144 protein-coding genes, 1 tRNA gene and 19 pseudogenes are annotated in these 193,464 nt (G+C 68.5%); 77 read left to right on the top strand and 87 right to left on the bottom strand.

The window, feature by feature from the left end; all coding sequences use genetic code 11:
• The 3 genes and pseudogenes from OO67_RS40670 to OO67_RS24230 form a co-directional block, all read right to left on the bottom strand.
• Positions 1–131 (bottom strand): annotated as a pseudogene (locus tag OO67_RS40670) (IS630 family transposase); the annotation flags it as partial.
• A gap of 88 nt (positions 132–219) precedes the next feature.
• Positions 220–360: a hypothetical protein gene (locus OO67_RS39360; RefSeq protein WP_208861077.1), complete on the bottom strand. Its 141-nt coding sequence runs from the start codon at positions 358–360 to the stop codon at positions 220–222.
• 366 nt (positions 361–726) lie between these two features.
• Positions 727–1,737 carry an AraC family transcriptional regulator gene (locus OO67_RS24230; RefSeq protein WP_033303577.1) on the bottom strand — a complete coding sequence of 337 codons (1,011 nt, stop codon included), beginning with the start codon at positions 1,735–1,737 and terminating at the stop codon, positions 727–729.
• A gap of 70 nt (positions 1,738–1,807) precedes the next feature.
• On the opposite strand from OO67_RS24230, the gene OO67_RS24235 reads away from it, so the two are divergent.
• From OO67_RS24235 to OO67_RS24245, 3 genes are all read left to right on the top strand, one after another.
• On the top strand, positions 1,808–3,295 hold the full coding sequence (locus OO67_RS24235) for a flavin-containing monooxygenase (RefSeq protein WP_033303442.1): 1,488 nt from the start codon (positions 1,808–1,810) through the stop codon (positions 3,293–3,295).
• A 144-nt stretch (positions 3,296–3,439) separates the two neighbouring features.
• Positions 3,440–4,297: an SDR family NAD(P)-dependent oxidoreductase gene (locus OO67_RS24240; RefSeq protein ID WP_051709718.1), complete on the top strand. Its 858-nt coding sequence runs from the start codon at positions 3,440–3,442 to the stop codon at positions 4,295–4,297.
• 53 nt (positions 4,298–4,350) lie between these two features.
• Complete coding sequence (locus OO67_RS24245; protein WP_033303443.1) at positions 4,351–5,025, top strand: response regulator; 675 nt, start codon at positions 4,351–4,353, stop codon at positions 5,023–5,025.
• 9 nt (positions 5,026–5,034) lie between these two features.
• Here the strand turns inward: OO67_RS24245 and OO67_RS24250 are convergent, their stop codons facing one another.
• Positions 5,035–6,249 carry a sensor histidine kinase gene (locus OO67_RS24250; protein WP_051709721.1) on the bottom strand — a complete coding sequence of 405 codons (1,215 nt, stop codon included), beginning with the start codon at positions 6,247–6,249 and terminating at the stop codon, positions 5,035–5,037.
• Positions 6,250–6,656: 407 nt separating this feature from the next.
• On the opposite strand from OO67_RS24250, the gene OO67_RS24255 reads away from it, so the two are divergent.
• From OO67_RS24255 to OO67_RS35775, 7 genes are all read left to right on the top strand, one after another.
• Complete coding sequence (locus tag OO67_RS24255) at positions 6,657–8,879, top strand: MMPL family transporter (RefSeq protein ID WP_051709724.1); 2,223 nt, start codon at positions 6,657–6,659, stop codon at positions 8,877–8,879.
• Between the two features lie 109 nt (positions 8,880–8,988).
• The gene (locus OO67_RS37030) at positions 8,989–9,849 is read left to right on the top strand and encodes a response regulator transcription factor (protein WP_157841719.1); all 861 of its coding nucleotides are present in this window, start codon (positions 8,989–8,991) and stop codon (positions 9,847–9,849) included.
• A gap of 283 nt (positions 9,850–10,132) precedes the next feature.
• Positions 10,133–10,906 carry an alpha/beta hydrolase gene (locus OO67_RS24260; protein WP_157841720.1) on the top strand — a complete coding sequence of 258 codons (774 nt, stop codon included), beginning with the start codon at positions 10,133–10,135 and terminating at the stop codon, positions 10,904–10,906.
• Positions 10,907–10,960: 54 nt separating this feature from the next.
• A complete protein-coding gene (locus OO67_RS24265) occupies positions 10,961–12,466 on the top strand; it encodes a glycoside hydrolase family 43 protein (protein ID WP_033303445.1) in 1,506 nt (501 codons plus the stop codon).
• Positions 12,467–12,611: 145 nt separating this feature from the next.
• Complete coding sequence (locus OO67_RS39365; protein WP_157841721.1) at positions 12,612–12,755, top strand: hypothetical protein; 144 nt, start codon at positions 12,612–12,614, stop codon at positions 12,753–12,755.
• Between the two features lie 104 nt (positions 12,756–12,859).
• Positions 12,860–15,286: an alpha-L-rhamnosidase gene (locus OO67_RS24270; protein ID WP_157841722.1), complete on the top strand. Its 2,427-nt coding sequence runs from the start codon at positions 12,860–12,862 to the stop codon at positions 15,284–15,286.
• A gap of 127 nt (positions 15,287–15,413) precedes the next feature.
• On the top strand, positions 15,414–16,652 hold the full coding sequence (locus tag OO67_RS35775; RefSeq protein ID WP_078598222.1) for an alpha/beta hydrolase: 1,239 nt from the start codon (positions 15,414–15,416) through the stop codon (positions 16,650–16,652).
• A gap of 108 nt (positions 16,653–16,760) precedes the next feature.
• On the opposite strand, the gene OO67_RS24280 is transcribed toward OO67_RS35775, so the two are convergent.
• Positions 16,761–17,360 carry a TetR/AcrR family transcriptional regulator gene (locus OO67_RS24280; protein WP_051709736.1) on the bottom strand — a complete coding sequence of 200 codons (600 nt, stop codon included), beginning with the start codon at positions 17,358–17,360 and terminating at the stop codon, positions 16,761–16,763.
• A gap of 147 nt (positions 17,361–17,507) precedes the next feature.
• Between OO67_RS24280 and OO67_RS24285 the strand changes: the two genes are divergently transcribed.
• Positions 17,508–18,848 carry an MFS transporter gene (locus OO67_RS24285; RefSeq protein WP_033303449.1) on the top strand — a complete coding sequence of 447 codons (1,341 nt, stop codon included), beginning with the start codon at positions 17,508–17,510 and terminating at the stop codon, positions 18,846–18,848.
• Positions 18,849–18,889: 41 nt separating this feature from the next.
• Positions 18,890–20,119, top strand: coding sequence for a glycoside hydrolase family 1 protein (locus tag OO67_RS24290; RefSeq protein WP_051709739.1), 1,230 nt, complete (start codon positions 18,890–18,892; stop codon positions 20,117–20,119).
• A 90-nt stretch (positions 20,120–20,209) separates the two neighbouring features.
• Here the strand turns inward: OO67_RS24290 and OO67_RS38700 are convergent, their stop codons facing one another.
• Complete coding sequence (locus OO67_RS38700; protein WP_157841723.1) at positions 20,210–20,380, bottom strand: hypothetical protein; 171 nt, start codon at positions 20,378–20,380, stop codon at positions 20,210–20,212.
• A 170-nt stretch (positions 20,381–20,550) separates the two neighbouring features.
• On the opposite strand from OO67_RS38700, the gene OO67_RS24295 reads away from it, so the two are divergent.
• Together OO67_RS24295 and OO67_RS24300 are read left to right on the top strand one after the other, a co-directional pair.
• Positions 20,551–22,854: a glycoside hydrolase family 3 C-terminal domain-containing protein gene (locus OO67_RS24295; protein WP_051709807.1), complete on the top strand. Its 2,304-nt coding sequence runs from the start codon at positions 20,551–20,553 to the stop codon at positions 22,852–22,854.
• A gap of 50 nt (positions 22,855–22,904) precedes the next feature.
• Positions 22,905–25,226, top strand: a complete 2,322-nt coding sequence (locus OO67_RS24300; protein ID WP_051709742.1) for a glycoside hydrolase family 78 protein — start codon at positions 22,905–22,907, stop codon at positions 25,224–25,226.
• Between the two features lie 83 nt (positions 25,227–25,309).
• Here OO67_RS24300 and OO67_RS24305 read toward each other — a convergent pair whose 3' ends face one another.
• The 7 genes from OO67_RS24305 to OO67_RS24335 form a co-directional block, all read right to left on the bottom strand.
• The gene (locus OO67_RS24305) at positions 25,310–26,362 is read right to left on the bottom strand and encodes a LacI family DNA-binding transcriptional regulator (protein ID WP_033303451.1); all 1,053 of its coding nucleotides are present in this window, start codon (positions 26,360–26,362) and stop codon (positions 25,310–25,312) included.
• A 202-nt stretch (positions 26,363–26,564) separates the two neighbouring features.
• Positions 26,565–27,611, bottom strand: a complete 1,047-nt coding sequence (locus OO67_RS24310; RefSeq protein WP_033303453.1) for a family 43 glycosylhydrolase — start codon at positions 27,609–27,611, stop codon at positions 26,565–26,567.
• Between the two features lie 366 nt (positions 27,612–27,977).
• Positions 27,978–29,084, bottom strand: a complete 1,107-nt coding sequence (locus tag OO67_RS24315; protein WP_033303455.1) for a Gfo/Idh/MocA family protein — start codon at positions 29,082–29,084, stop codon at positions 27,978–27,980.
• Complete coding sequence (locus tag OO67_RS24320) at positions 29,081–29,677, bottom strand: hypothetical protein (protein WP_208861078.1); 597 nt, start codon at positions 29,675–29,677, stop codon at positions 29,081–29,083. The genes OO67_RS24315 and OO67_RS24320 overlap by 4 nt, the downstream gene beginning before the upstream one ends.
• A 2-nt stretch (positions 29,678–29,679) precedes the next feature.
• Positions 29,680–30,567, bottom strand: a complete 888-nt coding sequence (locus OO67_RS24325; RefSeq protein WP_078598224.1) for a carbohydrate ABC transporter permease — start codon at positions 30,565–30,567, stop codon at positions 29,680–29,682.
• The gene (locus OO67_RS24330) at positions 30,564–31,535 is read right to left on the bottom strand and encodes a carbohydrate ABC transporter permease (RefSeq protein WP_167748672.1); all 972 of its coding nucleotides are present in this window, start codon (positions 31,533–31,535) and stop codon (positions 30,564–30,566) included. The genes OO67_RS24325 and OO67_RS24330 overlap by 4 nt, the downstream gene beginning before the upstream one ends.
• 54 nt (positions 31,536–31,589) lie before the next feature.
• Entirely contained in the window at positions 31,590–32,891 is a 1,302-nt protein-coding gene (locus OO67_RS24335) for an ABC transporter substrate-binding protein (RefSeq protein WP_033303459.1), read from the bottom strand.
• 195 nt (positions 32,892–33,086) lie between these two features.
• On the opposite strand from OO67_RS24335, the gene OO67_RS24340 reads away from it, so the two are divergent.
• From OO67_RS24340 to OO67_RS24350, 4 genes are all read left to right on the top strand, one after another.
• Positions 33,087–34,118 carry a LacI family DNA-binding transcriptional regulator gene (locus tag OO67_RS24340; protein WP_063746169.1) on the top strand — a complete coding sequence of 344 codons (1,032 nt, stop codon included), beginning with the start codon at positions 33,087–33,089 and terminating at the stop codon, positions 34,116–34,118.
• Between the two features lie 489 nt (positions 34,119–34,607).
• The gene (locus OO67_RS38705) at positions 34,608–34,748 is read left to right on the top strand and encodes a hypothetical protein (RefSeq protein ID WP_157841724.1); all 141 of its coding nucleotides are present in this window, start codon (positions 34,608–34,610) and stop codon (positions 34,746–34,748) included.
• Positions 34,749–35,542: 794 nt separating this feature from the next.
• Entirely contained in the window at positions 35,543–36,841 is a 1,299-nt protein-coding gene (locus OO67_RS24345; protein WP_033303462.1) for an ABC transporter substrate-binding protein, read from the top strand.
• Between the two features lie 448 nt (positions 36,842–37,289).
• Positions 37,290–39,284 (top strand): polysaccharide lyase family protein, encoded by a 1,995-nt coding sequence (locus OO67_RS24350; RefSeq protein ID WP_033303464.1) that lies wholly within the window; start codon positions 37,290–37,292, stop codon positions 39,282–39,284.
• 421 nt (positions 39,285–39,705) lie between these two features.
• Here OO67_RS24350 and OO67_RS24355 read toward each other — a convergent pair whose 3' ends face one another.
• The 14 genes and pseudogenes from OO67_RS24355 to OO67_RS24415 all read right to left on the bottom strand — a co-directional run bounded on the left by OO67_RS24355 (position 39,706) and on the right by OO67_RS24415 (position 56,702).
• Positions 39,706–40,926 (bottom strand): hypothetical protein, encoded by a 1,221-nt coding sequence (locus tag OO67_RS24355; RefSeq protein ID WP_033303466.1) that lies wholly within the window; start codon positions 40,924–40,926, stop codon positions 39,706–39,708.
• 424 nt (positions 40,927–41,350) lie between these two features.
• Positions 41,351–43,396, bottom strand: coding sequence for a beta-galactosidase (locus OO67_RS24360; RefSeq protein WP_051709746.1), 2,046 nt, complete (start codon positions 43,394–43,396; stop codon positions 41,351–41,353).
• Between the two features lie 94 nt (positions 43,397–43,490).
• A pseudogene (locus OO67_RS24365) lies at positions 43,491–45,362 on the bottom strand (rhamnogalacturonan lyase); the annotation flags it as partial.
• Positions 45,323–45,919, bottom strand: coding sequence for a rhamnogalacturonan endolyase family protein (locus OO67_RS41010; RefSeq protein ID WP_483025048.1), 597 nt, complete (start codon positions 45,917–45,919; stop codon positions 45,323–45,325). The pseudogene OO67_RS24365 and the gene OO67_RS41010, both read right to left, overlap by 40 nt.
• Positions 45,920–46,211: 292 nt before the next feature.
• Positions 46,212–46,370 carry a hypothetical protein gene (locus OO67_RS24370; protein WP_208861079.1) on the bottom strand — a complete coding sequence of 53 codons (159 nt, stop codon included), beginning with the start codon at positions 46,368–46,370 and terminating at the stop codon, positions 46,212–46,214.
• 92 nt (positions 46,371–46,462) lie between these two features.
• A complete protein-coding gene (locus tag OO67_RS24375; RefSeq protein WP_033303470.1) occupies positions 46,463–47,203 on the bottom strand; it encodes a cupin domain-containing protein in 741 nt (246 codons plus the stop codon).
• Positions 47,197–48,141 (bottom strand): DUF6807 domain-containing protein, encoded by a 945-nt coding sequence (locus tag OO67_RS24380; RefSeq protein ID WP_244300305.1) that lies wholly within the window; start codon positions 48,139–48,141, stop codon positions 47,197–47,199. The genes OO67_RS24375 and OO67_RS24380 overlap by 7 nt, the downstream gene beginning before the upstream one ends.
• On the bottom strand, positions 48,138–49,253 hold the full coding sequence (locus OO67_RS24385) for a Gfo/Idh/MocA family protein (protein ID WP_033303472.1): 1,116 nt from the start codon (positions 49,251–49,253) through the stop codon (positions 48,138–48,140). The genes OO67_RS24380 and OO67_RS24385 overlap by 4 nt, the downstream gene beginning before the upstream one ends.
• A 236-nt stretch (positions 49,254–49,489) precedes the next feature.
• Positions 49,490–51,163, bottom strand: a complete 1,674-nt coding sequence (locus OO67_RS24390) for a family 43 glycosylhydrolase (RefSeq protein WP_051709750.1) — start codon at positions 51,161–51,163, stop codon at positions 49,490–49,492.
• A 63-nt stretch (positions 51,164–51,226) separates the two neighbouring features.
• Positions 51,227–52,726 (bottom strand): Gfo/Idh/MocA family protein, encoded by a 1,500-nt coding sequence (locus OO67_RS24395; protein ID WP_244300306.1) that lies wholly within the window; start codon positions 52,724–52,726, stop codon positions 51,227–51,229.
• A gap of 117 nt (positions 52,727–52,843) precedes the next feature.
• Positions 52,844–54,178, bottom strand: a complete 1,335-nt coding sequence (locus OO67_RS24400) for an ABC transporter substrate-binding protein (RefSeq protein ID WP_033303473.1) — start codon at positions 54,176–54,178, stop codon at positions 52,844–52,846.
• Positions 54,179–54,221: 43 nt separating this feature from the next.
• On the bottom strand, positions 54,222–55,127 hold the full coding sequence (locus tag OO67_RS24405; RefSeq protein ID WP_051709754.1) for a carbohydrate ABC transporter permease: 906 nt from the start codon (positions 55,125–55,127) through the stop codon (positions 54,222–54,224).
• Complete coding sequence (locus OO67_RS24410) at positions 55,117–56,061, bottom strand: carbohydrate ABC transporter permease (RefSeq protein ID WP_033303474.1); 945 nt, start codon at positions 56,059–56,061, stop codon at positions 55,117–55,119. Before OO67_RS24410 ends, OO67_RS24405 begins: the two co-directional genes overlap by 11 nt.
• A gap of 203 nt (positions 56,062–56,264) precedes the next feature.
• Positions 56,265–56,702 carry a Beta-galactosidase C-terminal domain gene (locus tag OO67_RS24415; RefSeq protein ID WP_033303475.1) on the bottom strand — a complete coding sequence of 146 codons (438 nt, stop codon included), beginning with the start codon at positions 56,700–56,702 and terminating at the stop codon, positions 56,265–56,267.
• A 607-nt stretch (positions 56,703–57,309) separates the two neighbouring features.
• Here OO67_RS24415 and OO67_RS24420 point away from each other — a divergent pair.
• Together OO67_RS24420 and OO67_RS40045 are read left to right on the top strand one after the other, a co-directional pair.
• Positions 57,310–58,323, top strand: a complete 1,014-nt coding sequence (locus OO67_RS24420; RefSeq protein ID WP_033303476.1) for a LacI family DNA-binding transcriptional regulator — start codon at positions 57,310–57,312, stop codon at positions 58,321–58,323.
• Positions 58,324–58,493: 170 nt separating this feature from the next.
• Positions 58,494–58,592, top strand: a pseudogene (locus OO67_RS40045) (IS5/IS1182 family transposase); the annotation flags it as partial.
• Positions 58,593–58,818: 226 nt separating this feature from the next.
• Here the strand turns inward: OO67_RS40045 and OO67_RS24425 are convergent.
• Positions 58,819–60,399, bottom strand: coding sequence for a sigma-70 family RNA polymerase sigma factor (locus OO67_RS24425; RefSeq protein WP_051709812.1), 1,581 nt, complete (start codon positions 60,397–60,399; stop codon positions 58,819–58,821).
• A gap of 753 nt (positions 60,400–61,152) precedes the next feature.
• Here OO67_RS24425 and OO67_RS24430 point away from each other — a divergent pair.
• Positions 61,153–61,938 carry an Lcl C-terminal domain-containing protein gene (locus OO67_RS24430; RefSeq protein ID WP_051709760.1) on the top strand — a complete coding sequence of 262 codons (786 nt, stop codon included), beginning with the start codon at positions 61,153–61,155 and terminating at the stop codon, positions 61,936–61,938.
• 683 nt (positions 61,939–62,621) lie between these two features.
• Here the strand turns inward: OO67_RS24430 and OO67_RS24435 are convergent.
• Both OO67_RS24435 and OO67_RS24440 read right to left on the bottom strand, forming a co-directional pair.
• On the bottom strand, positions 62,622–64,355 hold the full coding sequence (locus OO67_RS24435) for a rhamnogalacturonan lyase family protein (RefSeq protein ID WP_244300307.1): 1,734 nt from the start codon (positions 64,353–64,355) through the stop codon (positions 62,622–62,624).
• 593 nt (positions 64,356–64,948) lie between these two features.
• The gene (locus OO67_RS24440; RefSeq protein ID WP_033303477.1) at positions 64,949–65,686 is read right to left on the bottom strand and encodes a FadR/GntR family transcriptional regulator; all 738 of its coding nucleotides are present in this window, start codon (positions 65,684–65,686) and stop codon (positions 64,949–64,951) included.
• Positions 65,687–65,945: 259 nt separating this feature from the next.
• On the opposite strand from OO67_RS24440, the gene OO67_RS24445 reads away from it, so the two are divergent.
• Together OO67_RS24445 and OO67_RS24450 are read left to right on the top strand one after the other, a co-directional pair.
• On the top strand, positions 65,946–67,274 hold the full coding sequence (locus OO67_RS24445; protein WP_033303479.1) for an ABC transporter substrate-binding protein: 1,329 nt from the start codon (positions 65,946–65,948) through the stop codon (positions 67,272–67,274).
• Positions 67,275–67,351: 77 nt separating this feature from the next.
• Positions 67,352–68,629 carry a cellulase-like family protein gene (locus tag OO67_RS24450; protein WP_033303480.1) on the top strand — a complete coding sequence of 426 codons (1,278 nt, stop codon included), beginning with the start codon at positions 67,352–67,354 and terminating at the stop codon, positions 68,627–68,629.
• A gap of 91 nt (positions 68,630–68,720) precedes the next feature.
• On the opposite strand, the gene OO67_RS24455 is transcribed toward OO67_RS24450, so the two are convergent.
• The 5 genes from OO67_RS24455 to OO67_RS24475 form a co-directional block, all read right to left on the bottom strand.
• Positions 68,721–69,644 (bottom strand): SMP-30/gluconolactonase/LRE family protein, encoded by a 924-nt coding sequence (locus tag OO67_RS24455; RefSeq protein ID WP_244300308.1) that lies wholly within the window; start codon positions 69,642–69,644, stop codon positions 68,721–68,723.
• Between the two features lie 61 nt (positions 69,645–69,705).
• A complete protein-coding gene (locus OO67_RS24460) occupies positions 69,706–70,680 on the bottom strand; it encodes a sugar kinase (protein WP_033303481.1) in 975 nt (324 codons plus the stop codon).
• A complete protein-coding gene (locus OO67_RS24465; protein ID WP_033303482.1) occupies positions 70,677–71,318 on the bottom strand; it encodes a bifunctional 4-hydroxy-2-oxoglutarate aldolase/2-dehydro-3-deoxy-phosphogluconate aldolase in 642 nt (213 codons plus the stop codon). Before OO67_RS24465 ends, OO67_RS24460 begins: the two co-directional genes overlap by 4 nt.
• Positions 71,319–71,392: 74 nt before the next feature.
• On the bottom strand, positions 71,393–72,538 hold the full coding sequence (gene dgoD / locus OO67_RS24470; RefSeq protein ID WP_033303483.1) for a galactonate dehydratase: 1,146 nt from the start codon (positions 72,536–72,538) through the stop codon (positions 71,393–71,395).
• Positions 72,539–72,628: 90 nt separating this feature from the next.
• Positions 72,629–73,405 (bottom strand): SDR family NAD(P)-dependent oxidoreductase, encoded by a 777-nt coding sequence (locus OO67_RS24475; protein WP_208861080.1) that lies wholly within the window; start codon positions 73,403–73,405, stop codon positions 72,629–72,631.
• A 381-nt stretch (positions 73,406–73,786) separates the two neighbouring features.
• Between OO67_RS24475 and OO67_RS24480 the strand changes: the two genes are divergently transcribed.
• A complete protein-coding gene (locus OO67_RS24480; protein WP_051709762.1) occupies positions 73,787–74,860 on the top strand; it encodes a rhamnogalacturonan acetylesterase in 1,074 nt (357 codons plus the stop codon).
• A gap of 63 nt (positions 74,861–74,923) precedes the next feature.
• Here the strand turns inward: OO67_RS24480 and OO67_RS24485 are convergent, their stop codons facing one another.
• From OO67_RS24485 to OO67_RS24495, 3 genes are all read right to left on the bottom strand, one after another.
• A complete protein-coding gene (locus OO67_RS24485) occupies positions 74,924–76,813 on the bottom strand; it encodes a rhamnogalacturonan lyase family protein (RefSeq protein WP_244300310.1) in 1,890 nt (629 codons plus the stop codon).
• A gap of 229 nt (positions 76,814–77,042) precedes the next feature.
• On the bottom strand, positions 77,043–78,146 hold the full coding sequence (locus OO67_RS24490; protein ID WP_244300311.1) for a LacI family DNA-binding transcriptional regulator: 1,104 nt from the start codon (positions 78,144–78,146) through the stop codon (positions 77,043–77,045).
• An 85-nt stretch (positions 78,147–78,231) separates the two neighbouring features.
• Complete coding sequence (locus OO67_RS24495) at positions 78,232–80,970, bottom strand: exo-rhamnogalacturonan lyase family protein (RefSeq protein ID WP_106972806.1); 2,739 nt, start codon at positions 80,968–80,970, stop codon at positions 78,232–78,234.
• A gap of 680 nt (positions 80,971–81,650) precedes the next feature.
• On the opposite strand from OO67_RS24495, the gene OO67_RS24500 reads away from it, so the two are divergent.
• The 8 genes and pseudogenes from OO67_RS24500 to OO67_RS40895 all read left to right on the top strand — a co-directional run.
• Positions 81,651–82,658 (top strand): hydroxyacid dehydrogenase, encoded by a 1,008-nt coding sequence (locus OO67_RS24500; RefSeq protein ID WP_051709765.1) that lies wholly within the window; start codon positions 81,651–81,653, stop codon positions 82,656–82,658.
• Positions 82,659–82,883: 225 nt separating this feature from the next.
• Complete coding sequence (locus OO67_RS24505; protein ID WP_033303608.1) at positions 82,884–83,738, top strand: ABC transporter permease; 855 nt, start codon at positions 82,884–82,886, stop codon at positions 83,736–83,738.
• On the top strand, positions 83,735–84,622 hold the full coding sequence (locus OO67_RS24510; protein ID WP_033303488.1) for a carbohydrate ABC transporter permease: 888 nt from the start codon (positions 83,735–83,737) through the stop codon (positions 84,620–84,622). The genes OO67_RS24505 and OO67_RS24510 overlap by 4 nt, the downstream gene beginning before the upstream one ends.
• Positions 84,623–84,663: 41 nt before the next feature.
• Complete coding sequence (locus tag OO67_RS24515; protein ID WP_033303490.1) at positions 84,664–86,310, top strand: type 2 periplasmic-binding domain-containing protein; 1,647 nt, start codon at positions 84,664–84,666, stop codon at positions 86,308–86,310.
• A gap of 53 nt (positions 86,311–86,363) precedes the next feature.
• Positions 86,364–87,494 carry a LacI family DNA-binding transcriptional regulator gene (locus tag OO67_RS24520; protein WP_078598232.1) on the top strand — a complete coding sequence of 377 codons (1,131 nt, stop codon included), beginning with the start codon at positions 86,364–86,366 and terminating at the stop codon, positions 87,492–87,494.
• Positions 87,445–89,478 (top strand): DUF2264 domain-containing protein, encoded by a 2,034-nt coding sequence (locus OO67_RS24525; RefSeq protein ID WP_078598234.1) that lies wholly within the window; start codon positions 87,445–87,447, stop codon positions 89,476–89,478. Before OO67_RS24520 ends, OO67_RS24525 begins: the two co-directional genes overlap by 50 nt.
• 411 nt (positions 89,479–89,889) lie before the next feature.
• Positions 89,890–90,110: pseudogene (locus tag OO67_RS40050) on the top strand (NAD(P)-dependent oxidoreductase); the annotation flags it as partial.
• A 530-nt stretch (positions 90,111–90,640) separates the two neighbouring features.
• Positions 90,641–90,796 (top strand): annotated as a pseudogene (locus tag OO67_RS40895) (DapH/DapD/GlmU-related protein); the annotation flags it as partial.
• Positions 90,797–92,055: 1,259 nt separating this feature from the next.
• Here the strand turns inward: OO67_RS40895 and OO67_RS24540 are convergent.
• From OO67_RS24540 to OO67_RS24560, 5 genes are all read right to left on the bottom strand, one after another.
• Entirely contained in the window at positions 92,056–93,657 is a 1,602-nt protein-coding gene (locus OO67_RS24540) for a family 43 glycosylhydrolase (RefSeq protein WP_033303493.1), read from the bottom strand.
• Between the two features lie 258 nt (positions 93,658–93,915).
• A complete protein-coding gene (locus tag OO67_RS24545; protein ID WP_033303494.1) occupies positions 93,916–94,794 on the bottom strand; it encodes a carbohydrate ABC transporter permease in 879 nt (292 codons plus the stop codon).
• Positions 94,791–95,666, bottom strand: a complete 876-nt coding sequence (locus OO67_RS24550) for a carbohydrate ABC transporter permease (RefSeq protein WP_033303495.1) — start codon at positions 95,664–95,666, stop codon at positions 94,791–94,793. The genes OO67_RS24545 and OO67_RS24550 overlap by 4 nt, the downstream gene beginning before the upstream one ends.
• An 89-nt stretch (positions 95,667–95,755) precedes the next feature.
• Positions 95,756–97,084: an ABC transporter substrate-binding protein gene (locus OO67_RS24555; RefSeq protein ID WP_033303496.1), complete on the bottom strand. Its 1,329-nt coding sequence runs from the start codon at positions 97,082–97,084 to the stop codon at positions 95,756–95,758.
• 1 nt (position 97,085) lies between these two features.
• On the bottom strand, positions 97,086–99,452 hold the full coding sequence (locus OO67_RS24560) for a beta-galactosidase (protein WP_033303498.1): 2,367 nt from the start codon (positions 99,450–99,452) through the stop codon (positions 97,086–97,088).
• Between the two features lie 1,109 nt (positions 99,453–100,561).
• Between OO67_RS24560 and OO67_RS35785 the strand changes: the two genes are divergently transcribed.
• Together OO67_RS35785 and OO67_RS24570 are read left to right on the top strand one after the other, a co-directional pair.
• Positions 100,562–101,074, top strand: coding sequence for a hypothetical protein (locus OO67_RS35785; RefSeq protein ID WP_051709770.1), 513 nt, complete (start codon positions 100,562–100,564; stop codon positions 101,072–101,074).
• 67 nt (positions 101,075–101,141) lie between these two features.
• Positions 101,142–101,855 carry a hypothetical protein gene (locus tag OO67_RS24570; RefSeq protein ID WP_244300312.1) on the top strand — a complete coding sequence of 238 codons (714 nt, stop codon included), beginning with the start codon at positions 101,142–101,144 and terminating at the stop codon, positions 101,853–101,855.
• A gap of 10 nt (positions 101,856–101,865) precedes the next feature.
• On the opposite strand, the gene OO67_RS24575 is transcribed toward OO67_RS24570, so the two are convergent.
• Both OO67_RS24575 and OO67_RS24580 read right to left on the bottom strand, forming a co-directional pair.
• Positions 101,866–102,384 (bottom strand): hypothetical protein, encoded by a 519-nt coding sequence (locus tag OO67_RS24575; RefSeq protein ID WP_033303500.1) that lies wholly within the window; start codon positions 102,382–102,384, stop codon positions 101,866–101,868.
• 313 nt (positions 102,385–102,697) lie between these two features.
• Positions 102,698–103,150, bottom strand: a pseudogene (locus OO67_RS24580) (IS701 family transposase); the annotation flags it as partial.
• Positions 103,151–103,361: 211 nt separating this feature from the next.
• On the opposite strand from OO67_RS24580, the pseudogene OO67_RS24585 reads away from it, so the two are divergent.
• Together OO67_RS24585 and OO67_RS24590 are read left to right on the top strand one after the other, a co-directional pair.
• Positions 103,362–103,893: pseudogene (locus OO67_RS24585) on the top strand (IS5 family transposase); the annotation flags it as partial.
• Positions 103,869–104,603 (top strand): annotated as a pseudogene (locus tag OO67_RS24590) (IS701 family transposase); the annotation flags it as partial. The pseudogenes OO67_RS24585 and OO67_RS24590, both read left to right, overlap by 25 nt.
• Positions 104,604–105,018: 415 nt before the next feature.
• Here OO67_RS24590 and OO67_RS24595 read toward each other — a convergent pair.
• A complete protein-coding gene (locus OO67_RS24595; RefSeq protein WP_106972808.1) occupies positions 105,019–105,627 on the bottom strand; it encodes a helix-turn-helix domain-containing protein in 609 nt (202 codons plus the stop codon).
• Positions 105,628–105,770: 143 nt separating this feature from the next.
• On the opposite strand from OO67_RS24595, the gene OO67_RS24600 reads away from it, so the two are divergent.
• The 11 genes and pseudogenes from OO67_RS24600 to OO67_RS24645 all read left to right on the top strand — a co-directional run bounded on the left by OO67_RS24600 (position 105,771) and on the right by OO67_RS24645 (position 120,610).
• Positions 105,771–106,757, top strand: a complete 987-nt coding sequence (locus OO67_RS24600) for an alpha/beta fold hydrolase (protein ID WP_033303502.1) — start codon at positions 105,771–105,773, stop codon at positions 106,755–106,757.
• Between the two features lie 67 nt (positions 106,758–106,824).
• Positions 106,825–107,769 (top strand): annotated as a pseudogene (locus OO67_RS37055) (IS5 family transposase).
• A gap of 831 nt (positions 107,770–108,600) precedes the next feature.
• Positions 108,601–108,729: a hypothetical protein gene (locus OO67_RS40530; RefSeq protein ID WP_279626909.1), complete on the top strand. Its 129-nt coding sequence runs from the start codon at positions 108,601–108,603 to the stop codon at positions 108,727–108,729.
• 988 nt (positions 108,730–109,717) lie between these two features.
• Positions 109,718–112,570 carry an NUDIX domain-containing protein gene (locus tag OO67_RS40675; protein WP_341864653.1) on the top strand — a complete coding sequence of 951 codons (2,853 nt, stop codon included), beginning with the start codon at positions 109,718–109,720 and terminating at the stop codon, positions 112,568–112,570.
• 147 nt (positions 112,571–112,717) lie between these two features.
• A complete protein-coding gene (locus tag OO67_RS24620) occupies positions 112,718–113,968 on the top strand; it encodes a protein-L-isoaspartate O-methyltransferase family protein (protein ID WP_244300313.1) in 1,251 nt (416 codons plus the stop codon).
• Positions 113,965–114,777 (top strand): class I SAM-dependent methyltransferase, encoded by an 813-nt coding sequence (locus tag OO67_RS24625; protein WP_051709779.1) that lies wholly within the window; start codon positions 113,965–113,967, stop codon positions 114,775–114,777. Before OO67_RS24620 ends, OO67_RS24625 begins: the two co-directional genes overlap by 4 nt.
• A 74-nt stretch (positions 114,778–114,851) precedes the next feature.
• Positions 114,852–115,301: an NUDIX domain-containing protein gene (locus OO67_RS40065; protein ID WP_244300316.1), complete on the top strand. Its 450-nt coding sequence runs from the start codon at positions 114,852–114,854 to the stop codon at positions 115,299–115,301.
• Complete coding sequence (locus OO67_RS24630; protein ID WP_244300317.1) at positions 115,183–116,154, top strand: phosphotransferase; 972 nt, start codon at positions 115,183–115,185, stop codon at positions 116,152–116,154. Before OO67_RS40065 ends, OO67_RS24630 begins: the two co-directional genes overlap by 119 nt.
• A gap of 33 nt (positions 116,155–116,187) precedes the next feature.
• Positions 116,188–118,563, top strand: a complete 2,376-nt coding sequence (gene fxlM, locus OO67_RS24635; RefSeq protein ID WP_078598240.1) for a methyltransferase, FxLD system — start codon at positions 116,188–116,190, stop codon at positions 118,561–118,563.
• A gap of 668 nt (positions 118,564–119,231) precedes the next feature.
• Positions 119,232–120,011, top strand: coding sequence for a PIG-L deacetylase family protein (locus OO67_RS24640; protein ID WP_051709824.1), 780 nt, complete (start codon positions 119,232–119,234; stop codon positions 120,009–120,011).
• 44 nt (positions 120,012–120,055) lie between these two features.
• Positions 120,056–120,610, top strand: a complete 555-nt coding sequence (locus tag OO67_RS24645) for an NUDIX domain-containing protein (protein ID WP_033303506.1) — start codon at positions 120,056–120,058, stop codon at positions 120,608–120,610.
• Here OO67_RS24645 and OO67_RS37070 read toward each other — a convergent pair.
• On the bottom strand, positions 120,494–121,117 hold the full coding sequence (locus OO67_RS37070; protein ID WP_078598242.1) for a GNAT family N-acetyltransferase: 624 nt from the start codon (positions 121,115–121,117) through the stop codon (positions 120,494–120,496). The two genes, OO67_RS24645 and OO67_RS37070, sit on opposite strands and share 117 nt — an antisense overlap.
• 164 nt (positions 121,118–121,281) lie before the next feature.
• Here OO67_RS37070 and OO67_RS24650 point away from each other — a divergent pair, with 164 nt between their 5' ends.
• Entirely contained in the window at positions 121,282–121,776 is a 495-nt protein-coding gene (locus tag OO67_RS24650) for an HIT family protein (protein WP_033303508.1), read from the top strand.
• Between the two features lie 16 nt (positions 121,777–121,792).
• Here OO67_RS24650 and OO67_RS24655 read toward each other — a convergent pair whose 3' ends face one another.
• Positions 121,793–122,248, bottom strand: coding sequence for a hypothetical protein (locus OO67_RS24655; protein WP_033303510.1), 456 nt, complete (start codon positions 122,246–122,248; stop codon positions 121,793–121,795).
• Between the two features lie 239 nt (positions 122,249–122,487).
• Between OO67_RS24655 and OO67_RS24660 the strand changes: the two genes are divergently transcribed.
• Positions 122,488–122,841 (top strand): DNA/RNA non-specific endonuclease, encoded by a 354-nt coding sequence (locus tag OO67_RS24660; RefSeq protein ID WP_033303512.1) that lies wholly within the window; start codon positions 122,488–122,490, stop codon positions 122,839–122,841.
• A gap of 170 nt (positions 122,842–123,011) precedes the next feature.
• On the top strand, positions 123,012–124,088 hold the full coding sequence (locus OO67_RS24665; RefSeq protein ID WP_033303514.1) for a hypothetical protein: 1,077 nt from the start codon (positions 123,012–123,014) through the stop codon (positions 124,086–124,088).
• A 271-nt stretch (positions 124,089–124,359) separates the two neighbouring features.
• On the opposite strand, the gene OO67_RS24670 is transcribed toward OO67_RS24665, so the two are convergent.
• Both OO67_RS24670 and OO67_RS24675 read right to left on the bottom strand, forming a co-directional pair.
• Positions 124,360–125,007, bottom strand: a complete 648-nt coding sequence (locus tag OO67_RS24670) for a hypothetical protein (RefSeq protein ID WP_244300314.1) — start codon at positions 125,005–125,007, stop codon at positions 124,360–124,362.
• Positions 125,008–125,172: 165 nt separating this feature from the next.
• On the bottom strand, positions 125,173–126,066 hold the full coding sequence (locus OO67_RS24675; protein WP_033303516.1) for an NADP-dependent oxidoreductase: 894 nt from the start codon (positions 126,064–126,066) through the stop codon (positions 125,173–125,175).
• Positions 126,067–126,136: 70 nt separating this feature from the next.
• Between OO67_RS24675 and OO67_RS24680 the strand changes: the two genes are divergently transcribed.
• Entirely contained in the window at positions 126,137–126,724 is a 588-nt protein-coding gene (locus OO67_RS24680) for a TetR/AcrR family transcriptional regulator (protein ID WP_033303517.1), read from the top strand.
• A gap of 54 nt (positions 126,725–126,778) precedes the next feature.
• Here OO67_RS24680 and OO67_RS24685 read toward each other — a convergent pair.
• The 3 genes and pseudogenes from OO67_RS24685 to OO67_RS24695 all read right to left on the bottom strand — a co-directional run.
• Positions 126,779–127,403 (bottom strand): annotated as a pseudogene (locus OO67_RS24685) (M24 family metallopeptidase); the annotation flags it as partial.
• Between the two features lie 12 nt (positions 127,404–127,415).
• Positions 127,416–127,565: pseudogene (locus OO67_RS24690) on the bottom strand (ISL3 family transposase); the annotation flags it as partial.
• Between the two features lie 36 nt (positions 127,566–127,601).
• Positions 127,602–128,336 (bottom strand): SDR family oxidoreductase, encoded by a 735-nt coding sequence (locus tag OO67_RS24695; RefSeq protein ID WP_033303521.1) that lies wholly within the window; start codon positions 128,334–128,336, stop codon positions 127,602–127,604.
• A 1,007-nt stretch (positions 128,337–129,343) separates the two neighbouring features.
• On the opposite strand from OO67_RS24695, the gene OO67_RS24700 reads away from it, so the two are divergent.
• The 7 genes and pseudogenes from OO67_RS24700 to OO67_RS40905 all read left to right on the top strand — a co-directional run bounded on the left by OO67_RS24700 (position 129,344) and on the right by OO67_RS40905 (position 134,061).
• On the top strand, positions 129,344–129,928 hold the full coding sequence (locus OO67_RS24700; RefSeq protein WP_033303523.1) for a DinB family protein: 585 nt from the start codon (positions 129,344–129,346) through the stop codon (positions 129,926–129,928).
• Between the two features lie 34 nt (positions 129,929–129,962).
• Positions 129,963–130,223: pseudogene (locus tag OO67_RS40900) on the top strand (transposase); the annotation flags it as partial.
• Positions 130,224–130,284: 61 nt separating this feature from the next.
• A pseudogene (locus OO67_RS39380) lies at positions 130,285–130,404 on the top strand (IS5/IS1182 family transposase); the annotation flags it as partial.
• 102 nt (positions 130,405–130,506) lie between these two features.
• On the top strand, positions 130,507–131,736 hold the full coding sequence (locus OO67_RS35790; protein WP_051709783.1) for a hypothetical protein: 1,230 nt from the start codon (positions 130,507–130,509) through the stop codon (positions 131,734–131,736).
• Positions 131,737–132,194: 458 nt separating this feature from the next.
• Positions 132,195–132,932, top strand: a complete 738-nt coding sequence (locus tag OO67_RS24710; RefSeq protein WP_106972811.1) for a dienelactone hydrolase family protein — start codon at positions 132,195–132,197, stop codon at positions 132,930–132,932.
• Positions 132,933–133,291: 359 nt separating this feature from the next.
• Positions 133,292–133,750, top strand: a complete 459-nt coding sequence (locus tag OO67_RS24715) for a hypothetical protein (protein ID WP_051709784.1) — start codon at positions 133,292–133,294, stop codon at positions 133,748–133,750.
• On the top strand, positions 133,744–134,061 hold the full coding sequence (locus OO67_RS40905) for a hypothetical protein (RefSeq protein WP_208861081.1): 318 nt from the start codon (positions 133,744–133,746) through the stop codon (positions 134,059–134,061). Before OO67_RS24715 ends, OO67_RS40905 begins: the two co-directional genes overlap by 7 nt.
• A gap of 831 nt (positions 134,062–134,892) precedes the next feature.
• Here OO67_RS40905 and OO67_RS24720 read toward each other — a convergent pair.
• The 6 genes and pseudogenes from OO67_RS24720 to OO67_RS24745 form a co-directional block, all read right to left on the bottom strand.
• Positions 134,893–136,341: an amidase family protein gene (locus OO67_RS24720; protein ID WP_033303525.1), complete on the bottom strand. Its 1,449-nt coding sequence runs from the start codon at positions 136,339–136,341 to the stop codon at positions 134,893–134,895.
• Positions 136,338–136,833: pseudogene (locus tag OO67_RS40680) on the bottom strand (DUF6545 domain-containing protein); the annotation flags it as partial. The gene OO67_RS24720 and the pseudogene OO67_RS40680, both read right to left, overlap by 4 nt.
• Positions 136,834–137,015: 182 nt before the next feature.
• Entirely contained in the window at positions 137,016–137,468 is a 453-nt protein-coding gene (locus tag OO67_RS24730) for an SMI1/KNR4 family protein (RefSeq protein ID WP_157841727.1), read from the bottom strand.
• Positions 137,469–137,949: 481 nt separating this feature from the next.
• The gene (locus OO67_RS24735; protein ID WP_033303528.1) at positions 137,950–138,744 is read right to left on the bottom strand and encodes a MerR family transcriptional regulator; all 795 of its coding nucleotides are present in this window, start codon (positions 138,742–138,744) and stop codon (positions 137,950–137,952) included.
• Between the two features lie 15 nt (positions 138,745–138,759).
• Positions 138,760–139,521, bottom strand: coding sequence for an ABC transporter permease (locus OO67_RS24740; protein ID WP_033303531.1), 762 nt, complete (start codon positions 139,519–139,521; stop codon positions 138,760–138,762).
• Positions 139,518–140,327 carry an ABC transporter ATP-binding protein gene (locus tag OO67_RS24745; protein WP_033303532.1) on the bottom strand — a complete coding sequence of 270 codons (810 nt, stop codon included), beginning with the start codon at positions 140,325–140,327 and terminating at the stop codon, positions 139,518–139,520. Before OO67_RS24745 ends, OO67_RS24740 begins: the two co-directional genes overlap by 4 nt.
• Before the next feature lie 274 nt (positions 140,328–140,601).
• Between OO67_RS24745 and OO67_RS40080 the strand changes: the two genes are divergently transcribed.
• Together OO67_RS40080 and OO67_RS24750 are read left to right on the top strand one after the other, a co-directional pair.
• Entirely contained in the window at positions 140,602–140,682 is an 81-nt protein-coding gene (locus tag OO67_RS40080; RefSeq protein WP_244300318.1) for a hypothetical protein, read from the top strand.
• A gap of 253 nt (positions 140,683–140,935) precedes the next feature.
• Entirely contained in the window at positions 140,936–141,205 is a 270-nt protein-coding gene (locus tag OO67_RS24750; protein WP_051709788.1) for a hypothetical protein, read from the top strand.
• A 600-nt stretch (positions 141,206–141,805) separates the two neighbouring features.
• Here OO67_RS24750 and OO67_RS40535 read toward each other — a convergent pair.
• Both OO67_RS40535 and OO67_RS24760 read right to left on the bottom strand, forming a co-directional pair.
• A complete protein-coding gene (locus OO67_RS40535; protein ID WP_033303533.1) occupies positions 141,806–142,579 on the bottom strand; it encodes a calcium-binding protein in 774 nt (257 codons plus the stop codon).
• A gap of 241 nt (positions 142,580–142,820) precedes the next feature.
• A complete protein-coding gene (locus OO67_RS24760) occupies positions 142,821–143,336 on the bottom strand; it encodes a lytic polysaccharide monooxygenase auxiliary activity family 9 protein (protein WP_033303534.1) in 516 nt (171 codons plus the stop codon).
• Positions 143,337–144,209: 873 nt separating this feature from the next.
• Here OO67_RS24760 and OO67_RS39120 point away from each other — a divergent pair.
• Entirely contained in the window at positions 144,210–144,356 is a 147-nt protein-coding gene (locus tag OO67_RS39120) for a hypothetical protein (RefSeq protein ID WP_167748674.1), read from the top strand.
• A gap of 462 nt (positions 144,357–144,818) precedes the next feature.
• On the top strand, positions 144,819–144,956 hold the full coding sequence (locus OO67_RS38710) for a hypothetical protein (RefSeq protein ID WP_157841728.1): 138 nt from the start codon (positions 144,819–144,821) through the stop codon (positions 144,954–144,956).
• 237 nt (positions 144,957–145,193) lie between these two features.
• Here the strand turns inward: OO67_RS38710 and OO67_RS24765 are convergent, their stop codons facing one another.
• Both OO67_RS24765 and OO67_RS24770 read right to left on the bottom strand, forming a co-directional pair.
• Entirely contained in the window at positions 145,194–146,465 is a 1,272-nt protein-coding gene (locus OO67_RS24765; protein WP_033303535.1) for an APC family permease, read from the bottom strand.
• A 593-nt stretch (positions 146,466–147,058) separates the two neighbouring features.
• Entirely contained in the window at positions 147,059–147,415 is a 357-nt protein-coding gene (locus tag OO67_RS24770; protein WP_033303537.1) for a MerR family transcriptional regulator, read from the bottom strand.
• Positions 147,416–147,730: 315 nt separating this feature from the next.
• Between OO67_RS24770 and OO67_RS24775 the strand changes: the two genes are divergently transcribed.
• Complete coding sequence (locus tag OO67_RS24775; RefSeq protein ID WP_033303538.1) at positions 147,731–148,639, top strand: NADP-dependent oxidoreductase; 909 nt, start codon at positions 147,731–147,733, stop codon at positions 148,637–148,639.
• A 1,167-nt stretch (positions 148,640–149,806) separates the two neighbouring features.
• Entirely contained in the window at positions 149,807–150,781 is a 975-nt protein-coding gene (locus OO67_RS24780) for a glycosyl hydrolase (protein ID WP_244300315.1), read from the top strand.
• 110 nt (positions 150,782–150,891) lie between these two features.
• Here the strand turns inward: OO67_RS24780 and OO67_RS24785 are convergent, their stop codons facing one another.
• The 6 genes from OO67_RS24785 to OO67_RS24810 form a co-directional block, all read right to left on the bottom strand.
• Complete coding sequence (locus OO67_RS24785) at positions 150,892–151,569, bottom strand: alpha/beta fold hydrolase (RefSeq protein WP_033303540.1); 678 nt, start codon at positions 151,567–151,569, stop codon at positions 150,892–150,894.
• Positions 151,570–152,126: 557 nt separating this feature from the next.
• Positions 152,127–153,185 (bottom strand): LacI family DNA-binding transcriptional regulator, encoded by a 1,059-nt coding sequence (locus OO67_RS24790; RefSeq protein WP_033303541.1) that lies wholly within the window; start codon positions 153,183–153,185, stop codon positions 152,127–152,129.
• Entirely contained in the window at positions 153,178–155,649 is a 2,472-nt protein-coding gene (locus OO67_RS24795) for a glycoside hydrolase family 2 protein (RefSeq protein WP_033303542.1), read from the bottom strand. The genes OO67_RS24790 and OO67_RS24795 overlap by 8 nt, the downstream gene beginning before the upstream one ends.
• Before the next feature lie 44 nt (positions 155,650–155,693).
• The gene (locus OO67_RS24800; RefSeq protein ID WP_051709830.1) at positions 155,694–156,560 is read right to left on the bottom strand and encodes a carbohydrate ABC transporter permease; all 867 of its coding nucleotides are present in this window, start codon (positions 156,558–156,560) and stop codon (positions 155,694–155,696) included.
• Positions 156,561–156,568: 8 nt separating this feature from the next.
• Positions 156,569–157,534: a carbohydrate ABC transporter permease gene (locus OO67_RS24805; protein ID WP_033303543.1), complete on the bottom strand. Its 966-nt coding sequence runs from the start codon at positions 157,532–157,534 to the stop codon at positions 156,569–156,571.
• 105 nt (positions 157,535–157,639) lie between these two features.
• On the bottom strand, positions 157,640–158,953 hold the full coding sequence (locus tag OO67_RS24810; RefSeq protein WP_033303544.1) for an ABC transporter substrate-binding protein: 1,314 nt from the start codon (positions 158,951–158,953) through the stop codon (positions 157,640–157,642).
• Positions 158,954–159,310: 357 nt separating this feature from the next.
• Between OO67_RS24810 and OO67_RS24815 the strand changes: the two genes are divergently transcribed.
• Positions 159,311–160,264, top strand: a complete 954-nt coding sequence (locus OO67_RS24815) for an ROK family protein (RefSeq protein WP_033303546.1) — start codon at positions 159,311–159,313, stop codon at positions 160,262–160,264.
• A gap of 412 nt (positions 160,265–160,676) precedes the next feature.
• Positions 160,677–162,104, top strand: a complete 1,428-nt coding sequence (locus OO67_RS24820) for an MFS transporter (protein ID WP_033303548.1) — start codon at positions 160,677–160,679, stop codon at positions 162,102–162,104.
• Positions 162,105–162,653: 549 nt separating this feature from the next.
• Here OO67_RS24820 and OO67_RS24825 read toward each other — a convergent pair.
• The 5 genes from OO67_RS24825 to OO67_RS24845 all read right to left on the bottom strand — a co-directional run bounded on the left by OO67_RS24825 (position 162,654) and on the right by OO67_RS24845 (position 168,381).
• Complete coding sequence (locus tag OO67_RS24825) at positions 162,654–163,238, bottom strand: hypothetical protein (RefSeq protein WP_051709793.1); 585 nt, start codon at positions 163,236–163,238, stop codon at positions 162,654–162,656.
• Positions 163,235–164,797 carry a sensor histidine kinase gene (locus OO67_RS24830; protein ID WP_078598252.1) on the bottom strand — a complete coding sequence of 521 codons (1,563 nt, stop codon included), beginning with the start codon at positions 164,795–164,797 and terminating at the stop codon, positions 163,235–163,237. The genes OO67_RS24825 and OO67_RS24830 overlap by 4 nt, the downstream gene beginning before the upstream one ends.
• The gene (locus tag OO67_RS24835; RefSeq protein ID WP_033303549.1) at positions 164,794–165,477 is read right to left on the bottom strand and encodes a response regulator transcription factor; all 684 of its coding nucleotides are present in this window, start codon (positions 165,475–165,477) and stop codon (positions 164,794–164,796) included. Before OO67_RS24835 ends, OO67_RS24830 begins: the two co-directional genes overlap by 4 nt.
• Before the next feature lie 79 nt (positions 165,478–165,556).
• Positions 165,557–167,227, bottom strand: a complete 1,671-nt coding sequence (gene murJ / locus OO67_RS24840) for a murein biosynthesis integral membrane protein MurJ (RefSeq protein ID WP_033303550.1) — start codon at positions 167,225–167,227, stop codon at positions 165,557–165,559.
• Positions 167,224–168,381 carry a lipid II:glycine glycyltransferase FemX gene (locus tag OO67_RS24845; RefSeq protein WP_106972822.1) on the bottom strand — a complete coding sequence of 386 codons (1,158 nt, stop codon included), beginning with the start codon at positions 168,379–168,381 and terminating at the stop codon, positions 167,224–167,226. Before OO67_RS24845 ends, murJ begins: the two co-directional genes overlap by 4 nt.
• Positions 168,382–168,573: 192 nt before the next feature.
• Between OO67_RS24845 and OO67_RS24850 the strand changes: the two genes are divergently transcribed.
• Positions 168,574–169,779: a L,D-transpeptidase gene (locus OO67_RS24850; protein WP_033303553.1), complete on the top strand. Its 1,206-nt coding sequence runs from the start codon at positions 168,574–168,576 to the stop codon at positions 169,777–169,779.
• 287 nt (positions 169,780–170,066) lie between these two features.
• Here OO67_RS24850 and OO67_RS37100 read toward each other — a convergent pair whose 3' ends face one another.
• On the bottom strand, positions 170,067–170,573 hold the full coding sequence (locus OO67_RS37100; RefSeq protein WP_051709796.1) for a hypothetical protein: 507 nt from the start codon (positions 170,571–170,573) through the stop codon (positions 170,067–170,069).
• Between the two features lie 123 nt (positions 170,574–170,696).
• On the opposite strand from OO67_RS37100, the gene OO67_RS24860 reads away from it, so the two are divergent.
• A tRNA-Gln gene (locus OO67_RS24860) sits at positions 170,697–170,768 on the top strand.
• A 3-nt stretch (positions 170,769–170,771) separates the two neighbouring features.
• Positions 170,772–173,072, top strand: a complete 2,301-nt coding sequence (locus tag OO67_RS24865) for a coiled-coil domain-containing protein (RefSeq protein ID WP_033303555.1) — start codon at positions 170,772–170,774, stop codon at positions 173,070–173,072.
• A gap of 224 nt (positions 173,073–173,296) precedes the next feature.
• Here the strand turns inward: OO67_RS24865 and OO67_RS24870 are convergent, their stop codons facing one another.
• From OO67_RS24870 to OO67_RS24895, 6 genes and pseudogenes are all read right to left on the bottom strand, one after another.
• Positions 173,297–174,166 (bottom strand): class I SAM-dependent methyltransferase, encoded by an 870-nt coding sequence (locus tag OO67_RS24870; RefSeq protein WP_033303556.1) that lies wholly within the window; start codon positions 174,164–174,166, stop codon positions 173,297–173,299.
• A 126-nt stretch (positions 174,167–174,292) separates the two neighbouring features.
• Positions 174,293–174,883: a helix-turn-helix domain-containing protein gene (locus OO67_RS24875; protein ID WP_208861082.1), complete on the bottom strand. Its 591-nt coding sequence runs from the start codon at positions 174,881–174,883 to the stop codon at positions 174,293–174,295.
• Positions 174,884–175,521: 638 nt separating this feature from the next.
• Positions 175,522–176,372 (bottom strand): annotated as a pseudogene (locus OO67_RS39135) (hypothetical protein); the annotation flags it as partial.
• 193 nt (positions 176,373–176,565) lie between these two features.
• Positions 176,566–177,048: a DedA family protein gene (locus OO67_RS24885; RefSeq protein ID WP_033303558.1), complete on the bottom strand. Its 483-nt coding sequence runs from the start codon at positions 177,046–177,048 to the stop codon at positions 176,566–176,568.
• Positions 177,049–177,794: 746 nt separating this feature from the next.
• Positions 177,795–178,838 (bottom strand): alpha/beta fold hydrolase, encoded by a 1,044-nt coding sequence (locus OO67_RS24890; protein WP_033303559.1) that lies wholly within the window; start codon positions 178,836–178,838, stop codon positions 177,795–177,797.
• 145 nt (positions 178,839–178,983) lie between these two features.
• Positions 178,984–179,633, bottom strand: a pseudogene (locus OO67_RS24895) (class I SAM-dependent methyltransferase).
• A 91-nt stretch (positions 179,634–179,724) separates the two neighbouring features.
• Here OO67_RS24895 and OO67_RS24900 point away from each other — a divergent pair.
• A complete protein-coding gene (locus OO67_RS24900; RefSeq protein WP_033303561.1) occupies positions 179,725–180,294 on the top strand; it encodes a helix-turn-helix domain-containing protein in 570 nt (189 codons plus the stop codon).
• Positions 180,295–181,293: 999 nt separating this feature from the next.
• Here the strand turns inward: OO67_RS24900 and OO67_RS24905 are convergent.
• The gene (locus tag OO67_RS24905; protein ID WP_033303563.1) at positions 181,294–182,229 is read right to left on the bottom strand and encodes a DMT family transporter; all 936 of its coding nucleotides are present in this window, start codon (positions 182,227–182,229) and stop codon (positions 181,294–181,296) included.
• A gap of 67 nt (positions 182,230–182,296) precedes the next feature.
• Between OO67_RS24905 and OO67_RS24910 the strand changes: the two genes are divergently transcribed.
• The 3 genes from OO67_RS24910 to OO67_RS35805 all read left to right on the top strand — a co-directional run bounded on the left by OO67_RS24910 (position 182,297) and on the right by OO67_RS35805 (position 184,146).
• Positions 182,297–182,905, top strand: coding sequence for a TetR/AcrR family transcriptional regulator (locus OO67_RS24910; RefSeq protein ID WP_033303565.1), 609 nt, complete (start codon positions 182,297–182,299; stop codon positions 182,903–182,905).
• 471 nt (positions 182,906–183,376) lie between these two features.
• On the top strand, positions 183,377–183,691 hold the full coding sequence (locus OO67_RS24915; RefSeq protein WP_033303567.1) for a hypothetical protein: 315 nt from the start codon (positions 183,377–183,379) through the stop codon (positions 183,689–183,691).
• 32 nt (positions 183,692–183,723) lie between these two features.
• On the top strand, positions 183,724–184,146 hold the full coding sequence (locus OO67_RS35805) for a tail fiber domain-containing protein (RefSeq protein ID WP_157841729.1): 423 nt from the start codon (positions 183,724–183,726) through the stop codon (positions 184,144–184,146).
• A 500-nt stretch (positions 184,147–184,646) separates the two neighbouring features.
• On the opposite strand, the pseudogene OO67_RS24925 reads toward OO67_RS35805, so the two are convergent.
• Positions 184,647–185,396: pseudogene (locus OO67_RS24925) on the bottom strand (DUF6891 domain-containing protein); the annotation flags it as partial.
• A gap of 684 nt (positions 185,397–186,080) precedes the next feature.
• On the opposite strand from OO67_RS24925, the gene OO67_RS24930 reads away from it, so the two are divergent.
• A complete protein-coding gene (locus tag OO67_RS24930) occupies positions 186,081–187,544 on the top strand; it encodes a non-reducing end alpha-L-arabinofuranosidase family hydrolase (protein WP_033303569.1) in 1,464 nt (487 codons plus the stop codon).
• A 385-nt stretch (positions 187,545–187,929) separates the two neighbouring features.
• On the opposite strand, the gene OO67_RS24935 is transcribed toward OO67_RS24930, so the two are convergent.
• Complete coding sequence (locus OO67_RS24935; protein ID WP_033303571.1) at positions 187,930–188,343, bottom strand: MerR family transcriptional regulator; 414 nt, start codon at positions 188,341–188,343, stop codon at positions 187,930–187,932.
• Positions 188,344–188,497: 154 nt separating this feature from the next.
• Here OO67_RS24935 and OO67_RS24940 point away from each other — a divergent pair, with 154 nt between their 5' ends.
• Entirely contained in the window at positions 188,498–189,571 is a 1,074-nt protein-coding gene (locus OO67_RS24940; RefSeq protein WP_033303572.1) for an alkene reductase, read from the top strand.
• A gap of 159 nt (positions 189,572–189,730) precedes the next feature.
• Here OO67_RS24940 and OO67_RS24945 read toward each other — a convergent pair whose 3' ends face one another.
• The gene (locus tag OO67_RS24945) at positions 189,731–190,375 is read right to left on the bottom strand and encodes a dihydrofolate reductase family protein (protein ID WP_033303573.1); all 645 of its coding nucleotides are present in this window, start codon (positions 190,373–190,375) and stop codon (positions 189,731–189,733) included.
• A 537-nt stretch (positions 190,376–190,912) separates the two neighbouring features.
• Entirely contained in the window at positions 190,913–191,308 is a 396-nt protein-coding gene (locus OO67_RS24950; protein WP_033303574.1) for a winged helix-turn-helix transcriptional regulator, read from the bottom strand.
• A 158-nt stretch (positions 191,309–191,466) separates the two neighbouring features.
• On the opposite strand from OO67_RS24950, the gene OO67_RS24955 reads away from it, so the two are divergent.
• Positions 191,467–192,198, top strand: coding sequence for an alpha/beta hydrolase (locus tag OO67_RS24955; RefSeq protein WP_033303575.1), 732 nt, complete (start codon positions 191,467–191,469; stop codon positions 192,196–192,198).
• 526 nt (positions 192,199–192,724) lie between these two features.
• Here the strand turns inward: OO67_RS24955 and OO67_RS39390 are convergent.
• Positions 192,725–193,043 (bottom strand): annotated as a pseudogene (locus tag OO67_RS39390) (IS701 family transposase); the annotation flags it as partial.
• 111 nt (positions 193,044–193,154) lie between these two features.
• Between OO67_RS39390 and OO67_RS40685 the strand changes: the two are divergent.
• Positions 193,155–193,400, top strand: a pseudogene (locus OO67_RS40685) (type II toxin-antitoxin system PemK/MazF family toxin); the annotation flags it as partial.
• Positions 193,401–193,464 lie beyond the last annotated feature (64 nt).

Here is a 193,464-nt window from a genome sequence, read left to right on the forward strand (position 1 = left end):
CCCTGCGCGGACAGCAGCACCATCTGGGCCCGTCGCCAGGTCACCACCGACCCGGTGCCCCTGCGGATGATCCGCAGCAGCCGCCGCCCCTCGTCATCATCAATCACACGGACCTGCACTCGTATCGCCACCCGGACAGAGTGACCGACACACCCCGCCCGGCACAGCACCCGGACGGTGCGTCACATCACAACAGGGCAAACGTTGCCTGATCCGGCACTAGGTGGTGAGCGTGTTCCCGACCAGGAAACGACCGGCGACTATGTCTGCCCCGAGGGCCCGGATGGCCTCGTCGACGCGGCCCGCGCGTTCCAGGACCCGGACCTCAAGGTCCTGCGCATTACTCGCTCGAGAGTACATCGTTCCTCACCGCGGGCGCCACGGGCCCGCTCGGCCTTGGGTGCGAACTGTTCAAGAACCCGCTCGTCCCGGTTCTGCCCCTCGGTCAGCTCGACCAGAACGACAGCATCCACTCCGGTCCAGATGCGGGGTGAGAACGACGATTGCTCCATCCACCTGCCCCGCCTTGACCAGCGGCTCCGCGAAGTCGAGGCACACCTGCTCCGACGCCAGCCCTTGAGGGTGCCGGCCACTTTTGCGTCCAGGGACCGGCGTGCCGTGACCGGCGACGCGTCGCACCGCAGCAGGCTGCCGGTCGCAAACCGCTGATCGACTGTGAGCACGCTCCCCGACCTCGGCCGCCCCATCGCCGACGAAGCGCCCCCGTCAAACGGCGCTGCTCCGCTTGCGGCGTATGTCTGTTGGGGTGGTGCCCCACCAACGGTGGCAACAGTGGGTCAGGGCGGCCTGTTCCGAGAGCCCCACCAAGCCGGCCACCTGGTTCATGGGGATATCGGTGGAGGTCAGGTACCGGCTGACGGCTTCGCGGCGTACGTCGTCCAGGACCTCGACGAAGTGCGTGCCCTTCCTGCGCAGGTGACGTTGCAGCGTGCGAGGGTGCAGATTGAGCAGGTCGGCGACGGTGCCGATTCTCGCTTGTGCGGTGCCCAGGGTCTGGGTGAGGGTGGCGCGTACCCGTTGAACTATGTCGTTCTCCGCCTGCGGCGCCTGTTCCGCCAGAAAGGCCAGGGCGAGATCTCGCAGTCGGGCGTCACGGCCGTCGAGGCGGCGTGAGGCGAGGCTGCTGGGGAGACGCAGGGCCGGGGCGGGTCGGCCGGTTCGGACGGGTGCGCCGAAGAACGCTTCGTAGACCCCGAGGGGCGCGACCGGGCGGTCGGGAAGTTCCACGCTGCGCAGGCCGTAGGGGCCGACGAGGAAGATGATGGCGCGGTGCAGGAAGCCCAGTGCCAGGTCTGTGCCCTGCCGTGGTTCGGGAAGTCCGGGAGGCAGGCCGTAGGTCAGGGCGGAGACGCCATGCGCGCCGTAGGGGTCCGTTTCGAGTGTGAGGCTGAGTGCCTGGGCGTGGACGAGCAGATAGCGGGAGGTGCATTCCAGAGCGTCACCGACCGTGGGTGAATGCTGGATGGCCAACGCCAAGGCGCCGAGCATGCCCAGGTCCTGGCGAGCGGCGATACGCAGTCCCAGATCGGGACAGGCGGTTCCCTGAGACGCGATCTCCAGAATCCGGGCGACCGCGTCGTCGGGGACGAGCAGGTCGTCGCTGTCGAGGGCTGCGGTGGACAAGCCGGCCAGGCGGGCGTAGGAGTCTGCGTCTCCGCCGAGTTCGGCCACGGTGGCGCGGAATCCGCGCAGTCCCGCTGATCTGATCTGCGGCATGTCGCCCAGGATCAAACATGTGTCGCCTGAGATCAAGTTCTGGGGCGCCCGCTGCACCGAGACTCGAGGCATGAAGCCTCACGGAGCTGACGAACCAGCCGACGAACACCTGGATGTGGTGATCGTGGGAGCGGGCCTTTCCGGCATCGGTGCCGCGTACCGGCTGCAGACCCGATGCCCCGGACGCAGCTATGCGGTGCTGGAGGCGCGGGCCGCGGTGGGCGGCACCTGGGACCTGTTTCGCTATCCAGGAGTCCGCTCGGACTCCGACATGTACACCCTCGGCTACGTCTTTCGTCCCTGGCGCGAGGGAAAGTCTCTCGCGGACGGCGATTCCATCCGCCGCTACATCGAGCAGACCGCGCACGAGCACGGCATAGACCAGCACATACGTTTCAGCACCAAGGTGTTGGCAGTCGACTGGTCGACGATCTCGGCCCGGTGGACCGTGACGATCGAGGAGGGCGGTGCGGACGGCTGCGCCACACGCCGCACCCTCACCTGCAACTTTCTCTACTCCTGCGCGGGCTACTACGACTACGACAGTGGCCACTCTCCCGACTTCCCCGGCACCGACTCGTTCGACGGCACGGTGGTGCACCCACAGTTCTGGCCCGAAGACCTCGACTACACGGGCAAGCGCGTGGTTGTCATAGGCTCCGGAGCCACCGCTGTGACGCTGGTACCAGCCATGGCCGAGCAGGCGGAGCACGTAACGATGCTGCAGCGCTCGCCGACGTGGATCAGCAGTGTCCCCGGCCGGGACAGGATCGCCGACCGACTCCGGAAGGTGTTGCCCGCTCGGGCGGCACACCGCCTGATACGCGGCAAGAACATCGCTTTCAGCATCGGCTTCTACCAGTTCTGCCGGCGTCAGCCGCAGAGAGCCCGCAAACTCCTCACCGGCCTGACCACTCGCATCCTCGAGGACAAGGAGGCGGTCGCAGAGCATTTCACTCCCCGCTACGACCCGTGGGACCAGAGGTTGTGCGCCGTTCCTGACGCTGACCTGTTCGTGACGGTCAAGAAGGGGCAGGCCGAAGTGGTCACCGACCACATCGACACCTTCGTGCCCGAAGGTATCCGTCTGCGGTCCGGCCGTGTCCTGGACGCCGACGTGGTGGTCACCGCCACCGGTCTGAAGCTGCTCGCCTTCGGCGGCATCACCCCACACGTCGACGGCCGCCCGGTCAGGCTCTCCGAGCAGTTCGTGTGGCGCGGAGCGATGATCACCGGTGTGCCCAACTTCGCCGTGTGCATCGGCTACACCAACGCCTCGTGGACATTGCGCGCCGACCTCAGCCACCGCCTCGTCTGCAAAGTCCTCAACCACATGGACCGTCACGGGCTGGCCACCGCCGTGCCGGAGCCGGACCAGCCACTGGCAGAGCGGCCGCTGCTGGAGCTGACCGCCGGCTACGTCCAGCGATCCATCGACGCCTTCCCTCGCCAAGGCGACCGCAGCCCGTGGCTCATGCGCCAGAACTATCTCCTGGACATCCTCAGCGGAATGCGCGCCGACCTTCGCCGCGACCTGCGCGTCAGCCCGCGCCCGTAAGCGACCGCGCCCGCCCAGCCTCCGCCGGTCCGGGAGTCCCGATGACTTCCGGTCGCACGGAGTATGGCGGCCGACCTACCTGACCGCCCAGGCCACAGCCCGGCCGGTCGACAGAACCCGACCACCGCCCGTCGAAGGACACTCATGCCCACGCTCGCGCCCTACCGCTTCGCTGATGGAACCGTCGTACTCACCGGAGCCGCCAGCGGCATGGGCGAGCACCTCGCCCATGGTCTGGCCGCCCGCGGCAGCCATCTGGTCCTCATCGACCGTGATGCCGAACGCCTCGACGCCGTCGCCACCGCCATTCACGACCGCTACCCCGGTCTGAACACCCGTACCGTCGTCCTGGACCTGGCCGACCGGACGGCCCTCGATGCGGCAGCTGAGCAGATCCTCGACGCTCACCCGCGCATCACGGCCCTCATCAACAATGCCGGTGTCGCCATGCACGGTCTGTTCGAGGAGTTGTCGGCCGACGAGTTCGACTGGGTCATGCGGATCAACTTTCACGCTCCCGTCGCCCTCACCCGACTCCTGCTGCCCAGGCTGCGCCAGTCACCGGGCAGCCACATCGTCAACATCTCCAGCCTGTTCGGCCTGATCGCGCCGCCCGGCCAGTCCGCCTACGCATCCAGCAAGTACGCCCTGCGGGGCTTCAGCGACGCCCTGCGGCACGAACTGGCCGACCGGCAGGTCGGCGTGACCACCGTGCATCCCGGCGGCATCCGCACCCGCATCGCCGAGACCGCACGGACTGCCTCGCGCGTCGGCACCGACGACGCCCGGCACGGCAAGGCAGCCTTCACCAACCTCTTGACCTATCCCGCCGACAAGGCCGCGGAACAGATCCTCTCCGGCATCGAGCGCCGCCGGCCCCGGGTGCTGATCGCCTGGTCGGCGATCGTTCCCGACCTGCTGGCCCGGGCCTTCCCCGCGTCCTACTGGAGCGTGATGAAGCGCCGGCACCCCGCCACTCCCCGTGCCACAGCCCACTCGTGACCCCCTGGTACCGGTGATCCGGGTGCGTGGGGCCTCTGTGGTAGGAACGGGTCGTGGCAGACGCGCGGATTGATGTGGTGATCGCCGACGACCAGCAGATGGTGCGGGCGGGCTTCAGCCTGATCCTGGGAGCGCAGCCAGGCATCACCGTGGTCGGGGAAGCAGCTGACGGCGTGGAGTGCATCGAGGTGGCGCGCCGGCTGCGCCCGCACGTGGTGCTGGCCGATATCCGAATGCCGCGGTTGGACGGGCTGGAGGTGGTGCGTCAGCTTGCCGGGCCGGGGGTGGCCGACCCGATGAACGTCGTGTTGATCACCACCTTCGATCAGGACGACTACGTACGGACCGGACTGCGTAACGGTGCGTGCGGCTTCCTGCTGAAGGACGCGTCGCCGGCTCTGCTGGTGGAGGCGGTGCAGGCGGCTGCCCGTGGGGACTCACTGGTGTCACCAGCCGTGACGGTACGCCTGCTGAAGCACATGGAGAGGGTGGAGTGGGCCCCGGAGTCGACGAGCGAGGCGGCTGCCGGACTCAGCGAACGTGAGATGGATATCGTGCGCCTGGTGGCAGTGGGGCGTACGAATCACGAGATCTGTGACGCGTTGTCCTTGTCCCTGTCGACGGTGAAGACCTATCTGGCGCGGGTCCAGGCCAAGCTCGGCGTACGCAATCGGGTGGAGGTCGCGGCATGGGCCTGGGAGCACGGCGCGGTGCGGCCGGGCAGGTGAGGGCCGGTTCTACCCGGGTGACGGCTGGTCGCCCGGAGGGCCGGCGACGGGTGCCAGAGGCAGGGCGGCTTCCACCTGCCAGCCTCCGTGGGGGACTGGGCCCGCGCGGAGGCTTCCGTCAAGGGCCTCGACGCGTTCCCGTAGTCCCAGCAGGCCGAAGCCGCCGCGCCCACCGGTGTGCGCGGCCTTGCCGGAGGGCGCGGTGTTGGTGACTGTCACATACAGCCAGGCGGTGTCCACGTCGAGACGGACCGTGGTCCGGGCGCCGGGCGCGTGACGACGGACGTTGGTGAGCGCTTCCCGCACCAATCGCTGCGCCGAGAGTTCGGCTTCGGGACTGAGCCGGGCGGCGCGAGCTGCGGCGGTGACGTCCAGTTGTGCGGGGGTGTCGTCGCTGCCTGCGGCAGAGTGGGCGGAGACGAGGTCGGCCAGTTCGATGAGCAGGTCGCCCGGGCGCAGGGCGGCATGGTCGTCCTCTCGCAGCACGTACACCAGACGACGCGTCGACTCCAGTGTTTCGGTGCCGGCCAGGACGATGTTGCGCAAGATGGATGCCACTTTGTCGGGTGCGGTCGCCTGGATCGTCAGTCCGGCGTTGGCCTGGACGATGATGCCGGTCATGTGGTGGGCGATCAGGTCGTGCAGGTCTCGGGCGAGGGCCAGCCGCTCTGCCTGGCGTACGTCGTGCACGGCGCGTTCCCGGCGGAACTCCAGGGCGCGGACAGCGCAGCCGACGGCGACGGATACGGCCAGGGCCACGGTCAGGACGTAGCCGCCGGCGCCGAAGGTGGACCATGACTCGGTGCGCAGCGGCAGTGCGAGGACCGCCGCTCCCAGGACGGTGGTGTAGGCAGCCGCGGTGGCCGGTCGCCAGCCGTGGGCTGTGGTGCGGATGACGAGGAACAGCAGCCCGCAGGTCTCCAGCGCCCCCCACCACGCCAGGTCAGGCCGATCGAACAGGCTCCAGGCGGTCACCGCGAGGGAGAGCGTGACGACGCCGATGACTCGTTTGGCCAGTACGGGTGACCGGAAGGTGGAGAGGACGGCCAGGACGATCAGCGGGCCCGTGACCAGCACGGGCAGCCAGGTGGTGGGGGACCCGAACCGGTCGGGGCTCACGCGGAGCGCGCTGAGGTCGGCGAGCCAGGTGAGTGTGAAGGCGACCAGGCTGCTGATCTTGATGAGCCGGCTGTAAGCCGGGATTCGCGGGAAGTTCCAGTCCACACCTCTCAGCCTAGAAGCTCTCCTGACGAGGTCCCCATGTCGGCCGAATGACCGACACGGCGGGGTGCGTCTGGTACCAGCGACCGACGCCGCACGGGCCGACCCGGCGGAATCATGGTGATCAGGCGGTCTGCATCCCACCTGGGGCCGGGCTGCCGACCGGCGCGCCGAGGCCCGGGCCCCGGAGTGCGCACCGGTCGTTTCCCCGGCGCCGTCCACTCCCTTCGGGAAGCGGCGCTCGGGACGAGTCGTGGTGCGTCGCCGTCACTACGGGCGGCACGGGCAGGACAACTGTTCACGCCTCACCGGCGGCGAAGCACTGTCCGTGCTCACCTGCCTCCACCTGAACCCTCCCGTTCGGCTTCCCATCCGCACCGACGAAACAGAGAGAGAGTCCCCACACCCTCATGGCCACTTTCCTGCACAGGATCGGCAAGGCCGCGTTCACGCGGCGCTGGCCGGTCGTACTTCTCTGGGCGCTCGTTCTGGGCGTAGTAGGCGCCGCCGCCGCGGGCAGCTCCGGCCCCGCCGGCTCCAGCATCACGCTGCCCGGCACAGAAGCCCAGCGGGCCAACGACCTGCTGGGCAAGAAGTTCCCGGCGGCCGATACCGAGGTCGCCACTGCCCGCGTCGTCATGCGTGCTCCCGAGGGGGAGACGATCAGCAGCGCCGAGAACGAAGCCGCTCTCGAAGCGACGCTGACCGCGGTGAAGAACTCCTCCTCACGTATCGGCCAGGTCAGCGACCCCTTCACGGCGAAGTCGGTCAGCGCGGACGACACCACGGCCTACGCGCAGGTCACCTACACCGCCAAGGACGCGGACCTGACCGACAGTGACCACACCGGTCTGGACGAAGCTCTCGAGTCGGGCCGTGACCAGGGGCTGACAGTGGAGGCTTCGGGCAATGCGCTGTCCGCCCCCGCCCAGAGCCACGCGGCCGAGGTCATCGGCTTCGCCCTGGCCGCGGTCATCCTTCTCATCACCTTCGGCTCCCTGGCCGCCGCCGGCCTGCCCCTGCTCACCGCGCTGGTCGGCGTGGGCGTGAGCATCGCCGCCATCACCGCGCTCAGCGCCCCGCTCGACCTCTCGAGCAGCACACCGGCCCTGGCCACGATGCTGGGTCTCGCCGTCGGCATCGACTACGCCCTGTTCATCGTCTCCCGCTACCGCTCCGAGCGAGCGGACGGTTACGACGCCCGCGAGGCAGCTGCCCGCGCCAACGGCACAGCCGGTTCCGCGGTCGTCTTCGCCGGACTGACGGTGGTCATCGCCCTCGCGGGCCTGGCCGTCGTGAACCTGCCAGTCCTCACCACGATGGGCCTGGCCGCCGCCGGGGCCGTCGTCGTCGCGGTCCTCGTCGCCATCACTCTGGTCCCCGCGCTCCTGGGCTTCGCCGGCGAACGGGTCCGCGGCAAGGCGCGCGGGAAGACCGTGCGCGCCGCACCGGCGTCCAAGCCGGGGCTGGGGCAGCGGTGGATCTCCTACGTCCTGCGCAAGCCGGCGAAGGTGCTGCTCATGAGCGTGATCGCCCTGGGTGTGGTGGCCCTTCCCGCTGCGAAGCTGGAACTGGGGCTGCCGGACGACGGCTCCAAGGCCGCCTCCTCCACACAGCGCAAGGCGTACGACATGCTGTCGGAGTCCTTCGGTCCCGGTTTCAACGGCCCGCTCACGGTGGCCGTCGACGACCAGGCCCCGGCCGTCGCCCGCAGCGGCGCCGAGACGATGGGCAAGTCCCTGGCGGATCTTCAGGATGTGGCTGCGGTGACCCCGGCTGTGTTCAACAAGCGCGGTGACACCGCCGTCATCACCGTCATCCCGAAGAGTGCACCGAGCAGTGATGCCACCAAGGACCTCGTCGACGACATCCGCTCACTGGCCGTCACCGTCGGTTCGGACACCGGGGCCCGGTCCCTGGTGACGGGAACCACGGCACTCAACATCGACATCTCCGCCAAGTTCAGCGCTGCGATCGTGCCCTACCTGGCCCTGGTCGTCGGCCTGGCCGTCCTCGTGCTGATCCTCGTGTTCCGCTCCGTCCTGGTGCCCGTCAAGGCCGCCCTCGGCTTCCTGCTTTCCGTGCTGGCCTCTCTGGGCGCTCTCGTCGCGGTCTTCCAGTGGGGATGGCTGAAGGACCTGATCGGCCTGGAGCAGACCGCTCCCATCATGAGCTTGATGCCCATACTCATGGTCGGCATCGTCTTCGGACTGGCCATGGACTACCAAGTGTTCCTCGTCACCCGTATACGCGAGGCATACGTGCACGGAGCCGACGCCCGGTCGGCCGTCGAGTCGGGCTTCAAGCACAGCGCCACTGTCGTCACCGCTGCGGCCCTCATCATGATCTGCGTCTTCGCCGGGTTCGTCCCGTCCCATGACCCGATGCTCAAGGCACTGGGCTTCGCGCTGGCGATCGCTGTTGTCTTCGACGCGTTCATCGTTCGCATGACGATCGTGCCCGCGGCGTTGGCGCTCCTCGGCAGGCGGGCCTGGTCCCTGCCCGCCTGGGTCGACCGCATCCTGCCCCACGTCGACATCGAAGGAGAGAGGCTCGCGCAGCACGCGCCCTCTCTGCACACGCATGGGAAGCCGGACCGCACACCCGCTCACGAGTACAGCGGATGCAACTGACACACGTACGAGGGGTGGCCCCGTCCGAGGTGCCGCCCCTCGCCACTCCTGCACCACCCGGTGTCGAACGGCCACCATCGGCGCCTGCCCCGAGAAAGAACTCCCTGCCATGCTGGAAGTGCTCGTTGTCGACGACCAGGCCCTACGCAACAGGGCTTTGTGCCTCCTCGTCGACAACGAGCGCGACATGACCTCTGTCCACGCACCATCCCCTGCCGAAGCAGTACGGATCAGCGGGCGCACCGGCCCTGACGTCATCGTCTGGCACACCGAACCCAGCCACTGGCCCCTGATACGACGCGCGCTGGATGCCGCACGGGGCGTCCGCGTACTGACGCTCACCGATGACGCGTCCAGCTTCAGGGCACTGCGCGCCGGGGCGAGCAGCACGCTTCCTGCCACTGTCACTGCGGACGAACTCCTGACGGCCGTACGCAGGACCGCCGCCGGGGGCGCGGTCGTGCCCTCGCCTGTGGTCAAAGCTGTCATCGAAGCGGTCCGCACCGCGGCGGTCACGGCCCCTGAGCCGCACCTGCGGTTGGCATCGCTCACACACAGGGAACTCGAAGTCATCGGCGCACTCGCCCGAGGTTGGAGCAACGACGAGATCGCCGCCCAGCTCTCCCTGTCCCGCACCACCGTGAAATCCCACGTCAGCCACATCTTCCACAAGATCGGCGCTCGGGATCGCCTCCAAGCCGTCGTCTTCGCCCTCAACGCCCCGCTATCACGACAGCTACGGCTACCGCTGCGTCCCGAAGGGGCGGATCGCCCATCCACGCAGTCCAGGCCGGAGAGCCCCAAGGTCGCCGGCCGGGCCGCTGGCCGGCTTGGTGCAGGCCGAGCCCGGACCCCTGTGGAAGCGGGGCAGCGCACCGGACAGGTCCCTCCGTACCGCCTGCTCTCAGGACATGAAGCAGCTCGACGAGACCCCTCCGAACATCTCACTACGCTTCGATTTTCATGGTAGCGTTCCCGTACTTAAATTCTAAGTAGAGGCAGAATTTAACGGTGGTCACAGCGATCAACGAGGAGCGCACGATGCCACGTCTCGAGTCCGCACTCGCGGTCTCCCGGGCGGACGACCCCGTACAGCACCACACCGCCGGGGTGATCTCATGTTGAGCCCTCCGGAGAGGCCGAGACGTGCGGGGCTTCTAGGACGCCTCATCTCCGGAGCCCTGGCGAGAAGCGCGCGACGCAGGGAAGGAGCGCCCTTCGACATCGCCGCCCACCGTGAGGCGTCGATCCGGATGGCCGCGAGGTTTCGGCTGCCGCGAGGAACCCAGTCGGCGGAGGAGCGGATCGCCGGCGTTCCCGTGGTGCGGTTCTCCTCGGGCGGATGCGATCGAGGTACGGTCCTCGCCTTCCACGGCGGCGCCTACATGCTCGGAACCGCTCATGTCCTGTCGATACCCGTGGCGAAGGACGGTGGTCCGGACGTCGTCAGTGTCGGTTACCGGCTGAGCCCCGAACATCCGTACCCCGCCGCGCAGGACGACGCCATGGCGGTCTACCGTGCGCTCCTCGAGACCGTCGGCGCAGCGCGTGTGGCAGTCATGGGTGACTCCGCCGGTGGCGGGCTGGCCCTCACTCTCCTCCAGGCCGCCGCCGCAGAAGGTCTGGCCATGCCGAGGGCGCTTGTCGCTGTGCATCCCTGGGCGGACCTCTCACTCAGCGGGGCGTCCTCCACCGCCAACGCAGGACGCGACGTTCTCGTACGCTCGGAACTCGAGCAGGCGGCCGACTGGTACGCGCGTGAACGGGATCTGCAGGACCCGTCGGTCTCGCCTCTGTTCGGTTCGTTCGAACGTTTCCCGCGTACCTATATCGCCGTCGGAACACGGGACCTCCTCCTCGACGACTCGCGTCGAGTGGCATCCCGCATGCGGGATCAGGGCGTCGATGTCCGCCTCGATGTCTTCCCCGGCGCTCCGCACGGATTCAACGCAGTTCCCCTGGCACAGGGCAGGCAGTGCAACGCCCGCGCACGCGGCTTCATCGAGGCCGGCCTGCTCCCGCGCTGACGACGAAGCGAGATCCCGCCCTCACGACCCGCCCCCGACCTGGAGAACCACCGCATGAGCACCGAACTCTTCAACCCGCTCGTTCCTGGCTTCAACCCGGATCCCAGCGTCGTCCGTGTCGGCGAGGACTACTACCTCGTCACCTCGAGCTTCGAATACCTCCCGGGTCTGCCGGTCTATCACAGCACCGATTTCGAGTCGTGGGAGCAGATCGGAAACGTCGCGACGCGCGCTGAGCAGCTCGAGATCTACGACGTCCCGACCCCGTTCGGTGTCTTCGCGCCGACCATCCGGCACCACGACGGTCTCTTCCACGTCATCGTGACCGTGGTGGGAGGCCGCGGCTGCCTGATCTTCACCGCTGCCGATCCGGCCGGCGAGTGGAGCGACGGAACGGTGATCGAAGGCCTGCAAGGAATCGACCCGGACCTCGCTTGGGACGAGCACGGCAATGCATACGTCACCTACTGCGGCTCCTCGGAGGCGAACGGGGAGACCCGGCCCTCGATCCTGCAGGTTCAGGTGGATGTCGCATCGGGGACGGTCCTCGAAGGACCCCGGCCGCTCTGGTCCGGTACCGGATTGAAGAACCCGGAGGCACCACACCTCTATCAGCGCGGGGGCTTCTGGTACTTGCTGATCGCCGAGGGCGGGACAGAACGAGGCCACGCGGTCAGCATCGCCCGCTCCACCTCCCCCGAGGGCCCCTTCGAAGGGAGCCCGTCGAATCCGTTCCTCAGTGCCCGCAGCACCGACCGGCCGATCCAGAACACCGGCCACGGTGACATCGTCGAACTCCCCGACGGCAGCACCGGCATGGTCCTCCTCGGAATGCGCCCTGTTGGGCTGATGCCGGCCTTCTCTCCGTTGGGCCGGGAAACCTTCGCGACACGCCTGGAGTGGGTGGACGGCTGGCCGGTCGCCGAACCCGTGACGCCGAACGCGCGGCAGGAGACGATCGAATTCCACGACGCGTTCACCGCGGAGAGCTTCGACAACGGGTGGGTGGCTGTGCGGCGCACCCCCTCCGAGGTCGCGTCCGTCAAGAACGGGGACCTCGTTCTCGTCGCGGACGGTGAAGGTCTCGATGACCCGCACCCCACCTTCCTCGGCCGGCGCCAGACCGGTCTCACGGCCAAGGTCTCCGTCGAGACCGACGTATCGCGGGGCACAGGCGGCCTCAGTCTCCGCTTCGACGAGCACCATCACTACGACCTCGAGGCGCGTTCCACGCCGCAAGGCGTTCGCCTCCTCGCTCGCGCGCGGTTGGCCGGAATCCAGCAGGAGTGGCATGCCGATCTTCCCGCTGGACCGATCATTCTGCACGTCACAGCCATGCCGAACGCGGGACAGGGCTCGCTGGCGGAGCCGGTCGAACACGTGACGTTCACTGCCGCTCCGGTCGGCGACGAATCCGCAGCCGTCACCGTGGCCGTGATCGACGGCCGTTACCTCTCGGCCGAGGCGGTCCTCTCCTTCACCGGACGGGTCCTCGGGCTCTACTGCACCGAGGGCGCCGTCACGTTCCGCGGCTTCTCCTCTGTCAGCACGAACGCTTGAGAAGCATGCGCCTGGCTCAACTCCGTTTCCGTATGCAGCCGTTCGCCATTCCCCGAACAACGCACCGCAGCTGTCTTCCTTCTCCGTCTGCCGCCGTGCAGGACGCACCCGCCGGCCTGCTATCAGCACGAATCCGAGGCTCCCGATGAGCACTTCTCTCAGCCCCACGCACCTGTCAGCCGGAGAACAGACCAGCGCTGCCGTCCTGCCGGACCAGCGGCCGACCTTGTCCTGGCGCCCTCCCGCCGGCTTCGTGACACAGATCGCCGTCGAGCTGAAGCGTGGGTGAACGGCCGGAGACATGTGCACCGCACGGACACCCCCGTACCACGCGCGGAATGGCCGTGGGAGCCGCTCCCGAGCAGGGTCGATCTGACCTGGCGCGTCCGGGTCATGAATGAAGCGGGGTGGTCGTCGTGGTCGGATACCGCGCACGCCCACGCTCCACTCTGGCACGAGCACGACTGGACCGGACGGTGGATCTCCCCGGTCGAGACGGACGAGATGGCGAAACAGCCGGACCGTGGCGCCTACGAACTGCGTACGGCGTTCGTACTGGACGACGTGCCGGCCGGCGCCCGGCTGTATGCGACCGCCCTGGGGCTCTACGAGGCCACCGTCAACGGCTCCCGCGTCGGGGACGTCGAGCTGGCACCCGGATTCTCCAGCTACGGTGAGACGTTGTACGCCCAGGCGTACGACGTTCGGGCCCTTCTACGGCCGGGACACAACACGATCAGCTTCACCCTGTCGGACGGATGGTTCCGCGGCAGGAACGGCGGCCCGCAACTGCGCGACGTCTGGGGCAACCAGGTGGCGGTCCGCGGCCAGCTCGACGTCACCGGTGGGGCAGGGTCCGCGACCACGGTGATCGCCACGGACCACCGGTGGGACGCCCGCCGCTCCCCCGTCACCCGCGCTGACCTGATGCGCGGACAGTCGACGGATCTCCGAGCCCTCCCGCTGGACGACGTCGGCCTCAGCGCGGGCACGGTCCACGCGCCCACACCAAGGTGGTCGCCGTCGCCCCCTGTCCGGTGCGTCGACCAACACCGCCCCCACGGCATCACCGAGATCCGGCCCGGAGTGTCCATCGTCGACGCGGGGCAGAACATCTCCGGTCGACTGCGCCTGGAGACCTTGGGCCAGCCGGGCGACACGACGACGCTCGAATACGCGGAGCACCTCGGACCGGACGGTGACCTGGAGACCGAGCATCTCAACATGCCGGTGCCCGGTGGTTCCCAGATGGTGTACACACAGATCGACCAGGTCACTGCGGGCACCGGACCAGCAGTGTTCGAACCGCGTCACACCGTGCACGGGTTCCGCTATGTTCGCGTCTCCCACCTCGGCCGCAGCCTCGAACCGCAGGACGTGACCGTCGACGTCGTCCACTCCGACCTCGAACGCCGCGGCTGGTTCGCCTGCGACGTGGAGGACCTGGTTCGGCTCCACGACGCCGCGGAGTGGAGCTTCCGGGGCAACATCGTCGATGTCCCGACCGACTGCCCGACCAGGGAACGCTCGGGCTGGACAGGCGACTACGCCATCTTCGCCCCTGTGGCCACGATGCTCTACGACATCGAGGGCTTCACGCTCAAATGGCTGCAGGCCGTCCGCGACGACCAGGCCTCCGACGGAGTGCCGGCGATGTTCTCCCCCGACTCGACACGGATGAAGCAGAACCCGGGCGACATCGCCCGGTTCGCGGGCGGCTCGGCGGCATGGGGCGACGCGCTCGTCGATGTTCCCTGGGCGATCTACACCGCGTACGGAAACACCCGCGTCCTTCGCGACAGCTGGGACAGCATGACTTCCTGGGCCGGCTACGCCCTGTGCTGCGCCAGGGAAATCAGGCATCCGGACCGGATCCGGCGATCGGCGACACCCGCCGGGCACGAGCGGTTCATCTGGGACGGACCGTTTCACTTCGGCGAGTGGGCCGAACCCAAGAAGCCCGGTCACGACGCCTTCGCGGAAGCGGCCGTGGAGGATCCCATGACCGCGCTGAGTGCTGACCAGGGAGAGGTCGCGACCGCCTATCTGTACCGTTCGCTGACCCGCCTGAGCGCGATCGGCCAGGTGATCGGTCGCGCGGAGGAGGCCCGGGAGTACGCGCGTACCGCGCGACAGGTACTGGAGGCGTGGCGGACCGAGTTCCTCCGCCCGGGAGGGCGCACGGCCGCCGACACGCAGGCGGCGTACGTGAGGGCCATCGCTTTCGGGCTCCTCCCCTCTTCGTCCGTCCCTGCGGCTTCGGACCGTCTCGCGGAACTGATCCACGACAACGACGACCGGCTGGCCACCGGTTTCCTTTCCAGCGGACTGTTGCTGCCGGTCCTGGCAGACACCGGACACACGGACCTGGCCTTCCGGCTGCTTCTGCGTGACGGCATCCCGTCATGGATGGAGATGCTCCGCCGCGGCGCCACCACGGTCTGGGAAGAGTGGGAGGGGGTCGATGACGAAGGGCACGCGCACGCATCGCTGAACCACTACAGCAAGGGCGCGGTAGTCCAGTTCCTGCACGCCTACCTGGTCGGCCTGCGCCAGGACCCGGCGTCGGCCGGGTGGGAGCGCTTCGTCGTCGCACCGACGATCGGCGGGGGCGTGTCCTCGGCGCGCTTCCGTCACACGACGCCCCGGGGTGACATCCACATCGCCTGGAAACTCACCGGCAGCCGCTTCCAACTGGACCTGGAAGTTCCCCCCACCTCCTCGGCCACCGTGATCCTGCCGGACGGCCGGCGCGGAACCCGCGGCCCGGGAAGGCACCGGCTGACGTGTGAAAGCCCGAGGGGGCAGGCGTCCCCGTGACGCACCTCAGTCGGCCGCTGCCGGCTCCACCCGGAGCGCCAGAGATCCCGACCAGGCCGCCTTGCCTGCCGAACAGGCGGCCGCCCCAAGCACATCCGACACCTCCCGCACACGTTCAGGAGCCCTCATGTCCTCGTCACCAAGCGATGCAAACGCGACGGACCCGCCTGCCGGGGCGCAGGCACCCACACCCAGCACCGCTGCCGGGAGGTCGAACGGACGGGCCGAACGGATACTGCTCGTCCTCCTGAGCCTGGTGACAGTGGTGGTGTTCCTGGTGGTGGCCAGCACCTTCTTGCCCTTCCCGGTGAACGTCGTCGGGGCCACCCTGTCGTCGTTCGCGGCCTACCTGTGCGCCATCGCCCTGCTTCTGGCGGTGGGGACGGGGTGGCTGTTGTGGCGTCGGCGCACCTGGGTCCGACAGGTCCTGTCCGGCCTGGTCGTCCTGTCGCTGCTCGGTGCCGGGGTGATCGGTGGCAGGCAGCTCGCCCTCGCCGACCGAGAGAATGTCGACCTCGACCTGACAGCCCTGTTCGACCTCCCGGGTAGTGCTCCGCCCGACGAGAGTGTCGACTACACGCGTTTCGAAGGGGAGGACGTCGCGCTGTCGATCTGGCGCCCGCAGGGAAGGGACCGGTCGTCCGAGGCCGAGGCGCCAATCGTCTTCCTGGTGCACGGCGGAGGCTGGGTCACGGGATCACGGCTGGAAGGCGTCCAGCCCGAGCATGCCCGCTGGTTCGCCGAGCGCGGCTATCTCGTCGTGAGTGCCGACTACACCCTCTCCGACAAGCAGCGCCACCTGTGGAACGTCACCGAAAGCCAGATCGGCTGCGCGCTGGCGTGGACCGCGGCCAATGCTCCGCGCTACGGCGGCGACCCTTCACGGCTGGCGATGATCGGCGAGTCAGCGGGCGGCAACCTCGCGCTCCAAGCCGCCTACAAGGGCAATGCGGGCAAGCTCACCTCCAGTTGCGGCGGCGAACTGCCCGAGGTCAAAGCCGTCAGCGCGCTCTACCCCGGCGCCGACATGGAAGTGCTCTACAACCACGGCGCGTCCAGGACCTTCGCTGAGCAGTACACCGGGGGAAGCCCGCAGCAGTACCAGGACCGGTACGCCGCCACCACCACGGTCAACCACATCAGCCCGCAGTCTCCCCCGACGCTCCTGACCACGGGAGCCTCCGACGGCCTCGCCCTGCCCGAGGGCACCTACCAGTTGTACGACCGGCTGCGGAGCGACGACGTTCCCAGCCATCTGATCGACATCCCTTACGGTCAGCATGGTTTCGACCTCGCCACCGGTGGCGTGGGCACCCAGGTGTGGCGCCAGGCAACTCTCCGCTGGTTCGCCGACCACGGCGTCTGAGGCCCTCGGCCAACCGGCCCGCAGGAAGGGTCAACAGGAGTACCGGCCGAGCAGGTGCCGGCTGGTACTCCTGCTTGAACACTGCTCGTCGCAGTACGGAAAGCCCGGTCAGTGAAGGGTGGGGATGAAAGTGCGCAGGAACGTGCGCACTTCCGCCTCGATGTCCACGGAGTCGTGGTCGAGCAGCCACTGCAGTTGCAGGCCGTCCACCAGCGCGATGAGCATCGAAGTAAGGCTCTCCGGCTCGATCGGCACCGCGAGTTCCCCACGATCAGCGAGCTGTCGGAACGCCGCCGCCCCTTGGGAGCGGAGCACCGCGTACCGGTGCCGGAAGTAGTCGTGCGCGGGGTGCTCGACCGAGGTCGCCTCTGCGGAAAGTACGCACTGAAGCTCCATGAGGCCAGGGTTCTTCTGGCTCTCCCTCAACATGCCCAGCAGGGACTCGACAGCGTCGACCTGGGAGCCGCCGGGAACGGCCGCAGCGGCACGGCGGTCACGTTCCTCCAGGACGGCGACGAGGAGACTGCCCTTGTCCGGAAAGTGATGCTGCAACCCCGTGAGACTCATGCCGAGCCGGTCCGCGACATCCGTGAGGGTCGCCCCGTAGTACCCGGTTGTCCCGAAGAGCTCGATGCCGGCGTCGATCGCCCGTGCTCGCAGCTTCGCGGTCTTCGCGTACGGACCGCGTGCGGACCTGGCTACCGGCACCAGCCACCTCCAGATGACGAACGAACTTCACGTGGCCAAAACCTTACCACCCTCAAATTTTCGTGCTAGCGTCCCCTCCAGCCAAATTCCAAGTGCAGTCAATATTTGGAATGGAGGCAGTCGTCGCTGGTCAAGGAGGATCACACGATGTCCGACACCGAGTCAGAGTTCGGTGATGTCGTCCATACCGCCGACCTTGTGCTTGTCAGCCCTGAGAAGCACGAGGACGGCGCCGGCGAACCGGTCGCCCCGTCACCGCAGCGCACCAGCCGCCGTGGCGTAGCCGCCATCCTCGTCGCGATGGCGGGAAACGCCGCCGCGACCCTGATGCCGCCCCTGGTCGCCCTGCCGATCTACGTCGAGAAGTTCGACTCGGAGGACAAGGCGACATCATTGGGCGTAGCGCTGGGCCTCAACGCGCTGCTTCTGCTGTTCCTCACTCCGATATTCGGCGCGCTCAGCGACCGGACGACCAGTCCACTCGGGATGCGCAAGCCCGGCCTCATCGCCGGCACCGCGATCATCGTGCTCGGTCTCGTCGTGCAGGGCCTCGCGTCCGGCGTCGGGACACTCATCCTCGGCACCCTCGTCATGGCACTCGGCCAGGCCGCTTTCACCGCCTCCTTCTCCGCACTGATCCCTGACCAGGTGGCCCCTACGGGCCGCGGCCGGGTGCTCGGATTCCAGAGCCTCGTCCTCGTGGTGGTCGGCGTGAGCGCCTCCTTCGTCGGACCGGTGCTGCTCGACCATCAGCTCCTGCTCTTCACCGTGGGCGGAGGAATCGCGATGCTGACCACCCTGGCTGCCGTGGTCCTCCTCGACGACCGCGTACTCGACAAGCGGAACGCGCCGAATCAGCCCCCGCTGCGCGCGCTGGTGGAGGGATTCGCCTACCATCCGAAGTCCGCGCCGGACTTCTCCTGGGTGTGGTTGAGCCGCTTCCTCGTCACCCTGGGCATCTCCTTCGGCGGGTTCTCCATCTACTTCCTCACCGATCAGCTCAACGTGACGGACGACGAGCTTCCCTCTCTGATCAGCCTGTCCGCCGTGATCAACCTCGGCGGAACCGTGATCGGCACCCTCCTCGGCGCCTTCTTGGCCGACAAGCTCGGACGCCTGAAGAGCCTCGTCATCTTCACCGGCCTCATCTTCCTCGCCGGCGGACTGATCGCGGCCTTCTCCCCCACCGTTCCGGTCTTCCTGCTCGCCACGGGGGTGATCGCCGTGGCCATCGGGTCATTCCTCCCGATAGACGGCGCGCTGGTGATGGCCGTCCTTCCCGGCGGTCAGGCGCAGACCGGCAAGTACATGGCGATCATCACGATCGCCGATCAGCTTCCGCGATCCGTCGGCCCGTTCCTCGCACCCGTTGTCGTCGCCGTCGGCGCGGCCACACCGCTGGGCGGCTACCCGCTGCTCTACCTGTTCATGGGAGTCGTCGCGGTGGCCGGTGGGCTCGTCGTCCGCAAGGTGAGAAACGTCCGATAGTGCGAAACGAACGACCACTCGACACGAAAGAGCTCCGCCCGATGACCACACCTCTCAGCACCCCGATCAACACCCGGGAAGGCTTCCTCTGGGGCGCCGCGACCTCACCGCACCAGACGGAAGGCGGAAACGTCCACTCGGACTGGTGGCAGTTGGAGAACGCCCCGCAGTCGTTCGTCAGCGAACGCAGCGGCGACGCGGTCGACAGCTACCACCGCTATCCCGAGGACATGCGCCTGCTCGCCGAGGCCGGTCTGAACGCCTACCGTTTCGGGATCGAATGGGCACGCGTCGAGCCGGCTCCAGGCGTCCACCTGGAATCCGAACTCGCCCACTACCGGCAGATGATCGAGACAGCCCGGAGTCTCGGGCTGACGCCGGTCGTCACCCTCCACCACTTCACCACCCCGGCCTGGTTCGCCCACCAGGGCGGATGGCTGCACCCGGACGCCGTCGACCTCTTCGCCCGTTACGTCGAACGAGCGACGACGATCCTGCACGACGTCGACTGGGTGTGCACCATCAATGAGCCCAACATCATCGCAGCCATGACAGCACTGTTCCGGCAGCAGGCCGCAGGATCCGGCGGCTCAGGCGAGGCGACCAACCGTGACGCGGTGACAAGTCTCAGTCTCCCGACTCCGGACACGGAGGTCGCCGACGCCCTCACCGCAGCCCACCGTCGCGCGGTCGAGATCGTGCACAGGAAGACGCACGCGAAGGCCGGCTGGACGGTCGCGGGCCAACAGTTCGAACCGACCCCGGGCAACGAGGCCGTGTTCGAACGGACGCGCCGGGACTGGGAGGACAGATTCCTCCTCGTGTCCCGCGAGGACGACTTCGTCGGTGTCCAGGCGTACACCAGTCAGAAGGTCGATGAGAACGGACCTGTCCCCCACCCCGCCCACCCCACCAACACCCTGAGTGGCTGGGCGTACCGCCCGGACGCCCTTGAAATGGCGCTCCGCCACGCCTGGGACGTCACGGGCGGCACGCCGCTGCTCGTGACCGAGAACGGCATCGCCACGGACGACGACACCGTCCGCGTCCGGTACACGGGAGAGGCCCTGACGGGACTCGACAAGGCCGTCGCAGACGGCATCGACGTCCGCGGGTACCTGCACTGGAGCGCTCTCGACAACTACGAATGGGGCCACTGGGGACCGACGTTCGGCCTCATAGCCGTCGACCGTACGACGTTCGAACGCTCCCCGAGGCCGAGCCTGGAATGGTTCGGCCGACTCGCCCGCACGGCCGTCTCCGCCAGGTGACGAGGACCTGCGCCGTCCCCGACAGTCCGAAAGCACACCAGTGACACCCGACGTGTTCTCCTCTGATGTCGTGCGGTTGATCACCCTCAACTACGTCGGCGAACCCTCACGGCTCACTGCCCGTACGCCTTCCCCGGAGGGCACGACCTGGAAGGTCTGCCACCCGCGTTCCTCCTGAACGCCGATGCCGACAGCCTCCGCGCCTCGGCACAGCGGTTCGGGGCCGAACTCGCCACGGCGGGTGTCGACGTCCGTGGTCAAGGAAACGGGCACCCTGCACGGCCATCTGAACGACCCCGGGCTGCCGGCCGCGACGCGGAGCAGCGAACGCATGGCAACGTGGCTGACGTCGACGTGATCCGGGAACCGGCCGACAGGCCTCTGCGGCCCTGTCGCGTCAGCCGGTCCGAAGCACGAGAGCGGTGAACACCATGTCCAAGAAGAAGGAGATCGTCATGCAGCATCCACTGACCGCCACCCTCACGCTCGAGGAGAAGGCCGGTCTCGTCTCCGGCGCATCGTTCTGGCGGACGCGAGGTGTCGAGCGACTCGCGATCGAACCGGCGACCCTGACCGACGGCCCGCACGGAGTGCGACTTCAGACCGGCGCGGGCGACCATCTCGGCATCAACGAGAGCCGACCCGCGACGGCATTTCCGACCGCGACGTCGCTCGGTTCGTCGTGGAACCCCGCTCTGGTCGAGGAGGTGGGGCGCGCGCTGGGAGCCGAGGCCCGCGCCCTGGGCGTCGACATCCTGCTCGGACCCGGCGTCAACATCAAACGGTCACCGCTGTGCGGACGGAACTTCGAGTACTTCTCGGAGGACCCGTTCCTGTCGGGCGCGCTCGGCACGTCGTGGGTGAACGGCGTGCAAGCGCAGGGAGTGGGCGCTTCCCTGAAGCATTTCGCCGCCAACAACCAGGAGACGGACCGGATGCGCGTCGACGCGGTCGTCGACGAGCGAACCCTCCGCGAGATCTACCTGCCCGCGTTCGAGACCATCGTGGATCAGGCGAATCCGGCGACCGTGATGTGCTCCTACAACCGGGTCAACGGCACTTCCGCGTCCCAGAACCGATGGCTGCTGACCGACGTCCTGCGAGACGAATGGGGCTTCCAGGGATACGTCGTCTCGGACTGGGGCGCCGTCGTCGACCCCGACGCCGCGCTCGCGGCCGGTCTCGACCTGGAGATGCCCTCGACCGGCGACCGGGGCCCGGCCGCGATGGTGGAAGCCGTCCGCGCCGGAGCGGTCGACGAAGCGGACCTCGACCAAGCGGTGTCGCGCCTGCTCACCGTCCACGACCGGGTCCGCGCCTCCCGAGGAGAAGCCCCGGAGGCGGACCTGGATGCCCATCACGGCCTGGCCCGGCGTACCGCCTGCGAAGGCGCCGTACTCCTCAGGAACGAGGACACCCTCCTTCCCCTGAGCCCCTCCCAGGGCGGCCGGATCGCGGTGATCGGCGAGTTCGCACGCACCGCCCGCTTCCAGGGCGCCGGCAGTTCACAGATCAACCCCACCCGCGTCGACGACGCCCTCACGGCGATCCGAGCCAAGACCACACGCGAGGTCGTCTTCGAGTCGGGCTTCAGTCTCGACGGAGCCGACTCCGACGCGCACGAAGCGGCCGTCCGAGCCGCGCGTGACGCCGACACCGTCGTGCTGTTCCTCGGCCTTCCGCCGCAGGAGGAATCCGAAGGGTTCGACCGCACCCACATCGACCTCCCGGCCGCCCAGCTCGCCCTCCTGGACGCCGTCACCGAGGTCAGCCGGCGCGTTGTCGTCGTCCTCAGCAACGGCGGCGTGGTGTCCCTGCGGCACATCGCCGACCGGGTGCCCGCGATCCTGGAGATGTGGCTGGCGGGGCAGGCCGGCGGCTCGGCAGCCGCTGACCTCCTCTTCGGAGCCGCGGAACCCGGCGGACGCCTGGCCGAAACCATTCCACTCGCCCTCACCGACACGCCCGCGCACATCAACTGGCCCGGCAGCGACAGCCGGGTCCTGTACGGCGAGCGCGTCTACGTCGGCTACCGCTGGTACGACACCACCGAGCGCGCGGTGGCGTTCCCGTTCGGCTTCGGGCTCTCGTACACCTCGTTCTCCTACTCGGACCTTCGAGTCACGGTCACGGACCCGTCGGTCGCCCGAGTGACCGCGGAGGTGACGGTGACCAACACCGGGTCACGACCCGGCTCCGACGTCGTGCAGATCTACGTCTCCGCCCCCGCCTCGCGGACGGATCGCCCACACCGCGAACTGCGGGCCTTCCGCAAGGTCCATCTCGGCCCCGGCGAGTCGACGACCGTAGCCCTCACCTTGGGCCACCGGGCCTTCGCCTACTGGTCGAGCACCGGTTGGCGGGTCGATCCCGGCGAGTACCGGATCGAGGCCGCCGCCTCCTCCCGCGACATCCGCGACATGGCCACGATCGTCCTCGAGGTACCTGCCGTGGCCACGCCGCTCCGCGCCGACTCGACGCTCGACGAGTGGAAGGCCCACCCCGTGGGCGGCCCGGTGCTCCAAGGCCTCTTCGACCTGATCGGTGGCACGCCCCCCGAGCTCACCGACCCGCACCTGCTCGTCATGATCGGCCCCATGCCGTTGGCGAACCTCATCGCCATCGCAGCCGGTGTCGACGGCCGGGAGACCGTGGCGCACCTGCTCCACGAAGTGGACCAGCACACACCGGGCCGGAGCCACCTCGAGGCCGGACAGTCCCTACCTCGACCGTGATCGCCGCGAGCGGCCCTCGGAACGCGCCGCATTCACCGGAAGACGCCTTCATGACTCTCTGGCACGGGCGATTCATCGCCGCCGACAGCACGACCCATGACGCACCTCTCCTACGTCACACGTTCACCTCGGAACAGTCGCACGGCCCCATTCAGCAAGCGACGCTCGCACTCTCCGCACTCGGTGTGTGCGAAGCGTTCGTCAACGGGGTGGCCGTCTCCGACGATCTCCTCACCCCCGGGTGGTCCAGCTACGAGTGGCGGGTCCGCTACACCGAACACGACGTCACGCCCCTTCTCGCCCCCCGGTCGACGATCGGTATCGCGCTCGGCAACGGCTGGTACCGCGGCCGGCTCGGATGGGGCGGGGGCGCGGAGAAGTACGGCGACGAGATCGCCGCGTTCGCACAACTGCGCATCCGCTACGCGGACGGACACGAACAGGTCGTCGCGACCGACTCGACCTGGCGCAGCGGCGCAGGACCGGTGACCGCCAACGATCTCTACGATGGACAGAGCATCGACGCTCGCCGGGCCGACGGCGCCTGGATGCTCCCCGGCTTCGATGACAGCGGCTGGCAGGGGGTGCACGTCGTCGACGCCGACCTCGGCATCCTGGAGCCGTACATCGGCCCGCCGGTTCGTCGGCAGGAAGAAATCGCGCCGGTCGACGTGTTCACCAGCCCGAGCGGTGCGACACTCGTCGACTTCGGGGTGAACATCGTGGGCTGGGTCCGTGCCCAGGTCACCGGTGCGGCGGGATCCGTCGTCACACTCCGCCACGCGGAAGTGCTGGAGGCGGGCGAGATCGGTGTCCGCCCGCTCCGCACGGCCAAGGCGACGGACACCTTCACCCTCAGCGGCGGAGAAGACGTCTTCGAACCGACGTTCACGTTTCACGGCTTCCGCTACGTCGAGGTCACCGGATGGCCCGAGGGCGCGACGTCCATAGCGGACGGTGGCCTCACAGCGGTGGTGATCGGCTCCGCGCTGCGCCGCACAGGAACGTTCAGCTGCTCCGACCCGCTCCTGAACCAACTGCACACCAACGTGGTACGGGGCTTGCGCGGCAACTTCGTCGACGTGCCCACCGACTGCCCCCAGCGCGACGAACGGCTCGGCTGGACCGGAGACATCTCCGTGTTCACCCCCACCGCCTCATACCTGTTCGACGTGAAGGACTTCCTGCGCGACTGGCTTCGCGATCTCCACCTCGAACAGGCAAACCGCAACGGCCTCGTCCCGGTCGTGGTGCCGGACGTGATGAAGAAGATGCAGCTGCCGCCCGGCGTGCCGGAGGTGGACTCCACGGCCATCTGGGGCGACGCGGCCGCGTGGGTGCCGTGGGCCCTCTGGCAAGCCTACGGCGACCCGGTCGTTCTGGAGGAGTCGTTCGACGCGATGGCTGCCCACGTCCGCCGTGTCCGATCGCTCCTCTCTCCCACGGGTGTGTGGGATGCGGGTTTCCAGTTCGCGGACTGGCTCGACCCCGACTCCGATCCCGCCCAGCCCTGGATGTCGAAAGCCGACAACGGCGTCGTCGCGACCGCAAGCGCCTACCGAAGCGCCGTCATCACCTCGGACACAGCGGCCGTCTTGGGACGAACAGCCGACCGGGAGGAGTTCAGGGAAATGGCCGCGGGCCTCCGCCGCGCGTTCCGCGAACAGTACGTGGATGGCGAACGCATCCTCAGCGACTGCACCACCGTCTACTCCCTCGCCATCGTCTTCGGCCTTCTCGACGACGACGAAGCCACATGGGCCGGGGCCCGACTCGCCGAACTCGTCGCGGAGAGCGACTACGTGATCTCGACGGGGTTCGCCGGCACCCCCTTCGTCACCGACGCCCTCAGCCGCACCGGACATACCTCCACCGCCTACCGACTGCTGCTGCAGAAGGAATGTCCCTCCTGGCTCTACCCCGTCACCATGGGCGCGACCACGATCTGGGAACGCTGGGACTCCATGCTCCCCGACGGATCCATCAACCCCGGCGAGATGACCAGCTTCAACCACTACGCACTCGGGTCGGTCGCCGACTGGATGCACAGAGTGGTTGCCGGCATCGCGCCGCTGGATCCCGGCTACCGCCGTATCCTCATCGCCCCGCAGCCCGGGGGCGGGCTCGACTGGGCCGAGAGCGAGCTCGACACCCCGCACGGGGTTGCTCGTGTCCACTGGTCGTCGACGGCCGGAACCATCGAACTCGACCTCACCGTACCCAGCGGGAGCACTGCTGTCGTTCGCTTGCCGGGGCGCCCTGAGCACTGCGTCGGGCCGGGCAACCACACCTTGACGGCAGAGGCAGGAGACGTGACAGGCAGACCAAGCTCGTGGCAGCGAGAGCGAGAGGTACCTGAGGCCACACCGTGACCACGCACACGAGACATCCTCGCTGTCTGTGTCGTGTAACAGGCGGGCCGCCGTGGCATCTCGAGGATTCCCAACCTGCATTGTCATAGCCGATGCTGAAGACTGGAGTGTGCGTCTCTCGCGGCGGTGGAACGTCTCACGGCCAGCTCGGGCGTCAGGACGACCTGGACGTGGTCGTGCTCACCGTCGGGAAGCGAGGTCTCCGCCTCCAGCAGCCGAACCGCTGTGGCACCCACCATCCTGCCTGGACGCTGCAGTGATGTGAGAGGGACGCTTGCCGAGGACGCGTACGCACTGTCGTCGCAGCCGACCAACGCCACATCACTCGGTACGCGCAGACCGGCTTCGTTCAGTTCATGCAGCACTCCCAGGGCGAGCAGGTCATGGGCGCAGAACAGGGCGGTGGGCCTGTTCGTGACGTTCAGCAGCCTCCTGCCCGCGCTCCTCCCCGCGGCCACGGTCATGGCTGGGCAGTCCAATTCCCTCAGAGCGGTGGCGGGCAGACCGGCGTGGGCAACGGCCTCGAGCGCACCCGCCCGACGTCGAGCAACCTGCGGAAGATGGGGCGGACCGCTGATGAAGCCCACGGAGCGATGGCCGGCGGCCAGGAGATGCTGGACGGCCAGCCGTCCGCCGGTGACGTCGTCGATGGCGACGGAGCACACACGCGGACGCCCCGGCCGTGCGTCGTGGTCCATCAGGACGCACGGGATGCCGGATCGCGGCAGGGCCGCCATGAAGTCATCGGACGTGTCCGCCGGCGTGATCAGTACGCCTCGGATCTCATGTTCCGTCAGTAGGGCGAGGCAGCGCGCTTCTTCAGCGGTGTTCCGGGGACTGGTGTACACCATCACAGCCAGCCCCGCCGCGCGAGCTGCTTCTTCCGCTCCTTGGACGAGGGTCATGCAGTAAGGGTTCGTGAGGTCGTGGACGAGTACGGCAATGATGCGTGAGGGCTGTCCACGCAGAACTCGGGCATTTTCGCTGCGGACGTATCCGAGGCGCTCTATGGCTGACAGCACACGATTGCGTGTGTGCACGGCAACGATTTCGGGCCTGTTGAACACGTTGGAGACCGTGCCGGTGGACACGTCGGCTTCTCGGGCCACGTCCGCGATGCCCACGCGCGGTTTCACCTTGACGTACTCCTCGCTACCCGTCGGCTCGTGCCGCCCGCCACGTAATTCCTCACCGAAACCACCGCCTTGCCCCGGGAGGAGCCTGCGGCCGTACAGCGGTGGCCGGCCATGAGGCAGGCCGGCCACCGTCCCCGTGCCTCGAGACGGCCCGAGGCTTCCTCTCAGCGGATGTCAGGTTCCGCGGAGTGCAATGCTGGGGTCACTGCGGTTCGACGTCTTCGATCCGCCATTCGTCCTGCCATTCGATCACCGGCGTCTCGCCGTCGAAGCGGATGGGCAACCACACGTAGTCGGCGACCGAGGTGTCGGGCTCCGGCAGCGGCATGGGCGCGACGCTCCGGCCGGCCTCCTTCGCGGAGTAGTGCTCGTGGAAGGGCCCGTCCCGGTCGGACTCCTCCTCCGACAGTTGCGGAAGCCACCGGTCCGCGAGGGCTATGTAGAGGTCCTCTTGCGTCGGGTGCTTGAAGACCGAACTGATCTGGGACCGGTAGGAGGTGCGGGTGTCGGCCTGCGGGTGGGGGTTTCCGATGACGGTGTAGGGCCCGTGATAGGTGTCCGCCACGGCCACCTCCGAGGGGTTGGGGTAGTACCACGTCGTACCGGAGGTGATCAGGTAGTGCTTGCCTTTCCTCCGGAAGTACGCGGGTGCCTCGCGTACCAGGGGAGGGTGGGGCTGCGGGAAGTGCGTCGAGTAGTACCCGGTGACGTCTGTGAAGTCGTCGGTGAGGTCGGCGCAGATCATCTCGCTGTGGACCCGCTCGAAGTAGTAGTAACCCTTGCCGTCGACCGGATCGACGACGAGGTCGAAGTCGCCGGCGAACATCCCCAGCGGGCTGAACCCCGTACGGACGATCTCGTAGGGCCCCAGCAGGGAGTCGGCGGTGAGGACGGTGCAGAGCTGTTGGTCGCCCTCCCCCATGATCTTGAGCCAGCAGACGTACTTCCCGGTGCGCGGGTTGCGGACGATGTGCGGGCGGTCGATCAACTGCGAAGGGTGCAAAGGGGATTCCGGATCGTCGAGATCCGGAGGGATGACAAGACCGAGATCCGTCCAGTTGTAGAGATCGGTCGAGGAGTAGCACCGGATCCCCCACGTCCAGACGTTGTCGCCCGGTTTCGAGTGCTCCTTGTTCTCCCCGTACCAGTAGTAGGTGCCGTTCTCGTGGAGCAAGGAGCCCGCGTGCGCGTGGATGCGGTTGCCGTTGGTGTCCAGCCAGATCTGGCCCGGACGGATGGAGTCGTACATTCCCTGCTCTTTCTTTGCGGCTGTCGTGGACGGCATTCCCGTGGCAGCGGGATTGCTGGAAGTCGGCGCCGTCGCCGGTCAGAGTGCCGTTGACACTGACGCGGCGGCGGTCGGGGTCGGTCCGAGTCAGGTCCAGTTGTCGGCCGTCGGCCCCTCGGCGGGGCTCACTGGCAGAGGGCCAGGACGATCTCGCCGTCTTAGGTGAACCCGGCCGGGAACGTGAGGTGGGAAGCCGACGGTGTGCTACCGGGCGGCGAGACGATGAGAACTGCTGTCTTCCGTCCTACGGGACGGCAGCGGTGAGCCGATCTTGTTGCCGTCGGGGGGCAACGGCATCACGGCAAGGTCCTGAAGACCGAAGCCGCATCAGACCGCCCATGGCTCGCCTAGTTCCGCGAACGTCGCCAGTTGCTCGGCGGACGCCCGGACGGCTTGCTCCACGCCCGGGATGTGGGTCCGGGACCCGTCACCTTCGTGTGCGAGCCATCGTTCGCTGATCAGCCGGGGTTCGGGCGTGGCATTGATGTGCTCGAGGACCCGTGTGAACGCACCGCACGCCGCGATGTCGCTATGGAGTGGGACCCCGTCATCCAGGTGCGCGAGGAGGTTCTCCAGCGGGGAGGTGCGACCGTGGTGTTCGCGCTGTCCGTCCAGCAGCAGGAGGTCGCGCGTGTAGTGCAGCTCAGCTCTGCGCCGGGTGCCGTGGACGACGATGACGGGTTCCGCGGGCGTCCGGGCGGCGAGGGTGACCGCGACGGTGATCACCGTGTCGCGTGCGGTCCTCAGCCTCAGACATGAGGTGTCGTCGACCTGGATGTCGCGGACCCGCAGGAGTTCCACGTCCAGGTCGGCAATGTCGTCCCATCCGGTGCTGCGGTCCAGGGCCAGAGCCGTGGCCACGGCGTGGGCGAAGGGGTTGGTCAACGCGCCGTCGGCGACCGGAACGCCGTTGAGCTCCCGTCGGCCTGCCCAGGCCGAACGCTGGTAGTACGCGGCATCACGCGACCACGCGCCGTAGCAGCCGATGCCCCGGATCTCTCCGAGTTCCCCGGCGGCCATCAGCTCGGTGAGCCGGGTGCAGGCCCCGGAGCCGAGGCTCTGGAAGCCGACCTGACAGCTCAGTTCCTCGTGCCGGGAGAGCGTCAGGATCTCCTGCCACTCTGCGGCGCTCGGGGCGGGCGGCTTCTCCAGCAGCAGGTGGCAGCCCGCGTGCAGTACCTGCCGGCTCAAGGGCAGATGGGTGTGGATGGGAGTCGCGACGACGGCCAGGTCGGGGCTGGTACCGGCGAGAAGGCGGTCGAGTCGGGTATCGAAGGGCCGGTCACCGAACTGCTTGCCCGCGTCCGGGCCCAGGGGCTGCAGATCGCACAGCCCCACGAGCCGGACGAGCCCGCGTGCTTCCAGCTGGGCGATCTCACGCAGGTACGTGGCTCCGTATCCCGACGCACCCGCGAGCACGATCCTCCGGGTCACTTGGGGCTCCTTCCTTCCACGGCAACCGCGGCAAGGACGAGCAGGCCGGGGAGGATCACCGTGAACGCGGGCACCTCGAAGGCCACGACGCCGAGCACCACGACGGCGCCGACCAGCATCAGGCTGCCCTTCCAGTCGCGCGCAACGGACTCGGCGGCACCGGACAGGGCGGCGCGCCAGGCCGTGCCCGGCCGCCATCGCGCGGCGCTGCGGAGACCGACGAGCACGACGAAGATCAGGGCCAGAGCTGTCAGTACGCCTACCACCCGCCCTCCGGGCACGCCGGCGGCCAGCGCCAGCAGGTCCAGGCCGGCCACCGCGACCGCGGCGGTGGGGGCGAGCAGGGCGGTCGGCTGCCGGAGGGACTCGACGAGCAGCGCACCGAAGCGCCGCACGGTGGGAGTCCGCTCCGTCTCGGTCATCTCACGCAGCAGAGTCGCGCCGGCACCAGCCGCAGCGAGGGAGGTCACCAGAGGCAGTGAGGCGATGCTCACCAGGACACCGATGAAGAGGACCTCGGCGGGCAGCTCCAGATGGCGCATCAGGCCGGTACGCGGCTCACGGCCGGCGACCCGTGGGGCAGTCGTCTGCATGGTCAGCCCTTCAGACCCGAGGTGGAGACACCGTCGACGAGGAAACGCTGGAACGCGACGAAGAAGAGTCCGATGGGAACGAGAGCCAGAACCGACATGGCGAACATCGGTCCGAAGGCCGACTGGCTGGTCTGGTCGACATAGATCTGGAGGGCCAGAGGCAGAGTGAACTTCGACGGGTCGTTCAGGTAGATCAACTGGCTGAAGAAGTCGTTCCAGGTCCAGATGAACGTGAAGATCGACGTCGTGATGACGGCCGGTCGCAGCAGCGGAAGGATCACGTACCAGAAGGTGCGGAACGGGCCGCAACCATCGATGGTGGCGCTCTCGTCCAACTCCTTGGGAAGGCCGCGTACGAACTGCACCATCAGGAAGACGAAGAAGGCTTCCGTGGCGAAGAACTTCGGCAGCACCAGCGGCCAGAAGGTGTTAACCATGTCGAGCTTCTGGAAGATGATGTACTGCGGGATCAACACGACGTGATGCGGCAGCATGATCGTCGCGATCATGAAGGCGAAGAGCGGCCCTCGCCCGCGGAACTTCAGCCGGCCGAAGACGTACCCGGCCAGCGCGCAGGACAGGACGTTGCCGATCACGGCGAGGCCGGAGACGAGCAGCGAGTTGCCGAAGTACTGCCAGACGCTGTAGCCGGCGACGCCGCCGAACACCTGGCTGTAGTTGGAGGTCGTCCCGTGGTCGGGGAGCAACGCGAGGTTGGACAAGACCTCGTCGGCCGGCTTGAAGGAGCTGGAGACGAGCCACAGCACGGGGTACATCAGCACCAGGACCAGGGCGGTGACGGCCACGTGCCACAGGACGGTGCGCACGGTGAGCCCTCGCCGTTCCGTGCCTGTGACGGAGGGGGCAGGGGTCGCTGCCTGGACGCTCATCGGGTTCCCTCCCCGGCGTAGAAGACCCACTTCCGCGAGCTGCGGAACAGCAGGACGGTGATGATCGCGATCACGACGAGGAGCACCCAGGCCATGGCGGAGGCGTAGCCCATCTCGAAGTTGTTGAAGCCGCGCTGGTAGAGGTACAGCGTGTAGAGGAGTGCGGAGTCGCTGGGCCCTCCGCGTCCGCTGCCGATGACGAAGGCCCCGGTGAAGGACTGGAACGCCTGGATGATCTCCAGGACGAGGTTGAACAGCAGGACAGGAGTGATCATGGGCAGTGTGACGGAGAAGAAGCGCCGGACAGGACCGGCGCCGTCCAGGGCTGCCGCCTCGTACAGCTCGTTGGGTACCTGCTTCAGGCCCGCGAGGAAGATCACCATCGGTGCGCCGAACTGCCAGATCGCCAGAGCTATCACGGTGAGCAGTGCGTAGCGGGGCTGGTCGACCATGCTGCCGATGTGGATGCCGAAGATGCCCAGGAAGTCATCGACCACACCGTTGGATCCGAACAGGGAACGCCAGACGAGGGCCACACTGACGCTGGCCCCCAGGAGGGACGGCGCGTAGAAGGCGGAGCGGTAGAAGCCTGTTCCGCGTCGCGGCTTGTTGAGGAGCAGCGCGACGCCCAGCGCCGCGGCGAGCTTGAGTGGGACGGAGACCAGCGCGAACTTCAGGGTGACCCATACGGAGTTCCAGTAGCGGTCGTCCTGGGTGAACATGCGCTCGAAGTTCTGCAGGCCGACCCACCGGGGGGTGTTGAAGAGGTCGTAGTCGGTGAAGGCCAGGTAGAGCGAGGCGAGCATGGGGCCGACGGTCAGCAGCGAGGCGCCGATGAGCCAGGGGGACAGGAAGACGTATGCTGCTCCGCTCCGCTGTCGCCGGCGGCGCGGTGGTCGCGCCTGCGCTTCGGGCACGGGGGCCTCCGCTCGCTCTCCCTTGGAGCGAGCCTGTGCGATGGTTGGCATCGCGTGATCCTTTCTGCGCCTCGCGGTCGCGGCCGACCGCGGGGGACGCATGTCTTACTGCCCGAGGGACTGCTTGGCGTTCTCGACGACCTTGGCCGCGCCCGCGGACGCGCTTGACTTACCGAAGATCACGTCGTCGTAGACCCGCTGGAAGTCCGTCTTGACGGCCGAGCTCCCGCTGGGCCACAGCCAGGTGTCGGAGGGGCTGAGCCTGTCCTTCACCTTGCTCTGGAAGTCGCAGGTCTCCTTGTCGGCGCCGGTCGCCGAGGCGCAGACACTGGCCGCGACCTCGGAGTTGGGCGGAGTGCCACGGGTGGTCCCGAGCACCTTGCCCGCCTCGGAATCGTTCAGGATGAAGTTGAGCAGCAGCGCGGCGGCCTCCTTGTGGGAAGAGGTCTTGGCGATGCCGTAGTAGACGGGAGGCAGGGCGGCCATGCCGGATTCGGTCTTGCTGTCGCTCGGCAGCGGCGCGTAGCCCAGCTTCCCCTGGTAGGTGGACACGTAGCTGGTCACGCTGGAGTCGTATGCGATCTCCGATCCGGACTCCTTCGCCACGAGGGCTGAGTTCTGCGCCGAGCCGTCCATCTTCGTGGTGTCCTCGGCCGCGGTCACGCCCTTCTTCTGCCGCATCGACGCCAGCATGCTCCAGTACTGCTCGAGATCGTCCTCGGTGAAGCCCAGCTTGCGGTCGCTGGTGTAGAGCTGCTTGCCGTTCTGGTGCAGCCAGCTCTCGAACCAGTCGATCGCCCAGCCGAAGTCGGTGGTGCCCGCCCTGCCGCTCTCGGCCTGGACCTTGGCCATGTCGGTGGCGAACTGCTTCCAGGTCCAGCCGTCCTCGGGGACGGTGACCCCCGCCTTCTCGTACAGGTCCTTGTCGTAGACGAACAGCTGCGTAGTCAGGCCGGCCGGCATCGCGAACTGCTTGCCGTCGGCCTCGCCTCCCGCGAGGAGGCTGTCGGAGATGCCGTCGGTCTTCAGCGTCTTGCCGACGTAGGGGGTGAGCTCGGCAAGCTGGCGCTTCTGCTGGTACTCCCCGAAGGTCGGACGGTCCAGCTGCAGCAGGTCGGGCGCGTTGCCACCGGCGATCTGCGTGGTCAGCTTCTGCACGTAGGCGGGGTAGCCGCTGAACTCGGTCTGGACCTTGATATTGGGGTGTTCCTTCTCGAACCTCTTCACCACCTTCTCGGTGGCTGCGGCCCGGTCCTCGTTGCCCCACCACACGAAGCGGATGGTCTGCTTCGCATCGCTGCCTACTTCGTCCGGCGACGACGAACACGCGGTGAGCGTGCCCGCCAGGGTGAAGGCGGCTGCGGCCAGCACGCTCCAGCGGCCCGGACGGGGGATGCGACCTGTCATGGCAGTCCCTTTTTGTTTCGACGGTGAATCGGTTGAATGAGCGGGAGGCCCCCGTCCGTTCATGGGCGAGTTCTCCGGTCCCGTGAACGCTCACGTGAACGCTCACGGTAGGCTTGCGGAGACGTTACGTCCGTGAGTCGGCAGCGTCAATAGTTGGCAAGAGTGTGACGAGTTGACCAACCGTGCACCTGCATAATGAACGTCGTCCATCAGCGGGGAGAGACAGTGGCCAAACAGCGGATCACGATCGAGGACGTCGCCCGAGCGGCAGGAGTCTCACGCCAGACAGTCACGCGGGCCATGAACGACATGGCGGAGATCAGATCCGAGACCCGGCAGCGTGTGCTGGAGGCAGCAGAGGCACTCGGGTACCGCCCGAGCCGGTTCGCCAGCAACCTCGCCTCACGCCAGAGAAGTCACGCAATCGGACTGGTGATCGCCTCGTTCCGCAATCCGTACTACACGGAACTGGCTGCGGAGGTGCTGGACGTCGCCACCGCGCGCGGCTGGCAAGTGGTCGTGTGCTCGCGCGAGCAAGGCACCGATCTTGAACTGATCTCCACGCTGGCCGGCCAGGTCGATGCCATCTTCGGCTACTTCGTCACCCCCGACCAGACCGCCCTCGCCGCCGCTGCCCGGGGGGTCCCCGTGGTGATGTTCGAGCGAACGGCCGCCGTACCCGGCCTGCACTCGGTCGACCTCGATTTCGAGCAGGGGATCGAGGCACTGCTGACAGAGCTCAGGAACCGAGGCGCTTCCCGCTTCGGCCTCATCGAGTCCGACGCCGCGACGGATCCCAATCCCTATCAGCCCACACAGCGCCGGCGCGCGTACGAAAAGCTCGCGGGCGCCCATTCCCTCGACTCGATCGTCGTGGCCGAGGAGTCGATGCGCGGCGGCGCCGAAGGTTTCCAACGGTTGTGGAACGCCTCCCCCGGACTCGACGCGGTGCTCGTGTTCAACGACCTCATGGCCATGGGAGCAGTTCACGGCGCGCACACACTCGGCGTCTCCATCCCCGCCGACGTGCGCATCGTGGGGATCGACGGGCTCTCACTCGGCAGCGTCACGACCCCCTCGCTGTCCACGCTGTCCATCGATCGACTCGCCGTCGCGAAGACCGCGGCGGACATTGTCGACACTTTGCTGGAGGCACATGACGCCGGGCCGCACGAGCCAATCGTCCGCACGGTCACTCCACAGCCTCTGTGGCGAGAATCCGCCTGACGACCTGGTCGCCGACCACCGGGGGCGGGGGGTTACGGTCATCACACCGGCCCGGGGTGCACCGCCAGGTACGCCCTTCCATCGCTGACCACCGGCCGTCGAAGCACGAACCGTTGGCGCACCTCCACGGCCAGGCGAACCGGAACGTCGCCGAGCGGCCCCGCACCGGCGGCGACCGGCGGCGCAACAGATGTCGGAACCGCACCGGCGCTATGAATGCCCGCAATGCCGAGTACGTCCTGGTCTCTGTCGGCGTTGCCGAGGCCGTCGTCTGTTGCCGTCGGCTCACCGCACGGATCCGTTCTCAGCCGGCCGAAGCCGAGGGCGGCCTATCCGTGGTGCCAGACCTCAGCCGGAGTGATGTCCCACGAGGTGCCCGCGATTCCCCCAGTACCGAATGCCCAAGCCTCGCTCCAGCGCGCGAGCCTCCATCTCCGCGTCCACCTCCGACGGCACACGGCCTATCAGGCGGATGCCCTGGAACGTGACTTGGAACCCGTCAACGAGCACGCAGGTCAAGCCCACGCCTTCGACCGCGGGTCGGCCATCGGCCGACTCGACCCTGCGGAACTCGACCCGCCACTGGGCACGCTGAGTGTTCCCGCGCTCGATCTCGCTCTCCTCAGTTGAAACCCACGTTCCGCCATGGCCATGACGACCTCATGGTGTTAGGCGGTCAAGCTCAGCGGTCCGGGAGTCTGGCGAGGCACCACCTCCACTGCTCCCGCTCCGCGTCCACGAGCACCACCCAGTAGTCCCCGTTCGCCGCCTGATGAGCGTCCGCACGAGGCTCTCGACACAACCTGATCCAGCGCTCCAGGATCAGCGCCTCAGCCCCATTTCCGGCTCGCTCCTTCTCGCCCCCGACTGCGCGGGTTTCTTCATCCGGGACCAGGACGTCTCAGCCCCCGGAACACCGGTAAGCCGTGGCCGGCCAGCGGAGCGGCGAGCCCGGCATGGCGGAGAAGCTGATCGCCCACGGCGCACCGACGGACCACCTCCGCGTCAGCCGCACCCTGGCGCCGCCGTCGCCTACGGTGATCACGCGTACTCCCAGTTCACCGGGGGGCGCTGCGGTTGCGGTAGTCCAGCAGGTCGGCCGCCACCAGCGAGCCATCCTCCCCTCGCGGGCGGTCTCGTCACCCCGACCACCCCCGCTCCGCCCTTCGCGACCGAGCTGAGCGGCCTCCATCGAAGCGGCGAGAGTGGTCCGAACCGTCCAGCCTGACCGTCGGGGAAGCTCTCGACTTCGCCAACTCGCACCTCTGTCCAAACTATTGACGCTGCCGATGCACGGACGTAACGTCTCCGCCAATCTTCCGTGAGCGTTCACGTGAGCGATCACGGAACGGGGAGCCATACCCGGTCGCAGCGAGGAACTCCCCCCATCTCACCTATTCGCCGTCGAATCAAGAGGGACTCCCATGAGAGGTCGCACCCCCCGTCGGGGCCGCTGGAGCGTGCTGGCCGCAGCCGCCTTCACCCTGGCGGGAACGCTCACCGCATGCTCGTCGCCGGACGACGTGAGCAGCGACTCCGAACAGACCATCCGCTTCGTCTGGTGGGGCAACGAGGACCGAGCCGCAGCCACCAAGAAGGCAGTGGCACTGTTCGAGAAGAAGCATCCCAACATCAACGTCCAGGCCGAGTTCAGCGGCTACCCCGCCTACGTGCAGAAGCTCACCACGCAGATCGCCGGCGGTGCCGCACCTGACCTGCTGCAGTTGGACCGCCCCACCTTCGGCGAGTACCAGCAGAAGCGGCAGCTTGCCGACCTCTCGCCGTACGTAGGCAAGTCGCTGAAGACCGACAAGATCCCCACCAGCCTCCTCGCCGGCGGCAAGGCCGACGGCAGGCAGTACGCCATGCCCGCCGGCCTCACGACCGAACTCATCGTTTTTGACGAGGAGTTGTTCGCCAAGGCCGGGGTGAGCATTCCAGAAGAAGGCTGGACCTGGGACCGGTTCGCCGCCGACATGGTCAAGGTGCAGAACAAGACCGGCCGCGCCGGCGCATCGGACTTCGGCTGGTCCGCAGACCTGTTCGAAGCATGGCTGCACCAGCGGGGCAAGGCCCTCTACGCCACCAACTCGAAGCTCGGCTTCACCAAGGATGACCTCGCCGAGTACTGGAGCATGCTGGGTTCCTTGCGTCAGAAGAAGGCCATCACCCCACCCGAGGTGACCACCAAGTCGGACGGCTCGGTACAGAACTCCCCCATGATCGCCAAGGAATCGGCCTCGGAGACCTCGTACGACTCCGGCGTGTCCAGTTACGTGTCCAGCTACCCGGGCGCTATCGGACTCGCACCCCTCCCGAGCGACAGCACGACTGCGTCCGGCATGCCCGCTCTGCCGCCGGTGTACTACGGGGTCAGTCAGCGCTCCTCCCACAAGGAAGCCGCGACCCTGTTGCTGGACTTCCTGGTGAACGACGCGGAAGCCAGCAGAACACTGGGGACGACCCGCGGCACGCCACCCAACTCCGACAACAAGGACGCGGTCTGCGCGCAAGCCACCGGCCCCGACAAGCAGACATGCGACTTCCAGACGAAGGTTGCCGACCGGCTCATGCCCTCGGATTCCTGGTTCTGGCCCAGCGGCAGCGCCGCCCTCAAGTCCGACTTCCAGCGGGTCTACGACGACGTGATCTTCGGAAAGACCAGCGCGCCCGCAGGCGCGGCCAAGGTCGTGGAGAACGCCGAGCAAGGTCTGGGCCGCTGAAGCCCGCCCCCCCCAGGCCTCCCACGGCCTGGGAGAACCGACGATGACGCCGAAGAGGTCGTAGCCGGGGCAGACCAGGCGCAGCGAGGCAGGCAAGGGCCGACGTCGGACAGCGAAGCACCGACTGCACCACATCCACAAAGCCCGTCCATGGGCGCGGGAGCCGGACATGCCGTGGCGTCGGCCGAGCGACTCGTGAGCTCACGGCGCGCACCATCCGCGGGTGGCGTGTCCCCGCAGGCCGGCGTTCCAGCGTCGCTCGCGCGACCGTGACCGGAGGCGGCCGCGGCACCCAGTGGCCTGCTCCTGCACCCCCGGGCCGCCCTCCGGCCCACCGGCGAGCCGGCCGCACGAGGCTGCCCGGCCCCGGCCCCACTCACGTACCGGGCCGCGCTGCCGAAACAAAGCCCAGCTCCTGGGCGACAACGATGTTCGAAGGGAAGCAACCATGCCCAGCCCCATCACCCGACGCGGTGCGCTCGGTCTCATCGGCGCAGCCACCGGGACAGCAGCCCTCTCCCTCCCTGCGGCCACCGCGTTCGCCGCGAACGCCGGGAAGACCACAGACGGGCCCGGCGTGACGCTCGTCGACAACGGCACCACAGTCACGCTCGCCAACGGCATCATCCAGTTCACCGTCGTCAAGGCCAGTGCAAAGATCACCGATCTCCGCCTCCTCGCCAGCGATCACGGGAACGGCGACACCAACCTGCTCTCAGGGCGTAGCGGCAACGGCTACACGCCCATCAACTACTCCGGGGCGACCGTATCCGTCGGCCTGAAGAACGCCTCCTTCAGCGTCGTCACCGAGACGGCCGACCGCGTCGAGATCTCCATGCTCGACAACGACCCCTCGCTGCTGGGCTTCTACCTCGACATCCGCCTCGTCCTCGAGCGCGGGCGATCGGGCCTGTACAACTACTGGATCATCAAGTACCCCGAGACCATGCCCGACGGCCTCTCACTCGGGCAGCTGCGGTACGCCTACTCCGCCGACGACCCGGCCTTCCGGTGGTTCGTCGTCGACGACGACCGCGGGGTCCAGCGGCGCCCGACCGCGGAGGAATTGGCAGGCGGGGTCACCCTCCAGGACTCGGTCTACGCCCTGCCCGACGGCTCCATCTACTCGAAGTACCAGAACAAGTCGAATCTCGAAGGGGACAGCAATGTCTTCATGATGTCCAACGGCCGGGTGGGCCTCTCCCTCATACAGGCCAACAAGGACTGGTTCGGCGGCCCTACCCGCCAGGAGCTGACCACTCACGACTACTACAACGGCATGATCCTGCTCTGGCACCCGGTGTCCAGCCACTACGGCATCGATGTCCAGCCGCCCAAGGGCTGGGAAAAGGTCTACGGCCCCTCCTACCTCCACATCGGCGAAGTCGCGGCCGGCGACGAGGAGACGAACGTCGCCACCCTCTGGGAGGATGCCAAGCAGACCGCTGCGCGGGAACAGGAGTCCTGGCCGTACCGGTGGATCACCGATCCCACCTATGCCGCGACCACTCGCTCCACCGTCAGCGGCAAGATCGTCGTCTCCTCCCGCGGTCCCGCCGACAACGGCTGGGCGCTCCTCTACCAGCCTGAGCCCGACCGCGTATGGCAGAGCGCCACGCTCGACGGCAACGACTGGCAGCACAACGGACACGGCTACGTCTACTCCGCGAAGATCGGCACGGACGGCCGGTTCACCATTCCCGCCGTCCGGCCCGGCACCTACACACTGGCCGCCTTCTCAAAGGGCGTCCTCGGCGAATACCGTCGCCCTGGTATCAAGGTGCCGGCGGCCACAGCCGTCAGCACAGGAACCCTTGTCTGGGCCCCGACCAGCCACGGCACCACGCTCTGGCAGATCGGCACCCCCGACCGCTCCGCCCAGGAGTTCCACATCTCCGGCGGCAGGAGCGGCTACAGCGACACCCTGACATGGCTGGAGTACCCGTACGACTTCCCCGAGGGGGTCGACTTCAAGGTCGGCGTCGACGACCCGGCCACCGACTGGAACTACTTCCACCCCGCCGTCAGGACGCCGGGCACGCCCACCCAGCTGGCGTGGCGCGGAACCACGGCCGACAGCTCACTCGAGACCTGGAAGATCCGCTTCGACTCCAACGGCTACCGCCGGGGCACCGGCTATCTCGACATCCATCTGACCGGCGCCGTCTTCGGCACACTCGCCGTCACCCTCAACGGCACCGAGATCGCCTCCTTCACCCCGCTTCCCGGTGTGAACCGTGACGCCTGCAGCTACCGGCTGGCCGTCCGCGGCATGCACCGTCAGCTGAAGACCATCAGCTTTCCCGCCGGCCTCATCCACCGTGGCGAGAACGTCCTCGCCCTCGCCCCCGCCGCCCCGGCAGAAGCGCCCACGTCCGACAACTGGATGCAGCCCATGGCGGGTGTCATGTACGACACCATCCGCCTCCAGGTGCACCGCTGACGCCTGATCCTGGCCCCTGCGGGTGCCCCTCGGCGCAGACGAGCGGGCACCCGTGCGCAGGACGGACAGCACGTCCGCAGGACCGTCGTCCGGTCGTCACTGAAGCGACGGCGGTGCTGCGAGTGCTCCTGACTGCCGGGCCGCAGGCATCACCATGCCCGTGAGGGCCGCCACGGCCGCGTCACGATCCGCGCGGCTGGTTGCGGGCGCAGCACTCGGTGGCCGCCCTCCGCCGAGTCACCGTCCCTCCAAGGCCACGAGGGACCCGACCTGCCCTACCCGGTCGGGTCCCTCGCAGGGTGGCGCGAGCCGCTGGTACTCGACTCGTGCCCTACCGGACGGCCCCGGTGAACCCACCATGTCCCATGAGCGCCGCGGGCCGGTCGACCGACCGGCCCGCGGCGATGGATCCCGTGAGGGATCAGCAGACGTCCTTTGTGGTGTTCACCAACTCGACATCCTTGATGACGGTGTTCTCAGCACACGGGCTCTCTTCGATGAACGAGTCGGTCACGGTCAGATTTCCCAGGGTGACGTCGCTCGTGTTCGCGAATTCGTCGCGGGCCGCGATCCGGATGCCTCCAGCCCCTGAGACGGTGCCGCCCTCCGCCGCGATGGTGACGTTGTAGCAGTTCTCCACCAGGACGGCGTTGTTCTCGGTGTCAGCGATGTCGACGCGGTCGATCACCGCTCCCCCGCTCTCGGAGACGCAGAAGATGCCACGCCCGCCTCCCCGGGCGATGACCCGCTCGACGTGGATGTTGGTTTCGTAGCTGTCACCGATCCGGCCGTTCCGATTGGCCATCCGGAAGGCGGCGTAGCCGGTTCCGGAGCCGACGTTCTCGGCGTCCACCGTTCCCACCTCGGCGTTCGTGGTGGTGTTGAGCAGCAGGCCGGCTTCACCCACGTCGCGGGCTGTCACCGTACCGATGGTGACGCCGTCCAGGCCTGCGGTTTCGACCGCGTTGGAGCTGGCGCCCGAGACATGGACGTTGTCGATCCGGGTGTTGGTCGCAGGGGCGGTCTTGCTGCCGTTGTCGATCCTGATTCCCAGGCCGCCGCTGAGGCGCATGTCGATCTCCCCCAGGGTGAGGTTGCTGACGCTGCGGAAGAACATCCCGTACATCGGCGCACCGGTGATCTTGGCGTGCTGCACTTCGACGTCGGTCGTGTCCCTGGAGTAGATGGGCCCGGTGTCGGTGGCGACGGCGCCTGTCGCGTGTATGGTGCCGCAGACGTCCAGGACGGTGTAGCTGGGCAGCTTGAGCCGCTCCGATGCGCTGATCGTCCCCGACCCCAGGACAACCATGCGCTCCTTGGTCGTGCGGTTCGGCGTCAGGCTGTCCAGGCCGGCGCTCATGGCGGCGAACATGTCGTCGCCCGTGTAGAGGACGGTGTCGCCGTGACGGGCCTTCCAGGTGTCCCCCGTCTTCGCGACCTCCGCCTGGAAGGCGCCCGCCCCGCATTCCTGCGCCTGCGCCTCGGCCGGTGACTGTGACGCGGCGGTTTGCTCCTCTTCGTTGCCGAAGGCGTTGCTCTGCACCGCCGCGGTCGCCGCCACGACAGCCAGTACCGTGGCACTCGCCGCCGTGATCGACATGGTCTTACGCCGACTCCGGTGCTGATTCCTGTGGTGTCGCATGATCCGCGTTCCTTGCAGTCGTGGAGGGATGTGGGGTGCGGGATGTCCGTGGGGGCGTGCTGCTGCACGTCCGCACCCTGTGCGGTCAAGGATCGCCCGCCCGCTCGGCGGTCGACCTGCCACGGTGCCGGGCGTCTGCTGCGGCCGCCTCCTGACGAGGGACACGGCACTGCTCGGCCCGGCCGGGACCAGGAGGGCTCCGCTCCCGGGGCACTTGGTTCATCTCACCTTCCGGCGACCGTGCGGTCGCGTAGGTCCGATCCCTTACGCACGGGTGACCGACGCGCACGCCTCAGGTCACAGAAAACCGGGCGACCTCATGCGTGATGTGGGTCTCACCACGCAGGGAGAGGAACGGCGATACGCAGGCCGGCGGCGTTCGTGCTGGAGGGCTCGCCGCGTCGTTTCGCCCGCGAACCGGCTGTCAGATCGTCGTCGCAGACGGTGCCGGCCGCGGGAAGAGCTCGACGAGGTCGGAATCGAACGGGGCGAGCGTGAAGCCGTCATCAGCATGGGCGTGGTCATGCAGCACACTGCGCGACGGGCCGGGCGTGGCGATCGCTTTGCTTTCGCCCTCAAGGTTTACGTACAGCAGGTGCGTAGCGTCGATGGCCCGTGCCAGAACGCCCGGCGGCACCGTGAGGTCGGGGCGGATTCCCCTCAGCTCGAGCTCGGAGTCGAGGACGATGTCGATGAGCGCGCGCCGCGCCGGAGCACCGACGTAGATGGCGCGGCCCTTTCCGTAGGCGTTGACCGTGACCACCGGGTAGTCGCGGTCGAGTCCGACTGCGGAGGCCGCTACGCGTGCCGTACGAGGGTGGATCTCGTCGATGCGCGGGGCCTCGACGCGAAGGTGTCTGTCCCCGTGGACGATGTCCAGCTCCTCGCCCCTCAGTTTGCCGCCAGCCAGCTCGTTGAGCACATGCGGCTCCTGGTAGGACCCGATCCTGATGCCGAACACGTCGCCGAGGAGGCCTGGCCTGGCGGTGGCGAAGACTTGGCCGGTCACATCGACCGAAGCGGAGTAGGAGGTCATGACGGCCGTCCCGCCGTCGGCGACGAAGCGCCGTATGCGCGCTGCCGATTCCTCGTCCATGAGTGCGACGCCCGGGAGGAGGAGGATCTGGTACTGCAGGCTGCTGCGGCTCACATCGACCACACGCTGGTCGAGATTTCGATCGAGGACCGCGTCGAAGCACGTCTGGAGCTGGACGTCGTGCTTCTCCGGTAGGAAGGCGCTCGCGAGCTGGCTCGGAAAGGAGAAGGCGAGTCCGATCTCGGCCCGTGACCGGTAGGGGAAACCACAGTCCTGGATCTTGGCGAACTCCTTGGCGAGTTGGCGGTACTCGTCGCACTTCCGGTTGGGTTCACCGTCCCAGTCCACCATCCCCTGCAGGTACTGCTCCTCTCCGCCGTGCATCGTCTGCCAGGTCCAGCCGCAGACCATCTGGTTTCCCATGAGCAGCGATGCGTAAGCGCTCTTCCGCACCGAGCCGGGGGCCGCGGTCATGGTGGTGAACTCCGTGCACCAGAAGGGGGTGTCGGCCTCGAGACGAATCCGGGCGATCCCGAGCAGGGCTTCGTGGAGGCCGGTGTTGTCCACGAGCGACGGCCCCGGGTAGAAACCCATGCCGTCGCGGTCCATCCTTCCTGAATAGGCGATCTCCGCGTAGTCGAAGTAGCGCCCGGCTTCGGTGTAGTACCAGGAGTTGCCGGTGCGGTGGGCTTCGGGCGCATTCTCCTCGACTCGGCTGATGACAGAGAGCAGGAATTCGTTGATTTCACAGGAGACGAATCGCCGGAAGTCCAGCAGACGTTCCGGGGCGCCCTCGGTCCTGCCTGACACCGGTAGTCCGACTTCGTCGAAATCGCCGATGCGACGGGACCAGCGTTGTCCTGCCCAGGCATGGTTCAGCTTCTCGACGGTGGAGTACCGCCCTCGCAGCCAGGAGACGAAGCGGGAGCGGACCGTCTCGGAGTACGAGTACGGTCCGTCGCCCGGTTCGTTGTCGACGCCGAAGGCCAGCAGTGCCGGGTGAGCGGCGTAGCGGCGGGTCAGTGTGTCGGCGAAGCGCAGGGCGTGTTCGCGGTACGCGGGGTCGCCGACATCGACCATGTAGCGGGTGTTGGGGTACAGCCGGTTGCCGGTCGAATCCGTGATGCTGATGCTCGGGTGTTTCCGGTGCAGCCAGAGCGGGGCCGGCCGGACGGCGATGTCGAGGATCACCCCTATTCCCGCGTCGTGCATCAGATCCATGACGTCGTCGAACCAGGTGAACTCGAACTGGCCGTCCGCGGGTTCGAAGCTGTCCCAAGCCAGGTGGCCGAGGCGTACGACGGTGAGCCCGGCCTCCTTCATCATGCGGACATCGCGTTCCCACTGCCGTGGATCCGAATCGTGCGGATGGTAGTTGGCTCCGACATACAACGTGGCGGGCGAGGACTCACTCCGCTCGGCCTGATGGGTCATCAATAAGCTCCTGTGGCTTCCGGTCCTGGAAATATGCGTCTCCCACCTCGGGAGCACATCGGTTGACGATCACTCGCCCGCCGGTGGCTTCTGCTCAGCGCCGGCGACCGGGGGTCGGGACCTGCGCCCAGTCCATGTCGGAGGCAAGATAGAAGCTGGTGTAGGAGGGCTGGTTGTAGGTGGTCTGCTGGCGTGCCACCTCGACCCGGTACTGCGGGTCGTGCATGAGCGTGTACAGCTTGTGGTCGGTCAGCTCGGTGCTCGTGTAGATCCGCATCGCGGAACTGTCCCGCGTTGCCAGGAGCATTTCCTCGCGCCAGTCGCCCAGGACGTCAGCGACCAAGGACGGGTGCTTGCCGTTGACGGTTGTCGCGCCTTCGGCGGTCAGCAGTGTGTCTCCCCGCCCGTTCACCAGGGTGGGCGTGGTGTAGTCGCCGTAGAGGTCGCCTCCCCTGATGATCTGGGTCGTCATGTCGCCCGCCCATCGGATGCTGTGATTGGTTCCGGGCCCGGAATCCCCGATCCGCTCCCCGTTCGCAGCCCACAGCCCAAGTGGTGTGCCGCTGGGGCCGGGGTCGCTCGACCATGCCTCGTAGCCAGGGATGCCCGGGTCGATGTCGCCCACCATGCCGCGACCGACGTCGTAGCCGGCGAAGCCGCCCCACAGCGCCTCGCCCGTGGCCGCGTCACGCATCGCATAGCCGTACGGTGCACGAGCGTCCTCGTGCACGGTGAATATCTCCAGGCCCGGGTGCTGCGGGTCCAGGTCGGTCACGTGCATGGCGTCGCCATGCCCCAGTTTGGCGAGTTCACCCGGTGCCTCGCTGCCTTCCGGCAGGACGTCGTAGGAGCTGTAGAGCAAGTCGCCGTCGTCGTCGACGGTGGCCGAGCCGTAGACGATCTCCTGGCGCCCGTCTCCGTCGACGTCCGCCGCGCTGAGCGAGTGAAATCCCTGGGACGTCAGCCTGCCGTACTCCGGGTCGGTGCCCTCGACACCGTGCGGGCGATCGTTGAACGGGTTGGCCATCGGGGCGTGCCCGCTGTCCACGTGCCACTGCTCACGCAGTTTCCTGCCGTCCCAGCGATAGGTGACGATGGTGGCACGGGTGTAGTAGCCGCGGCTGAACACCGCCGAGGGATGACGGCCGTCGAGGTAGGCGACGCCCGACAGAAAGCGGTCCACTCGGTTGCCCGGCTCGATGTTCGCCATCGCGTAGTCGCCCCACAGCAGCCCGTCGTCGCCGCGTGGCACGGGGTATCGCTCCGTATCCAGTTCGGCACCGGTGGATCCGTCGAAGACCGTCAGGTACTCCGGACCGTCCAGGATGAAGCCCTCGAAGTCGCGCAGCTTGTTGCGGCTGGAACGGGCCGGGGCGTAGACGTCGATGAAGTAGTCGGCCAGTTCCTCGGCATCGGTCCGGGACAGCGGATACCTGAATGACAGCTCGTCCTCGGCTCCCAGTGCCCTTTCGATGGTGGCGGGCCAGTTCCCGCCCACGACCTCGGGGTGCTCGTGCCAGCCCTGGAACATTTCCACCAGGTGGTCGTGGTAGCTCTCGGCGCTGAGCCGGTAGTCGTCCTTGTGGGAGTGGCCGGCGCGGACGTCGGCACGTGGCATGGTGACGTACTCCCGGCTCGTGGCTGTCCCGTCCTTGGCGTATCGGGTGATCGAGGTGCCGGGCGCCGTCTTCATCATCAGCTCGGCGCGGCCGTCGCCGTCGAAGTCGTAGACGGGGAACTGGGTGTAGTGCGCGCCGGAGCGGATGTTGACGCCGAGGTCGATGCGGTACAGCAGGGTGCCGTCGCTCTCGTAGGTGTCTATGTAGGTGTTGCCGGTGTAACCGACCTGCGATACGTCCTTGGAGTTGGACGGCTCCCACTTCAGGACGTACTCGTAGGCGCCGTCCCCGTGCACGTCGCCGACGCTCATGTCTGTGGCTTTGTAGGTGTACTTCTCCCCGGCCGGAGTGACACCGTCCGCCGGCCTGCGCAGGGGGACTCGTGGTAGCCCTTGGCCCACGGTGATACGGACGCACTCCGGTCGGCCTCTCTGCCGGCTTCTACCGCCGCCACCTGGTACTCGCTGTCCGGCGAGGCGTGTTCATCCAGGTAGTTGGTGCTGCCGGTGACCGTCGCGACGCGCTTGCCGTCCCGGTAGACGCGGAAGTCAGCGCCCGCCATCCCGGTGGCCGTGTGGCCGGTCACCTCTGACCCGAGCAGCCGCCAGCTCAGAAAGACCCCCTCGTCAGTCGGAACGGCCGTAAGCCCTCGGTCGACCTCCTCCATACGGGGTCCACTGTGGCCGCCCCGGTCGCGGTGCGCCTCGTCACCCACGGCAGGCCCGCCATGAGCCGCGGCCAGCAGGAAGACGCCCGCCGTCAGCGCACAGGTCAGACTCCGCCACCGCCTGCTCCCGCCTCGGCTCCACCTTCTCCTGCTGCCCATGGTGGTGGCCTCTCGTCGGTGCCATCGAGACGTGGTTCCGCCATCACGCGACATTGCCGCGGCTCCGCGTGCTTTCATCCGGCGCCTCCTCGGGCTGCCATGGGGGTCCGTGAACGCTCCCGTGAACGTTCACGATCGATGCACGAAGACGCTACGGCGGTGTTACATGGCCGTCAAGACGTGTCACAGCGGCAAGGATGCGTCGCTGGGCGATGGCGAGACTGCGCATCACCGCCAACCACACGGCCCCAGTCGTCCACGTATCCGGAGACGACGGTCCGGCACGGAAGCCCCTCTTCCTTGATGTGCCCCCCGAGGCGTGCGGCCACGGCACGGCTGCCCACCGTGGCCGCACGCCTCGGCCCAGCCCCTACGCGTTGAGGAACTCCAAGGCGGCGATGGGGCGACGCGTCGTAGGATCCCAGGCGCAACTGTTGTTGCCCTCGATGAACGGAGCGTAGCCTTGCGGCTCCCAGAAGAAGGTGCCCAGCCCGCCGAAGCCCTTGAGCCCGGTGACGAAGGCACTCAACGGGTCACGCACCTGCGTCGGCTTGCCCAGCGGGCCGCCGGGGCCCGCCAACGGTGAGGCGCGGGCCCACGGAGTGGGCTGGTATGCCGCCCTCAGCGCGGCACCGTCGCCCCCTCCACGGCGTACTCCTCGCGGCGCCCGCACATGCCGAGTCCGCCGTGGCGCGTGGGCTCGGCGACGTGCATGGTCGACGAAGACAGGTAGCCTTCCGCGTCGCCCCTTTCCAGGCTGTCGAGCTGTGCCCCGGTCCGCTCGGCGGCGGCCAGGGCGCCTGCGTGCCATAGTTTCCGCCAGGCGGGCACGCGCGGCCGGACCAGCGCGGCCGCGGCCCGCTGGAACGCCCGCAGGGGTTCGGCGTCGCCCGCCGCGAGCGCCTCGCGCAGCGGCAGATACCCCTCGACCGCCAAGTCCCGACGGCGCCGCGCCGCATCCTCCGCCTCCGGTCCCGCGAGGCTGGGCAGGGCGGCCGCCGTCGCGTACCTCTCCGGGTCGGTCAGGTACTCCGGCGGGAACGTGAACACCGCGTCACCCGCCTCCGGCAGCCCGCTGTTCTGCATCAGGACGGTGATCCGCAGATCCTCGCCCTGCACCATGCGGTGCACCGTGCCCGGCTCGAACCACGCCAGCGATCCCGTTTCCAGGGGGGTGTCCCGGTAGCCGTCCGGGCTCAGCGTCTGCACGGCGCCGCGCCCGCCCGTCACGACGTACGCCTCCGTGCACACCAGGTGCAGATGCGGGCTGCCGCCACAGACGCCGTCCGCCGCCTCCCAGTCGTACGCGGACAGGTGGGAGAGGCCGATCCCGCCGGGCAGCGGGCGGTCCAGGCTCACCACGCCAGCCCCTTGAGCCGGGCGACGACCCGCTCCCGGTCCCAGGCGCCGTCGGCGACCACGATCCGGTACCGGTAGCGGAACCTCTCGCCCGCCGGCAGCGCGAACTCCTCGAAGAACGCCCACGAGAACGCGACCGTCGGGATCGGCTCCGAGCGCACGAACCAGTGCGAGGCGTGGATCGCGTGAGCGTTCTCGGGAGCGTGTGCGAACACCAGCGTCGAGTGGGCGTCGATGTCGTCGTGCTCACCAGCGAACGCCAGCCACGGCGCCTGCGAGCCCATCAACCCGCTCTCCGAGGCCTCGCCTTGCGGCCCGAGCACCGTGCCGCCCGTGAAGTCGCGCGGCCCGCGCCACTGCAGACCCGTGTAGCCGGCCATCTCGCGACCCGCCGTGGTCGGCGAGCCGAAGTGCAGCGCCTCCCCGTCGGCGCGCGTGTTGGTCAGCTCGATCGACCAGTCGATGGCGTACGAGCCGGACTCCGTGTCCACGGAGTGCACCCGCACCCCGCGCTTCTCGCGGGCCCACTCCACGCCGCCGTTCTCGATCCACGTGAGGCCCTCGGTGAAGGCCAGCTCGTCGCCGCTCGCGTCCACGGCTTCGAACCCGTCGTGGCGCATCGAGCCGATGCGGTCGGGCAGTGGGAGGTAACCCTTGCCGTGGACATAGCAGTCGCCGCCCCAGAAGTTCTGCCCGGATAGGTGGCTGGCCGTCATTTGCAGGCCCTTGTGCCAGCGGTGGTCGTTTGGCCGGTACCCCGAGACCAGGTTGCCGGAGAGGGTGCGTAGCGGATGTACGTACGGCTTGCGGGCCTCGAATCCTGAAGGGTCCGGCTTGTAGACGTAGGAGAAGAGGTCCGTGCCGGTGGCGGTGGCGCGCACCACGATGCGCTCGCCGAGGGTGTGCGTGACCTCAAGGGTGTTCACTGCGTCACTGCTCACTGCTTCGGGCTCCAATCCGGGTGGTCGCCGTGCATCGCGGCATAGAACGGGTCGCCGGGGCCGATCTCGCCGGCCTTGACGGTGGCGCCGGTGAAGGCCGACTTGTACATCGCGGCAGCGAACTCCAGCGTGCTGCGGGCGCTTTGACCGCTGCCGGGCGGGCGGGTGCTGGCGTCGTACGCGTCGAGCAGCGCGGTCAGCTGCGCGGCGTGCGAGCTGGGTACGTCGGCGGCGGGCGCGGGCGGCTGCTCGGCTCCGGGGGCCGGGGTGTAGCGCCAGTCGTCGTTGCTGTGCCCGTACAGGTGGGTCAGCTCGACGGTGGCCTTCTCGCAGTCGATGCGGATGCGGCTCGTCTCGTCCGGCGAGAGCACGGAGTTGACGACCGTGCCGAGGGCGCCGTCCTTGAACCGGACGAGCGCGGTCGACACGTCCTCGCTCTCCGTGTCGTGCACGAGCCGGGCCGCCATCGCCTTGACCTCAGTCCACTCGCCGAGCAGATGCAGCATCAGGTCGAACTGGTGGATGCCGTGGCCCATCACCGGGCCGCCGCCCTCGCTGGCCCAACGGCCGCGCCAGGGAACCTCGTAGTAGGCGGTGTCGCGGTACCAGGTCGTCTGACATTGGGCGACGAGGGGGCGGCCGAGCGTGCCCTCGGCGAGCAGCGAGCGGGCGTGCACGGCGCCGGAACCGTAGCGGTGCTGGAAGACCACGGACGCGTAGGCGCCGGAGGCCTCCTCGGCGGCGGCGATCTCGTCGTACTCGGCGAGGGAGAGGGTGAGCGGCTTCTCGCACAGCACCCAAGCGCCCGCCTTCAGTGCCGCGACGGTCTGTTCGCAGTGGAGCACCGGCGGGGTGCCGATGAGAACGAGATCGGGCCGCGCCTCCTCCAGCATCGCGGTCAGGTCGGAGTACGCGGAGACATCCGCGAATCCGGCCTCTGCGGCCCGGTGACAGAAGGCGTCGAGCCGGCCACGGTCCACATCGACCGCGGCAACCAGGTCGATGCGGTCGCGCAGGCAGGCAAGGGCGGACAGATGGTTACCGGTGACGATTCCGCCGGTGCCGACGACGGCGGCACGCGGACGGGGTCCCGGACGTGAAGGGCTTGGCATGCGGGTTCCTTCGCATAGAACTTCAGAGGTGTAAGCGACTTCTGCCGGCGAAATCGCACAGGGGAGAAATCCCTCAAGCTCTGCCGATGGCCATGTCAATGACTGGGCCCAACGCAGAAGTGGGAGACTGGGCCACTCAGGCGCGTGCACGCTCCTGGGAGGAACTCGCACGACGCAAGCTCGAGTGAGGGCCTGCCTCGTGGCCAGGCTCGATGGAGTGAACGGCCTCCCGACAGCTACTCTGCCGTAGAGGTGGGTTGTGAGGTTCCCGTTCCCGCTCGCACCAGCGAGAGCGAGTCGACAGAGACCTTCTGGTCGTGTGCTTGGCTGCGGGCCTCGATGCTGATGCTGACACGGCCGGACGTGAGACACAGGTTGCCGAGGGCGTGTTCTTGCCAGCCGTACGTTGTCTGCGTGAGATCAAGAACGTAGCTCTCCCCTCGTCCGCCCCTGACCATGATGCGTGCGTATTGGAGCTTTTGAGTTGCTCTGGCTGTGGCCGTCAGCCGGTAGGTGCCCGGGGGGACATCGATGTCCTGTGACACCGATCCCGAGAACGCGCCAGGGTTGCCGAGCGCGGCGGCGAAACGCGAACCATTGGCGCCCGGGGAGGTGTTGGACAGGAACGGGTTCGTGGAGAAGCCCGTGTCGATGGTTGTGGTCCAACCGGTGAGTGCGGTGACCGGCACCCGGTCGGCGGCGAAGTCGGGGTTGAGTATGTAGTTGTTGCCCCGGCCTTCTCTCCATTGCCCGGTTCGTGCGTTCAGCTGCCACTCGCTCAGTGAGTGGAAGGCCAGGCGACCGGCTCTCATGGACAGTGGCACCCACTGGTTGTAACCCAGCCCGTTCCAGGCGAAGTTCGCCCAGCGATCGCCTGCGTAGATGACAGTGTCCTGCTTGGTGCCCTTGACGGTGAGGAAGAAGCCGGTCTGGGTGACGTGGCTGTAGTCCTTCTCGGTCCCGGGCAGGATGTATTCGCTCGAGTATTCGCCGAGGATGTCCTGGGTTCTGGACTGGATGATGTACGTGTGCGAGGAGTTCCAGCCGTGCAGGTCCGAGGTTGCGATGTAGTAGATCCCGTTCAGCTTGAACATGGCGTTGCCCTCGCGGCCGGCGGGGATGTAGCCGACCTTCTTGGCGGGTTCGATGCTGAGCGCGTCGGCGTCGGAGATCTTGCTGATGTAGGAGTTCTGACGGCCGCTGGGGTTGCTGAAGACCAGATAACTGCTGCCGTCGTCGTCCGTGAAGACCGTCTGGTCGCCGGTCCCCTGGTGTCCTACGTTCTCGATGTGCGTTTGGATGTCGGCGTAGGTGAAGTCGCCGGTGGGTGTGTCGCTCTGGAGGAACAGGAGGGCCCGTCCGGTCGGGTTCTCGTCGAAGGCCGACTTCATCTGTGTCACCAGGACGTACTTGCGGGTGTTCGGGTTGTACATGACCCCGAGGCGGCCCAGCCAGGAGGTGTCGGACAGGGTCTTCACCCGGGACAGTGAGTCGCCGGCCACGTCTTTGGAGGGCGGGATGTGCAGAGGCGTCGCCGTCGTGGCGATGTTCCCCTCGAATGTCCAGTTCACCAGGTCGCTTGAGGAGTAGGCGGTGATGGCGACGAAGGTGGCGTACGTGTCATAGCGGCGTGTCGGGTTGGCGTAGTACAGCTCGCCTCCGGCGTAGCGGACCCCGTACCAGTAGTAGCGGTCGCCGAACCGGAAGACTCCGCCGCCCTGGGAGTAGATCGGGTTGCCGTCGGTGTCGTGCCAGAAGGTGTCGTTACGGATGGTTCCGAACGCGGACCGGGTGCGGCTCCGGGCCTGGGCGGACGTGGGTGTCAGTCCTGTCAGTGCGCTCACGGCGCCTGCGGCGGTGCCGGCGAGGACAGCACGTCGGCCGATGCCTGCGTCTCGGGATGGACTCATGGCAATCTCCTGGATGGGGTCGGTGGGATGGTCCGGGTACGGGGTGGGCATGAGGGCGCGAAGTCAGGCGCGGGAGTGTGGGCCCTGGGCGACCGACCCATCCGTACGGTGCTCGGTCAGGTCGACCCCGAGGTGGAGGTCCTCGACGTCGACGGGCTGTCGGGTGAGCAGCGACTGGTTGGCGGCGGCGCCCACCGCCACGGCCCGGACGCCGTCGAGGTATCCGGCGGCCCGGCCGAGGCAGTCCGATGCCGTGCGCAGATCACGGCGGAAGATGTCCATGAGGAGGATGGCGTCGCCGCCGCCGTGGCCGCCGATGCCGTCGGGGATGGTCACTTCCTGGGCGCGCTGGAAGTGCTTCTGCACGATCAGGCGCTCTTCGGTCGGTCGGATGGCGTCGCTCACGCCGTCCTCGGGGGTGGCGGAGGGGTCCAGGAGGTGGTTGCCTTCGAGGTGGCCGCGTTCGACGACGCACAGTTCGGCTCGGCCCCTTGTGCCGTTGATCGAGACCCGGTAGCCCTCCCAGGGGCTGTGGGCGTTCAAGGAGTAGGTGAGCACGGCGCCGCGGGCGTAATCGACCACCACGGACATGTTGTCCTCGATCGTGACTCCTGGCGCGAAGGGGTCCTGGTCTCGCCGGTATCCGTCGTGCTGTTCGGCGCGGAGGTAGAGCGCCTCCAGGCGAGGATCGGCACGGAGGTCCAGGGCGAAGGGGTCGCCGGTGGTGCCGGTGCCCCGCTCAGGGCGCGGCCCCATGCCCAGCGCGGCGGCGTTGGCATCGCCGTAGAAACGCAGACCTCCCGAGGCGTACACGCGGACCGGGACGTCGTCGATCCACCAGTTCACCAGGTCGAAGTGGTGGCTGGCCTTGTGAACCAAGAGGCCGCCGGAGTTGGTCTTCTCACGGTGCCAGCGGCGGAAGTAGTCCGCACCGTGCATGGTGTCCAGCATCCACTCGAAGTGCACGCTGGTGACCTCGCCGACGGCGCCGTCCGCGATGACCTGCCGCAGCGTCGAATTGCGCGGTGCGTAGCGGTAGTTGAACGTCATGATGACGTCCCTGCCGGTGTCGGCGACGGCCTTGGTGACTAGACGGCAGCCTGCGGCGTCCGTCGTCAGGGGCTTTTCGACCACGGCGTCGGCGCCCGCGCGCAGGGTGCGGTCGACGAGTTCCGCATGGGTGCGGTCCAGGCTCGTGATGATGACCGCGTCGACGGACTGCTCGTCGATCAGCCGCTCCAGATCGGCAGGCAGGTAACGGGGCAGGCCCGCTGGTCCGGATGTACCGAGGGCATGGCCGACCCGCGCGTCGTAGTAGTCGATACGGGCGGGGTTGGGGTCCAGCCACGCGACGATCTCACCGACATCGGCGTGGTCGCCGAGGAGGGCTTCGACGTACATTCCGGCGCGGTGGCCGGTGCCGGCCACCGCGTAGCGACGGCGGGGGCGGTCGGCGGGGGGAGCCGCGAAGTCGGGGACGACGCCCCGCCCGGGTGTGGTGCCGGGGTGTTCCGCAGGGCGGGGTGCGGTGGGGTTCTGGTCGATGACGTGGTGCTCGGTCACGGGTCTCTGTCTCTCGGTGATAGGTGCATCGCGGGGCCATCGGCCGAAGGCGAAGCGTGGGCAGCGCGCCGCTTCAGTCGGCCCGGGGCGCTGCGATGACGACCGCGCGGAGAAAGGTCAGCCTGCTGAATAGATCTTGTCAGCCATCTCCTTGATGAAGGCCCGTGCTGCGTCCTTCGCACTGACCCGGCCGAACATGACTTCCTGCCCGTAGCGGGTGAGGGAGGCCTCGACGTCGTTGGCGCCCGTGGGAGCGATCGCCAGCGCCGGGCCCTCTGCCTTGTTCTCGATGGACTCGACGAACTCGGCCGCACGGCGGTCCTCGGAGGAAAGAGATCCCGCGACCTGCGCACGCACTGCAGGCACAGCGGGGAGGCCTCGCTCGGCTCCCAGAATCTTTGCCGTCTGCATGTCTCCGGTGAGGAAGTTCACCAGAAGCGCGGATTCCGCCGGGTGCCGGGTCTGCGCGGAGATCGACCAGTACATCGCCGGCTTGATGAACTGCCCTGAGTCGACTGCCTGTTCGCCCTTCTCGCCAGAGGGGAGGTCGACCAGGATGAACTCGTCTCCGCCGCTCGCCGCGGCGTAGGCGGCGAGCTGGCTGGCGAAGATGACCGACGTCGCCGCCTTGCCCGTAGCCAGGGGCGACTGGTCCAGGGGAAGCACGGCGGCGTCCGCGAGTTGAGACCTGCTCAGGGTGGCCTCGGACTTGATGAGCCGGTCCGCCCCGTTCCAGAAGGCAGTGAGTGTCTCGGGCCGTAGGACGATGTGTCCGTCGTCGCTGAACAGGCGATCGCCTCGTTGGCGGGCGAACAGCTCGAGCGCCGACGAGCCCGCCAGGGGCAGCGCTCCCGCGACCTTGCCGCCTGAGACGCGGTTCACCTTGGCGGCGAAGACCTCGTACTCGCTCCAGGTCCAGGACTTGGTGTCGGGCAGCTTCAGTCCGAGCTTGTCGAGGAGCGTGGTGTTGACGGCGAGGCCTGGGGCGGTGACGGCGTTGGGGACCGCGTACAGCTTTCCCTCGTAGCGGCCGGTGCCGAGCAGCTTGGCCGGCAGCCTGCCGCGGTCCAGGAACTTGGACTTGCCGAGGTCGAGGAGGGCTCCACGGTCCGCGTACGCGGACAGGTAGAGGGCGTCCATCTGGATGACGTCCGGAGGGTCTCCTGCGGCACTCATCGTGGCCAGGCGGTCCCAGTAGCCGGTCCAGTCCGAGTACTCCATCCGGACATGGATGCGGGGATGTTTCTTCTCGAAGAGCCGCACGGCGTCGGCCGTCAGCTTCTGCCGTTCCTCGGCGCCCCACCAGTTCAGACGGATGGTGACGCGGTCCCGGCTGAGCCGGTCGGGGCCCGTCTCCCTGCCCACGGCGCAGCCGGTCAGGGACAGGGCAGTGAGGGCGGCGGCGACGAGCATGCTCACCGACTCACGGCGTGTGCCGCGCTTGAGCAGCATGTCTTTCCCTTCGTGAGATCGTGCGGGGATCAAGCGGCGTCGCTCACTTGCCGCCGGTTGTGGCGATGCCCCGGATGAGATAGCGCTGGCCGAAGGTGAAGGCCACCAGTACGGGGATGATCGACAGGACGCTCATGGCGAAGAGCGATCCGTAGGACGAGTTGGCCTGGGCGTCGATGAAGGACCGCAGGGCCACTGGGACCGTGTACTTGCCGGGATCGGTCAGGAAGACCAGCTGCGAGAAGAAGTCACCCCACGTCCAGATGAACGTGAAGATCGCCGTGGTGGCGAGGGCGGGCGTCATGAGCGGGAGGATGATCTGCAGGAAGATCCGGGGGTGGCCGGCACCGTCGATCCGGGCGGCCTCGTCAAGCTCGCGGGGCAGCCCACGGATGAACTGCACCATCAGGAAGATGAAGAACCCGTCCGTGGCGAGGAACTTGGGCACGATCAGCGGCAGGAACGTGTTGATCCAGCCGAGCTGGGCGAAGAGCACGTACTGCGGGATGATCAGCACGTGGATCGGCAGCATGATCGTGAGCAGCATGATGGCGAACGCGGACTTCTTGAACCGGAAGCTGAGACGGGCGAAGGCATAAGCCGTCATCGAGCAGGCGATGAGGTTGCCGATGACCGAACCCAGCACCACGATCGCCGAGTTGAGCAAGTAGGTGCTGAAGGGGTGGGTGAGCGCGCTCCAGCCCTCGGTGTAGTTCTCGGCGGCGAAGGTGTCCAGGAAGATGCCCGAGTCGGTGAAGATCGAGCCGTCCGGTCGCAGGGAGCTGACCACCATCCACAGGACGGGATAGAGGGCGACGATCACCAGGGTGATGAAGAGGCCGTGTCGCAGGATCCGCGGCGCGTGCCGCCGCCTGCGCTCCCGCGTGGGAGCGGGGGCAAGGGCGGGGGAAGACACCGCCGTCTCGTGGGTCAGGTGGTCAGTCGTCATAGAAAACCCAGTATTTGGAGGCCCAGAAGTTCATGGCGGTAAAGGCGCCGACGATGATCAGCAGCAGCCAGGCGAGCGCGGAGGCGTAGCCCATACGGAAGGAGCCGAAGCCCTCCTGGTACAGGTAGAGCGTGTAGAAGAGCGTGGAGTCCGTGGGCCCGCCGGTGCCGCCGGAGACGACGAACGCCTGGGTGAAGGACTGGAAGGCGCCGATGATGCCGAGCACCAGGTTGAAGAAGATCATCGGGGTGAGCAGCGGCAGCGTGATCGACCTGAACTGCCGCAGAGGGCCGGCCCCGTCGGTCGCGGCTGCCTCGTAGTACTCACGAGGAATCTGCCGCAGCCCGGCCAGGAAGATCACCATGGGTGAGCCGAACGTCCACACGTGCAGCAGGATCACCGTGCCGAGCGCGGTGTCGGGGTCGCCCACCCAGCTCCGCGACGCGACTCCGAAGACGCCGAGGACGTCGTTCACCAGGCCGTCGTCGCCGAAGATGATCCGCCACAGCACTGCGATCGCGACGCTGCCCCCCAGCAGGCTGGGAAGATAGAGGGCGGAGCGGTAGAACGTGAGGCCGCGCATGCCGCGGTCCAGCATGAGCGCGAGTCCCAGGGCGGCGGCGAGCTGGAGCGGGACCCCGGTGATCACGTAGGTGAAGGTGACCTTCAGCGACTGGTGCAGGCGTGCGTCGTGCACCATGTGGACGATGTTGTCCAGGCCGGTGAAGTGTGCGGCCTGCAGCAGGTTGTAGTCCGTGAAGGACAGGTACAGGGAGACGAGCATGGGGCCGAGCGTGAGGCCCAACAGGCCGACCAGCCACGGCAGAAGGAAGACCAGCGCCGCCTTGTTGTCCCGTTCGTCCGCACGTCGAGCGGCTCGGGGCAGGCCTTTCGGCCGCTGGGAAGCGACGCGCCGAAGCTCCGCAATACTCATGGGGTGGCGCACCTCCCGGCACTCCGGCGGCTGAGGTGGGCTGGGCGTCGCTTCGAGGCACGTACGTCCTCGGTGGTGCGGGGCACCGCGAGGGATTCGGTGGGGACTTTCACGGCTCTGGTCCCTTCAGTCGGGCGGGCTCGGTGGGGCAGGTTCGATGAGGGCTCGACGGCTCGCGAGCCGACGGACGGGTTGAGGGCGGCTCAGCGCTCGCGGATGATGGTGACCTCGCGCGCCGGCAGACTCGTTCGGCCCGCTGTCACGCTCCGGCCGGACATCAGGTCGTCGCCGCCGACGGGGATCTCCGCGTCGGTACCGGTGTGATTCATGAGGAAGAGGAACCTTTCCCCGTGCTCACCGTGGCGTCGTACGGCCCCGATGCCCGTGGGCAGGCCAGGCACTCCGGCGGTCGCGCCGGCCTCATCCAGGAGCGACTCGAGGATCCGGTCGGTGCCTTCCTCGTCGAGTCGGGTGACGACGTACCAGGCGGCGCCGCTCTCGACGGCCCGGCGGGCGGAGCCATCGGTGAGCGGGCCGTCGGACCAGGTGTGCACGGCCTGAGCACCTTCGCTGCGAGTCCTCTCGCTCCACAGGTCCGCGCGCGCCCCTTCGTCGAGGGTGTGGGCCTCGTCGGCCTGCATCGCCCGGAACTCCCGGGTGAGGGCATGTCGATGCGGCTCATGACTCTCCTTTGCGTCGATGGCCTGCTGTACGGAGCGATGCGCCGAAAACCCACTGGAACGATTCAGCCAACGTCGAAGTCGAGGCCTGGCGCCGGCCGCTGATGTGCCGACAGGAGCAATTCTGTCGGTAGGCGTTCACCACTGAGCGAGGGGTCGATGCAAGCAGCAACGCCCCCTCCGAACGACCTTGAGTTAACGGTCACCCAAGCAGCCGGCCCAACATTAGGGGCGCCCGATGGGTGCGTCAATGCGCCGGGGGAAGGTCGGTCACGCACGAAGTCATCGCCACGGCGGTCTCACGGAGTGATCGATCACCTATGCGGTCAACCCTGTTCTCGCGGGTCGAATACCGGTCACCGAATTCCCTTTCGAGCGGGTGACTTGCCCCTGCAGAGAAGCGCCGACCTGGCCGGACCAGAACTTCTCGATGATCGATCACTTCTCGCGGTCGGTATGACCACCCACTTTGGTAGCCTCAGTCCGCGTTGCTACCGCAGCAGGATGGTCATGACGACCAGTGAACGATCACTAGGTGGAGTCGTGGCGTCCGGAGTGAGGAGGACGGGTGAGCAGTGACGCGCCGACGAGGCGGCCGACGATCAAGGACGTGGCACGCCTGGCAGGGGTGTCACACCAAACCGTCTCGCGCTACCTGCGCTCGGATACCTCCATCAACGACGCCATGCGTGAGAGCATCAGGCAGGCCATCGCACAGCTCGGATACCGTCCGAACCTCGCCGCCCGAGCCATGCGCAACCGCAAGACTGGGCGACTGGCCCTGCTCATGCCGTCCGGAACCGCGGTCAGCTCACTGGAGATGCTGGCCGGGGCCACCGCCGATGCCCGCGAGGCGGGGTATTCGATTGAAGTCATCATTCTGGGCGACCCCGTGGAGGCGCGTGCCCAACGCGTCATGGAACTGTCCGACTACGGGGTCTTCGAAGGCATGCTTTCGCTCACCCCTCTCCCCAGTCTCCCCCATCGCGCAGTATCAGGCGGTACCGTTATCGCGGTGTCCGCCGACTACGACGACCAGATGCGCAGCATCGGCGCTCTCGCCGACGCGACTTCGGCGAGCGAGATCATCGAACGCCTTGCGAGCCAAGGACACCGCAGGTTCCTTCACATGGCTGGCGACTACGCTCACACCGCGGCTGGCGCGAGAAGGCAGGTCTACCTCGACACAGTTCGACGCCTGGGCCTGGAGTCCTACGGCGTCGTGGACTGCGAGTGGCTGCCTGCGCGCGCACGCGAGGCCATCCGCAACCTCCCCGAGGACAGCGGCGTTACAGCCGTGATCGCAGCGAACGACCTTCTGGCGGCCGCGACCGTCCGAGGTGCACTCGACCGCGGTTGGAGCGTGCCACGTGATCTGAGCGTCACGGGCTGGGACAACAACCCGGTGGGCGCCGAGATGGTGCCCTCGCTCACCACCGTGGCCGTTGACAACGAACACCTCGGACGCCGCGCCGTCCGACGGTTGCTGGCCGTAATGGCGGGAGAACCGGCCCCCGAGGAGGACGGCCTGCTGACCCGGATCATCTGGCGCGAGTCCACCGCTCCTCCGGGGCGTTCCTGACCGTTCGCAGAAGCACTGCCGCTTCTACCAACTCTGAGTGGGCGGGTCGTGAGTCCTTGAGTGGCTCTGCTGTCGCCTGATGGTGTGGTAGCAGGGGGCATCTACCGGTCCGCGGGTACTGATCTGGTGATGTGATCGGGTAAGGGAACGCAAGCCCGTACCCGAGTGACCTGTCTGACGAGCAGTGGTCGTTGATCGAGCCGGTGATCACCGCGTGGAAGGACCGGCACCGCTCGGCCAGCGGCCACCGGGGCGCCTACGAAGGCCGCACCTGGCGCGGCTGGCACCACCACGTCACCCTCGTCGCCGCCGCCCAAACCCTCCTCGCCCTCAGGCGGCTCGGCCCGAAGCACACACGTCGGCCTGCCCCTCCACCAGGTCCTGGACCTCCCGCAAGACCTGCTGAAGGGCTGGACCGGCACCTGCACCACCTGCAACCGACCCCTGCCCCGCAACCGGACCGGACGCAGAACCGAACGCTGCACTACCAGGGCTTCAAGGCGTCACAAAGTTGAATGATGTGGTGCGCCCGTACCCGGAGTCGGCCCCCTCCTGGGCTTCGAGCCACAGCTCACCGTCCTCGCGGTAACGCAGGTGCGAGAGTGGGCTGTTGAAGGCGAACAACGATTTGGAGCCCTCCACCGCTCCCCCGCGTACGCAGTAGGTGGCATCGGCCCGGAAACGGGCGCTTCCGTCGTTCTTTCCCAGTTCCACCACTCCCTCGCGATAGCCGGTGTGCCGCAGGTAGGCGCCGCTGGTGTCCCGGAACGAATAGCAGCCTGTGCCCATGAGGCCTCGTGTGACGGTGAAGACCAGGCGTTGGGAAGCGAGCGAGATCCCCTCCCGCGCGGTCATCATCACTGCTCGTTCATCCACTCCGGCTATGTACCGGCCGGGTTCGGCCGCTGCTTCCAAGGCGTGAGGGCCGAGCATTCCCGGCACCGGAACGGCGGTGGGCGTGGCGGTGGGACTCACGGACGGCGCCGGAGAGATCGTGGGCGACGTGGTGCTCGGCCGCGGGGAGGTCTCAGGAACAGAGGCAGAAGCGGAGACGGAGGCCGGCGCCGGCCGGGGTCTCGCTTCGGGAGCAGCGTCAGACCCCGAGTGCACGGTGAGCCCGTACCAGAGACCCACACCGGCCAGCGCGAGTACGCCGGATGTCACCACCGCGGCAGGTCCGTGGGCCTGCCCGGCCGCTCGGGCGGCCTGACGGGAGACGGAAAGCAGCCCTTCCGCCTTGGCTGCCGCAACGCCACCGTGCGCGCCCGTGAGGGCTCCTGCGACCAGGTGGGCGCCGAGCCCCAGCGGCAACGGGACCAAGGCCAGGCGGCCCAGCAGTCCCTCCGCAGGTATGAGGCCACCGCGGGCGCTCCAGCAGTACGGGCAGTCACGGACGTGCCGGTTCAGCCGCTTGCGCCACAGAGCACTGGGATGACGGTCCCAGGAAGGCAGGAGGCTGGTCAGCTCTGCGCAACGGGGCGAGGCGGCCAACGCCCGCAGCACGGAACGGGCCGCCTCCAGGCGTTCCTTGACGCGAGCCACACGCACCGCTGCCTGGTGGGGGTCGAGCCCGTCAGCGGCCGCCCAGTCGCTGCGAGTCAACTGCCCTGCGGCTTCCATCCACCACAGGGACAAGGTCTCCCGGTCCGCCTCCTCCAGCCACCGTGTAGCCTCCACCGCCTCCCGGCGCTGCCCGGACAGATCCAGCCGGAGGATCGTGAGGTCGGCGAAGTCCGCCTGCGGATCGGCCTGAGCGGTGGCGTCCTCGGGCAGCCCTGCTCGCGGCCGGGTCTGCCGGGCCTGCCAGGAGTCTCGCACCTGACGCACCGCTATGGCGACGAGCCAGGAACGGAAACGTTCCGGCTCGCGCAGCGCGGAAAGATTCTTCACCGCGCGGAGCATGGTTTCCTGCACGACATCGTCGACGTCGGGGTGTCCGTCCATGGCCCGTCCGACGATGTTGTAGATCAGCGGCAGATAGTCCGCCACCAGAGCCTCGAGGGCCTGCCTGTCACCCTCAACGGCAGCCGTTACCCGGGCGGCCTCCGAATGCACCTCAGGCTCGTGCGAGCGCACGTACGCCACCGTCCCCTCACGTCTCACTTCGTGTGCCGTGACGTGGACAGCCCCAAGCCGCCCGGCGTGAGGCCGCCGTCACGCTGCGACAGTGTGCCATCGTCGGCGGGCAGTGACGTAACGACGAGGCGCCGGAGCAGTGTCCGGATTCCGCTGGCACCGTGCTCGCCCCGGCCGTAGCACCTGGCCTGACCGGGCCGGGACCGCCCCGTTCATGTGATGGGTGTCACATCGCATAAGTCCCGTGTTTTCTGAGACATCGAGCCCGCTCCTCGGTCTCCACTCGTATGGCACCGTCCGGAGGTGCCGTGGTGGGGACAGGAACGGCCCGCCACTCCGCTCACAAGTGACAGGGACAGGAGGGGTGCCGTGCGTTTCGAGCACCGCCGTCGCAGAGGAGGCCCGACTCCGCGTCACCGAGCAGCTCGGACAAGGCGAGGACGTTCGATCACCGCGCTCGCCGCCACCGCGGCGCTGGTCGCCGCCGTCGGGGTCGCGTACACGGCGGCAACGGATCGGCACACCGATTCCCCGGAACAGGCGGCCGTCGCCACGTCCGAGCAGCCCTCGCCCTCACCCGCCGGCGGAACCGCCCGTCCGCCCTCACCGACGCGGACTTCCGGGACTCCCCGGGCCGACGCGAGCGCCGAGACGAAGACTTCGGCTGTGCCCACGGTGGCCTCCGCGTCCCCACGGGCCAGGCCGCCGGCCGACTGCCGTGGCGCCCTCGCCTCGCGGTGGGCGAACTGGCCCATGCCCAACGCACGGACCGGTGGGCTGCCCTCCCCGGCGAGTTACACGAACCAGGGCAACGGCACCGTGCGCGACAACGTCACCTGCCTCCTCTGGCAGCGCACGCCAGCGCCCCAGCGCCATACATTCACCGACGCCCGGGCCTACTGTGCGCGTCTGAAGCTGGTCGGCGACGGCTGGCGACTGCCCAGCCGGATCGAGGTGATGTCTTTGGTGGACACCACGAGATCGGGCCCCGCCATCGACACCACGGCCTTCCCCGGCACACCGGCTCGGTTTTTCTGGACCTCTTCACCCTGGGCTGTGACGAAGGCACCGCCGCGGGCGTGGATCGTCAATTTCTACGAGGGCCTCACCAGCAACGCCGCCGAGCAGTCCGGGTCGTACCAGGTGCGGTGCGTCCGCGGCGGCAGTGGTTCCGGCAGCCCGGCGTACCGGACCGGCGGCGGCCGGGTCACCGATCCCACGACGGGGCTCACGTGGCAGCGGGCCACCGCGCCCGGCACCATGTCCCCCGCTGCCGCCGATGCCTACTGCGCCGCCCTCACTGTGGGTGGACGCGCCTGGCGCCTGCCCACGGTGAAGGAGCTCGCCACCCTCGTCGACGACAGCCGCGTCAGCCCGGCCATCGACCGTGCCGCCTTCCCGGACACACCCGGAACCGGTGCGTACTGGTCCGCCAGTGCCTTCGCACCGGAGACCTCCCAGCGCTGGTTCCTCAGCTACAACGACGGCATCACCAGCCATCGTCAGCTCGCGGGCGCGTATGTCCGCTACGTCAGCTGAGCCGCGAGTGGGTCGGCGGAAAGGGCAAGAGGGAACGAGGAGGCACACCAAGGCTGTCGGGCACGTCCGCAGCCTCATGAAGCACGCGCCGCCCGCCCGATGCAGTACTCGAGCGATCGCTTCGTCGCGCGGCGGTGCTGTTGTGTGGCGAATGCCGAGTGAGGTCTGCAGGCGGATGCCTCCGTTGCGAGCGGGTGGCCAGCGACGAGGGACGAAAGGGCGCGGGCTGCCGCACAGCCCATGTCGTGCAGCGGCTGCCGGACAGTCGTCAGGGGAGGAGCTGTGAGCCGCTTCGGGCAAGTCGTCGAACCCGACGACCGACACGTCATCGGGCACCCCCGAGGTCCAGAGCACGGGTGGCGTCGAGAGCTCCGACCGCAAGGGGGTCCGCGCCCGTGACAATGGCTGTGGGGCTTGAGTGGTCAGGAGCTCGGTGACCGCGTGCAGGCCACCGGCCCAACGCATAACTCCGTAAATCTACTTCGAAAGACTTGAAGCTCAGCTTTGTGATGTGCGACCGCAGCCCACGGAACTTCGCCTCCTCCCCATCGCGCGTTCCATGCGCTGCCACCCCGGCCGCGGACGACGAGCGGCACCGGCGGATGTAACACCCGCCGGTGCCGTCACAGCACTGGCCAGTCCCGATCTCCGGGCCTGTGCCCGCCGCCCTGCAGCCGCGTTGTCTACTCGGCGGACTCGCCCACGTAGCTGATGTCGGGCCTGGGAGGTGCGGACATCTCGTGGCCGAGGTAGTAGTCCACCTGATGCGACTGCATGTATCCCTTGACCGTCATGTCGTTGCGGTACGCGGGGTTGTGCGCCAGCGTGTACAGACGGTTGTCCGTCGCCTGATCGGTGGAGAGGATCACGAGTTCGTTGTTGTCGGCGTTGGTGAAGACAGCCTCTTCGCGCCAGTCACCGAACAGATCACCGATCAACGTGGGGTTATCGGTGGACCCGAAGCCCCTCGCACCGAGCTTCCATACGGTCTCGACCCGAGGCACGCTCCTGGCCGTACTCGGGGAGGCCGGGTTCCACTTCTCGATCTTGCCGTCGTTGAGCAGTTCCATGCCCAGGTCGCCGTCCCACCACAGTCCCAGCGCCGGCCAGGGCTGCAGTGAGGTGTTCTTCGCCAGGAGCTTGTTGGACTTGGCGTTGTAGAGGCCCGAGAAGGACCATGCTTCCATGCCGGGCTCATCGGGGTCGATGTCGCCGACCAGGCCGCGTCCGACGTCGACGATGCCCTTGGCACTGTGCTTCCAGATCATGCTGCCGTCGGTCGCGTCGTAGTAGTACTCGCGCAGACCGCTGGTGTTGTCCTGCTGGACTCCGTAGCCCTGAAGGCCGGGCCGGTCAGGGTCCATCTTTCCGATGTACCAGCGGTCCCCGTGACCGATTCCCTGGTCCGCCAGCGAGTAGCGGAGGGTGCCGTCACCGTTGAGGACGAACCCGATCTCGGCGACCTCGTCCTTGCCGTCGCCGTCGACATCGATGACACGCGTGTTGTGCCCGTCCGCGGCGGACTGTTTGCCGCGCAGCCATTTCCACTTCTGTTCGATCTTGCTGCCGTCGAACGTCCACGCGCCGATCATGAGGTTGAAGCCGCCCTTGCCGACGCGGTTCTTCATGAAGGACACCAGGGTGGGGGTGCGCCCGTCGAGATGGCCCACAGCGAAGCGCGCGGCCAGCGGCCCGTCGGCGATGTAGTCGTCGGGGACGGGGGCCGTGGCTCGAGGGGCGCCTGTCAGGCCGTCGAGCATGGCGATGAACTGGCGGTCGCCTTTGGCCCGGGTGAACTTCGTGCCGTCGCCGAACGTCACACCGCCTGCGATACGCGCCGCCACCTCCGCCTTGCCGTCACCGTCGAAGTCGTAGACTGTCACGCCGTCCCAGTTGCCGGTGTCGATACTCGATGCCCCTCCTTCGATGTTGTTGACGTTCTTCCCGTTCGGCCCCATGTTCATGGACCACAGGAAGGTGCCGTCGCTGCGATAGGCCTCAATGGTGCGTGGGGCGGTCTGCCTGTCGACGATGTAGTCGTACTCGCCGTCGCCGTCGAGGTCCCCGACCCACGTGAACTTGATCTGGGCGCCATCGCGCAGGGGTATCCGGACCACCGGTTCCTGGGCATGGTCCGCGGACAGCTCGAAAGTGCCACTGGGACCTTGCTCCGTGCCGTCGACGACCGGGCGGACCCGGTAGCTGTTGCTCTGCGTCAGGTCGGCCGTGGTGTCCGTGAAGTTGGTGCCCTTGGTGAGCACCTGTGAGTTCAGCTTGGCGTATCCGCCACTCTCGCCGGTGGACCGGTAGACGTTGAAGCCGATTCCTTCGGGATCCAGTCCCAGCAGCCGCCAGGAGACGAGAACGTCGGTCGAGCTGCTGCGTACGGCCACGACTCCCCGACCGAGCTTCTCCATCGGTCGCGCCGTCGCAGATTCCGGGTCAGCAGAGGAAGGGTCTTGAGCGGCCATGCCCATCGGGGTGAAGTCGGTCAGCAGGGCCGCAGACAGGACCAACGCGGTCGAGCCAACGCCTGTGACCCACCAGCCGATCTTGCGACGTCGGTGCTTGGGGTGCACGTGAATCTCCTGTTACATGTGACACGGAAGTGATGCGCAGCCGGGCAGGGCCCCGGCATCGCCTCCTGATCGAGCGCCTGACGATTGGGAGACCCGCCCGGAGAGCGTCTGTCACAGAAAGCACGGCTGCTTTCCAAGTGGCGCCCGTCACATGTGCATTATCGGCCGTACGCCTTCGGCTCGGGGTAGCGGCGGCTGACGCCGACGGGCCGTCAGGTGCGCAGGAGACCGCACGGCAACGCGACCGGTCCGAGTCCGCAGTGCCGACCCGATGTAGAGCCTCGCCCAAATCCGGGCCCCTCGGAGGGGGAACAGGGCGGCCCTGCCGGTCGGTTACTCAGAGAAGGACCGCCGTCCGCCGAGGTGTGACGTCGACGGTGGCAGGAGGCGTCTCGTCGAGGCCACGGACCAGAGCTGCGCCGTCACCCGGTTCAGCGGCCCGAAGTGGGACTTTGCGTCACTGGGCCTTTGGAGCTCGCGGTTATGCGGTCGAGGTCGTGCGCCGCCTTGGCCAGGAGATCGAGCATGGCGAGCTCCGCCCGCGCCGGGTCACGCTCCCGGACCGCGTCCAGCACTGCCTGATGGCTGGGCACCGGGTCGTCGGCCGCGGCATGGGTGTGGACCAGCCGGTCGCGTTCCCGCAGACCTGGTTCGAGCAACATGTCCATGCGGGTCAGCATTTCGTTGCCGGTAGCCGCGAGAAGGGCCCGGTGGAAAGCAGCATCCGCCTCTGCCGCAGCTGTCGAGTCGGCCTGGGCCCGTCCCATGGCATCCAGGGCATCCTGGAGCGCGTCCAGGTCCGCTTCCGTCCGATGCACGGCAGCGCGGTGCGCGGCCGCGGGTTCGACGATGGAACGGACGTCCGCGAGGTCCCGCATCAGTTGTTCACCGCCGCCGCCGTCGACCCTCCAGCGAATGATGTCCGCGTCGAGGAGGTTCCAGCGGCTGCGCTCGGTGACGAAAGTCCCGCGCTTCTGGCGGGCGTCGATCAGCCCTTTGCTCGCAAGGACCTTGAGCGACTCGCGCATGACGGTGAGGCTCACATCGAGCTCCTCGCCCAGGGCACGAATGTCCAGGGTCGCCCCCACGGGGATGCTGCCGCTCACGATGCGGGTGCCGAGGATGTGCACAACCTGGCCATGTACACCTCGTCCGCTGTAGGACGCCATGTCGCGCTCTCCTCTCGATGCGCACACCGTCGTGCGCGCATTGTGGGTGCTGCCGCTCGTGCGCAGTGATCGCATCTTACCGGCATGCATTAATTATGAATACATCTTGACACTGCAGGGGCTCGCCCCCACGATGAAGCCACTTCACCGAGCCGCACACGCAGGAGCCGCCTGTCATGTTGTCGTTGCCCGCCCGAAAGTCGCACCCACCGCTCTCCAGGCACCTGCCCATGTGCGGCTCGGCATGGTGCGAGGAGCTGTGACAGGCCCCGGCCGAAGAGCCCTTCTGCGCGGCGCCGGCGGTCTCGGCCTGGGGCTGCTGACCGCCCCGGCCCTGGCCGCGTGCGGTACCGCCGACGCTGCGCCGGTCCGGTCCGGCAAGGTCGGCATCAGTGTCTGGACTCATGACCCCGGCTACATCAAGACGTTCGAGACGGCGGTGAAGGACTCCGCGCTGATGCGCGGCTCTCCCTTCGACTTCCGGATACGGTCCACCAGCACGGCCCCCAGTGATGTCGTGACACGAATGGTCGCGCAAGCGGTCGCTGACGGGAACACCCCCGACCTTGCCGGCATCGTCGTGGACCAGTTCTCCCGTGTCATGGGCTCATCCATCGCCGAGAACCTCTTCGTCGACCTGACGGAGACCATACGGCCTCTGGGCGACGATCTTCTGAAACTCGCCCCCTATGTGGTCGACGGCATCGCCTACGGCCTGGACTCCGACAATTCGATCACAGTCCTCTACTACCGGCAGGACGTGTTCGACAAGTACCACGTGCCCGAGGACGTCGGGACGTGGGAGGAACTGGCGGAACACGGAGAGCGGCTGCACTCCGACCACAACATCAGCCTGGGCATGGTCTCCACCGGCGACAACGTGTCGGTCGTCAACGGATTTCTGCAGCTTCTGCTGCAACGCGGCGGCGGGTTCTTCGACCCGACCGGCGAACTGGTGCTGGACTCCCCCGAAGCCGTCGAGGTACTGGAGTTCATGAGCCGCGGTGTGCGCACCGGGGTCCTGCTCGCCCTGCCGGACCCGTACGGCAGCGCGTGCGCCGCGGCACTCAAGTCCGGGCGGCTGGCAGCCACGGCCATGCCCAACTGGTACAACGCGTACGGGCTGCAGGCCAACGTGCCTGATCAGAAGGGCAGATGGCGGATGCGGACACTGCCGCGCTTCGCCGGCGGCGGACATCTCGCCTCCACCTTGGGTGGCACTGCGTTCACCGTGCTGAAGGACAAGCCCAACACGGACGCCGCCCTGGAACTGCTGCGACGGGTCTATCTCAGCCGTGAGGGGCAGATCCTGCGCTACAGGTCCGGCGGCTTCCTGCCGACACTGAAGCCGCTGTACCAGGATCCTGAACTCCTCGGCGTGAAGGACGAATTCCTGGGTGGCCAGAGAGTGTTCGATGTCTACAGCCGAGCCGCTGCCGACCTGCCCCTCTTCTACCAGGCGCCCGGGATGCAGATCCTGATTGACGTTCTCGGCGGGCCGGTTCTCGACGCACTCAAGGGACGTACCTCTCCAGCCGCCGCGATCAAGGCCGGACTCGCCGCCTACCGGCAGCAGGTGAAGCGATGACCACGTCATCCGCCCTCCCCGTCTCTGCTTCCCGCCCCCGCTCACCCGCAAGCTGACCACGGAAGGCGCGCTCCACCATGCCCACCCCACTGCCCGCCCATCTTCCCGCCACCCTCACCATCTCTCTGTGGGATTTCACCTGGTACACCCGCACCGGCCCCGGCGAGCCCTTCGCCGACCTCGACCGCGCCTTCGCCGAAGCGGTCGAGCGCGGCTACAACACCGTCCGTATCTGCGCCATGCCGCTGCTGCTCTTCGGCACCGGCCTCGACACCACAGGACTCCGCCTCGGCCCCCTGGGCGGCGACTACGGGCAGCGGGTGCGCTGGTACGACGTGCGCGGCACCACCGAGATCGACGCCCGTGCCCATCTGCTCACCCTGTTCGAGGCGGCCAGGCGGCACGACTGCTTCGTCATCCTCTCCAGCTGGGAGTACCAGCAGTCCCCCTCCTTCGCCGGTGACCGGGCCTGGTTCGACGCGATCATGGCCATCGCCCCCGAGCGCCGAGCGGAGGCGCTCGCCGACGCACTGGCCGACCTCATCGACTTCCTGGCCGCCCATGACGGCCTGGACGACCGGGTCGCCTTCACCGAGCTCCACAACGAGGTCCAGGCAGGCCGCCTGGCCGAAGGACTCACGGACGACGACACCGTCGTGGCCCTCCGCCCCCGCCTGGAACGCGGCCTGGACCGCTTCCGCAAGCGGCACCCCGACCGGCCGGTCACCGTCAACTACGCCCATGTGCCCGTCGGCTCGATGCGAGGCATCCCCCGCGACATCGACGTAGCCGTGTTCCATCCCTACGTCTACGGCGTCCTCGACGAGCTCCTCGACACCTACGCCCTGCGTGACTTCTCACGGCCCTTCCCCCAGGAACGCGCCGCGCGCGAGCTGCTCCGCCCCGGAGCGCCCGCGCTGGAGGACTGGGCCCCGCCGGAGGAGGACCGGTGGCGCCTCGAAGCGACCGTTGTCGGCCTGCGCGAGGTCTACGTCCACGACTGGTGCGACCCGGACCTCTTCGACGCCTGGCTCTACGACCGCTACGCCGTCCACCGCTCCGCGATGGAAGCGAAGCTCAGCATCTGGATCGCGGCAGCCGCCGACTGGGCCGCCGAGGCGGGGGTGCCGTTCGTCTTCGGCGAGGGCTGGATCGGATACACGCCCCTGCACGGCACCTTCGAGGAGGGGCCGGTCGGCGCCGCGTTCTGCCGCCGTGCCGTCACCGAAGCCGCCCGGGCCGGGGCACGCGGAGCCGTCGTGTGTTCCAATGCCGCACCGCAGCATCCGATGTGGCAGGACATCCGCCTCCAGCAGGAGTGCAACGCCCTGCTGCGCGACCACCCTGTCGTCTGATACGCCCTGGGCCGTGCGGGCCGCGCACATGTGCGTGGGCCGCACGGCCCACACACATGTGCCGGTCACTGCTCCTGTTGGGGCCGGCGGGTCAGAGGACTCGATCGGCGAATGCCGCGGAGGCGGGCCGAGCGGCCGGGGCAATGGCATCGCACCGAGCCGTCAGTACCGCACCGTCCAGTGGCCCCGGCGCCTCCAAGCCGATAGCCGCAGTGGTCACAACGATGTGCTCACCCGTCAGACAGATACTGGACGGCTGGCCGGCCGGCACCGGGACGGCCAGCAGCAGCGTGCCGTCGGGGGCGTAGCAGCGGATCTGCCCGGCTCCCCAGATCGCGCTCCACAAGCGGCCCTCGTTGTCCACCGTCATGCCGTCCGGGCTGCCTGCCGCCGGGTCGACCTGGAACACCGAACGGCGGTCGGAGAGCGTGGCGTCGGCGGGGTCGACCGTGTAGGCGTCGACGGTGCCCACCGCACTGTCGGCCAGGTACATCGTGCGGCCGTCGGGGCTGAAGGCCGGGCCGTTCGGGATGGTCAGATCCCTGAGCACGGTCCGCATCGCGCCATCGGTGTCGAGCAGGTGCAGGGCACCCGCCCCCGGGGTGCCGTCGTAAGCCATCGTGCCTGCCCACATACGACCGGCCTGATCGCAGACCGCATCGTTCATACGAATGCCAGGGCCGGTGCCGTCGGGCCCACCGATGCGCCGGACGACCTGCCCGGACCTGTCGAGCACGACGAAGCCCGTCCCAGCAGCGGCCAGCCACCCGTGTCGGCCTGCCTCTCCTGTCTTTCCGCAGGCCAGCGGAGCCACAGCACCGAGCGGCTCGTCGAGCCGGGCCATCTCCTCGAGTGACCGGTGCCCTTCGGCCGGTGCTCTCAGCAGCCGGCCTGCCAGGATGTCCACCAGCACCACCGTCCCGTCGGCAAGGAGCCGCGGCCCCTCCCCCAGCTCCAGCCGGTCCTCCGTCATCGGCCGGAAGCGGCCGACCATGGGCACGTCGTACGCCGTCATGGCACAACCTCTCGTCCGCCCCGCGACCATGTCGCCACGGGGCGTGTTCGCTCGGACAGGATCAGCGGATGGCGCTGCCGGGGGTGGCGTCCAGCAGGGCCAGTTCGTCACGGTGGGGCAGCCCTTCCCAGTCGCCGTTCGAGGCGACGGCGAAGGCCGCGGTGGTGGTGCCACGCCGGAGCCTGGCGGCCGGACCGAGGGCGTCGAGCCGGCCGGACAGATACCCGGCGCAGAACGCGTCGCCCGCGCCGACGGTGTCGATGACCGGCACCGTACGGGCGGCTGCCCGCACCGGGGCCGCTCCGGGATGGTGCAGGTCGGCGCCGTCCGCGCCGCGTTTGACGACGACCTCTCCGATGCCCGCCTCGAACAGTTCCGCGATCAGGTCTGCCTCCTCTCGCTGCGGGGCTGCCCCGGGGGCGGCGGAGAGGAGGGGAAGTTCGTCGTCGGACGCGATCACGACATCCACGTACGGAAGCAGAGGGTGCAGTGCCTTTGCGGCGGCCTCCTGGCTCCACAGCCGGGTGCGGTGGTTGACGTCGAGAGTGACCGTCCAGCCGTGCTCGGCGGCGTACGCGGCAGCGGACCGGACCGCTGCCAGAGGGCCGTCGCCGAGCGCGCAGGTAATGCCGGTCAGATGCAGGATGCGGGCACCCGCTTCCAGAGCCGGGGCCAGGTCCTCTGGCCGCTGGCGGGAGGCGGCCGATCCCGCGCGCCAGTAGTGCACGCGTGCCAGGTCGGCGACGCGGCGCTCCCGGAGCATGGCGCCGGTCGGCGCCTGGGGATCCGTGGTGGCGTGGCTGGTCTCCACGCCCTCGCCGCGCAGGGTGCGAAGGATGACCCGGCCTGGTTCGTCGCTGCCGGTGCGTCCGGCCCACGAGACGCGGTGGCCGAGTCGCGCCAGGCCCACGGCGACGTTGAACTCGGCCCCCGCCACCGTCGTACGTGCCGTACCGCCCGCGCCCAGCGGCCCCTCCGTCTGCAACGAGAGCATGGCCTCACCGAAGGTGAGGACGTCCACGGCCGGGATGCTCACGAGCGTGCCTCCGTACGGCAGACGCTCAGGAAGTCCTTCGCCCTCGTCCGCAGGGCGTCCAGGTCGCCGCCGTGCGGTGCGTCACCGGCGAGCGGGCTGCCCACACCCACGGCGACGGCCCCCGCCGCGAAGTACTCCGCGGCGGCCTGTGCGTCCACGCCGCCGACCGGTACGAACGGCAGATCGGGGAAGGGGTCGCGCAGGGCCTTGAGGTATGCGGGGCCGCCCGCCGAGGCGGGAAAGAGCTTGACCGCGCTCGCGCCTCCGGTGCTCGCCGCGACCGCTTCGGACGGGGTGAGTGCGCCTGCCAGCACGGGCAGGCGCCGGGCCACGGCCTCCTCGAATCCGCCGCCGAGCGCGGGGGTGACGATCCAGGTCGCGCCCGCTTCCTGGGCACGCCGGGCGTGGTCAGCGGTGACGACGGTCCCCGCCCCGATCGCGATGGACGAGCCGACGGCGCTCGCCGCCCGGGAGATGACCGTGAGGGCGTCGGCCGTGTTCAGGGAGACCTCGATGAGCCCGATGCCCTCCTCCGCCAGGGTGAGCACGGTGCGCAGCGAGGCTTCGGCATCGCGGCCCCGCACGATCGCGACGAGGCGGTCACGGCGCAGCCGGGTGGTGAAATCTTCTGTTTCCATGTGGGCTTACTACTCCGGTAGGTGGGGGCAGGAGGTGGGCGTCCGGTACGGATACCTGTGTGGCGGGCGGCCGCTCACCACTCGGCGAAGGAACCGTCGGGGTGGCGCCAGATCGGACCACGCCAGTCCGGTGTTCTCCCGTCGGCCGCCCGTACGACCTTCTCATCGACCTCGATCCCCAGCCCAGGCCGGGTGGGCCGGTTCAGATGTCCCTCGTCGAAGCGGAACACCTCGCGGTCGACGACGTAGTCGAGCACCTCGGCACCCGCGTTGTAGTGGATCCCGATGCTCTGTTCCTGGATGAGGAAGTTCGGTACGGAGAAGGCGATCTGAAGACTCGCGGCGAGGGAGAGGGGCCCCAGCGGGCAGTGTGGGGCCACCAGTACGTCGAAGGTCTCCGCCAGGGCCGCGATACGGCGCACCTCGGAGATGCCGCCGGCGTGCGAGAGGTCCGGCTGCAGAACGGCGATACCGGCCTGGAGCGCGGGCAGCGCGTCGGTCCGCGAATAGAGCCGTTCGCCCGTGGCTACGGGGATCGGCGTCGCCTCGACGACATCCCGCAGCAGGTGGGTGTGCTCGGGCAGCAGGGGTTCCTCGACGAACAGCGGATTCAGCGGCGCGAGGTACGGCAGGACCCGGCGCGAATTCGCCACTGTGAAACGGCCATGGAAGTCGATGGCGAAGTCGCGGTCCGGGCCGAGGACCTCGCGGGCCGTCGCGGCGCGCCGGACGACCGCGTCGATGTCACGAGGGCTCGCGATCCGGTTCATCCTGCCGGTGGCGTTCATCTTCACCGCGGTGAACCCGGCCTCCACCTGTGCCTGGACGGCGTCGGCGATCTCCGCCGGCTCGTCTCCGCCCACCCAGCTGTAGGCCCGCACCCGCTCGCGGACCGGGCCGCCCAGAAGCACGTGGACGGGGACCCCCAGCGTCTTGCCGGCGATGTCCCACAACGCCTGGTCGAGTCCGGCGACGGCGCTCGAGAGAACCGGGCCTCCCCGGTAGAAGGAGCCCTTCGTCATGACCTGCCAGTGGTCCTCGATGCGCATCGGGTCCTTGCCGATGAGGAGCTCGGCGAGCTCGTGGACGGCGGTGCGTACCGTCGCCGCCCGTCCCTCGATGACCGGTTCGCCCCAGCCGACGACGCCGTCGTCGGTCTCCACGCGGCAGAAGAGCCAGCGGGGTGGTACGGCGAACGTCTCGACACGTGCGATCTTCAAGAAGGCTCCAGGAGATGGCCGCGGACAGCGCGGCGTCGGATGAGGCCGGGACGGCTCAGGAGCGCGACAAGGGCTCCGGATGACTGCCGGTCAGGACGAGTTCTTCATGACGCTCCATCCCCCGTCCACGACGAGCGACGCGCCGGTCATGAAGGACGCGTCGTCGCTGAGGAGAAAGCCGATCGTCGACGCGATCTCCTCCGGCCGGCCGAGCCTCCGTGCGGCGGTCTCCTCGGCCGCGCCCTGCCGGTCGGCCTCGTCGATGTCCTCCCACGCCTGGGTGAGCACCGGGCCGGGCAGGACGGAGTTGACTCGGACCTGGCCCCCGTACTCCACGGCGAGCTGCCGGGCCAGCCCTGTCAGACCCGCCTTGGCCGCAGCGTACGCGGGGCGCCCGGGCAGCCCCACGAGCGCGTGGACCGACGAGACCAGGACGGCGCTCCCACCGGTGGCACGCAGATCGTCGAGGCAGGCACGGAAGCCCAGGTAGGAACCGGTGAGCGAGACCGCGAGCTGCCGGTTCCACTCCGCCGCGCCGATCACGTCGGCTGCTCCGATCCGCACGGTGTAGGCGTTGCTCACCAAGGAGTGGACCGGGCCGAACGCCTCACGAGCTGCGTCGACCGCCCTCTGCCACGAGGATTCCTCGGACACGTCGCAGTACTGGAAGAACGCACGGCCACCCGCATCCCGGATGCCTTCGGCGACCTGCTGACCTGCGTGCGCATCGATGTCGGCGATCAGGACACCGGCACCCTCGGAGGCCAGCCGACGGGCCGTCGCGGCACCGATGCCGGACGCACTGCCGGTCACCAGGACACAGCGCCCCTCGAAACGCCTGCCGCAGGTCGAATGCAGATGGTCCACGAGCAGTCTCCAGGTACGACGGACGAGCAGATCAACGACATTAAATATTAATTATCGGTTCGCGCCAAGGGCTGCGCGGCGTCAGGCACGATCAGCCGTCGGCGCCGGGACACGCGATCCGCAACCTCGCCGACTCATGAAGTACAGACTGAAGCAATCTGTCTCAAGATATTGACGGGCGCTCGACCCTGCACCAAAGTGCTCGCGTTGGCACAGCCTGCTCGATCAGCTCACCGCACATCTCCCCGGACGCAGTCCATGCTGCCGCGGCTGGCTACCCGACAAGTCGTGCAGGACAGGATCAGCGCGCTGCGATCACTCCGTAAGGCAAATCCGGCACCCGCCCCACGGGGCTCCTTGAGCCAGTGAAGGGACACAGTCATGCCTTCTTCTGTACCTCGTCTACGCAGAGCAGTCCGAGTAACCGCACTCCTCAGCGCCGCAGTGGGGTTCGCCACCCTGCTCGGGCCCCCTGCGCAAGCCCACGGCTCCTCCGACCGGGAACGTGCCGTGCCGAGCGAGTGCTCAGGGACATCCCCCATCGTCTGCCACGTCGACGTACCCCCGGGCAACTACACCGTCTCGGCTCTGCTGGGGGGCAGCACTCCGGGAAGCACCAGCGTCCTGGTCGAGGCGCGGCGGACGATGCTCGCCGAGACCCCGACCCAAGCCGGCCGGCACGCACTGCGCACCTTCACCGTGAACGTGCGCGAGCCCGAGGGCCAGCCCACGGACCCGACCGGAACCCCCGGCCTCGACATCCGCTTCGAGGGTGCCGCACCCCAGCTCTCCGGACTCAAGGTGACCCCGGCCCACCGCACTCCACAGATCCTGCTGGCCGGCGACTCCACGGTGTGCGACCAGTGGTACGTCCCGTACGCGGGCTGGGGGCAGGAACTCACCCAATTCCTCCGACGCGGGATCTCGGTCGCCAACTACGCGGACTCCGGCGAGTCGACGCAGAGCTTCCTCGACAATCCCTTGCTGTTCGACGCCCTGGAGGCCCGGATCCGGCGGGGGGACCTGGTCCTCATCCAGCTGGCTCACAACGACAAGACCACCACAGCGGCCGCCTACCGTGCCAATCTGACCGCCATGGCCGAACGGGTCGTCGCCCAGGGTGGACGGCCCGTGTTCGTCACTCCGATCGTCCGGCGCCGCTTCAACAGTGACGGGACGCTCAACGGTGTGGCCCTTCACGTGACCGGGCAGGCCGACCTGCCGGCGGAAATGCGTTCCCTGGCGGAGGAGCTCGACGTCCCTCTGGTGGACCTGACGGCGATGTCGCAGGAGCTCGTGGAACGCCTCGGCCCCGTGGAATCCCGCGGTCTCTACCTGACGGATGTCAACGGTGACAACACCCACACCTCCGTTCACGGAGCCACCCGGTACGCGACCCTCGTGGTCGGCGCCCTGAAGGACCAGCGGCTCATCCCCTCCCGGCTGATCCGCTGAGAGCGGAGGCGAACTGGTCGGTGCCCTGCGCGGCGTCGCCGCGCGGGGCACCGAAGGGCTCGCTCAGGATCCGCTCGGCGCGTAGACGATGTCGGGCCGGGGCGGCTCGCTCATGCCGTCTCCGAGGAAGTAGTCGACCTCGTGCGACTGCAGGTAGCCCTTGACCGTCATGTCGTTCCGGTAGGCCGGATTGTGGGCGAGGGTGTACAGACGCGTCTCCGTGGGCCGGTCCGTGGTGAAGACGATGAGTTCGTCGTTGTCGGCGTCGGCGTAGACGGCTTCCTCGCGCCAGTCGCCCATGATGTCGCCGACCATGGTCGGATTGCCGGCGCTGCCCACGCCTACGGCCCCGAACTTCGAGGTGGTCAGCAGCCTCGGCAGGCTGTTGCTGGCATCCGGCGCCTCCGGGTTCCACTTCTCCAGCTTGTGGTTGTTGAGCAGTTCCATGGTGAGGTCACCGTCCCACCAGAGCCCCAGGGCGGGCCACGGGCTGAGCGAGGTGTCGGACTCGGTCAGCTTGCCGGTCGGGGCGTTGTAGACGCCGGAGAAGGACCAGGCCTCCATGCCGGGGTGGCCCGGGTCGATGTCTCCGACGAGCCCTCGTCCCACATCGGTGACGCCGTCCGCCGTGTGCTGCCAGATCATGCTGCCGTCGGCGGCATCGTAGTAGTACTCGCGCAGGCCGCTGGGGTTGTCCTGCTGGATGCCGTAGCCCTGGAGGCCGGGGCGGTCGGGATCCATCTTCGCCAGGTAGAAGCGGTCGCCGTGGATGACGCCTTCGTGTGCCAGTGAGTAGCGCAGTGTTCCGTCACCGTTCAGGACGAACCCGATCTCGGCGATCTCGTCCTTGCCGTCACCGTCGACGTCGACGATCCGCGTGTTGTGCCCGTCAGGAGCATTCTGATCGCCCCGCAGCCACTTCCATTGCCGGACCACCTCACTGCCGTCGAACTTCCAGGCGGTCATCATGAGGTTGAAGCCTCCGTTGCCGACACGGTTCTTCATGTAGGCGACCAGGCTCGGTGTGGAGCCGTCCAGATGGCCCACACCGAAGCGGGCGTACATGGGACCGTCGGCGAGGTAGTCGTCGGGTACGGGCGCGGTGGCCCTGGCGGCGCCCGTTCGGCCGTCGAGGATCGCGATGAACTGGTGCGAGTCGTCGCCGTAGGAGAACGTCTCACCATCGCCGAAGGTGACGCCGTCGGCTATGCGAACGGCCACCTCGGCACGGCCGTCGCTGTCGAGGTCATGGACCGTGACACCGTCCCAGTGCCCCACGTCGATGGTGGACGAGCCCCCCTCGATGTTGTTCTGGTCCGTGCTGTTGTGACCCATGTCCATGCGCCACAGCAGCGTGCCGTCGCTGCGATAGGCCTCGATCTGTTGAGGGGAGGTCTGGCGGTCCACCACGTAGTCGTAGCGGCCGTCACCGTCGAGGTCGCCGACCCAGGTGAACTTGACCGGGCCGCCCTCCTGCAGGGGGATGCGGACCACGGGCTCCTTGGCGTGGTTCGCCGACAGCGTGAAGATCTTGCTGGAAGCCTGCTCCTTACCACCCTTGACCGGACGCACGCGGTAGCTGTTGGTCTTCGTGAGGTCGGCGGTGGAGTCGACGAAGTTCGTCGCTCCGGTCAGTACTTCGGCGTTGAGCTTGGTCGAGGCGGCGCCGCCTGTGGACCGGTACAGATTGAACCCGATGTCGTCGGGGTCGAGCCCGAGCAGGCGCCATGTGACGAGTACGTCGGTGTCGCTGCTGCGTACGGCTACGACCGCCCGGTCAAGGTTCTCCATGGTCCGCGTGGCAGCCGCGGCGGGCCGTCCCTCGTCCGTGGTGGAGGTTGCGCCGGCTCTGGGCGGGCCGGCGATCATGGCCGCGGCACCGGCGATCACCGCCGCCATCGTCCCTACCGCCCACCGGACCCTGCTCCGGCGGTGCTTCTGCTGCTGGTGCACGAGAACCTCCTTGGCATCACGAGTGCCGGAGCGCCTTCATCGTCCTGTCGGCGAACGCTGTTCCGCCCAGCATTCGCGCACTCGACCGCCCCGACGCTTCAACTTGCTTCGTTTCGACGCATGCTGCTCATTTGATCGGGACACGTCAATAGCTACGGCCGAAACGGTCTCCCGGCATGCCGCAGCGCCCGGTAGCCGGGCTACCGGGCTCGCAGGGAGAAACCGACGCTCAGGAGCCGGCTTGTGTACCGCAGGACGCCCTGATGGTGAGGCGGGGCTGCATGAACAGCTGACGGACGGGGACCGAGAGCGGGTCCGACGCGCCCAGACGGTCCAGGAGCAGTCGCGCAGCCTGCTGCCCGATTTCGTGCTTCGGGGGCGCGACAGCCGTCAGCGGCACATCCGCGAGCGAGGCGATCTCGTCGTCGTAGGCGATGAGCGCGAGGTCCTTCGGCGCGTACAGGTGCCGAAGGCGCATGCGTCGCATGAGTTCGATCGCGTCGTGATCGGAGTGCACGAGGGCGGCGCGGACACCACCTGCCATGCACTCCTCGATGAACTGGTCGTACTGCGCGGCTGCTTCGGTCGAGCCCAGTGTCGGCCGCCCGCTGTCGAGCACGGGCGCTCCGTGTTCCAACTGCAGTCGATCGACCGCCGCCTGGTGGCCTGCCTGCAGCAGGGACGCGGTGGGACTGCCGTTCGTGAACAGCGCCACCTTTCCATGTCCGAGCCGCACAAGGTGCCGTACGGCGGCGAAGGCACCCTGCCGGTGGTCGGTGGCGACGAACTCGCAGGCCGCGAAGGGATCATGCGGTTGCCGCTCGAGCAGCACGTAGGGGAGACCGGTTCGCTCCAGCTCGTGGAGGGTCTTGTCAGGCAACTCGTGTCCGCCGGGCGAGGCGACCAGCAGACCGGACGCACCCGACTCGGCGAGCTCCTCGATGCGTTGCGCGTCGCTGTCGCGGGTGTAGTCGGTCAGGCTGATGACGACCCGCGCATCGCGGGCGGCCGCCACCTCCCGGACACCGGCGACCACCCGCGGGTAGTAATAGGTCGCGGACGGCACGAGGAGCCCCAGCGTCCGCTCCGGCCTGGCCGTCGAGCCGCCTGCCGAAACGGGCTGGGCCGCTGCGGAGGGTGCCGGCGTGGCGAGCATCGCCCCGCCGCGCACCCGGCTCAGCGCGCCTTCGTTCTCCAGGTCGAGCAGATCTCGCCGCACGGTCGCCCGGGAGACCCCCAGGCGTGTGGCGAGTTCGACGACCTTGAGACCACCGGACGCCCGCAGCTCACTGAGCAGCCGCTCGCGTCGCTGAGCGACGAGCATGTCGGTCATGGCACCCCTCCGGTGAACAGATCTCGACGATCCTAGAGGAGGTTGATCGATCTTGCTCCGGGCTGGAGCGCTCCGGTGGCCGGCTTCAGGCTTTGTCTCCGACCAGGGCCAGGCACTGGATGGCGGCGAGCCCGAACTGTGCGCTGGCGTTGGCGGAGAACCTCGCCTCGTCCACGGGATTGAGCACATCGGGACCTTCGACCCGCCGGGACGTGAAGTCGTGGTCGGCGGGGTATCCCGCGTGCCCTGTACGCAGCTCCTTCCAGGCACGCAGGGCGAGGGTGTCGTCGTCGAGCTGATGCGCCGCGTACGCGGTGGCCCGCGAGTAGGCCTGGCGGAGATTGAGGTTGCCCCAGTCCGATCCTGTCGCTCTCCGCTGTTCGTCCTTGGTGGCGTTGTACAGGCGGCAGAACATCAGCCACTGCTTCCTGACGTTCTCGTCGTCGACCAGCTCCACCACCTCGGTCATGACCTCGATCAGCCCGAATACAGAGCTCAGGGACCCTATGTACACGCTCGGCTCCGTGGGGCCGGTGAACTTGCCGTCCGCGAGGTCGTAGGTGATCGCCCCGCTCTGCACCCAGCCGTTGGGCATGGCCGCAATGGTCGTGGCGCCGTTGACCAGCTTCGTGCGGGCGATGGTCTTGCCGTGCCGCTCCCACTCGGTGAGCCAGGCCATGGCCAGTGATCCCCAGTCGGTGGTGGTTCCGACAGGCATCGCCTTCGGCTCCGGTTCGAAGGGGTCACCCTCCCTGATCTTCCGTACGGGATCGAGGACGAGGAAGCTGCGGTCGGCGTCGACGAGATCGTGCAGGACGTCGCCGACGCGTTCGTCCGCGGTGAGGAAGTAGAAGATGCGTTTGTAGCCGGCGTTGCTGATGCGTACCTGTTTGGCACTGTCGCCCCAGTGCATGACGCCGTGCCGGGTCCCCAGACCCTGGTACTTGCCGATGTGGTACATGTCCACCTCACCGGTGTGGCGGGTCATGGCCTCCGCGAAGCGGAAGGCGGACGCGTCGCCGGTGCGCAGGTAGTGGTACCAGAGCCACAGGTCGGTGGAGAGCTCGGAGTTGTCCCAGGCGTGCCCACCGACGTCGTAGGACCAGGTGTGCCGGTCGCCGTCGTAGTTGTGCATGATGTCGCCGTAGTCCCAGAAGCCGTACCAGGAACGCTGGTCCACCTGCTCGCGGTGATAACGGTGGATGGCCTGGAGCTTGTCCTCGATCTCCGCCTTCGCCGGGGCCGAGCGGTCCACGGGGCTCCACGATCCGAAGATCTTCGCGCTGTGGTTGTGCTCGGGGCTGCTGACGAGCAGCGGGGGCGTGGAGTTGGCCTCGGCGAGCGAGGCGAATCGCTCCGCGGTGGGTGTGGCCTCCAGGGCCCAGAACGTCATCTCGGTGGTGCGGGCGACGCCGTAGGGAGTCCCGAAGCCCGGTTCGTAGTCCTCGTAGGTGATCTCAAGGCCTTCGAGCTGCTCGGGATAGGTGTCCTGCCCCATGCCGTCGTGGTAGAAGCGCAGGTCCATGGCGTTCGCGCGCGGGGACCACATCCACACGGTGACCTGGGCTGTCGCGCCGGCCGCCCCTGCGATCTCCAGCTCGGTGGGGTGCAGTTGCCAGAAGTTGCGCATGCCGAAGGCCAGGCCGCCCGTGGGTGAGCCCACATAGCCGAGACCTTCCGCCCGCTTGCCGCCGTCCACGCGGATCCAGGAGTGGCCGGGCTTCGTCCGCTTGTGGATCTCGAACCCGTGGGCGTTGAGCTGCCGGAGGCTGTAGTCGCCGAAGGCGGGGATGTACTGCAGACGGGACGTGACGCGGCTGTCCCAGGTGCTCGGGTCGGGAGTCGCCTTGCCCTCGTGCTGCGCCGCACGCACGGCCGCGCCGGGGTCACGACGTAGCCCTGTGAGGCCGCGGACCGCCTCGGAGAGGACACCCTGGTCCTGTCCGGCAAGGCGGACGTGCCGGTCGTGCAGCTCACCACGCATCGGTACGCCGAAACGTACACCGAGACCGTTGATGAAGTCCTTCTTCTCGTCACCGTCGAATACGAAGTTGTGCACCGTGCGGATGCCGTCCGATCCGGCGTACAGGTAGAAGCGCACCACGAAGGGCAGCCAGGCACGTCGTGCCTTCTTGTGCTTCCCCTCGACCTTGATCACAGCACGTACCGGCCCGTCCTGCTCCACGGTCACGGCACTCACGATGCCGGTGAACGACTCGGTCTTGACCACCGGCGACGGGTCCGTACTCGGCTTGTCCTGGCGGGAGGCGATCAGGTGGCCGTTCTCCGCGATCACCGTGCCTCCGCGCCGGATCGATTTGATGAGCAGACCGCCCTTGCGAGGGAACACCACCTCGATCACGCCTGTGTTCACGGTGATCTGATCACGTCCACTGTGCACGTTGAGCGCAGCGTCCGGCTTGGCTGCGGCGCCTGCCGCGAGCCGGTAGCTCTCGCTCCGTGCGGCCGTGCCGCTGACGGCATGGGCGGTCCACTTCACGGAACCGTCCGGCCACCAACCAGTCGGCCAGCTCTGCACCGGAACGTCCTGTCCCGACTCCGTGGTCAGCGAGAACTCCTGGTCGGCGGCGAACGAGCCCGCCGGCCAGGGAACGCCCCAGGTCGTGCCGGCCGCGAGTTCGGCCGGCACGCTCCTCTCCAGCCAGCGCAGTGTCACCGGATCGTGGCCGTCGGCCTGGACCGGAGCTGTCCGAGGCTGTTCAAGTGGGCTGCTCGCGGTGGCGGTTGTCGTGGAGCTGAGCCATGCGACCGCGCCTCCCGCAGCGGCGGATGTCAGCACGGACCGTCGACTGATCTGTCCCACAGCATTCAGCTCCTCTGAGCGGCGGGCGCCAGGGCGCTCGTCGATGGACGTTCGGGATGAAGGGGGTGGCGCATCGGTCCACGCGTGGTCGCGGGCAGGCAGCTCGGTGCCGACCGCGCCGCCCCACACGGACAGACGGCTGATCTCACGCCGGCACGGACGAGGGGCGCCTGAAAGAAGGGGCTCGCCAGGCAGAGTTCTGCCCCTGCGTTCGGACCATGGTCTTCAGCGGCGCACGCCGCGGTCACATGCTTACACCAGACGATTCATCTGAACCAGAGTTGCAACAACCTGCGCAGGGTTTAGTTCCATCGGACTGTCCAACTCAGATACCGAGGTGCGTCAAAGAGGACACAGCTCCCCACAAGAGAGGATAATCCGGACCGAGTTGCGGCTGAAGTGACGAGGCGGCGCCGCGATCGCCACCTCTGGTCTCGCGCTCACGATGAAGCAACTTGATTCTTTGTGAAGACTATTGTTTCGAACCTGATGGCCGTGCACAATGCAGGACGTCGCACTGGCCCGGGGGCCCTATGAATCGTTCCACGACGTCGATCCATCCGGCTGCGTCCTGAAGCCCGTGCGGCTACCGCTCTGGACCGCAGATGCCCGGTCCGCGAAGCAGCGGCCCCGAAAACATGTTGCAGCACCCCTTTTCCAAGGAGCCGCGTGTGCCCCCGATGCCAACCACCCGCCTGCGTACCGCCGTCGTGTTGAACCACGCGCTCAAACAGGAGCTGTTCAGCCCCGACGACTGGGCAGACCTGGCCGACATCGCCGACGTGGTGGCCGAGTGCGAGGACAGCGCGGCGCTGAGCGTGCACCCCCGCCGTCACGAGGCCGAGGTACTGGTCACCTCGTGGGGCATGCCCCGTCTGACAGAACAAGTCCTCTCAGACCTGCCGGCACTGCGGGTAGTGGCGTATGCAGCCGGCTCCGTGCGCGGACTCGTCAGCGAAGCGGTCTGGGCCCGGGACATCGTCGTCGTCTCGGCAGCCGAAGCGAACAACGAACCCGTGGCCGAGTACGTGTACGCCCAGACGGTTCTGGCCCTCAAGGACGTGCACCGCAGAGCACACCGGATCAGAACGGCGAGGGAGCTGCCTGCACTGGACGGTGTGCCCGGCCTCTACGGTCAGCCGGTCGGCCTGGTGTCCTTCGGTTCGATCGCACGCAAGGTCGCCGTCCGTCTACGCCACCTGGAGGCCGACGTGGTGGCATGGGATCCTCACATTCCTCCCGAGGCCGTGCGCCGGCTGGGCGTCGAGCCCGTCGCCGAGCTGGAGGACTTGTTCGCACGTTCCCTGGTACTGAGCATCCATGCCCCCTTGATCCCCGGTCAGACAGAAAAGCTGATCACGGGCGAACTCCTCAGGCTCCTGCCTCACGGTGCCACGGTCATCAATACGGCCCGAGGCGCCGTGATGGACGAGGACGCGCTCATCGACGTACTGCGCGAGCGCCCGGACCTGTACGCCGTTCTCGACGTGACCACCCGTGAACCACTGGCCCCCGACTCACCTCTGTACACACTGTCCAATGTCATGCTCACCGGCCACGTCGCCGGAACCGTGAGTGGTGAACGCCGGGCCATGGGCCGCCTCGTCATCGAGGAACTCCGTCGCGTCGCCGACGGGGCGCTCCCCCTGCACGCCGTGTCGGCCGACTCCTCGCTCCTGCGCGCCTGAGGCCCCACTCCACGCCGAAGGATCCTGTCACAGGTGTTGACCACGCTCTGAAAACGTTTTAATTTTCCGTCCACTTCACACCACAGCCGAGGAGGCTCCGTGGCAGCGCTGCTCCGTGAGCGCCCCGGGAAATCGGCCGCCAGCCGCGCTTCCCATTCACCGCCAGGCGCTCAGAAGAAGCAAAAACGTTTCCAACGCAAGCGCAGCATCGCGCTGTCCGTGCTCATGTTCGGCAGCTTCGCCTACTTCGTCGTCTTCCACTACGGCGCTCTCGCCGGCAACGTCATCGCCTTCAAGGACTACGTCCCCTTCGACGGCATCTGGGGCAGCGCCTGGGTCGGCGGCAGCAACTTCGAACGGATGCTGGACGACGCAGAGTTCTGGCACTCCGTCGTCAACACGATCGTGATCGCGGTCCTCCAGCTGGTCTTCTACTTCCCGGTGCCGCTCGCCCTGGCTCTGCTGCTGCACAGCCTCACCTGGGGGACGGTCCGCCGCTTCGTCCAGTCGATCGCCTATCTGCCGCACTTCGTGTCGTGGGTGATCGTCGTCGCCCTCTTCCAACAGGTCCTGGGCGACACCGGCATGGTGAACGGTTACCTGCAGGACGCCGGCATCCACACGATCGACATCATCGGCAACCCTGACGCGTTCAAGCCGCTCGTGGTCGCCCAGGTCATCTGGAAGGACGCCGGCTGGGGCACCATCATCTTCCTGGCCGCGCTCTCCCAGGTCGACGAGCAGCAGTACGAAGCCGCGGCCATCGACGGGGCCGGCCCCTGGCGCCGCTTCTGGCACGTCACGCTGCCCGCCATCCGGCCGGTCGTCGTGCTCCTGCTCATCATGCGGCTGGGCGACATCCTGTCCGTCGGCTTCGAGCAGATGCTGCTCCAACGCGACGCGGTCGGCCCCGAAGCCGCCGAGATCATCGACACCTTCGTCTACTACCAGGGCATCGTCGGCGGCGACTACGGCTACGCCGCGGCAGCCGGACTGTTCAAGGGCCTCATCGGGGCCGCACTCGTCTACGCGGCCAACAAGGTGGCACACCGCCTCGGCGAGCAGGGGGTCTACAAGTGAGCACGCAGGCACGCCCCGGGTGGATGGAGAAGCCCAGACCGGTCACGCAGGTCGGCAAGGCGATCGCTCTGGTGGTCGTGGTGGCGCTGGTGTGCGTCCCCTTCCTGACGATCCTGTCCACCTCGCTCGCCTCGCAGGGTGAAGTGGTCGAGAACGGCGGCTGGGTCCTGTGGCCGACCGAACCCACACTCGACGCCTACCGCGACATCCTGAACGGCGGCATCGTCACCCACGCCCTGGGGGTGAGCATCGGCGTCACCGCGGTCGGCACGACGCTCAGCCTGCTCTGCACGGTCTTCCTGGCCTACGCACTGGCCCGGCCCAACGTGTACGGCAGCAAGCCGGTTCTGCTGCTGGTGCTGTTCACGTTCCTCTTCCCGCCCGGCATGATCCCCAGCTTCCTGGTCGTGAAGGAACTCGGACTGCTGGACTCCTACGCCTCATTGGTCCTGCCCGTGCTGGTCAACGTGTTCAACCTCGTCGTCCTGCGCGGCTTCTTCCAGGGCATACCGGAGGAACTGTACGAGGCCGCCCGCCTCGACGGCGCCGGGGACCTGCGCATCCTCTGGACCATCGTGCTGCCGCTGTCCAAGGCCGCACTCGCCGTCGTCGGTCTCTTCTACGCCGTGGCGTACTGGAACTCCTGGTTCTACGCCTCGCTGTACATGGAGAGCGACCACTGGCCGCTGCAGCAGGTCCTGCGCACCTACGTCGTGGCCGGCGAAGGCCTCACCGACACCACCACGGGTGAGGGCACGGTCAGCGCCCCGCAGACCGTACAGATGGCGGTCCTGGTGATCGCCACGGTACCGATCCTGATCGTCTACCCGTTCCTGCAGAAGTACTTCACCAAGGGCGTGCTCACCGGCGCCATCAAGAGCTGACCTTCCCCTTCACGAGCCGCACTCCGAAAGGTCGAACAGCCATGCCCAGAATGTCCCGGCGCACCGTGCTGCGTACCATGGCAGCCACAGGCGCTGCCGCCGCCGTGCCGTCCCTCCTCACCGCCTGCTCCAGCTCTTCGAGCGGCGGTGACGTGTCCAACGCGGGCAAGAAGCTCGCCGCCTGGCCCGAGTACAAGGCGGCACCGGGTGCGAAGCCCGATCTCGCCCCTACGGACTCCGGAGTCCAGGCCGGGTACACCAGCTACCCCGCGGATCTCACCACCGCGGTCAAGCGGACTCCGGGGGACGGGAGCACCATCCGGGTCATGTCCGTCACGTTCGGCACACCTCCGAAGCCGGCGGCGGAGAACCAGTACTGGCGTGCCGTCGAGAAGGCGCTCGGCGTCAAGATCGAGTTCACGGTCATCCCGCAGGCCGACTACCAGAAGAAGATGGCCACGGTCATGGCCGGCGAGGCCGAGTCTCTGCCGGACATCATCAACGTGTTCTCCGGCTACACCCTGCCCCGCGAGGCGCAGTTCGTCCAGAAGCGGGCCCAGGACCTCACTCCCTACCTGTCCGGGGCGGCGATCCACGACTACCCCAACCTGGCGGGCATCCCCACCCCCGCCTGGCGCGACATGGGCCGGGTCGGCGGCCAGATCTACGGCATCCCCCTGGAACGCCCGGTGACGGGCTCCACCCTCTGGCTCAATCAAGGGGTGTTCACGGACGCCGGCATGCAGGAGGGATGGGCCTCTCAGGACTTCGCGGCGGTCTCCCGGAAGGCCACCCGTGGAAAGACCTACGCTCTGGGTGCGGCCGCGGGTTCGCTGTTCGGACACTCTGTGCACGCCGCTGCGCACAACGTCTCGGCCTGGTCGGTGGGCAAGGACGGAAAGTTCCGTTCGAGCTTCACCGACGAACGGTTCAAAGCCACCGTCGCGTTCCAGGCCCAGCTGCGCACGGCCGGCTCGTACCACCCGAATGCCACCTCGATGTCGACCCCGGACCTCAGCACACTCTTCCTCAACGGCACCGTCGCCTCGGCGCAGAACGGCTTCGGGGCCTACCAGGTCCTTTACCCGGACACGAAGGGGCTGTTCACTCCGGCCCCCGCCCTGCCCTACAGCGTCGACGGCACGCCGGGAGGAGCCGTCGCCGCCCGCCGCTCCTTCGGCTACACCATCCTGAAGAAGGCCAAGAAGGAACGCATCGAGATGCTGCTCCGGGTCCTCGACTACCTGGCGGCACCGTTCGGTTCCAAGGAGTGGGAGCTGCTGCAGTTCGGGGCGGAAGGCGTCCACTTCACCCGCGGCAAGGACGGCTCGCCGCAGCGCAACAAGCTCGGGGAGGTGGAGAACATCACCAACCTCCCCTTCCGATACCTCGCGGAGGGGCCCCAGGTGCTCTTCGTGGCGGGGCGTCCCGAGGCCGTCCGCGCCCTGCATTCGTGGCAGCAGAAGGTCGTGCCGGTCGCGATCCGCAGCGCGTCCTTCGGCTTGCTGTCCCGTACCGAAGTCACGCAGGGAACAACCCTGCGAGCGCTGATGGACGACACGATCACGGCAGTGATCGCAGGTCGGTCGTCCATGGCCGATCTCGATGCCGCGGTCAAGAAGTGGCGCAGTCGGGGCGGCGACACAATGGCCGAGGAACTCGCGAAGGAATACGCCGCCAACAGCTAGACACACGCCCTGGCGGTGACGGATGCGGCGGACACGGCGACGAGGGGAACGGCATGGCGGCAAGGGAACGGGTCACCATTCGCGAGGTGGCAGCGCGAGCGGGGGTCTCCCCCGCTACGGTCTCGCGCGTGTTGAGCGGCAACTACCCCGTGCCGCCCGCCACTCGCACGCGGGTACTCAAGGCGGCCCGCTCCCTGGACTACGTCGCCAATGTCCACGCACGGGCTCTGGTCGGCGGCGGCCGCAGCATGGTGGCGGTCATTCTGAGGCAGGTCACCAACCCGTTCTACGCGCAGGTGGCCGAGGGCGTGGAGGCCGAGGCCTCCGACCATGGCCGGCTCTGCCTGGTCGGCTCCACCGGCGGGGATACTCGCCGTGAGATGGAGCTCGTCCAGCTCATGCGTGAGGAGGGCGCCAGTCTGGTGATTCTCGTAGGTGGGATCGTCGAGGACGATGCCTACCGTGCGCGAGTGACCCGTTATGCCCATGCCCTGCAAGGAGCAGGGTCGCGGCTCGTGCTGTGCGGCCGCCCGTCCTCCGACCCCGCACTGCCCGCGATCGTGGTCGAATTCGACAACGAGGCCGGTGCTCACGCCCTCACCAGTCACCTCGTTTCCGCAGGCCACCGGCGCATCGTGTTCCTCGGCGGGCTGCCGGGCAACAGTGCTCTGGACGCCCGGGTGGCCGGCTACCGCGCGGCTCTGACGGCGCACGGACTCGCCGACGAGGACGCACACGTCATCGACTGCGGTCTCGGACGCGGTGCCGGACACCGGGCCATGACCGAGCTGTTGACCCGACGGACCGACTTCACCGCGGTCTTCGCCGGCGACGACATGGTCGCGGCCGGGGCCCTGCGCGCCATCGCCGACGCCGGCCTGCGTGTCCCCGACGACATCTCCGTCGTCGGCTACAACGACATACCGCTCGCCCAGGACTTCAACCCCCCGCTCACCACGGTGCGCACCCCCGCCGAGGAGTTGGGACGAGCAGCAGTGCGCCTCGCCCTGCGCGACTCGGAGAAATTGTCGGCCCCCGTCCACCACGTCCTGGGAACGCACATCGTCGTCCGGGACAGCGTCGGCCCTCCGGCACCGCATCGTGAAGCCCGTAGTACTGGAGGAATCACCCCGCATGACAGCGCCACAGCGTCGGACCGACCCGCCCTCCCTGCCGCTCCCTGACCTGCGGGTCTCCCCGTTCACGGGCTGCACACGCGAGTATTGGGAAGCCCACGCGGACAGGCTGCTGGACGGTCTGCTGCCACACGCCACACCGGGTCTCGCGCAGTACCGGCTTCCCGGCCGCACAGGAATAGCCGGCGCCTGGTCCGACGGTCTGGAAGGGTACGCGCGCTCGTTCCTGCTGGCCTCCTTCCGCATAGCGGGCGCTCAGGGCCGTGACGCGCCGGAGCGAACCGTCATCAGTGATCTCATCACCCGTTACGCGAACGGCCTCGCCGCGGGTACCGATCCCCGCCACCCGGAGCACTGGCCACGGATCACCGACCGCTCTCAGCCCATGGTGGAGGCCGCGTCCATCGCTGTCGCGCTGCACGAGACACGCCCCTGGCTCTGGGACCACCTGGCGGAGACCGTGAGGCAGCGGGTCGCGGCGTGGCTGGGGGGTTTCGTGGGGGCGCGGGCCAACGACTCGAACTGGCGCCTCTTCCAGGTGATCACCGAGGAGTTCCTGGCCTCGATCGGCGCCCCCTACCGGCAGAGCGAGATCGACGCCGGCCTCGCGCGGCTGGACGACTGGTACTGCGGCGACGGCTGGTACACCGATGGCGACGGCCGCAAGTTCGACTACTACAACGCCCTCGCACTTCATCTCTACCCCGTGCTCTGGGAACGCATCGCGGGAGACCGCGCGGACGCCGCACTGGTCGCCTCCCACCGGGCCCGGTTGCGCGTCTTCCTCGAAACCCACCAGTACTTCTTCGGTTCCGACGGCGCGCCTGTCCACCAAGGACGGTCGCTCACCTATCGCTATGCCACCGCGGCCCCGCTGTGGGCCGGAGAGCTGGCGGGCGCCTCCCCCCTGCCGCCCGGCCGCACCCGCCGTCTCGCCTCCGGAGCGCTGAAACACTTCGCCGACCGTGGCGTTCCGGGCGACGACGGCGTGTTGAGTCTGGGGTGGTACCGGCCCTTCCTTCCCGTCACCCAGGCCTACTCCGGGCCGGCCTCTCCCTACTGGGCGAGCAAGGCGTTCCTCGGCCTCCTGCTGCCTCCGGAGCATCCGGCCTGGACCGCACCGGAGGAGCCGTCCCCTGTAGACGTCGCGGACCAGTATCTCGCCCTGCCCGCACCGGGTTGGCTCATCCACTCGACCACCGACGACGGGATCGTTCGCCTCGTCAACCATGGCAGTGACCGGCTGCCTCCTTCACCGGCGCCGTCCCACCACAGTCCGCACTACAGCCGGTTCGCCTACTCCAGTGCCACGGCGCCGGAAACCCCACCGGAGGGTGAGCCCGATGCTCCGGACAACCACATCGCGCTGATCGAGCCGGCCGGTCCGGCGACCGTCAGGGGCCGGATCCACCCCCTGCACGCCCGTGGTCACCATGCCGCGTCATGGCATGCCCCCTCGACGGAAGAGGGCGAGGGGCCGTCGGTCATCGCCACGGCCAGCGTCGTGCACGGCCCGTGGGAAGTGCGGGTGCACCGCGTCCAGGGGCCGGCCGGAGCATCCGTACGAGAAGGTGGCTGGGCAGTGGCCTGCGACGAGGCTCCCCCGGTCGAGGTGACCGGGCCGGGCCTGGCGCTGGCCCGCAGGGCGGACGGGCTGACCACCGCACTCGTCGGCCTGCTCGGATGGGACGAGAACGGGCATGTGCCGGCCGGGGAGGTGGACCAGGCACGTGACCGGAACGCCGTGGGCGTCTTCTCGGCCACGCCTTTGCTGCGTCTTTCCCGCCACCCCGGTGGATCACGCCTGCTGGCCACACTCGTTGTGCTCACGGCCGATCCGGAACTGCGCGACGCCGTATCCGAACTTTCGCGCCTCGCCTACGCCCGCCCGACGCCGGATGGAGCGATCGAGGTCGGCTTCCCCGACGGCGCAGGCGCCCACATGGCAAGTGACCTGTTCACCATCCCTCCGGCTTCCTCGGATGGAGCGGCACACCACGCACCGAGCGGTGTGACGTCACGGACGACATGAGCGCGAGGCGCAGAGAAGTCATCGCGATACCAGTCATTAATTATGAATACATCTTGACACCCCGCAAGGGCGCGCTGACGATTGACGCAGTTCGTCGAGCCGCTCGCGCACGTACCGCCCTGCCTTATCAGCGTTGCCTGCCCATCTCGCCGCGCTGCAATGTGCGGTGGCGGAAGCGACCGGGCCCGGCACGTTCCCCACCGACTCGAAGGGTTGACCGTCTTGTCCGGACCACCGTCCGGTGTCGGGTTTCGGGCACTGTTCGCCATGAGTGCCGTGCCCCTGCCTCACGCCTTCCCGACCCATGTGATGGACCGACTGCGGGACATCGTGAACATCGGCCCCTGCCTGATGGCCGCGGAATTCCACAGACCTCGGGTGCGGGAGGCCCTGGCCCAGACCGAGATCCTCATAGCCGCGGTCCTCGACGTGACCGATCCTGAACCACTGCCCGCCGACTCCCCGCTCCTCGACCTCCCGGACGTGTATCTCACCCCGCACATCGCAGGAGCTCCCGAGGCAATGAGACCGCGCGCATGGGTCTCGTTGTGGTCGAGGAATTGAAGCGTCCGCGCGCGGGCATTCCACTGTCGTACACCGTCGACCGCGCAGGCCTCGAGCATGCTCCATGAGCATTCGCTGACGATGGTCGAACTCAGATGACCGCAGATCAGCCTATTTCCCCCGGAACCCACGCCGCTACTGCAGCGCGTCCTCACGACTTGGAACGGACGGCATGAACGAAGCCACTGGTGAAGGCCTGCCGGGCCCCCATTTGTTCGACTACTCGCCCTGGAACTACTGGACCGACGCCGACGACGACGATCGCAACCGGCAGCAACAGATCCAGCTCGCCCTGCAGAAGGACAACGACTGCCACCGGTTCGGCGAGGACTGCTTCGTCTCCCGACTGGCCGCAGTGCAGAACGAGCGCCTGGTGCTCGGACCGCGCAGCTACGTCGCCGCCGGTGCCTATCTGACGGGCACCCTGGAGGCAGGACGGGACTGCACGATCAACGCCTACACGGTGGTGCGCGGCACCATCGAACTCGGCGACGCCGTCCGCATCGGAGCTCACACCTCCCTCCTCGCCTTCAACCACGGTTTCGACGACCTGGACACAGAGGTCTTCCGTCAGCCGCTGACCTCACAGGGCATACGCGTCGGCAACGACGTGTGGATCGGCTCCCACGTCGTCGTCCTGGACGGGATCACCATCGGGGACGGAGCCGTGATCGGTGCCGGCAGCGTGGTGACCAAGGACGTACCGGCGGCCGCCGTAGTCGGCGGCAACCCCGCCCGCGTCCTTCGCCGGCGTGGTGCCGGCCGTTCTGAACCGGCGACGGACGGCACAGACCTGGTCGGCGCGGTGGCCGCGTTCGCCGACACAGCACGCGCTCAAGCCGAGGACGTCCTCGCCCGGTGCTTCGCACCCGATGGGGAGGACGGACTGTTCCTGGACGCACCAGGCGGCGAACCCACCGTTCGGGCCCAGTGCGACGCGATCGAGATCGCGGACCTCCTGCTGGGGCACGCCCCCGGTCTCCTTTCCGCCGACAGGCAACGCGAGCGACTGCAGTCGTGGCAGGACCGGGACACCGGACTCGTCAGCCCGCTGGGCCACGGAAGCTCCCCCCTCCCTTACGGCGGAGCACCCTTCAGCGATGAGACGAGCTACCACATCCTGTGCGTGGGCTACGCTCTGGACCTGCTCGGCAGCACTTTGCCGCACCCGCTCCGCAACGTCGACACGATGAGCGCTGCCGACGTCACCGCCGCACTCGGCGCCCTCCCCTGGCATGAGGAGCCCTGGCACTCCGGCGCCTGGGTCGACACACTGGGCACCGCGTTCCTGTGGAACCGACGCCATGGTCTGACCGGGCAGAGCGGGGCTGTGGAAGCGCTGCTGGGCTGGCTGCTCACCCACGCCGACCCCCGCACCGGCCTCTGGGGCAGGGAGAGCGCGGTCGACGGCCTCCTCCTCCCCGTCAACGGCTTCTACCGCGCCAGCCGCGGCACGTTCGCCCAGTTCGGCCTCCCTGTGCCCTACCCTGAGCGAGTCATCGACACCGTCCTCGAACACGCGCGCGACATCCGCTACACGCGGCCCGAACGGCAGACGGCCTGCAACATCCTCGACATCGCCCATCCGTTGTGGCTCACGCGCACGACCGGCCACCGCACGGAAGAGACCGTGACCCTGGCCAGGCGCCTGCTGACCGACGCACTCGGTCGCTGGGTCGATGGGCAGGGCTTCGCTTTCAGAGCACAGCACCCGTCGACCAGAAGTGCCCGGGAGACACAGCCCGGCCTGCAAGGCACCGAGATGTGGCTGGCGATCATCTGGTACCTGTCCGATCTCGCGGGCATCTCCGACGCCCTGGGATACCGGCCCCGCGGAGTGCACCGGCCCGAACCGGCCGCCCTCCTGAACTGAGTCTCCGCCCCCACCCTGAGCCCGGGTGCCGCGCCCTGGGCGAGTCAGTTGCACCCCCGTCCCGTACACAGACGCTCGGCAACGGCAATGTCTCGCCCTGGGCAGGGCGAGGCATTGCCGTAGGAGTCCGGGTTCCGCTGCTACGAACGCGCGAGCGAGAGGCCGTCCACCGACAGGGTTCCACCTGCTGCTGCCGCCGCTTCAACCGTGATCGTGACGCTTCCAGGCCGCAGTTCGATGGGCTCCGACGCGATCTTCGTCCAGCTGGAACCGACGGCCAGGAGGTCGAGCACCGTCTCCTCTCCGCGTGCGTCCGTGATGCGGACACGGGCCGTGTCAAGGCCTGGTGTCGTCTTCGCGGACAGGGACAGTGTGTAGGCACCGCCTGGGATCGAGTCCTGCTGGAAGACGCCGCCGACGAACCCTGCCGGATTGCCGAGCTTCAGAGCGTGACGGGTGCCGTTGCCGGCCGGCGTCGGATTGGAGACGAACCGCGTCGACGGTGAGTCGTCACCGACGGCTGTGGTCCATCCGGTGACAGTCGTCACCGGTACGCGGTCCGCCTCGAAGTCGGGGTTGAGAACGAAGTTGTTGTCCCTGCCCACAGCCCAGCGACCGGTCCTGGCATCGAGTCGCCAGGAGCTGAGCGAGTTGAACACCGGCGCATCGTCGTCGAACGAGAGCGGGACCCACTGGTTGTAGCCCGTTCCGTTCCACGCGAACTCGGACCATCGGTCGCCCGCGTAGATCACCGTATCGGTCTTCCTCCCGTGCACAGTGACGAAGAACCCGGACTGGGTGACGTGGCTGTAGTCCGCCTCCGTGCCGGCCATGACGGTCTCCGGACCGTACGGCCCCTGCGGATCGTCTCCGGCGGATTTGATGACGTGCGTGGCCGAGGAGTTCCATCCGTGCAGGTCGGAACTGGCGATGTAGTAGTGCCCGTTGGCCTTGAACATCGCGTTGCCCTCACGGCAGGCCGCATTGTAGGACACCTCGACAGCGGGTTCGACGCTCAGCGAGTCGGAAGGATCGATGCGTGCGACATAGGTGTGGTTGCGGCCGCTCTGGTTGGAGAAGACGAGGTAGTCGGTGCCGTCGTCGTCGGTGAACACGGTCTGGTCGCCCGTGCCCTGGTAGAGCACTCCCGGAATCTGCGTCTGCAGATCGGCGTACGAGAAGTCTCCCGTCGGGGAATCGCTCTCGAGGAAGAGAACCCCACCGTTCGTCTTGCCGTTCGTGTCGAAGGTGGTGGACATCTGCGTCATGAGCACGTACTTGTGCGTGACCTCGTTGTACACCACCCCCATACGGCCGACCCAGCCCGCGTCGTCGAGGGAGGCCATCCGGGAGAAGGCGTCCCCGCTGACGTCCTTGGACGGCGGAATGGCGAGCGGCGTCGACCGGTCGGCGACCTCGTTCTCGAAGTCCCAGTTCACCAGGTCCTTCGACGAGTACACCCTGATGGATGCGAATGTCGCCCGCGGGTGCTTGCGCGTCGGAGACACCGCGTAGAGGTCGGCCTCCGCGTAGTGCACTCCGTACCAGTAGTAAGTGTCCCCGAACTTGAAAACCCCGCCCCCCTGCGAAGCGATCAGGTTGCCATCGGTGTCCTTCCAGAAGGAGTCGTTCTGAATGGTCTGCGCACGGGGCAGTGGCCCCGGGGCGCCGACGGCCGCCGGGGCGGCCGACGCCGGATCCGCAGGTGCTGCCCCGACAAGGGCCGTCGCTGCGATCGCCATGCCGCATAACACGTGACCGAGTTTTCGGATGAGCTGCATTGATTCCGTCCTTTGTCTGGACGCCTTCGTCTGTCGAAAGCCGATTCCGATGCGGGGTCCTTGCTTGTGCGCTGTTCTTCACTCCCGGCCGGGGGCGTTCGTCGGGCCGGCTCCGGAAGTCGGAGTTCATCAGCCGTTCCGGCGCGCGCTCTCCGCGCCGACGACCGTCACCGGGCGCGCGGGCGGCCACTCCGGTGAGGCCGGGGGGAGAACACAAGGTCAGCTCTTGACTGCTCCAGCCGTGAGGCCTTCCAGGAGCTGCTTACGCAGGAGGAAGAAGACCAACAGGCTCGGGACGGCCGCGAGTACGGATCCGGCCAGGACCAGGTCGTACTGTCGGTTGGTCGCACCGAAGAGGGCCTGGATACCCAGCGGGAGGGTGTAGTCACCCGGGTCACTCACCACGATGAGCGGCCAGATAAGACTGTTGAAGCTGTTCAGGAACGACCACACGCCGAGGGCGCCCAGGGCCGGCCGCAGCAGGGGCAGGACGACGCGCCGGAAGAGGCCGAACTCGGTGCAGCCGTCCACGCGGGCAGCATCCAACAGGGCGTCAGGAATCGACTGTTCGGCGAACTGCCGCATCATGAAGATACCGAACGCGGGCGCCACCCACGGCACGACCAGTGCGAAGTAGGGCGTCGTCAGGTGGGCCTTGGCCAGCATGACGAACAGCGGGACGACGATCACGGCGAAGGGCACAGCCAACGAGCTGAACATGACGTTGAACAGGACGTTCTTGCCGCGGAAGCGGTATTTGGCGAACGCGAACCCGGCCAGCGCGCACAGCAGCACGGCAGCGACGGTGGAGATGACGGCGACCACCGTGCTGATCAGCAGCCAGCTCCAGAACGGGTTCTCGTCGAGAAGTCCTCGGTAGTTGTCGAGGGTGGCCGGTGAGGGCAACAGCTTGGGCGGGTAGCCGAAGATGTCACCGCGGGACTTGAAGGAGGACGACAGGGCCCACAGCAGCGGCAGGGCGAACACCAGCAGCAAGGCGATCAGGAACGTGTAGAGCAGGGCCCGGCTCACCCTGCGGCGACCCCGGCGGGCCCCCGGAGTGAGCCGCGCGGTGGACTCGAACTCACCTGTTGTCATCGGTCATCCCTCCCGACCCCGAGCACCCGCATGGCCAGCTGGCCGAGGGCGAAGACGGCGACGAAGAGCAGCACGCCGGCCGCCGCCGCGTAGCCGAGCTGCTGGCGCTGGAATCCGGCGCGGAAGATGAACTGGGCGACGGAGAGAGTGGATTCCCCCGGGCCTCCCTGGGTGAGCAGGTACGGCTCTTCGAAGATCTGCACGGAGCTGACCAGTACCGTCACCGCGACGAACGCGGTCACGGGACGCAGGCAGGGCAGGGTGACGTTGCGGAAGCGGCTGATCGGTCCGGCGCCGTCGATGTCCGCGGCCTCATACAGCTCCTTCGGGACGTTCTGCAGTCCGGCCAGGAAGAAGATGGTGAGGTAGCCGGTCCAGCGCCACAGCACGAGGATCACCACGGTCACCCGCGCCCAGCCCGGCGAGCCCAGCCAGTCGATTCCACCGAACCCGAACACGGCGTGCCCCACCGCGTTCAGAAGACCGAACTCGTTGTCGAAGAAGAGCCCGAAGACCAGGGTGATGACGATCGGGGAGATCACCACGGGCATGAAGTAGGCCAGCCGGAACAGGTCCCGGCCGCGCAGGCCGCGGGCGTTCAGCGCCTGGGCGATGAGAAGGGCTGCGGGCATCACGACGGCCATGGTGAAGACGACGTACAGGCCGGTGTTGCTGACGGCGGTCCAGAAGCTGTGATCACCCAGCAGATCCTGATAGTTACGCAGGCCCACCCACTTCGGTGTGCCCAGGCCCGCCCACTCGGTACAGCTGAGATAGAGGCCGACCAGGATCGGAACGAGAAGGAACAACCCGTAGAGCAGGTAGAAGGGCGAGATGAACAGGTAGGGCGCCACGGCACGCTGTCGACGCATCCACCAGGAGGTTCGGGGTGAGGCGGCCTTGGCCGGGGCATGGGCGGGGAGGGATGCCCGGACGGGTGCGCGGGTCGGCGGGGGTGCTGTCATCGTGTCACCTGCTGTCGGTAAGCCTTCAGGCCGGCGTTGAGCGCCGCCGTGGGCGACGTTCGGCCCTTCAAGGCGTCGAGGATCTGACCTCCGAGTACGTCGGACAGGATCTGCATGCTGGCGGCCTGGTAGAAGAGGGGGAGGTCGGCGGCGGCCGCGCTGTAGATCTCGAAGGCCTGCTGACCACCGAGGTATTCGTCCTTGCTGGCCACGAGCTCGGGGTCGTCGTAGAGCGGCGCGAGCGTGGGCAGATAACCTCCGAAGCGGTAGCGGAGAACCTGTCCTTCGCGGCTCAGATAGACACGGCGCAGCAGCTCCAACCCGGCCTCGCTGTTGGGTTTGTCCTTCAGCACCGCGAAGGCGGTGCCGCCCATGGTGGAGGCGATGTGGCCGCCGCCGGCGAAGCGCGGCAGGGTTCGGATACGCCAGCGCCCTCTCTGCTCCGGCACGTTGGCCTGGAGCCCGGCGGCGTTGTACCAGTTGGGCATGGCGGTGGCGGCTAGCCGTCCGGACTTCAGAGCGGCGGCGCAGGCGCTGCCGTAAGGGTCCGGCAGAGCCATCAGCGCGCCGGAGCGGACGCCCCGCGTCATGAACTCAAGGACTTCCAGGGCTTCGGGCGAGTCCAGGATCAGTTCACCTGCGGTGTTGAAGAAGCCGCCACCGCGCTGCAGCAGGAACTGCAGGAAGCCGTTGACGATCGATCCGTTGTCGCCGGTGGAGATCATGCCGACGCTCACCTTGTGATCGGCGCTCAGCCGCGCCCCGTGCTCGAGGAACTCCTCCCAGGTCTCGAGCGTTTCGGGGACGTTGTACGTGTCGAACAGGTCCTGCCGGTAGTACAGAACCGTGATCGCGTTTCCGGATTCCAGGCCGTACGGAACGCCGTCGACCGAGTAGGGCGACAGTTTGAGCAGATCGTCACCGAGCGGACGGACCGTGTCGGTGAGGTCGACGAAGAGGTTCTCCGCGATGGACGACTGCATCACGCGGGGGAACTGGTCGAAGTTGAGACCGGCGAGATCGGGTGTGTTCCCATCCGCGACGGCCTGAGCAATCATTCGCGTCATGATGTCGGCGGGCGCAGAGCTGGTGATGTCCAGACCGAAGTCGAAGCGGGAACCCCGCATCAGGCCGACGTCCTTGATAGCCGACCGGAACGTCTTGATGTAGTCGGGGTCGTGGGTCCAGAGGCTGATCTGCGCGCGTCCTGATCGCACCGGGGCAGCCGCGGACGTACCACATGCCGCGAGGGCGGGGGCCGCGAGCAGCCCCAGTCCCGCACCGCTCGCAGCGCGAAGCAGACGCCTGCGGCTGAGATCACGCACGTCAGACCTCCTCCAGACACAGGGTCGTACGCGCTACGGCCACCAGCTCGGCTGATTCCACCGCGGCGTGGGCCCGGGCGGCTTCCAGACCTTCGCGTGCCGAACTGCTGACGTGGATGCGGTCTGCCTGATCCAGTGGCAGGACCCGGATATCCATGCCGTGCCGTACGACGGCGTCGGCGAAGCGGCGCAGTCCGATCTCCCAGTCGGGCCCGTACCAGAAATGGTCGGCGACAAGTTTTCCGTCGATGTAGGCCCGGGCCGCGTCCCCGGTGTAGCGCAGTCGCAGCAGCACGTCCCCTTCACCGTCCAGGACGGATGCCGGAACGGTGATGTGGTGGACGGCGGCCTTCTCGAAGTCCTCGTCACGCGGCGCGGAGGCTCGCGCGTGGGAATCGCCGGTGCGGGCCGGCGGGGCGACAGCCTGCGTCTGAAGGGTTTCGACGGCGGGCTGCGGGAGCCGCGAGGCGGGGCTCAGCGACCAACGTGTGAAGATCCCGTCCGGCACGGGCCGGCCTGCTTCCGCACCGTGCAGGGAAGCCGGTGCGGGCATCAGGGCGAGGGAGGGGGTCGGTGAGGTGGTGTGCAGGCGCAGTTCGTCTCCGTCGGCGAGCACCAGGTCGTCGCTGAGCACGAGCCGGTCCTGGCCCGAGACGTGTACCCGGTTCAGCCGAAGCGCCTCGGAGTGGGACAGCACCAGAACGCGTGCGCTGCCGGTGGGGCCGTTCAGGGTCAGCAGTGCCCCCGTGCCCGGCTCGGTGACCGTGACGAGGGTGGCGTCGGCGTCGAGTGCCACCTGGGCAGGACCGGCAACATCCACGTCCGCGGGCAGGGCCAGAGACACCGGGATCCCGTCGGTGGCCGCCAGTACGGTGAATGGAACCCCGTCCACGTCCAGGCGGGTCACGGGCTGGGCGCTGGCCCAGTCCAGGCGCAGCCCTGCGCCGAGGTCGAGGCCGATCGGCCACACGAAGTGTGCGCCGGAGGGAACGCCGACCGGCTGCGCGGGCAGGGTGACGGTACGGCCGCTCCCCAGGTGGACCTGGAACTGGATGTCCTTGTGGTCGGGCAGCGTCTCGTGCGGCTGGTGGTTGTTGACGAAGAGGAAGGCCTGCTCTCCTGCCGAGCGGACGGCCCAGCGCAGCGTGGCACGATCGTCGAGCGACTCCGGTTCGGCATCAGGCAGCGACAGTGGCATCCGCGCCAGTTCCGTGCCGCAACCGTGCAGGAACAGGTGCTGCAGTCGCAGCGCGTGGAAGACCGACCGGACCTGCCCGTACTCCCCCAGCGGCGCCTGGAAGTCGTAGTTGACCGTCGGCAGGTCATTGGGGTAACCGGTGTCGTGGCTCTCCTGGTTGGGTTCCCTGAGGTCGAGGCGCTGCGAGCAGCCGTGGTACAGGTAGTAGCCCTGCCAGACCGAGCCGCTGCCCAGTTTGGCGAGCGCCAGCGCGGTGATGTCCTCGCTGGGCACGACCGGACGGCGGTGGTAGGCGATGGCCATCCCGCCGCCCACCTCGCATGTGGCGTAGGGGTAGCGGCGATCGTCCGGGCCACTGCCGGTCGGTGCCGAGGAGCGCAGGTCGGCGCCGATGGCGTGGTCGTCCCGGATCGGCGTGAAGAAGTAGTGGCGTCGCATCCCCCGCGTCCACCCGTCGTACGCGTCCTCCCAGAACGCCTCCGGGTAGCCGCCGTACAACGGCAGCAGGGTGTCGCGCGGGATGTCGGCCGCGCCCCAGCCGGTCGCCGTCCACAGCGGCGCTCGCATGCCGGCGCTCTCGGCCATGCCGCGCAGCGTGGCCAGGTGCCCCGGCTGGTCGTAGAGCTCGTTCTCCACCTGGACCGCCACGATCGGCCCGCCGTCGTCGTGGAAGAGACTCCGCAGCTCGTGGGAGATGCGGCGGTAGTAGGGCTCGACCAGGGCGAGGTAGGCCGGGTCGTCGGTGCGCGGAGCGCAGCCGGCCCCCTCCAGCCAGTCCGGGAACCCCCCGTTACGGCATTCACCGTGCGACCAGGGCCCGATCCGCATCGCCACGGCCAGACCGACCTCGTGGCACAGCGTCACGAATCGGCGCACGTCCAGGTCGCCGTCGAAGCGGAAGACGCCACGCTCGTTCTCGTGCTGATTCCAGAACAGATAGGTGGCCACCAGATCGACGCCACCGGCCTTGATCTTGAGCAGTTCCTCGCGCCACTCGGCAGCCGGGTACCGGCTGAAGTGGAACTCCCCCATCACTGGGATCCACGGGCGGCCGTCCCTGAACAGGCTCTGGCTGTCGACCGTCACGGAGTGCGGTGTGGAGGCTGAACTCCCCATGGGCAGATGACCGGCCAGGGGCACGGAGGGGGCACGGACTTGCAGAGACAACATGACAGGCGGCTCCTGCGACAACGGCTCGGTGAAGTGCGTTCATCGTGGGTGGGCCGATCACCCCTGTCAAGATGTATTCATAATTAATGTTTGGCACTATGCGACCATCCTCACCCAGGGCGTTGCCGCCGCACCGTTCACCCCCAAGGCACCCCGTATGCCGCGCCCCACGTCGGCAGACGCGCGTACGGGTGGATCGCCGGACCCCCTGCCATCCACTCATTGGCACTGCCCGAGGCACCCCTTCAACTCCCCGGCGTTGCCGGAATAGCTGATGCGGAGGCCGCGGGCTGCTTCACCATTAGCCAACCCCCTTGGCGACGAGCCCGATCGTCGCCGTACACATCGTGCGTGGACGGCGCCGGTTCGATCCGTCGCGTCGAGGCGGCATACGTGCACTCCCCCCACCCAGGAGCGCCGCCCCACCCGCTGCACGCGAGGCGCTCCCTGGAAGCCGCTTCGTGCGCGCGGGGTTGACGTCTCGCCCCGCCCCGGCGAAGACGGTCACTCCGGAGTTCGCGTGACCGCCCTCGTCACGTCGTCAGGGTGCCGGAGGTGGCTGCCAGACGTAGCGGATGCCCGGTTCGCGCTCGTCGTTGCGTCGACCGTCCGTCCGCTCGATCGTGACGAACCCATGCCGATAACCCCGGACTCACTTGCCCAAGCATTCGACACCCTGAGGACCTGGTGCATGCTCTCTGTGAACGACGGAAATCTACACAGGATGAAGCACTGAGCCTTTTCCATCCTCACCCTGAGCTGGTCAGATGAAGGGTGAGGATGGAAAAGGCTCACTCGTTAGCGGGGCCGCATGAGAGGAAGTCCGCCGCCCGATCCGTGGCGTATGCGGCTGCTTCGCAGCTTGTCCTCATACTGGGAGGGGTACTCGTCGGTCTGCCGCCCGTACTAGCGAGCGGCCTATTCGTTTTGGCAGCGTTGGGTGTTTCCCGTCTCGCCGACCGGTGCGCGGTTGCCGAGGGAGACCTGAGCGCTCGCTGAACCCTTGAGCCGACCAGGTCGTTGGCCGCCGTCACCCCGGACGGGCTGGTAGACCAGCCCGCTCTCGGTGATAGGACTTGCCTCCACGGAAAGATGATGGGGGCGACAGCATGGACGCAGTAGTAGCGATCAGCCTGATCCGTATGGCCGCTGCAGACTTGGCCATGGAACCCTGGCAGCGCCCCTCGGACGCTTACCTGGTCCAGTTGGGCCTGGACGCCCTGATGGCCGACATCGAGGCTCCCTCGCTTCCCCTGCTGGCTGGCCTCGCGCGTGGTGAGCATCCCCGGGCCCGCGAGCTGTTCGACCTTGTGCTGGAAGAGTTGGGTCTGCTGCCGCTGACCTCGGAAGATCTCGCCAAGGCGCGATGGACCGCGGCCCAGTGGTGGGCCGGCCAGATCGTCGCGGGCCAGCTCGACCCCATACACGGAGCCAAGCTGATCTACCAGGAGTCTGCAGCCGAACTCGACTACCCCGACACGCTGCAACCCATCGTTGATCTGGCGAGAGCGCTCGACCTGCCGAACGATCAACCTCCGGACCAGCAGCACATTCGCAACCGGGTCACCTCCGCGGCACGAGACTTTCTCGCCCCCGAAGCGCACCGGAATCACAGCCTGTGAGCTACGTCGCATGACCCACCGTGACCGGTTCACGTAAATCGAGCCAGAATCCGAGAACCGACAGCAGATGTTCACCACTTCGGGAGTCACCCGGGTCAGCGGCCGTTCGATTTCGACTGAGGCCCGCCGACCACTGGACCGGCGAAGTATTTGGTTGTTCATGCGTGCTGCACCTGCGACGGTCACCGGCATGAACGTGCTTCTCGGAGACAAGTCCAGGTTCGCCGCAGAGGTTGGCGAGCCGGGCCCACTGTGCCGGGTCGACCTCTGGGCGGCTGGAAAGTGGCTGACCTGCGACGACAACTTGGTGTACGTCCCACAGTTTCGCCGCGATGTGCGGGACACCGCCGCCTGGCTGCGGTCCGGCGAAGGTTCTCCCTTGCCGTTCGCCGGTTTGTCCGCCGAGGCCACACACCGGCGTCTCAGGCAGCACGCGGGGCACGACGACGAGTCCGAGGCCGACTACCAGCTGCACAGCCGGTTTGGGGTCCTGCTCTGGGGGCCCACCACCGACAACGTGATGGCCTACCTGTTCCACGAAGGGGACCGGTTGGTGATCACGCTGGAGTTCTGGCGTGAGGAGCACCTGGTCCACCACCCGGACGACGCCGGTGCGGTCTTCGGTGTCGAGGTCCCGGCCGACGAGTTCATCGGGATCCTTGAGGGCATCGCGGCCGCGCTCGCCCCCAGTTGCGCTATGGCCGCACGAAGTCCCACTCGACATCCGTCAGTTCATGACGACGTAGCACCCGATCATGATCCACCAGCCGATGTCACATAGACGACAGAACCTAACAACCCGCCTCCGTACCGCTGTTCACGTACGAGTCGGTGCTGACCGAGTAGCTGGCCCCGGTGGTGAGGTCGGGGCGGCTACCGTGACCATCCTCCGTGAGGCGCTCGGCGGTGAGGAAGACGATCCACAGGGCCATGTCCTCTTTGGTGAAGCACAGTTCGCCGGGCAAGGCTTCGGGGTCCGGATTCCATCCGTCCCGTACCGTCGCTGTCCGGTAGTGCTCGGTCACTTCGGCCTGTGTACCGGGGAAGGTGTACGTCCGGCCGGCGTACACCACCACATCGCCGCTGTCCGCCCAGCAGCCAGCGTCCACTTCCTCAAAGCCCCGGGCGACGGTGGCCCCGTCGGGCCGGGAGTTGAGGATGTCGAGCGCCGCCATCTCCTTGACCCGGTCGTCGGTCCCCTCGCAGTCCCTGGCGAGTTCCAGCAGCGCGCAGCCGGTGAGCGTTGCGGCCGCGAGCGCGGTCGCCAGAAGCAGGGATATCGGGCGGGTGGTACCTGTCTGCAGGGGCAAAGCGGGCTCCATGTTGAAGGCCAGGGCGGAGGGAGGGTGGGGTCGCCGTGCAAAAGAGTCATCCGTGCCGACTCCCGAAAGGGCACATGGCCCAGTTCTACCAGCAGCCGTGACCCTCGCTGCTGACGTGAGCGTGGCACTTAGACGACAGGCCCTCGTTGTATTGCCCTGTGAGGTTGGGCAGCTTCTGGTGGTGTGTGGCCGCGTTGATCGTAGTGGCTGAGGCGGGCTTGGTGTTGTCGTCTGCGGCGCCAGTGTGACCAGTGCAGGACGTGGTCGACGGGCGCGGGGCGGCGGTGAGTGCGGCGGTGGATCAGGCGTCGTAGTTCGGGGAGGGTGAGGGGTATGAGCTGGGAGGATCCGTTTCTGCTTTGTCGATGTCGAGTGCGCGGGCCCGCAGGACGGTGAGGCAGGCGTGGGCGGCCATGGCGAGGGTGATGTGGCGGTGCCAGCCGGGATATCGGCGGTCCTGGTAGTCGTCCAGGCCGCACTCCTGCTTGGCGGTCTGGAAGCCTTCCTCGACGGCCCAGCGGCTGCCGGCGACGCGGATCAGCACGTCGAGAGTGGTTTCCGCGGGGCAGTAGGCGATGTAGTAGGAGATCTCTTGGGGTCGGCTGACACTTCGGCGGGCGATCACCCAGTGCCGGCGGTCTTCGCGGTGCCAGGGCCGGACTTCGAACCTCGCCCAGTTATAAATCCGTGGTCCGTGGGCTCCGTTGCCGCAGGAACAGCGCTTCCATTTCTGCCATGGCAGGCCGGGGAAGAGGATCGCCGAGGCTGCCCGGCGGGGGAAGACGGACCTGTCGCTGGTCAGCGTGGATTCCATGACCACCCGTGCCCATCACGATGCCGCCGGGATGCGCATCGATCCCGAGGTCATGGAGGCCCTGGAGGAAGCCGTGCGGAGCAGGAACAGGCCCGGCAAAAGAGGGCGGCTCCGGGGAACAGAACGGACAGGATGCCGGAAACGACCCCGGCGAGAGCGGCGACGCGTCCGGCGCCGACGCAAAGCCCGTCTGAGACAGACGCGGCTCGGCCGATCCAGAGGCGGCCTGACCTGCAAGGTCCATCTCGCATCCGACCGCAGGTGCCGCCCGCTGTCGATCGTGGTGACCGCCGGACAGGCCGCCGACAGCCCGCAGTTCCTCCTGGTCCTGAAGAAGGTCCGTGTCCGGCTGCCCGTCGGGCGCCCGCGGACCCGGCCCGCCGCCGTGGCCGGGGACAAGGCGTACTCCTCCCGCGCCAACCGCACCTACCTGCGCAGACGCGGCATCAAGGCCGTCATCCCGGACAAGAAGGACCAGGCCGCCCACCGCAAGAACAGAGGCCGCAGGGACGGCCGGCCCGTCACCCACGACGCGGACCTCTACAAGGACCGCAACACTGTCGAGCGCATGATCACTGGAAGCCTGGCGGGGTATCGCCACCCGCTACGACAAGACCCCCGAGAGCTACGACGCCGGCCTCCACCTCAGGGTCTGGTCATGGGTGGGGAGCTCGGTGATGTGAGGAAGTGGGCGGCGGGTCTGGGTGAGGTGCATGAGCGTTTCATACACCGGTTTGCCCGGTCGGTCGGAGCCGCGTGAGTCCGCGCTGGCGTATATGCGGGGCCTGATAGCCCCGCTGGAACGGAAGAACGGCTGGACGCTGGCTGAGGTAGCCGGTCACGCGGCTCCTGACCGCATGCACCGGCTGCTGAACCGGTGCGACTGGGACCCTGACGAAGTCCTTCCCGAGGTGCGTGATTACGTCGTCGAACACCTCGGTGACCCGGAGGCCGTGCTGATCGTGGACGACATGGGGTTCCTGAAGAAGGGGGCCGCTCGGCTGGGGTCCAACGGCAGTACTCCGGGACGGCGGGGCGGACGGAGAATTGCCAGGTCGGCGTCTTCCTCGCCTATGCCGGTGAACGTGGGCGCACGCTTATCGACCGCCGCCTGTATCTGCCCACGTCATGACCCGATGACCGGGAACGATGCCGGGCCGCGGGCATTGACGACGCGGTCGCCTTCGAGACGAAAGTTGTCACCGCCAAAGCGATCGTCCGCCGGGCGGTCGCCGACAAGATCCCGTTCCGGTGGGTGACCGGGGACGCAGCCTACGGCTTCTCCAATGGCTGGCGGACTGAGCTCGAGCGGGCCGATGTCTTCCACGTCATGGCCACCACCCGACATGACACTGTCGTTACCCGCTGGGCCATGGACCACCCTGTCCATGACCAGCCCTTCCAGTAGCGCGGCGAAGACTTCCGCGTCCCGTCAGACCCGGAAACGGCCGTAGACGGTGGGCCAGACGCCGAACTGCTCGGGCATCTCTCGCTACTGAGCGCCGGACCGGAAGCGCCAGATCCTCCCTCGAACTGGTCACGTAGCTTCACCGGGTAGGGGCCGTACTCGCCGATCGGCAAGTGCGGCTTGATGAGTTCCCACTGGTCGCCGCTGAGCTGTCGGCGCGTCACACCGGCGTTCTATCGCGATCCGCCCCAGCGCGGCAGCGGAATACGTGAGCCGAAGCACGGTAGTTGCCACCGGCAGAGCCGGATGACGTGGCGAATGGAACCGAACGAAGCAGCGTGGTTGTCACCAACGAGGCACAGGGCTTGTCACAACTGCTCATTCAGAAGCCTTTCTGTCATCAGTTCCGCGACCAGCTGCTGGGGGGGGTGCGCGGCCGTAGACGTTCTCCCTGAGGCCCGAACATGATCAGATACTCGGCCGGTCCGTCGGATCCGGCGTTCGCGACTCCGTGGGGGATGCGGGTGTCGAACTCGACGACTTCTCCGGCAGTCAGGACGAGGTCCTGGCTGCCGAGTGCGAGCCACAGCCGCCCGTACAGGACGCACAGCCACTCGTAGCCCTCGTGGGACACCTGTCGGGGCCGCCCTGGCGGCTCCGCGACGGCTGGCAGGAGATGCTTGTGGGCGTGCAGACCGCCGACGTACCGGGTCAGCGGCAACACCGCCTTGTCGTCGCCGAAGCTGTGCGGCGCCGTACTGCGGGGCTTGGCGGCAGGAGCGGGTGCGGTGCCGGCCAGCTCGTCGAGGGAGACTTCGTACTCCTTCGCCAGTTGCAGCACCACCTCGAGCGTGGGCTTGCGCCGACCCGTCTCGGTCCGCGACAGGGTGCTGGACGAGATGCCGGTCGCGCGGCTGACATCGGCGAGTGTGACGCCACGGCGCTCGCGCACGGCCCGCAGCCGGGACCCCATTGCCGCCAACGTCTGGGCCACGTCGTCCTCTGCCACTGTCGCTGTTCCTCTCCACCGTGCCGTTTCATCGCCCTGCCTGCAAGTTTGCCAGAATGGCAACGCTGATCGCGCCGAGTGGCCGCCGCGCCGCATGATCGGTAGGTAACCGCCGACCGTCCGCGAACTGAGGAGAGGTTCCCATGAAATCCGAGCCGGCCCCCGTACTCCGCCACCACACCGTCGAAGCCCCCGCCGGGCGCCTGCACCTGGTCGAGCAGGGCACCGGTCCGCTGGTCCTGCTCGTGCACGGCTTCCCCGAGTCCTGGTACTCCTGGCGCCACCAACTCCCGGCCCTCGCCGAAGCCGGATACCGAGCGGTGGCGATCGACGTACGCGGCTACGGACGCTCCTCGAAGCCCGCCGTGACCGATGCCTATCGGATGCTCGACCTGGTGGAGGACAACGTCGCCGTCGTCCGTGCCCTCGGCGAGGAGAACGCGGTGGTCATCGGCCACGACTGGGGCTCCAACATCGCCGCCACGTCCGCCCTGCTCCGCCCCGAGGTCTTCCGGGCCGTCGGCCTGCTGAGCGTCCCCTACGCGCCACCCGGTGGCCCCCGGCCCACCGACGTCTTCGGCCAGATCGGCGGCCCCGAGCAGGAGTTCTACGTCTCCTACTTCCAGAAGCCCGGCCGCGCCGAGACGGAGATCGAGCCCGACGTCCGGGGCTGGCTCGCAGGCTTTTACGCGGCCCTCTCCGCCGACACCATGCCTGCCAAGGGCGAGCCCGACCCGCACTTCGTCGCCCACGGCGGCCGGCTGCGCGACCGTTTCCCCACCGGCCCGCTCCCGGCCTGGCTGAGCGAGGAAGACCTCGACGTCTACGCCGGAGAGTTCGAGCGCACCGGCCTGACCGGCGCCCTGAACCGCTACCGCAATATGGACCGCGACTGGGAAGACCTTGCCCCCCACCGCGGAGCCCCGATCACGCAGCCCGCCTTGTTCATCGGCGGCACACTGGACGCCTCCACCACCTGGATGGCCGACGCCATCGACGCCTACCCCACCACCCTCCCCGCCCTGTCCGCCTCCCACCTCCTGGACGGCTGCGGCCACTGGATCCAGCAGGAACGCCCCGACGAGGTCAACAGACTGCTGACCGACTGGCTCGCCACCATCCACGGCTGAACCGGGCGGGCCAGGAGCCGTCCGGCCGATCATGTGACTGTCGCCTGATCTGCTCGTTCTTTCCGTTATGGGGTGGAGAGAACGCGGCGATCCGTCGGACGCCGAGTGGGAGCGGCTGCGGCCGTTCCTGCCGGTGAGCAATGGTCGGTGTGGGCGGTGGCGTGATCATCGGCAGGTGATCGACGGGATTCTTCACCGGGTTCGGACCGGGGTTCACCGGCGTGATCTGCCAGAGCGGTTCGGGCCGTGGAAGACGGTCTACGTGCGCCATCGGCTTTGGTCTGCCGACGGAACCTGGGGAACGGCTGCTGCAGCAGGTTCAGGCCGCGGCCGACGCGGCAGGGGAGATCGACTGGGACATCTCGGTGGACTCCACCATCGTGCGCGCGCACCAGCACGCGGCCGGCGCCCGCATCGATCCCCCACCGGCTCTTGCCGGCTCAAAGGGGGACGAGTCGTCGGAACACCAGGACGAGACTCCGTGGCAGAGCCTCGTCGGCCGGTTGGTGGAGGTGGTGCGGGAGGCGAGGGCCTGGGTCGTTCGCGCGGCGGTTTCACCAGCAACATCCACCTGAGCGCGGACGGCCGCTGCCGCCCGCTGTCCCTGATCGTCACGCCGGGGCAGCGAGCCGACTGCACCCAGTTCATACCGGTGCTGGAGAAGATCCGGGTTCTCCGGCTCGGACCTGGCAGGCCCCGCAAGAAACCTGACAGCATCGCAGCCGACAAGGCATACAGCAACGGTCCTTGCCGCGAGTATCTGCGGCGGCGCGCCATCCACCACACGATCCCGGAGAAGGCCGACAGTCAGTCCGCCCGTCTGCCCAAAGGATCGCGAGGTGGCCGGCCACCGGAGTTCAGCGAGGAGCGGTACAAGAAGCGCAACACCGTCGAGAGGGCCATCAACAGGCTGAAGAACGTCCGCGCCGTGGCGACACGTTACGACAAGCGTGGTCACGTCTTCCTCGGCACCGTCACCGCAGCTGCCCTCGTCATCTGGCTCCGCACCTGACCGGGTGCCAGGACTTCAACTCACCCAGGCGCCCGGCGCCAACACCAAGCCCGCTGCCGCAATGAAGTCCTCAAGGCCGATGACACCGCTGCCGCTGCCGTCATCCCATTCGGCCAGAAGCCCGGAAAGGCCCTCGTTCCAAGACTCCGGCGTCTCAGCGTCATCCTCAGGGCCAGGATGCCACTCGACGCGGCCCGCGCCACGCCGGTATCGGAGATACAGGTACTGGCCGTCCGCCGTCCAGGCATCCCACTGCGACGGGTATGCGGAACACGTCTGCACAACCCGCGTCAACTTCCCACCCTCATCCGTACTCATCCGTACTCATCCGACGATGGTCGCGCAGCATCAGGCGCCCGGCAATCGGCTCCAGACCGCCGCCGCAGGCGCCCCCTGCAGCAGCCAGCCGTCGAGCCGGCGGTCTCCCTGCCGCTCCCGGCCGAACACTGGCCTGGGCGACCGAGGCGATCGGCGAAGCCGAGAGATCGCTGGACGAAGTCGTCGGTCGGCCGAGCAGCCACTGGGAGAACCGCACCTTCAGCCCGGAGGAACTCCTGCGCCGCGTGGCCGCCCGACTACGCCGACAAACTGGGCTCGGCGTCATCCCCAACACCAGCGCGATCACCCCCGCCCCCTCGGAGACGTTCTGACCCGCCGCGAACTGATCGAGCTGGTCCCGTACGACAACCGCCTGCTGCACACCGGGCCCTCGGCGAACTGATCGAGCTGGTCCCGTACGACAACCGCCTGCTGCACACCGGGCCCTCGGCGACCGGCCGCAACCGGCCAGTCCAGGACCTGGTCAAGGGCGGTGGCTCCCTCGTCATCGACGTGCCGGCACGACGCGGCCCGCTCCTCACCACCGACTACCTGGCGCAGCAGTGCGCAGCCCCCCGTCCGTACACGACCACGCTGAGCCAAGTCGTTCTGGAGGAGCTCACCACGGGAGACGGACAGTGAGACAGAGCCGACCGGAAACAGCTCACCGACCTTGCGTGCCGACGGCATGCAAAGCGACCGGGCGTCGGCATCTCGGCCGGATCGTTAGCGCCGACGCCGCCAGAATCTACTGGCACAGGCCCGACGCCACTGCCTCCCTCAGCTACGTCCTCACGACCGCAGGGCAAGTCCACGAACGGGTGACACGAAGCGTTCGAGTGCCTCTCCATGCCCGTCGAGCCGCGCTGGAGCGCCGTCCGCCCCTCACTAGAACTTTTGTTCAAGATCTGCCCCGGGTCTGCCCGTTACGGGTCCATCCGAGGGCCGTTGTTAGAGCACTAGTACCCCTCATGCGCCCAGTTGGAGGACTCGGTGAATCCTGTGCCCGCCCTCGTGAATCCTCCCGCCGCATTCGAACATCTCCAGTTCGCCGTCCCGCATCTGGCCCGGCCCCGACGTCGGGTTGACGCCATTCGCAGCTCAGCACGACCGGATACGAGGTGGGGGGCATGAGCGCCGTGTTGATGCCGGTGGCTGGCCGGAGCACTTCACCGACCACCGCTACGGCACCAACTGCCCGATTTCCGCCGACGACATCGGCTGGGGCCTCCTTGTCCGGCGAGGGGATGCCAGCAACGCCTACCTGTGGCGCAGCGGCCAGGTCCGCGGGTACGCCGTCGTGATCTACACCGGCCGGCATGTCGCTGAGCCCACCGAGCTGGACGAGGGGGAGCCGGCCGCGTTCTGGCGCGACGTCCTCGCCCTGGGCCGGGCGGTGGAGGCGCTCTACGAGCCGCTGAAGATGAACTACCTGCTGTCGGGGAACCAGATCCCCGGACGCCCACCGGCACTGCGTTCCGCGACGCGAAGCCGGAACGGACCTGGCGCCGGGCGGCCCGCTGCCCTTTACGGCGCTCGATCTCGGACGGCAGGACGAGGAGCAGCTGCAGGCGGATGCCCGAGCACTGCGCCAGCTGCTCAACCCCACCGGCCGGTCAGGGGTGCGGCGATGAACAGCGCAGAGTCGGACGTGATGGTCGTGGCGGGGATCCTGACGCTGTTCTACCGGATCGTCCCGATCGTGGTCGGCGAAGGTCCTGCGGGGACCGCGACCCGCAACTACGTGGCCCGGGACAGCAACGGAGCCCGGTGGTTCGTGAAGGCCTACCCGACGGGCACTGATCTGGACGCGGAACGCCAGGCGATTGAGCTCGGCCAGTTCGCGAGGCTCGGCCGGATCCCGGTTCCGGTAGTGCGCAAGACCCTGGACGGTGACCTCATCGCGGCCGCCGGCGGCATGGCGGTGTCCGTCGCGGCGTGCATCGAGGACACGGAGACGGCCGAGGGTGGCCTGTCCGGCGACCGTTGGGTCGCGGGTGGCGAGACCGTCGGACGCCTGCACCGGACCCTGGCCCGGCACCCGGCCGGACCTCCGCGTCGCGTGCCCGCCCGGGAAGTCTGCGATGTGAAACGGGCCCGGCAGGGCCTCGACCGACTGATCGCCCTCTTCACCAAGAGGCCGCCCACCTCGGGGTTTCCCGCCTGGGCACGCGAGACCGCCGCCCGGCGGCTCGACGCGCTGCCCGCCGTGGCCGCCTGGGTCAAGGGGCTGCCGACGACGTTGACGGTGCAGACCGTCCACGGCGACCTGGCCTCGCCCGATCTGCTCCTGCGCGGACAGCGGGTCGCGGCATTGATCGACTTCCGGCCGCCCGGTCACCGCAGCCCCGCCTGGGAGCTTGGGCGGATCATCCTGGACCCGCGGACCGTCCTGGCGCAGCCGCAGTGGCCCACCGGCCTCGCTGAAGCTGTCGCTGCCTACCGGGCAGCCAACCCGGCACTGCCGGCCGAAGAACTCCTCGCAGTACCCCGCCTCGCCGCCGGGTACCTGGCGTGCTCGGTGTATCCCCTGTCCGAGGCGGTCGACGACCCGGCCGCCGTCACACCCGAACTCGAGGCGTACGGCCGCAACAGGCAGGCAGCTGTGGGCGAGCTGTGCGAGCGCCTGCCGGAAGCCGAGGAGGTGCTCCATGGCCTCCTCCACGCGTGCGCCCCACCCTGGTCGCCGGCACCTGCCTCCTCCTCGTCCCCCTCATGGTTCTCTACCGCTCCCCGCTGCGCAGTCTGCTGGACATGCCCAGCGCGCCCGCCGTGGCTTCTCCTTCAGCCGAGTCCGTCACACCTCCCACGCCGTCGGGCCCGACCGTCCCCCATCCCGCAGTCGCCGCAGATATGCGGTACGACCGCTCCTCGGAAGGCGGCCCGTGAACACGAACCGGACACGGCCCCCAGCCCGAAGCCGTCATCGACGAGCCAGCCGCCAAGCGCGCCGCTCCCTCCCAGCCCGTACATCCCGTCCTACACGTCCCGAGGTGATCACGTGCCGCCCTCCCGCTCTCACATCCGCGCGACCATCGAGACCTATCTCAGCCGGCATGCCGAAGAACGAGACTCCCTGGAAGGGCTGCTGGCTGTCCTCGACGGCGTTGAGGAGCCGTCCAGCCGCGCCACGCTGCCCGGCCACGTCATCTGCAGCGCCGTGGTCATCGACCGCGACCGCCGGGTGCTCCACATCGGCCATCGGGTGACAGGGCTGCTCCTTTGCCCCGGCGGCCACGTTGAGGCGGGTGACCGTACGCTCCTGGCCGCTGCCGTGCGCGAGGTGTGCGAAGAGGCCGGGCTTCGCCCCGGCGACCTGTCCCTGACCCCGCAGTTCCTGGCCGAGCCGATCGACGTGGACGTGCACGACATCGACGCCAACCCGGCCATGGGCGAGTCAGCTCACCAGCACTTCGATGTCCGCTTCGCGTTCTACCTCACCGCCGGGCAACCGCCTGCGCTCGCTCTGCAGGACGAGGAGGTCGCCGGAGCTGAGTGGCTTCCGTACGCCGACGTGCGCTCCCCGACGCTGCGGGCCAAGCTCCTGGACGCCGAGGCTGACGGCCTCGACGGGCGCCCGGAGCCCGTCAGTGCCAACGCCCTGATCCACGACGGAGCCGGCCGGTACCTCCTTCATCTACGCGATGACCGGAAGGGCATGTGGGAGCCCTGGGTCCTGGCCCTGGTGGGAGGTAAACGGTCGCGGGACGATGCCAGTCTCGAGACGACACTGCGACGTGAGCTTGCCGAGGAGGTGCCGGGTCTGGAGCCCACGGAACTGGTTCCGTTCGCCGTCCAGGAGGCGACGAGCGTCGACGGCCTTGCCGTGCCCATGAGCGTCTACGCCGGGCGCTGGAGCGGGGATGCCGAGGCGGTCGATCTCCGCGAAGGTGTCCTGCTGAAGTGGTTCACCGTCGACACCCTCGACCGGCTCCGGCTCAGCCCCGGACTCGGAGACCTGATCCGCCGCCACGCGGCCGAACATCCCACCGTGGAAGAGCCTCCGGCCGTTGCTCGTCCTCTGCCCGGCGAGGCCCCGGCCGGGACCGTGCTGCACGTTGTCGGCGTCCACCTCCACCTGGAGCACGAGGGCAAGGTGCTGCTGGGGCTGCGGCACCCGGACTCGGCGTACGCGGGCGGATCGTGGCACGCCCTCGCCGGACACCTGGAGGCAGAGGCGGCGACCGCCGGTCTTGCCCGCGAGGCGTTCGAGGAGGCCGGACTGGTCATCGATCCGGCCGACCTCGAGCTCGTCCACACGGTGCACACGGTGGACCGGCGCGGAGCCCCGCCGAGAATCCAGCTCTTCTTCCGCCCCCGCCACTGGGAAGGCACCCCCGAGGAACACGAACCCGACCGGTGTCTCGCCTGGCAGTGGTGGGACGCGAAGGACCTGCCGGAGCCGATCGTCCCCTACACCCGCGTCGCGATCGAGGGCATCCGAGCCGGCCGCCCCTACAGCGAGCTGGGATGGTCCCGGTGAGCGGCTTCGCGGCGATCGGCGCCGCCTACGCTGCCCCTTCGCGCAGCGCGCGCGGCCGCCTGCCGCAGGCGTCTGGGGCCCGCTGCCTGACCGTCATGCCCGTTGCGCCGGCGCCCTGCCATCCGCCGCGTCAGGAAGAGGACGGTCATGTCCGCTGACCTGTCCACCCCGACAGGTGCCCGCCGCGCCGCGATGGTGGAGCGCCTGGAGGCCGACGGCGTGCTGACCGATGTCCGGCTGCGCGAGGCGCTGCAGTCGGTGCCGCTGGAGGTGCTGCTTCCCCACGCTTACCTACGGATGAGCGATCCGGGCGTCGAGCCGATCGAATGGCGCCTGCTCGACGGCGCGCACCCGGACGACCGGGCCGAGTGGCTCGACCTGATCCACAGCGGTGAGTCGGTCCTGCTCCAGCGCGACGGGGAGCAGCTCGACTCGCTCGTACGCGGGCCGGTGACCGGCGGGCACATGACGTCGATGTCGACCTACGGCCAGGCCACCGTCGAAGCGCTCCAGACGTTGCAACTGGCGCCTGGGCAGCGGTACCTGGAGCTCGGCCCGGGCCCGGGAGTCTCCCTCGCGCTCGCCGCTGCCGTCACCGGCCCCCGCCTCGCCGTCGGCGTCGAACGGGACGGTCGCATGGCCGCCTTCGCCCAGCACAACCTCGGCCGGCTCGGTCTGGGTGCGACGGTCGTGGAGGGCGACGCTCTTGACGGGCACCCGGCGGGAGGAGTGTTCGACCGGATTCACTCCGGCATCGGCGTGCCCTGCGTCCCGCAGGCGTGGGTGGAGCAGCTCGCGCCAGGTGGGCGGCTGCTGACGACGCTCACCACGCGCACCCCGAGTTGGCCCGGACAGCTCCTGGCCACCCGTACCCGGGCCTGCGAGATCGAGGCAGTGCTGCGAGGGCGGCCGCGCGGATACCGGCCCATGCTCGGCTACCGGTGGCTTGACGTGGTGCCGATGCGGCCCCGGATCAAGGCCGAGCCCGGCGCACCGCGCCCGACCCGGCTCGCGCCTCCGCCGGACGACGCGTACGGCTTCTGGGTTGCGGCCGCATATCTGGCGCCCGGGCTCGTCCGCGACTATCAGGCCGAGACGATGACGATCGCCGTCCCCGACGAGGACTCCTGGGCGGTCGCCGGGCCCGGCGAGGACACCGTCCGCGTCCACGGGCCCCGGGACGTGTGGGCCGAGCTCGAGGACGTGTACGCCCGCTGGGTCTTGGCCGGACGGCCCGACAGGTACCGGGTAACCGTGCCGGAAGGTGGCGGGCCGCAGCACGTCGCCTCCGGCACCGGCCTGCGCGCCCTGAACTGGGTGCTGCCTTCGCTCGCGCCGGTGCCCCACCAACCCGCCACCCCCTGCCCGACCGAGCACTACACGGAGAAAGCCCTGTGAGCCTCTTCCACGCCACGGCGGACGTCTACAGTCGGCACCGCCCCGGCCTCCCCGACGAAGTCGTCCACCTGCTCGCCGGCACCGTCCACGGCATCCGTCGCCCGGCTCTGCTCGATCTGGGAACCGGAACGGGCCAAGTGCCGGCCGCCCTGCTGCCTGTCCTGCCGCAGCTTGCCCGCCTGGACCTGGTGGATACCGACCGGGACTTGCTCCACCAGGCCGATCTCACCCTCCGCCCTCTTCTCACCGGCCGGGCCGCCGCCGTCCATCCCGTCCGGGCCGAGGAGTTCACCGCGCCCGAGCCCGGATACCGGGCAGATCTGGTCACCTGCGCGCGAGCCTTCCACTGGATGGACCGCCCGGCCGTCCTGGCCATGACCGACCGCGTCACCGCCTCCGGCGCCACCCTCGCGATCATGGGCGACGGCAGCCTCTGGACCCACCCGGCGCCGTGGACCGTCGCGCTGCGAGAGCTGATCCAGTCCTACCTCGGCACCGAACGCCGCGCCGGAACCACCGGGGCCTACGCGGAGCCGGGCCGCCGGTACGAAGACGACCTGGCCGAGTCCCCGTTCAGCGACGTCGAAGAGCACCATTTCCCGCTCCGCCGCGTGTGGACCCCGGACAAGGTGATCGGCTACCTGCGCAGCACCAGCTTCGCCCGCCCCGACCTCTTCGGCGAGCGGCATCCCCGGTTCGAGACCGAGGCCCGGGCCCTGTTGGAACAGCACGCGGCGGCGAAGGACGGGCTCGTCGAGGACGGAGTGTTCGATGTCCTGCTCGCCCGCCGACCGGAAGGTGCCCGGTGAGCGGCGGCGAGCGGCACACAGTGCCGGTGGACGTGCACTTGATCGCCGTCCGCGAGGGCGAGAAAGGGCCGGAGGTGCTGCTGTCGAGGCGGGCCGGCACCGTCCACGCCACGGGGCACTGGCACTTCCCCTCCGGCCACGTCGACGGCCCTTTCGAAGACGTCGTCACCGCGCTCGTGCGCGAGACGAACGAGGAGACCGGCCTGGTGGTGGATCCGGACGACGTACGCGCCGCGGTCACCGTCCACCACCGGGCGCCGGCCGGGAGCGCGGGTCGGTTTCTTCTTCGAGGTCCGCCGCTGGTCCGGGACGCCGGACGTCAGGGAGCCCAAGGTGTGCGACGCCATGGGCTGGTTTGCGTTCGACGCTCTGCCGGAGCCGATGGTCGCCTACTGCCGCGCGGGGCTGGAGGCCTATCGGGCTGGCGTTCCCGTGGCGCTGCACTTCCAGGAGCCGGGCGATCCGATCGGGCACGACCCGGCTGTCGACCGGATCCGCCTTGTGCCCGCCCCGGGCCCCGATGAGCCGCATCCTGGACGTGACGTGCGGGAGTTCGCCGAGCGGGCGGTCGGCCGGATCACCGCCTGGACGGACGTGTCCTGGGCACGTGAGGAGAGCCGCGTATGGCGGGCGCGCGGCGCCGAGGGCGGCACCTGGTACGTCAAGATCCACCAGAGCGACCGCTTCCACCAGCGTGAAGTGGCCGCGCTCCGTGGCTGGGTGCCCGGCATCGGTCCGGCGGCGCCCCGCCTGGTGGCGGCCGACGCGCAGTTGCGGGCCGTGGTGCTCACCGCGGTGGGTGGCCGGTCTTTGCACGGCGCCACGTACGCGTCCGAGCAGCAGCGCCACGTCTTCCACCGCATCGGGCAGCTCGCGGCCGCCATCCACACCAGCGCCCCACCGCGCCCGGCCGCCAGCACCCTGCCCCAGGGGAAGCTGGAGCGTCACCTGAACGGTGCCCGGCCTCACCTCGCGGCCGGGGACGAAGAGTTCATCCGCACCACCGCTGAGAAGGCCGTCGGCCTGCCCGCCCCGGATGTGGTGCCCACACACGGTGACTTCCAGTACCGCAATCTGCGCTGGGACGAGGCCGCCGATGTCCTTTACGTGATCGATTTCGAGCGGTCAGAGGAGGGCCCGGCGATTAGGGACTTCGTGAGGCTGTCCGATGCCTGGCACGGCCGCCCTGACCTCCTGGCCGCCGTAACGGATGGCTACGGTCGCCCCTTCACCCCGGACGAAGAGGCCCAGCTCACGGTCCTGTCCGTCCTGGATGCCGTTTCCGGCATCTCCTACGGCGCCGCCCACGACGATCCCGAGCTCGTCGAGCGCGGTCGGCGCACCCTGGCCAGGCTCCGCGCCGCACAACGCCCCTGAACACCACCACGCCTACGTACGAGGAGCAGCACGTTGACGTACACCGCCCGCGACGAGTGGGAGCAGCACTTCAGCGACGGCCGGGGGTTCCGGCAGGTCGGTGAGCGGGAGCGGGAGCTCCTCGCCGAGCACACCTCCGCCCCGGATGGCGGCGGCCGCGCGCTCGACGTGGGCTGCGGCACCGGCGAGCTGGCCGCCTACCTCGCGTCACTCGGCTACACCGTGGACGCGTGCGACTTCACGGACAGCGCGCTCGCACGGGCCCGCGAAGAGCACGCCGACGTCGAGGGTGTGCGCTGGCTGCAGCTGGACATCGAGCTCGACGACCCTGCCCCGCTGCATGAAGAGGGGTATGACCTGATCACGCTCCGCCTGATGTACCCGTTCGTGCAGGACAGGGGGCGCGTTCTTCACGGGCTGGGTGAGCGGCTGCGGGACGGCGGCGCTCTCGTCATCATCACCCCGGTGGCGCAGACCACGCCCGAGGAGCGGCGCGGCATCGCCTTGGACGAGGACGAGATCGCCGTGCTCGCCGCCGGATGGGAAACGGTGGAACGGCTGGACGCGGACGGCCTGGCCGTTCTGGTCCTGCGCGGCCCTTGCCACGCCGACACGAGGGCCGTCGAGACGCGGCCGGCCACCGGCCATGCCCTGACCGGTGCCCTCGCGGTCGTCACCGACGACGCCGGCCGGGTCCTGCTCGGCCGGTCCCGCCGCGGCATGCTCGAACTGCCCGGCGGCAAGACCTGCGGCCCGGAGGGCTTCGCCGCCGCGGCGGTCCGCGAGCTCGCCGAGGAGACGGGCCTGGTCGCCGGCCCGGCGGATGCGTATGTGGTGACAATGGTGGTCGACGATAGCCACGGCATCCCGCGGCTCACGGCCGTCGTCCGCATCACTGCGTGGACGGGAACCCTGACCAACGTGGAGGCGGACAAGTTCGACCGCTGGGAGTTCTTCGACCTGCACGCTCTCGCCTGTGTCGGGGACGTCTTCGTCCCTGCCGCACGCGCGATCGACAGCGTGTGGCCCGGCGTCATCCCGGATCTGCCGCCTGTGGTCTCCTACCCGCTCGCCACCGATCGGCCGCCCGTGCCGGGCGAGCCGGGTGAGGCCGCCCGGCTGCGACAGGCGATGGCCCAGACGGTCGCCGACGGAGGCTGGGCCCGGTCCGAGCCCGTCCGCGACGCGCTGCGCACGGTGCCCCGCCATCGTTTCGCCCCGGAAGTGAACCTGGCGGCCGCGTACGACGGCGGCGACCGGGCCGTCATCACCCGACGCGACGAGACCGGGACAGCCATCAGCTCGGTGTCCGCGGCCTGGCTCCAGGCCGACATGCTCGAGAGCCTGCGTCTTCGGCCGGGCGCGATCGTGTTCGAGGCGGGATCCGGGGGCTACAACGCCGAGCTGATCGCCCACGCCACCGGGCCCGACGGGCGCGTGGTGAGCGTCGACATCGACCCGTGGGTCGTACGCCGCACCCGCGCCTTCCTCACGGAGGCCGGCAGCGGACGCGTCACAGCCGTCGAAGCCGACGCCCCACTCGGCGCGCCCGCCCACCTCGCGCCGCGCGGCGGCTTCGACGGCAGCATGATCACCTACAACTGCTGGGATGTCTCCCCGGCCTGGCGCGAGCAGTTGGCAGAAGGCGGGCGCCTGGTCCTGCCGCTGGAGATGGGCGGCTACACCCGGGCGATCGCGTTCGAGCGGCGCGGCGAGGTGTTGCACGCCCGCCGCTTCACCTACTGCGGTTTTGTCCGCGACCAGGGGCAGCAGGCCCGCCCGGCCCCGGTCGTGCCCTTGCTCGACGGAGTGCTGACACTGCGTTTCGACGACGGTGCCGCCGCGCGCACGGAGGGCTTGGAGGAGGCGCTGCGCGGACGGCGGCACGAGGTCGCGACCGGCGTGACCATGAGGGCGGCGAACTCCTACTACGGCTCCCTGCAGCTGTACGCGGCCACCACCCTGCCTGCCTTCTGCCGCCTGGTTGCCCGCCAGGCCCCGGAGGAGGGGGTGACCGCCATCGCGAAGGACCGCGACGCCCCAGCGATCGTCGGCGAGGCCTCGCTCGCCTACCTGATCCACGTCCAGACCAAGGACAGCGACCGCCCGGAACACAGGGAGTGGGAGTGGGTCGCCCATGCCTTCGGCGAGCAGGGGCCCGAGCTCGCCGAGCGGCTGGTGGCCACAGTCCGGGCCTGGGACCGCCACATCCGCGCCGATGACAACGACCGGCACGCCGATCCCGTCCTGACGGCCCACCCGGCCGGCACGCCCGATGACGCGTTGCCCGCTGGCGACGTCCTGGACAAGCTGCACAGCCGTTTGGTGTTCCGGTGGCCGGGGCGTGACGCGGTGCTGCCCGGTCCCGTTGAGCGTCCTGTGGCCGACGTCGTGGCCGAGGGGGTGTGATGGCGGACGGGCCGTGCGACAGGCGGTGTTCGTCGCCCCGGCGGAGCGCGACGAGCTCGATCGGATGCGTGGCGCGCACGCGGCCGCAGCGGAGCAGTTCCGGGTGTCCGCCTCGGGGCACCGAGTACGTGTCCGTCCAGCCGGCCACCAGCGGCACTCCCGCGCTCGACCAAAACATCGCTCTGCCCGACGCGTGGTGGTCGGAGCTGAAGTCCGCGCTCGGGACGCTCGCGACGGTGCCCACCGACCGGGAATCCGTACGGCAGAACTGGGTCGACCGGAACTTCCGTCGCTCCCTCGGCATGGACCCCGTCCTGATCCGTGAGACCACGACCGGGCACGCCGACCTGCACTGGGCGAACCTCACCCGAGCGCCCCTGGTCATCTTGGACTGGGAGAACTGGGGTCGCCTGCCCGTCGGTTACGACCTGGGTCTGCTCCACGCGTACTCGCTTGCCGTGCCGGCGACCGCCGCCCGGATCCGCCGCGAGTTCGCCCATGTCCTGGACACCGACGCAGGCCGGATCGGCGAGCTCGTCGCGCTGGCCCAGCTCCTCCAGGCCTGCTCCCGAGGCGTCCACCCCACCTTCGCCCCGCTCATCGCCCGCTGGGCGCAAGAGCTCACCCACACTCCCGTGCCCCCCGCCCTGACCGGCCCGGAGGCCTTCGTGACGCAACCGACCGCCGCTCCGTCCCTGCTCGGAGTGTTCGCCCACCCGGACGACGAATCCCTCCTCGCCGGCGGCGTGCTCGCCCAGCACGCCGCCGGCGGCGCCCGCACCGCGGTCGTCACCGCCACCTGGACGGCCGGCAGCCACCGAGCCGCCGAACTCGCCGATGCCCTGAACGTCTTGTGTGTTGGGGCCCCGCGGCTGCTCGGCTACGCCGATGCCCGCAACCCCGCCTCGGCACCCGACGGCGCCGTGCGCCTGGTCGACGCGCCCCTCGACGAAGCCGTCGGCCGCCTGGTCGCACACATCCGTGAGGTCCGGCCCGACATCGTCGTCGGACACGATGCCCTGGGCCAGCTCACGGGGCACCCTGACCACCGGCGTGCCCACCAGATCACACTCCTCGCCGTCGAGGCCGCAGGCCTGCCGCACCTGTATCCCGATGCCGGCGAGCCCTGGCAGCCGACGGCCCTGTACGCGGCCACGCACTCGGAATCAGGTGTGGGCCGGCTCGGCCCACTACTTCAAAGCGTCGGGAAGACCCTCCTTACGGTGCCGGACGCGTACGTGACCACGACCGTCGACGTTTCACCGTGGGCCGCGGTGAAGATGGCGGCGATCCTCGCGCACCGCAGCGAAGCCGCCCGCGAGCGGCCCCTGCCCGGCCTGCTCGCCCGCTTGCCCGAAGCAGAACGCGACGAGATCATCCGCACCGAGTCCTTCACCCGGCTCACCCCCGGCCCCGCGCCGGGTCACCCTCACCGGCTCGTCGCCTGACCGACCGCTGTCCACATGGTTCCGTCCGCACGATCGGAGACGAGATGACCGCCACGCCCGCCCCTGACGCACCGCCCAGCACGATGATGACCGACGAGGAGTACGGGGTCCTACGCGCCTCGGCCGCTCTGTGGGCCGGTACGTCCGTGCTGATCACCGACCAGCGCAGCCGGGTCCTGATCCAGCGCGTCGACTACCGCACGACCTGCCTCCTGCCGGGCGGCGCCGTCGATGCGAACGAGTCCCCGGCCAAGGGCGCCGCGCGGGAACTGCGCGAGGAACTCGGCGTCACCACGACCGTCGACCGCGGACTCGCCGTGGACTGGGTCAGCGCCGACAGCCTCAACGCGCCCGCCGGCACGCGTTTCCCCGGCGAGATCCTGCACGTCCACGACGGCGGAACGTGGGACAACGAGCAGATCGCCGCCATCCGGCTGCCCGACCGCGAGATCAAGTCCGTCGAGTTCGTCGAACCCGCCCGCCTACCGGACCTGATGTCCCCCGGCGACGCCCGCCGGGCCCTCTCCGCCCTGCGCGCCCGCATCAACTCCGCCGGGCCCGCGCTGCTGGAGAACGACCTCCCGATCGCCCCCACATGAGCTGCTGCCGAGGCGCTTGGTCATGGCCCGGTTGACTCGGGGGTCGCGTCCGGCGACGTAGGAGGGGCAGGGCAGGTATCCGGTGCGGTGGTAGAGGGCCAGTGCAGCGGCGTTGCGCCGCCCGGTCTCCAGCATGATCCGCGTGGCGCCGCGGCTGGCGGCGTGCTGTTCGAGGTTGCCGAGGAGGTGCCGGCCGGTTCCCTGGCCGCGGGCGCCGATGGAGACATACATGCGTTTTACCTCCCCGGTGTGCTCGTCGAGGAAGCGTACGCCCCCACATCCGATCGCCTCCTGGCCGAGGTGGGCGACGAGGAACAGCCCTGGCGGGTCGAAGTCCGTCTCGGGTGTGGCGTCCGGGTCGTCGGCGAACCCATAGAGGCCGAGTTGCTCGGCGCGCAGGGCCTGCGTGAGGCGGCGGGCGTCCGGGTGGTTGTAGGGCACGGCAGTGACGGAAGGCGTCGGGCGTATCCAGGCTGGGGCGCCGGGGGCGGTGGGCACGGACGTCATGCAACAGATCGTGCCCTGTCGACGTTCTATGGCCGCACGGGCGAAGGGTTCTCGACGCGCGTGTCTTCCGACAGCGGCCGGGCACACGGTGTCCACTACGGGGAGTGGTTCCTGCGGCCGGCCGTTGTGCTGTGGGGAGATCCCCGCTCTGGTGGAGGTGTGCCATGTCGTCCGGGGGCCGCAAGCTGTTCGATCTGGAAGCTTACGAGGCAAGGGCCCGTCTCGGGCCCTGCTTCGTCTGCGCGTTCTTGAAGGGAGAACCCGGCTACGAGCACGAGCTGGTCTATGAGGACGCGGACCATGTGGCGTTCCTGGACCGGTGGCCGACGCTGCCGGGCAAGGTTCTCGTCGCGCCCAGGGAGCATGTGGAGGATGTGGTCAGCGGGTTCTCGGACGACGGTTTCATGCGGATGATGCAGGCCGTACGCCGTGTGGCGCTCGCGGTCGAGGAGGTGCTGGCGCCGGAGCGGGTGTATCTGTTGTCCTTGGGGTCCCGGCTGGGAAATCCGCATGTGCACTGGCATGTCGCTGCCCTGCCGCCTGGGACCCCGTACGAGCAGCAGCAGTTTCATGCGCTGATGACGGAGCATGGGGTGGCCGATGTGGCGCAGGCCGAGACCGCGAGGATCGCGGCGGAGTTGCGGCGGCGTCTGGTCTGACGTGCGGTGTTCCGGGTCAGCAGCCCTGTCGGCGGGCGGTGATGGCGCTCTGGGCTGCGAATGCGGCGGTGAGGTTGCGGGCGGAGTCGCTGGCGGTCGCGATGCGAACGGCGTCGGCGGCGTGACGGGCCGCTTGGTCGAGGTCACCGTTGGCGAGGTAGATGCGGGCGCTGGCGGTGATGACCTCGGCGGAGCCGCGGTGTGCCCCTCTTGGCCAGTCGGCTCGGGCCTCTACGAGGGCTTTGATTCCGTCGCTGATGTACTGGGGTCGTTTTGTGGCGAGGCGGACGAAGGTGTGGCCGGCCCACTTGCCGATCTCCATGGGGCTGATGTAGCCGATGTTGGTTGGGGTCTCGCCGTCGTCGCTGTGGCCAAGGATCCGCCACGCCTCGTTGAGGGCGGCTGAGGCGTTGCGCGCGTCATCGAGGCCGGCGTGGTGGTGGGCGCCGACGGCGTGGAGCCAGCATCGCACTGCGAGGTGGATGCGTGTCCCGCCGCGGGCACCGGACGTGGTCGGCGAGGTCGGCCGCGCGTTTGAGGTAGCCCTGGTCTGCTGCGATCCGGCTCATCTGTCCGCGGAGGTTGGCCCACTAGGAGAGGTCGCCGGCTTCCAGGCGGCATCGGCGGCTTGCTGGTGACACTGGATGGCGGCCTCGGCCATGCCGAGATCGTAGGTCAGGAAGCCGGCGAACCCCCCGGTGTCGGAGGACAGTGCGCCAGTTCCTTGCGTTCGACGGGAGTGTGCGGGGATCTCGCCAGTCGTCGAGGACCCATCTGGGGCGGCCGACCGGCGTCTATGCCTGTCTGCGCCCCGAGCTCGTAGACGCGGACAAGGGGACGTCGGCGGGCAAGCTCAAACCACCGGGCTGGCGTGGTGACGGCAAGGCTTTCAACGAAGCCCGCGGCCACCTCCTCGCCGCACATTTGGGTGGTGCCGGCACAGGTCCCCTGGCGTGGCACAACCTCGTCACCGAGACCCAGACCCCCACGAACTCACCCGACCAGCGCGACCAGGTGGAGGTGAAGATCTTCAAGCAGGTGTGCAAGCATCAAGAAGTCGTCTAGTACCACATCAAACCAATCTATGAAGGGGCCAACCCGATACCGATCAGGCTGGAGTTCACGGCCTTCGGGAACAGGGGTTACACCCTCACGCACAGCCTGGACAACCCCGCCGCCGGTGTCCGGACCGCTGTGTAACATCGCCGCCGACTGAACTTGGAAGAGGCCCCCTCATGACCCGCACCACCCCGCCACGTCCCCTCGACGTGGAAGCGGTGTTCCCTGCCCTGGCAGCCCACCGGCGCACAACCACCCGGCTGCACCCACGTCATGGCTGTCCCGGGACGCAGGACAGTTCGGTGGCGGGCCCTTTGCTCTGGCCGGCCGATGAACCGTGGCCGGTGTGCACGGCCGTCCACCCGAAGGGCACGGGCCACCTGCTCTCCGACGTGCGGCTGAGCCGCAGGATTCTGGAGGACTCCCGCGGGCGGGAGCAGACCGAGGAGGAACGGCGCCTGCTCGAGGGCATGAGCGAGGGCAACCACATCCCGGAACTTCGGGACGACGCCCCGCTGCCGATGCTGGCCGTTGCCCAGCTGTACGCACGAGAGATCCCGGATCTCGTGGGACCCGAGGACCACGACCTGCTGCAGGTCTTCTGGTGCCCGTTCGAGGTACACGGCGCCGACCGCACGATCGACGTCGTACTGAAGTGGCGACGGTCCACCGAGGTCGGCGCCGTACTCATGCCTCAGCCCGAACCGCCGGTGGTCGGCCGCGAGGAATGCGTGCCGAACATGTGCGTCGTACACCCCGAGCGCGTCGTGGAGCACGAGTACCTCGGCCTGCTGGAGGAGGAACTCCAGGAGGAGATCGACGCGTGGGAGGAGGCGCGCCTCGACGAGGACGATGCGGACGAATACAACTCCGCTCCACCAGCAAGCTACGCGACGTATGAGGAGTACGAAGAGGCGATGGCCGTGGCCCAGGCGGAGGAGTCGGAGGAGATCAACTACATGAGCGATCTGTCGATCGCCCCTGGTTGGAAGGTCGGCGGCTTTACTTCTTGGCACCTGACCGACCCCGCTCCGGTCGACTGCGAGGTGTGCGGGGCAGCGATGCCGCCGCTGCTCACCGTGAACATGTGGGAGTGTGACGGGGCCTCACGCAGCTGGCTGCCGATCGAGGACCGGGACGGCCAAGACCCGTACGCGACCAACCCGACCGAGGTCTACCTCGGGCGCGGCCTGATGCGTGTACACACCTGCCCCACCGACGCCGCTCACCCGCACCGGCTCAGCTTCCAGTAAGCGGAGAGCCCCGTCCTTGCCTGCCGGCCGCCGACCCAGTGGTGCCGGAGAAATCCTTCCGGTGCGGTCGATACCACTGTCGACCTGTTCGCCTGCGATCCGCTCGCCATCGGCGGGCAGCAGGTCGCGGTCGGTTCGGCGGAGTGCCGGCGCGGGTCTGGCCGCCTGGGAGCCGGCCGAGGCTCCCGGTGCCGACGGAGTGCTGCACCTCCCGCCGGAATCGTGTGTCGTACTCGCCGACGAATGACGCCGCACCTCCTGCGGGCGGCCGTCAGGTCCTGTCCCGGTCCCACGCGTTCAGCATGCCGTCGAAGGAACGGACCAGGGCCAGTACGGCAGCCCCCGACAGCGGGTCCAGGAACGCTTCCTGGAGGTGCATCTGATTTCCGTGCGCCTTGAACTCCAGGGGCACCCGGCCCCCCTCGCGCCAGATGATGCGGCCCGGTCCACGAGGTACGTCGCCACCGTTGAAAACGGCCGCCACGAAGAAGAACGGCAGCAGGGGCGAGAACAGCCACCACACGCACCACCAGACGATGCGGCCCTTGTATCCCACCGTGTCGGGGGCGCCGGGCCGGCTCACCGTCCACCGGGTACGCAGCCCCTTCCTGAACGCCTTCTCGCGTACGACGGTGCACAGGAGTTCGCCCTGCGCGCCGAGTACCTGATAGACCGCGACGCCCTTCCCGCAGGAAGCGGTCACCACGGTGGCGGCCCGTGCCCCGCGGTTCTCGTCCGCCCACAAGACGATGGAGCGCGCGCCACTGCCCCGGGCCGCGAGATAGGCGGGCACGCCGCCCGGCGGCAGCTCCCGTTCCACATACCCCACGGTCCGGGACGGCCCCGGCTTGACGAAGAGGTCGATCTTGCGGGCGACCGGCTCGGGAGCTACGCCCTCCGGTCGCCTCGGGTGACTCATCGTCAGAATGCTGGCCATCCGGTGTCCCCCTCGTACGGTCCCCGCCGGTGCGAGGAGCGTACGGATCTTACGGCCACGAGGGAGCCTCCGACTCAGGTGGCGGGCAACTCGCCTTTCGGCCACGGGCTTTCACCCTCGCCAAACCGTGCGGCCGGGCTGGACGGCTCAGAGAACCATGACCCGGCGCCCGCGCGAGTGACCGGCCTGGCTGTCGGTGTGCGCCGCCGCGGCCTCGGCGAGCGTGTAGGACCTCTGGACCGGGATGTGGAGCAGCCCCAGCGAGATGAGGCGGGCGGCCTCGGCGAGCGCGTCCGGCACGCTCCCGGCCACGCCGGAGAACCGGACGCCGAGCGCCGGTGCGTCGAGGTCGGCGATGGAGATCACCTTCCGCGGGTCCCCGGTCAGCCCGACGAGCTCGCGGATCACGCCCGAGCCGGCCAGATCGAGCGCCGCGTCGACACGGCCGAGCTGCCGCACCCGCTCGGCCCAGCCGTCGCCATACGTCGTGGCGAGGGCGCCCAGGCTCCGCAGATAGTCCTGGTTGGCGGCCCCTGCGGTGCCTATCACCGCGATGCCGCGGTCGCGGGCGATCTGCAGCACCGCCGATCCGACTCCCCCGGACGCACCACTGACAAGCAGCGTCTGCCCGGGCAGCACGCCGACCTCGCGGATGATGCGCAGCGCGGTCTCGACCACGGACGGGTACCCGGCGGCTTCCTGGAACATCAGCCCTTCGGGCATACGGGCCCAGGCCGACAGGACGGCGAACTCGGCGTAGGTGCTGGAGCCCTCGCCGAACACGTGGTCGCCGGCCTCGACCCCCTCGACGCCCTCGCCGACCTCGTCCACCACCCCGGCGGCGTCCAGCCCGACCCCGGCGGGCAGTTCGAGGGGATGGGCCTTCAGCATCTGCCCCTCACGGACCCTCCAGTCGACGGGGTTCACGCCCGCCGCGCGCACGGCGATGCGTATCCGGCCGGGACCCGCATGGGGCTCCTCGGCATCGATGAGGTGCAGGACGTCGGGGCCGCCGAACTCGGCGAAGCTCACTTTCTTCATGCGGTGGACCGTAGCACTAACGGTTAGCGTTTTGGAACGGTTGTTGTTTCCTAGCTGATAGCGTGCGGGTATGACCGAGCCGCCCGGACGCCGTGAACGCAAGAAAGCCGCGACCCGCCAGAAGATCGCCGACGCCGCCCTGCGGCTCTTCCTGGAACGCGGTTACGACGCGGTGGGCATCCGTGATGTGGCCGCCGAGGCGGACGTGGCCGTGACCACGCTCTTCTCACACTTCGCCTCGAAAGAGGCCCTGGTCTTCGAGCAGGACGAGGACTTCGAGCACCGCCTCACGCGGGCGGTGACCGACCGGGCCCCGCACGAGCCGCTCATCCCCGCGCTGCAGAGCGAGATCCGGGCCATGGTGCGGCACTGCACGGCGCGCAGCGGCGCGCCGATCTGGCGCATGATCGACGGATCGCCGGCCCTGCGGAAGTACGAGGAGTCGATGAGGCTGCGCCACGCGGAGACGCTGGCGACGGCCATCGCCGCCGATCCCGGACTGTCGCGGGGCACGACGGCGAGCCGGACGATCGCGCGGTTCGTGGTCGACGCCCATGCGCTGGCCCGTGAGGCGGCCGATCCGGATGGGGCGGTGGACGAGATCTTCCGGATGATCGAGGCGGCCTGGGAGGTCACGCTCCCCGCTCGGCCCGTGTGAGCAAGGGCGTTCCGCCGGAACCGCGCCGGGGCCCGCCGGCGGCAACTGGAACCGCTACTCGATGACCGCCAGTTCACGCGCGGTGGTGTACGGCCGCCTCCCTCCGCTCTCCGTGAGCGTGACGATGTCCTCGATACGGACGTCGAAGCGGCCCGGGAGGTAGATGCCCGGCTCGACGGAGAGACACGTCCCGGAGACCAGCGGCTGCTCCTCGCCCTCGATCAGGTAGGGCGGTTCATGGGTGGTGACGCCCATGCCGTGGCCCGTGCGGTGGACGAACCGCTCGACGTAGCCGAACTCCGTGATAACGGCACAGGGCCGCCCGGCGGTCGATCTCTTGCCCGAACCCAGGCCGGACCGCACGGCAGTCAGCCTCCCACGCCTCCCGTACGACGTCGTGGACCCGCTGGTCCTCGGCGGTGGGTTCGCCCACATGAAACGTGCGGGAGGTGTCGGAGCCGTAGCCGTACATCAGCCCGCCATCGAGCAGGACGGCCATGGCGCCCTGCTCGATGGCGCGGTCACCCGCCTGTAGTGCGAGTTCGCGACGTTCGGGCCGGATCGACCTCGGTGAAGTCGACCTGGGAGTGCCCCCGTTCCGTGAGCAGGGCGGCCAGACCGGCCACGCCACTCTCCCGCCGGCCGGAGAAGCGGGCCTTCAGATCTCCTCGTACGTCGCGAGTCGGGCGGACCACTGGTCCTGCTCGACGACCCGACAGGCCAGCACAGCCCGACCGGGTTCGAGCCGCTTACCGACGGCTTCGAGGCCCAACTCGTCCAGGCAGCAGAGCGTAGTCAGGTCAGCACGGGTGAGGCCGTGGTCAGCGGCACCCCCGGGCACGCGAGCGCTTCGACCGAGGAGACCCCCGCCTCGCCCTCACCACTTCACAGGCCCATTGGCGTCGATGAACGTTCCCGTCGCGTCGGCGGTGCTGAGGGTCGCCGCTTGAGCGATGACCTCGGCGGCCTCCTCAGGAGTGACGGGTGCCTGCTCCTTGTTGCCGGGTGCGAGGTCGGTCTGTACCCAGCCGGGGCACACTGAAGTCACCTTGATCGAGGTGTCGGCGAGCGCCTTGGACAACACGATCGTGATCGCATTGAGGGCGGCCTTGGAAGACTGGTAGGCCGGCACCACCATGGAATGCCACGGAGAGTTCGGGTCAGTCTGATGAGCGAGCGATCCCACCGTGCTGGAGACGTTCACGATCCGCCCGGCCGGGCTCCTGCGGACCAGCGGAAGGAAGGCTTCCACGACTGCGACGGGGCCCAGAACGTTCGTAGCGTAGGTCTGCTCGAACATCGCCAGGTCGAGGACCTCCTTCGGATCGGCGTTGGTTGCCTCCGGCAGGATTCCCGCGTTGTTGACCAGCACGTCGAGATGTCCGAAGCGCTCGGCAACCTCAGTGGCGGCTGCCCTCACCGACGCCGGGTCGGTGACATCCATGCTGAGGCTGCTCACTGAGAATCCCTCCCTCGACAACCGGTCTGCTGTCTCCGCCCCCGCCTCGGGCTTTCGTGCGGCAACGATCACGTGGCCGCACTCACGTGCGAGCCGTCGAGCAGCTGCCAGACCGATCCCCTTGTTGGCACCGGTGACGAGCGCGATCTTCACAATCAGGTCCTCTCATGATGGCGTAGCGACCGTCGTGGTGAGCGGCCGCACCGCGCAAGCACATCAACCGCCCACAGCGAATGCTGGCGGGAATCAGACGTCGCGGCCGACGCGGCGGCTGAACGAGCCGCACCGGCGTCAGCGGACTGCGCTCCACCGGCGTCTGTGCGGAGCCAGAAGACCTCGGCGATGGCGAGCAGGCCCACCGCCGTACACCCGGCGCGCGTTGTGGTCCTCGGTGAGCAGGCGCAGGTTCCTCTCCAGGGGGGGGTAGGCGCGTGCGTCGCCGGACCAGACGACCGCCAGCAGGCCGCCGGGGACGGGCACCACGACGACGGCCGCAGCGATGGGAAGGCCGCGGGGTCGTACTCGGCACGCAGTCCGGCCTCCGCCTCCGCGTGCAGAACGGTGACGCGGGCCAGGCGGCGGCCAGGGTCCGTGGCCGGACGGCCGGGGCGTCGCCGAGGCCATCGAGGAGAGGAGGACGTGGGCGCGCGTGGCTGCGGGCGAGGTCCACACGGTGGTGGCATCGCGCTACAGACGACTCACCGGCTCACCACATGGGACACGGTCTGAGGGTTGTCCCGTACTCCTGGGTCCGCCCATCGGCGCTCGTCGGCGCTCGGGTGGTGGCAGAGACCGCAGGCGCCGATCCTTGAGGTACAGGCAGACGGACAGGATGCGGCGGAACGCGCCCGCTGGATTCGGCGACCTCCTGGTAAGTGTCGTGTTCGCGCGCGGGCGTACATCTACTTTGGCGACGTCAATCCTTATCCGCACTACGAAGGAGAGGTTTGACCTCAGTCCTTGGAGCGTAGGCCGGAAAATCTCGCGAGTTGGGCGCAAATCCGCCAGACGAGGCGTTAGACGTTGTCTCACGTGGCAGTACATCGGCTTCTTGTGGCAGCTCAGGGCACTGGCCATTGCCAGACTTCGGCCCTTCCGGTCGTTGCGGTCCACGCACGGAATCTTGAGGCCGCGAGTAGCCTATGGCAGGCTCATGCCGCATGATCGATGAATTCGCGAAGGGCAACCTGCACGGGAGACTGCGGCGGGACCGCGAGGCGCTGGTCTGGAAGCTCGACGGCTTGTCCGAATACGACACCCGCCGACCGTTGACAGTGACAGGGAGCAACCTCCTCGGCCTGGTCAAACACGTGGCCAGCGTCGAGGCCAGGTACTTTGGCGAGGTCTTCGACCGCCCCTTCCCGGAACCGCTGCCCCGGTGGCAGGACCACGACGGAAGCGATCTGTGGGCGACCGAGGACGAGACCCGCGATCAGATCATCGAGTTCTACCGGCGCACGTGGGAACACTCGGACGCGAGGATCAACGAGCTTCCCCTCGGTGCCCCCGGCCACGTGCCGTGGTGGCCGGAGCCTCATTCCAACACGAACCTGTTCGCCGTCATGGTCCACGTCCTCGGCGAGACCAACCGGCATGCCGGGCACGCTGACATCCTGCGCGAAGGCGTCGACGGCCGAACCGGGATGCGCCCCGAACACGAGATGCAGATCGATGAGGAAGCCCGCAACTCCCACTACGCGAAGATCGAGCAGGCCGCCAGATCGGCCGCATCGGCCAAGGCATAGAGGCCTGTGCCAGGTGACTTGATGTTCGAGCGGCATGAGGGCGACCGTGAGGGCTGATCTGTCGAAGCGTCTGGTTCCTGATGAGCTCTGGGAGCTGGTCGCCCCGCTACTGCCGTCGTTCGCGGCTCGACCGCAAGGTGGCGGGACCGCTCCGCGTGACGAGCGGGCGGTGTTCACGGCTGTGGCGTACACACTGACGAGTGAGTGTGCGCGGCGGTATCTGCCGGAATCGTCCGGTGTATCGCCGGCCACCGCGCACCGCCGGTTCAGCGTGTGGACCGAGGCCGGATTGTGGCGCAGACTGCACCGGGCGGTGCTGGACGAACTCGGCGCCAGGGGTGAGTTGGACTGGTCGTCATCCCTTCGCCCGCATGAAGCACTACAAGATCCTCCGCGACTGCCGGCAACGCGGCAACGGCCTCCACTACGCCGTCCAAGCCGTCGCCACACTCCACAACCACGCCCTGGCCGCATGATCCACAAGGGCACAGAACCCGGCTTCACCTGCCCGGCACCAGACTTCTGCAACACGCTTCCGGCGGAGAGCCAGGCCCGAACGGGTTCGGCACCCGGTGGCCATGGCTACGATCACCTGTGTGGCCAGAAGAAGAGTAGGGGCGTTCACCGGGCTCTTCCGGGGACGCCGACGTGAGGACGAACTCGCACGCGTCGACGCGGAGATCACCGCGTTCGGGGAAGCTCTCGCCCGGCATTCCTTCGTGCCGGGCAGCCATCCGGACGACTCGGGACTCCTTGCCGACTATCAGCGGGCGTTGGACGCTTACGAGCAGGCCAAACGCGAGTTCGTCGGTGACCGCACCCTCCAGGACGCTGCCGATGTGTTGCGTTCCCTTGACGAGGGGCGTCACGCGCTGGCCTGTGTGGACGCCGCGATGGAAGGGCGCCCACGCCCGCGAAGGCGCCCGCTGTGCTTCTTCGACCCCAGGCACGGGCCTTCCACCGAGGAGGCCCGCTGGGCGCCGCCGGAAGGTGCTGTACGGGCAATCGCCGTGTGCGCCGCCGATGCCGTGCGCCTGTCCGAGGGCCTGCCACCGATCGAGAGCGGCCGGACGGAAGACAGGCCCCGCCTCCCTTCGCAGACCCCGCCGGCCCCGCGTGCGGCCCCCGCCGCCGAAGGAGCCGTCACGCGACAGCCTGACCGCCGCCCGACCACCACGGATGGGCAGACGTCGTTCCCACCCGCCTCCTCCACGTCCTACGAGACCTGGCCCGAGAACACTGGTACGCAACAGCGCCGTGCGAGTCGCGGCACTACCGGGGTTCAGCTCGTCCGCACCAACCGCAACGGCCCCGAACTGCTGGTGGTCCACATCGACCAGGCCCGGAACTCCTGGGTCGAACTGACCGGCCCACCCGGCAGAAACGGGATGCCCCAGAAAATTCTGGCCTACGGGTCCGCGCTGACCCGGGCGATCGTTCCCGTGCCGGCCGACGGGCGGGACCGCATAATTCTGGAGATGACCACTAAGCGCGGATGGCGTATCTGGCTGCACCCCCCGGAGCACATTCCGGTCCTCACCGACTCGGTGGCATCAACCGGCGCCTACGTCCTGAGACACCCCGGCGGCCGTATGCCACTGCGCGTTACACAGAACGAGGGAAGTGCCTTCTCCCTGCACGAACTCCGCCCGGACTACACCCCGGGAGCTCTACTGGTCGAGGGCGAGGGATCGTTCACAGCGGCAGCCACCACGTCGAGAGAACCGGGGCTGCTGTACCTCCAGTCGCGGGCGTCATGGAGCATCACGACGACCGGTGGTGTGCACAAGGTGCCCCCCACACCCTGACCACGAGAAGTACGCCCGCACACCGACGTGCAAGGGCGGCCCAGCGACAGGCGACGCAGGCCTGGCCATGCCCCCCTCTCTCCCGAGCCCCGGTTCCACCGCCGGCACGAGCCCATGCAGGGCTCACCCCGTAAGTTTCCGCGGCCGCCTGCTGCAGATGCCTCCACACCCACCGTGCCGGACCTCGAGAGTCCCGCGCTCTGACATGCCTCCCGGGCACGCCCGTACACACCACCGGCCCCGTCCGGGCTCACCTACTTCGCCGTGCTGACCATGAAATCGCCTCGTCGCCCAGAGCGACGAGGCGCGCGAGCACGCGAACCCGAGGGCAGGGCCTCGACGCCCTCCGGGAGCCCGCCGGGCGAGCCCTCGCCGTATTTCAGAGGGATACCCGCGCTGCTCTGCCAGCGGCAGAACACCAGCCGGACCGGGCTCGGCGATCACTACAGTCCAATCTCATGACGACGATTACGACGCGTACGGTCGAGTATCCGGCCGACGGTTTGACGATGATCGGGCACCTCGCTCTCCCGGCCGGTGTCGACCGCCGGCCCGCGGTGCTGCTCGGACCAGAGGGCATGGGGCTCAGCGACGTCGAGCGCCGCCGGGCCGATGCTCTCGCCGAGCTGGGATATATAGCGCTGGCCTTCGACCTTCACGGAGGGCGCTACTTGGGCGACCCCGAGGAGATGCTGGCCCGTTGCCTGCCGCTGCTCGCTGATCCCGACCGGATGCGGGGCATCGGCCATGCGGCGCTCGACGTGTTGCGCACCGAACCGCGGACCGACCCCGACCGGATCGCCGCCGTGGGCTACGGCACCGGGGGCGCCGTCGGGCTGGAACTCGGCCGCGGCGGCGTCAGCCTGCGCGCGATCGGGACAGTCAACGCAACTACCACGGGCCGCCCGGGTGAGGCGGCGCACATTCGCTGCCCGGTGTGGGCCGGGGTCGGGTCGGAAGACCCGATCATGCCGCCCGAGCAACGGAACGCGTTCACCGCTGAGATGCAGGCCGCGGGCGTCGACTGGCGCCTCACGGTCTACGGCGGCGCCTTGCACGCCTTCCACCACCCGCCGGTCGGACACCCCGTGGTACCCGGCGTCGGTTACCACCCACGGCACGCGCAGCGAGCCTGGCGCGACGTCGTCGACCTGCTCGCCGAGTGCCTGCCCGTGACCGAGGATCTGGGGGCATGACCCAGGCAGACGTTCTTTGACCTCGATCCCTCGATCAGACCAACGACGGCGCCCAGGCAGGGGAACGGGGCTCGTCGTCCGGCTCGCGACCCACTTCGCGGCTGGTGTCTGGGCCAGGATTCCGGGGTCGTCACTGGATGAGGATGCGAAGGACTGGGATGCAGACACCGGCTCTGGTGAGCCCTGCTCCTGCTCGATGTGGACGGACCTCCGAATCCGTACGACACCCCGCCGCACAAGCGGCCTGCGGGCCACGGCACGCCGACGCTCCTGCAATGGGGGCACCCGCGCCTGGACCTTTTGCCGGACGGCCTTGGCGCGCTGGCGAAATGGGGAGCACGGGCTCGTGCAGGTGGCGCATGATGGAACACGAGGACGACATGGAGGTGGTGGACGCGGAACTGGTGGACGACGGTCATCTCCCCGCCACCATCCACCCGCGCCTGATGTCCGCCCGGGTGGTCGACCGGCACACCATCCTTCACCCCGGCCAGGGGCTCCCCACCGAGAGCGACCAGCCGAGATACACCGAGCGGGACCTGTACGTCTCCGAGCAGACCGCCGAACGGCTGGGAAACCAGTCCGCGCCGAGAAACGCCAGCGCCAACTACCTGTCCCAGCGCGACAAGTTCGCTGCCTGGTGCGCCGACGAAGGCCCTGTGGCCCGGCCGTGCACCACCGCCACCTACGTCGAGTACCTCGCCTACCTCATCGAGCCGGGGCGCTCCCCGAACGCCGTCAACACCGCCATGTCCGCCATCCGCACCTGGATGCCCGAGGATCTGAAGCCCGGCACGAGGCAGGCCCGGGCATGCTGAACGAGTACAAGAAGACGTGGGCGAAGCGCGCCGCGGTTCGTGAGGCTCCCCCGATCAGGGACGAACTGCTGCGGGCCATGGTCGCCACGTACGACCTGCGGACCGCCGCCGGGCACCGCGACCGGTGTGTGCTCCTCCTCGGCCGGGGCGCCCTCTACCGCAGGATCGGGAGTTCGGGCAGTCCGCTCACGCCGCACACGCCGGGGCCGCCGAAGTTGAGAACGAGCGAGCCGATGCGCCGGGCGTTCGGGCCGGTGGCCTTGCGGCGGATCAGGGCGACCTCGATCGTCCTGCTGTCTGGTTTCCGGTAGTCGAGGGGGTCTTCATGGCGGCACAGTCGTAGCCCGTGCGCGCGGTGGGCGGCGAGGTGCAGCGGGACCACCGGAGGTGCTGGCCGGTGGTGAGCGCGGTGGGCAGACCGGCGGGAGGGTCGTTCGCGGTGAACTCCGTACGCGGCTCCGCGCTCCGGCCGGGAGCGTCGTGCTGGAGCCAGGCCCCGACGGCCCCGCCCGCATGACGTGCCGGCGGCGCCTGTCACAGCTCCGAGCCCTCAGCCTCCCGCAGTAACCATCCCCTGACCGAAGGAGCACGCTCAAGAAGCTGACTGACCTGCATGCCTTCTTCTCGTGAAGTCACTCGCGGCAGCGGGGTGAAGGCATCAGGAAGTACGTCCAGCAGACTCCTCACGCGTTCTCCCGCTCGCACAGTGATCAGGAGTTCGCACCGCAGATGACTTGGAATGTCCGGCCTGTGGGACAGGGAGTGCCAGAGGGCCGGCCATAGGTAGTGGGTGCCGTCGGGCGCCGCATTGGCTCGCACCCATGCCGGCCCCAACCGCTGGCTCAGACCAAGGTCGCATGCCTGCTCCTCCAGCCGGAACAGTGACGAGGAATCAACGGCTTTCAGTTCGCGAGGTAAAGGCCGATCGAAGCGCATCGCACCATGCTGCCCGACGACACCACGGCACGCGCAGCCCGCCCCACGCGGACATCCCCTGCGTGCCCGGGCCGAAGCTTTCCGAGCTGCGGCTTCAGAACAGCTATGCCTGTTCTTGACGCGGGGTGAGAGATTTCGGCAGATGAATCTGCTGAGGTGGCACCGATCCCGGAGCCAGTGCGTCACCTGTAACGGTGACGCGGAGATCATCCGCGCCGTGGTGGGATGACGCCCTCGGCCCCCCTTCCGAGCAGGGGCGCCAGGCGCTCGGCCATCACGAGCAAGGTCCGGTCCGCATAGGACGGTCCGACGAACTGCACACCGACCGGGAGGCCGTCGGTGCCGTGCGCGATAGGCATGACCAGGCTGGGCAGGCCGATGTGGCTGGTGAGGTTGGCCCAGCCGGTCTGGTCGAAGAAGCTCCGTTCGGTGCCGTCGACCGTGAGGGATCGGCTTCCGGCCGGGATCGCGGCGGTGGGCGCGGCGGGCGTTATGAGAACGTCGTACTGACCGTCGGCGAAGAACCGGTGCCACGTCTGCTGGAGCCGGAGCCGCTCCTCGTTGGCGCGGAGCCAGGCGCGGTGTGTCTGCGTGCGGTGGAGGAGGATGGCGGCTCGTGGGCTCGCGTCGTCCGTGTCCAGGTCACGGGCGGCGGCGAGTTCGGCCGCTCCGGCGTCATCGTCGGTTGTGGCCGTCGTGGTGGCGTGGAGGAGCTGCTCGAAGAGGCGGAGGGACTCGGCGAAGCTGACCGGCCCGGCGGTGCGGCGGACACTGACGCCGGCGGAGGCAAGTGTCCCTTCGAGGGCGGCGAGCGCGCCGGCCGTGTTGCGGTCGACGGGGCCGCTTGCGTCGTCTGCCCACACCGCCACACGGAGTTGGCTGAGCGGGCGCTGCGCCGTGGGCAGCGTGACGCTCCAGGGGGTGTTCTCGTCGGGTGACGGTGTCGTCAGCGCGGCGAGGAGCAGGTCGAGGTCGCGGGGGTGGCGGGCGAGGGGGCCGGGGGTCACCATGTCGCTGCTGGTGATCCATCCCGGCGGTCGGGGGATGTGGCCTCGGGCTGGGACGAGTCCGTGGGTGGGGCGCAGGCCGTAGACGCCGCAGTAGTGAGCGGGGAGCCGCAGGGAGCCGGCGAGGTCGCTTCCAAGGTCGGCGGGGGTCAGGTATGCGGCGACTGCTGCGGCTGGGCCGCCGGAGGAGCCGCCGGTGGTGCGCTTGGGGTCGTGCGGATTGAGCGTGGGGCCGAACAGGGCGTTGTCGGTGTGAAGGTCCTGGCAGTACGCCGGGGTGTTGGTCTTGCCCATGATGACGGCACCCTGGTGGCGGAGCCGGGCGACAGCGTCGGCGTCGCGTGCGGGGACGTGGTCGGCGAGGTCTTCGGCACCGCTGGTGGTACGCAGGCCGACCGTCTCGAAGCTGTCCTTGATCGTGAGCGGAAGCCCGTCGAGGATGCCGGCGCTCTCGTTGCGGGCGCGGCGTTCGTCGGCCGCGTGCGCGGCGGCGCGGGACGCGCTGTCGTCGCGGGTGACGACGGCGTTGATCTGGCTGGCCTCTATCCGGGCGAGGTGGAGGTCGAGCAGTTCGCGGCTGGAGATCTCGCCGCGGTCCAGAGCCTGGAGCTGGACGTGAGCGGGCTGATGGGTGAGGTCGTTCGTCATGCGGAGACTCGCTCAAGGTGAGGGCTTGGGTGGGCTGGCGGGGCAGGTGGCGGGCGACGTCGAGGAGGAGTGTCGACGTCGTCCATGGGCCTGGTGGTCTGGCGTCAGAAGTCGGCGAACTCGGTGAGCTCGTCAGGCTCCGGGCGGGCACCTGCGGGCCCGGGCGGCGATTCCGGCGAGGTTCTGGTCCGCCGTGACGGCCGCGAGAAGCCCCTGTCCGTGGAGCCCCCGGGCTCGGTGACGGGCTTCGCCGGCCTCGCGGACGGAGGCGTCAGGTACCGGTGGATCACGAAGCGGCAGTCCCGGATGCGCAGGTTCAGGGAGCGCCGGGCCTCGGCGGGGACGATGTCGTGCTTCGTACCGGCGTGGAACTGTCCCACCGTCAGCACCACCGAATGGGCCGCCGCGACCTCGCGGGACCCCACGGTCTGCAGGCGGGTGACGATGTAGGCGGCCGTCAACCGGGTCGGTCGTCGACTCGAGGTGGGAGCCGGCCGCCGCAGTGCAATGCCGGGAGATCTCGCGGAACGCCTTCTGCACCGATGGTTCGTGCCGGACAAGGTCCTCCAGAAGTGCCGGAGTCCCATCCGGATTGGCGGCCACCTCAGCGGCGACCCGGACATCGTGCCGGTCAAGCATGCTTCTCCGTAACAGGCGGGGTTCGCTCGATGTAGTCAGTGGCCTGCCTGCAGCTCGTCGGCCACCTCGGTCAGATACCCGGCGAGCGTGCTGCCGTCGTCATGGAGATGGGAGACGTCCTGCCGGTTCCACGACCCGGTCAGCCCGGTCGCGGCGTCGATGAACGTCCCACTGAAAGGGTCGTCGGGTTCATCGGCGGTGAACGGGATCCACGTCGTCTCCCAGACCCCCGGGTGACTCAGCAGGGCATAGGTCTCCAAGGTCTGCCGCACCCCGAGCAGCACCTCACCCTCGGGTGTCAGCGGCCCAAAAGTCCCGCCGCATCGCTGCCACAGAGTCCGCAGATCGGCCGGGAGGCGGAACCCGAGTGCGGCTTCCGCCTCGACCATCAGTTCGTCGGCTGCGCCACAGGGCACTGGCGTGGCTGGAAAGTATAGATTCAGCAAGGACTCGATACGATCCCAGACCGCGGTCACAACGGTGCTCATGCACTCATGCTATCGGCGCGCGAAGAGCCGGAACCGGGGCTCATCAGCTCTCCTCGGCCGGCGCATCACCGAATGCCGGCCCTTTGCCATGGGTCACGGGGTGGGTGGCTGGGGATGGCGCTCGGGCCCGCGTCGCCTGAGCAAGGGGCGGGTCAGCAGGAGAGGGACGACCTGGCGGGCGCTGTGGGCCAGAAGCCGGTTCTCTCCTGAGCGGCGAGACAGAGAAGTTCCACAGGTTCTCCCTTTGCTGTCCTATCGCGATCAAAAGCAGTCCTAACCGCCGGTCGTGGCATCTCCGTGTAGCCGCCGAACCCGCGGTCCGCTCGACGGAATACGGCCTACGGCACAGGTTCACCCCGCCAATACCGCTCAAGAACTCCCACCCCTTCCGCGTCGGCCCGGTTCCTCACCGAGGCAGACGGCCACCCCCGACCAGCACGAGGACTCCCGACCAACGTCTCACCAGGACGCCGGCCTGCCTTCAAGATGGCGGTAGCTCAGTGTTGATCCTGTCGGCAGCCACTCGCTCGATGCGGGTCCATCCCCTCCAGCCCCGCTCCTCCAGGATCGCCAACAGCCGCGCGGCGACCGGTGAGGACTCGACCATGGTCGAGTCCAGGAGGTCGACGAACTGGTCGTCGACGCCGTCGTCGGCACCCACCTCGCCGGCCTCCACAGCGCGAATCATCAGGCGCTCCATGATGTCGGCGACCTCGACGATCCGCGGGTCGTCGGGCAGCCAGTCGAGTGCCCCGCTGAGAAGGCCGTAGAGCTTCACCACGTCGGGATCGTCCAACTCCTCGTGCTTTTTGGCGATCACGGAGTCGATCGAATGCGGTACCTGGGCGGCGATCATGATCCAGGCGTCCCGCTCCATCTCGATGTACCCCTCCTCGACGCCAAGACCGCGCAGCCGGTCGAGGTAGTCCACGACGCTCTTCGGGAGCGCCAACTGCTCTCCGGCAGCGAGCCGGGCGAGCCGTCTGCGGGTGCCCTGCAGCCGCCGGATCTCGGCGCGAAGATCCTTGTCCATCTCCTGGACGCCGCGGGCGAACTCCTCCGGGCCGGCGTCGAGGAGTTCTTGTACCCGGCCCAGCGGCACGCCGGCATCTGCCAGGGTGCGGATCCGGATCAGTCGCACGACCGCAACAGCGTCGTAGGTCCGGTATCCGGACCGGTTGCGTTCGGGCTCCGGCAGCAGGCCGATCTGGTGGTAGTGACGTACCGCCCGCACCGTCACTCCGGCGTACGCCGCAAGCTGGCTGATGGTGAGCATGGGTCCCAGACTGTCTCAGGCGATCTTCCGGCGATAGGCGGCCATCGCGAGGATGTACGCCACGACGAGGATGCCGACGCACCACGCGAGGGCCGTCCAGATGTCGTCGCCGACCGGCTGCTGGGCGAACAGGTTGCGGATCGTGTTGACGATCGATGTCACCGGCTGATGTTCGGCGAACCAGCGCACCGGGCCGGGCATCGTCTTCGTGGGCACGAAAGCCGAACTGACGAACGGCAGGAAGATGAGGGGGTAGGCGAACGCGCCCGCTCCCTCGACCGACGACGCAGAGAGCCCGGGGATCACGGCGAGCCAGGTCAGCGCCAGGGTGAACAAGAGCAGGACACCGGCGACCGCGAGCCATGCCGACACTCCTGCCCCCGAGCGGAAGCCCATCAGCACGGCGACGCACACGACGAGCACGAGGGCGATCAGGTTGGCGACCAGAGAGGTGATGACGTGAGCCCACAGCACACCCGACCGAGCGATCGGCATGGACTGGAATCGCTCGAAGATCCCGCTCTTCACATCGGTGAACAGCCGGAACGCGGTGTAGGAGATGCCCGATGCGATGGTCATGAGCAGGATGCCGGGCAGCATGTAGTTCACGTACGAAACCGACCCGGTGTCAATGGCGCCGCCGAACACGTAGACGAACATCAACATCATGGCGACCGGCGTGATGGCGGTCGTGATGATGGTGTCCATGCTGCGGGTGACATGACGCAGGGTCCGCCCCGTGAGCGCGGCAGTGTCGCTGAAGAAGTACGCGGTCATCCTCGTCCCCCGGTTGTCGTGCCATCGGCATCGCACTTGTCACCGCCGCCGATGACCGCGAGGAAGATCTCCTCGAGACTCGGCTGCTTCTCGACGTACTCGACCTTGGCAGGCGGGAAGAGCTGCTTGAGCTCGGCGAGGGTGCCGTTCACGATGATCCGACCCTGGTGGAGGATCGCGATCCGGTCGGCCAGCTGCTCGGCCTCGTCCAGATACTGCGTGGTGAGCAGCACCGTCGTTCCGTAGCGGGTGAGCTCCTTGACCGCATCCCACACCTCGATGCGCGCCTCGGGGTCAAGACCTGCTGTCGGCTCGTCCAGGTAGATCACCGGCGCACTCCCGATCAGGCTCATCGCGATGTCCAGTCGGCGACGCATCCCACCCGAATACGTGGACACCCGGCGCGCGCCCGCCTCGTTCAGCGAGAAACGCCTCAGCAGGTCATCCGCGATCGCGTCCGGGTCCTCGACGTGGCGCAGCCTGGCGACGAGGGCGAGGTTCTCCCGACCGCTGAGGATCTCGTCCACGGCCGCGAACTGTCCGGTGAGGCTGATGGACTCCCGCACGTTCGCGGGTTGCGTGGCAACGTCGAAGCCATTGACGCTCGCCGCCCCCGCGTCGGCTTTCAGGAGCGTGGCGAGGATCCTCACGGTCGTGGTCTTGCCTGCCCCGTTGGAACCGAGCAGGGCGAAGATGCTGCCAGGCACCACGTCGAAGTCCACACTTCGCAGCACTTCGTGTTTTCCGTACGACTTTCTGAGACCTTGCACGTGAATCGCCGGACTGGCGATCGGTTGGGCTGTCATGGTCGTCTGCCTCCTTCGGGAGCTGTCCAGGTGACTGCGGGGAAGCTCCTTTGGGAAGGATGGAGGGTTGACCCAGCGTCAAGGTCAAGCCCGTTCCGACCACGGCATCCAAATCGCCGGTCGGTCAGACACATCGCAGCAATGCCGGACTGCTGGCCCCGAGTTGGAGGCCGAACCCGCCCCACTCGTTGCTGCCGGTGAACCAGTCACGCGTCGGTTCCTGCCACTCGTCGGCCAGAGATCGACGAACCCGCCTGCTTCGCCTGGCGGTCATGTGGACGTCGGGGAGACGAGCCTTTCCGCCGCTGTGCGTGATCTGGAGGAGGAGGCCGGTATTCGCTGTTCCGGTCCCTGATCTTCGGCAGGTGGGGGGCCATCGACGCCCTCTGCCGCGACCATGTCCACCACTGGCCTGTGCGGCTATCGCAAGCCAGCCTGTCCATCTATTGTGTCCGCGCTGGGATTCACCGAGGCAAGGAGACGACACCGTGGTCGCGTCAGCGTTACGTCAGCAGTCCGAATCGGCCCCGCGCGAGATCCATCGTCCCCGGCGGGTGGCGCGGTGTGCCGTTCTCGGAGGCTCTCTCACCGCCTTACTCACGGCGCTGATGCTCGCCGTCACCCAGTCCGCTGCCTACGCCGGCGGCCCCTACCGGTGGGCGCAGTACAGCGACGTCGGTCAGCGCCTGACCGTGTGCGCTCAGACACTCGATGTCCGCAGCTCCTACGGTGGCACGCCGTTCGCCCAGCTCACCAGTGGACAGTCATTCACCGTGTACCAGAACTACGCGGAGTTCGGCAGCGAGTATGTGCGCGGCTTCGCCTGGGGCAACGTCAACGCGGAGGGGTATGTGCAGAACGGATGGTTCTGCTGGTAGACCCTTGCGCCGATCAACCGGCCTGCCGTGTAGCGGAGTTGAGCAGAGGTGACGGCGGCCAGGTCGCGCCGGGTGTCGGCCGGATGGCCTCCCGTACGGTCGGCCACGAGGTCCGGCCGGCCTCCAGCGCGCGACGACGAGACGGCCGGCCGGGGATCACCTGGTGCCTCCCACGGACGACCTCGCTGTCGATTCCCCAGGGAGCGATCATTCGCCATTCCTTATCGGCAGCCGAGTCGTCGTGGGCGTCGGGTGGCCAATCCGGGGAAGCCACAAGCGGCAGCGGCGCGGAAGTCATACTCGACGCCCCTGGGCAGGTCATCCATACGATGGGCTCCACCACGTCCCGCAGAACAACGGAGGGAAGCGTGACAGTTCCACGAACGGCTCGCACTGCACGCCCCACTCCCCCACACTCACCACTACGGCTTTCGCGTCAAGTCCGCCCCCTGGGGTGAGTCCATGATCATGTGAAGGCCGCGCCACCGCCTCGGAAACACCCGGACGAGGGATCATCGGGTCCGCCTGTTCGAAGGGGAACTTGGGCGAGGGTCTGCTCCCACCGTCAGGATCGCTCCCATTTGGGTGGGCCGGTGCCGCCTACGGGAGGACGATGTTCTGGCCCGGACCGCCCTCGGCCATGTCCTTCCCCGGGCCGCCGACGATCAGGTCGTCGCCGGCCTCTCCGTGCAGCATGTCGTCGCCGGAGCCGCCGAGGAGGACGTCCTTGCCGTCCCCACCCATGACGTGGTCGTCGCCCGAGCCCGCGTACACGAGGTCCGTGCCGCCGTAGCCCTCGATCATGTCGTCGCCCCGGCCGCCCCACATCCGCTGGTCGCCGTCGTCGCCCATCAGGTGGTCCATGCCGTCGCCGCCGTCCAGGACGGCGCGCCCCATGACCATGTCGTTGCCCGCGTCGCCTCGTACCGTGTGCGCGGTGTGGGCGTGCAGGGTGTCGTCACCGGGTCCACCGCTGACAGTGGCCACCCCGAGGTCGCTGGTGGCGATCTCGTCGTCGCCGTCGCCGAGGAAGACGTCGATCCGGTCCGGCCGAGAGCTGCCGGTGGGCAGTTCGCAGACGACATACGTCTCCACCCCCGGTTCCAGGTACGTACAGTGGTCGCCGGGCTGGAGCGGGACCGCGTCACGGAAGCCGATGCGCCGGACCGCGTCGCCTTGATCCATCGGGACCACGTGGAGGTCGTTGACCTGCCCCCGTGCGGCGGTGAACGTGATCGACTGCTTCGCCCAGTCGGCGCCGATGCGGGCCTTGGCCCTGTTGGCGGCAGGAGCCGCGACGGCCGGGGGCGCGGCGAGGCCGGCGGCGAGCAGGGCCACGGCGGCTGCGCGGGCGGTGACTCGGTGGCGGTTCATGGGACCTCATCTCGATGGGGTGGCCGGTGGGCCGGCCCTGCGGCGGCGTGCTCGCCTGCGTACGAGCGCGGTGCCGCCCGGCGTAATCTTCTGCGTACAGGCGAGGTGCCGGCCGGTGCCTGGAGCGAACGGCGCACCGCCCACTCCAGGCATCAGCCGGTTTGGTTCGTCGAGGTTCTGGTGCCTATCAGCAGAGCCGGGCGGCGCTGTGGTGCGATGGCACGGTGGTGCCGGTCGCGTGTCAGCTCACGTTCACGTCCACGCAGGCGTAGAAGGCGTTGGCGGTGTCGGCGATGTTCCACACGGCCAGCACTTTCTGCTTGCCGGTCAGGTTGCCGAAGTTCACCTGGTGGGTGACCGTCTCGCCCGGTCGGGCGCCACCGTCGTTGAACTCCGCGATCTTCCGGCCACCCGCGTAGTACTGCCAGGTGCTGGTGGCGTGCCGTGCCGTCAGCCGCCAGTTGAAGCTGGTCGTCCGGCTGATCGGGGTGACCTTCCAGCCTTTGCTGTCGTTGTTGAGCTCGGCGAAGGCGGCGTTCCCTCCACTGCAGCTCGTTAAGCCCTTGGGGCCCTCGACGCTCTGCGGCTCGTACTTGATGGAACCGCAGGGGACCGTGCCGGCGGCGCACTGGGCCTGCCGACTGGGAGGCGAGGAAATGTAGCCGTGTGCGCTCGCGTTGCCGGCGGGCAGGCTGACGGCCAGGAGCGGGGCGATGCCCGCGCCGATGGCGACGGCCAGCATTTTCTTGCTCTTCATGACAACTCCTCTGTGGGGTTGGTACTTGCCTGCGCGAATCATGCAAGCGTGTGCATGACAAGTGGTGCCATGCATGACGGCGTAGCGGCCATGGATGGCTATGGAAGCGTACCCGCTTGGTCTAGACCAAGCTAGGGTGCGGGTGCGGCCGACCTTCGGACCGGCGAGTTCGCGCCGCTCATCCCGCCTTGCTCTACGCACAGTTCAGGGACCACCGGCCGCCAGGACCTCGTCGGACCTCCAGGTCCGCGGCCTCGCGCCTGAGTACCGGGACGACCACCTGGAAGGGTCGGTGGTCCTGAACACCCTCGCGCTGTGCTCCGGGCAACGGCGTCTACCTGCACCGCCCCTGCCAGGAGAACGATGCCGAGCGCACCCTGCGCCACCTGGTCGGCCTCGACCTCAACGGGCCGTCCCCGCCGGAACCGACAGCCTGAACGTCGGCCTCAGTGAGGCGATGCACGTCAAGGCCCCCGCGTTCGACCCGGCGCTGCCCGGGCGGTCGGGCTGCCGCCTCTCGCCTCGGCCTCGCCGCCGTACGCTGCCGTACGGCTGGCGGCGGAGACGATCTGCTCCCGTTTGATGACCGCCCGGGGCGCGGACAGCGGTACGTCACCAGCGAGCCTGTCGAGCTCCCGCTGACCTGGCCCAGGAGCACGGCAGCTCGCCGGGGATCAGGGCCGCTAAGCGCTGGCGACGTACCGGTGCCGGTCGCCCCGGGGCACGGAGTGTCGCAAAGGTACAGGGCCACGGGGGCCGCTCAGCTCCGCGGCCCGGAACGCGGAAGATGCTGCGACCGGCGCGCAACGACGCCCGGGCATCCCCGCGCCTCTGCGGGGTAGGCGTACGGCATACCGCCTCGAGGAGGAACACATGTCCGGACTGATCGCCCGCCTCACGCAGTTCACCCGCAGCCCTCAGGGTCGACGGACGATCACGTCGGCCCGACGTGCCGCGGCCGACCCCCGCAAGCGCGCCCAGGCTCGCCGCCTGTTCGGTCGGCTGCGCGGACGCCGGTGACGTCGGCGCTTCGGCACGAGCGGGCGCCCGGGAGTGACGACCGGCATCGTTCGGCTGGTTGTCATGGGAAACGGAGCAGCTTTGCTCGTCTTCGAGGGCACCCTCCGACATGGCGGGTCAGAGTCCATCTGACCCGCCATGTCGCCTGACTGCCCACTCCGCTGGGCGCCGGCCCGGATCGCCTCCGCCTGCTCGCACAGGCCGGTGGCCGTAGATTCGAGTAGCTCCTCGTCCGCCGCTCGGCGCACCCCCATCGTGACCTCTGTGACCTGCCGGCTCCGGGAGGATCCGACAGATTTGCGCAGGCCACGGCGACGACCTGGCGCTCGGGGTGGACGGCGCCGACACCGGCCAGGCGCAGCCGTACCCCCGCGCCCGCGAAGAGGTCGGCGAGCTTCTGGCATTAATCTTTCCTGGCCAGCCGCGAGCTGGTCCAGCTGCAGCCGCTCGACGGAGCATCACATGAAGCACCGCGCCGTCGTCCTCGGCGCCCGGCTGTGCCGGCTCCCACGTGGCTGGGAAATCGGCCCGCCGGCTTCCCCGGCCGACGCCGAGATCGCCGTGGTCAACGCTGTGCCGGACCTCGGTTCGCTCCGCTGAGCTCCCGGTGACGTGAGCGGGGCGGCGACCCGATTCCTGACAGGAACCACGCATGAAGCGGGTCACAGTTGGTAGGAGGCCGCCCAGCGATGGTCGGGACGCCGAGGCAGTACAGGTGCAGGCCGAGCTGAACGAGGTCGTCCGCGGCCGAGCACTGTGGACAGTCCGGGCGCGGACTCCGGGACCAGCTGAGAGCGTGGCGTACAGGACTACCAGCACGGCGGCCGGCGAGCCGGGTCAGGCCTTGCGTGCGGTCACCGCGCGACGTACCGCGTAGGCAGCGGCTCCGGCAGCCAGAACCGCCGCGCCTGCGATCACCGAAGACGCCGGTAGGGCGAATGCGAGGACAAGGCAGCCGGCCAGCCCGACTACCGGAATGATCCGCGCCCGTCGGCCCTCGTCCGGGGCGAGGGTCCAGGCGGAGGCGTTGGCGATGGCGTAATAGGCGAGCACCCCGAAGGAGGAGAACCCGATCGCCCCGCGCACGTCGGCGGTCGCGGCGAGCAGGGCCACGACGGCGCCCACCACCAGATCGGCCCGGTGCGGCACCTGGAACTTCGGGTGGACGACGGCCAAGGAATGCGGCAGGTGGTGGTCGCGGGCCATCGCCAGGGCCGTACGCGAGACCCCGAGGATCAAAGCGAGGAGCGAGCCTAGCGCGGCTACCGCGGCGCCCACCCGTACGACCGGCACCAGCCAGTCCGCGCCTGCGGCCCGTCCGGCATCCGACAGAGGAGCGGTGGTGTCCGCCAGCTCCTGCGGGCCCAGCACGAGCAGGACGGCGACGGCTACGCCCGCGTAGACCACGAGTGCGATGCCGAGAGCGAGCGGGATGGCCCGCGGGATGGTGCGGGCGGGGTCGCGGACCTCCTCCCCGAGAGTGGCGATACGGGCGTAGCCGGCGAAGGCGAAGAACAGCAGGCCCGCCGCCTGCAGTACCCCGCCGAAGGTCGCGTCGTCACCGATTCCGAGCCGGGCCGCGTCCGCGCCGCCGGAGGTGACCGCGGAGACCACCACCGCGGCCAGTACGGCCAGGACCAAGGCGACGACGACACGGGTGAGCCAGGCGGACTTCTGCACCCCTAGGTAGTTGACGGCGGTCAGCGCTACCACGGCTGCCACCGCGACGGCGTGCGCCTGGTCCGGCCACACGTAGGAACCAACGGTCAAGGCCATGGCCGCACAGGAGGCGGTCTTGCCGACGACGAACGCCCATCCGGCGAGGTAGCCCCAGAACTCGCCCAGCCTCTCCCGCCCGTAGACGTAGGTCCCCCCGGAGGCGGGGAACAGGGCGGCCAGGCGCGCCGAGGACATCGCGTTGCAATACGCCACCACCGCCGCCAGCGCCAATCCGAGCAGCAGCCCCGACCCGGCCGCACCGGCCGCCGGGGCCAGGGCCGCGAAGATCCCCGCCCCGACCATCGAGCCCAGGCCGATCACGACGGCGTCGAACACACCCAGGTGCCGCTTCAACTCGCCCGTGCCCGCAGGCCCCGACACCGCGCCCATCACTCACTCCCCAACCGTGCTCCAGCAGATGTACCGGGCGCACCGTATAGGAACCAGGTGGCGAAACGGCGACGGGACAGCCAAGCAGTTGCCCGGGGGAGATCGGCCCGCGTCAAGGTGCCGGCTCGGCGTGTGGCTTCATGGTGCGTTGGGTGAGCGGGCGCCGGGACAGACCGGCGCGCTGACTGCGGGAGGTCCAGCGAAGACGCCTGCAAAACGGGCCATGAAGTGATCTTGGTGGAGTGACGGCCCAGTAGGGGCGCCTCAGTTGGCGGGGTGGCGTGCTGTGGGGTGCCGGGGGTGAGCGATCTCTGATGCGGGTAGGACTGCGCAGCCGAAATGGGCCTTGACGACGGCTTCGGGGTACGCCTGGGCTCGTTCGTGTTCGGCAAGTGCCCGGTAGATGCCGGCCAGGCCGGGTTCTACCCATCGCGACGGCAGGCGGCGATGGGGCGATCGGGCTGGACGTCCTCGACGGTCTCGGCATTCGTGCTGCTGGCACGGGGCCGGCCGCCGTGGCTGCACGGACCGCTCCCGTCGATCCTGTCCGATCCGGACGGAAGGGTCGCCGGCGAGAGCGGCAGGCCGGCTGATCAGTCCTGCACCACGCTCGCCGCGGTCACATTCTCGATCACGCGGCCGAGTTTTGTCCTGGCCCGGTTCAGGTCCCGGATACGTGCGGCGATGCGGTCGCGTTCGGTGATGAGCTGGTCGAGCATGGCGGGGGTCGCGACGCCGGTGCTCACGCACGGCAGGAGTTCGACGACGGTACGGCTGGAGAGGCCGGCCGCGAAGAGGTCCTGGATGAGCTGGACCCGCTCCAGGGCTTCGTCGGGATAGTCACGCTGCCCACCGGGCGTCCGCGCCGATTCCAGGAGGCGCTGTTCCTCGTAGTAGCGCAGGGCCCGCACGCTGACCCCTGACCGCCTGGCGAGCTGTCCGATGCGCATGACGCAGCTCCCTCTTCCCGCTCGTACCTCATGTCGACGTCGGATTCAGGCTAGCAATACGGCTCAGAGGGTCGATCGGACCAGTGCCCCCGCTGGGATTGATCAAGACCCGGCGGCGGACCCGAAGTCGTTCACGCGGTTCAGGTGTGCACGGCAGGCCTCGCGTCGTGCCGTGAGTCGCCGAGCTCGGTCGGGTCACAGGAGTGTCGAACCTGACGGGCTCGTCGACTTGCACCTCACGTCAACGTCAGGTCGTACCGTGACGGACGTCGGATGCATACGCCATTCCGGCCCCTCAAACTAAGGCAGACCATCATGCGCGCAGCCCGATTCCACGAATACGGCGGAGCAGAGAGCCTGGTGATCGAGCAGGCCCCCGACCCCCACCCCGGACCCGGTGAGATTCGTGTCCGCGTCACGGCGGCCAGCGTCAATCCCATCGACTGGAAGCTGCGCTCCGGCGCCCTGCACCAGATCTTCCCCCTGGATCTGCCCGACATTCCCGGGCGCGACGCCGCCGGTGTGGTCGACGAGATCGGCGACGGGGTGCAGGGGGTGAGCATCGGCGACCGGGTCTTCGGACTGGGCGGTGTCACCGGGGCAAGCGCAGAGCTGCTCATCCTCTCGGCCTGGGCGCACACCCCCGCCACGTGGAACGACGAGCAGGCCGCTGGTGCCGGTCTCGCGTCAGTGACCGCGATAGGTGGACTGAACGCGCTCGGCTCTCTCGCGGGGCGCACCCTCCTCGTCGAGGGTGCCGCCGGAGGCGTGGGCAGCGCGGCGGTCGAGATCGCCGTGGCACAAGGTGCTGCCACCGTGATCGGGACAGCCAGTGCACACAACCACGAGTTCCTCACCTCTCTCGGCGCCGTTCCCACCACCTACGGCCCTGGCCTCGCACAGCGCCTCACGGGCCTCGCTCCGCACGGCGTCGACATCGTGCTCGACACCGCGGCCTCCGGCTCCCTGGACGACCTCGTCGCGATCGCGGGCGACCCGAAGCGCGTCGCGACGGTCGCCGACCACGCGGCCGGACAGCGCCTGGGCACGCACGTGGTCAACGCGGTGAACGACTCCGTCCTCCTGTCCGCGGCGGCGGAACTGGGCAGGCAAGGCCGCTACACACCCCGTATCGAACAGACCTACCCCCTGGAACGGATCGCCGACGCCCACGCGCACGCCGAGCGCGGACGCACCCGCGGAAAGATCGTGATCTGTATCTGAACAGGCCGATCTGTATCTGAACTGGCCCACAGGGTAGGGAACTCGCGACCTGCGGGCCTGCGTGGCGAGCGTTCCCTCGATCGGTTCCGGAGAGCGGGCCGACACCATGGGGTGCCGTTGACGAGCGGCGATTCAGGTCCAAGTAGCCCGCCAGTAGCCTTCGCTCGAAGGTGCCGCGCGCTGATCCCCCCGAATGCCGGAGTACCCGCACCGGTTCCCGCGCCCTTGTGGTGAGAGACACCCACGTGAAGGACGACGATGGGGCGCATCCAGAGGCGGTGCCGAGCGCGACACACGCCGTCGGTCTGGGGCACGGGCAGCGGAGCCCTCGCCGTTCTCGCAAGCCGAGATGGAGCGAATCCTGCGCGCCTGGAACCGTGCGGTGGGCACCGGGCTGATGGGGAGTGGCACGGAGACGAAGTACCGCTTCACCCCGGACGGCGAGGTGCTGTCGACCGCGGTCGGCAGGAGGTGGCGGGTGCCGGCAGCCGGTTCTGCGCGGTACCGCGCCGGCCGAAGCGCTGGAGCGGGCACGCGACGAACACCCGCCTGGCGGCCGACCCGCTCGCCTCGCCCGAGGTCATCGAGGACCTGGAGGGGCTGGAAGGGCTGGTAAAGGTCTTGGGCCACCCGGAAACGACTCGTTCGGAGTGGTCGCAACGCTGTCCTTCTTCTCGCGTTCGGTCAGTACTGAGAAGAACGAGAACTCGGCATACAGGATCAGCAACCCTCGGGTGTCGAGGAACTGTGTGACCTGCCGTCCGCTGTCTTGCTCGTCTCGTACCCCCGGTCATCTCGGCCCTCCCGTCATCGCTACGCCCCACGTTGTCGTGGCTGCACGGCGGGTTCGGCGAGTGGAGAGAGGGGCGGCGCGTGGGTCCGCACAGCGTCCGTCCCTGGAAGTGGGGGGTTCGGCGGCGCGGCGTGGCGCGCCACGCCGGTACGCAGTTCGATCCGTAACGCGAAACGCTCATTGCAGACAAGCGGCGAAAACGTGCCACGTTTAGGAAACGTTAAGTAAATTATGTTGTCTGCCGGCAATGAAAGGGGACGCGGACCGTTGACGGGGGCCGGAAGTTCCGACACCTTCATGGCGTCAAGCATTTCCGTTCCGTCGCGAAAGCAGGGATGCCCGTGAGAAAGACTCAACGCTTTATAACTTCCGCCTTGACTGCTGCAGCCGTTTTCACAGCAGCATTCGCCTGGCCGGCGGCGGAATCTGCGCAAGCGTTCCCCGCGACCCCCAAGCAGTCAGTGGTGAACTATCTGCAATCGATCTCCGGAAACAACATCGTTTCCGGACAGCACAACAAGGAGCCTGCGTCGGCCCCCGGGCAGTACACGCAACAGGTCAAGGACGTCACCGGGCAGTACCCGGGCCTGTGGGGCGGCGACCTGATGTTCAACGCCGCGGACGTCGCCAATCGCCAGCGCGTGGTGGACCAGGCGAAGACCGAGTGGGCCAACGGGTCGCTGGTCTCCCTGACCTGGCATGCCTGTCCGCCGACCGGCGGAAGCACCTGTGCGTTCGAGGGCGGCGTCAAGTCGAACATATCGAACACACAGTTCTCGCAGATCCTCACCAACGGCAGCGCTCTGAACACCGCGTGGAAGCGGCGTCTCGACGAGGTTGCTCCTTACCTGCAACAACTGAAGAGCTCGGGGATACCCGTTCTCTTCCGCCCGTTCCACGAGATGAACGAATCGTGGAACTGGTGGGGCAACCGGCCGGGGGCCAACGGCAGCGCGCGGCTGTTCCAGATCACGCGTGACTACCTCGCGGGAACCAAGGGGCTGGACAATCTCATCTGGGTGTGGAACGTGCAGGACAATCCGGCCGGCGGGTGGAGCAATTACTACCCCGGAAATCAATACGCCGATGTCGTATCACTGGACGTCTGGTACAAGAGCCATCCGAGCTCCGCTGATTACCAGCAGATGAGGAACATCGCCGGGACAAAGCCCATGGCCATCGGGGAAATCGGCAAGATGCCGACCGCCGCGATACTGCAGAACCAGCCGCAATGGGCCTGGTTCATGATGTGGTCCGAGCATCTGCGCGGGAACAACACCAACGCCGAGATCCAAGCGGCGTACTTCCATCCCCGCGTTCTGAACCAGGGCGAGGTAAGCCTTCCTTGAGGGCGCTGCCGCCATGGCCACCGCAGACTCGCGGCGGCTCGTGATCCAGGTCGGGCCGGAGGGGCCCGGAGGCCGTTCGCCTTCGGCCTGACGGCAGCGGACGGGCACGGTCACAGCCATCCGGACAGCCCGTGGAGAAAACCGGCCGGATCGTCACGGTGGACGGTGTGCCCTGCACCGTCCACCGTCCGCGTGTGCCAGCCCCGGCGGCGCAGCGTCGCGGCGGCAGCCGGTGGAATCCGCTCGCTGGGGTCAGCGAGCAGCACCAGAGAAGGTGCGGCCGGGGTAGTGGGCAGACCGGGCAAGTGGACGAGGGCGGCGACGGAGCTCGGGTCCCAGGTCGCCAGGGCTTGATGCTCGGCGGTGATGTCGTCGTCGTGCCAGCGCGGATGCGCGGCCCGCAACTCCTGCCAGGTGGCGTGCTTGACGGCGCGCAGGGCGGCCAGGTCCCGGGGCCGGCTCACCCATGCGGGGTCGCAGTGGATGGCGCGACCACAGCGCAGTCGGGGTAGAGCGGTCAGCAGTGCGGCTGAGCCGAGCGAGTGTCCGATGGCCAGGTCGGGGGCCGTAGGCAGGGTTTCGAGCAGGTCGGCGGCAAGAACGGCGGGAGTGTAGGTCTCGCCGTGGCCACTGGCGCCGTGACCGCGCAGGTCGACGGCGATGACCCGGTAGCCGCGCTCGGCGACAGCGGGAGCGACACGGTTCCATGTACGTGAGTCCGTCATGATGCCGTGGACCAGTACGGCTGTACGAGGGCCGCTCCCCCAGACTCTGGTCGCGAGCATCATGAGGTGGCGTGGTGCGCGCCGGACCACAGCTCGGCCTGCGGTTCGCCGTCGGGTCGTTGCCCAACAAGAGCGGGGCTCGCGGTGCGTGACCCTCGGGGACAGGTGCGTACGACGGGGCTGAGAAGGGAGATTGCAGTCACGGGGCGCTCCGGGGAGGGGGGAGGAAAGGGATGGGCCGCCCTCGTGGGGAGAGGGCGGCGCATCGGAGCCGGGCACGGGTCAGGGCCGTCGTGCCCGGCAGCTCGGCCAGGTCAGTCGGTGGCCGAGGAGTCGATGCGGGTCGTTCCCGGCTCGCCGTGGAAACAGACGGAAGGCCGGGTGACATGGGCCGGGTCGAGAGGGCCTTTCGTCGCCCCGGGCGGGTTGTCGCGCAGGGCGGGTTGGTCAAGTCCGCGAGGGAGAGGCCGATCGTCTTGCTGTCGGTGCCGGTGCCGGTGCCAGTGCCGGTGCCGGTGCCGGTGAGGGGAATCTTCGCGAAGGGTGGTGGAGGGAAGTGGCAGAAGGCCGGCGCGATCCGGGGTGCGCATCCCACACGGGACGCCGCTGCAGCCACGGCTTCAGTCGGTGGGTTCCCGCGGGGGTGCGCTGCTGCCGCGCGGCAGCAGTACAGGGGGTGCCGCAGGGCCGGACGACAGGTCGCGACGGTGGACGACGTCGAACAGCCGACGGGTCACGTCAGCGCCGAAGCCGAACACGTCATGGCTCATGGCGGAGAGGGTCGGGTGCGTGAGTTGGCACAACTGGGAGTCGTCCCAGGCGATCAGGCTGACGTCCCTCGGTACGCTCAACCCCATCTCGGCGGCCACGGACAGACCCGCGACGGCCATGATGTCGTTGTCGTAGACGATGGCCGTGGGGCGGTTCGGGGAGGCCAGCAGCGACCGGGTCGCCCGGGCGCCCTGTTCCCCGGAATAGTCGGTGGTGACGCTGCGGGCCGGCTCCAGCCCGAGTTCGGCCACGATCGTGTTCAGCGCGGCGGTGCGGATGATGGTGTGGCCGAGCGACGGATGGCCGCCCACCCGTGCGATCCGCCTGTGCCCGAGAGCGGCGAGGTAGCGCACCGCCTCATGCACGGCAGCCTCGTCATCGGTCCATACCGAGGTGAACCCGCCGGTCAGCGACGGGTGGCCGACCGCGACGGCCGGTAGCCCGATCGCCGCCAGTTCGGTGACCCGGGGGTCGTTCTGCTGGATGTCGACCAGAATGGAACCGGCGATCCGGCGCGACTGCCACCACTCGCGGTGAACAGCTATCTCCTGAGTGGCGTCGCGCACCAGGTGCAGGAGCAGTGAGCACCGGTGTTCCTCCAGGACGGACTCGACCCCGGAGATGAACTCCATGTAGAACGGCTCCAGCCCGAGCTGTCGCGCCGGCCGGGCGATGACCAGGCCGACGGTGTCCGCAGCACCGGTCGCGGAGCCGGACAGCTTGATCGCGGTCTGGCTCGGCACCCAACCCAGCTCCGTGACCGCCGCCATGATGCGTACACGGGTGGCTTCCGAGACACCGGGCCGGTTGTTGAACGCCAGGGACACAGCACCTCGGGACACCCCGGCCCGGGCGGCCACATCGTTGATGGTGACGCGCCCGGACCGGCGTGCGGGTGCCTCACTCACGACCGGCCGCCCCGTTGACGCAGAACAGTGCGCGGTCTGCGGCTTCCGCGGTGGGCTGCTCCCACCCGGTCACCCGCCAGGTGAAACTCTCGCCGGGCAACAGCGTGGCCCGTCCGTGGTCGGTGCGGGCGTCCGGGGCCAGCCGGTCGGCCTGCAGCACCAGGTCCCGTACGAGTCCGGTGGCGGTGACGGTGACCGCCACGCCTCTCCCGCCGTCCTGGCTCACCCGGACATCGTAGGAGGCGGCAGGGTAGGCGAACTCACGGTCCGCGCAGGCGAAGTGCACCGCACGCAGGCCGTCCGCATCGGCGGTCAGGAACTCCCGACGCGTGTCGCCGAACTCGATGACCGAACGGGGAAGCGCCTCCAGAGCCACGCTGCGTCCCGCGGCCCTGAGCGTGACCTCGGCGCTTGCCAGCACCGTTCCGTCCGCGCCCAGCCGGCGGACCGTGGCGGTGGTGTCCCAGGTGGCCGCGCTCTGGTTGCACCCGGCGATCACCAGGGCGCCGTCCCGGTCCTGGAGCGTCAGCAGCCGGTCGGCGTACAGACGGCGCATTTCGAAGTACAGCGGCTTGAGCCGGGCGTCACCGTCGATCGCGGCCCAGGAGGTCACCGGCCAGCAGTCGTTGAGCTGCCACAGCACCGTACCGGCGCAACGGGGCCAGTGGGAGCGCCAGTGCTCCACCCCGGTGGCGACGGCGCGGGCCTGATTCAGCTGGGTCAGGTAGTGCCAGGTGTCGAAGTCGGCCGGTTGGGCGAAGTGGTGGGCGAGCCCACGGTTCAGCTTGCCGTTGCCGTCCTCCGCCTTCTGGTGGTGCAGCATGCCGGGGGAACCATCCGTCAACGGCCTTTCGGACAGCGCGCGTTCCAGGGTGGCGTGGGCCGGCGGGGCCTGCCAGCCGAACTCCGCGACGAAGCGGGGCACGGTGGTGAGGTAGTCGCTGTAGTCACGGCGGTTCCACACCTCCCACGAGTGTGCGGTGCCATGGTCAGGGTCATTCGGAGTGTGGTTCCACGACCCGGACCAGGGGCTGCCCGCCCAGTAGGGCCGCGTCGGGTCCGTCTGGGCCACGATGCGGGGCAGTAGACCCAGGTAATAGCCCTCCCCCCAGGACTCTCCGGCGAGTTCCTGCTCCCACTCCCAGTCGGCGAATCCCCACAGGTTCTCGTTGTTGCCGTTCCACAGCACCAGCGACGGGTGGGGCATCAGCCGGGCCACGTTCTCCCGGGCCTCGGCCTCGATCTCGGAGCGCAGCGGCTGCTCCTCCGGGTAGGCGGCGCAGGCGAACAGGAAGTCCTGCCAGACCATCAGACCCAGCTCGTCGCAGATGTCGTAGAAGGCGCGGTCCTCGTAGATCCCCCCACCCCACACGCGTACCAGGTCCACACCCGCGTCGGCGGCCTGGGTGAGACGGGTGCGGTAGCGGTCAGCGCTGACGCGGGCGGGAAAGACGTCGTCGGGTATCCAGTTCACTCCCCGGGCGAAGACCGGAGTGCCGTTGACGACCAGGGTGAAGGCGCTTCCGTGCACGTCCCGGGACGTGTCGAGTTCGATCGTGCGGAAGCCTATGCGTCGCTCCCACGCGTCGAGGACATGGCCGTCGTCGTCCTTGAGTTCGACGCCGCACTCGTACAGAGACTGGTCGCCATAGCCGCGCGGCCACCACAGCGCTACGTCCGGGATGTGCACGGTCACCGTGGCGGTCGTGGCTCCGGGTGTGACGGTGATCTCCGACGATGTGCCGCCGACAGTGGCCGTCAGACGCAGGGGCCGGCTCCGACCGGTTGCTGTACGGTCCAGCTCGACGATGATGTCCACGATGCCGCTCCCATCACCCGCGACGGTGGCCTGAGGACGGACCTCAGCCAGCCGGGCTGTGGACCACTGCTCGATGCGCGCCTCGCGCCACACACCGGCCGTCACCAGGGTGGGGCCCCAGTCCCATCCGAACGAGCAGGCCATCTTGCGGATGTAGTTGAACGGCTCGGGGTAGGAGTTGGGCCGCTCCCCCAGCGTCGCCCGGATCGTCTCGGCCTCGGTGTACGCGGAGGTGAAGGCGACTTCGAGCGGCGCCGGACCGTTCGCCAGCAGATCGGTGACGTCGAACCGGTAGGAGCGGTGCATGTTCCGGGTACGCCCCAGCAGGCGGCCGGCGGCGCGGACGGCGGCGACCGTGTCCAGTCCGTCGAAGACCAGTTCGGCCCGCTCGAAGGTGCTGTCCCTGCGGGGCAGGTCGGTCGCATACGTCCAGTCGGCGCGGCCCACCCAGGCGGCCTCCGACTCGTTCCGCTCCAGATACGGGTCGGCCAGCAGGTCCGCTGCCATCAGGTCGGTGTGGACGCAGCCGGGCACCTGCGCCGGCACGGTGGTTCCTGCCAGCGCCGGGGGCGCGCCCTCGGGGGTGCCGCGGTCGGTGTTCAGCCGCAGTGTCCAGCCCTGGGACAGCGGCGTGGGGACCTTCATGCGTACTCCTTGAGACGTAGTGCGGGGCGCGATGGGCGGGCAGGTCATTTGGTGGACCCGGCCGCGAATCCGCTGTAGATGAAGCGCTGCAGCGCCAGGAAGACGATCAGGGTGGGCACGATCACGACGATCGTGCCGGCGGAGATGGTCTCCCAGTGGGCGCCGAAGGGGCCTTTGAATCGGAACAGGGCGGTGGAGATGGTGCCGAGTTCGGGGTCCGGCATGTAGAGGAAGGGCACGTAGAAGTCGTTGTAGATCGCGATGCCCTTGACGATGACGACGGTGGCGATGGCCGGTCGAAGCATCGGGAGGATGATCTTCCGGTAGATCGTCCAGGAGTTGGCGCCGTCGATGCGTGCGGCCTCGTCCAGGGAGAGGGGGATGGACCGGATGAACTGCAGGAAGATGTAGATCGACACGATGTCGGTGCCGGTGTACAGCAGGATCGGTGCCCACCTGCTGTTGAATGCGCCGAGCTCGTCGATCACCTGGAACGTCGCGACCTGGGTGGTGACGCTGGGCACCAGCGTCGCCAGCAGGAAGAGGCCCATCACCAGTTTCTTGAGACGGAACTGGAAGCGGTCGATGGCATAGGCGGTCATCGAGCCGATCAGCACCGTCCCCGCGGTGGACACCACGAGGATCAGCGTCGTGTTGCCGAACGCCCGCAGCATCGCGCCCTGCTCGACGGCGGTCGCGTAGTTGGCGAAGTTGAACCAGTCACCGGGCAGCGACAGCGGTCCGCTGTTCGCCACCTCCGACTCGGTCTTGAGCGAGGTCAGCAGGACGACGACGAGCGGAACGAGGACCACTGCCGAGGCCAGGAGCAGGGACAGGTACTTGAGGAGGGCGGGAATCCTGGTCGGTACGGTGCGGTCGGCGTGGATCGTGCGCCGGGGCGGGGCGGACATGTCGGTGGTCACGAGAGCTCCACCCTCTCCTCGGGGAACAACCGGCGCTGCACCCAGGTGATCAGCAGGATGAGGATCAGCAGCACGACGGCTGACGCCGAGGCCAGGCCGACCTTGTCGAATTGGAAGGCGAGCTTGACCGTCTGTATGACGAACGTCTCCGTGCCGTTGGCGCCACCGGTCATGATGTAGGGGATCTCGAAGACGGCCAGGGAACCGGAGACGGCGAGTATGAAACTCAGGCTGATGATCGGCTTGATGCTGGGGGCGATGATGTGACGGAACTGCTGCCAGCGGTTCGCCCCGTCCAGCTCCGCTGCCTCGTACAGGTGCGGCGGAATGGACTGGATCGCGCCGAGGAACAGCACCATGTTCAGGCCCATGAAGCGCCACACCGAAACCCCCGCGAGCGAGGGGTTGGCCAGGTCCGGGTCCCCTAGCCACAGGTGTCTGCCCTCCGCCCCGACCAGGCGCAGCAGTGTGTCGAGGGTGCCATCGGGTTGGAAGAAGTACAGGAACACGAATCCGACGGCCACCCCGTTGATCAGGTAGGGAAAGAACAGCAGGCCCTTGAACAGGTTGCGGAACCGGGTGTTGAAGCTGAGGACCGTGGCGAAGTACAGCGCAAGCGCGATCTGGAGGAACGACGCTGCCAGGTAGAAGCCGCTGACGACGAACACCTCGAACCGTGCGGGCCGTGTCACCAGGTCGGTGTAGTTCTCCCCGCCCACATAGGAGCGTGCGGGGCTGATGCCGTCCCAGTCGGTGAAGCTGTATCCGATCATGTCGGCCACCGGCAGGAACGTGAACATCAGCAGCAGTGCCAGCGGTGCGGCCAGGAAGAGCCAGGGGGTCAGGGCTGCGGTACGACGCCTCCTTCCGGCACGTGGCCGGCCGGGGGCGGGCTCCGGCGGCGGCGCGCTTCGCCGGTCGGCGGCCGGCCCTTCGGCACGGGTGTTGTGGACAACGGTCATCTCATGGTTCCTCGTGGTGGGTTCCCTGGTGGGCGGGCATCGGGGCGGCACGGTGAGCGGTTCGGGCGGAGCCCTGGCCGGGGTCTCACCGTGCCGCGAACACGGTCAGCCGCCGAGGGTCTGCTGAGCCTCGGCCCACTTGCCGTTCAGCTCGCCGAAGTAGCTGTCCATGTCCCCGTCGGCCGCGCCCCGGGCGATGTCGACCAGCTTCTGCCGGTAGCCCTGCGCGGTGATGCCGATCTCGGACGCTTTGTCGATCTTGTTGACCTCGACGATGTCCTCCTGGCTCTGCGGGATCATCGTGACATCGTTGTCAGAGAAGGCCTTGAGCGTGTCCGGCAACGGAGCGCCCTTGACCGCGGAGATGGACCCTTCACTGGCGGCCTGGCCGGACTTGGTGATGTACCAGTCGAGCCACGCCCGGGCCGCTTCCTTGTTGTCGGAGTGCGCGTTGACCGCGTACTGGTAGTCAGGACGGAGCACCGAGCAGTACGTTCCGTCGTGCTGCACCGGGAACGGCATGAACGCGATGTCGTCGGGGTTCTTCCCGGCGGCCTCCGCACCGGTCCTCATCTGGGAGATCGCCCAGGACCCCAGCCACATCGATGCGACCTTGCCGGATCCGATCTGCGCCTTGGAGTCCTCCCAGTTGGTCGTGGTCGGGTCGGGCTCGGCCAGCTTCTTCTCGACGATCGAGTAAAGAAGTCCGTCGATCGCGTACAGGTCCGATCCGCTGCTCCAGGGTTCCTTGGTCTTGGCCAGGCGGTCGTAGGATCCGGAGTCGCAGGAGGGCGAGCCGATGGCGTTCGTCCAGTTGGTGAGCGGCCAGCCGTCCTTGTAGTTCGTGTAGTACGGGACGGCGTCCGTCTTCGCCTTGATCGTCTCCAGGTCCGCGATGAACTCCTCGGGCGTAGCTGGCCAGGCCTTGATTCCGGCCTTCTCCCAGACCGCCTTGTTGTAGACGAATCCGTTCGCCACCCCGATGTTGGCCAGCCCGTAGACCTTGCCGTCCACCGTTGCGTGACTGGTGTAGTCGAACTTCTCCGACAGCGCGATGGAGTTGCCGAGCGGTGCGAAGAAGTTGGGGTACTGCTCGACGGAGAGGGAGTTGGGGATCAAGAGGACGTCACCGTAGTTCTCGGTGTTCATCCGGATCTTGGCCTCCCCCTCGTAGTCGGTCAGACCCTCGAACTTGACCTTCACGCCCGGGTAGACCTTGTTGAACTCGGCTGCGTACTTCTTCAACGAGCCGTCAGCTATCTGATCCGTCCGGTTGGTCAGCACCGTGATGCCGCCCGACACCTTCGCGGGATCGCTCGGTGCGGCCGCGATCTCGCCAGTCGCCGCACCCCCTTGACCACTACATGCCGTGACAGCAACCAAAGTCGCAGCCACCAGAACCACACATGCTCTACGCATTTCGCCCACCCCTCACTGCACGGCTCTCGGCGTCACACCCAGGGGGGTGCCTCATCGGCTACCACCGCCCCGGCCTGATGAGCGCTCAACGTAGACGTAACTCGGCGGCAATGTCCATAGACCGCTCCATCTGAATTTCACGCCCTCACAAGGCCCTGAACTGCGGCTTTACTAAACGTTGGCTAAATCAAACGCAACTTGAACGCGTCGGCCGAGGAGGATTCGACGAGGGCTGGACAACGTTGTCAGGCGATGGTCAGATGTGGTGTCCTCAGCGGGACCCACACATGCCACCCCCTACAAAGGACTGTCACTTTGAGTAGTCACCGGTCGGCAGCTTCACCCGCAAGCGATGACTTGATCGCCGCCCTTGATATCGGCGGAACCAAAATCGCCGGCGCCCTGGTCGATCGGGACGGCGTTCTGGTACTCCGCACCCGCCGCACCACCCCGGCACAGGAACCTGCCGACGCGATCCTCGGCTCGGTGTTCGAGGTGCTGAGCGCCCTGGCTGCCAGCCCTCTGTGGGGGAGGGTACGGGCCGTGGGCATCGGCAGCGCCGGCCCGATCGACCTGGCACACGGCACCGTGAGTCCTGTCAACATCCCTGCCTGGAGGGACTTTCCCCTCATCGAGTCCGTCGCAAGGCATCCAGCTCTCGCCCACCGGCAGGTGATGCTGGCGGGAGACGCCGTGGCAATGACCGCCGCTGAACATCGCCACGGCGCGGCACGCGGACACAAGAACGCACTGTGCCTCGTCGTGTCCACGGGCGTCGGCGCCGGACTGGTCCTCAACGGCAGCGTGCACCACGGGCTCACAGGCAACGCCGGCCACCTCGGGCACATCAGCGTCGACTTCGACGGTGAACCCTGTCCGTGCGGCGCGAGAGGCTGCCTGGAAGCCATCGCCAGTGGCACCGCCATCACCCGGCACGCGCTTGCCCTTGGCTGGCAAACACCTCTGACACCGGACGCAGCGGGGGTCGCGGCAGCGGCTCGCGCTGGAGACACGGCGGCTCTCGCCGCCTTCGATCGGGCAGCCCGTGCGTTGGCGGCCGGCATCGCTGCCACGGCGGCGCTGATCGAGATCGATATTGCCGTGGTCGGGGGCGGTGTCGCTCAGGCCGGCGAGGTGTTCTTCGAACCGCTCGCCCGCCATCTGCGGGGCTACGCGGCGATGCCGTTCCTGAAGGGGCTGCGCGCCGTGCCCGCTGAACTGGGCCCCGACGCCGGTCTGGTCGGAGCGGCGGTGCTGGCGGGGGCGGGAGTACCACCCCTCGCGACCGTGCTTGTCGACGGCAACCGGTAGGCATCGACCAGGCGGTTCTCCTCGGAGTCGGTGTGCGTCGTCGATGTCGTACGGAGAACCCGCTTCCTGTACCGGCGGCGACAAGGTCCTCCACCACGACGCCCGCTAGGAGCACACGCCAAAGCCGCCCGGTGGGCCCGCGCGGAAGCGGCCGCAACCTTCTTGACTCACGGTGCGCGTGGAGACAGCCGGGGTACGAGCGTCCAGGCCTGCGTGCGCCGGGTCTCCCGGATCACTCGTTCCGCGATCCCACATTCTGGACGATGCCCAACCAGTCCGTGAGATGCATGAGATCGTTGCGGCGCCCGCACCGGTCGCGCGGCCTTGCCCCGAGGGGACCTGCGCCGCCGTGCGGGACCGTCGGCTCCACGCGTCGACGGCCGCACTCCGCCCTCGTGGGAAAGTTCCAGAGATGCACGCTCCCCCTACCGGGCCCGCCCAGGCCCCGTCGCAGTCCCCGCCCGAGGCCGCGCCCGCCAACTCGCGGTCCCGCGTCCTGATCGCCAGCCTCATCGGCACGACGATCGAGTTCTACGACTTCTACATCTACGCAACCGCCGCGGTCCTGGTCTTCCCGAAACTCTTCTTCCCGAGCAGCGACCCGACCACGGCCCTGCTCTCCTCTTTCGCGGTCTTCGGCGCGGCGATGGTCGCCCGCCCGATCGGCGCGATCGTCTTCGGACACCTCGGCGACCGCCTCGGCCGCAAGGGCACCCTGGTGGCCTCGCTGCTCACGATGGGCATCGCCACCTTCCTGATCGGCGTTCTGCCGACGTACGCGCAAGCCGGATGGGTCGCCACGGCACTGCTGGTGCTGATGCGGCTCGCCCAGGGCTTCGCACTGGGCGGCGAGTGGAGCGGCGCGGCCCTGGTGGCCACCGAGAACGCGCCCGCCGGGAAGCGCGCGCTGTGGGGCACGTTCCCGCAGCTGGGCGCTCCGCTCGGGTTCATCATCGGCAACGGCCTCTTCCTGATCATCGGCGCGCTGTTGCCCTCCGCGGCGGGCGCCGACCCCTCGCAGCCCTCCGACGCCTTCCTGAACTGGGGCTGGCGGATCCCGTTCCTGTTCTCGGCTGTCATGGTCGCGATCGGTCTGTGGGTACGCATGCGCCTGGTCGAGTCGCAGGTCTTCGCGAAGACGCAGGAGACCGGCAAGGTCCGCAAGCTGCCGCTGGCCACCGTCTTCCGCCACCACTGGAAGCAGCTGGTCCTCGGCAGCTTCGCGATGCTGGCGACGTACGTCCTCTTCTATCTGATGACGACGTTCTCGCTGAGCTACGGCCGCACCGCCGAGGACGCGGACGTCCCGGGCCTCGGTTACAGCTACACCACGTTCGTCCTGATGATGATCTTCGGTGTGCTGTTCTTCGCCGCGTTCACCCTGATCTCCGGCCCGCTCGCGGACAAGTACGGCCGCCGCAAGACCCTCGCCTGGGTCACCGCCGGCATCATCGTGTTCGGCCTGCTCTGGGTGCCGCTGATCAACCTGGGCACGCTCGGCGTGGTCCTGTGGCTGGTCCTCGGGTTCACCCTGATGGGCACGACGTTCGGCCCGATGGGCGCGATGCTCCCGGAGCTCTTCCCGACCAGCGTCCGCTACACCGGCTCCGGCATCGCCTACAACGTCAGTTCCATCCTCGGCGCGGCCGTCGCCCCGTTCGTCGCGGTGGCCCTCTGGGAGGCCGGCGACGGCTCCCCGTGGCTGGTCGGCGTCTACCTCTCCGTGATGGCGGTCCTCACCCTGATCGCCCTCCTCATCGGCAAGGAGACGAAGGACGTAGCCCTGGACGAGGGCGAGGTCCCGGTGCCCTCCGCCCGGACCGAGGCCCCGTCCGCCTGACGCGGGCCCAGGACCTCTCGTTCTCCGTATGGAGCTGCGTCCGGTGCCTGCTGCCGGCGGGCCGGCCGGAGGCCCTCGTACTTGACGTACTCGGGTCTTCGGCCGGTGCGGCCAGGAGTGCGCACTCCTCGAGCTGACGCCGTCCGCCGCGCGGAAGCGGCGAGGACGACGGGCTGACCCTGCCGCAGCTGCCGGTCTGCACCGTCACCCACGCCCTGGACCAGCCAGGCAACCTCAACGAGGTCCGCTCCCGCCTGCAGACTTTCGTCGGCCTGGACCTGGGCCACCTCGCCCTCGGCGAGGCCGCCCCCGTCCTCCGGCGGCAAGGCGCAGCGGCGCAAGCTCGCCACCGAACTCGACCGCAGTCGGCACGACGCCCTGTTCGTCCTGGACGAACCCAGCTTGGGCCTGCATCCGCTCGACGTCCGCGCCGTCCTCGGCGTCTGCAATGCCTGGCCGGCAACGGGCCACCGTCGTCCTCATCGAGCCGGGGCCGGCCCGCCCCACGGAGAAGACCATCGCCCCGCTGCCGGCCGGCCCCTGGCTGCCTCAGCGCGGGGCCGTCGCGGCGGCGGACGACACGACACCCGGCTGGGGGTCGCACCGTGCGGGAGTACGCGTACCGTCCGTACCTCGCAGCGTCACCATCGGTGTGCCCTCCGCGCTCTCCGCGTACGCCACCGTGCAGATGAGTTGCCACTCGGCGGGCCGGGTGAGTCCGGCGAGGGGGGCCGCCAGGATGACGTCCACCCCGTTCACGGACGTCCTTGTCCTAGCTGGGGCGTCCAGGGCGGGCAGCGACGCCTCGTTGACCAGGCCCGCCCGCTTCTCCGTCTCGTTCGGGCCGGCCAGCAGGGCGGCGATGGTCTCCTCCGTGGCGGGCCGGCCCCCGTCCTCACCGCTGTCCGGGCCGTGCTGCTCACCGGCGAACTCGCTCTCGCCGACGGACCGGGGAACGGGCATCAGCACACCGTCCGGCGAGAGGAAGAACAGAAGCATCCGCACCTCGCGGGCAGGGAGGAGGTCGACAGTCGCGGCGCTGCCTGCGCCGATGACGTCCGTCTCCTGGATGCCGCAGGCTGTGAGCGGAAGCCAGGCCGCGAACACGGCCGCCGTACGCAGGCGCACCCTCATGCCGGTGCCCTCTCTGTGTCGTCGCGTGACGGATCCACCCCTGCCGTTGCCTCGTCGGTACCGGAGGCGTTCCTGCCGTTGTCTCGTTCGTACCCGGTGGGCCCGCCGAGGGGTATCTCGATCACGAAGACGGCCCCGCCGTCCGGTCCGTTCTCGGCATGGACCGTGCCGCCGTGCAGCCGGACGTTCTCCTGGGTGATCGCCAGACCGAGACCGCTGCCCGCCGACCGGGTACGGGCCGCGTCGGCCTTGTAGAAGCGGTCGAAGATGTGGGGCAGCACGTCCGGCCGTATGCCGGGCCCGCTGTCGGCGACCTCGACGACCAGCAGACTCGCTCCGTCGGCGGCTGTCCGCGTGCGTAGACGGACCGTTACCGGCTCCGATCCGTGCCGCAGCGCGTTGCCGACGAGATTGGCGACGACGATGTCGAACCGGCGCGGATCGAGACGGGCCCGGATCCCGTCCGGCAGTTCGGTGCTGACACGGTCCTCCCAGCGCCGGTGCAGAAGGGTCTTGCCGATGGTCTCCGCAACGTCGACCTCGTCGGTGTTCAGCTCTGCCGCACGTGCGTCGAAGCGGGAGATCTCCATCAGGTCCTCCACCAGCACCGCCAGCTTGCCGGTCTCCGCGCTGATCAGCCGGACGGCCCGTGCGGTGTCCGGGTCGAGGCCGTCCGCGTCCTCGTCGAGCACCTCGGTGACGGCGAGCATCCCGGCGAGCGGGGTGCGCAGTTCGTGCGAGACGTCGGAGGCGAACCGACGGGCCCGGGCCTCCGCCTGTTGCAGTTCGTCGACCGACTTCTCGAGCTGCCCCGCCGACTCGTTGAACGTACGGGCCAGGTCCGCCAGTTCGTCGCTCCCCGAGACCTTGATCCGTTCGTCGAGCCGGCCACTGCCCATCGAGCGGGCAGCCCTGCGCAGCTCACGGACCGGGCGCAGCACACTGCGTGCGGCGATCAGAGCGGGCACCAGGGCGATGGCGAGGCCGGGCAGTGCGCCGTCGCGGGCGGCGGTGACGAGGGCGTCGACGTTGGCCTGCTCCTCGCTCATCTGCATCACCGCGAACAGGACCAGCCCGGTCGGCAGAGTACCGACCCCGCTGGTCCTCGTCAGGACAGGCACTCCGATCGTGAGGTACGGGACACCGTTCTTCACGACCCTCTGGAAGCTCCCGTGCGACGTCGTCAGGGCGGTGCGGCGCAGCTCGGGGGTGATCACGGAGGAGGTGGGGCGGGTGCTCGAGGAGACACGCAGCGAGCCGTACTCGGCGAAGACGATCCACGGGTGCGGTTTCGCCTTGCTCGCGAGGACGAACAGCAGCTCGCGTAGTGTCTCCGGATCGACGGGAAGTGAGGGTGCGAGCGTCTGCACCTGTTCGCGGAAGGACGCGACCGCGGTGTCCTGGGCGCTGACGAGGACGGCGCTGCGCGCCTCACGGTAGGTGAGTGCCGCGGTCGTCCCCGCGCTGACGGCGGCCACCAGCAAGAACGCGAGGACGAGGCGCGTACGCAAACCGAAGGTGGCGATCCGGCGGACGCGCCTCGTAGGGGCGGCGTTCACAGGGGTCCGAAGCGGTAGCCGAAGCCCCGCAGGGTCTGTATGTATCGCGGGCTGCTCGGGTTGTCCTCGATCTTGTTGCGCAGCCTGCGGACACAGGCGTCGACGAGGCGGGAGTCGCCGTGGTAGCTGTGCTCCCACACGTGCTCGAGCAGTTGCTGCCGGCTGAACACCTGTTCCGGCGCGGTCGTCAGGTGGAGGAGCAGTCTCATCTCGGACGGTGCCAGGGCCAGGCGTTCACCGGACTTGGCGATGGTGAGGCCTGCGCGGTCGACGGCGAGGTCTCCGTGGAACTCGACGGCCGGCCGGCCGCTGCCCGGGGTCTCCATCCTGCGCAGCACGGCGCGGATGCGGGCCTCGATCACCTCGGTGCGGGCCGGTTTGACGATGTAGTCGTCGGCGCCTGCCTCGAGGCCGATGACGACGTCGAAGTCGTCGCCGCGGGCGGTGAGCATGATGATGGGCAGTTGGCTGTCCTCCCGCACCCGGCGGCAGACCTGTACACCGTTCATACCGGGCAGCATCAGGTCCAGCAGGAGCAGGTCGGGCCGGAACTCGCGGAGTGCGGCCAGTCCGGCCTCCCCTGTGGCGGCCGTGCGGACCACGTGGCCGCGGCGGCGCAGTCCCAGCTCGACACCCTCGCGCACGGAGGGGTCGTCTTCGATGAGGAGCACGCGGGGCATGGGCGGGGCGTCCCTGGGGATCGTGATGGACGGGTGAGGAAGGGTAGCGCTTTCTGAGGGCTTCACCGTTCCGCCGGCCTCAGCGCCTGCGGCGGAGCCGGGCGATCGCGCGGGTGACGAGGGAGTCGATCTCGGCGAGGCGTAGAGGGCGGGCGAGAAGGACGAAGACCGCTGTGACGGTGAGCGCACCGGCTGCGGAGGCGACGGCCGGTCCGGCGGGGGCCGACATCCGAGCGGCGCCGATTCCGAGCAGGGTGGCGGGCACGGCGGCGGCGAGCAGCCTGGCCTGAGCGGCGACGATGGCGGAGCGCCACAGCCGTGGGCGGGGCGGGAGGGTGCGGGGCCGGCAGGCGGGGTCCTTGCCGGGCGACAGTCGGCGGTGCAGCACCAGAGCGGTCAGGACCCAGCCCGCGAACAGTGCCAGCGAGTAGCCGCCGGCCATGCCGGTGACCGCCCAGCGCGCCGGCAGGAGTTGGTACGCCGTCCACGACAGCCCCGCGTTGAGGCCCGCGATCATCAGGTTCAGCAGAAACGGGGTGCGCGTGTCGGACAGGGCGTAGAACGAGCGGGACAGCACGTACTGGCCGGAGAAGGCGATCAGTCCGGGGGCGAAGGCCATCAGGATCCCGGCGAGTACCGCGATGTCCTCCGGTCCCGTCCTGCCGTGCTGGAAGACCAGAGCCGTGGCGGGGTGGGCCAGCGCGAGCAGCGCACACGCGGCGGGCACGATCAAGGCTGCGCTCGTGCGCAGCGCGTACCCCGCGTCCCGCCGGACCGCCGCCGTGTCGCCGTCGGCCGCCGATCGGCTCATCCGCGGCATCAGCGCCGTCACCAGGGAGACCGTGACGATGCCGTGCGGCACCATCCAGAGTGTGTAGGCGTTGTTGTACGCGCTGAACCCCGCGCCCTCGATCTGCTGGGCGGCGGCGCGGGCACCGGCGGATGTCGCCAGCCGGGTGGTGACCCAGTACGCGGCCTGGTTGCTGAGCACCAGCAGCAGCAGCCAGCCCGCGGAACGCAGTGGCCGGGCCAGGCCGCTGCCGCGCCAGTCGAACCGGGGCCGGTAGCGGAAACCGGTGGCCCGCAGCGACGGCAGCACGGCGAGCGCCTGGACGACGATTCCGGCCGTGGTGCCCCACCCCAGGAGTGCCCGCTCCCCTGTGGTCAGCTCCCCGCCCGCGCCGATTGCCAGGTACAGGCCGAACACGGCGATGACTACGACATTGTTGAGGACCGGTGTCCACATCATGGCGCCGAAGCGGCCCCGTGCGTTGAGCACTTGCCCGAGCAGGGTGAACAGGCCAAGGAAGAAGATCTGTGGCAGGCAGTACCGGGCGAACGCAACCGTCATCGCGTGCTGGTCCGGCGGGTAGTCCGAGTAGAGCCCGACGATCGCCGGCGCCGCCCACACCGCCGTTCCGGTCAGTATGAGCAGGGCCAGAACGCACAGGGTGAGCAGCCGGTCGGTGTAGGCCGCGCCCCCGTCCTCGTGCTCCTTCGCCGCCTTGACCAGCTCCGGCACGAAGACCGCGTTGAGCGCGCCGCCGAGCAGCAGGATGTAGACGATGGTGGGAGCTGTGTTGCCCACCGCGTACCCGTCGGCGACTATCCCGAGTCCGAGCGCCGCGGCGACGACTGCGGACCGGAGGAAACCGGTGGCACGTGAGACGACCGACCCGGCTGCCATGATCGCGCCACTGCGCAGTGCCGACGGTTGCTTCGCCATCGGCTCGGCTGCCGCGGTGGTCATCGTCGCGCCATATAGGTCTGAAACGCGCGGTACAGCGCGTGATTGGCCGTACCGTCCAACGGTCTCTCCCACTCCCCCAGGGTTTCGACGACCTCACCGCCCGTGCCGAGCTTCCAGCGCAGCAGCCCGTACGGACGGTCGTCGGGATCAAGGGTGGAGGGTACCCCGCGCATGTCGTAGACGTCGGCGCCGAGTGCGTGGGCGTCGAGCAGCATGCGCCACTGCAGGAGATTGGAGGGCCGGACCTCACGCCGGTGGTCGGCGGAGGCGCCGGTCTGGTACCAGATCCGGCGGCCGAAGCGGATCATGGTGTGGGCAGCGAGGATCCCACCCTCGTGACGTGCGAGGTAGAGCCGCATGCACCCCGGTTCCTCCTCGTTGAGGGCAGCGTACTGACGCTCGTAGTACCCCAGGGACCGGCCGAGGCGGAAACCGTCGCGCTCCTCGGTGATGCGCAGCAGCCGGTAGAACTCCGGCAGGTCCGTCGCGCTGCCGACGGCCACCTCGACGCCCGACTTCTGCGCCCGGCGGACGTTGCGTCTCCACTCCTGGTTGAGCCCCGCCCACAGGTCGTCCGTCGTACGCCCGGTGAGCTGTATCCGGAAGACGTGGCGCGGCTGCGCGTCCTCGTCGTCCTCGCCTCCGCACCGGTTCCACCCCCGGGCACGGAGCCGTTCCGCGACAGCTGTGCCCAGCGGATCCACCTCACTCGCGAGGACGTCGGAGAGCCTGCGGCCGGGCCCTGTTCCCGATTTGAGCCGTGCCCTGCTCCAGCGGCGGTACGCCGGAGAGGGGCCGATCCGTACGGCGAACACTCCGGACGCGCGCAGATGTCTCAGCAGCGGGTCGAGCCAGCCGTCGATGCCCGGGTCGGCCCAGTCGGCGACCGGTCCTTCCGGCAGGTAGGCGAAGTACTTACGGGTTCCGGGGAGTTGACGCAGCAGGACAAGCGCGACACCGGTAAGCCGGCCGGCCGCCGGGTCCGGTCCCCAGCCCACCAGTTGGGAACGCCAGCCGTCCTTGACCTGAGCCCACGAGGGACTCTGCAGGAATCCTGCGCCCAGGTCGGAGCCCGCGCCGGAGAGCAGGAACGAGCGGTACGTCGCGGAGTTGATGGGTCCCAGCGGTGTTTCCCGACCGCGGGCAGCCGTCATGAGCAGCGATGACACTGTATGCGCCTCTCTGTGGGGAGTGCGGAGAGGCTCACAGCCGTCCGTGACCGCTCCGCGCGGCGAATGTGACCGGACGATGACCGTTGTCCTGCAGTCGCCGTCACATGGCCACAGCGCCGCCCACCTGGGCTTTCCTGGTTCTGCAGTCGCGGTATCCAAACCCGGCCACCATGGATGGAGACTCCCTTGAGCCATATACGTGTGCGCACCGCGGCGGTCGCGGTGCTCCTGGCACCGCTCGCGGCCTGCTCCTCGGCAGGGAGCTCCGGCGCCGCGGCGGGGGACGCCAAGGGCGGCGGCACCAGCACGGTGGAGGACCGCCCCGCGACGGTGACCGTGACACCGAAAGGCAACGGCGTACGGGCCGGCGGCACGGTGAAGGTCACCGCGGCGGGCGGCACGCTCACCTCGGTCGGAGTCACCGACGACGAGGGCCGCCCCCTGTCCGGCAAGGTCTCCGCCGACGGGGTGACGTGGGTCTCCACACGCAAGGCGGTCCCCGGGACCTCGTACACCGTCACCGCCGCGACGACCACTGAGGCCGGCACGAAGAACACGGTCACGTCCAGGTTCGCCACAGCTGAGGCCGACAAGATCAACAGAGTCGACTGGCGACCGGGGGCAAAGGCGATCGTCGGCATCGCCCAGCCGGTCTCGCTGGTCTTCGACAACCCCGTCGCCGACAAGGCGGCCGTCGAACGGCAGTTGAAGCTGACCACGTCGAATGCCACCGAGGGCTCCTGGGCCTGGCTGGAGGACTGGACCGGCCGTGACCGGATCGACTGGCGCCCCAAGGAGTACTGGAAGCCCGGCACGAAGGTCCGGCTCAGCGCCGAGCTGAACGGTACGGACTCCGGCGACGGCGGCTGGTTCGTCCGCGACTACTCGACGAGCTTCACCATCGGCGCGAGCCGGATCGTCAAGGTCGACCTCGACCGAAAGCAGCTCACCCTGGAACAGGACGGGCAGACGGTCCGTACCATCCCCGTCTCCGGCGGCACCCCCGGCGGCGACAGACGCTCCTGGCGCGGGACCGCCGTGCTGATGGCCAAGGAGGGCACGATCAACATGAACTCTGAGACCGTCGGCCTCGGCGACGCCTACGACAAGATGGTCGACCAGTCCATGCGGCTGACCTGGTCCGGCATGTACGCGCACGCGGCGCCGTGGAACGACAAGTGGTTCGGTAACGCGAACAAGAGCAGCGGCTGCATCGGCATGAGCGACACGAACGCCGCCTGGCTCTATGCCCAGCTCCGGCCCGGCGACCCGTTCGAGATCAACGGCAGGGACACCAAGGGAGTCGTCGCCCCGGGCAACGGCTTCGGCGACTGGAATGTGCCGTGGGCCGAGTGGCGGGCGAAGAGTGCGCTGCGCTGAAACCGTGACCGGGTTCGCAGCCAAAGGCAGCTCTGTGCCCCTGGGGGCAGGCGTTTGCGTGTCCTAGACGTGGACCGGCGCAGCGGGCCGCGGGCATTGCTGGCTGCGCTCTTGAGAGTCACACACAGGCCGTCCTTCGGCGGGCCCGCCACCGGGTGCGGGCACCGTACGGCCGGCGGCGTCGCCCCAGGAGCGCGGCCGACGGCAGCGCCGAGCCACTGTCGGCAAGGGCACTTGGCGGCCTCCCCCTGCACTGCCGCCAGGCGGTGCAGGGGGCTGTTGTGCCGTCAGCCACCGGGCCCCGCCGGGTGGGCGTACTCGATGTACCGCAGACGCGCCAAGCCCGCTACGAGAGAGATCAGCGGTGGTGCCAGCCACCAACGGCTGAGAGCTCGCCGCAGCACGGCGAACAGAGTGAGCAGCACTGTGAGAACGCCGAGCGCGGTCAGCAGGCCGGACGCGAACCCGATTCCCGTCAGGGTGCTGTCGTCCCAGGCTCCTTGCGGCTGGATCATCAAAGAACCGTAGGCAATGTAGGTGCTCAGCAGGTTCGCGAGAATGAGGAGCACGCCCCACGGCCCTCGCAGTGTGCCGGTCACTTCGGAGCAGTCCTCGTCCAGGTTCTTGTCGAAGCCGCGGCCGTATGCCTGAGCGCTCCCGTCCTGCCAGTAGAGAGGCCGACGAGGGCTGGCACCTGGTGGGCCGGCCGGTGACCGCGGCACTACGACGCCCTGCGCGAGCTGATCGCCGACGAAGAGGGGCAGGCGGAAGTCCAGCCCGACTTCACGGTCCATGACACGGCTGGCACGGTAACGAGAACCGGAATCCTGAGCGTCGCTGACGGGTGCTCAAGACTCGCGAACCTAGGAAAAAGCCGTTGTGGGGTGATCACCTGGGCGTCTAACGTCTACCGTCATCGGCGTGTAGCTCAGCAGTAGAGCACCGGGCTCTGGACCCGGAGGGCGCAGGGGCGGAACCTGCCACGTCGGCTTATGAACGACAACGCTGAGCAGCAGCCTCCCGTTGCGGGCCCGTCCTATCCGGAGGGTCAGCTGGCCAAGGCCTTCGTGACCGCGTTGACCCATGCGGATGCCGGTGCCCGGCGTCGTGCCGAGGTGCGTGGGCAGCGGTGGCGGGAGGTTCTGGCGGGCATGGCCGCAGGGCGGCTGTCGGTCGGTTCGCGTACGCCCGTGGTCGGGCTCCCGCCGTGGGTGACTCCTGAGGTGATGCGGGGCGGCTTCGCCACTGGGACCGCGAGCGCGAGCGGCCCGCTGCAGACCCACGAGACGGAGGCCGCGCGGAGATTCGGGGTGCCCGCCGAGCGGCGCGTGCTCTTCGCCTACTGCCTCACCGAGCCCGGGCTCACCTGGTTGTGGGCCCGGTTGGACAGCGGCGGCTACGAGATCGGGGTGCCCGAGGAGGCCGCGCTGCTCACCATGGCCTGGCTCGTGCGCCAAGGCGAGACCGGCGCGGCACTCGACCTCGTGGCGGAGCTGGAGCCGTTCGCCGACCGGCTGCGGTTCCTGCCCCGCCCGGCGGACGGGCCCGCACCGGACGCCGAGGCGGCCGTCCATCGGCACACCGTCTCCGATGCTGTCGACACCTTGATACGCAGGCGGCCCAACGCGACCGTAGAGACCCAGCGCGAGGCGCTCGCCGTGTGGCAGCCGTTCGGCGACGAGCTGCTCGTCCACTGGTTGCGGACGGCGCGGGACGGCCACGTCCTCGAGCTCGCACCGGACGCCGGCTGGCTGGCGCGGGGCGAGGTTCTGCTCGGCCGCTACCGGCTGCTCGCCGCGGAACACACCCTGTGCACCAAGCACCGTGATCCCAAGGAGAACCTGGGCATTCTGCGCGGGTCGCTGGAGGAGGTCGTCGCCGGACGGCCGCTGGAGGCGCGCCGGCTCGGTCTGCTGCGGCACGCGGTGCAGTCCATGGTGCGTCGGCGCGGTCTGCCCGGCTCGGCCGCGCACCTGGCCTTGCGCAGGTGCCAGGCTGAGCAGGCGGCGCTTCCTTCCCATCACGCCCTGGCCCAGCTGATGCTGCGCCGGCTCGCTGTTCTCCCGCTGGAGACAGGCATCACCGACGTCGCCCCGCTCCTGGGACCGGTGGCCGAGGAGGAGAGCCGGGAGACCGGGCTGCCCGCCGGCACCGTCGTGCCGGCCACGATCGGCCGGGTCGTCGAGTCCGCGCTGAGCGCCCCGCTCGGCACGCTCGTGGAGCGGGGTGTCGTCCCGTCCGCCGAGGTCATGGCCGAGCTGGTGCCGCAGTTGGTGGCCGCCACCACCGCACGCGCGTACGGCGACGAGACGCTGCGAGGTGTGATGGCCGCCAACTACCGTGCGTTCCGTAACCGCCGTTCGTTGCTCCTGCTCAATCTGGAGCGGCAGGTACGTGTCGACGAACTGCCCTGGGTACGGGCGGTGTCGGGGCAGCGAGCGGCGCCGTTGGGCGCGTCGGGCGGTGAAGGTGCGCTCTCCGTGCTGCGGCAGCTCGGCGAGCTGGCTGTGCAGGCCTTCCCGGGTACGCTCCTGCCCAACCCGCTGGTCCGCGAGTTCGGCGTTCTAGAACGCCAGTGCGATCTCGGGGCCCCGTTCGTGGAGGAGCTGGCTGCCGACATTTTCATGGGCACGTTCAGCCCGAAGTTCCTCAAGGCCGCACGGGTCGCGGGTGAACTGCTCGGCGGGACACTGTACGAGCGTTACTACGGCATCGACTACGCGGCGATCCGTAATCTGGCGATCGTCGAGACCGGCGAGGCCCTGACCCGTTCGTACGACGCCCGCACCTCCCCCGGTTTCGCGCGGCTGTGCGCCGAGCGAGCGGGGCCGGCCTCGCGGTCCTGGTCGGTCGCGGCGAACGGAAGAGTGATCGAGCAGGCGCAGATCCTCACCACGCACAACCTGGCCACGCTGGTGAACCGGGTGGGCATCGCCCCCCGGCCCGGGTGGGCCGACCTGGCGCGCCGTTGCTTCGTGACCGTGTGCCGGCTGACCGCCCGTGTGCACCGCAACCCGCGGCCGCTGGGCACGATCAAGGACGCTGCGTACGCGTGGCGCCACTTGGTGTTCCACCTTTCCCTGTGCCCGCCGGAGGAACAGCGGCGGGTCATCACAGCCTTGAGGGAGGAGGCGGCCCGCCACCCGGCCCACGTCGCAACCCGGCTTGCCCCCGCCCTGGCGGGCCTGGCCTTGGTCGCAGAGGGCGGCAACTTCGGCAGTGACGGAACGGCAGACGCCGGAGGTGCCCGGCGCTTTGTGGGATGGAGCACCCAGGGGCACTGGATGCGGTGAGGGTCAGGGCGGGGGCGCGGCCGCCGCTGTGCCGCCCCCGCGCCGCCTCGCACGACGAACGTCCACGCCGGGCCCCACTCGTCTGCCGGCCGCTGGAATGCCGCATGCCGTCAACGACCAGCATGTCCATGGCATCGGTCACCCAGCCCCCTTGACCCGCGACTTCGAGTTTCCGGAGTCTCACTGTGCATTGTGACGGGACGTCAGCCGTGGGCAGTGGGGGGTCAGGTTCGGCGTGCAGCCCATACGGTGCGTTCGGTGCGCATCGTCAGGTCGTCGCGGCGCAGGATGCTGTGCGGGCCGGCGGTGTCGAGGAGCTGGTCGAGCGCGGCGAGGTCCTCGGGGGAGAGCGTTTCGGCGGCAGCGCTGCGGATGCCCCGTAGGCCGCCGAGGGCGTAGCGGCCGACCGCTTCACTGCGCGAGCCCTTGATGTTCACGGTGACGGGGAGCTGACCCTCGACCTTGAATCCGGCGGTGGAAAGCATCCGACCCCAGTCCGCGCCGCGGTGGGGCATGCGTTCGGCGATGAGGCGGTCGGTCGCCGCGTGGCAGCGTTCTTCCAGGCCGGGCCGGCTCTCGGGAGCGCTTTCGGGCAGAAAGCGAGGGAAGCCGTCCAGCTCGACGACGGCGAACAGGCCGCCGGGGGCGAGCAGGTCGTGGACGGTGCGCAGGACGCGGTCGGGGTGGGCCATGTGGTGCATCGAGGCCGACGCCCACACCAGGTCCGGTGAGCCGAGGTCGGGCCAGGCGGCTTCGTCGAGGTCGGCCTGCACTGTGTTCACACGCTCCCCCAAGCCGCGGGCGCACGCCTTGGTGCGCAGGCGCCGAAGGTGATCGGCGGAGGCGTCGGCGGCGGTGACGCGCGCGTCGGGGAAACGGTCGAGGAGGGCGAAGGTGCCCGCTCCCGTGCCGGACCCCAGGTCCACGATATGCCGGGGGTCGGTCGTCAGTGGCAGCCATGCGGTGATGGAGGCCATGTGCTCGGCGAGGACCTCGGCGTCCAGGTCCAGGATTTCCGCCTGGATATCGGTTCCGTGGCCCTGGTGCTGGTGTGGAGCGCCGTGGTGGGGGGAGTTCTGGTGTGCTTGGTTCATGTCGCCAGCCTAGGACGGCTATGCGTTTCCAGCATGACATCTTCCGGTTTACGCAAGATGATCGTCAGGTCTGCTGCCTGGCACGCAAGACGCCCACGCTGCGGGGGCCTCGCACAGGCCGCGCCGTCATTCAGGAGTGCCCCGAACTTCACCGCCACCGTCGCGGTCATGGCCGCGGCGGGCGTCGCGGTCGAAAATGCCCAGTACCTCGCAGGGACCACCCTCGGCGCCGATGGCGTGCGGCATCATCGTGGGGAACTCGGCCGCTTGATTGGTCTCGATACGCAGGCGCCGGTGGCCGAGCATGAGGATCGCGGTGCCGGACAGGACGACGAGCCATTCGCGCCCCGGGTGGGCACGCATGCGCGCCGGGTTCTCGGGCGGTGGTTCGGTCATGCGCTGACGCACCACGCTCATGCCGAGGTCACCCTTGACGAGCCAGCGCATACTGCCGTGGGCGCCGTCGATCATCGGGCTGGTGATGACGTCGTCGGTGGCGGTCTCCACGAGCTGGTCCAGCGTGGTGTCCAGAGCACGGGCGAGGGTGACCAGCTGATCCAACGCGAGACGGCGACGGCCGTTCTCGATGCGGCTCAGCGAGGACTGGCTGAGGTGAGCACGGGTGGCCAGTTCCTCCAGGGACCAGCCCTGCGCCACCCGCAGGGCGCGGATGCGTTTGCGTACGAGGCTGTCCAGCTCTCCATCTTCTTGCGTCATGCGCAACACAGTATGCCCTTGATGCATACCGGCTGTCGTCGGGCGCACCCTCCGGCATGGCCGGCACCACCGGGTGCCCGGGGTGTGAGTGGCCGGCACCGGCACCGGCCTCGTCGCCCAGGTCGGCGCGTCCGCGGCGGCCGGCGCTCTGACCGGCTCTCACATCAACGCCTGTCGGCCACCATGGACACCGATGCGGCCCTCGCCGCAGAGCCCACGGACGGACCCCCACCCTCCTGATACCACCGCGGCCCGGCCACCGCTCGACCACACCGGGTAGTGCGCGCGGCGCCGAGGCCCCACCCCTGTTCGTTCCCCGGCGACCGGCCCCTGCTCCGGCGCTCGTCAGCATGCCCTTTCGAGAGAGGAACTCATGGGGACGAACGAGCCCGTACCGGCTACTGAAGCCGGCGGCGGGGGTCACCACCCTGACGCACGTCAGTTGCGCACGATCCTGATCGCGGTCTTCATCGCGCTCAGGGCCGTCACCCGTCGGTGTCCGGGGGCGTCCGAGGTGGGTCATCAGCTCGGCGTTTTCGGCACCACCCCGGGGCCGGACCCGGCTGTGCGGTAGTGCAGAACCGTTCCGTTGGCGGCCGCTCGGCCCGTGCGGACGGGCGTCCCGCCATGGTCGAGCATCATGTTGTCGAACCTCCCTGATGTACTTTCTCGCGATGCGGGTGCCAGTGGGCCTGCGGAGGGTCGACGAGGGTCACCAGGCGGTTCGGTCCGGTGCCACCCGTATGTGTCCGGGCAGTGGAACGGCCGGCGGGGCGCAGGGTGACGTTCTCCGGGTAGAGCCGGCCGAGCAGGGTCGGCCGACGAGGTCGTCCTGGCCGGTGGCGTCCAGGGTGACGTCACCTGCTTGCGTCCACACCAGTCCCGGTGCGCGCAGCGCGGACCATGCAGCTGCGGTGCGGGGCGTGACATCGGAATGTGCTTCGTCCGAAGCCGGGTCCGGTCGGTGGGCGTAGCGGTGACCGCGCAGCGCCTGGCCGAGGTCGACGCGGGCGGTGGTGCGGTCGTGGGTGACCTCGATACCGGCGGTGCGGGTCTCGTCGGTGACCGGCGCAGTGACGGTACGGGCGGAGAGCGGGCCGGATGTAGTGCCGATGGGCGGCAGGTCCTCCACGAGGGTGCGCGGGGCGGCGTCGTAGTCCTGCACCTCGGCGGTATACGTGACGGTGGCCTCGGCGGCCGGATCGGTGCGCCAGGTCAGCAGGTGCCGCGGGGCGGTCAGGGGCGGCTCACGGAGGACGGCGGGCAGGGCGGTGCCGCCGCTCGCATCGAAACCGTAGCCGGCCGGGCCGGAGGTGCCTGTGACGACGCGGCGGGCGAAGTCCACGATGCTGGTGTGCCGGATCTGGCGGACCAGGAGTTCGGTGAGGAAAACGTCGCGGGCCGGTGCGGTGTGCCGCAGCCCGGTCGGGGTGATCAGGAGCGGCACTTCCTGCCAGTTGGTGAAGGGCAGCAGGGCGATCCGGTGCAGGCACTTGTCCCGCACCGTGCCCGCCCTCACGGCACAGCAGGGAAGGGAAACGACTCGGGAATGGGCGCGCGTACATCGGGCATGCCCTCACCACAGCCGTGCCTACGCATCTGTCGATCAGCACCTGTTCTGGACTGCGGGCCGCCCGAAACACCTACGCGCCCGCTGCGGAATCTGCCCTTGCGGGACGGGTTCACGATTCGTCGGCCGTGGAGTCCTCGGAGACCGGGACCGCCCCTCTTCTGCGGTACACCACCACCCCGCACACCGCGCAGAGGAGGACGGCCACGGCGGACACCCCAAGGGCCGTCCGCTCGGCGAAGAGCCTTCCCAGCACTTGGAGCACGCCGAGCCCCGCAGTCGCGTAGATCAGCGCCCAGGCCGCTCCGCCGACGAGCAGGGCAGGGAGGTAGCGCGGCAACGGCATACGCATGCTGCCCGCGAGAAAGTTGGCTGCGGTCTGGAAACCGACAGTCAGGAAGGAGAGGGCCACCACTGGCGCGCCCCACCGCTGGATCGCCCGCTCGGCACGCGCGAACTTCGCCGAAGAGATCCTCCCGGCGAATTTGCTGCGCCGGGCACCAGCACCGGCGAGCCACCCGACGGCGTACGTCCCTCCGGCGCGAAGCAGGACGATCACGTACAGGGCTCCGGCCGTGAGCGCGATCTCATCCACGGTGCCTCATCCCGGGCGCTGGGCTGAAGGACGCGTCCCTCGTTACCCGCATGGGCGGTTCAGCCCTGCCGAGTCCACGACGCGAACGTGCCCGGTCATCATCTCTCACCTGCGCCCTGCCTCTGCCTGTCCGTCCGCCAGGTTCCCACCTGTGGCACCGGAATCCGAACCCGTACGCCCGGGGCCCCACGCCAGACAAGGTAAGCCTAACCGAACGGGCATGCGCTCAATATGGGGCACCTGGTTACCCGAGGAACGACAGGTGCGGCCAGTGAAATGTGGTCGGCTCGGCATCAGGGGAGCACCTGGCGGTGCGGCAGAGGTCTCGCTCTGGAGGTTCGTCCGCCTCACGCCCGAGGGGAGCGACTTGTGAGAACTGAGGTTTTCCGCCCGGGCCAGGGAGCGTCGACGAGATCACAGTGACTCCCGAAGCGGCATCGCCATCGCTCAGCGAGGGCCGGTAGGCGCACCACTCGCGGCGCAGGGTCGCGGCGGGGCCCACGTCGTCGCCGGGGCTGAGGTCCGTGTCCCTCAGCTGGCGACGGGTGAGGGACACCTCGCGGGCAGGAGGTAGGTCCCCGGAGTCCTTGAGCGCTGGTACGAACTCGCCGAAGACAACGACACCTCGCTAACTCCTGGCGGACATGGGTGATCTTGTTCGAGAATCTGTCCGCCAGGAGCTTCGTCATTGCGTACGACTGTCCAACTCACGGTCAGCGACGCCGGCCCGGGGAAGGCTCACGGTCTCAGTCGAGGAAGCGCAGCAACTCGTCCGTGACGAACTCGGGGTTCTCCTCGACAAGCCAATGACCTGCCTTGGGCACATCCACCGCCCGCACAATGTTGGTCATGCGCGAATCCACCGTGGAACGTATCCCGTCGAGCTGTCCTTGGGCGGCCATGAGTATGGTCGGGATCTTGACCGGTGTTGCCGCCTTGGTGTCCTTGACGTCTTCATCGAGGCTGCGGTAGAGCTCGAAGCCGCCGGACAGTGCGTCGGGCCGGCTGTAGGTACGGGCGTATTCATCGATCTCCTCATCGGTGAACGGTGACTTCTGCGAGGTGCCACCGAACGACGATCCCCTGAAGGAGACCTGAGGGTAGAACAGCTCCAGATAGTCGCGGACGTTGTCGTGGACGATCACTTCGGGGACACGGCGCTGGGAGTGGAAGGCGATGTGCCAGCTCAGTGAGCGGTACGTGGCCCCGTCCATCGAGGGCCCGGGCAACGGCAGGTCGAGGTAGCCGAGGCGTTCGGTGTCCTCGGGGAATTGGGCGGCGTACTGGAAGGCCACCGCGGCACCGAGGTCGTGTCCGACGACACGGGCGTCCCGCACCCCGAGCCGCTCGGCGACGAGGGTGTGCACGTACCGCGCCAGAGTGGCCTTGTCGTAGCCGGCCGGGGAGCCGGTGCTGTCGCCCAGCCCCGGAAGGTCGACAGCGTAGACGGTGTGATGCTCGGCGAGGTCCGGCATGATGTCCCACCAGCTGTACCAGGTCTGCGGCCAGCCGTGCAGCAGTACCACCGGCGAGCCGCTTCCACCCTTCACGTAGTGCATGCGGACGCCGTCGACATCGGCGAACTCGTGCTTGAAAGTACCCGTGAACTCCGGGTCGTCGCGGGTGACGAGGGTATGAGCGGGAATGTCGGAGGTGCGGCCGGGAGTGGCGGTTTCCTGCGTGGTGCAGGCGGCAGCACCTGTCGTCAATGCGAAGGCGACCGCCAGGATGGCTGCTGTTCTGGCCAGACGGCTGGAGCGGCGCCATGTGGGCCACGATGAAGTTGTCATGTGCTGTTTCCTATGTGTGTGGGCGGTGGGGCCAGCATGCGGTGGTGCCGTCCGTCGGTTCGCGGAGGATGTCCGCGCGGCCGGCGTGCCGAACCTCGGTCCCGCTGCCCCGAGGGCGGGGCGTCGCGGCGGTGGGTGAGCGGCGTCATACGTCCTTTCCGGGGACTGCGTCGGCTCGGTCGGCGCGACGGATGATCAGCACGTGGTCGATGACCTCGGCCATCCGCCCCTGCGGGCCGGTCGCAAGGCGACGGGACGCATCGGCCCGCTCGACCTTCCACGTCGACGGGTCCAAGGCGATACCTGCAGCGACATCCTGCGGGGCCGGGCAGTGGATCTCCTGGTCCCACGACCAGGGAGCGGCGGAACCATGGTCGACGACCAGCAGCCGTCCGCCCGGACGCAAGGCGTGCGCAGCCGCGCGCAGTACGGCCCTCTGTCCAGGTCGAGAGGGGTGTGCAGGTAGTGAACACAGACGAGGTCGAATGTGCCGTGGGGAAAGGACTCACACAGGTCGTGCCTCTCGGCCGCGATCCGTTCGTCCAGGCCGTGCGTGGCTGCGAGGGCGGCAAGACGCTCGACGGCAACAGTCGACACATCGACGGCAGTGACCCGCCACCCCTGGCAGGCGAGCCACAGTGAGTCGCCGCCGTCGCCGCAGCCGAGGTCCAACGCGGTGCCGGGCTGCAGGCCCGAGACGATCTCGGTGAGTCGCGCGTTCGGCCGCGGATCGGCGGAAGCGGGGCGGGCTGCGTAGAGGCCGTCCCAGAACTCGACCGCATCGGTGGTGCTCATCAAGGGCTCCTTCTGCCGGGGATTGAGCCCTCACCCTCGGCCGCCCTCCGTGAAATGGCACGCCATCTTGCAGTTCCTGCAAGATGGCGTGATGAACAGTGAACCGGAAGACGTGCTCGGCTCCGTGGGCTCCCGGCTGCGTAGGCTGCGCCGTGAACGCGGCATCACCCTCGCCGACCTTGCGCCGCTCACCGGGGTCTCGGAGAGCACGCTGTCCCGGCTGGAGAGCGGGCAGCGCCGAGTGACCTTGGAACTGCTGCTGCCGTTGGCCCGTGTCTACGACATCCCCCTGGACGACCTCGTCGGCGCCCCACGCACAGGTGACCCCCGCATCCATCTGAAGCCGATCCGACGGTCCGGCATGCTCTTCATACCGCTGTCACGGCAGCCGGGCGGCACACAGGCCTTCAAAATGATCATTCCCGCGCGGCCGAAACCGCTCGAACCGACCCCGCAGACACACGAGGGCTCTGAGTGGCTGTACGTACTCAATGGCCGGCTGCGTCTACTGGTCGGCGAGCGCGACCTGACCCTGTCACCCGGTGAGGCGGCCGAGTTCGACACGGCCCTGCCCCACTGGCTTGGCAGCGCCGACGGCCGCGCGGTCGAACTCCTCATCCTGTTCGGCCCGCAGGGGACCCGTGCCCATCTTCGCGTGTAATAGCTCATCGCTCGTGGATGGGTGTTCTGCGGGTCTTCGGCGCCTCTGGTCCGAATTGAAGAGCTCGTCTCCGGTCCGGGGCCGCCGCCCGACACCACACCCCCACAGCACGGGCACCCCGGGGGGGGGCCGGTCGCACCGACCGGGTAACAGTGCTGGGGCGGTGCCGGGTGACGGCCCGTCCAGTGGAACCCCCGGCGTCCACGAGGAGCTGCAGGCGGGAGTGCTTGGCCCAGCACCCCCGCCTGCAAGGCCGCCTGACCGGCGCCTAGCCTCGAGCAGCCGCCCCACGAGCCCGGGATCCCGCCTTGGGGCCCTGTCCGCGAGGTCAGGATTCCCGCCATCGCGAGACTCAGTGCCACGCCGCCGGGGGCAGCAAACACGTCAGGGGCGAACCGCCCCAGCCACCCGGTCTCCCCCGGCCCCCGCCTCCTGTACGCCGCCCCTTGCCTCATGCATCGGAACCTCAGCCACGTGCGGGCTCCCACCCGGCAGAGCGCACGCCTGCGCGGTGCGCGCTCGTCGGCGCCGAGCCGCCGCACCCCGGCCCTGACTCCGCTCGCGGACGGCTCCTCCCTCTCCGTCAACGGCGCCGCCCCCGTGCGCATCGTCGAAACACAGATCACTGGGACCTGCGGCGACAACTCGTTCACCGGTTCCTACCGGCTGGCCACGACACTGACCGACGCCCGCCGATACCGGCCCCAGGCCTCGTCGCCCTTTCCCGTCAGAGGTGCGAATACGTGTCGGCGTACTACGCGCTTCGCCTCGAAGGACGGGCCGCACGCGGACTCATCGACAAGGCCGGACCATCCTTCTGCAGCAGCCCCGAAATCCACCCACCCCCCCTGCCATCAGCGGCAATGCGCCTACTACGCCGCATGGGGTGCAGCGCCCTAGCGCGCACCTCTGGGTCGCCTGCGCCCGACGGGACCGGGCCGAGTACGTGATGGCCGGGGCCACAGAGGAGGACACTCCCCCTCTGATGAGGCAGAGGTATCAGGCGCCGCGCTTGGCTGGTTTCGCCGCCTCGGTTGTATCTGCGCTCCGGACACACAGCGTGGTGGACGAAGTGTCTCCGCGATAGACGATGACGACTGCTGCGAGGCCGACGGCCAGGCCGAGCGCGGTCTGCGGACCGAACGGTTCACCGAACATGAGGGCTCCCCAGACTGCCGTGACCGGCGCGATGAGGAACATGAGCGTATTGACTTTGGTGATTCCGGAGCGCCTCAGGATGAGCCAGTACAGCCCGTATCCGCCGAGGGTGGGCAGGGCCACGAGCCAGGTGATCGCGGCCCAGAACGAGAGCTCAGCCGGCGGCTTCGCAGCTCCGACGCTTACGGCAAGCGCCGTAAAGATGACCGCGCTGGTGGTGCAGTGGACGGTCATCGACACTGCGGGCGCGACCCACGTTCGGGAGCGGCTTTCGAGGAATGTGGCCGCTACCAGCGAAAACATGCCAACGAAGGGGACGAGATAGGCCCACCAGGCCACGCCGGTGCGGGCTGCGGCATCGGCCGTGGTGACGATTGCGACTCCGCTGACCCCCAGACACAGGCCGAGCCACTGCTTGCGTGAGACGTACTGACGCAACAACGGTCCGGCAAGTGCTCCGGCGACGAGAGGTTGGACGCCGTCGATCAGGGCCGTGGTGCCGCTGGAAACCCCGAGTTGGATCGCGTAGTAGACGGTGAGCAGATAGCCGCTCTGCGACAGCACGCCGATCATGGCCTGCCTGGCCACATCCCGCACCGCGAGGCCCCGCCACGACGTTCTGGCGGCGGTCACAGCAACGACGATCAGAATGACGGTCAGCGGCAGGAACCGCCACATCAGGATCGTGATCGCGGACGCGCTGCCCGCACCGAGCTTGGCCCCGATGAACCCGGAACTCCAGCACAGCACAAAGGCTATCGAGAGCAGGAAGTTCACGCTTCACCCTCCACTAAACAGATCGGTATACTCGGGATTCACTATACAGATCGGTATACTTTTGGGCATGGGTACTACGGAGAAGCTGCGACGGATCTCGATGACGCCTGCCGCACGACGCGTCCTGGAGGCCGCCGCGAGGTTGTTCTACGAACGCGGCATCCATGCTGTCGGCGTGGACCTGATCGCCGCCGAGGCCGGGGTGACCAAGAAGACCCTCTACGACCGGTTCGGCTCCAAGGAGCAGATCGTCGTGGAGTACCTCGCTGACCGGGACGAGCGTTGGCGGGCCTTCCTCGCCCAGCACCTCGACGCCGCACATCCAGCGCCGCCGGCACGCGTCCTGGCCGTCTTCGACGCCTCACACGCCTGGGCGGCGGAGAACAATTCCAAGGGGTGCAGCATGGTCAACGCCCATGCCGAGATCAGCGATCCGTCCCACCCGGCCTATCCGATCATCACCGGGCAGAAGAAGTGGATGCTCGACCTGTTCACCCACCTCGCTGGGGACATCTCCCCAGACAGAGCCGGACACCTGGGCCGGACACTCATGCTGCTGCACGAAGGAGCGCTCGTCGCCCACGGCTTGAACGTCTTCCCAGACCCCATCGCCCATGCCCGCGAGCACGTGCAAGGTCTCCTTGCCACCACCAGGGACACCGCAGTGAAGCAATGAGGTGATGCCCAATGGTCTTCTTCTGAGCGGTGGGCGAAGCCGTGCTCGATCGATGCACCTCCGTGGCGAGCACGCGGTTGGCGGTCCAACCGGCCGCCCACCTGACACCCGCGACCGGTGGCACCGCCGGAGGCCGGCACATCAGGGAAGCAGAGGGGGGCGGGCTCCGGTCCGGCAGATGCGACTTCGCGTGCTCGCCGGCACTGTCCGCCGCCCCTGACACTCAGAGCGCACGGGCCCGATTCACACAGGGGTGCTGGCTCGGACAGGACGGATCAGCGAGCCGGCGGGCGCGGCCCTCGTGCTGCAACGATGAAGGAGAAACGGTGCGGCGCTCGGCCCCCTACCTTTTCCATAGATCGCTCCTGCGAGCGTGGCCGGAAAAGGGCCGGAAACCTACGTGCCTTTTGGGGCAATAGGCCGTTAGGGGTGTCGCGGGCGCACTCGGCGTCCCGACTGGAAGGAAGCTCGATGTCCACGAAGCGCGTTGCCCGCCGTCTGCTGGTGCTGACAGCCACAGCGGCTGCCGGTACGGGTACGTTGAGCGGTGCGGCCGTCGCGAGCACGAACATCCTGGCAGCCGGCAACGCCGCTTACGACACCACGATGATCAATAAGGACCGTGAGGTCACGGCGGTCGGCGTGACGACTTACAGCAGCGGGACGGGCAGCGGTCTGATCCAGCTGCCGGTGAACAGCCCCGAGAACCGCGGCGGTGGGGGCAGCCTGCTCTTTTCGGATCGTGAGCTGAAGACCGAGGTCACCGCGGTGGTCTGGGTGCGATGAGGTACCGGCGGTGGAAAGTACTGTTGGCCAGGATGCTGATGCCGAGACTGGTCAGGATGCGCCTGCGCCAGGATGCTTCTGCGGCCGGCCTGGCTTCCGATGCCGTGTCGGGTGCGGTGCGCGGCATAGATCCGGTCAACGGATACCACGTGCTGGAGCAGGTGGTGCAGTTGCCGGTCAGTACGTGGCGGTACCACTGGGACCCGCCGCACGTACGCCACCTGGGCCCCATGGCGCAGGACTGGTGGAAAGCGTTCAGGGTCGGTGAGAACGACCGCACGATCTGCTGCACCGACGCCAACGGAGTGGCCATCGTCGCCATCCAGGCACTGCACCGGGAACTGACCGAACTACGGGGCGAAGTCGCGGCCCTACGAGCCGAGAGTTCACGACAAGCACAGTCGCATAGCGCACCTGCGCACACGAAATCCGAGCAAGCCGCAGATCAGGCGTAGGGGCGCGCTGTGTGCCAACCGGGCTGATCCGTGGTGCCGACTCAGCAGCACAAGTGCCAACTGAACTGGCGCAAGCATCGTGGCGTACGGGCTGCCCCGCGCGGTCTTGCTCACCGGCAATCGAGTCACTGACCGCTCTGTTCAGCGAGACGGTCGCCCTGGTGGCGCAGATTTCCGCGGGGCAGCAGGGCGCAACTGGACGTGTTCAGGACGGCAGGCTCATCTGGAACTGATGACCGGCGTGCGCGTCCAAGCCGCAGTAGGACTGCGGAACAGCAGTAGCCGGTGGTGTCGATCCGCCCCGCAAGGACTTCCTCGGCGGCCGCCCTCCGGCCTTCGACAAGGAGGTCCACAAGCGCCGCAACGGCGTGGACCGGTGCTCCGACCGCCTCGAGCAGTGGCGAGGCATCACCACCCGCGACGATAAGACCGCCCAGTCCTGCACGGCAGCCGTTACCCTCGCATCAGTCCTGATGTGGGCGTGATTTTTGATGCCCCTCTTAACCGACCAGGCGGCGGCGCCAGTCCAGAGGGGTGACGGTGATGGCCCGGGCGGGGTCACCGTCCCACTCGGCGTGGAGGCCGACTGCTGTGAGGGCAACCACGACCTCGTGGCCGATGGCTGCAGTGGTCTCGGACGAGTCGTCGAAACCGCCGTAAAGGAGCATCAGTCCGTGGCCGGCTGCGGCCGAATCCGTGCATTGGGTGTGGAAGTAGACGAAGCCGCGGGCGTCGGGCTCGCCTTCATCGCCGATCTCGGACTGACCGCAGCTACGGCAGCAGGTGAAGTTCTCGCGGGAGGTGATACCAGCCTCTTGGAGGGCGGTGAACGCGCGAGTGAGCCGTTCAGCATCGGTCTCGCCCTGCCATGCGGCTTGCTCCGCGACCCGCTCCAGCCACAACCGGTCAGCCAGTGCTTCCGCCTGCTCGCGCGAAACGGGCCGGCGATCCTTGGTGACCAGGTACTCCTCGGCGAGATCGGCCAGTTCGGCGCGAGAGGCGTAGCCGCCGACCAGTACTTCGCGGACGCGCTTCTCCAACTCCTTGTGCTCGTCCTCGGCGAGGTCGAGCGGCGGCACCTCGCGGGCGGGTCCCATGTCCAGCAGCGACCAGGGCAGACCGCCTTGCCAACCGGCTTCCTGGCGGACCCAGCCGGTGATCGCCGCAACGACGTCCTCGGGCCCGTCGACCATCGCCTGAAAGTGCCGGTCAGCGGCACCGTCGCGGTACTCCAGCGTGTAGTCATCACCATCTCGAGGGGCGTGGAAGGCACCCGGTCGGTGGTCGGGGGGGCGTGCGGCGTCGGGGTTTCAACAGGGGCACGGGGTACTCCATCGCGGCTCAGCCGGGCGACCGCCACGCGGCGTCGCGTGCCTCTCCAACTGCATGAAGAGCCAGGACGAGCCGGTGCGAACCTCACCGGAACGAAACGGGTGGCGCAGGTGCTTTGGTGCCTGGCTCCGTCGTGCAGTTGTACAGGGATACGCCGTGCAGCACCAGGTTGCCCAAGGGACCAGTACGGTTCGAAATATCGAACTACGACCGGTCACTCAGACAGAATGGTCGCGGTATTGATGATGGATCGTCAATACTCCCCGCAGAAATTATTTCTGCTCTCCTTCCGAAACTTTCTAGAATCCCGGCGAGCCGGACGACGAACCTCCGACCTCACCGCCGGCGGATGCCTTGAAGCCGAAGCAAGGGCGAGTATGCAGGCCTTTCCGGCCGACGCGACAGCTTGTCAAACCCGAGGGCTGAAGTGCTGCTTGTGGACAGATCAGTGTCAGGCCTTGACCAGAGGGCCCCACGTTCCTAGCTTGTGACGTCAAAGAACCGGAAGTCTTTCGAAACCTTTCGAGATTGTCCTTGCCCCCGGAACGTCCCCTCGCAGTTCGTCGGGGTCACCCCACCCCCGCCCCAAAGGAGGCTCTCTGATGTGGTTCCGCCGCCCGCCCCCTGTCCATTCAAGACGCTTACTCGCCATCCTTGCGCCGTTGCTGCTCGTGGCCACTTTCCTCGGTGCCCAGCCCGCCGGTGCGGCGACCGTAGACCCCAACGCCTCGTATGTGCTGGTCAGCCGCAACAGCGGCAAGGCCCTGGATGTCTACAACATGGCGACCAACGACGGCGCCCGCATCACCCAGTGGACCAAGAACGATCAGGTCCAGCAGCAGTGGCAGTTCGTCGACTCGGGGGGCGGCTACTACCGCATCAAGTCCCGCCACTCGGGCAAGGTGCTCGACGTCCACAACTGGTCCACCGCGAACGGCGGTTCCATCGTCCAGTGGGCCGACCTGAACAGCACCAACCAGCAGTGGCGGCTGGCCGACAGCTCGGACGGCTACGTGAGGTTCATCTCACGCCACAGCAACAAGGCCCTCGAAGTGCAAGGCGCCTCCACCGCCGACAACGCGAACATCGTCCAGTACGACGACTGGGGCGGCACCAACCAGCAGTGGCAGCTCGTCAAGGCCGGCGGCGACCCCGGCCCGTGCGATCTTCCATCGACATACCGCTGGACATCGACGGGCGCGCTGGCGCAGCCCAAGCCTGGGTGGGTCTCGCTCAAGGACTTCACCGTCGTCCCTCACAACGGCAGGCAACTCGTCTACGCGACGACGCACGACACGGGGACCACTTGGGGTTCGATGAACTTCGGCCTGTTCACCAATTGGTCGGAGATGGCCTCGACCAGCCAGAACACGATGTCGACCTCCGCCGTCGCGCCCACGCTCTTCTACTTCGCGCCGAAGAACATCTGGGTGCTCGCCTACCAGTGGGGCGGGACCGCCTTCTCCTACCGGACGTCGAGCGACCCCACCAACCCGAACGGCTGGTCATCCCAGCAGGTGCTGTTCTCCGGAAGCATCTCCGGCTCCGGGACAGGACCCATCGACCAGACGCTCATCGGTGACGGGACGAACATGTACCTGTTCTTCGCCGGTGACAACGGCAAGATCTACCGGTCCAGCATGCCGATCGGAAACTTCCCGGGGAGCTTCGGCACCACCTCGACAGTGATCATGAGTGACACCACGAACAACCTGTTCGAAGCCCCGCAGGTCTACAAGCTCCAGGGCCAGAACCGCTACCTCATGATCGTCGAGGCGATCGGCTCGCAGGGCCGCTATTTCCGCTCGTTCACGGCAACCAGTCTGAGCGGCTCATGGACACCCCAGGCCGCGACCGAGAACAATCCTTTCGCCGGCAAGGCCAACAGCGGCGCCACCTGGACCAACGACATCAGCCACGGCGAACTGATCCGCTCAAGCCCCGACCAAACCATGACCGTCGATCCCTGCAATCTGCAGCTGCTTTATCAAGGGCGCAGCCCCAACTCCAGCGGCGACTACGGCCTCCTGCCCTACCGTCCGGGTCTGCTGACACTGCAGCGCTGAGGGCGTCGCACGGATCCGGCTCCGGTGTGGAGCCGGCGTGGCGGGCTCGGCGGAAAGCCGAGCCCGCCCAGGTCACGCGACAACCTCAGTGAAAGTCGACAACTGCAACGACAGGGCTGGCGGGACGGCCTGACGACCGCCCGATACGACGCCGTCCTGCGGTCACAGGACTTCGCGTGCCCTGTCGGCGACGACGCAGAGTACGTCGGAATTCCTGACGTGAAGGCACTCCAACTGGCGCATCGCCCACGACCACGCAGGCTGCGGGCCAGGCTCTCCTTGTGGCAAACGCGTGCGGGGCTGCGATGCCGTAAGTGCAACATGGAAATCTTTCGGCCTACGAGCATGTCCCTGTGCACTCGCACGACGGTCTGCTGTTCGACACCTACCTCGCCGCGGCCGCCAGGATGGTGGTCTTACCGGCGCCGGTTTCGGGGTGTATCAGGGACTCGCGGTGGGCCCGGGCTGTGACCACCATCCTGTCGAGGGTGTCCCTGGCCCTCAGGAGATCGTCGATCCGCGCCGTGATCCGCTCGCGTTCACGGGCCATCCGCTCCAGCGTGGCATCGGAGTTGTGCTTGCTCGGGGTTTCGCGGCACGGCATGAGTTCGGCGATGGTGCTGCTGGAGAGATTGGCCGCGTACAGCCCCTGGATGAAGCGAACGCGGTCCACGTCGTGTTCCGTGTACTGCCGTTGTCCGCTCGGCGTGCGGGTACTGGTGAGAAGTCCCCGCTGCTCGTAGTAGCGCAATGACCGCACACTCACTCCGGCGCGTGCCGCGAGTTCTCCGATCCGCATGACTGTCTCCCGGTGGTCCACAGCGCCAGAGAGCCTGTGGTGTACCCCACACGAATCCGTGGGGTCTCCCAGTTGCCTCTGACATTGATGTCAGGTTTTAGCGTACACATGTGCTTCGGCAGCCGGAGCACATGCGTAAACGAGGAGAACCGGCATGCCGTCCCTGTTCAGTAGTTACCGTCTCGGCGAGCTCACGCTGCCCAACCGGACCGTCATGGCCCCCATGAGCCGCGTCCGGGCCGCCGCCGGGGGTCTTGCCACCCCTTCGATGGCCACCTACTACGCGCAACGCGCCACGGCCGGACTGATCGTCACGGAGGGCGTCCAGCCCAGCCGCGTCGGGCAGTCCAATCCGGGCACACCCGGCCTGCACACCGACGAGCAGACGGATTCCTGGCGGCAGGTGACCGACGCGGTCCACGCCAACGGCGGACGCATCTTCGCCCAGATCATGCACGGCGGCCGGGTCTCGCACCACGAGACCACGGGCCTTCAGCCGGTCGGCCCATCGGCTGTGTCCGGCGAGGGCAGCGTATTCACCCCGACCGGCCCGCAGCCGATGCCCGTACCGCGGGCCCTGGAGACCGGCGAGGTTCCCGAGCACGTCCGGTCCTTCGCACGTGCCGCCCTCGGCGCTGTCGACGCGGGCTTCGACGGGGTCGAGCTGCACGGCGCCAACGGCTACCTGATCTCCCAGTTCCTGTCATCCAACGCCAACCTGCGCGACGACCGCTACGGCGGCTCGATCACCAACCGGATCCGGTTCGCCGTCGAGGCAGCCGCCGCCACAGTCGAGTCCGTGGGCGCAGCCCGTACCGGCATCCGTCTGTCGCCCGGCGGCGGTATCTGGGGTGTGACCGAGGACGACGCGGCCGAGCTGAACACCGCTCTGCTGACGGAGCTTGCCCGCCTCGACCTCGCCTACGTGCATCTGGAGGCCACCACCGACGAGGACACTCTCCTTCAACTGCGCAAGACCTGGCCGGGCACCCTGATCGTCAGTCCCAGCGTGCCCGGCGGCCCGAAGCAGACCGGGATGGCGGAGGCCGACCGCTGGCTGGGCCTGGGCGCTGACCTGATCGCTTTCGGCCGCGGATTCCTCGCCAACCCCGACCTGACCGAACGCCTGCGCTCAGGTCTGCCTCTCGCGCCCGCCGACGAGAACACCTTCTACCAGGGTGGCGACGCCGGGTACATCACCTACCCGTCTTACCAGCACACGGCCTGACCGTCTCACCGCGGGTGACGGAAGAGGCGGACGCGGGCGCCCATGTAGGGGGCCCAGCGGCCTGACGGACTTGCGTCAGCTGCACGGCCCCGACATCACCGGGCCAGCGCGGCCGGACGCGCCGCGCGCGGGCACCGCGTTGTACACCGCAGCCCTGCCTCACTTCCGCCAGAACAGGTGGTGCGTCACGCCGCTCGGGCTGGGCACGACGTCCTGGTGGAACCGGTCGAGCAGCTCATCGGGGGACTCCCACAGCCGGGCCCCGGAGCCGAGCTCCGTCGGCGCGACCGCCACATGCAAGGTGTCGACGAGGTCGGCATCGAGGAACAGCCGGATGATCGTGGCCCCACCGCCGAGCCGGACATCCTGGCCCTGCGCCGCCTCCTTCGCCTGGGCGAGCACCGCGGCCGGGTCACCGTCGACGAAGTGGAACGTGGTGTCGGAGAGCGTGAACGACGGGCGCTTGTGGTGCGTCATGACGAACACCGGCGTGTGGAAAGGAGGCTCTTCACCCCACCACCCCTGCCACTCGTAGTCCTGCCAGGGCCCGCGCTGCGGCCCGAACTTGTTGCGGCCCATGATCTCGGCGCCGATGTTGCGGGCGTAGTCCCGCGTGAAGTAGTCGTCCAGACCTCGGCCACCGGGTTCGGAGCGGTTGATGGGTGGGTGGTCGGTGGCAAAGGCCCAGGCGAGCAAGTTCCCCGGATCAGCATGGCCGAACGGCTTCTCGAGGCTCTGGTCCTCACCGGCGCCGAACCCGTCGCTCGAGACGGTGAAGTTCTGGACCCGCAGCAACTGGCTCATGTCGCTCCTCCTGCTTCGCGCTTTCTGATCACCTGACGAACCGTAGACCGGATGTGCCGGGAAAACTCATCGCCGCATCGTGCGGTTCTCATGAGCTCCGCGGCTGCGCGCCGGGCGACAACTCCCCCGGGGGTCGCCTCCCAGCGCGACCGCGTACGGCTCACCGGGCGAGCGTCCAGCGGGAGCGGCGGGTCTTCTCCTGCCCTTGCTCTCGCTGCGGGCGGCAGCGGCCTGACGAACCGGTTCCCTGCCGGCCTCCGGGCGTGCTGCTGCGGGGAGAGAGCTCACAGCAGCAGAGGCGGAGGCATGGACAGCCTTGCTGGTCAATGGCCGCGTTCGACAACCACAAGGCTCCCCATGCCTCCGTAAGCCCTCCAGTCCCAGGGCCTGGGTGCAGACGTGATCAATATGCGCATTGCGCTGCCGCGGTGAGGCTGGTCGCCGTAGAACGCCGGGTGGCATGGCGACCGTTCACCGATGACCAGCGAAGCTCATCGAGCCGTACCTGCGATCGGTAAGGGGCAGCCTGGGTGGGGGTCACGCGGGCGGGGTGTCGGGGCGAGCGTCGTACACGGCGCGGGCGGCGTCGATGTGCGTCAGGTGCGTGATGCTCCACTCCAGGAGGGGTGCGGTGGCTTCGCGGAGGGTCCTGCCCATCGGAGTGAGTTCGTAACTGACGTGCGGTGGCATGACATTGCGGACGGTCCGTGTCAGGATCCCATCGCGTTCCAGGCCGCGCAGGGTGACGGTGAGCATGCGCTGGCTGATCCCGTCCACGGCCCGCTTGAGTTCGGTGAAGCGGCGTGGCCCCTGGCTGAGGTTACGAACGATCAGCAGCGACCACTTGTCGCCGACGATGCCGAGCACTTCACGGGCCTTACACGGGTCCTCCGGCCGTGTCGGCCGCGATTCGCCGTCCGCTGTGCCGCTCATGGTTACCTCCAGAGAACCGGGGCACCTCAATGTGCCTTATTGATCGGGGTGCGGCAGGTGCAGCACGATGATTTCGGTTCCCGAAGAGTACCGAGGCACAAACAGGAACCGCAGTGTTCCCGCGCCTCCACGCCCCGAAGAGGAAGAAGATTTCCCAGATGTCAACTTTTCTGCTGGTACACGGTGCCTGGCACAGCGGCCGGTGCTGGGAGCGGGTGGTCCCGCTGCTCGAGTCGGCCGGACACCGCGTGTTCGCGCCCTCGCTGACCGGTGCCGGCGACAAGGCACACCTGCTCGGCCCCGAGGTGGGGCTCGACACGCACGTCGAGGACGTCGTGAAGCTGATCCACGAGGAGGACCTGACCGAGGTGGTGCTCGTGGGTCACAGCTACGCGGGGCTGGTCGTCTCGTCCGTGACCAACGAGGTGCCGGAACGGATCGCGCATCTGGTGTACCTGGACGCGATGGTCCCGGAGCACGGCGAGACCGCCGTCGACGTGCAGCCCATGTCCCAGAACCTGATCGACCTGGCAGCCAAGTCCGACAACGGCTGGCGCATCCCGCCGATGCCCGAGATGCCTCCGCCCCTCGGCCTGTTCGGGGTCACCGACCCGGCGGACATCGCATGGCTGCGTGCGACGCTCTCCGACCAGCCGGTGCGCTGCCTGCGGCAACCGGTCCGGATGGACAACCCCGCCTTGGCCTCGGTTCCGCGCACGCACATCCACTGTGTCGGCGCAGAGCCGGAAGGCATCGTGCGGCGGCCCGTCCCCGCGACACAGCCCAACGGCTCACCGGCGCGGATACGGGAACTTCCGACCGGGCACGACTGCATGATCACCATGCCGTCGGACCTGAGCGAACTGCTGCTTGAGTCCACCCTTCGGTAGCTTCCTGACCGTGACTGCGGCAGCGAGCCAGATAAGACCCGCCACCGTAGGACAGCGAACCCGGGCCACGAAGCCACCCGCTCCGCGAAGAACCGCCATGTGGCCTCTGCGGGGTCGTGATCACTTTGTCCTCGTCAGAGGACGGACGCCGTCGGTCCGGACCATCGGGGCTCGTAGTCGGAGGCCGGCGTCGTAGTTTGCGGGGTCTGGTTGTTGCGGGTCAGGAGGGGCTTTACGGTAGGGCGGCCGCGAAATGGTCGTCGGTTCGGGCCAATCGCAGCGTGATTCTTGTGACCTTCTGGTTGGCCGTGCTGATCTCGATCGTGGCGAGGGGATGTCCTCCTGGGGCGATGAGGTACACCGGTTTGTCGTTGACGGTGAGTCTGCAAGCCGCCTGAATGCGATGACGGAAATGCGCGGTCTCGGACGCGATGTCGACAGCACCGATGACGACGGTGCGGGCTCCGCGAGGCAGGAGTGCTGCGTCTGTGTCGCGGACGCTGTCGGGCGCGAGCAGCTGGATCATTCTTCGGGTATCCCCGGTTCGGGCTGCTGTCATGAAGGCTTCGACGATGTCCACCACGTAGTCACACCCATCGTCGCGGACCCGTTCGGCGTCCCACTTGGCCCGGCCGAGCAGGCGCTGCATGCCGTTCGGGCCCTTCCCCTGCCCGATCGGCGAGGGTCCAGCAGTCCTTGCGCGGCAGGTCCCACAGCAGTCCGAGCACCAACTTCCTTACCTAGAACCGGGGTTCGACCCGTATGGACCGACCCGCTATCCGGCTTTTCAGGCCCTCGAACGCCTCCTGCCAGCGGGCAGGGTCTACGCTGTGAACTGCGGCCACCGCGTGATCGTTCGTCTTCACACATCGGTGATCAACGGGTGGCCTCCCCCGTCTCCACAGCGCGTCGGGGTCGCGCAGCGTCCGCCCGCCGTTCCTGTGTCAGGAGGACATGTGCAACGTGGCGAAGTCTGGTGGGTGGAGTTCGACGAGCGTCGGCCGGTCGTGCTGCTGTCAGGAGACGACGCGTCCGGGATCCGGGTGATGCAGGTCGTCGCTCGCGCAGGTGTCGACATCACCGGTCTGGGCGTCGAAGTGCCAGTAGGCACCGTGGAAGGACTGCCCTTCGAAGGCGTGCTGCGGTTCGCGTTGCCGCGTCCGGGCTTTAGAAGTCATCTCATTTGGGCGACTAGGTATTCTGTGAGTCATGGTGGGGATCGTTGAGCGGCTGGTGCCGGACGAGTTGTGGGAGTTGTTCCAGCGG

Source organism: Streptomyces atroolivaceus, from assembly GCF_000717025.1.
GTDB lineage: Bacteria > Actinomycetota > Actinomycetes > Streptomycetales > Streptomycetaceae > Streptomyces > Streptomyces atroolivaceus.

Coding starts and splice junctions, on each gene's coding strand:
- OO67_RS39360 (WP_208861077.1), bottom strand. CDS start 360: ATGTACTCTCGAGCGAGTAATGCGCAGGACCTTGAGGTCCGGGTCCTG.
- OO67_RS24230 (WP_033303577.1), bottom strand. CDS start 1,737: ATGCCGCAGATCAGATCAGCGGGACTGCGCGGATTCCGCGCCACCGTG.
- OO67_RS24235 (WP_033303442.1), top strand. CDS start 1,808: ATGAAGCCTCACGGAGCTGACGAACCAGCCGACGAACACCTGGATGTG.
- OO67_RS24240 (WP_051709718.1), top strand. CDS start 3,440: ATGCCCACGCTCGCGCCCTACCGCTTCGCTGATGGAACCGTCGTACTC.
- OO67_RS24255 (WP_051709724.1), top strand. CDS start 6,657: ATGGCCACTTTCCTGCACAGGATCGGCAAGGCCGCGTTCACGCGGCGC.
- OO67_RS37030 (WP_157841719.1), top strand. CDS start 8,989: ATGCTGGAAGTGCTCGTTGTCGACGACCAGGCCCTACGCAACAGGGCT.
- OO67_RS24260 (WP_157841720.1), top strand. CDS start 10,133: ATGGCCGCGAGGTTTCGGCTGCCGCGAGGAACCCAGTCGGCGGAGGAG.
- OO67_RS24265 (WP_033303445.1), top strand. CDS start 10,961: ATGAGCACCGAACTCTTCAACCCGCTCGTTCCTGGCTTCAACCCGGAT.
- OO67_RS39365 (WP_157841721.1), top strand. CDS start 12,612: ATGAGCACTTCTCTCAGCCCCACGCACCTGTCAGCCGGAGAACAGACC.
- OO67_RS24270 (WP_157841722.1), top strand. CDS start 12,860: ATGAATGAAGCGGGGTGGTCGTCGTGGTCGGATACCGCGCACGCCCAC.
- OO67_RS35775 (WP_078598222.1), top strand. CDS start 15,414: ATGTCCTCGTCACCAAGCGATGCAAACGCGACGGACCCGCCTGCCGGG.
- OO67_RS24285 (WP_033303449.1), top strand. CDS start 17,508: ATGTCCGACACCGAGTCAGAGTTCGGTGATGTCGTCCATACCGCCGAC.
- OO67_RS24290 (WP_051709739.1), top strand. CDS start 18,890: ATGACCACACCTCTCAGCACCCCGATCAACACCCGGGAAGGCTTCCTC.
- OO67_RS24295 (WP_051709807.1), top strand. CDS start 20,551: ATGTCCAAGAAGAAGGAGATCGTCATGCAGCATCCACTGACCGCCACC.
- OO67_RS24300 (WP_051709742.1), top strand. CDS start 22,905: ATGACTCTCTGGCACGGGCGATTCATCGCCGCCGACAGCACGACCCAT.
- OO67_RS24310 (WP_033303453.1), bottom strand. CDS start 27,611: ATGTACGACTCCATCCGTCCGGGCCAGATCTGGCTGGACACCAACGGC.
- OO67_RS24320 (WP_208861078.1), bottom strand. CDS start 29,677: ATGCAGACGACTGCCCCACGGGTCGCCGGCCGTGAGCCGCGTACCGGC.
- OO67_RS24325 (WP_078598224.1), bottom strand. CDS start 30,567: ATGAGCGTCCAGGCAGCGACCCCTGCCCCCTCCGTCACAGGCACGGAA.
- OO67_RS24330 (WP_167748672.1), bottom strand. CDS start 31,535: ATGCCAACCATCGCACAGGCTCGCTCCAAGGGAGAGCGAGCGGAGGCC.
- OO67_RS24335 (WP_033303459.1), bottom strand. CDS start 32,891: ATGACAGGTCGCATCCCCCGTCCGGGCCGCTGGAGCGTGCTGGCCGCA.
- OO67_RS24340 (WP_063746169.1), top strand. CDS start 33,087: ATGAACGTCGTCCATCAGCGGGGAGAGACAGTGGCCAAACAGCGGATC.
- OO67_RS24345 (WP_033303462.1), top strand. CDS start 35,543: ATGAGAGGTCGCACCCCCCGTCGGGGCCGCTGGAGCGTGCTGGCCGCA.
- OO67_RS24350 (WP_033303464.1), top strand. CDS start 37,290: ATGCCCAGCCCCATCACCCGACGCGGTGCGCTCGGTCTCATCGGCGCA.
- OO67_RS24355 (WP_033303466.1), bottom strand. CDS start 40,926: ATGCGACACCACAGGAATCAGCACCGGAGTCGGCGTAAGACCATGTCG.
- OO67_RS24360 (WP_051709746.1), bottom strand. CDS start 43,396: ATGACCCATCAGGCCGAGCGGAGTGAGTCCTCGCCCGCCACGTTGTAT.
- OO67_RS41010 (WP_483025048.1), bottom strand. CDS start 45,919: ATGAAAGCACGCGGAGCCGCGGCAATGTCGCGTGATGGCGGAACCACG.
- OO67_RS24385 (WP_033303472.1), bottom strand. CDS start 49,253: ATGCCAAGCCCTTCACGTCCGGGACCCCGTCCGCGTGCCGCCGTCGTC.
- OO67_RS24390 (WP_051709750.1), bottom strand. CDS start 51,163: ATGAGTCCATCCCGAGACGCAGGCATCGGCCGACGTGCTGTCCTCGCC.
- OO67_RS24400 (WP_033303473.1), bottom strand. CDS start 54,178: ATGCTGCTCAAGCGCGGCACACGCCGTGAGTCGGTGAGCATGCTCGTC.
- OO67_RS24405 (WP_051709754.1), bottom strand. CDS start 55,127: ATGACGACTGACCACCTGACCCACGAGACGGCGGTGTCTTCCCCCGCC.
- OO67_RS24410 (WP_033303474.1), bottom strand. CDS start 56,061: ATGAGTATTGCGGAGCTTCGGCGCGTCGCTTCCCAGCGGCCGAAAGGC.
- OO67_RS24415 (WP_033303475.1), bottom strand. CDS start 56,702: ATGCAGGCCGACGAGGCCCACACCCTCGACGAAGGGGCGCGCGCGGAC.
- OO67_RS24430 (WP_051709760.1), top strand. CDS start 61,153: ATGCCCAACGCACGGACCGGTGGGCTGCCCTCCCCGGCGAGTTACACG.
- OO67_RS24435 (WP_244300307.1), bottom strand. CDS start 64,355: ATGGAGAAGCTCGGTCGGGGAGTCGTGGCCGTACGCAGCAGCTCGACC.
- OO67_RS24440 (WP_033303477.1), bottom strand. CDS start 65,686: ATGGCGTCCTACAGCGGACGAGGTGTACATGGCCAGGTTGTGCACATC.
- OO67_RS24450 (WP_033303480.1), top strand. CDS start 67,352: ATGCCCACCCCACTGCCCGCCCATCTTCCCGCCACCCTCACCATCTCT.
- OO67_RS24455 (WP_244300308.1), bottom strand. CDS start 69,644: ATGACGGCGTACGACGTGCCCATGGTCGGCCGCTTCCGGCCGATGACG.
- OO67_RS24465 (WP_033303482.1), bottom strand. CDS start 71,318: ATGGAAACAGAAGATTTCACCACCCGGCTGCGCCGTGACCGCCTCGTC.
- OO67_RS24480 (WP_051709762.1), top strand. CDS start 73,787: ATGCCTTCTTCTGTACCTCGTCTACGCAGAGCAGTCCGAGTAACCGCA.
- OO67_RS24490 (WP_244300311.1), bottom strand. CDS start 78,146: ATGACCGACATGCTCGTCGCTCAGCGACGCGAGCGGCTGCTCAGTGAG.
- OO67_RS24500 (WP_051709765.1), top strand. CDS start 81,651: ATGCCAACCACCCGCCTGCGTACCGCCGTCGTGTTGAACCACGCGCTC.
- OO67_RS24505 (WP_033303608.1), top strand. CDS start 82,884: ATGTTCGGCAGCTTCGCCTACTTCGTCGTCTTCCACTACGGCGCTCTC.
- OO67_RS24515 (WP_033303490.1), top strand. CDS start 84,664: ATGCCCAGAATGTCCCGGCGCACCGTGCTGCGTACCATGGCAGCCACA.
- OO67_RS24520 (WP_078598232.1), top strand. CDS start 86,364: ATGGCGGCAAGGGAACGGGTCACCATTCGCGAGGTGGCAGCGCGAGCG.
- OO67_RS24525 (WP_078598234.1), top strand. CDS start 87,445: ATGACAGCGCCACAGCGTCGGACCGACCCGCCCTCCCTGCCGCTCCCT.
- OO67_RS24540 (WP_033303493.1), bottom strand. CDS start 93,657: ATGGCGATCGCAGCGACGGCCCTTGTCGGGGCAGCACCTGCGGATCCG.
- OO67_RS24545 (WP_033303494.1), bottom strand. CDS start 94,794: ATGACAACAGGTGAGTTCGAGTCCACCGCGCGGCTCACTCCGGGGGCC.
- OO67_RS24550 (WP_033303495.1), bottom strand. CDS start 95,666: ATGCGTCGACAGCGTGCCGTGGCGCCCTACCTGTTCATCTCGCCCTTC.
- OO67_RS24560 (WP_033303498.1), bottom strand. CDS start 99,452: ATGTTGTCTCTGCAAGTCCGTGCCCCCTCCGTGCCCCTGGCCGGTCAT.
- OO67_RS35785 (WP_051709770.1), top strand. CDS start 100,562: ATGGACGCAGTAGTAGCGATCAGCCTGATCCGTATGGCCGCTGCAGAC.
- OO67_RS24570 (WP_244300312.1), top strand. CDS start 101,142: ATGTTCACCACTTCGGGAGTCACCCGGGTCAGCGGCCGTTCGATTTCG.
- OO67_RS24600 (WP_033303502.1), top strand. CDS start 105,771: ATGAAATCCGAGCCGGCCCCCGTACTCCGCCACCACACCGTCGAAGCC.
- OO67_RS40675 (WP_341864653.1), top strand. CDS start 109,718: ATGAACAGCGCAGAGTCGGACGTGATGGTCGTGGCGGGGATCCTGACG.
- OO67_RS24620 (WP_244300313.1), top strand. CDS start 112,718: ATGTCCGCTGACCTGTCCACCCCGACAGGTGCCCGCCGCGCCGCGATG.
- OO67_RS24645 (WP_033303506.1), top strand. CDS start 120,056: ATGACCGCCACGCCCGCCCCTGACGCACCGCCCAGCACGATGATGACC.
- OO67_RS37070 (WP_078598242.1), bottom strand. CDS start 121,117: ATGACGTCCGTGCCCACCGCCCCCGGCGCCCCAGCCTGGATACGCCCG.
- OO67_RS24650 (WP_033303508.1), top strand. CDS start 121,282: ATGTCGTCCGGGGGCCGCAAGCTGTTCGATCTGGAAGCTTACGAGGCA.
- OO67_RS24665 (WP_033303514.1), top strand. CDS start 123,012: ATGACCCGCACCACCCCGCCACGTCCCCTCGACGTGGAAGCGGTGTTC.
- OO67_RS24670 (WP_244300314.1), bottom strand. CDS start 125,007: ATGAGTCACCCGAGGCGACCGGAGGGCGTAGCTCCCGAGCCGGTCGCC.
- OO67_RS24675 (WP_033303516.1), bottom strand. CDS start 126,066: ATGAAGAAAGTGAGCTTCGCCGAGTTCGGCGGCCCCGACGTCCTGCAC.
- OO67_RS24680 (WP_033303517.1), top strand. CDS start 126,137: ATGACCGAGCCGCCCGGACGCCGTGAACGCAAGAAAGCCGCGACCCGC.
- OO67_RS24700 (WP_033303523.1), top strand. CDS start 129,344: ATGATCGATGAATTCGCGAAGGGCAACCTGCACGGGAGACTGCGGCGG.
- OO67_RS35790 (WP_051709783.1), top strand. CDS start 130,507: ATGGCTACGATCACCTGTGTGGCCAGAAGAAGAGTAGGGGCGTTCACC.
- OO67_RS24710 (WP_106972811.1), top strand. CDS start 132,195: ATGACGACGATTACGACGCGTACGGTCGAGTATCCGGCCGACGGTTTG.
- OO67_RS24715 (WP_051709784.1), top strand. CDS start 133,292: ATGATGGAACACGAGGACGACATGGAGGTGGTGGACGCGGAACTGGTG.
- OO67_RS40905 (WP_208861081.1), top strand. CDS start 133,744: ATGCTGAACGAGTACAAGAAGACGTGGGCGAAGCGCGCCGCGGTTCGT.
- OO67_RS24720 (WP_033303525.1), bottom strand. CDS start 136,341: ATGACGAACGACCTCACCCATCAGCCCGCTCACGTCCAGCTCCAGGCT.
- OO67_RS24730 (WP_157841727.1), bottom strand. CDS start 137,468: ATGAGCACCGTTGTGACCGCGGTCTGGGATCGTATCGAGTCCTTGCTG.
- OO67_RS24735 (WP_033303528.1), bottom strand. CDS start 138,744: ATGCTCACCATCAGCCAGCTTGCGGCGTACGCCGGAGTGACGGTGCGG.
- OO67_RS24740 (WP_033303531.1), bottom strand. CDS start 139,521: ATGACCGCGTACTTCTTCAGCGACACTGCCGCGCTCACGGGGCGGACC.
- OO67_RS24745 (WP_033303532.1), bottom strand. CDS start 140,327: ATGACAGCCCAACCGATCGCCAGTCCGGCGATTCACGTGCAAGGTCTC.
- OO67_RS24750 (WP_051709788.1), top strand. CDS start 140,936: ATGCTCGCCGTCACCCAGTCCGCTGCCTACGCCGGCGGCCCCTACCGG.
- OO67_RS40535 (WP_033303533.1), bottom strand. CDS start 142,579: ATGAACCGCCACCGAGTCACCGCCCGCGCAGCCGCCGTGGCCCTGCTC.
- OO67_RS24760 (WP_033303534.1), bottom strand. CDS start 143,336: ATGAAGAGCAAGAAAATGCTGGCCGTCGCCATCGGCGCGGGCATCGCC.
- OO67_RS39120 (WP_167748674.1), top strand. CDS start 144,210: ATGTCCGGACTGATCGCCCGCCTCACGCAGTTCACCCGCAGCCCTCAG.
- OO67_RS38710 (WP_157841728.1), top strand. CDS start 144,819: ATGAAGCACCGCGCCGTCGTCCTCGGCGCCCGGCTGTGCCGGCTCCCA.
- OO67_RS24765 (WP_033303535.1), bottom strand. CDS start 146,465: ATGGGCGCGGTGTCGGGGCCTGCGGGCACGGGCGAGTTGAAGCGGCAC.
- OO67_RS24770 (WP_033303537.1), bottom strand. CDS start 147,415: ATGCGCATCGGACAGCTCGCCAGGCGGTCAGGGGTCAGCGTGCGGGCC.
- OO67_RS24775 (WP_033303538.1), top strand. CDS start 147,731: ATGCGCGCAGCCCGATTCCACGAATACGGCGGAGCAGAGAGCCTGGTG.
- OO67_RS24785 (WP_033303540.1), bottom strand. CDS start 151,569: ATGATGCTCGCGACCAGAGTCTGGGGGAGCGGCCCTCGTACAGCCGTA.
- OO67_RS24795 (WP_033303542.1), bottom strand. CDS start 155,649: ATGAAGGTCCCCACGCCGCTGTCCCAGGGCTGGACACTGCGGCTGAAC.
- OO67_RS24800 (WP_051709830.1), bottom strand. CDS start 156,560: ATGTCCGCCCCGCCCCGGCGCACGATCCACGCCGACCGCACCGTACCG.
- OO67_RS24805 (WP_033303543.1), bottom strand. CDS start 157,534: ATGACCGTTGTCCACAACACCCGTGCCGAAGGGCCGGCCGCCGACCGG.
- OO67_RS24810 (WP_033303544.1), bottom strand. CDS start 158,953: ATGCGTAGAGCATGTGTGGTTCTGGTGGCTGCGACTTTGGTTGCTGTC.
- OO67_RS24820 (WP_033303548.1), top strand. CDS start 160,677: ATGCACGCTCCCCCTACCGGGCCCGCCCAGGCCCCGTCGCAGTCCCCG.
- OO67_RS24825 (WP_051709793.1), bottom strand. CDS start 163,238: ATGAGGGTGCGCCTGCGTACGGCGGCCGTGTTCGCGGCCTGGCTTCCG.
- OO67_RS24835 (WP_033303549.1), bottom strand. CDS start 165,477: ATGCCCCGCGTGCTCCTCATCGAAGACGACCCCTCCGTGCGCGAGGGT.
- murJ (WP_033303550.1), bottom strand. CDS start 167,227: ATGACCACCGCGGCAGCCGAGCCGATGGCGAAGCAACCGTCGGCACTG.
- OO67_RS24845 (WP_106972822.1), bottom strand. CDS start 168,381: ATGACGGCTGCCCGCGGTCGGGAAACACCGCTGGGACCCATCAACTCC.
- OO67_RS24850 (WP_033303553.1), top strand. CDS start 168,574: ATGGAGACTCCCTTGAGCCATATACGTGTGCGCACCGCGGCGGTCGCG.
- OO67_RS37100 (WP_051709796.1), bottom strand. CDS start 170,573: ATGGACCGTGAAGTCGGGCTGGACTTCCGCCTGCCCCTCTTCGTCGGC.
- OO67_RS24865 (WP_033303555.1), top strand. CDS start 170,772: ATGAACGACAACGCTGAGCAGCAGCCTCCCGTTGCGGGCCCGTCCTAT.
- OO67_RS24870 (WP_033303556.1), bottom strand. CDS start 174,166: ATGAACCAAGCACACCAGAACTCCCCCCACCACGGCGCTCCACACCAG.
- OO67_RS24875 (WP_208861082.1), bottom strand. CDS start 174,883: ATGACGCAAGAAGATGGAGAGCTGGACAGCCTCGTACGCAAACGCATC.
- OO67_RS24890 (WP_033303559.1), bottom strand. CDS start 178,838: ATGACAACTTCATCGTGGCCCACATGGCGCCGCTCCAGCCGTCTGGCC.
- OO67_RS24900 (WP_033303561.1), top strand. CDS start 179,725: ATGAACAGTGAACCGGAAGACGTGCTCGGCTCCGTGGGCTCCCGGCTG.
- OO67_RS24910 (WP_033303565.1), top strand. CDS start 182,297: ATGGGTACTACGGAGAAGCTGCGACGGATCTCGATGACGCCTGCCGCA.
- OO67_RS24915 (WP_033303567.1), top strand. CDS start 183,377: ATGTCCACGAAGCGCGTTGCCCGCCGTCTGCTGGTGCTGACAGCCACA.
- OO67_RS35805 (WP_157841729.1), top strand. CDS start 183,724: ATGCTGATGCCGAGACTGGTCAGGATGCGCCTGCGCCAGGATGCTTCT.
- OO67_RS24930 (WP_033303569.1), top strand. CDS start 186,081: ATGTGGTTCCGCCGCCCGCCCCCTGTCCATTCAAGACGCTTACTCGCC.
- OO67_RS24935 (WP_033303571.1), bottom strand. CDS start 188,343: ATGCGGATCGGAGAACTCGCGGCACGCGCCGGAGTGAGTGTGCGGTCA.
- OO67_RS24940 (WP_033303572.1), top strand. CDS start 188,498: ATGCCGTCCCTGTTCAGTAGTTACCGTCTCGGCGAGCTCACGCTGCCC.
- OO67_RS24945 (WP_033303573.1), bottom strand. CDS start 190,375: ATGAGCCAGTTGCTGCGGGTCCAGAACTTCACCGTCTCGAGCGACGGG.
- OO67_RS24950 (WP_033303574.1), bottom strand. CDS start 191,308: ATGAGCGGCACAGCGGACGGCGAATCGCGGCCGACACGGCCGGAGGAC.
- OO67_RS24955 (WP_033303575.1), top strand. CDS start 191,467: ATGTCAACTTTTCTGCTGGTACACGGTGCCTGGCACAGCGGCCGGTGC.